This is a genomic window from Pseudovibrio sp. Alg231-02 (genome assembly GCF_900143565.1).
Classification (GTDB): domain Bacteria; phylum Pseudomonadota; class Alphaproteobacteria; order Rhizobiales; family Stappiaceae; genus Pseudovibrio.
On record NZ_FREX01000005.1, the window covers coordinates 1 to 230,686 of the forward strand.

209 protein-coding genes, 4 tRNA genes, 1 rRNA gene, 1 other RNA gene and 1 riboswitch (1 of these 216 cut by a window edge) are annotated in these 230,686 nt (G+C 51.1%); of the genes, 78 read left to right on the top strand and 137 right to left on the bottom strand.

Going from position 1 to position 230,686, the window contains the following annotated elements:
- From DHN43_RS14290 to DHN43_RS14320, 6 genes are all read right to left on the bottom strand, one after another.
- Positions 1–198: ribosomal RNA gene (locus DHN43_RS14290) — 16S ribosomal RNA — on the bottom strand; the annotation flags it as partial.
- A gap of 902 nt (positions 199–1,100) precedes the next feature.
- Positions 1,101–1,466 (bottom strand): hypothetical protein, encoded by a 366-nt coding sequence (locus DHN43_RS14295; protein ID WP_108819055.1) that lies wholly within the window; start codon positions 1,464–1,466, stop codon positions 1,101–1,103.
- A 198-nt stretch (positions 1,467–1,664) separates the two neighbouring features.
- Complete coding sequence (locus DHN43_RS14300; protein WP_108819056.1) at positions 1,665–3,041, bottom strand: sodium:solute symporter family protein; 1,377 nt, start codon at positions 3,039–3,041, stop codon at positions 1,665–1,667.
- A gap of 464 nt (positions 3,042–3,505) precedes the next feature.
- Complete coding sequence (locus tag DHN43_RS14305) at positions 3,506–4,168, bottom strand: HNH endonuclease (protein ID WP_108819057.1); 663 nt, start codon at positions 4,166–4,168, stop codon at positions 3,506–3,508.
- Positions 4,169–5,401, bottom strand: coding sequence for an AAA family ATPase (locus DHN43_RS14310; RefSeq protein ID WP_159096858.1), 1,233 nt, complete (start codon positions 5,399–5,401; stop codon positions 4,169–4,171).
- A 504-nt stretch (positions 5,402–5,905) separates the two neighbouring features.
- Positions 5,906–6,328 (bottom strand): DUF805 domain-containing protein, encoded by a 423-nt coding sequence (locus tag DHN43_RS14320; RefSeq protein ID WP_108819060.1) that lies wholly within the window; start codon positions 6,326–6,328, stop codon positions 5,906–5,908.
- A 330-nt stretch (positions 6,329–6,658) separates the two neighbouring features.
- Here DHN43_RS14320 and DHN43_RS14330 point away from each other — a divergent pair, with 330 nt between their 5' ends.
- Positions 6,659–7,714, top strand: a complete 1,056-nt coding sequence (locus DHN43_RS14330; RefSeq protein ID WP_108819062.1) for a helix-turn-helix domain-containing protein — start codon at positions 6,659–6,661, stop codon at positions 7,712–7,714.
- Here DHN43_RS14330 and DHN43_RS14335 read toward each other — a convergent pair.
- The gene (locus DHN43_RS14335) at positions 7,711–9,546 is read right to left on the bottom strand and encodes an SLC13 family permease (RefSeq protein ID WP_063290183.1); all 1,836 of its coding nucleotides are present in this window, start codon (positions 9,544–9,546) and stop codon (positions 7,711–7,713) included. The two genes, DHN43_RS14330 and DHN43_RS14335, sit on opposite strands and share 4 nt — an antisense overlap.
- 375 nt (positions 9,547–9,921) lie before the next feature.
- Between DHN43_RS14335 and DHN43_RS14340 the strand changes: the two genes are divergently transcribed.
- Positions 9,922–10,629, top strand: a complete 708-nt coding sequence (locus DHN43_RS14340; RefSeq protein ID WP_108819063.1) for a DUF4336 domain-containing protein — start codon at positions 9,922–9,924, stop codon at positions 10,627–10,629.
- A gap of 90 nt (positions 10,630–10,719) precedes the next feature.
- Here the strand turns inward: DHN43_RS14340 and DHN43_RS14345 are convergent, their stop codons facing one another.
- On the bottom strand, positions 10,720–11,091 hold the full coding sequence (locus tag DHN43_RS14345; protein WP_057461940.1) for a DUF4345 family protein: 372 nt from the start codon (positions 11,089–11,091) through the stop codon (positions 10,720–10,722).
- Between the two features lie 131 nt (positions 11,092–11,222).
- On the bottom strand, positions 11,223–12,146 hold the full coding sequence (locus tag DHN43_RS14350; RefSeq protein WP_108819064.1) for an SDR family NAD(P)-dependent oxidoreductase: 924 nt from the start codon (positions 12,144–12,146) through the stop codon (positions 11,223–11,225).
- Positions 12,147–12,268: 122 nt separating this feature from the next.
- On the opposite strand from DHN43_RS14350, the gene DHN43_RS14355 reads away from it, so the two are divergent.
- Positions 12,269–13,183, top strand: coding sequence for a LysR family transcriptional regulator (locus tag DHN43_RS14355; RefSeq protein WP_199914810.1), 915 nt, complete (start codon positions 12,269–12,271; stop codon positions 13,181–13,183).
- Positions 13,184–13,347: 164 nt separating this feature from the next.
- Here DHN43_RS14355 and DHN43_RS14360 read toward each other — a convergent pair whose 3' ends face one another.
- The 9 genes from DHN43_RS14360 to fliI all read right to left on the bottom strand — a co-directional run bounded on the left by DHN43_RS14360 (position 13,348) and on the right by fliI (position 25,299).
- A complete protein-coding gene (locus tag DHN43_RS14360) occupies positions 13,348–14,394 on the bottom strand; it encodes a 4-hydroxyproline epimerase (protein ID WP_108819065.1) in 1,047 nt (348 codons plus the stop codon).
- 86 nt (positions 14,395–14,480) lie between these two features.
- On the bottom strand, positions 14,481–15,716 hold the full coding sequence (locus DHN43_RS14365) for an NAD(P)/FAD-dependent oxidoreductase (RefSeq protein WP_108819066.1): 1,236 nt from the start codon (positions 15,714–15,716) through the stop codon (positions 14,481–14,483).
- Positions 15,698–16,615: a dihydrodipicolinate synthase family protein gene (locus tag DHN43_RS14370; RefSeq protein WP_108819067.1), complete on the bottom strand. Its 918-nt coding sequence runs from the start codon at positions 16,613–16,615 to the stop codon at positions 15,698–15,700. The genes DHN43_RS14365 and DHN43_RS14370 overlap by 19 nt, the downstream gene beginning before the upstream one ends.
- 193 nt (positions 16,616–16,808) lie before the next feature.
- On the bottom strand, positions 16,809–18,308 hold the full coding sequence (glpK, locus tag DHN43_RS14375; RefSeq protein ID WP_108819068.1) for a glycerol kinase GlpK: 1,500 nt from the start codon (positions 18,306–18,308) through the stop codon (positions 16,809–16,811).
- Positions 18,309–18,614: 306 nt separating this feature from the next.
- The gene (gene glpD / locus DHN43_RS14380; RefSeq protein ID WP_108819254.1) at positions 18,615–20,138 is read right to left on the bottom strand and encodes a glycerol-3-phosphate dehydrogenase; all 1,524 of its coding nucleotides are present in this window, start codon (positions 20,136–20,138) and stop codon (positions 18,615–18,617) included.
- A gap of 307 nt (positions 20,139–20,445) precedes the next feature.
- Entirely contained in the window at positions 20,446–22,719 is a 2,274-nt protein-coding gene (locus DHN43_RS14385) for a mechanosensitive ion channel domain-containing protein (protein WP_108819069.1), read from the bottom strand.
- Between the two features lie 138 nt (positions 22,720–22,857).
- Positions 22,858–23,298 (bottom strand): paraquat-inducible protein A, encoded by a 441-nt coding sequence (locus tag DHN43_RS14390; RefSeq protein WP_057461949.1) that lies wholly within the window; start codon positions 23,296–23,298, stop codon positions 22,858–22,860.
- A gap of 237 nt (positions 23,299–23,535) precedes the next feature.
- A complete protein-coding gene (gene fliJ, locus DHN43_RS14395; protein WP_057461950.1) occupies positions 23,536–23,943 on the bottom strand; it encodes a flagellar export protein FliJ in 408 nt (135 codons plus the stop codon).
- 30 nt (positions 23,944–23,973) lie between these two features.
- Positions 23,974–25,299, bottom strand: coding sequence for a flagellar protein export ATPase FliI (gene fliI / locus DHN43_RS14400; protein ID WP_063290411.1), 1,326 nt, complete (start codon positions 25,297–25,299; stop codon positions 23,974–23,976).
- 373 nt (positions 25,300–25,672) lie between these two features.
- Here fliI and ctrA point away from each other — a divergent pair, with 373 nt between their 5' ends.
- The 4 genes from ctrA (at position 25,673) to DHN43_RS14420 (ending at position 28,818) form a co-directional block, all read left to right on the top strand.
- Positions 25,673–26,362 (top strand): response regulator transcription factor CtrA, encoded by a 690-nt coding sequence (ctrA, locus tag DHN43_RS14405; RefSeq protein WP_008551652.1) that lies wholly within the window; start codon positions 25,673–25,675, stop codon positions 26,360–26,362.
- Between the two features lie 135 nt (positions 26,363–26,497).
- Positions 26,498–27,232: a class I SAM-dependent methyltransferase gene (locus tag DHN43_RS14410; protein ID WP_108819070.1), complete on the top strand. Its 735-nt coding sequence runs from the start codon at positions 26,498–26,500 to the stop codon at positions 27,230–27,232.
- 153 nt (positions 27,233–27,385) lie between these two features.
- Positions 27,386–27,862 (top strand): TrmO family methyltransferase domain-containing protein, encoded by a 477-nt coding sequence (locus DHN43_RS14415; RefSeq protein WP_108819071.1) that lies wholly within the window; start codon positions 27,386–27,388, stop codon positions 27,860–27,862.
- Between the two features lie 110 nt (positions 27,863–27,972).
- Positions 27,973–28,818, top strand: a complete 846-nt coding sequence (locus tag DHN43_RS14420; RefSeq protein WP_108819072.1) for a DMT family transporter — start codon at positions 27,973–27,975, stop codon at positions 28,816–28,818.
- A gap of 3 nt (positions 28,819–28,821) precedes the next feature.
- Here the strand turns inward: DHN43_RS14420 and DHN43_RS14425 are convergent, their stop codons facing one another.
- The 8 genes from DHN43_RS14425 to DHN43_RS14460 all read right to left on the bottom strand — a co-directional run bounded on the left by DHN43_RS14425 (position 28,822) and on the right by DHN43_RS14460 (position 37,342).
- A complete protein-coding gene (locus DHN43_RS14425) occupies positions 28,822–29,826 on the bottom strand; it encodes an MBL fold metallo-hydrolase (protein WP_108819073.1) in 1,005 nt (334 codons plus the stop codon).
- A 315-nt stretch (positions 29,827–30,141) separates the two neighbouring features.
- A complete protein-coding gene (locus tag DHN43_RS14430) occupies positions 30,142–31,068 on the bottom strand; it encodes a CheR family methyltransferase (RefSeq protein WP_057461954.1) in 927 nt (308 codons plus the stop codon).
- Positions 31,065–32,321: a protein-glutamate methylesterase/protein-glutamine glutaminase gene (locus DHN43_RS14435; RefSeq protein ID WP_063291548.1), complete on the bottom strand. Its 1,257-nt coding sequence runs from the start codon at positions 32,319–32,321 to the stop codon at positions 31,065–31,067. The genes DHN43_RS14430 and DHN43_RS14435 overlap by 4 nt, the downstream gene beginning before the upstream one ends.
- Positions 32,322–32,324: 3 nt before the next feature.
- A complete protein-coding gene (locus DHN43_RS14440) occupies positions 32,325–32,690 on the bottom strand; it encodes a response regulator (RefSeq protein ID WP_057461955.1) in 366 nt (121 codons plus the stop codon).
- 31 nt (positions 32,691–32,721) lie between these two features.
- Positions 32,722–33,219 carry a chemotaxis protein CheW gene (locus DHN43_RS14445; protein ID WP_057461956.1) on the bottom strand — a complete coding sequence of 166 codons (498 nt, stop codon included), beginning with the start codon at positions 33,217–33,219 and terminating at the stop codon, positions 32,722–32,724.
- A complete protein-coding gene (locus DHN43_RS14450) occupies positions 33,216–35,969 on the bottom strand; it encodes a hybrid sensor histidine kinase/response regulator (protein WP_108819074.1) in 2,754 nt (917 codons plus the stop codon). The genes DHN43_RS14445 and DHN43_RS14450 overlap by 4 nt, the downstream gene beginning before the upstream one ends.
- A gap of 149 nt (positions 35,970–36,118) precedes the next feature.
- Positions 36,119–36,775: a histidine phosphotransferase ChpT gene (chpT, locus tag DHN43_RS14455; RefSeq protein ID WP_057461958.1), complete on the bottom strand. Its 657-nt coding sequence runs from the start codon at positions 36,773–36,775 to the stop codon at positions 36,119–36,121.
- Positions 36,776–36,868: 93 nt separating this feature from the next.
- Positions 36,869–37,342 carry a hypothetical protein gene (locus tag DHN43_RS14460; RefSeq protein ID WP_208995421.1) on the bottom strand — a complete coding sequence of 158 codons (474 nt, stop codon included), beginning with the start codon at positions 37,340–37,342 and terminating at the stop codon, positions 36,869–36,871.
- Positions 37,343–37,585: 243 nt separating this feature from the next.
- On the opposite strand from DHN43_RS14460, the gene DHN43_RS14465 reads away from it, so the two are divergent.
- Together DHN43_RS14465 and DHN43_RS14470 are read left to right on the top strand one after the other, a co-directional pair.
- Positions 37,586–38,182 (top strand): DUF1134 domain-containing protein, encoded by a 597-nt coding sequence (locus tag DHN43_RS14465; protein ID WP_108819076.1) that lies wholly within the window; start codon positions 37,586–37,588, stop codon positions 38,180–38,182.
- Positions 38,183–38,287: 105 nt separating this feature from the next.
- Positions 38,288–39,607, top strand: coding sequence for a hypothetical protein (locus tag DHN43_RS14470; protein WP_108819077.1), 1,320 nt, complete (start codon positions 38,288–38,290; stop codon positions 39,605–39,607).
- A gap of 152 nt (positions 39,608–39,759) precedes the next feature.
- Here the strand turns inward: DHN43_RS14470 and DHN43_RS14475 are convergent, their stop codons facing one another.
- Positions 39,760–40,572, bottom strand: a complete 813-nt coding sequence (locus DHN43_RS14475; RefSeq protein ID WP_063301085.1) for a DeoR/GlpR family DNA-binding transcription regulator — start codon at positions 40,570–40,572, stop codon at positions 39,760–39,762.
- Positions 40,573–40,876: 304 nt separating this feature from the next.
- Between DHN43_RS14475 and DHN43_RS14480 the strand changes: the two genes are divergently transcribed.
- Positions 40,877–41,134: a hypothetical protein gene (locus DHN43_RS14480; protein WP_063301084.1), complete on the top strand. Its 258-nt coding sequence runs from the start codon at positions 40,877–40,879 to the stop codon at positions 41,132–41,134.
- A 193-nt stretch (positions 41,135–41,327) separates the two neighbouring features.
- On the opposite strand, the gene DHN43_RS14485 is transcribed toward DHN43_RS14480, so the two are convergent.
- The 4 genes from DHN43_RS14485 to DHN43_RS14500 all read right to left on the bottom strand — a co-directional run bounded on the left by DHN43_RS14485 (position 41,328) and on the right by DHN43_RS14500 (position 42,142).
- A tRNA-Glu gene (locus DHN43_RS14485) sits at positions 41,328–41,402 on the bottom strand.
- Positions 41,403–41,473: 71 nt separating this feature from the next.
- Positions 41,474–41,548: transfer RNA gene (locus DHN43_RS14490), tRNA-Glu, on the bottom strand.
- A 72-nt stretch (positions 41,549–41,620) separates the two neighbouring features.
- Positions 41,621–41,695, bottom strand: a tRNA-Glu gene (locus DHN43_RS14495).
- A gap of 90 nt (positions 41,696–41,785) precedes the next feature.
- On the bottom strand, positions 41,786–42,142 hold the full coding sequence (locus DHN43_RS14500; protein ID WP_057461963.1) for a hypothetical protein: 357 nt from the start codon (positions 42,140–42,142) through the stop codon (positions 41,786–41,788).
- Between DHN43_RS14500 and DHN43_RS14505 the strand changes: the two genes are divergently transcribed.
- The 3 genes from DHN43_RS14505 (at position 42,141) to DHN43_RS14515 (ending at position 46,559) form a co-directional block, all read left to right on the top strand.
- Positions 42,141–43,190 carry an RluA family pseudouridine synthase gene (locus tag DHN43_RS14505; RefSeq protein WP_057461964.1) on the top strand — a complete coding sequence of 350 codons (1,050 nt, stop codon included), beginning with the start codon at positions 42,141–42,143 and terminating at the stop codon, positions 43,188–43,190. The two genes, DHN43_RS14500 and DHN43_RS14505, sit on opposite strands and share 2 nt — an antisense overlap.
- Before the next feature lie 150 nt (positions 43,191–43,340).
- Positions 43,341–44,234, top strand: coding sequence for an RNA polymerase sigma factor RpoH (rpoH, locus tag DHN43_RS14510; protein WP_057461965.1), 894 nt, complete (start codon positions 43,341–43,343; stop codon positions 44,232–44,234).
- Positions 44,235–44,495: 261 nt separating this feature from the next.
- Complete coding sequence (locus tag DHN43_RS14515) at positions 44,496–46,559, top strand: CHASE2 domain-containing protein (RefSeq protein WP_108819078.1); 2,064 nt, start codon at positions 44,496–44,498, stop codon at positions 46,557–46,559.
- Positions 46,560–46,631: 72 nt separating this feature from the next.
- Here DHN43_RS14515 and DHN43_RS14520 read toward each other — a convergent pair whose 3' ends face one another.
- The 4 genes from DHN43_RS14520 to DHN43_RS14535 all read right to left on the bottom strand — a co-directional run bounded on the left by DHN43_RS14520 (position 46,632) and on the right by DHN43_RS14535 (position 51,815).
- On the bottom strand, positions 46,632–47,570 hold the full coding sequence (locus DHN43_RS14520) for an ABC transporter substrate-binding protein (RefSeq protein WP_108819079.1): 939 nt from the start codon (positions 47,568–47,570) through the stop codon (positions 46,632–46,634).
- A gap of 26 nt (positions 47,571–47,596) precedes the next feature.
- Complete coding sequence (locus tag DHN43_RS14525; RefSeq protein WP_108819255.1) at positions 47,597–48,307, bottom strand: ABC transporter permease; 711 nt, start codon at positions 48,305–48,307, stop codon at positions 47,597–47,599.
- A 174-nt stretch (positions 48,308–48,481) separates the two neighbouring features.
- A riboswitch (TPP riboswitch) is annotated at positions 48,482–48,589 on the bottom strand.
- Positions 48,590–48,718: 129 nt separating this feature from the next.
- Positions 48,719–50,485 carry a hypothetical protein gene (locus tag DHN43_RS14530; RefSeq protein ID WP_108819080.1) on the bottom strand — a complete coding sequence of 589 codons (1,767 nt, stop codon included), beginning with the start codon at positions 50,483–50,485 and terminating at the stop codon, positions 48,719–48,721.
- Positions 50,486–50,522: 37 nt separating this feature from the next.
- Positions 50,523–51,815, bottom strand: a complete 1,293-nt coding sequence (locus tag DHN43_RS14535) for an adenylosuccinate synthase (RefSeq protein ID WP_057461970.1) — start codon at positions 51,813–51,815, stop codon at positions 50,523–50,525.
- Between the two features lie 367 nt (positions 51,816–52,182).
- Here DHN43_RS14535 and DHN43_RS14540 point away from each other — a divergent pair, with 367 nt between their 5' ends.
- Positions 52,183–53,103 carry a DMT family transporter gene (locus DHN43_RS14540; protein ID WP_108819081.1) on the top strand — a complete coding sequence of 307 codons (921 nt, stop codon included), beginning with the start codon at positions 52,183–52,185 and terminating at the stop codon, positions 53,101–53,103.
- Between the two features lie 67 nt (positions 53,104–53,170).
- On the opposite strand, the gene DHN43_RS14545 is transcribed toward DHN43_RS14540, so the two are convergent.
- From DHN43_RS14545 to ruvC, 17 genes are all read right to left on the bottom strand, one after another.
- Positions 53,171–54,217 carry a M42 family metallopeptidase gene (locus tag DHN43_RS14545; protein ID WP_108819082.1) on the bottom strand — a complete coding sequence of 349 codons (1,047 nt, stop codon included), beginning with the start codon at positions 54,215–54,217 and terminating at the stop codon, positions 53,171–53,173.
- Positions 54,218–54,361: 144 nt separating this feature from the next.
- Positions 54,362–55,960: a phosphoglycerate dehydrogenase gene (gene serA, locus DHN43_RS14550; RefSeq protein WP_108819083.1), complete on the bottom strand. Its 1,599-nt coding sequence runs from the start codon at positions 55,958–55,960 to the stop codon at positions 54,362–54,364.
- A 129-nt stretch (positions 55,961–56,089) separates the two neighbouring features.
- On the bottom strand, positions 56,090–57,262 hold the full coding sequence (locus DHN43_RS14555) for a phosphoserine transaminase (RefSeq protein WP_108819084.1): 1,173 nt from the start codon (positions 57,260–57,262) through the stop codon (positions 56,090–56,092).
- Positions 57,263–57,544: 282 nt separating this feature from the next.
- Positions 57,545–58,336, bottom strand: a complete 792-nt coding sequence (locus DHN43_RS14560) for an outer membrane protein (RefSeq protein WP_199914811.1) — start codon at positions 58,334–58,336, stop codon at positions 57,545–57,547.
- A gap of 268 nt (positions 58,337–58,604) precedes the next feature.
- Positions 58,605–59,954, bottom strand: a complete 1,350-nt coding sequence (glmM, locus tag DHN43_RS14565) for a phosphoglucosamine mutase (RefSeq protein WP_108819085.1) — start codon at positions 59,952–59,954, stop codon at positions 58,605–58,607.
- Positions 59,955–60,207: 253 nt separating this feature from the next.
- Positions 60,208–62,136, bottom strand: a complete 1,929-nt coding sequence (ftsH, locus tag DHN43_RS14570; RefSeq protein ID WP_063302744.1) for an ATP-dependent zinc metalloprotease FtsH — start codon at positions 62,134–62,136, stop codon at positions 60,208–60,210.
- Between the two features lie 270 nt (positions 62,137–62,406).
- Positions 62,407–63,732, bottom strand: a complete 1,326-nt coding sequence (gene tilS, locus DHN43_RS14575) for a tRNA lysidine(34) synthetase TilS (protein ID WP_159096860.1) — start codon at positions 63,730–63,732, stop codon at positions 62,407–62,409.
- Positions 63,716–64,603, bottom strand: a complete 888-nt coding sequence (gene ybgF, locus DHN43_RS14580) for a tol-pal system protein YbgF (RefSeq protein ID WP_063290215.1) — start codon at positions 64,601–64,603, stop codon at positions 63,716–63,718. Before ybgF ends, tilS begins: the two co-directional genes overlap by 17 nt.
- Before the next feature lie 218 nt (positions 64,604–64,821).
- Entirely contained in the window at positions 64,822–65,304 is a 483-nt protein-coding gene (pal, locus tag DHN43_RS14585; protein ID WP_063290216.1) for a peptidoglycan-associated lipoprotein Pal, read from the bottom strand.
- Positions 65,305–65,444: 140 nt separating this feature from the next.
- Positions 65,445–66,809 (bottom strand): Tol-Pal system beta propeller repeat protein TolB, encoded by a 1,365-nt coding sequence (tolB, locus tag DHN43_RS14590; RefSeq protein ID WP_108819087.1) that lies wholly within the window; start codon positions 66,807–66,809, stop codon positions 65,445–65,447.
- A gap of 28 nt (positions 66,810–66,837) precedes the next feature.
- Positions 66,838–67,773, bottom strand: coding sequence for a hypothetical protein (locus DHN43_RS14595; protein WP_063302748.1), 936 nt, complete (start codon positions 67,771–67,773; stop codon positions 66,838–66,840).
- A 6-nt stretch (positions 67,774–67,779) separates the two neighbouring features.
- Positions 67,780–68,238, bottom strand: a complete 459-nt coding sequence (gene tolR / locus DHN43_RS14600) for a protein TolR (protein ID WP_057461980.1) — start codon at positions 68,236–68,238, stop codon at positions 67,780–67,782.
- Positions 68,239–68,241: 3 nt separating this feature from the next.
- Entirely contained in the window at positions 68,242–69,027 is a 786-nt protein-coding gene (gene tolQ, locus DHN43_RS14605) for a protein TolQ (RefSeq protein ID WP_057461981.1), read from the bottom strand.
- A 245-nt stretch (positions 69,028–69,272) separates the two neighbouring features.
- Complete coding sequence (gene ybgC / locus DHN43_RS14610) at positions 69,273–69,734, bottom strand: tol-pal system-associated acyl-CoA thioesterase (protein WP_057461982.1); 462 nt, start codon at positions 69,732–69,734, stop codon at positions 69,273–69,275.
- 9 nt (positions 69,735–69,743) lie between these two features.
- Entirely contained in the window at positions 69,744–70,790 is a 1,047-nt protein-coding gene (gene ruvB, locus DHN43_RS14615; protein ID WP_063291530.1) for a Holliday junction branch migration DNA helicase RuvB, read from the bottom strand.
- Entirely contained in the window at positions 70,790–71,404 is a 615-nt protein-coding gene (gene ruvA / locus DHN43_RS14620; protein WP_108819088.1) for a Holliday junction branch migration protein RuvA, read from the bottom strand. The genes ruvB and ruvA overlap by 1 nt, the downstream gene beginning before the upstream one ends.
- Positions 71,401–71,901, bottom strand: coding sequence for a crossover junction endodeoxyribonuclease RuvC (gene ruvC / locus DHN43_RS14625; protein ID WP_063291571.1), 501 nt, complete (start codon positions 71,899–71,901; stop codon positions 71,401–71,403). The genes ruvA and ruvC overlap by 4 nt, the downstream gene beginning before the upstream one ends.
- A 144-nt stretch (positions 71,902–72,045) precedes the next feature.
- Between ruvC and DHN43_RS14630 the strand changes: the two genes are divergently transcribed.
- From DHN43_RS14630 to DHN43_RS14640, 3 genes are all read left to right on the top strand, one after another.
- Positions 72,046–72,801 carry a sulfite exporter TauE/SafE family protein gene (locus DHN43_RS14630; protein WP_063291529.1) on the top strand — a complete coding sequence of 252 codons (756 nt, stop codon included), beginning with the start codon at positions 72,046–72,048 and terminating at the stop codon, positions 72,799–72,801.
- 187 nt (positions 72,802–72,988) lie between these two features.
- Entirely contained in the window at positions 72,989–73,750 is a 762-nt protein-coding gene (locus tag DHN43_RS14635; protein WP_208995423.1) for a sulfite exporter TauE/SafE family protein, read from the top strand.
- A 130-nt stretch (positions 73,751–73,880) separates the two neighbouring features.
- A complete protein-coding gene (locus DHN43_RS14640) occupies positions 73,881–74,378 on the top strand; it encodes an Lrp/AsnC family transcriptional regulator (protein ID WP_057461985.1) in 498 nt (165 codons plus the stop codon).
- A gap of 4 nt (positions 74,379–74,382) precedes the next feature.
- On the opposite strand, the gene DHN43_RS14645 is transcribed toward DHN43_RS14640, so the two are convergent.
- The 5 genes from DHN43_RS14645 to ssrS form a co-directional block, all read right to left on the bottom strand.
- Positions 74,383–74,967: a hypothetical protein gene (locus tag DHN43_RS14645; RefSeq protein ID WP_108819089.1), complete on the bottom strand. Its 585-nt coding sequence runs from the start codon at positions 74,965–74,967 to the stop codon at positions 74,383–74,385.
- Positions 74,968–75,125: 158 nt separating this feature from the next.
- The gene (locus DHN43_RS14650; protein WP_057461987.1) at positions 75,126–75,869 is read right to left on the bottom strand and encodes a YebC/PmpR family DNA-binding transcriptional regulator; all 744 of its coding nucleotides are present in this window, start codon (positions 75,867–75,869) and stop codon (positions 75,126–75,128) included.
- 235 nt (positions 75,870–76,104) lie between these two features.
- Entirely contained in the window at positions 76,105–76,941 is an 837-nt protein-coding gene (locus DHN43_RS14655; RefSeq protein WP_057461988.1) for a TIGR00282 family metallophosphoesterase, read from the bottom strand.
- Positions 76,942–77,183: 242 nt separating this feature from the next.
- Positions 77,184–77,777 (bottom strand): 5-formyltetrahydrofolate cyclo-ligase, encoded by a 594-nt coding sequence (locus tag DHN43_RS14660; protein WP_108819090.1) that lies wholly within the window; start codon positions 77,775–77,777, stop codon positions 77,184–77,186.
- Between the two features lie 157 nt (positions 77,778–77,934).
- Positions 77,935–78,094: non-coding RNA, 6S RNA (gene ssrS / locus DHN43_RS14665), on the bottom strand.
- Between the two features lie 264 nt (positions 78,095–78,358).
- On the opposite strand from ssrS, the gene nagE reads away from it, so the two are divergent.
- Positions 78,359–79,777: an N-acetylglucosamine-specific PTS transporter subunit IIBC gene (gene nagE, locus DHN43_RS14670; protein ID WP_108819091.1), complete on the top strand. Its 1,419-nt coding sequence runs from the start codon at positions 78,359–78,361 to the stop codon at positions 79,775–79,777.
- Here the strand turns inward: nagE and DHN43_RS14675 are convergent.
- A complete protein-coding gene (locus DHN43_RS14675) occupies positions 79,774–80,211 on the bottom strand; it encodes a cell division protein ZapA (protein ID WP_063290226.1) in 438 nt (145 codons plus the stop codon). The two genes, nagE and DHN43_RS14675, sit on opposite strands and share 4 nt — an antisense overlap.
- Positions 80,212–80,216: 5 nt before the next feature.
- The gene (locus DHN43_RS14680; protein ID WP_057461991.1) at positions 80,217–80,513 is read right to left on the bottom strand and encodes a DUF4164 domain-containing protein; all 297 of its coding nucleotides are present in this window, start codon (positions 80,511–80,513) and stop codon (positions 80,217–80,219) included.
- Between the two features lie 556 nt (positions 80,514–81,069).
- On the opposite strand from DHN43_RS14680, the gene tkt reads away from it, so the two are divergent.
- The 9 genes from tkt to DHN43_RS14725 all read left to right on the top strand — a co-directional run bounded on the left by tkt (position 81,070) and on the right by DHN43_RS14725 (position 90,075).
- The gene (gene tkt, locus DHN43_RS14685) at positions 81,070–83,070 is read left to right on the top strand and encodes a transketolase (RefSeq protein WP_063308177.1); all 2,001 of its coding nucleotides are present in this window, start codon (positions 81,070–81,072) and stop codon (positions 83,068–83,070) included.
- A gap of 124 nt (positions 83,071–83,194) precedes the next feature.
- Positions 83,195–84,202 carry a type I glyceraldehyde-3-phosphate dehydrogenase gene (gene gap / locus DHN43_RS14690; protein ID WP_057461993.1) on the top strand — a complete coding sequence of 336 codons (1,008 nt, stop codon included), beginning with the start codon at positions 83,195–83,197 and terminating at the stop codon, positions 84,200–84,202.
- A gap of 81 nt (positions 84,203–84,283) precedes the next feature.
- Complete coding sequence (locus tag DHN43_RS14695; protein ID WP_063298477.1) at positions 84,284–84,694, top strand: hypothetical protein; 411 nt, start codon at positions 84,284–84,286, stop codon at positions 84,692–84,694.
- A 141-nt stretch (positions 84,695–84,835) separates the two neighbouring features.
- Positions 84,836–86,026, top strand: coding sequence for a phosphoglycerate kinase (locus DHN43_RS14700; protein ID WP_108819092.1), 1,191 nt, complete (start codon positions 84,836–84,838; stop codon positions 86,024–86,026).
- Positions 86,027–86,239: 213 nt separating this feature from the next.
- Positions 86,240–86,881, top strand: a complete 642-nt coding sequence (locus DHN43_RS14705; protein ID WP_063291524.1) for a thiamine phosphate synthase — start codon at positions 86,240–86,242, stop codon at positions 86,879–86,881.
- 4 nt (positions 86,882–86,885) lie between these two features.
- The gene (locus DHN43_RS14710; protein ID WP_208995424.1) at positions 86,886–87,968 is read left to right on the top strand and encodes a tetratricopeptide repeat protein; all 1,083 of its coding nucleotides are present in this window, start codon (positions 86,886–86,888) and stop codon (positions 87,966–87,968) included.
- 179 nt (positions 87,969–88,147) lie between these two features.
- On the top strand, positions 88,148–88,360 hold the full coding sequence (locus DHN43_RS27300) for a hypothetical protein (RefSeq protein WP_208980557.1): 213 nt from the start codon (positions 88,148–88,150) through the stop codon (positions 88,358–88,360).
- A gap of 285 nt (positions 88,361–88,645) precedes the next feature.
- Positions 88,646–89,212: an elongation factor P gene (efp, locus tag DHN43_RS14720; protein ID WP_057462058.1), complete on the top strand. Its 567-nt coding sequence runs from the start codon at positions 88,646–88,648 to the stop codon at positions 89,210–89,212.
- A gap of 68 nt (positions 89,213–89,280) precedes the next feature.
- Positions 89,281–90,075, top strand: coding sequence for an inositol monophosphatase family protein (locus tag DHN43_RS14725; RefSeq protein ID WP_057461997.1), 795 nt, complete (start codon positions 89,281–89,283; stop codon positions 90,073–90,075).
- Positions 90,076–90,205: 130 nt separating this feature from the next.
- Here the strand turns inward: DHN43_RS14725 and DHN43_RS14730 are convergent, their stop codons facing one another.
- From DHN43_RS14730 to DHN43_RS14740, 3 genes are all read right to left on the bottom strand, one after another.
- A complete protein-coding gene (locus tag DHN43_RS14730; RefSeq protein ID WP_208995425.1) occupies positions 90,206–92,725 on the bottom strand; it encodes a hypothetical protein in 2,520 nt (839 codons plus the stop codon).
- Positions 92,726–92,747: 22 nt separating this feature from the next.
- Positions 92,748–93,197 (bottom strand): hypothetical protein, encoded by a 450-nt coding sequence (locus DHN43_RS14735; RefSeq protein ID WP_208995426.1) that lies wholly within the window; start codon positions 93,195–93,197, stop codon positions 92,748–92,750.
- A 217-nt stretch (positions 93,198–93,414) separates the two neighbouring features.
- A complete protein-coding gene (locus tag DHN43_RS14740; RefSeq protein WP_159096861.1) occupies positions 93,415–93,828 on the bottom strand; it encodes a putative quinol monooxygenase in 414 nt (137 codons plus the stop codon).
- Between the two features lie 130 nt (positions 93,829–93,958).
- On the opposite strand from DHN43_RS14740, the gene DHN43_RS14745 reads away from it, so the two are divergent.
- The gene (locus tag DHN43_RS14745) at positions 93,959–94,504 is read left to right on the top strand and encodes a TetR/AcrR family transcriptional regulator (RefSeq protein WP_108819095.1); all 546 of its coding nucleotides are present in this window, start codon (positions 93,959–93,961) and stop codon (positions 94,502–94,504) included.
- Between the two features lie 96 nt (positions 94,505–94,600).
- Complete coding sequence (locus DHN43_RS14750) at positions 94,601–95,113, top strand: DUF2938 domain-containing protein (protein ID WP_108819096.1); 513 nt, start codon at positions 94,601–94,603, stop codon at positions 95,111–95,113.
- A gap of 126 nt (positions 95,114–95,239) precedes the next feature.
- Here DHN43_RS14750 and DHN43_RS14755 read toward each other — a convergent pair whose 3' ends face one another.
- Positions 95,240–95,707: a MarR family winged helix-turn-helix transcriptional regulator gene (locus tag DHN43_RS14755; protein WP_063290234.1), complete on the bottom strand. Its 468-nt coding sequence runs from the start codon at positions 95,705–95,707 to the stop codon at positions 95,240–95,242.
- The gene (locus DHN43_RS14760) at positions 95,700–96,806 is read right to left on the bottom strand and encodes an Acg family FMN-binding oxidoreductase (protein WP_108819097.1); all 1,107 of its coding nucleotides are present in this window, start codon (positions 96,804–96,806) and stop codon (positions 95,700–95,702) included. Before DHN43_RS14760 ends, DHN43_RS14755 begins: the two co-directional genes overlap by 8 nt.
- 194 nt (positions 96,807–97,000) lie before the next feature.
- On the opposite strand from DHN43_RS14760, the gene DHN43_RS14770 reads away from it, so the two are divergent.
- Together DHN43_RS14770 and DHN43_RS14775 are read left to right on the top strand one after the other, a co-directional pair.
- A complete protein-coding gene (locus tag DHN43_RS14770; RefSeq protein ID WP_244306760.1) occupies positions 97,001–97,810 on the top strand; it encodes a metallophosphoesterase family protein in 810 nt (269 codons plus the stop codon).
- Between the two features lie 541 nt (positions 97,811–98,351).
- Positions 98,352–98,693, top strand: coding sequence for a hypothetical protein (locus tag DHN43_RS14775; protein WP_108819100.1), 342 nt, complete (start codon positions 98,352–98,354; stop codon positions 98,691–98,693).
- Positions 98,694–98,785: 92 nt separating this feature from the next.
- Here DHN43_RS14775 and DHN43_RS14780 read toward each other — a convergent pair whose 3' ends face one another.
- The gene (locus tag DHN43_RS14780) at positions 98,786–99,073 is read right to left on the bottom strand and encodes a GIY-YIG nuclease family protein (protein WP_199914812.1); all 288 of its coding nucleotides are present in this window, start codon (positions 99,071–99,073) and stop codon (positions 98,786–98,788) included.
- Positions 99,074–99,440: 367 nt separating this feature from the next.
- On the bottom strand, positions 99,441–100,409 hold the full coding sequence (locus DHN43_RS14785) for a hypothetical protein (RefSeq protein WP_108819101.1): 969 nt from the start codon (positions 100,407–100,409) through the stop codon (positions 99,441–99,443).
- 355 nt (positions 100,410–100,764) lie between these two features.
- Here DHN43_RS14785 and DHN43_RS14790 point away from each other — a divergent pair, with 355 nt between their 5' ends.
- From DHN43_RS14790 to DHN43_RS14800, 3 genes are all read left to right on the top strand, one after another.
- Entirely contained in the window at positions 100,765–101,763 is a 999-nt protein-coding gene (locus DHN43_RS14790; protein ID WP_108819102.1) for a flagellar motor protein MotA, read from the top strand.
- Between the two features lie 3 nt (positions 101,764–101,766).
- Positions 101,767–102,801 (top strand): peptidoglycan -binding protein, encoded by a 1,035-nt coding sequence (locus tag DHN43_RS14795; RefSeq protein WP_057462011.1) that lies wholly within the window; start codon positions 101,767–101,769, stop codon positions 102,799–102,801.
- A 328-nt stretch (positions 102,802–103,129) separates the two neighbouring features.
- On the top strand, positions 103,130–104,932 hold the full coding sequence (locus DHN43_RS14800; protein ID WP_108819103.1) for a tetratricopeptide repeat protein: 1,803 nt from the start codon (positions 103,130–103,132) through the stop codon (positions 104,930–104,932).
- Positions 104,933–105,019: 87 nt separating this feature from the next.
- Here the strand turns inward: DHN43_RS14800 and DHN43_RS14805 are convergent, their stop codons facing one another.
- The 3 genes from DHN43_RS14805 to DHN43_RS14820 form a co-directional block, all read right to left on the bottom strand.
- Positions 105,020–105,262, bottom strand: a complete 243-nt coding sequence (locus tag DHN43_RS14805) for a hypothetical protein (protein WP_108819104.1) — start codon at positions 105,260–105,262, stop codon at positions 105,020–105,022.
- A gap of 796 nt (positions 105,263–106,058) precedes the next feature.
- Positions 106,059–106,778, bottom strand: a complete 720-nt coding sequence (locus DHN43_RS14815; protein ID WP_093520098.1) for a DUF1013 domain-containing protein — start codon at positions 106,776–106,778, stop codon at positions 106,059–106,061.
- Between the two features lie 185 nt (positions 106,779–106,963).
- Positions 106,964–107,971, bottom strand: coding sequence for an NAD(P)H-quinone oxidoreductase (locus DHN43_RS14820; RefSeq protein ID WP_199914814.1), 1,008 nt, complete (start codon positions 107,969–107,971; stop codon positions 106,964–106,966).
- 163 nt (positions 107,972–108,134) lie between these two features.
- On the opposite strand from DHN43_RS14820, the gene DHN43_RS14825 reads away from it, so the two are divergent.
- Together DHN43_RS14825 and rcdA are read left to right on the top strand one after the other, a co-directional pair.
- A complete protein-coding gene (locus DHN43_RS14825; protein WP_057462018.1) occupies positions 108,135–108,329 on the top strand; it encodes a DUF1192 domain-containing protein in 195 nt (64 codons plus the stop codon).
- 443 nt (positions 108,330–108,772) lie between these two features.
- Complete coding sequence (rcdA, locus tag DHN43_RS14830; RefSeq protein WP_057462019.1) at positions 108,773–109,297, top strand: protease adaptor protein RcdA; 525 nt, start codon at positions 108,773–108,775, stop codon at positions 109,295–109,297.
- Between the two features lie 117 nt (positions 109,298–109,414).
- Here the strand turns inward: rcdA and rpmE are convergent, their stop codons facing one another.
- Positions 109,415–109,639, bottom strand: a complete 225-nt coding sequence (gene rpmE, locus DHN43_RS14835; protein ID WP_008551475.1) for a 50S ribosomal protein L31 — start codon at positions 109,637–109,639, stop codon at positions 109,415–109,417.
- 262 nt (positions 109,640–109,901) lie between these two features.
- On the opposite strand from rpmE, the gene DHN43_RS14840 reads away from it, so the two are divergent.
- Positions 109,902–111,704 (top strand): ABC transporter transmembrane domain-containing protein, encoded by a 1,803-nt coding sequence (locus DHN43_RS14840; protein WP_208986902.1) that lies wholly within the window; start codon positions 109,902–109,904, stop codon positions 111,702–111,704.
- A gap of 100 nt (positions 111,705–111,804) precedes the next feature.
- Here DHN43_RS14840 and DHN43_RS14845 read toward each other — a convergent pair whose 3' ends face one another.
- Positions 111,805–112,596, bottom strand: a complete 792-nt coding sequence (locus DHN43_RS14845) for an SDR family NAD(P)-dependent oxidoreductase (protein WP_108819106.1) — start codon at positions 112,594–112,596, stop codon at positions 111,805–111,807.
- A 102-nt stretch (positions 112,597–112,698) separates the two neighbouring features.
- Positions 112,699–114,612, bottom strand: a complete 1,914-nt coding sequence (locus DHN43_RS14850) for a propionyl-CoA synthetase (protein WP_108819107.1) — start codon at positions 114,610–114,612, stop codon at positions 112,699–112,701.
- 203 nt (positions 114,613–114,815) lie between these two features.
- Between DHN43_RS14850 and DHN43_RS14855 the strand changes: the two genes are divergently transcribed.
- Positions 114,816–115,574, top strand: a complete 759-nt coding sequence (locus DHN43_RS14855) for a sulfite exporter TauE/SafE family protein (RefSeq protein ID WP_057462022.1) — start codon at positions 114,816–114,818, stop codon at positions 115,572–115,574.
- A 56-nt stretch (positions 115,575–115,630) separates the two neighbouring features.
- Here DHN43_RS14855 and DHN43_RS14860 read toward each other — a convergent pair whose 3' ends face one another.
- A complete protein-coding gene (locus DHN43_RS14860) occupies positions 115,631–116,203 on the bottom strand; it encodes a hypothetical protein (protein WP_108819108.1) in 573 nt (190 codons plus the stop codon).
- Between the two features lie 468 nt (positions 116,204–116,671).
- On the opposite strand from DHN43_RS14860, the gene DHN43_RS14865 reads away from it, so the two are divergent.
- Positions 116,672–118,318, top strand: a complete 1,647-nt coding sequence (locus DHN43_RS14865) for an acyl-CoA synthetase (protein ID WP_108819109.1) — start codon at positions 116,672–116,674, stop codon at positions 118,316–118,318.
- Between the two features lie 62 nt (positions 118,319–118,380).
- Here DHN43_RS14865 and DHN43_RS14870 read toward each other — a convergent pair whose 3' ends face one another.
- Positions 118,381–118,551, bottom strand: coding sequence for a YdcH family protein (locus DHN43_RS14870; protein ID WP_082596622.1), 171 nt, complete (start codon positions 118,549–118,551; stop codon positions 118,381–118,383).
- A gap of 398 nt (positions 118,552–118,949) precedes the next feature.
- On the opposite strand from DHN43_RS14870, the gene DHN43_RS14875 reads away from it, so the two are divergent.
- The 3 genes from DHN43_RS14875 to DHN43_RS14885 all read left to right on the top strand — a co-directional run bounded on the left by DHN43_RS14875 (position 118,950) and on the right by DHN43_RS14885 (position 120,965).
- Positions 118,950–119,162, top strand: coding sequence for a YdcH family protein (locus DHN43_RS14875; protein WP_108819110.1), 213 nt, complete (start codon positions 118,950–118,952; stop codon positions 119,160–119,162).
- A 123-nt stretch (positions 119,163–119,285) separates the two neighbouring features.
- Complete coding sequence (gene purE, locus DHN43_RS14880; protein ID WP_008551529.1) at positions 119,286–119,789, top strand: 5-(carboxyamino)imidazole ribonucleotide mutase; 504 nt, start codon at positions 119,286–119,288, stop codon at positions 119,787–119,789.
- An 87-nt stretch (positions 119,790–119,876) separates the two neighbouring features.
- Complete coding sequence (locus DHN43_RS14885) at positions 119,877–120,965, top strand: 5-(carboxyamino)imidazole ribonucleotide synthase (protein WP_108819111.1); 1,089 nt, start codon at positions 119,877–119,879, stop codon at positions 120,963–120,965.
- 73 nt (positions 120,966–121,038) lie between these two features.
- Here DHN43_RS14885 and DHN43_RS14890 read toward each other — a convergent pair whose 3' ends face one another.
- Positions 121,039–122,439, bottom strand: coding sequence for an MATE family efflux transporter (locus DHN43_RS14890; RefSeq protein WP_208995427.1), 1,401 nt, complete (start codon positions 122,437–122,439; stop codon positions 121,039–121,041).
- Positions 122,440–122,623: 184 nt separating this feature from the next.
- Positions 122,624–123,361, bottom strand: coding sequence for a class II glutamine amidotransferase (locus DHN43_RS14895; protein ID WP_244272057.1), 738 nt, complete (start codon positions 123,359–123,361; stop codon positions 122,624–122,626).
- 742 nt (positions 123,362–124,103) lie between these two features.
- Here DHN43_RS14895 and rpsU point away from each other — a divergent pair.
- Both rpsU and DHN43_RS14905 read left to right on the top strand, forming a co-directional pair.
- Complete coding sequence (gene rpsU, locus DHN43_RS14900; RefSeq protein ID WP_057462062.1) at positions 124,104–124,328, top strand: 30S ribosomal protein S21; 225 nt, start codon at positions 124,104–124,106, stop codon at positions 124,326–124,328.
- A gap of 197 nt (positions 124,329–124,525) precedes the next feature.
- Entirely contained in the window at positions 124,526–125,386 is an 861-nt protein-coding gene (locus tag DHN43_RS14905; protein ID WP_063291047.1) for a tetratricopeptide repeat protein, read from the top strand.
- Between the two features lie 45 nt (positions 125,387–125,431).
- Here the strand turns inward: DHN43_RS14905 and DHN43_RS14910 are convergent, their stop codons facing one another.
- The 6 genes from DHN43_RS14910 to DHN43_RS14935 form a co-directional block, all read right to left on the bottom strand.
- Positions 125,432–126,340: an alpha/beta hydrolase family protein gene (locus DHN43_RS14910; RefSeq protein WP_208995428.1), complete on the bottom strand. Its 909-nt coding sequence runs from the start codon at positions 126,338–126,340 to the stop codon at positions 125,432–125,434.
- Between the two features lie 26 nt (positions 126,341–126,366).
- A complete protein-coding gene (locus DHN43_RS14915) occupies positions 126,367–127,137 on the bottom strand; it encodes an acetoacetate decarboxylase (RefSeq protein ID WP_108819113.1) in 771 nt (256 codons plus the stop codon).
- A 140-nt stretch (positions 127,138–127,277) separates the two neighbouring features.
- The gene (locus DHN43_RS14920; protein WP_108819114.1) at positions 127,278–128,591 is read right to left on the bottom strand and encodes a hypothetical protein; all 1,314 of its coding nucleotides are present in this window, start codon (positions 128,589–128,591) and stop codon (positions 127,278–127,280) included.
- A 157-nt stretch (positions 128,592–128,748) separates the two neighbouring features.
- Positions 128,749–129,033: an aa3-type cytochrome c oxidase subunit IV gene (locus DHN43_RS14925; RefSeq protein ID WP_208980563.1), complete on the bottom strand. Its 285-nt coding sequence runs from the start codon at positions 129,031–129,033 to the stop codon at positions 128,749–128,751.
- Positions 129,034–129,169: 136 nt separating this feature from the next.
- Positions 129,170–130,540 (bottom strand): ABC1 kinase family protein, encoded by a 1,371-nt coding sequence (locus DHN43_RS14930; protein WP_108819115.1) that lies wholly within the window; start codon positions 130,538–130,540, stop codon positions 129,170–129,172.
- Between the two features lie 113 nt (positions 130,541–130,653).
- Complete coding sequence (locus tag DHN43_RS14935; protein WP_108819116.1) at positions 130,654–131,067, bottom strand: DUF3224 domain-containing protein; 414 nt, start codon at positions 131,065–131,067, stop codon at positions 130,654–130,656.
- Between the two features lie 89 nt (positions 131,068–131,156).
- Here DHN43_RS14935 and DHN43_RS14940 point away from each other — a divergent pair, with 89 nt between their 5' ends.
- Entirely contained in the window at positions 131,157–131,975 is an 819-nt protein-coding gene (locus DHN43_RS14940) for a helix-turn-helix domain-containing protein (RefSeq protein WP_108819117.1), read from the top strand.
- On the opposite strand, the gene DHN43_RS14945 is transcribed toward DHN43_RS14940, so the two are convergent.
- Genes DHN43_RS14945 through purB form a run of 5 tightly spaced genes read right to left on the bottom strand, consistent with a single transcriptional unit; the run spans position 131,972 to position 136,051 of the window.
- Entirely contained in the window at positions 131,972–132,880 is a 909-nt protein-coding gene (locus tag DHN43_RS14945) for a heme-dependent oxidative N-demethylase family protein (protein ID WP_108819118.1), read from the bottom strand. The two genes, DHN43_RS14940 and DHN43_RS14945, sit on opposite strands and share 4 nt — an antisense overlap.
- A gap of 60 nt (positions 132,881–132,940) precedes the next feature.
- Positions 132,941–133,492 (bottom strand): RBBP9/YdeN family alpha/beta hydrolase, encoded by a 552-nt coding sequence (locus DHN43_RS14950; protein WP_108819119.1) that lies wholly within the window; start codon positions 133,490–133,492, stop codon positions 132,941–132,943.
- Positions 133,479–134,279, bottom strand: a complete 801-nt coding sequence (locus DHN43_RS14955; RefSeq protein ID WP_108819120.1) for a metallophosphoesterase family protein — start codon at positions 134,277–134,279, stop codon at positions 133,479–133,481. The genes DHN43_RS14950 and DHN43_RS14955 overlap by 14 nt, the downstream gene beginning before the upstream one ends.
- Positions 134,280–134,333: 54 nt before the next feature.
- Positions 134,334–134,693 carry a VOC family protein gene (locus DHN43_RS14960; protein ID WP_057462038.1) on the bottom strand — a complete coding sequence of 120 codons (360 nt, stop codon included), beginning with the start codon at positions 134,691–134,693 and terminating at the stop codon, positions 134,334–134,336.
- 29 nt (positions 134,694–134,722) lie between these two features.
- Positions 134,723–136,051: an adenylosuccinate lyase gene (gene purB, locus DHN43_RS14965; RefSeq protein WP_108819121.1), complete on the bottom strand. Its 1,329-nt coding sequence runs from the start codon at positions 136,049–136,051 to the stop codon at positions 134,723–134,725.
- 332 nt (positions 136,052–136,383) lie between these two features.
- Here purB and DHN43_RS14970 point away from each other — a divergent pair, with 332 nt between their 5' ends.
- Together DHN43_RS14970 and DHN43_RS14980 are read left to right on the top strand one after the other, a co-directional pair.
- Positions 136,384–136,761: a VOC family protein gene (locus tag DHN43_RS14970; RefSeq protein ID WP_108819122.1), complete on the top strand. Its 378-nt coding sequence runs from the start codon at positions 136,384–136,386 to the stop codon at positions 136,759–136,761.
- A 366-nt stretch (positions 136,762–137,127) separates the two neighbouring features.
- Positions 137,128–137,583, top strand: coding sequence for a PaaI family thioesterase (locus DHN43_RS14980; protein ID WP_108819123.1), 456 nt, complete (start codon positions 137,128–137,130; stop codon positions 137,581–137,583).
- Between the two features lie 54 nt (positions 137,584–137,637).
- Here DHN43_RS14980 and DHN43_RS14985 read toward each other — a convergent pair whose 3' ends face one another.
- From DHN43_RS14985 to DHN43_RS14995, 3 genes are all read right to left on the bottom strand, one after another.
- On the bottom strand, positions 137,638–138,249 hold the full coding sequence (locus DHN43_RS14985) for a hypothetical protein (protein ID WP_108819124.1): 612 nt from the start codon (positions 138,247–138,249) through the stop codon (positions 137,638–137,640).
- Positions 138,250–138,285: 36 nt separating this feature from the next.
- Positions 138,286–138,912 (bottom strand): hypothetical protein, encoded by a 627-nt coding sequence (locus tag DHN43_RS14990; RefSeq protein ID WP_208995429.1) that lies wholly within the window; start codon positions 138,910–138,912, stop codon positions 138,286–138,288.
- Positions 138,913–139,081: 169 nt separating this feature from the next.
- Entirely contained in the window at positions 139,082–140,929 is a 1,848-nt protein-coding gene (locus DHN43_RS14995; RefSeq protein ID WP_108819125.1) for a M3 family oligoendopeptidase, read from the bottom strand.
- 228 nt (positions 140,930–141,157) lie between these two features.
- Between DHN43_RS14995 and DHN43_RS15000 the strand changes: the two genes are divergently transcribed.
- The 3 genes from DHN43_RS15000 to DHN43_RS15010 all read left to right on the top strand — a co-directional run bounded on the left by DHN43_RS15000 (position 141,158) and on the right by DHN43_RS15010 (position 146,588).
- Entirely contained in the window at positions 141,158–142,714 is a 1,557-nt protein-coding gene (locus DHN43_RS15000) for a sigma-54-dependent transcriptional regulator (RefSeq protein WP_108819126.1), read from the top strand.
- 286 nt (positions 142,715–143,000) lie between these two features.
- Positions 143,001–144,653, top strand: coding sequence for a L,D-transpeptidase family protein (locus tag DHN43_RS15005; protein ID WP_208995430.1), 1,653 nt, complete (start codon positions 143,001–143,003; stop codon positions 144,651–144,653).
- A gap of 243 nt (positions 144,654–144,896) precedes the next feature.
- The gene (locus DHN43_RS15010) at positions 144,897–146,588 is read left to right on the top strand and encodes a DUF882 domain-containing protein (protein WP_108819128.1); all 1,692 of its coding nucleotides are present in this window, start codon (positions 144,897–144,899) and stop codon (positions 146,586–146,588) included.
- Positions 146,589–146,833: 245 nt separating this feature from the next.
- Here the strand turns inward: DHN43_RS15010 and DHN43_RS15015 are convergent, their stop codons facing one another.
- Positions 146,834–147,100 (bottom strand): DUF2312 domain-containing protein, encoded by a 267-nt coding sequence (locus tag DHN43_RS15015; RefSeq protein ID WP_057462047.1) that lies wholly within the window; start codon positions 147,098–147,100, stop codon positions 146,834–146,836.
- A 1,002-nt stretch (positions 147,101–148,102) separates the two neighbouring features.
- Here DHN43_RS15015 and DHN43_RS15020 point away from each other — a divergent pair.
- Positions 148,103–148,588 carry a DUF1036 domain-containing protein gene (locus tag DHN43_RS15020; protein ID WP_208860363.1) on the top strand — a complete coding sequence of 162 codons (486 nt, stop codon included), beginning with the start codon at positions 148,103–148,105 and terminating at the stop codon, positions 148,586–148,588.
- Positions 148,585–150,015 carry a pyruvate kinase gene (pyk, locus tag DHN43_RS15025; RefSeq protein ID WP_108819129.1) on the top strand — a complete coding sequence of 477 codons (1,431 nt, stop codon included), beginning with the start codon at positions 148,585–148,587 and terminating at the stop codon, positions 150,013–150,015. The genes DHN43_RS15020 and pyk overlap by 4 nt, the downstream gene beginning before the upstream one ends.
- A gap of 123 nt (positions 150,016–150,138) precedes the next feature.
- Here pyk and DHN43_RS15030 read toward each other — a convergent pair whose 3' ends face one another.
- On the bottom strand, positions 150,139–151,074 hold the full coding sequence (locus tag DHN43_RS15030; protein ID WP_208995431.1) for an oxidoreductase: 936 nt from the start codon (positions 151,072–151,074) through the stop codon (positions 150,139–150,141).
- Positions 151,075–151,154: 80 nt separating this feature from the next.
- Here DHN43_RS15030 and DHN43_RS15035 point away from each other — a divergent pair, with 80 nt between their 5' ends.
- Positions 151,155–151,694 carry a TetR/AcrR family transcriptional regulator gene (locus tag DHN43_RS15035; protein ID WP_057461810.1) on the top strand — a complete coding sequence of 180 codons (540 nt, stop codon included), beginning with the start codon at positions 151,155–151,157 and terminating at the stop codon, positions 151,692–151,694.
- A 17-nt stretch (positions 151,695–151,711) separates the two neighbouring features.
- On the opposite strand, the gene DHN43_RS15040 is transcribed toward DHN43_RS15035, so the two are convergent.
- The 4 genes from DHN43_RS15040 to cpdR all read right to left on the bottom strand — a co-directional run bounded on the left by DHN43_RS15040 (position 151,712) and on the right by cpdR (position 153,541).
- On the bottom strand, positions 151,712–152,569 hold the full coding sequence (locus DHN43_RS15040) for a tetratricopeptide repeat protein (protein WP_208995432.1): 858 nt from the start codon (positions 152,567–152,569) through the stop codon (positions 151,712–151,714).
- A 90-nt stretch (positions 152,570–152,659) separates the two neighbouring features.
- Complete coding sequence (ykgO, locus tag DHN43_RS15045; RefSeq protein ID WP_054662728.1) at positions 152,660–152,785, bottom strand: type B 50S ribosomal protein L36; 126 nt, start codon at positions 152,783–152,785, stop codon at positions 152,660–152,662.
- Between the two features lie 191 nt (positions 152,786–152,976).
- Positions 152,977–153,051: transfer RNA gene (locus DHN43_RS15050), tRNA-Val, on the bottom strand.
- 133 nt (positions 153,052–153,184) lie between these two features.
- Positions 153,185–153,541, bottom strand: coding sequence for a cell cycle two-component system response regulator CpdR (cpdR, locus tag DHN43_RS15055; RefSeq protein ID WP_008551455.1), 357 nt, complete (start codon positions 153,539–153,541; stop codon positions 153,185–153,187).
- A gap of 485 nt (positions 153,542–154,026) precedes the next feature.
- On the opposite strand from cpdR, the gene DHN43_RS15060 reads away from it, so the two are divergent.
- The gene (locus DHN43_RS15060) at positions 154,027–154,842 is read left to right on the top strand and encodes an N-formylglutamate amidohydrolase (RefSeq protein ID WP_108819264.1); all 816 of its coding nucleotides are present in this window, start codon (positions 154,027–154,029) and stop codon (positions 154,840–154,842) included.
- Between the two features lie 23 nt (positions 154,843–154,865).
- Here the strand turns inward: DHN43_RS15060 and catB are convergent, their stop codons facing one another.
- Entirely contained in the window at positions 154,866–155,489 is a 624-nt protein-coding gene (gene catB / locus DHN43_RS15065; protein ID WP_108819131.1) for a type B chloramphenicol O-acetyltransferase, read from the bottom strand.
- 440 nt (positions 155,490–155,929) lie between these two features.
- Here catB and hisN point away from each other — a divergent pair, with 440 nt between their 5' ends.
- The gene (hisN, locus tag DHN43_RS15070) at positions 155,930–156,721 is read left to right on the top strand and encodes a histidinol-phosphatase (RefSeq protein WP_108819132.1); all 792 of its coding nucleotides are present in this window, start codon (positions 155,930–155,932) and stop codon (positions 156,719–156,721) included.
- Here hisN and DHN43_RS15075 read toward each other — a convergent pair.
- Entirely contained in the window at positions 156,718–157,659 is a 942-nt protein-coding gene (locus DHN43_RS15075; protein ID WP_063301003.1) for an alpha/beta fold hydrolase, read from the bottom strand. The genes hisN and DHN43_RS15075 overlap by 4 nt on opposite strands.
- A gap of 117 nt (positions 157,660–157,776) precedes the next feature.
- Here DHN43_RS15075 and DHN43_RS15080 point away from each other — a divergent pair, with 117 nt between their 5' ends.
- Positions 157,777–158,415 carry a pyridoxamine 5'-phosphate oxidase family protein gene (locus DHN43_RS15080; RefSeq protein WP_108819133.1) on the top strand — a complete coding sequence of 213 codons (639 nt, stop codon included), beginning with the start codon at positions 157,777–157,779 and terminating at the stop codon, positions 158,413–158,415.
- Between the two features lie 81 nt (positions 158,416–158,496).
- Here the strand turns inward: DHN43_RS15080 and DHN43_RS15085 are convergent, their stop codons facing one another.
- Entirely contained in the window at positions 158,497–158,865 is a 369-nt protein-coding gene (locus DHN43_RS15085) for a hypothetical protein (RefSeq protein WP_063290275.1), read from the bottom strand.
- Between the two features lie 343 nt (positions 158,866–159,208).
- Between DHN43_RS15085 and DHN43_RS15090 the strand changes: the two genes are divergently transcribed.
- Positions 159,209–159,673, top strand: coding sequence for an Hsp20 family protein (locus DHN43_RS15090; RefSeq protein WP_057461817.1), 465 nt, complete (start codon positions 159,209–159,211; stop codon positions 159,671–159,673).
- 575 nt (positions 159,674–160,248) lie between these two features.
- Here the strand turns inward: DHN43_RS15090 and DHN43_RS15095 are convergent.
- The 6 genes from DHN43_RS15095 to DHN43_RS15120 form a co-directional block, all read right to left on the bottom strand.
- Positions 160,249–161,286 (bottom strand): threonine aldolase family protein, encoded by a 1,038-nt coding sequence (locus DHN43_RS15095; RefSeq protein WP_108819134.1) that lies wholly within the window; start codon positions 161,284–161,286, stop codon positions 160,249–160,251.
- Between the two features lie 92 nt (positions 161,287–161,378).
- A complete protein-coding gene (locus tag DHN43_RS15100) occupies positions 161,379–162,221 on the bottom strand; it encodes an endonuclease/exonuclease/phosphatase family protein (protein ID WP_108819265.1) in 843 nt (280 codons plus the stop codon).
- A 133-nt stretch (positions 162,222–162,354) separates the two neighbouring features.
- Positions 162,355–162,945, bottom strand: a complete 591-nt coding sequence (locus DHN43_RS15105; protein WP_057461819.1) for a DoxX family protein — start codon at positions 162,943–162,945, stop codon at positions 162,355–162,357.
- A gap of 71 nt (positions 162,946–163,016) precedes the next feature.
- Entirely contained in the window at positions 163,017–163,853 is an 837-nt protein-coding gene (locus DHN43_RS15110; RefSeq protein ID WP_063291069.1) for an HvfC/BufC N-terminal domain-containing protein, read from the bottom strand.
- Positions 163,837–164,739 (bottom strand): MNIO family bufferin maturase, encoded by a 903-nt coding sequence (gene bufB, locus DHN43_RS15115; RefSeq protein ID WP_108819135.1) that lies wholly within the window; start codon positions 164,737–164,739, stop codon positions 163,837–163,839. The genes DHN43_RS15110 and bufB overlap by 17 nt, the downstream gene beginning before the upstream one ends.
- A 97-nt stretch (positions 164,740–164,836) precedes the next feature.
- On the bottom strand, positions 164,837–165,130 hold the full coding sequence (locus DHN43_RS15120) for a BufA1 family periplasmic bufferin-type metallophore (protein WP_057461822.1): 294 nt from the start codon (positions 165,128–165,130) through the stop codon (positions 164,837–164,839).
- A gap of 675 nt (positions 165,131–165,805) precedes the next feature.
- Here DHN43_RS15120 and gltB point away from each other — a divergent pair.
- A complete protein-coding gene (gene gltB, locus DHN43_RS15125; protein WP_208995433.1) occupies positions 165,806–170,536 on the top strand; it encodes a glutamate synthase large subunit in 4,731 nt (1,576 codons plus the stop codon).
- Positions 170,537–170,547: 11 nt separating this feature from the next.
- Positions 170,548–171,981 carry a glutamate synthase subunit beta gene (locus DHN43_RS15130; RefSeq protein ID WP_063290280.1) on the top strand — a complete coding sequence of 478 codons (1,434 nt, stop codon included), beginning with the start codon at positions 170,548–170,550 and terminating at the stop codon, positions 171,979–171,981.
- 743 nt (positions 171,982–172,724) lie between these two features.
- Here the strand turns inward: DHN43_RS15130 and DHN43_RS15135 are convergent.
- The 4 genes from DHN43_RS15135 to DHN43_RS15150 all read right to left on the bottom strand — a co-directional run bounded on the left by DHN43_RS15135 (position 172,725) and on the right by DHN43_RS15150 (position 178,407).
- Entirely contained in the window at positions 172,725–174,065 is a 1,341-nt protein-coding gene (locus DHN43_RS15135; protein ID WP_208980703.1) for a methyl-accepting chemotaxis protein, read from the bottom strand.
- A 186-nt stretch (positions 174,066–174,251) separates the two neighbouring features.
- A complete protein-coding gene (locus DHN43_RS15140; protein WP_208995434.1) occupies positions 174,252–175,412 on the bottom strand; it encodes an SGNH/GDSL hydrolase family protein in 1,161 nt (386 codons plus the stop codon).
- A gap of 62 nt (positions 175,413–175,474) precedes the next feature.
- On the bottom strand, positions 175,475–176,692 hold the full coding sequence (locus tag DHN43_RS15145; RefSeq protein WP_063319662.1) for a lytic murein transglycosylase: 1,218 nt from the start codon (positions 176,690–176,692) through the stop codon (positions 175,475–175,477).
- Between the two features lie 203 nt (positions 176,693–176,895).
- Positions 176,896–178,407, bottom strand: coding sequence for an outer membrane beta-barrel protein (locus DHN43_RS15150; RefSeq protein WP_208995435.1), 1,512 nt, complete (start codon positions 178,405–178,407; stop codon positions 176,896–176,898).
- Between the two features lie 242 nt (positions 178,408–178,649).
- Here DHN43_RS15150 and DHN43_RS15155 point away from each other — a divergent pair, with 242 nt between their 5' ends.
- From DHN43_RS15155 to DHN43_RS15165, 3 genes are all read left to right on the top strand, one after another.
- Positions 178,650–179,663 (top strand): KpsF/GutQ family sugar-phosphate isomerase, encoded by a 1,014-nt coding sequence (locus tag DHN43_RS15155; RefSeq protein ID WP_057461829.1) that lies wholly within the window; start codon positions 178,650–178,652, stop codon positions 179,661–179,663.
- Positions 179,664–179,862: 199 nt separating this feature from the next.
- Positions 179,863–180,633: a motility protein A gene (locus tag DHN43_RS15160; RefSeq protein WP_008551696.1), complete on the top strand. Its 771-nt coding sequence runs from the start codon at positions 179,863–179,865 to the stop codon at positions 180,631–180,633.
- A gap of 24 nt (positions 180,634–180,657) precedes the next feature.
- Positions 180,658–181,518: an OmpA/MotB family protein gene (locus tag DHN43_RS15165; protein ID WP_057461830.1), complete on the top strand. Its 861-nt coding sequence runs from the start codon at positions 180,658–180,660 to the stop codon at positions 181,516–181,518.
- A gap of 2 nt (positions 181,519–181,520) precedes the next feature.
- On the opposite strand, the gene DHN43_RS15170 is transcribed toward DHN43_RS15165, so the two are convergent.
- The 15 genes from DHN43_RS15170 to DHN43_RS15240 form a co-directional block, all read right to left on the bottom strand.
- Complete coding sequence (locus DHN43_RS15170) at positions 181,521–181,988, bottom strand: NfeD family protein (protein ID WP_063290285.1); 468 nt, start codon at positions 181,986–181,988, stop codon at positions 181,521–181,523.
- 5 nt (positions 181,989–181,993) lie between these two features.
- Complete coding sequence (locus DHN43_RS15175) at positions 181,994–182,968, bottom strand: SPFH domain-containing protein (RefSeq protein ID WP_063303510.1); 975 nt, start codon at positions 182,966–182,968, stop codon at positions 181,994–181,996.
- Positions 182,969–183,116: 148 nt separating this feature from the next.
- Positions 183,117–184,163, bottom strand: coding sequence for a ferrochelatase (hemH, locus tag DHN43_RS15180; protein ID WP_108819139.1), 1,047 nt, complete (start codon positions 184,161–184,163; stop codon positions 183,117–183,119).
- Between the two features lie 173 nt (positions 184,164–184,336).
- Entirely contained in the window at positions 184,337–185,581 is a 1,245-nt protein-coding gene (locus DHN43_RS15185) for a phenylacetate--CoA ligase family protein (RefSeq protein ID WP_108819140.1), read from the bottom strand.
- 75 nt (positions 185,582–185,656) lie between these two features.
- Entirely contained in the window at positions 185,657–186,682 is a 1,026-nt protein-coding gene (locus DHN43_RS15190) for a ribonuclease T2 family protein (RefSeq protein WP_208995436.1), read from the bottom strand.
- Positions 186,683–186,805: 123 nt separating this feature from the next.
- The gene (locus DHN43_RS15195; RefSeq protein WP_057461836.1) at positions 186,806–187,669 is read right to left on the bottom strand and encodes an ABC transporter ATP-binding protein; all 864 of its coding nucleotides are present in this window, start codon (positions 187,667–187,669) and stop codon (positions 186,806–186,808) included.
- 87 nt (positions 187,670–187,756) lie between these two features.
- A complete protein-coding gene (locus tag DHN43_RS15200) occupies positions 187,757–189,070 on the bottom strand; it encodes an ABC transporter substrate-binding protein (RefSeq protein ID WP_063290289.1) in 1,314 nt (437 codons plus the stop codon).
- A 72-nt stretch (positions 189,071–189,142) separates the two neighbouring features.
- Positions 189,143–190,219, bottom strand: a complete 1,077-nt coding sequence (locus tag DHN43_RS15205; protein WP_063290290.1) for a branched-chain amino acid ABC transporter permease — start codon at positions 190,217–190,219, stop codon at positions 189,143–189,145.
- A 12-nt stretch (positions 190,220–190,231) separates the two neighbouring features.
- Positions 190,232–191,215, bottom strand: coding sequence for a branched-chain amino acid ABC transporter permease (locus DHN43_RS15210; protein WP_057461839.1), 984 nt, complete (start codon positions 191,213–191,215; stop codon positions 190,232–190,234).
- An 11-nt stretch (positions 191,216–191,226) separates the two neighbouring features.
- Positions 191,227–192,036 carry an ABC transporter ATP-binding protein gene (locus DHN43_RS15215; RefSeq protein WP_057461916.1) on the bottom strand — a complete coding sequence of 270 codons (810 nt, stop codon included), beginning with the start codon at positions 192,034–192,036 and terminating at the stop codon, positions 191,227–191,229.
- A gap of 5 nt (positions 192,037–192,041) precedes the next feature.
- On the bottom strand, positions 192,042–194,024 hold the full coding sequence (locus DHN43_RS15220) for an AMP-dependent synthetase/ligase (RefSeq protein WP_199914815.1): 1,983 nt from the start codon (positions 194,022–194,024) through the stop codon (positions 192,042–192,044).
- A 450-nt stretch (positions 194,025–194,474) separates the two neighbouring features.
- Entirely contained in the window at positions 194,475–196,055 is a 1,581-nt protein-coding gene (locus DHN43_RS15225; protein ID WP_063290291.1) for a TRAP transporter large permease, read from the bottom strand.
- 6 nt (positions 196,056–196,061) lie between these two features.
- A complete protein-coding gene (locus DHN43_RS15230) occupies positions 196,062–196,595 on the bottom strand; it encodes a TRAP transporter small permease subunit (protein ID WP_108819143.1) in 534 nt (177 codons plus the stop codon).
- Positions 196,596–196,724: 129 nt separating this feature from the next.
- Positions 196,725–197,813, bottom strand: coding sequence for a TRAP transporter substrate-binding protein (locus tag DHN43_RS15235; RefSeq protein WP_063290292.1), 1,089 nt, complete (start codon positions 197,811–197,813; stop codon positions 196,725–196,727).
- A 704-nt stretch (positions 197,814–198,517) separates the two neighbouring features.
- Positions 198,518–200,374, bottom strand: a complete 1,857-nt coding sequence (locus tag DHN43_RS15240) for a HoxN/HupN/NixA family nickel/cobalt transporter (RefSeq protein WP_108819144.1) — start codon at positions 200,372–200,374, stop codon at positions 198,518–198,520.
- A 230-nt stretch (positions 200,375–200,604) separates the two neighbouring features.
- Here DHN43_RS15240 and DHN43_RS15245 point away from each other — a divergent pair, with 230 nt between their 5' ends.
- The gene (locus DHN43_RS15245) at positions 200,605–201,693 is read left to right on the top strand and encodes a Glu/Leu/Phe/Val family dehydrogenase (protein WP_057461845.1); all 1,089 of its coding nucleotides are present in this window, start codon (positions 200,605–200,607) and stop codon (positions 201,691–201,693) included.
- A gap of 14 nt (positions 201,694–201,707) precedes the next feature.
- Here the strand turns inward: DHN43_RS15245 and DHN43_RS15250 are convergent, their stop codons facing one another.
- The 5 genes from DHN43_RS15250 to DHN43_RS15270 all read right to left on the bottom strand — a co-directional run bounded on the left by DHN43_RS15250 (position 201,708) and on the right by DHN43_RS15270 (position 205,732).
- Positions 201,708–202,649, bottom strand: a complete 942-nt coding sequence (locus DHN43_RS15250; RefSeq protein WP_108819145.1) for a LysR family transcriptional regulator — start codon at positions 202,647–202,649, stop codon at positions 201,708–201,710.
- A 26-nt stretch (positions 202,650–202,675) separates the two neighbouring features.
- Positions 202,676–203,200, bottom strand: coding sequence for a DUF2937 family protein (locus DHN43_RS15255; RefSeq protein WP_108819146.1), 525 nt, complete (start codon positions 203,198–203,200; stop codon positions 202,676–202,678).
- A 19-nt stretch (positions 203,201–203,219) separates the two neighbouring features.
- Positions 203,220–204,197 (bottom strand): WD40 repeat domain-containing protein, encoded by a 978-nt coding sequence (locus DHN43_RS15260; protein WP_063308220.1) that lies wholly within the window; start codon positions 204,195–204,197, stop codon positions 203,220–203,222.
- Between the two features lie 6 nt (positions 204,198–204,203).
- Complete coding sequence (locus DHN43_RS15265) at positions 204,204–205,301, bottom strand: CobW family GTP-binding protein (protein ID WP_108819147.1); 1,098 nt, start codon at positions 205,299–205,301, stop codon at positions 204,204–204,206.
- Positions 205,302–205,495: 194 nt separating this feature from the next.
- Entirely contained in the window at positions 205,496–205,732 is a 237-nt protein-coding gene (locus DHN43_RS15270; protein ID WP_057461851.1) for a hypothetical protein, read from the bottom strand.
- Between the two features lie 194 nt (positions 205,733–205,926).
- On the opposite strand from DHN43_RS15270, the gene DHN43_RS15275 reads away from it, so the two are divergent.
- Positions 205,927–207,105 (top strand): pyridoxal phosphate-dependent aminotransferase, encoded by a 1,179-nt coding sequence (locus tag DHN43_RS15275; RefSeq protein ID WP_108819148.1) that lies wholly within the window; start codon positions 205,927–205,929, stop codon positions 207,103–207,105.
- A 7-nt stretch (positions 207,106–207,112) separates the two neighbouring features.
- On the opposite strand, the gene DHN43_RS15280 is transcribed toward DHN43_RS15275, so the two are convergent.
- Positions 207,113–207,559, bottom strand: coding sequence for an AprI/Inh family metalloprotease inhibitor (locus DHN43_RS15280; RefSeq protein ID WP_063290300.1), 447 nt, complete (start codon positions 207,557–207,559; stop codon positions 207,113–207,115).
- Between the two features lie 570 nt (positions 207,560–208,129).
- Positions 208,130–209,194 (bottom strand): LacI family DNA-binding transcriptional regulator, encoded by a 1,065-nt coding sequence (locus DHN43_RS15285; RefSeq protein ID WP_063290301.1) that lies wholly within the window; start codon positions 209,192–209,194, stop codon positions 208,130–208,132.
- Positions 209,195–209,378: 184 nt separating this feature from the next.
- Between DHN43_RS15285 and DHN43_RS15290 the strand changes: the two genes are divergently transcribed.
- Positions 209,379–209,924, top strand: a complete 546-nt coding sequence (locus tag DHN43_RS15290; protein ID WP_208995437.1) for a DinB family protein — start codon at positions 209,379–209,381, stop codon at positions 209,922–209,924.
- Positions 209,925–209,975: 51 nt separating this feature from the next.
- Here the strand turns inward: DHN43_RS15290 and DHN43_RS15295 are convergent, their stop codons facing one another.
- The 3 genes from DHN43_RS15295 to DHN43_RS15305 form a co-directional block, all read right to left on the bottom strand.
- Entirely contained in the window at positions 209,976–210,503 is a 528-nt protein-coding gene (locus DHN43_RS15295) for a MarR family winged helix-turn-helix transcriptional regulator (protein WP_057461855.1), read from the bottom strand.
- Between the two features lie 177 nt (positions 210,504–210,680).
- The gene (locus tag DHN43_RS15300; RefSeq protein WP_108819149.1) at positions 210,681–211,442 is read right to left on the bottom strand and encodes an ABC transporter ATP-binding protein; all 762 of its coding nucleotides are present in this window, start codon (positions 211,440–211,442) and stop codon (positions 210,681–210,683) included.
- Positions 211,443–211,620: 178 nt separating this feature from the next.
- Complete coding sequence (locus DHN43_RS15305; protein WP_159096863.1) at positions 211,621–212,604, bottom strand: hypothetical protein; 984 nt, start codon at positions 212,602–212,604, stop codon at positions 211,621–211,623.
- Between the two features lie 207 nt (positions 212,605–212,811).
- On the opposite strand from DHN43_RS15305, the gene DHN43_RS15310 reads away from it, so the two are divergent.
- Both DHN43_RS15310 and DHN43_RS15315 read left to right on the top strand, forming a co-directional pair.
- Positions 212,812–213,615 (top strand): creatininase family protein, encoded by an 804-nt coding sequence (locus DHN43_RS15310; protein WP_108819151.1) that lies wholly within the window; start codon positions 212,812–212,814, stop codon positions 213,613–213,615.
- Between the two features lie 240 nt (positions 213,616–213,855).
- The gene (locus tag DHN43_RS15315) at positions 213,856–214,971 is read left to right on the top strand and encodes a B12-binding domain-containing radical SAM protein (RefSeq protein WP_208995438.1); all 1,116 of its coding nucleotides are present in this window, start codon (positions 213,856–213,858) and stop codon (positions 214,969–214,971) included.
- Positions 214,972–215,074: 103 nt separating this feature from the next.
- On the opposite strand, the gene DHN43_RS15320 is transcribed toward DHN43_RS15315, so the two are convergent.
- The gene (locus DHN43_RS15320; protein ID WP_108819153.1) at positions 215,075–215,425 is read right to left on the bottom strand and encodes an ArsC family reductase; all 351 of its coding nucleotides are present in this window, start codon (positions 215,423–215,425) and stop codon (positions 215,075–215,077) included.
- A 313-nt stretch (positions 215,426–215,738) separates the two neighbouring features.
- Here DHN43_RS15320 and DHN43_RS15325 point away from each other — a divergent pair, with 313 nt between their 5' ends.
- From DHN43_RS15325 to DHN43_RS15360, 8 genes are all read left to right on the top strand, one after another.
- Complete coding sequence (locus tag DHN43_RS15325; RefSeq protein WP_057461861.1) at positions 215,739–217,319, top strand: ABC transporter substrate-binding protein; 1,581 nt, start codon at positions 215,739–215,741, stop codon at positions 217,317–217,319.
- Between the two features lie 82 nt (positions 217,320–217,401).
- On the top strand, positions 217,402–218,382 hold the full coding sequence (locus DHN43_RS15330; protein WP_057461862.1) for an ABC transporter permease: 981 nt from the start codon (positions 217,402–217,404) through the stop codon (positions 218,380–218,382).
- Positions 218,383–218,403: 21 nt separating this feature from the next.
- Complete coding sequence (locus tag DHN43_RS15335) at positions 218,404–219,366, top strand: ABC transporter permease (protein WP_063290307.1); 963 nt, start codon at positions 218,404–218,406, stop codon at positions 219,364–219,366.
- Between the two features lie 12 nt (positions 219,367–219,378).
- Positions 219,379–221,106 (top strand): ABC transporter ATP-binding protein, encoded by a 1,728-nt coding sequence (locus DHN43_RS15340; protein ID WP_063308231.1) that lies wholly within the window; start codon positions 219,379–219,381, stop codon positions 221,104–221,106.
- Between the two features lie 146 nt (positions 221,107–221,252).
- Entirely contained in the window at positions 221,253–222,029 is a 777-nt protein-coding gene (locus DHN43_RS15345; RefSeq protein WP_108819154.1) for a TetR/AcrR family transcriptional regulator, read from the top strand.
- On the top strand, positions 222,016–222,483 hold the full coding sequence (locus tag DHN43_RS15350; RefSeq protein WP_057461865.1) for a VOC family protein: 468 nt from the start codon (positions 222,016–222,018) through the stop codon (positions 222,481–222,483). The genes DHN43_RS15345 and DHN43_RS15350 overlap by 14 nt, the downstream gene beginning before the upstream one ends.
- Positions 222,484–222,744: 261 nt before the next feature.
- Positions 222,745–223,200 (top strand): hypothetical protein, encoded by a 456-nt coding sequence (locus tag DHN43_RS15355; RefSeq protein WP_108819155.1) that lies wholly within the window; start codon positions 222,745–222,747, stop codon positions 223,198–223,200.
- A gap of 333 nt (positions 223,201–223,533) precedes the next feature.
- Positions 223,534–224,310: an endonuclease/exonuclease/phosphatase family protein gene (locus tag DHN43_RS15360; RefSeq protein WP_208985897.1), complete on the top strand. Its 777-nt coding sequence runs from the start codon at positions 223,534–223,536 to the stop codon at positions 224,308–224,310.
- Between the two features lie 6 nt (positions 224,311–224,316).
- On the opposite strand, the gene DHN43_RS15365 is transcribed toward DHN43_RS15360, so the two are convergent.
- Positions 224,317–224,940 carry a class I SAM-dependent methyltransferase gene (locus tag DHN43_RS15365; protein WP_108819156.1) on the bottom strand — a complete coding sequence of 208 codons (624 nt, stop codon included), beginning with the start codon at positions 224,938–224,940 and terminating at the stop codon, positions 224,317–224,319.
- Between the two features lie 85 nt (positions 224,941–225,025).
- Here DHN43_RS15365 and DHN43_RS15370 point away from each other — a divergent pair, with 85 nt between their 5' ends.
- Positions 225,026–225,928 carry a LysR family transcriptional regulator gene (locus tag DHN43_RS15370; protein WP_108819157.1) on the top strand — a complete coding sequence of 301 codons (903 nt, stop codon included), beginning with the start codon at positions 225,026–225,028 and terminating at the stop codon, positions 225,926–225,928.
- On the opposite strand, the gene glyA is transcribed toward DHN43_RS15370, so the two are convergent.
- Positions 225,920–227,257: a serine hydroxymethyltransferase gene (gene glyA, locus DHN43_RS15375; protein WP_108819158.1), complete on the bottom strand. Its 1,338-nt coding sequence runs from the start codon at positions 227,255–227,257 to the stop codon at positions 225,920–225,922. The genes DHN43_RS15370 and glyA overlap by 9 nt on opposite strands.
- 98 nt (positions 227,258–227,355) lie before the next feature.
- On the opposite strand from glyA, the gene DHN43_RS15380 reads away from it, so the two are divergent.
- Both DHN43_RS15380 and DHN43_RS15385 read left to right on the top strand, forming a co-directional pair.
- A complete protein-coding gene (locus DHN43_RS15380; RefSeq protein WP_108819159.1) occupies positions 227,356–228,234 on the top strand; it encodes a LysR family transcriptional regulator in 879 nt (292 codons plus the stop codon).
- A 270-nt stretch (positions 228,235–228,504) separates the two neighbouring features.
- Positions 228,505–230,686, top strand: partial view of a heavy metal translocating P-type ATPase gene (locus DHN43_RS15385; RefSeq protein WP_108819160.1) — the 5' portion only. Its footprint extends 44 nt past the window's final position; 2,182 of the gene's 2,226 nt are visible here — the first part of the coding sequence; its start codon is at positions 228,505–228,507; the stop codon falls past the right edge of the window.

A 230,686-nucleotide genomic window follows, 5' to 3' on the forward strand; every position in this document is an offset into this window, starting at 1 on the left:
CATCTCATGGCGATAAATCTTTCCCCCATAGGGCTCATAGGGTATTAGCAGTCGTTTCCAACTGTTGTCCCCTACCACAAGGTAGCTTCCCACGCGTTACTCACCCGTCTGCCACTAATCCCGAAGGATCCGTTCGACTTGCATGTGTTAGGCCTGCCGCCAGCGTTCGTTCTGAGCCAGGATCAAACTCTCAGGTTCTACTGAATATTAATCCCAACTTAAATCACGTTTCTGTACTCAAATCTAACCGACCATAAATGGCCAATTAATAGACGAGGAACACGCAAATAATTAAGACCGAAGCCTCAATCTTTGGTGTTCTGAAAAACGTAAACTAAGTCAGCTATTCCGTAACAGTGGCTTGTTACCAAACCACTCGCGAATAACCGCCGTCCACGTTTCTCTTTCTTCTTCCGTATTCAATTGTCAATGAACGGAGACTTTCGCCTCAATATCCAGACTTACAAGACCTCTTAAAAACCCCGTAAATCCTTCTGTTTTTGTGCCTCCGAACCGGCGCCTCAGTGGCCCGCCCCGGTGGCGTGAAGCGGGTTATAGGGATACCAGACCGACCCGTCAACACGCAAACTCCAAAAAAACAAAACAATCGGGCAAAAACTAAAATTCAAACAATTCAATAACTTCATATATCAACACATACACCACCACCAGACACCCAAAAACCCCAGAAACAAGCCAATAACAACCAGCCAAAACACCAAAAATTAACAAAAACAAAATTTGCACAAACGGGGATATCCAACTTTTTCAAACGAAACCCACACCCCCAACACACCCAAACCACCGCAAACGTCCCTCTGATACTTCAGCGAGTCGCTCAACCGCTGCAAACCGCCCTTCACCGAGTTTGCGTTCTTATGCGTTAGTCTGCGTTATTTCGGTGTGAGACGCGCGATCTTGCGTTCCTATGTCCGCAAACACGGCAAAAGCCCGATCCAGCCGCCCGCGCCCACAGCTCCAACCGATCCCAACTTATGCCCCTCACCGTCAGGCCCGAGCCAGCCAGCCCAAACTCGACTTATGCCCGCCTCACCAAATCCTACCGCAAACCATGACAGCCTGTCCCAGCTAGACCAGCCTCACCGCCCCGGCAGGTCCACGGTTACCGTCTCACCGCCATATCCATGAAAACTGTCTCTTGCACGAACAACCACCCGCGACATCCCTTCTGGAATCTGCACACCGCTTAAAGACCGCGTGAACGGCTGCTCCTCCACATGCGGATGGGCCAGCACCCGCACGGCCAGCACCTTGCCGTCTTCAGAAAGCACCTCCCACGCATCTGCATAATGGTCCCACCCTTCATCGCTGTGGCGCACACTCACCTCAAACCGATAGGAGCCTTCCGCCTGCGGGGTCACATTCACGTTGACCACATCAGCCTCCCCCGCCAAAACCGGGGTCACCAACAAACTGAGGAATAGTCCAGAAACAAAAGCACGCATAAAAGCCTCCATAAGAGCGTGATCCGTTTGATCCTATGCAATCAAACCCAATAAAACCGCTCCACCAAATATGTGAGAGCACAATGCGTGACCGTAAAGAGACGCATCAAACTCCAGGTTAGCTGAAAGGCTAGCGCACCAACCCCGCCCCGCAACCCACAAAACATCAAAATGTCTTGAGCAAACCAGCCGCTCCACTCACTCATGCATATAGATGGAAGATTTCGGCATGGAGAGGAACACAACCAGATTGGCAAGCACACCAATCACCAGTCCGGGCAGATCAAAAGGCGAGTCGAGCCCGCTTTGCCACAACACCGTCGCAACAACACCCGTCACCGCCCCGGCCAAAAACGCAGGTGTTCCACGGCGAGCGCCATAGATCGCCGCAACCAGCGGCACCAGCACAATCGGCGCCCAATAATTGTAGGCGTAAATCAGAATATCCAGAATGCTCTCTATAGAGACGGCAAACACAATAGAAAGCAGCCCCACAACCAGCGTCACCAGCTTGGCGATGAACAGCAGGTCCTCTTCCCGCATCTCTTTGCGCCGCAAAGGCCGCAACACATCATTCACAAACGCAATACTGGCGGAATTGAGATAGGAATCTGCCGAGGACATCACAATCGCAATCACACCGGAAAACACCAGCCCCTTCAGCACAGGCGGCATAACGCTCACAATCACAAAGGCCATGGCATTATTAGGGTTCAGGTCCGGGTCCAGCGCAAAGGCCACCAAACCAATGGCTCCGGTGATTGCAAAGAAGAGAAAAGAGAACAGCCCGGAATAGAGTGTACCGCGCGCCGCAGCAGACGCGGTCTTCCCCGCCAGCAAGCGCTGCATATAAGGAGGCACCAAAGTCTCCCCAAACATAAAGACAAGAATAAGCCCGATCAGCCCCATCCAGCCAAAGTCCGGCCCGGGCAGGCTTAGATGATCTGGCGGCACCGCCGCAAACAGCGCATCAACACCGCCAATTTGATAAATGCCAAAGCCCAGCACCAGCGGCATGCCAATCGCAAGAATAACGAATTGCACCACATCGGTGTAAACCACAGCCCGCATACCGCCCAGCGTCGTATAAAGAATAACAATGCCGCAGCCGATCCCGATGCCCCAGAACCGGTCCAACCCAAAAAACACGTTGAAGATGACGCCAATCGCCCCAACCTGCGCGCCCACAATACCGCAGCACAACAATAAACCGCAGACACCCGTGGTCAGTCTGGCCAGCTTGCCATAGGCCTTGCCCATAACATCCCCAACAGACACCGCATCAGGAAACGCCTTCATCTTGGGTGCAATCAGCGTGGCAACCGCAATTTCCTTACAGCTGAAGCCCCACAGCGCCACAATGTTGGCAACGCCATATAAAAACACCTTCTCTGCATTGCCGGTAGAAAAGCCCCCGCCGATAAAAGAGGCGGACATGGTGGCGAAGATAACAAGAGCCCCAAACTCACGCCCCGCCGTCGCATAATCCTTCAGCCCCCGCTGAATCCGACCACCCCACAACCCCACCACAAGTATGCCAACCAAATAGCCAGCCACGATAATCATGTCGATCATCAGCAGGGGTTCCTTTTAGACAACAACAAACGCAAGCGCGCCGTACCTCTATCAGGAAGACATTACACGACAGTGAGACAGACCATTAAAAGGCGGGGCTTGGGAGATGGGGATAACGACGCATTACTCATTAAAAATGCAAGAGAAACCTAAGCTCTCGAACACAGCAGTAACGCATTACCAAGTTTACATCTCAAGCATTCACACAAACTCTGGGCACTTCCCAATAAAGTTATGTTTTAGCTCATAAAATACTATCTAACTTGCTACTTAGAGCAGAAATTACAAGGCACAGACATTCTTATGAATGTCTGTGCCAACCAAAATATTAAGTACACATATCCTTATTAGAGTTTCCAAAAGGAACAGTACTATAGAGATTACCTGAACAGGTGAAATCGTCTGATAGATGCCAGAAAATCTACGCATAACACGGCCTGTTATTCTGCTCACAATCTATCAGCTCAGCCCACAACCTCATCTTCTAGTCGTTTTTTCAAATCAAGTAATTTTCTATCATCTTGGAGCTGCCAATACCAAAAAGCAGAGTATTCATAATTTGGATCTGCCATTTCAAGAATTGCCGCTAAAGCATCCTTTCGCTCATTAGGAGTGCTGCGTTGGCTAACCGCTTTATTTCGATGCTCCATGTAAATTGCGAACTTATCCCAAATATCATCAAGCATATTTTCATTATGTATTTGACGAACCCCAGTATCTTTTAAATTATAACAATCCTCCAATAATTTTGCTGTATTATTAGATTTATCGCAATTAAGCATATCAACAACTTTAACTTTACCTTTTAAAGTATTAGGCGGCTCTAATCTGATTGCTTGCTGAACATCCGTATTAGTATCACTACAATCAAGTAGATTTGTGTGTTTAGTGGACTTTATTTTATTGCAATGAGAACAACCCAAAAAAAGATTAGTCCAGGTATGTATGAGATTTTTGTTTTTGGCTTGCGGTTCAAAATGCTCAACCTCAGGACTGGCAATCAGCTGCTCACATAAATAGCATTTTCTATAAAAAATCTTATTTATCTCATTAACCACTTCAGGGTGACCATATTTTTTCCCTTTTAATTGCTCAGGAAGCTCTTGAGGTCGTTTAACATTAAACATTCAGCCCTCCGAATCCAGAAGGGCATTCTCACCTTTTAGAAGGAAAGCTCTTGATCTCTTATCAAGATTGCTCTCAGCACTTTTCAAAATGCTAGTAACTTCCTTAAGGCGCTCAAAATCAATCGACTCCGAGTTTAAGATCGAGGTTAGTTCTTCAACTAAATCGACCAAACGGTTAGATATCGATGGAACTTGGAGCAACCCCTGTAGAATAGCAGAGTACGAGTACAATGATAAATCTTCAGAAATCAGCTCCTTACTACTAAGATCATATATTACAGCATTTTGCATAGACATAATCACGAATGGAGAGTGTGTCGTGACTATGAATTGTACATTGGGGAATGACGTAGTCAGAAAAGGAAGGATAAGCCGTTGTAATGAAACGTGCAAATGAACATCAATTTCATCGATGAACACTACTCCACTTAGTTCACCTGGAGCAATCTCAAAATATTCTGAGTGTAGTAGCAACTCTAGATAAATCTTGAAGATGCTTTGGTATCCAGAAGACAAATTCTGAAATGTGAAATCAGGTTTCCCATTTTGCGAAATTGAAAAACTCAGATGGTTTTTGTCAAATGTAAGATCGGTGGTTTCATCTTCAAACAAAATCCGAAGTTTCTCTATGAAATCTTCAAACCACAGTTCGAGCTTCTCAGCTACTATATCTTTATCTCCATTTTCTTTGCCAAGAGCTATTCGAGTCCTCATGTTAACAAGGTGCTGTTCGAGAGTGGCGCTATGTTGCGCGTGTCGAGCTAGACTTCTTGCATTCTCCTTTTGCGTATCCACTCCGGTTGCACTTGAGGTTTGCGCAATCTCAGCCTTCCGATCTGCAGTCAAATAGAGTAAAATCGCTGTCCTTTCATCCAGCCTATCAGCAAAATCCAGTGGATCAGCGATCTCTATAAGAACAGCACTCTCAAGATCGGCCAATTCTCTATGAAAGCTTTTGATTGATGCTAAGACACGATTGTACTGCTGTGTCCCTTTTTTTAAACTTGGCAACGCCTTTTCCAGGCGCATCAGCTCGTTGTAAACTTCTTCCTCGCGATTGTGTTGCTTCTGACGAATGCGTTTATCAAGTCTCTGGTAGAGCTCTGTTAGCAGGCATGTCTTTCCAGTCCCATTACTCCCTGTAATCAGAAGATTTTTGCCATACAGTTTTATCTCTATGTCAGTATGTGTGTTCGGTATCGTTCCACTTATGCGATCGATATAACTAGTCACGAAAATTCCAATCAGTTTTGCTCTGTTTCAAAAATGAACCTTTGAACATAGCTTTCATAACGTACCACTCAAAATCAACAACTACTGATTGAAGTTCAACTTTAAAGTAATTTACAGAGGAATATTCGACCATTTTAACCAGGTGCCGAGATTGCTTAGCCCTAAGCAGGTTTAATACAACAAACAAACTTGTTCTCCGAACAAAACCGTTTGTAAGTGGTAATAAACTACCACAAGAAACTGCTATGATGGCCACGAAGTAAGGCGCTTTCCAATCTGTTGGAATGTACAAATGACGGCGCGCTTATCAGGCAAGCATGCCGTCTGGTGAGTGACCGCATTTTGTGGGTACGATCAACACCTGATCCCGAATGGCTGGCTCGAGTTCATCAAACCAGCCGAACAGGGAACCAGATTAAGTCATCCGGGCATCAAACCAGTCCAGCAACAATTCCGGGTTTTCAGAAAAGTATTTGCAGGTAGCTAAGCCACAACACCGCCATCTCACACAGCTACCGGGACCGCCTCAACATCATACTTGTTCGGTCCCTTAGTCCCCGCTGCAAAACCAACATTCGCCAGTCCGCCCATTGCCACGAATGCAAACACAAGACTGACAACAAGTGAGGCACCATATTCCGGGAGTGTTGGGAGGACGGCGAAGTAGATGGACGGAACAAGGAAATAGAGAACAAACCACCAGCCGGATTTTCCCATGTCGTGCAAACGCCTGATCATCAGTGAAAACTGGATATAGTAAAGGGCAATGGACATGAGAATTGCCATGGTCCTTGGGACGGGGTGAGAAGCGATCGGGAACACTTCAATCATGAACACCAGACCACACATAAACAGGCCAATCCAGAACAGGTTAAACAACCAAAACTTCGCTCTGCCCAACCTGCCTTTAATCCCAAGATAGAACATCCCACCACCATATTGCTCATGTGCGCTGAAGTCGGTCTGGCAACTCTAAAGCGCCCCAACTCATCGCAATATTCCCAAAATATTGAGGGTCCAGATAACAAACCTGTTTCTGATGCAAAACCGATTGCAGGTGGTAAGAAGCAAACCGTCGCAACTATCATGAGGGTGCGGGCTGCGAAACGCATTTTTGCTCGTGATAACTGAGACTTCAAAAACCTCCTGAACGCCATAGGCATCTACTAAATTATATAGGTGCCTGCAGTTGTATACTTGTCAAATACATCACATAGTATGCATGTCTAAAGCATTCATGCAGCAGGAGGCGAGCCGTTGAGTGAGGCAATTCAAACGGAACCGATCGTCGGCCTACCAAGAAACTCATTCTCACTAAATTCCATCCGGCGAAAAGACAGATTTGCGTTCTGGCGAGAGAGCTTAGCCTGTCTTTGCGAGGCAGAAATTCACCGCGGCGAGGATCAGCTCGATTTCTTTGGTGAGATCCAGTCAGTGCTGTTCGATTCCCTCATGCTCTCTCAGGTGACAGCACAGGCCCACATCGCCAACCGCACCAATGCGGCCATGGCGCGAGATGGCGTAGATCATTATTTGCTGATGGTTCATGATGAGGGCGACGCCGAATTCTATACCGGGCAAAAGAGCGTCAACCTCAACAAGGGTGACTGCATTTTTCTGGATTTCTCACAGGAAGGTGGCTCAATCTCGGGCAGTTACAGCAATCGCTCCATTCTGATTGCACGCGAGCAGCTTGCGCCCCTGCTGCACAGCCCCGATGACAGCAACTTAAAAACACTCCCGGCGGCCCATCCATTAAACGTGATTTTGCGCGAACACCTCTCGTCAGTCAGCGCCCAGACCAACAAGCTGAACATGCAGCAAGCCCAGCAACTCGTGCCCGCAACCATGGGGTTGATTGCAGCGTGCCTGAATGGAATGCCTCATGAAAGCGAGGCAGGGCAGGAAGGTGTCAATCTGGCCTTGATGACCCGCGCCCGCCGCATTATCGAGGCAAACCTGACCAACCCCAACCTGTCTCCGGACTATCTCGGCGGCGCTATAAACGTATCGCGCAGCAAACTCTACGAGTTGTTTCTGTCTTTCGGCGGCGTCAGCAAATACATCCGCGACAGGCGCATGAAGGCCGTCTTGCGCGCACTGCTAGACCCGCGCAACGCCTACAGAGCAACCTATCAGGTGGCCTTGGACTTTGGCTTCATGAATGAAAGCAGCTTCAGCCGCATGTTCAAGCAATACTTCGGCTTCTCCCCTCGCCAGGTGCGCTCAAAATCCTTTGAGATCACCGCAGCCGCTCAGGGAGAAATCAAGCAAGGCCGACAATACGAAGACTGGATCCTGAACCTCAGCTAGAACGGCAAAAACACCGGAATGAGCAAGGTGGCAATTGCCAGCGCCATGATCTGCAGTGGCACGCCAATCACCACGTAATCCTTGAACCGGTAGTTCCCCGGCCCCATCACCAGCGTATTGATGGGCGAGGCCACAGGCGTACAAAACGCCGTCGAAGCCGCAATCGCAACGCTCATCAAAAACGGCTCAGGCCGCACACCCATAATCGCAGCCACCTCAAACGCAACAGGCGCAATAAGCACCGCCGTCGCCGTGTTCGACGTAAACTGGCTGAAAACAGAGGTGAGCAAAAACAACGACATCAGCATCACATAAGGCGGACTATCGCCATAAAGCCCAACGATCTGATCCACGATCAACAGCAGCCCACCCGTCTTTTCCAGAGCGGTGGCCATGGGCATCATCCCCGCAATCAAAATCAGACTGGGCCAGTTGATGGAGGTGTAAGCCCGATTGACCGAAACACACCCCGCACACACCATAGCCGTCGCCGCCAGCACAACCGCCGTCACACTGGGCACCACGCGGAAAATGATGAGCGCCAGCATGACCGCCAGAATACCAAGCGCGACAGGCGCCAGCTTGCGCCGCGGCAGATAGTTCTTAATCTCCTCCGGAAACGCCAACAGAAGAAAACTCTCCCGCGCCGCCTGCAGTTTGCTGATGTTCTCCCAGTCCCCAACCACAAGCAACTGGTCCCCAAACTTCAGCTCGATGTTCCCAAAGTTCCCGTGCAGAGTTTCCCCCTTACGGATAAGCCCAACAACGCTCAGGTTGTGGTTGGTCCGAAACCCGGCACCACTGATCTTTCTGCCGATCAGCTTGGAATCCGGCGCCACAATCAAATCCGCCATGCCAAGCTCACGAGCAGAAAGGTGATGCCCCTCCTCGCCCATCGGCAACAGCTCCAGCCCGATGCAGGCAAACACATCCCCGCTGATAGGCTCCTGCATCACCCCAAACACAATATCACCAGCCTTGAAGGCACGGTTTGTCTGGGTCGATGTCACCTTCAGCCGCTTGGTCGTGGTGGAGGTATACTCCAACCCAAACAGTGTAAGCCCAATCCGCCGCCGCAGCTTCGCACTCACAACAGTCTGCCCAACCAGCTCCGAATCCTCACGGACCCGCAGACGGACAATCTTGTCTTCAATATCGTAGGCTTCCAAAAACCCCTGCAGCGTCCGACGCCCCTGCTCCGTCGCTCCTTGAGGCCGCTGCTGACCACGCAAAAACAGGCGGCCATACACCAGCATGTAAATCACGGCCACAATGAGAATAACGAGCCCGATCGGCGTGAAGATGAAGAAATTGAATGGCTCCATGCCAGCATTTTGCAACTGAGCATTGGCAATCAGGTTGGGTGGTGTCCCGATCAGCGTCAGCATCCCCCCAATCAGCGCCCCATAAGCAAGTGGCATAAGCAGCCGCGAAGGAGAAAGGTTGGAGCGGCTCGCAAGGCGGATAGCAACCGGAATAAAGATCGCCCCTGCCCCGGTCACACTCATAACAGACGCCAGCGCCGCAACTGTCAGCATCAGCAGAACGATCAGTTTCCACTCCTGATCCCCCGCAATCTGAACGATCTTGTCTCCAACCGCATAAGAAATCCCGGTTTGAGCCAGCGCTTCACCGACAATGAACAGTCCGGCAATCAGAATAACAACGGTGGATCCGAAACCCGAAAGCATTTCAGCAGGCGTCAAAATACCAGACAGCCCAAGCGCCAACATCACCATGATCGCAACAAGGTCCAGCCTCAGCTTGTCAGAGACAAACAGGATGACAGCTGCAAACAATACGAAGAAGGTGAAAAGCATTTCCCAAGACATCGTCTTAGAGTCCTTCGAGAAGTAAATCAGAGAGTTCTGGTCGCAAAATCTGTGCGATGTATACGAGGCATACTCGGCAGATCTTAATAAGACAGGAAGTCTTATAGGCCACCGCTTAGTTTATCACGAGATATATGTAAACGTTTTGCTATCAAACCGCGTATTTGTGACTGTGGATATATTATAGGTTATTACCCCTATACTTTATTCAATTTCGCAAAAGAGCATGAATTCCCTTCATCAAGCTGGCATTCATCCCACTTTTGTCCTCCACTCTTGGCAAAACAGATGGTTTCGTCACATCCCGGGATATTCTAGAATTATGACCATAGGGCACAGAATACCACGCGCCTGACTTCCACAATGAGGAACGTCATGTCAACGCTTTACTCATTCGCTCCGGAAATATGGTTGGCAAGTGGACCAGTCATCACAGCCGCACTTGGCTTTCGTTACTCAACCCGCATGGCGGTCATCCGCCTGCAAAATGGCGAGCTCTTCATCTGGTCTCCCATAGCTTTGTCAGACAAGTTGAAAGACCAAATAGATGCGCTCGGCCCCGTTCGCCACATCATCGCACCAAACCATCTGCACGACAGCTTCCTTGCGGAATGGGCCACGGCTTATCCTCAGGCCCAACTCCATGCCGCCCCTGGTCTGGCTGAAAAGAGACCAGATCTGTCCTTCAGCTCTACCCTGAGCAACACGCCTCAGGCAGATTGGCAAACAGAGATTACCCAGTCTGTCGTGGGTGGCAACTCCATTACAACAGAGGTGGTGTTCTTTCACAAAGCCAGTAGAACCACGCTGTTCACAGACCTGTTGCAGCAGTTTCCTAAAGGATGGTTCAGAGGATGGCGGGCCCTCGTTGCACGGCTCGATTTGATGACAGAACCAACACCAAGTGTGCCACGCAAGTTCCGCCTCGCCTTCCGCGATAAGACAACAGCCCGAAAAGCACTCAAAAAAATTCTCGGCTGGCCGACAAAAGCGGTCGTAGTCGCACACGGTGATCCTGTAACCACTGACGGTGCTGCTTACCTTGACCAAGCCTTCCGCTGGTTGAAGATCAGGTCACGCTAGCTTATCGACGCATTAGAAAAAACAAAACGGCGGAGAACTCTGGTTCCCCACCGCCTAAAACTCCCAGCCCTTAAAGGAGCATTGATCCTCTTAGAAGGGCCGTAAGAAAGCACCAAGCAAAGCTGCGATAAGAACGAGCTCAACAATAAGCGGCGGAACAACTTCTTTTACAAATCCATCTGCCAGCAAGCCGACAACACGGCCCAGCGCAACAACACCCAGCAAAATGGCAACAACGACATAGGCTTGCGGCTGCGCCGTCACAAACCCAATAATCAAAAGCGCAACACTTGATAAGAACAGCCCACCAATCACAGATCGGATCGTGCTCAGACCGGCAACACCAACGGGCTCAAGCGCAAAGTTCTTCGTCATGCGCGACGGAGCAAACATTGAGACGGTCCCCAGACCGAGAAGCATAAGTGTCGGGGCGCCAACCATAATGAGATAGATAAGATCCATAGGTTCTCTCCAGATTAAATAACTACAGCGTATCTCCGAAAAGTGGAAACCGGTTTTCGGATAAAGAAACGCAAAAACAAAGACGAAAGCAGTTCAGGTGTTTCAGCTTAAATGCGGACTGCTTTAGGGAATTAGATGAGTTGATGGACAGCCTGATTGGCGTTGTCCTGAAAACTGTGATTGTTGAGAGCAGAAAAGAGAGAGGCCTGATCAGTCAGCTTGCCGATAGCACCTTCACCAGCACTGGCGTAGAAAACACCGCTCTTGAACTTCGGGTCCAGAATACCATCCACATAGCGCTTCGCACCATCTTCAACGCCATGCATCATGCCCAGCAAAGGCATCAGAACGCCGCCCACATGCTTGAACAAAAGCCTCTTAACGAAGGGCATATCATCAAACCCGTTGGTGCCAGTGGTACCGCCCGGGCTCATGGTCACAAAGCGAATATGCGGGTGCTGACGAGCCATGGAAGACATCCATAGAGCGCCAATAAGCTTCACGCTCGCATAGGCATCCATTGGATCACTCTTTTTAGTAAACGTGCGCCCATCCACCATAGCGCGGAACTCATCCACAGACGCTTCTTTCAGCACGGGGCGGGCAACACCCATCTTAGGAATGCCACGCGCTGCTTCAGAACCTGCATAAAGCACGGTAGAGGTGATCAGTTGACGTTCAAGCATCTCGTCCACCAACACCACATGACCCAGCAGGTTCACGGCATAAATGTTGGTTACACCATGTGCAGTCATGCCATTGGGCGACCGGCCACCCACCCCGCCTGCATTAAGAATGAGAGCGTCCACCGGTGCCGCCATCTGCCTAATGGCCTGACGCACAGACTCCGGATCCATCACGTCCATCAGGATAATTTCAAAAATTGCGCGTTTGGCCTCAGCTTCAAGCGCAGCTTTTGCTGCCAAAGCTTTGGCTTCATTGCGACAGGCGAGGTAAATCCTCTCAATACTGCTGGTCTTTGCAAGTTGTCGTGCCGCCTCACGGCCTAACCCTGCATTCGCACCGGTAATCAAAACAGATCTGATCGGAGACATTGCTGCGTTTCCTGTTGAAGTATGTTCGATGAAGGAAACGTACGCTGGTTGAAATTTGAAGTGTAGATAGGTAAAAATGGACGTTGTGTTCCAAATTTGAACCACTGGATATAGGCCTGATCATGCAAGAAAACTACGCTCTGAACTGGGATGATCTAAAGTACTTTCTGGCCGTGGCCCGCAGCGGAACACTGAGAGGCGGCGCAAACCTGATCCGCGTCAACCACACAACTCTTGCCCGACGACTGGAAGTTTTGGAAGAACGTGTTGGCAGCCGCTTGTTTGACCGCTCCAAGACAGGACTTGTTTTAACAGAACTGGGCGAAGCGCTTTTTCCCTACGCAGAGCGGGTTGAAGACGAGATGACGGCAGCCTCACGCATCATCGTCGGGCGAGATGCAGAGCCGCACGGCACCATCTACGTCACCATGCCCCATGGTCTGGCCATGACGTCCATCATGGATGATCTGGTCTTGTTCGCTGAAAAGTATCCGGAAATCGAGTTAAACCTGAACTTCACAAACAATGTCGCTGACCTGACCAGACGAGAAGCAGACGTTGGCTTTCGCATCGCTGACGAGGTGACACAAGACGTTGTAGGCCGGAAGCTCGTGCAGATGTCACAAGCAGCATATTGCACACGGGAATACGCTGAAAAGATCAAAGACAACAACGGCGAAGGCCTGAGTTTCATCGGCTGGCATGAAGCGGAAGGCGAGACAACGGCTCCATGGATCAAAAGTGGCTGCTACCCAAAAGCGCTCCTGAAGCACAGGGTCTCAGAACTGGTGCCGCTCATTTCTCTGGCCGCCGCAGGTTTAGGCATGGCTTACCTTGCCTGCAATTTGGGCGACAGGCATCCCTTGCTTATCCGCGCACCCTTCCAAAAGCCAATGCCCTACCGCAGCCTCTGGCTCCTCCTCCACCGAGACCTCCGCAACACCGCCCGCGTCCGCCTCTTCGTCGACTTCATAGCGCAACGCATCACCACCCGCCGCAACGAATTCTGGGTCGCTGGAACGACATCTGACAGCTAGAGCGCGTTCCGTTTGATTGGATTCAATCAAACGAGAAGAATTCGCTCCACCAAAGATGTCAGAGCACGATGCGTGAATGCTAATGAACGCGACGTGCTCTAATGCTTGGAAAGGTAAGAGTGGCTTGCCAAAGCAAGAAACTCACTCTTGCCTACCATTCACAATCACTTTCCGTATGTCCCCTTCTCCGGAAAGTGCTTCACACCATCGGCAGCCAGTTGGAAGCCAGTCATGTAGGGGTCACGATCGTCAAGGAAGAGGGTATTGTAGCCTGTTTTGCGAGCCCAGCCTTCGATGGTTGGGATGATGCCGTCATGCCCGCCCACTTTGGTTGTTTCCTTCACACCACCCACAAACACAGACCCGATGATGGATTCATGGCGCATGGTGTCGCCAACCTTCAGCTCGCCCTTGGCATAAAGGTGCGCAAGGCGGGCAGAAGTGCCGGTGCCACATGGGCTGCGGTCCAGTGCCTTATCGCCATAAAACACCGCATTGCGCCGATCAGCAGCATCCGAGGTCGGCTTGCCAGTCCATTGAATGTGGCTGATACCGTGGATGCGTTCATCTTCGGCATGGGTCACGGAGTACTTCTCATTCAATGCAGCCCGCAATCGTGGGCTCCAGTCGAGCAGCTGTGAGACACCTACCTTTTCAAGGCCCGGAAAGTTCTCCTGCTCTTCAACAATGGCGTAGAAGTTGCCGCCATACGCCACATCAACGCTGATCTCACCCACACCCGGCAGGTCAACGCTCAAACCAGTCTCTGCCAGATAGCTTGGCACGTTGGTCAGACGAACACTCTCAACATATCCGTCTTTTTCAAAATACTCAGCAACCACAAGACCAGCAGGCGTATCCAAATACACCTTGCCCGGCTCTCGAGGCTCAATAAGCCCCTCTTCCAGCGCCATAGTAATCGTACCGATGGTGCCATGCCCACACATGGGCAAACAGCCGGATGTCTCAATAAACAGCACTGCCACATCACAGTCAGGCCGTGTTGGAGGAAACAGCATGGAGCCGGACATCATGTCATGCCCACGCGGCTCAAACATCAATCCGGTTCTGATCCAGTCATAGCGCTTGAGAAAATCCGCCCTCCGCTCCAGCATATCATTGCCGCGCAAGGCTGGCGTGCCGCCCGCAACCAGTCGCACGGGGTTACCGCAGGTATGCCCATCAACACAGAAAAAACTCTTGGAGACCAAGCTCCCCTCCCCTTATTCCATGGCATCAATACAGGATGCCGGCAGTCAACCGATGGAGCCCTCACTCTCCCCCGGCAGAACCGCGCTTAAAATCGTTGAGCACTGTAAAGTGTGCAATCTATTTTTGATGTTTCACCGCAAATCAGGTCACTGACCAACTCAGCCGTAATAGCTGCCTGTGTGAGCCCATGATGACCATGCCCAAACGCATAAGTCACGCGGTCGCTTTGTTTAGAATGTCCGATCACCGGCAAAGTATCCGGCATAGAAGGCCGATGCCCCATCCAGCGAATGCCGTTTTCACGGTTCAGGCCGGGTAACAAACGAGATGCCTTCTCGGCCATCGCGTCAGCCCGCTTCCAGTTGGCTTCCATCTCCAGTCCGCCAAACTCAACAGCACCGCCAACCCGCAATCCGTGAGAAAGCTGCGTCACTGCAAAGCCAAGTCCTGGCACCATAACAGCATGCTTCAAAGCAACATTCGGCTCGGAAAATGTGGTGTTGTATCCGCGCTCCGTTTCCAGCGGCACCTTGTCTCCCAACTGAGCCGCCAGTGTTTTGGACCAGGCCCCACAGGCAATCACCGCATGATCGCTGAGGATTTGCTCTTCACCTTCCAGATGCAGAACAATGTGATCACCCTGCGGCTGAACATGGGAAACCGAGGACTTGAGGATCTTACCGCCGTTGCGCTCAAAAGCCTCTGCAAGGCTCAGGCACAGGGCATGCGGATCATCAACACTCATCCATCCCGGCACCAGTGCTCCACCAACAACATTTTCAGAAAAATCAGGTTCTAACTCACGGATCTGGTTGCCATTGAGCTCTTCAACCTCAATGCCATGCTCACGTTGCTCCTGCCAGCCCTTACGAACACCCTCAATCTGACTGTGCTCGGTATAAACCTCAAGACAGCCCTTCATAAACACATGATGTCGCGTGCCTGAGGATTGCCACAGCCGTTCCCATGCAGGCAACGAAGCCTTGTTGATCGCAGCTTTGCCAAGAACGCTGTGTTTCAGTTTGTCAGGAAGCGATGCCCGCGAGAACCTCAGCATCCATGGTAGGATCTTGAGTGCATAAGCAGGGCGCACAGAAAGTGGCCCCAGCGGGTCTAACAGCCAGCCGGGTATTTTCCGCCAAATGCCCTTGGATGCCAAAGGCGCAACGTCGGTCCATGCAATGCCAGCCGCGTTGCCACGGCTAGCCATTTCACCCGGACCATTGCGGTCAATCAGAGCAACCTTATGGCCTTCTTGCTGAAGGCGCAGGGCTGTTGCCAATCCAACAACCCCGGCTCCGATTACATGGATGTGTCGCATAGCTCTTTAAGCTCCGGCAGTTCCGGGCGGCATGCAACAGCATCTTCCACCACCTTGATGACACGCGCACGCTCCGCACCGGACAAAGCCAGACGTGGCGCACGAACACGGTCATTAGAGCCGATAGCGACCATCTCTGCCAACTTGATATTTTGGACTAGATTGGTGGAGACATCCAGATCGAGAAGCGGGCGGAACCAACGGTAGATCTCAAGCGCTTCCTGATAACGCCCAGCTTTTGCCAGCTTGTAGATAGCAACAGTTTCGCGTGGGAAAGCCACAACAAGGCCAGCAACCCAGCCATCAACGCCCATCATCAGGCTTTCAAGCGCAAGGTTATCAACGCCGGTCAGCACCTTGAAACGATCGCCAAAGCGGTTGATCACTTCTGTTGCGCGGCGAATGTCATCGGTGGACTCTTTCATCGCCACGATAAGCGGCTCGTCTGCCAGCTCAGCGAACATATCCAATGTCACATCAACACCGTAAGCAACCGGGTTGTTGTAAACCATCACCGGAACACCGCCAGCTTTGGCAACTGCCTTGATATGCACCACAGTCTCATGCGGTGCAGAGCGGTAGGGAACGCCCGGCAGAACCATCAGACCATTTGCACCAGCTGCCGCTGCATCCGCCGCTGCTTTCATCGCGCGGCGTGTGGAGCTTTCGCACACAGTCATGATAACGTGTTTGGACCCACAAACCTTTTTGGCGAGCTTGAGAATTTCGATTTTCTCTTCTGGCTCCAGCGCCATCGCTTCACCAAGAGAACCACAAACAATGATGCCATCGCAGCCAGCGTCCATCTGCAGTTGGAAGCAACGCTCCATCTCTGCAAAATCAAGCTCATCGTTCTCTGTAAACTTTGTTGTGACAGCCGGGTAAACACCAGTCCACATTTTGATTATCCTCACCTGTGATATATTACAGGCAATATGACCTTCAATCCTTCAAAGGTCAATACTGTGATATATCTGAAAACAAATAAATCCAGCACCACAGTGGAAAAGCAATAAATTCAGCAAGTTAATAACGCTGCGGAAAGTGTGTAACCGGCAATCCGACACCTCCCGCAGCTTAATATCACCCAGTTCAGGAGGCCTGAGAACGGGTCCGGGAAACAGCATCATGCCAACCGGAGAGTCGCTTCTCACGCTCGGTCGTGTCCATGTTCGGCTCAAAACGACGGTCCAGATGCCAGCGCTTAGAGAATTCTTCCATGCTCGGCCACACACCCGCTTTCATACCAGCAAGCCACGCAACGCCAAGCGCCGTGGTTTCCTGCACAACAGGGCGATCCACCGGACGGCCAAGAATGTCCGCAAGGAACTGCATGGTCCAGTCAGAAGCAACCATACCGCCATCAACGCGCAGCACGGTATCGCCGTTGAGTGGAGAGCCCATATCGGATGATTTAGAGTTGATCAGATCAACAGTCTGGTAGCCAACACTTTCCAGTGCTGCCCGTGCAATCTCGTCCTGCCCAGTGGAACGGGTCATACCAAAAATAGCCGCGCGTGCTTCTGGGTCCCAGTAAGGAGCACCCAAACCAACAAACGCCGGAACCAGATAAACATGGCTTTCCGGATCTGCATTTTCCGCCATCAACTGCGTCTGCGCAGCAGTCTCGATAATCTTCAGCCCATCACGCAGCCACTGCACAGCAGCACCGGCAATAAAAATGGAGCCTTCAAGCGCATAGGTCGTTTTGCCGTTAAGGCGATACGCGATCGTGGAGAGCAACCGGTTCTTGGAATAAACCAGCTCTTCACCAGTGTTCAGCAATGCAAAGCAACCAGTGCCATAGGTGGACTTCACCATGCCCTGCTTAAAGCATGCCTGCCCAACCGTTGCCGCTTGCTGGTCGCCAGCCACGCCATAAATCGGCAGCTCGGCACCAAACAAATCAGCTGTGATTGTGCCGAAGTCATCCGCACAGTCTTTCACGTCCGGCAGCAGGCTCTTCGGGATGTTCAGCAGAGCCAGCAGCTCGTCATCCCAACGGTTTTCGCCGATGTTATAGAGAAGAGTACGTGAAGCGTTGGTCGCATCAGTCACATGGGACTTGCCGCCTGTCAAACGCCAGATCAGCCAGGTATCAACGGTACCAAACGCCAGTTCACCAGCTTCTGCCCGCGCACGCACGCCCTCGACATTGTCTAAAATCCAGGCAACCTTGGTGCCGGAGAAATAAGGATCAAGCAGCAAACCAGTCTTGCTGGTGAACAGCTCCTCATGACCCGCCGCTTTCAATGTGCTGCAGAAGGCAGAGGTTCGGCGGTCCTGCCAGACAATCGCGTTATAAACCGGCTCACCGGTCTTGCGGTCCCAGATCAGCGTTGTCTCACGCTGGTTGGTAATGCCTACCCCGATAATCTGCCCTGCAGCAAGGTCAGCGCCAGACAAAGCCTCACGACATGTCTCAACAGTCGTCGACCAGAGGTCTTCAGGATCGTGCTCTACCCAGCCTTCATGCGGAAAGTGCTGCGGAAACTCCCGTTGCCCAACACCCACACTTTCGAAACTGTCATTGAAAACGATCGCACGCGTTGACGTCGTCCCCTGATCAATGGAGAGCACCCACCCTGTCATTTATTCCTCCCGGAAGAGGGTTCCCCTCTTCGAAAATCCAAATTGGCACCAGCTATTTTTCTGAGGCGCCGAAACAATCTACAGCGCGTTCCGCTTGATTACTCACAATCAAGCGATAAGAATTCGCTTAAGCAAACAAATTAGAGCACGGCACGTAAGTGAGAATGCACGTGATGTGCTCTAATGATGAACCTAGAATGTCACGTGCCAAAATACAAAGGTCAACCTTTGCGTATACCATCCCATACAAGGCGCCATGACATAAAACAGGCTCTGCCTTTCACCAGGAAAAACAGAGCCTGAAACTTAACCAGCCATGCGGCTCGCTTCAAAGTAGCTGACAAGGTAATGCTCAAGCACACCTGCAGCTTCCTTCGGCAGATGCAATCCCAGCTTGGAACGCCGCCACAAAACATCATCAGCCGTGACCGCCCATTCCTGCTCAACCAGCCAGTTCACTTCGCAGGCATAAAGATCACCGCCAATATGCGCGCCCATCTCAGCAGTGGTTTTCGCATACCCGAGGATCTTCATGGCATCAGAACCATAAGAGCGCACCAGACGATAAGCATGGTCATGCTCAAGGAACGGATAAGCTGATTTCAAAGAAGCAACCTTCGCACCAAAGTCACCCGGCTCAAAGTCACCACCTGGCAAAACGCTGTCCTTGGTCCAGCTGTTCTTCTTGGCAGCCTGCGGCAGATAATCCACCAGCTTCTCCAACGCATGCTCCGCCAGACGGCGGTATGTGGTGATCTTGCCACCAAATACGCTCAGTAGCGGAGCCTTGCTCTCACCCTCATCCATCTCAAGAACATAATCACGAGTCGCCGCACGCGCTTCGCTCGCACCGTCATCATAAAGAGGACGCACACCGGAATAGGTTCGCACAACCATGTCCGGGGTCACTTCTTTAGAGAAGTACTCACTCACCGCGCTGCACAGATACGCAACTTCATCATCAGAACAGGAAACCCCTGCCGGATCATCCTGATAATCAACATCTGTGGTGCCGATCAGCGTAAAGTCATCCTCATAAGGGATCGCGAAGACAATACGGCCATCCGCATTCTGGAAAATGAAGCTGCGATCATGGCCAAACATCTTCGGTACAATGATATGGCTGCCCTTCACCAGACGCACATTCGCCTGACTGTTCAGCCCAATCGCACCTTTTAGAACGTTAGACACCCAGGGCCCAGCCGCATTCACCAGCGCTTTCGCCTGCACCAGCTCGCTCTTGCCGCTCACGCTATCACGAATTTCAATCTCCCAACCACCAGCGGTGCGGGAGGCGCGGACAACTTCAGTGTTACGACGAATTTCAGCACCACGTGCAGCAGCATCACGCGCGTTCAGCACAACCAGACGCGCATCATTCACCCAGCAATCGGAGTATTCAAAACCGCGCGTGAAAAGAGACTTCAAGCCATCATTAAACGGAGCGCTGTCCAGCGGCACAGTCTTTGTTGCTGGCAAAAGCTTACGACCACCCAGATGGTCATACATGAACAGACCAAGACGCAGGAACCACGCCGGACGCAAGCCTTTATGGTGCGGAAGAATAAAGCGAAGCGGCCAGATGATATGCGGCGCCATATTCAAAAGAACTTCGCGTTCCTTCAAAGCTTCACGAACAAGACGGAACTCATAATATTCCAGATACCGCAATCCGCCATGGATCAGCTTGGTCGAGGCCGAAGAAGTCGCGCTTGCAAAATCAGTCTTTTCCGCCAAAAAAACTGAAAGTCCGCGACCAGAGGCATCCCGAGCAATGCCGCAGCCGTTGATCCCGCCCCCTATGACAAATAGATCATAGCTCTTACTCATGGTCTTGCTCATGACTGGCCCCTCAATGTCACGGTTCTCGCCAGTGAATCCGTGATAGCACGCATATTCATTACGCCGAACCTATTCGAATATTTTCGAAAGTCAACGAAACCTATTATCATATATATGTATTAAAACGAAACTCCCATAAGCAAGCAAAAAAATCGTCTGTTTGGCTTATTTCTCTCGTCAATTTGTTTAACACTGGGCAACAACAAAAAGGCGCGTTCGTGATCAAAACGAACGCGCCTTTTTCATATGAAACCGAAACTGCGTGGTTTCGGTATCTGATTCAATTCAGATTACATCAGCTCTGACCATCCTCTTCCGAGGTATTGTCACCTTCACTGCCCGCAGCCTTGGACCCACGACCTTTCGCTGGCGCAGCTTTCTGCTCAACCTGAGGAACCTCCTCTGGCTTGCTGTCGCCTGCCACATGGTAGGTCACTTGCGGGAATGGAATATCGATGCCGCGCTCGTCAAACACGACCTTCAGATACTCATTATAAGCCCGCCCGATTGCCCACTGGCTGCCCGGCAAGGTCTTAATGCGGGCCCGGATGTTGATGGCAGAGTCACCAAACGCCGTAACACCATGCATTTCCAACTCACCAAGGATCGCAACATTGTGCGGTGTCTCTTCCAACCGGCGGAAGGCTTCCTGCATGGCCTCTTTGGCCACCTCAATATCCGTGTCATATCCAACACCCATAACCGAAACCGCATAAGCAAAGTCGCGGGTGGAGTTAGAAACACTCGTCACAGAAGAGAACGGAATGATGTGTGACGTACCATTGAGATCACGCAGTCTGACACTGCGAATGCTTAAGCGCTCAACGGTGCCACTAATACCGCCAACCTCAACAAAGTCCCCTTCGTTCATTGCATTTTCAAGCTGAATGAAGGCCCCTGTAATCACATCTTGCACCAGCTTTTGCGAGCCAAATGAGACCGCCAGACCAACAACACCAGCACCTGCAATCAGTGGCGCAATCTGAATGCCAAGCTCTGACAGTGCCAGAAGCGTGAACATCACGATCATCAGGATTGAGAGTGCATTGCTGAACAGCTGGAACAGCGTCTTGGTGCGGCTGGACACTGTCTTGCCTTCCCGCTCCAGAATGCGAAGGTCGATCCAGGACATGATCGTCAGCCAGAGAGCAAAGCCGATCAGAATAACAATAACCGCAGACATCAGGGAGTTCGCAAAGGAGATCCCGTCACCCGCCCAGATCCACTGCCAGAAATTGCCAACACCCCAGACTTCCAGAACACCAATGATCACACAAAGACCTACGATAACTCGCAGCACCATGCAGACAGTCGGCAGGAAGGAGTTCAGGCGTTTTTCAAACGTCGGCAACACATGGTCCAGCGCATCGTGAAGGTCGACACCCTTACGAATAACCCGTGTCAGCAACATCATAATGCCCAGCCCGATGAAGATCACAAGCAAGGACATTGCGCTGGTTCTGGCAATATAGTTGATGGCATCAAGCGGCGTACGCAGCCAAGCGACCATGATCGCAAACACATAAAGCAGTGCCAACAGGTGCCAGACAAAGCCCAGCCCTTTGAAGAGCTGAACAGAGAAATTGGCTCCGGTAAAGCTCTCAGCATACTTGCGAATGGCATGGCGCACCCGCAGTCGTGATCGGAAAATAATCGCAACAAGATAGATAAGACAGACCAGCACAACGGTGACACGCACACTGCCCGCCAGCTGCGAAGAAAAGTTCACCCCAACCATAGGCACGGCCAGACGAACACCAAACCCAAGGATGCCGACAATCAGGATCAGATGTCGGGCCCAAAAAACAGCCTCCGGATCTGAGAATGGCAGCAGACGGAAGGAAGGCCTGTGCGGTGCAAATACAAACCGGATCACAACACGCGACATTTCAATCAAGAAGAAGGCATTGATGGCAAACAGCTCAACATTGTTGATGCTCTGCACCGTTGGGTCTGTCGAGAAAATGTAGGCCGATAAATAACCGACACCAGACGCAATACCGACAAAGGCAGCATCAAAGACAGACGTCACCGCCAGCAACCCAACACGGAAGAAAAGGGAATGAGCCTCTGGCCCTTTCTCATGCCGCCGCATGTAGGCTGTTGATGCCTTATGTAAGATAATCAAGACGAGATAAGCAGGCAGCAGCACGCGAATAATGCTGAAAATACCATCCCACAATCGCGAATGGTCCACCTTTGACTGGCCGTCCAGCAAGTCCTCATAACCAGATAGCCCTGAGATGATGAGTGTGCCAAAGTCATAAAAACTGGAAACACCATCCTGCACATAAGTCCCGATCTGCGCCGCAATCGTTGCTTTGGCAGCCGGGCTTGCTGTGCCCGTGGATGCCTCGGAACCAGTCGAGCCATTGGGCTGCTGCTCCTGCAAAATTTTGACAAGCGCCTCACGCCCTTTCGGGTCTTCAAGCACCTTGATCAGGGCTTGCTTGGCTTGCTGCACATCAGCCCCACCCTCAGCAGAAGTGGACGAGTTTTGAGCCTGCGCAGCACTGGCAAAACTGAGAAAGACCGCAGCAAACGCTGCGATTAGAAACCGGAAAAGCATGGATCACCCAGAATGGAAACGAGCAAAATTCAAGCGAACACTATCGCTTTACACCATAAACGAGAAGATCCTGTGAAGACAAACCGACAAAATAACCCTGCGCAATCAGAGTTTTTGACAGATGAAAGCATGCATGGGTTATCTGGCAACCCGCCCAACCATGAATGCAGCAGTCGCCGTTGAAAGGGTCGCAGCAGCGTAAAACCACAATCCCGGCAAAACCTGAGCACTGGCAAGCCCGCTTGTCTTGGCTGCAAAAATCACCAAGGCCACCAGCATCACATCCATCATGGACCACTTCCCAAGATAGCTGAGCGCCCGAAGCCACTTGCTGGATGACCGATGCAATGCGGAAATACCGAGTACGAGAATCTTCAGGGCAGGTAGAAAAACAGAAAACACAAAGACAAGCCCGGCAATTGAAACCTCACCTTCGTCATAGAGCCCACCAATCACCTGCAACAGGCTTGGCGTATCCTCCAAAAAATAAAGGCGCTCCATACTTAAGAGTGGCAATGTCAGCCCCAGACCGAACGAAAACGCGGCAAGTGGAATTAAAAACCCAAGTAAAACAGGCATAAAGGCTCCTGAAGCGTCTTCCCGAAAAGTGGACACTGTTCAGACCTCAGCGCGAGACCTGGACGCAACAGCCTATAAATAAACATTGGTGAAATGAAAGCAACCACGAGGTATCGCACCGCGAACAGGCGCAGTGCGATCAATAAAGGATTATGAAGAGGTTAAGACCAGTTCGGGTTATCAGAGTATCAGGTCATTCCGTCTAAGAACGAGAGACACCCTCAACCTCGGGAAGAATTAGCGACGCGCCATCCGCCCCGCAATGTCGTCCATTCCGTCTTGTTCAATCGCATCCATGGCAGCGCGTTGACGCATTTGGTCACGCTCATCCATCAACTCGATCTTTTTCAACTCGGAAACAGCGTCAGTCAGCTCGTCCTGCGCTTTCTCAAGCTGAGACTTCAATTCCTCAGTCGAGTGCTTCAGGTTATCTCGGCGCTGTGCAGCCGCGCGAGCGAAAGTCGGATACGCAAAATGGCTGATATCATCAATACCAACACGCTTTTGCTCCTGAACAATCTGGTTCTCCAGATCTTCAGCCATTCGATCAAAATCACTCAACATCGTTTCAATCTGAGTCACCTGACGGCGCTTCTCATCAACATTGAACTTCTTAAGCTTCAAAAGGCCTTCACGATTCTTCATACGCAATACTCCCTTTACCGGAGAGTGAGCTTACGCCTGAGTCATTTCCAAAAGATGAGCAAGCTGGAAATATCCCTCTTCAATTGTAGTTTTTTCCCCCTTCATTTGCCCCAAATACGCTTCAAGGGCGTCATTTTTGGCAATTGCCTCATCAACAAGGGGGTCTGCACCTTCTTTATAGGCACCCAGACGGATCAGTTCTTCCATGTCCGCATAAGCAGACATCAACTGCTTGGCACGCCGAAGAATCGGTAAGGCTTCTTCAGGCACGCAACGCGGCATGGTTCGACTGACGGATTTTAGCACGTTAATAGCCGGGTAGCGACCACGCTCTGCAATCCCACGCTCCATAACAATATGCCCATCCAGAATACCGCGAACAGCATCGGCCACAGGCTCATTATGGTTGTCGCCTTCTACCAACACAGTAAAGAGAGCCGTCACTGCGCCTTTGCCAACAGCGCCTGGTCCAGCGCGCTCCAGCAATTTCGGCAATTCAGTAAAGACGGTTGGCGTATACCCTTTAGAGGTCGGTGGCTCACCAACAGAAAGACCAATCTCACGCTGCGCCATGGCAAAGCGCGTAACAGAGTCCATCATACAAAGAACATTCTTGCCCTCATCACGGAAATATTCAGAGAGAGTAAGAGTGAGATAAGCCGCTTCCCGACGCATCAAAACGCTTTCATCAGACGTTGCAACAACAACAACAGATTTCGCCAGCCCCTCTTCGCCCAGATCATCCTCGATGAATTCCTGAACCTCACGTCCACGTTCACCAATAAGACCGATAACAGACACTTCTGTTTCCGCATTACGTGCAAGCATGGACATAAGGACCGATTTACCCACGCCAGACCCGGCAAAAATACCGAGGCGCTGCCCCTGACAACACGTTACAAAACTATTAAGGGATCTCACACCCAAGTCGATCGGGCTCCCAACACGGGCTCGTTCTGCAGCCGGAGGTGGTGAATCACGTAATTTTCTCGGGATCGAACCGAATGGAAGAGGCCCTTTTCCATCGATCGGCTCGCCTAAAGCGTTAACAACACGCCCTAGCCAGGCACTCGATGGATGGACGATACTCTCGCGTGAAATCAGCTTCGCCTTGCTACCATGACGCACACCATCGAGCTCACCAAATGGCATACAAAGCGCTCTTCCGTCTCGAAACCCGACGACTTCAGCTTGAATTGACGCTGCGTTCTCCCCTATTTCTATTAGTAGACGCGCGCCGACGCTCATGGCGTAAACAGGCCCTGCAACTTCAATCAGAAGTCCCTTAACTGCTTCTACTCTCCCGTAAATTTCGGTTGGGAGGCATGATTCGATTTCTGCAAAAAGCGAGTCCAAAACAGATTCCCTATTAATCATTTTCGTCGTTGGTAACCGATCGTTTACGCTTCTGCTTAATGTTATTGGGGAGACTTTGAATGGCGTATAGCCCTTTCAAGGAAACGAAGCGTCTAAACATGGCTTTCAGTAGCACTTGATTCGATTGAAAGCCAACCGGTCTCAAATTGGTGAACAGGAAAGGTTACACCCTTGAATTCTAGGTTGTACCCAGAGAACTGTTCTACGTGAGAGTAAAACGCTTGCGGTAGCGATTCGAGTTCTGTTAACCATAAACTCATTCAATTGAGTCGGGTTTATAGTATTCCTTCGCAACGGTTTGTGTTTTTGGGCCGGCGCGACTGCCCAGGAAAGGCAACACGAGGGGATTAACATGCGTGTATTGTTGATCGAGGACGATAGTGCTACTGCACAAAGCATTGAACTGATGCTCAAATCCGAGAACTTTAATGTCTACACGACAGATCTCGGCGAAGAAGGCATCGACCTCGGCAAACTGTATGATTATGATATTATCATGCTGGATCTGAACCTGCCGGACATGTCCGGTTATGAGGTACTGCGCACACTGCGAGTATCCAAGGTGAAGACACCTATTCTTATTCTGTCCGGTTTGGCTGGCATTGAAGACAAGGTCCGTGGCCTTGGGTTCGGCGCTGACGATTATATGACAAAGCCATTCCACAAGGACGAGCTGATTGCACGTATTCATGCAATTGTGCGTCGTTCTAAAGGTCATGCCCAGTCTGTTATTGTTACCGGCGACCTCACTGTAAACCTCGACACCAAAACTGTCGAAGTTGCAGGTCAGCGCGTACATCTGACTGGTAAAGAATATCAGATGCTAGAGCTTCTTTCCCTTCGTAAGGGCACAACCCTCACTAAGGAAATGTTCCTCAACCACCTCTACGGTGGTATGGACGAACCAGAGCTCAAAATTATCGATGTGTTTATTTGTAAGCTGCGCAAGAAGCTCGCTTCCGCAACAGCTGGCAAAAACTACATCGAAACAGTATGGGGCCGCGGATACGTTCTGCGCGAACCAGAAGAGAAAGCAGCTTAATAGCTTTATCAGCTGACTTTCAAAGAGTTTCAGTAGAAGCCCCCTTACAACCCTGATTGTAAGGGGGTTTTTTATGTGCGCTCCCCTTCGCATTATGCATCGGCAACACTTCCACTGTTTCAAGGAACAAGCCAGATGCAACCGTATGACGAAGGTTTCTACGACAACCAACAGGATGGCTCGCTGGCTTCAGCTAAAGAAATCCTTCCCATCGTCTTCCAACATCTGTCGCCAGAGAGCGTCATAGATTTTGGATGCGGTACCGGCAGCTGGCTTCTGGCAGCTACACAACTCGGTGCAAAAGAAATCCTCGGTTTGGACGGCGCATGGGTACCTCAACCTTCCCTCCGCATACCCTCGGAAAACTTTGTTCAGGTTAATCTGGAAAAGCCGGAGAGCATTCAAACAAAAAGACATTTTGACTTGGCCATGAGCCTTGAAGTGCTTGAACATCTGTCAAGCTCTGCAGCGCATACAGTCCTGGAGAAGATGACTGAAAGCGCAGACAATGTCTTGCTTTCCGTTGCCGTCCCAGAGCAAGGCGGTATCCATCATATCAACGAGCAACGGCAAAGCTATTGGGCGAAACTGATGGAGGAGAAAGAATTCTTCCCGATAGATATTGTCAGACCAGCGATATGGAACAACCCTAATGTGAGCGTCTGGTACAAGCAGAACGTCCTGCTGTACTCCAAAACCAATCATAAAGCGGCACAATCGACTTCCCCGCTCCCCCTCGATATCATTCACCCCGATCTTTACGAGAATACTGTCGCAGACCTAAGAGGCCGTGTAACAAAACTCAGATCAAAGCAGATCAAGAACAGGATCCGCAGAGCACTCGGAATGAAACCAAAACTCCCGCATTAACCCGAAAGAAGACACCTTCTGATTCTTCTGTAACCATCTGAATTCAAAAGCACTTCCTCCTCAAATCGGCCAAAGCTTGCACTTTTGTGAAAGTAAGCGGAGGGTAGGTTCATCAAGCTTGATGACTTCCGAAACACATATGAGGATACGAAGATGCAATCTCTTGCAGACCTGAGATCTATCGGGATCATCACAGCAACCAACGGGCAGTTCCAACTCAATATCCACCCGGAGTACACGCCAGCCCTTCTGCACCTGTCAGACTTTAGCCACGCACTCATCCTGTGGTGGGCAGATCAGGCAGCAACAGCACATGACCGGAGCACTCTGCAGTTCCCAGCTCCATATGCCAAAGCAAGTCATGAGATCGGCACGTTTGCCTCAAGGTCCCCTGCTCGTCCGAACCCAATCGGCCTCTCTTCGGTTTCGCTTCTAAACATGGATGAGCAAAATGGTCTCATCACCGTCCCTTACATTGATGCAGAACCCGGTACACCGCTGCTGGACATAAAGCCCTACTTCCCTGCCTCAGACAGGGTAGAAACCAGTCATGGACCAAACTGGTGCAAACACTGGCCGCAATCCTATGAAGCTTCAGCCGACTTCAACTGGGCAGCTGAGTTCACATAGTAAAGCCAACCGTTAGCCTCTGCGGTCTTCGTGGAGGCTAACTGGTAAAACACCTTCAATAACGCCTAAGTGTATTGCCCATGGCCTGTCTTTGTTGCCATGGTGCGGCCATGAGGCTTTTTATTCTTACATCTATTGTCATGGTCGCATTTGCCGCCAACTCAGTTCTGAATCGTCTGGCATTGGCAGACGGAGAGATTGGCCCATCTGCATTTGCCAGTATTCGCATTGTCGCTGGCGCACTCATGCTTCTGGCACTCATCTTCTTTCGAGGCGGCAACAAGCTGTCATTCTCAAAGCCCAACGTCACAGCAGTCCTTGCGCTGTGTGCCTACATTCTTGGCTTCTCGCATGCTTACATCTCACTTGATGCTGGCTTCGGTGCGCTTTTGCTCTTCGGCGCTGTGCAAATCACCATGTTCATCGGTGCATTCATTCAGCGTGAAAACCTGACACTCCAGAAGTGGATCGGCGCAGCGCTTGCATTCTCTGGCCTCATTTACCTTCTCTCCCCTTCAAACGCAGGCATAGATCCGCTTGGAGCAGGATTGATGACAATTGCCGCCATAGGCTGGGGAATTTATTCCATCATCGGCAGAGGCGCAGCAAACCCGCTCAAAGACACAGGAATGAACTTTCTCTACGGTGTGCCAATCATCTCATTGGCACTGTTTCTGTTTCCGGACACAACCACCATCACAGCTTCAGGCGTTCTCCTCGCCATCATCTCCGGTGCCATAACCTCCGGCCTTGGCTATGCTCTCTGGTACGCAATCATCCCGCAGTTACAGACAAGCACCGCAGCAGTTGCTCAGCTCACCGTGCCAATCATCGCAACAGCCGGTGGAATTGTTTTCCTTGCAGAAGCCATCGATAGCCGCTTCATCATCGCCACCACATTGGTGCTCTGCGGTGTTGGGATTTCCGCCTACCGGAGAAAACCCAACACACCCTGACAATTACTCAGGCCTGTTCTGCTCATCCTCATGGCCAAGCTGCAGCTGGTAAGTTGCGGGGACAAATCGAAAGCCCTCTCCCACGGCTTCAACAAAGCCCATGGCAGGGAACGGCATGTGGTAACCAATAAACGGAATGCGTTCTTCCGCGATCATCCCAAAGATACGCCGACGCGTTTCCGCCGCACGCGCTTTATCGATGTCAAACACGACACGCCAATCAGGATAGGCCAGTGACCATACAAAGTGGTTGGCTGTATCAGCGGTGAGCATCAGCTTGCGTCCATTGGCTTCAACCAAATACGCCATATGCCCCGGTGTATGGCCATAAGCCTCAACGGCAGTGATACCGGGAACAACTTCTCTGCCCGGATCAATAAAATCGAATTTATCTTTCAGAGGCAGCACATTTTCAGCAAAAACGCGAGCGCTTCCATTGGCGGCTGGACCAAGCTTTTCCCAGTAATTGAACTCAATCGGGCTCGTGACATACTTCGCATTTGCAAAAGTCGGGACACCGTTTTGCATCAAACCGCCCGTATGGTCTGCATGCATGTGCGTCAGCACAACCACATCAATATCAGCTGGCCGGATGCCTGCAGTCGCAAGCGCCTTCAGTAAATTCCCACTTTGCGGCTGAGAAAGGACGCCTCGTCCAGTATCAAACAAAACGAGTTTATCGCCTGTATTCACCAGAACCGGTGTGAAGAAGCCTCGGAACTTGTTGGAGGAGATGAAGTGATCCTGGCTCGCTTTTTCAAACACCTCACTCGTCTGCTCCATACCAAACGTATCCTGCGGGTGCTCAGCAATAAAGGTGCCATCGAGCAAAGCGTAGACCTTGAACTCACCAAGCTGAAATTCAGTTGCTGGCGCACGCTGATTGGAGCTTTCTATCGGAGTTTCTGCAGCTGCCTCCAAACTCCGCATCCCTGTGGCAAGCAATCCACCAGCACCCAGAGCAAGGGCACCTCGTCGGCTTAATTTCAAGAAATCACGAGAACTCATCACTCACACTCCATTAGCCTGACACACCACAAACAAAGGTGGTCAACAGTCACAAACTATCGGGAAACTCTAAGTATCGTTTGGAGAAATTTACTCGCATTGAACTTGAATTGCGACTGACGACAACCAGCCAAATAGTAAATCTTCGTTCAATAAAATGAGAGAGTCAGCTCGTACTTCCAAAAAACGGCTCCGATTTTCGGATTAGAATACGCATAAAATAAAAAGTGAGAGTTTGGGGTTTGAATGTATATGAACGCAGCAAAGCCTAAAGAAAAGGCCAGCAAATCTGCTGGCCTGTTTCATTTTTCATCCCTAAAACCGGGAACCACTTGCTAAGGCCTGAATGGTGGGCCGCGTTTTGGAAGGTGTGGTCGAAGGCTTCGCCGTAGAGCGTGAGAAGCTGGAGGAACCAGCCGGGCGGCTTGCAGCCTGCTTTTTGCGGTATACACCACGCAGATTTGGATAGGGCTCAAAGCCATCCGTCAAACCAACCACAGTTTCCGCAGCACCAAGCACGAGGAAACCATCATCCGGCAACTGCCGATAGATGCGGTTGAGCACATCAATCTTCGTTTGCTGATCGAAGTAGATCAGCACGTTACGGCAGAAGACAACGTCAAACTCACCAAGGTGGCTGAAGTTTTCCAGCAGGTTCAGCTTGCGCCACTGCACCATAGCCCGGATTTCCGGAGCCATCTGCCACAGTTCGCCCTGCTGCGAGAAGTACTTCAACAGCATCTGAATAGGCAGACCACGCTGAACCTCGAACTGGCTGTAGATACCAGTACGAGCTTTTTCCAGCACTTCAGTGGAAATGTCAGTTCCCAGAATTTCGAAACGGAATGTACCGATCTTGGCCTTGTCTTCTTTCAGATACATGCTGAGAGAATAAGGCTCCTGACCCGTAGACGCCGCCGCACACCAGATGCGCGCACTCCGGCGTGTTTTGCGTGCCTCAAGCAAATGAGGAAGCATCACATTCCGGAAGTTCTCGAAAGGGCTCTTGTCACGGAAGAAGAATGACTCATTGGTTGTCATAGCTTCAACCACATCATTCTGCATAGACATGGAGCCCGGCTTGCTGATCGCAAGAATAAGCTCACTCAGTCCATTCAGGTTGTGACGTCGAGCAACCGGCATCAGTCGGCTTTCGACCAGATACTGCTTTTCATCGGAAAGAACGAGGCCGCTACGGGATTTCAGAAATTTCTTCAAGAAATCATATTCAGAAGTCATCATCGCGCGGCTCCTTTTAAGATACGCTTGACATGTGCACCAATCTGATCGAGAGGCACGATACCGCTGCAGTTCCCTGTACGGGCAGCAGCACCTGGCATTCCCCAGACAACACTGGAGGCCTCATCCTGCGCGATGACGCTACCGCCTTTACCAGCAATGACATTGACGCCACTTGCGCCATCACTACCCATGCCGGTTAAAACGAGTGCCAAACACGCGGTACCGAAAACTTCGGCTGCACTTTCAAAAAGTGGATCCACAGATGGCTTACAGAAGTTGACGGGAGCTCCGTCTTCGAGCAACGAAACCGCCTGCCCGTTCTGCTTGCCGATTTTCAAATGAATTCCGCCTGGAGCGATATAAACGTGCCCAGGTTTCAATACATCCATGTGCTCAGCTTCTTTTGAAGGAAGCTGAAGTTGTTTATGTAAATGCTCTGCCAGAATCGTCGTGAACGTACGCGGCATATGCTGCGTAATCACAACAGGCACCTTCAGCAAACCATCGCGTGCATCTGTCAGCACACGCTGGAGCGCTTGAGGCCCTCCGGTAGAGCTGCCGATCACAAGAGCCCGCGGCACGACCGAAGAATACGGCTTGAGCGTTATCTCCTGCTTTCCAGCAGCATTTACCCCTGTCCCGCGAGGACGTCGCAACGCGGCGCGCGCTTCAGTTCTCTCAGTAAGGGCATCATTCCGTTTTTTGTGCGGATCATTGACGATCTCAGCACGCATTCTGCGAACAGGTTCTGCTGTGGTTCTGGTCCGCTTAACGCGCTTCCCACCGCGCCCAAGCAACCGCAATTTTTCCAGCAATTCTCTCTGAAACTCAACCGCACCAGCTGTTTGGCCAGTCGTTTCAGGCTTGGCGACATAATCGGTGGCACCAAGAGAAAGAGCCTTCAAACTCACTTCAGCATTCCGGCGCGTCAGCGTGGACGCCATCACAATGATAAGATCGCGTTTTTTCTCAAGAAGTTTAGGAAGAGCTGTCAGGCCATCCATCACGGGCATTTCAACATCCAGCACAACCACATCAGGGTTGCTGCGTTCAATGTCTTTTACAGCCAATTCACCATTACGATGGGTTGCAGCAACTTCCAGCTCAGGATCAGCTTCAATCCACCTGCTGAAAAGCCCACGAATAACAACGGAATCGTCTACGACCATGACCCGGATAGGTGCCATCTGACCAGATCTCTCTGACTTCGGCTCCTCAACTTTTGCATACATGCCCAGCCGGCCCATATCCATTACTTAGACCAATCCAACTTCCTGAAATTTCGCTGAAAGAATCTCCCGATCAAACGGTTTCATAATGTATTCGTTCGCACCAGCCCGGATAGCCTTGGTGATATGAGCAACGTCGTTCTCTGTCGTACAGAAAACAACAATTGGGTCTTCCCCACCGTCTTCCTCACGAAGCTTGGCCAAAAACTCCAGCCCGTCCATGACAGGCATATTCCAGTCCAACAGAACCGCATCCGGCATTGACGCTTTACAAGCATCAAGTGCCTTCTGTCCGTCCTCGGCCTCGGTGATTTCAAATCCAATGTCCTCCAGAATGCGGCGGGCCACTTTGCGGATTACGCTGGAATCGTCAACAACCAGACACTTTTTCATTAAATCGGCTCTCTCGCTTCGAAGGTATGCTTTACGCAGCTTTAGGTTCAATCAGGGAGCTGAGCAGACGGTCCACGTCAAGAACCACCATCAATCGCCCGTCCAGACGATGAACCCCGCCAGAAATTTCGGCCCAACGGAAATCAAGGTTGGATGGGTTTGCTTCCATCTCGTTTCTTGGCAAGTTGAGTACCTCTCCTACGGCATCAATAACAAGGCCATAGGACTCCCCTTTGTACTCAATACCAACAGCCATCATGCCTTGGTCAGCATCATTTGGCTTGAGATGAAGCTTACGACGCATATTGATAGCAGTTACAATGCGTCCACGCAGGTTCAACACCCCTTCCACTTCAGGCGGAGCCAAAGGAACCTGCGTTACTTTTTCAGGCACAAAAACATCATGCACCTGTGAAATTGGCAGACCAAACAACTGGCTGCCAATCACAACAGTCACATACTGGATGTGATCGGCACTGCCCTGACGGTTGTCATCACCGTCGACTGTGGTGAGTTTATGAGCGGTCATGCTGCAACCCCGAATTCATTGGTCAAAACATCTTTGAGCGCTGCCAACAGACCCGGACGGTCAAACTTGGCCACATAGTCATCGAACCCGGCCTGACGGCCTTTTTCGATAGAAGCCGGCGTCACAACAGCAGAAAGCGCGATGATTGGCATATGACGGAAGCGGGTATCACGGCGCAGGCTCTCACAGAACTCATAGCCACTGATGTCCGGCATTTCGATATCAGTCACGATCGCAGCAAAGTCGGTGCCTTTTTCCATCAACTCGTAGCCACTTTGGGCACTGGAGCAAACAGTGACATCGTAACCGGCAGCTTTCAGAACAGGTGTCAGCATATTGCGGAAGAAGGCACTGTCATCGAGGAAGAGAAGTTTTCTCACCTTTGTGGTCGTATCGATTTCCTTGCGCATGAACCAGTCATCAAAGGCCAATGGCAGATAATAGCCAAGGTCGATCACTTCAGTCGCACGCTCACGAATAATCGCAGAACCAAGCACACCCTGGCGCTCAGAAACCACTTCAATCGTCATCCGGTCTTCAACAATGTCTACGATCTGGTCAACAACCAGACCCATTGAGCGACCATTGTCAGAGAACACCAGCATCGGCTGAGTACCCTCAGACTTATGACGATCGCCTTCATTCACGTAAACCAGAGGCATCAGCGAACCGCGGTACTGCACCAGATCACGGCCATTGGAGTGTTCGATCTTGTTGACATCAAACTCTTCAAGGCGTGTCACCAGCGACAGCGGCACAGCTTTCGGCTCTTCAGAACCAGCACGGAACAGCAGCAATGAAATTGGAGCATCAGCATCAATCACATGATCCTCCGCGTTTTCGTACTCATCTTCAGCTGTATCGGTCAGAGTACCGGAAGCATGGCTTGCCATTGCACTTGCAACACCGTTCGGGTCAATGATCATGATCACAGAACCATCACCGAGAATGGTGTTACCGGAGAACATATTGATGTTGCGGAGCATGGAAGACATAGGCTTCACAACGATCTCTTCGGTGTGGAACACACCATCAACAACAACACCGAAGGACTGGCTACCAACCTGCATCACCACGATAAAGCCGTTGTCTTCATCAAGGTCAGCCTCTTCAGTCTGACCAAGCAGTTCCGACATATGCACCAGTGGCAACAGCTTACTGCGCAGGCGCAGGACAGGCCGGTCTTTAAGCCGCTCGATGCGATGTTCAGAGTTGGACTGAACACGAACCAATTCAACAACGGACAGCTGTGGGATCGCATAACGGTCACCACCAGCTTCCACGATCAGTGTGGAGACGATGGCAAGCGTCAGCGGGATCTTGATGATGAAGCTGGAACCGCGACCTGGTGTCGAGCGCAGATCAATAGAGCCACCAATCAGCTCAACGTTGTTGCGCACAACATCCATACCAACGCCACGACCAGACACACTGGTCACGTTAGTCGCGGTAGAGAAGCCAGCAGCAAAGATGAACTTGTAGATCTGATGATCTACCATCTTTTCAAGTTCAGCTTCGGTGGTCACACCATTCTTAAGCGCTTTTTCCTTGATCTTCTCAAGGTTCAGACCACGACCATCATCCTTCACTTCGATGATGATATGTCCGCCTTCATGATAAGCAGAAAGGGTGATGTTACCCTTCTCAGGCTTACCAGCAGCCACACGATCTGCAGGATCTTCCAGACCGTGGTCGGCAGAGTTACGGATCATATGTGTCAGCGGATCTTTGATGAGTTCCAGAACCTGACGATCAAGCTCTGTTTCCGCACCAATCATCTCAAGACCGATAGGCTTATCGAGTTCCTGAGAGAGATCGCGAACAATACGTGGAAGCTTCTGCCATGCATTCCCAATTGGCTGCATGCGGGTCTTCATGACCCCTTCCTGCAACTCACCGGTAACGTTGGACAGTCGCTGAAGTGGAACTTTGAATTCGCTGTCTTCATGACGACGAACAATTTCCAGAAGCTGGTTGCGTGTCAGCACCAGTTCAGAAACCATCGTCATCAGGTGTTCCAAAGTCTCAACATTCACACGAATGGACTGGTTGGAAACACCCTGACTGGATGCCTTACCCTTAGCGCTTGGATTCTTCGGCTTGGCAACTTCTTTCTGAGAAGTCTTCGCTTCCGAAAAATTAGGAGCAGCAACGCCAACTGGCTCGCCATCTTCCTCAGTTTCTTCTTCAACTGCAGGCAGCTCAATCTCAACTTCAGCTTCCTGGAAAGCACGTTCAAGATCATCAAGAGAAACTTCACCAGGACGCAGAGGCCGCTCCAGCACCTGATAAATGTCGGTACCGACTTCTTCCTCAGCTGCTTTTTCTTCCGCCATCGCTGCCGCCATTTCGTCAGCCATGTCGTCATTGTCAGCGCTTAAGGAAAGGCGTTCCAGCTCATCAATCAAATCACGGTCCGTGCCATCAGGCTCAGCACCATTAGCAGCCTCAAGATCCGCAAGAATATCTTTAATGCGATCAATAGAAGCGAGGACAAGTGTTACCGCTTCGTGTGTCACAGGAACACCGTCGCGGAACTTGCCCATCAGGGTTTCAGCAGCATGAGCAATCGCTTCCAGACGCGGCAGGCCCAAAAACCCACAGGTGCCTTTGATTGTATGCACTAACCTGAAAATGTTATTTAGAATGGTGGCGTTATTCGGCTCTTGCTCGAACTTCACCAACTCAACATCTACAACATCCAGGCTTTCATTGGTCTCAGTGAGAAACTCTCTGAGAAGATCGTCCATGGCCCGCACCCACTCAATGCTTAGGGGAGCCTCAAAAACCGAGACTCCTAAATTTCACTAAGGTTGAGTGTTAAGCGAAACGGTTAACATAGGTTGAAAGATTGTAAGATTCATCCAACCTACAATAACTGGTTGTTTTTGACAGAGGATCAGACAGACTCTGAAACTTGAGTATTTGCCTTGCATATGACGGCATCACCGTCTTTCAGGAGCTCGATATTTAGACCCGCTTCACCTGCCAACAAAACCGCATAGATCGGTTGAACAGTGTGGGCATCAATGCGTTCTGGCTCCTGACCGGAAAGAATCTCACTTACAACCTGAGGGATTCGCGCATTCGTTCCTTCAGCTTTAAGGAGAAAGTTCGGAGCACCCTCATCCCCTTCCATACTGATGGTAATGGTACCACCCCGTGGAACACACTGATTCATGAGCAGCAGCAGGTTCAAAATCAGTTTGACCTGATTCTTAGGCAGAAGCAGGCGTGGCATGGTCCACTCCAGATTCGCCTTTTCATTGCTCATGTATCCAGTCGCTACTTCTTGCGCATCGCCCAGATCGATTGAAGCACCGGCAGATCCGGCAGCACCAAAAGCAAGACGGGCAAACTGAAGTTTTGCAGAAGCCTGACGCGCTGACTTACGGATGAGATCCATCGCAAAGTCTGCCATGTCCTCATTGCCTTCTTCATCCAGCACTTCCAGACCGTTCGTGATCGCCCCGACTGGTGAAATGATGTCGTGGCACACACGGCTTGCGACGAGTGCGGCAAGATCAAGAGATGACAAATCTTTAAATACTGACATAACCGCTCCAGAACTTTGGCCAATAGGCCCTATGATTGATTCGAGATGTGGCGAAAAAGGTACAATCCTGCTGGTTTAATTCCAAGCTGGACATCATTGATATGGACCGCATTTTACATCGCGTGCACGACTTTGTGCCTTCGCGAGCAAACTCTCTGGTGCTGTCAGAAACAAAGCCCGGTGTTCACGGCTCTGAAACAGCAATAATCGCTGGTTATAAACAAGGTAGATTTTCGCCAATCCCTCAGCTCGGTAGCCTTGCGCAAGTGAGAGTACGTCGCATCCCTGAAATAATGGGGCATAGACCTCCGGAGCATGCCGAAAAGCGTCTCGGTTGCCCTCATTGGAAAATGCCCAAACCCGTCCACCCCAGGACAGCGTCAGGTCTTCACGCCCCTTTTCAGGAGTTTCCGAGACCTGATAGGTCACGGGATCACACATGGAGAGCGTGTAGGTGAACCGCTCTTGCGCACCTGCAAAAACTGAGGTGGCACACAAAAAAACGATAGAACTCCATAGAATTTTGCCCGTTTGCGCAAATTTTCTGTAGAAAACCTCAGAAATCATGGGAATGTCCATCCAGAGTCCGAATCACCTGCATTAACTAAACGAGCAAGTTCGACAACTGATACAAAATTCATGACTGCAGGCCAACGGGATGTACATCATTTACCCAGCTATACCATGATTAACCACTAGGTAGATGTAAGACACTATAACTTGTTGTACCTAAAAGTTGCACAATGCCCTTAACATTTGAATTGCTCTGAACAATCCAAATTCTCGGGTTTCTTAGAAGGAGACGTTGGCATGATGACGAGCCTGTTCGCCAATCTGCGCAACAAAGCTGCAATCGTCCTTTGCGCCAGTTTCGCACTGCTGGCGCTCAATACACATTCATTTGCGCAATCATCCGTTGATCAGTCGCGATACCACCAAAAAGATATCATCACGGCAGGTGGCGAATTTTTCGGTTCCATCTCCACCGGCCTCGCAAAGGTTGTTGAGCGCGCAGTTCAGCAGTACGGCGAACCAAACGGTTATATCCTGGGGCAGGAAGGCTCAGCAGCGTTCTTCGCAGGCGCTGCTTATGGCGAAGGTACACTGTACACCCGCAACGCTGGCAACCATCAGATCTTCTGGCAAGGTCCATCCCTGGGCTTTGATGTTGGCGGTGACGGCGCCCGCGTTATGATGCTGGTCTACGATCTGCCAAGTGTCGATGCCATCTATCGCCGCTATGTTGGTGCGAAGGGGTCTGCCTACCTTGTCGGCGGCTTCGGCATGCAGGTTCTGTCCAACAACGATATCTTCGTTGTGCCTGTTCGCGCAGGCGTTGGTGCTCGCCTTGGCCTCAACATGGGCTATTTGAAATTTACTAGGAAGCCAACATGGAATCCTTTCTGATATAACTAACCCTGCGTTAGTTATATTTTGGCAAGTTAGTGTGTGAGAGAATGCGCTTAAGTCTGCAGCAGTCCCTCACACCGTTCAACAGATCAGGCATAGTTTGTGATTGAAATTGCACTATACATTGCACTGGGTTTCTTCCTCGCGAGCATTCTAGCGCTCGCCGCCCTCCCCTTTATATGGGGCCGTGCTGTACGTCTCACGCGGAAAGCGATTGAGACGTCCAACCCCATAAGCTATGCCCGTGCCACAATGGCAAAAGACGCGTTACGCGCCCAACATGCCATTGCGATCCGTCAGATGGAGGTGCGCCTCGAAGGGATGACGGAAAAACTCGCTGAGAACGCATCTGCCCGTTCAGCAGCTGAAGCCCAACTTGCAGAGCTCAAAGAAGAGCTCAGCGTTGTTCAGCTCAAATCAGCCCGCGAGCGGAAGAACATGGCTCAAAAAGCAACACGCTTCCTCCGCCGTAGAAATCCATCCGAGCCGATCCCGTTCTCTGCAGATGATCGCATCACGACAGAACCCGAAGCAGAAGTTCAGGATGAAGCTGCAGCACAAACTGCAGATCAGACCACGTCCGCTGAGATCATCCAACTCAGCAAACAGGCTGCTGCGGATAAAACACGTGAGCTGGATGCAGAGCTGAAAGAGGAAGAAGTTGCAACCAAACCGATAGGCCCAATCGATACCTCGGACCTACAGGACATGGACAACCCGCTGGCAGAACTGGCAACGCAGATCTCCCAGCAAGTTTCGGAAATGACTGCTGAGTCTGAAACCAAACATCAGCCAACATCTCCAGCAGAAGCCGCCGAACTGGCCTCACGGTCTTTCACAAAACTAAAGAGCCGTTATGGTTCGCTGGAACGAGAGCGCGATCACCTAAAGCACGCGCTTCAACTCGAAAAAGCGGCAAATGAAAAAACTGCCAAACGCAGCACCAGGAATCCGAACATTAAAACGCCCGAGCCTATGAAAAGCCTAGAAAACGATCTGGACGAAGCAAAGAAAACCATCGAGCAGCTGACAAAGCAGCTTGAGGAAAGAGCAAACAGTTCCTCTAAGATCGAAGACGCCGTCGATCTGCGCAATGAACTGAAAGATCTGGCGGCTCAGATCACAGCAAAGGCAATCTCGGAGAACCCACCACTCTCTGAAAAGTACGACGAAGTCCTGAACGATCTCAGCACGATCGCCGCAGGTGCTCCAAGGGCAGACGCACCAAAGCCGAAACCGACACGTGCCAAGCGCGCGCCAGCAAAGCCGCGCACCCGTAAGCCAGCTGCGGCAAGTAAGACAGCCGCGTCAAAAAGCACTCCAGCTGCAAAGGCCGATGATGCAGCGCCCGCGCCTCAGTCCGATAAAAATCTGGCGGAGCGTATCGCAGACGCTAGAAAAACCGGAAGCTCAAGCGGTTAAACCCAAACAACTTGATCCAAAGACAAAGGCGCCACAAGGCGCCTTTTTTGTTTTCTTGCAGATCGATCCCGGTTTACGGATAAGAATACGAGGACAATATAGAGTTGGAGCTTGATGTGTGACTTGCTCTCTATAGAGCTCCAAGCAGAGGCTTAAGCCTCTGTTGTACTTCGTGAGCCATTACCCGGCTCATTCTGGGCCTTACCAGCCACTTCTACCAGCCTCACCTCATTGTCAGCCAGCAACTGCCGATAGTCCTGCGAAACCAGAGTGTCTGTCACAAACGTATCCACCTGAGCAATATGGCCGATGCGGACTGGTGCCGAACGCTCGAACTTTGTCTGATCAGCCACCAGAATAACGTGCCGTGCGTTCTCAATGATCGCCTGTGCCACGCGCACCTCACGATAATCATAATCCAGAAGCGCTCCGTCACGATCCAGAGCAGAAACACCGATCACAGCATAATCAACCTTGAACTGGCGAATAAAGTCCGCCGCAGCTTCACCAACAATGCCGCCGTCAGTCGCACGCACCAGTCCACCAGAAATGATGACCTCATTTTCTGAGAACGGGCGCAGCGTACTCGCTACATTAAGGTTATTGGTAATGATCATCAGGCCACTGCGCTGGATAAGTGCCCGCGCAACCGCCTCTGTGGTCGTTCCGATATTCACGAACAAAGAAGCTCGATCCGGGATCAGGTCCGCTGCCGCCTGCCCGATAATCTCTTTTTCTTTACCTGCCAAATCTTTACGAGCAGAGTAGCCAAGGTTTTCAACGCCAAATGCCAAAAGTGCGCCACCATGCACACGGGTCAGCAATCCTTGGTCACTCAACTCTTTCAGGTCTTTACGTATTGTCTGAGGAGACACAGAAAACCGTGTGGCAAGTTCATCAACTTCCACCTTCCCGGTCTCTCGGGCAATATCAAGAATAGAGTTGTGGCGCGAAACCAGCATCATGAAACAAGTCCGATAATTTTTTTGTACATTGCCATCAGTCTATAATCTGCGATGTTTCACAGTACTATAGCCAAAAGCACAGAAGCATCCAGACGACTATTAGATGAGTTCAAAACAAAAGTCCTCTTGCCTCTGCTCCCCTACTCTTAGTACTAATACGTCACAAAAAGGGGACAAGCTGCAACTTTTTCCATCTTTGTCATGATACCGCCCAAAGAAGCCCGTTAAAGCTCACGCGGATCAATACACTGTCTTATCAAAGTTCAGCTAAAAAAGCGAAGAGGGACAAACTGTGACTCGCGTAATGGAACGGCCATACAGTGCCAATAGGTTTGCTGGCAAGAAACCGGCTGCACTGAAAAGCAAACTCCAGACTGCTGAGGCTCGCGTCGAAGTTCTTGATGACATCGATGCCCTGAAAGAAATGAATGCTCAACTCAGCGAAAGTCTGGCAAAAACCGTTAGCAATGAATCTCAGACAGACGAAAAACTCTGGGCTGATGTTGACGGGGATAAAGAAGACCATCACCTGGGTGCAGGCCTAAACGGCCGCTGGTTCTAAATCACGTCCCAGGACTGCTTGCTGCAAAACACCAATTCGCAATCTCGAAGTGCTGCATCTCCCCATCTAGGGGAACCAAGCCCACATCTTCTTCTTTGCAAAATCGCGGATCATATTGCTCAGATACAACGCATACGTCGTGAGAAAAACTCTTCGCGCAGGTTTATCAAAGATGTATTGGGGAGATAAGAAGTGGTACGCCCAAGGGGAATCGAACCCCTGTTTCCGCCGTGAAAGGGCGGCGTCCTAACCGCTAGACGATGGGCGCTCACAAAGTGAGAGAACTCTTTCAAGCTCTGTCTTCGAGCAGATAACTGCTCGGCATTGAGAAGACAACTATGGTACGCCCAAGGGGAATCGAACCCCTGTTTCCGCCGTGAAAGGGCGGCGTCCTAACCGCTAGACGATGGGCGCTCACATAGTGAGAAGACTTTTCATAGTCTTGTCTTCAAACAGATAACTGTCTGGTATCGCAATAAAAGCCTTTGGTACGCCCAAGGGGAATCGAACCCCTGTTTCCGCCGTGAAAGGGCGGCGTCCTAACCGCTAGACGATGGGCGCCTAGGCTTCGCTTTCGCGATGGACGGGGGTATATTGGCTAATCCCCCGCTTGGCAAGCCCCCTCCTTGAAAGAAAAGGGGGTTTATCCACCTATCTCGCAACAAAATCCGTACGTGCGATTTTTCGTCCGGTGACAGGATCAACATAGACAAGAGCCTGCGTCGGACCTTCTTTGATCAGCATCACCAGATTTCCGTCCATCTGAGTAACAGATATAACCTGTGCTTCAGGGCCAATCGCAATTGTTGCAGCAATACTATCTGCGCTAACATTGGAATTACCGGCGTTAATTTTATAGAAGATAGCCGCAAAGACAGCTAATAAGCCAAGCACCATGACAAGGCTTGATCCCATCAGGAGGCGACGTAACTTCCCTTGAAGCCTCAAAGCTGCTGGATCAAGTTCGTTCTGTACAGTCTCATCGCTGTCAGTATTAGGATCACGCATGAACGATAAATCTCCTGAGGGCACCCAGCCACTCACAAACTCTGTAATTGCCGACGAGCAGCAACCAACAGTCATCACCCCGGAGCCGGAAGATACCGGTCGCCGCTTGGATGCTGTGCTTGCTGCGCATATAGATGACTTCAGTCGCAACCGACTTCAAGCCTTGATCCGGGCTGGTCAGGTTCAAATTGGCCAGCGCACGGTGTTGGAGCCTAAATATAGAGTCTGTGCCGGAGATACAATCACTCTTATTGTTCCAGAGCCGGAAGACGCAGAACCGCAGCCAGAGGACATCCCGCTCAATATCGTTTTTGAGGATGACGACCTGATCGTCATCGACAAACCCGCCGGCCTTGTTGTACATCCAGGTGCCGGAAACCCAACGGGCACACTGGTCAACGCCTTGATTCACCACTGCGGTTCATCTTTGTCTGGTATTGGCGGCGTCAAGCGCCCTGGCATCGTTCATCGCATCGATAAAGACACAACAGGTCTGCTCGTTGTTGCTAAAAACGACATGGCCCATCAGGGCCTCGCAGCTCAGTTTGCCGACCATGGCAAAACCGGCCCACTGGAGCGCGCCTATAAAGCTCTTGTCTGGGGTGCCCCAACAGCACCAAAGGGCACAGTAGACGCCAACCTTGCCCGCTCAACTGCAAACCGACAGAAAATCTCGGTGCTGAAAACCGGCGGTCGCCACGCCATCACCCACTGGCAGGTGCAGGAACGGTTTGGCCCTCAGGATGCAGCACCCGTTGCAAGCTTGATCGAGTGCCGTCTGGAAACAGGCAGAACCCACCAGATCCGCGTACACATGTCCCACATCGGAAATCCGCTAATAGGTGATATGGATTACGGTTCCGGGTTCAGAACTAAATACAATAAATTCCAAGAACCACTGAAAACCCAGTTGGCGGATTTCAAGCGACAGGCCCTGCATGCAGGACTTTTGGCGTTTGCGCACCCAAGAACACAGGAATTCATGAAGTTTGAATCGGAGTTACCCGCTGATTTTGCTGGTATTCTTCAATCATTACGAAAAATTTAGGCCAAAAAGATTGCCGATCTGGTAGCGTTTTGGCCACAATGTTCCCATATAGACACTTCAGGTGCGCTTCATCTGAAGGCACCAATGTGTGTTTGCCGAAAAGCCTGATCCCTCGATCAGGCGGGAACACCAAGCAAGGAGGGGTGCTTTATGGCCCGTAACCTACCAGCCCTCACGGGTGGCGAAGGCGGTTTAAGCCGCTATTTAGATGAGATTAGAAAATTCCCGATGCTTCAGCCGCAGGAAGAGTACATGCTCGCCAAGCGCTACCGGGAACACGACGAACCAAAAGCTGCTGAAAGACTTGTAAATTCTCACCTGCGCCTCGTTGCAAAAATTGCAATGGGCTACCGTGGCTATGGCTTGCCTCTGGGCGAAGTTATCTCAGAAGGTAACGTTGGTCTGATGCAGGCTGTAAAACGCTTTGAACCGGACAAAGGCTTCCGCCTGGCAACCTACGCCATGTGGTGGATCAAGGCTTCCATTCAGGAATACATCCTGCGCACATGGTCGCTCGTTAAAATGGGCACCACAGCAAACCAGAAGCGCCTGTTCTTCAACCTGCGTCGCGTCAAAGGCAAAATTCAGGCGTTTGAAGATGGTGATCTGCGTCCGGATCAGGTCCAGCACATTGCGACAACTCTCGGTGTAACCGAGAAAGAAGTTGTTTCCATGAACCGCCGTCTGGGTGGCGACTCTTCCCTGAACGCACCTCTGCGCTCCAGCGAAGGTGAATCCAGCGAGTGGCAGGATTGGCTCGTGGATGATGCCGAGAGTCAGGAAGCAGTTCTGGCTGAGCAGGAAGAATACGATGTACGCCGCGATATGCTGAAAAACGCGATGGGCGTGCTGAACGAGCGCGAGACCCGCATTTTTGAAGCTCGTCGACTTTCTGAAAGCCCGATCACTTTGGAAGAACTCTCGACCGAGTTTGGCGTAAGCCGCGAGCGTGTACGCCAGATTGAAGTGCGTGCTTTTGAGAAGGTTCAAAAGGCCGTTCAGGAAAGCGCCATGGCAATGGCAGGTCATGAGGCAGGTGCATAAAGTGTGCTCCCCTCACGGGGCTACCGATTTCTCAGGTAAGGCTAAAACTTAAAGCAACTCGCGTAGTCAACATGGCTGCAAAGTGCTTTAAGACGCTCAACTGCATAAAAGTTGAGTTGAATTAACTTAAAATACAAATCAACTGTAGGAACACCCTTTTAAATAAACAGCTAAGCTTGTCGTCCCCTCAGAGCTTTCCTAAGGTTAATGATGAGGGGAATTTATGTGAGTTGGGTCACTTCCCCTTTTGGGGGGAATTACATGTTCGGCTCTAGCTGGCTGTCACAAACCAACCGTGCACTTGCAGCGGTTGTATCCTGTCTATTCATTGCAATAGCAATACTTGTCCGTACCCTATACCCGCAAGTACTGGATAACGTCGGATATCTCAGCCAAAACGCGCTGCAATTGGCATGGCCAAACACAACTTCTACGCCGCCAGTTTACACGATCCATCTTACGCCAGAATCAATCCAGCAAACGCAGGAGCCGATATATCAGCGTCTGGAGCTTGCACAAATCCTTCAAAAACTGGGGGAGTATAATCCCAAGCTTCTGATTATAGATGCAGACTTCAGAAAAGCCGATCCGGCCTCCCCCACCCTAAGAAGCCGAATCTACGACGATCTGCAGCCCTCCTTGCGGGCGACTTATCCAAATCACGACCTGCTCTTACAAACCATCATCTCTCATTACCCAGTCCTGCTCAGCAGACCGTTGAGCGAAGCCGTAGCTGAAAAACCTCCTCTTTCCAACTACATAAGGTTCTCGCAAGCCACAGGATATCAAAGCGACACCCAATACGCACACGGTTCAAATGCGCTGTTCTATCCACTTCAACTCCAAAGCGACACAGCGCAGTTGCCATCCCTCGCAGTAGCGGCATGGAGCCTGTCCAATCAGACAAACACGCAACCGTTCCAGGTCACGCAAGCAGAAGATGGCTATCAGCTGAAAAGCACTAATCTGCAGATTCCTGTCACTGCAGAGACAGAAATGCTGGTGTTCAAAACAAGTAATACCAGCAATTTCATCCTTGCGGCGAGCGATGTCTTGAAGAACAGAGTATCCTCCAAACTCTGGCCACCAGCTTCTGGGAGTCAGTTCGTCATAGGCACTCAGGACAGAAGTTCAGAACGACATGCACAGGCACTGCAAACACTTCAGTCTGGCAACTTCCTCAATATACCCACTTGGGCACAATACGCTGAAATCCTGGCACTAATCGGATTTGGCATCGCCATTGCGATCATATCCGCCACGCAAGGTTTCTGGTTAAGTCTGTCACTTACAGGCGTCGCAGTCTTGGTCATCAACGGAGTTGCATTCCACCAATTCGCTCTGCAAAACACCGTCCTTGAGCCATTCTTCCCATCCTTCGTTGTCCTGCTGATATTCGCTTTCTCCTGCACAATCCGGCGTGTGACATTCAAGAGTCACAGAAACCAAACAACTGAACGATTTGCAGGAATTCTTTCTCCCAAACAAATGCAAAAGGTACTGGCGAAGTCAGAGCAACTCCCTCTGGAGGGTCAGCAACGTGAAATCACGAGCCTCTCGACACGTTTGAGGCACTTTCACCGGTATTATGAGGGTTTGTCTCCTCAAGATCTCGCAGGCTTCTCCAACGGCTTCCAAACAGCTCATCTCGATGAAGTACATATCCACGATGGTACATTGAACACGCTGAGTACATCCGGCTTGAACGCTTACTGGAACGCGCCGCTCGATGATCCATTCCATGCTGCCCATGCCTGCCGAACAGCGATTGAAATGCAGAAGCAAATGAAGCGCTTCAATCTCAAGGACCGGTTCAACTTCAACCAGAAAAATATGAAGGACCACGCGGTCACAATCGATATCGGCATCTCAACCGGTCTGGCAACGCTTGGCGAAACAGGTACACGGCGTCATTTCAGGTACGCCCCACTCGGTAAATGCGTTGATTTAGCAGAAGATTTGGCTCGACATTGCAAAGATGCCGGTCACAGCGTTCTTATGTGCGAAACGACACGCGGCCAGATGCCTGAACTGGCAGCTTTGGAGACAATTCCGGTCAAAACCAGCCGTTACCAGATGCGTTCGTTTGCGTTGCTAGGTGATCCATCACTTGCCTTCTCAGAAAACTTCCTCAAGCTCAAGAACGTCCACTGCAACATGGTCTTCGCGCTGTTTGAGGAGAATGACAAGAAGAAAGCCCTGACGCTGATAGATGAATGCAAATCACTCTCTGAGGGCGAGTACAACACCATCTATGCTGCTTTTGAGAAATACATCCTCAGCGATCTGGCTCAACACGAGGCGGTCAAGGATGCAGCGCAATAACGGCATTTGGCCTACAAATAAAAAGAGCCCCCGAAACTCGGAGGCTCAAATTTTAGTTTAGACCTATACCGGTTAGCGCAGCTCAACCGCGTAGGTTTCAACTGGAGGCGCTGTTTTAATGAGCCCCTGCTCAATCAGAAAGTTTGCAAACCGTTCATAGCGACCATTGTCCAAAGCAGCTGGACGGCTGGCAAAACGTGGCAAAGTATCCGCCCAGGCACGCTTGTTCAGCTCATCATCCAGATTTGGATAGACCTCAAGGAAGCTCTTCCAGGAGTCCTGCGGATTATTAAGCAGATAAACAGTAGCCGCCTCAATCGCATTGATGAACTTCTTCAAACGCGGATCATCCAGCTTGTCTTTGTGAGCCACATAAATCAGCTCATCATAGACAGGCACACCGTTCTCTTCAGGATAAAACGCGCGGCCTTTCGCACCTTCAATCTCCATCTGGTTCAGCTCGAAGTTACGATAACCACCAATCACCGCATCAACCTGCCCAGCCATCAGAGATGGTGAGAGCGAGAAGTTCACGTTGATCAGCTCCACATCGTCAGAACTTAGGCCTGCATTGGAAAGCATCTTCCCAAGCATGGCGTTCTCAAACCCGGATGTGGAATAACCAATACGCTTGCCTTTCAGGTCTGCAATCTCCTTGATCGGTCCATCTTCCAACACAATCAGTGTGTTCAAAGGCGTAGAGACCAACGTCCCGATCCGCATCAGCGGCATGCCCTCATCAATTTGCGGGTGCAACGTCTGCTGATAGGAAACTGCAATATCACCCTGCCCTGCTGCAACAAGCTTTGGTGGCATGGAAGGATCAGCAGGCTCAATCAGCTCAACTTCAAGGCCCTCTTTTTCAAAGAACCCCCGTGCCTTGGCAACCACGATTGGTGCATGGTCTGGATTCGCAAACCAGTCCAGCAACACAGTCAGCTTGTCGGCTGCTTGCACTTGAAGCGTGCTCGCAAGCATTGCCGCACCAAACAGCATACTTAGTTTTTTCATAAGGTTACGTCCTCATACTCTGAGACCTAGATCTCTTTCTGCCAATAGATCATCCGAGAAGTGGCGAACTCAACAACTGCCCTCAGGCTCAACACCATCACCGCAAGCAAAATCAACGCCGCAAACATAGTCGCTGTTTGCATGCGGGCATTGGATTGCAACATGATGAAAGCCAGTCCCCCTTTTGCTCCGACCCACTCTCCAACCACCGCTCCAATAGGAGCGAACACCGCTGCAATGCGCATACCAGAGGCCAGAGACGGCAAGGCGGCTGGAATTCGAATGTAGCGAAGTGTTTGCCAGCGGTTCAGGCCATGCAGCTTGCCAAGGTCGAGCAGTGATTGATCAGTCCTGCGCAAACCATCGAAGAAAGTCGAGGTCACAGAAAAGAAGATCACAATCACGGCCATCACAACCTTGGAGGCGAGCCCAAAGCCGAACCACAGCACCAGAAGCGGTGCAATTGCAAACACAGGAAGAGATTGGGTCGCTGCAATCGGAGGCAGCAGAAACAAGCGTATCCGAGGAGACACTGCCATCAAAACAGCCAGCGAAGCTCCAGCACTCACGCCAAAGAGAAAACCGAGAACAGTCTCCCAAGCGGTAATGCCTGCATGATGCAGCAGGAAAACACCTTGATTGAGAAAAGCGGAAAAAACCGCCGCCGGACCTGGCAAGAGAAACGGAGGAAACTCTCCAATCTGAACCACACTTTCCCAAATGGCGATAAAAAGCAAAATCCCGAAAAGACTTTGGAGAATTCGTTTCAAAGCTCGCTTCAGCATGCAGACTCCCAACAATGGTATTGGGCATCACAAACAGGCGGAAGAACGGAGCTACATTAGCTCTCTGGGATGTTTTCAGCACAGGATCTCCCTTTACAGCAAAATGCAAACATGGAGATCCGGGAAGAATGGCTCAGGTCCCGTCCCTTCGCCGGCATTACCCGGATCAGGTTCAAAGGGTTTAGCTCATCGCAATCTCAGCTTTTCGAAAGAAAAGCACCCCTCGGAATAGCACGGAACATGCGCGTTTCTGCTGAAGGATGCAAGCAGATTTTACTCTGACGGACGACAGCATAATGAAAAAGGCCTCAGCTCTGAGAGAGCTAAGGCCTTTGAAATCTAATCTAAATATCTGAAACTAGACTACTTCCAGCTCTTGATTGCCTCTGCGATAACTTTGTTGCCGGTTGTACCTTTTTCAAAGGTCAACATTGCACGGCGACCGCTGTTGTACAGCAGTGGAACATCAATCCACTCACGCTCAGAAAGACGCTTCAGGTTCTTCGCTTTTTCTTCATCACTGTCAGACAGCGCAATCCAGAAGAGAGTGTCAGAAACCTTCACGGCTGCACCATCAAGCGGGTCACCTGCTTCGGACTCTGTCTTCTTCAGGATCAGGCCAGGCACCTTCTCAACGCCCTTGCCATCAAACCCTTCTGGGAAGATGAAGTTCAGCTCAAGCAAGTGACTTGCTGGCAAAGACTGATCGCTATTCGGCTTCAACGTCATCTCAACAGAGAAGTTACGAGATGGTAGCGTAGCAACAGCCTTGATAACAGAATCGCCATTAGCTTCATCCAATGACCAAACAACGTTCCCGCGTGATGCAGAACCTGCTGCACCCGGCGTCAAAGCCTCTTCGTAAAGTATGCTCTGTTGTGCAACAGGAGAAACCGCAGCTTCCGTTCCAATAGTTTCAGCTGGCGGAACAGAATTGGTCTCAACTGCAGTACTTTGCTGTGCAGGTTCCGTTACCGGCAAAACCTGCTCAGAAGATGTGTCTTCTGCCGGTGCTGCTGGAGTTTCAACCACACGCACGACTGGAGGCTCAGTTGTTGTCTCGGTTGGCGCAGCGCTGGACGAATTCCGGGTAATCCGAGTCGTCTGCACCCGTGTCGCATCCGGAGAGACCTTTGCCCCTTCATCAGATGGCAACAGGCGGTCAGTGTTCTTCTTCGGCGTACGTTCCGGCTGAACCCGAAGCGGCTCATCTTCATTCGAAGGTGCGCTCTCTGGCGCAACAGTCTCACCGGTTTCAACTGGAAGAACCAAAGAGAGAATAACATCGCGCAGACTATAGACACCTGCGGTAACGCCCAAGATTATCAGTATGACCACAATTATACCGACAATACCCGATGTATTGGAAGGCTTCAGCCCCTCTTCCTGCTCAATCGCATCGCCAACGCGCTGCGCAACGGCTGGCTTGCGGGAGGAAGCAGGTTTACGGCTTGTCTTTGGCTTAACCTTGGCCGGCTCATCGATCTCAGGACGCGACTTACCTTTTGTTTCCAGCTTAGTGCGACGCGCCTCACCCGGCACCCAGGAGCGCTCTTCTGCGCTCGTCTCAACAGCACCTTTGGTTGGCAGAGACGCGGCAGGTTCACCCGTCTCTTTGTCATCCATGGAGCCAAGGTCAGGCTCTTTACGCTCACTGGAAGCTTCAGGCAGCTGATCACGCGCCATCTGATTGGCTTGATGTGCGGCGTTGCCAAGATCCTGCGCAGCACGAACCGCCTCTTTAAACACATCTGCTTTAGCAGCAGGTGCTTTCGGCTCATCGCGCGCTGGAGTATCGGGCTTTGCACCTGCCTTAGGCGTATCGCCAGCAGGCGGTGATGCAGCAGAGATTTCTGGAGCTGCAGGTTTTGGAGCACTTGGAGCTGGGGTGGTTTTAGACCGCCCCAACCCGAGAGACTCACGAGCAGCTTCCGCTTCGACCTTACGAATGGCCTCTTCAAGCTTCAGCTGCTCCTCAGTGATCTGGGAGGGAGACAGAGGTGGGTCGTAACTTTTAAGTTGCTTTACAATTGCATTCCGCGCGCGTTGATAAACTGCCCGCCGTGCAGAACCTGTGTTCTCTTGTAAACCAGCTACCGCTTTTTTTAGAACGGAATTGTAGTCCGCCATTTAACTGCCCATTGCCCCCAGAGCTTCATTTCAAGACTTAATCCTGGAATGGATTCTGAACCAGGATTGTGTCATCACGTTCAGGGCTTGTTGATAACAGAGCAACCGGAGCACCAATCAGCTCTTCAACATGCCGAACGTATTTCACAGCTTGTGCTGGCAATTCTGCCCAAGTCCGTGCGCCTTTGGTCGTTTCCTTCCAACCAGGCAGGGTCTCATAAATAGGAACAACCCGCGCCTGAGCACCTTGAGATGCCGGAAGGTAATCGATTCGCTCACCATCTAGCTCATAACCAACACAAATCTTAATTTCATCCAGTCCGTCCAAAACGTCAAGCTTTGTCAATGCAATCCCATTGATTCCGCTGGTGCAAACGGTTTGACGGACAATCACTGCATCAAACCAGCCACACCGACGACGACGACCAGTGTTCGTTCCAAACTCGTGCCCGCGGGTACCGAGGAACTCACCAACTTCATTCTGCTGTTCGGTTGGGAACGGACCTTCACCTACACGAGTGGTGTAAGCTTTGGTAATACCCAGAACGTAATCGATGGAGTTTGGACCCAGACCACTACCAGCAGCAGCCTGACCTGCAACTGTATTGGAGGAGGTTACAAACGGATAAGTGCCGTGGTCGTTGTCCAGCAGCGCGCCCTGCGCACCTTCAAACAACAAACGCTTACCTTCACGACGCGCTTTGTCCAGCATGTACCAGGCTTTATCCATGTACGGCAGGATCTTATCAGCTACGTCTTCCAGCTCTTTGTAGATGGTCTCAGCAGAAATCTCATCGCGACCCAGACCGCGCAGAATAGCGTTGTGGTGGGTCAGCAGACGATCAATCTTGGCTGGCAGCGTGCTCATGTTTGCCAGGTCCATCACGCGAATTGCACGACGACCGACTTTATCTTCATAAGCAGGGCCGATACCGCGTTTGGTGGTACCGATTTTGGTGCCTGCCGGGCTTGCATCTTCACGCAAAGCATCAAGCTCGCGGTGCAGGCTCAGAATAAGAGTAGCATTGTCAGCAACACGCAGGATTTCCGGGGAGATCTTAACGCCCTGCTCTTCAAGACGTGCAATCTCAGCAACCAGTGCATGAGGGTCAATCACAACGCCATTGCCAATGACAGAGAGTTTCCCACGAACAACACCAGATGGCAGCAGTGCCAGCTTGTAGCTCGTTCCGTCAATTACAAGCGTATGACCTGCATTGTGTCCGCCTTGGAAGCGTACAACGATGTCGGCTTGCTCTGAGAGCCAATCAACAAGTTTACCCTTACCTTCGTCACCCCATTGTGACCCAACTACGACAACGTTGGCCATGATTCTTCAGCCCTCCTGCGGCTGCCAGCGTATTCCTAAAATACGCCGTCATTCGATTTGCTATTTCTGTATAAAGTGGCTTGCCAGCTCAGAATGCAAATCGTGAGAGACAACATAAGAAACCCCGGCGTAAGAGCCGGGGCGCAGTTACAGCGCCTTATAATCTGTCAATCTCTTAAATACGAGCCCTTTTCCTTCAAAATTAGGCCAAGACTGTAATTTTTGCGATCAGAGTGAACCTCTGTTGATTGTTTTACTCGCAAATCGGGTGGTACAGGCACAACAGCAAGTGATATTACTAGCGTAAGTTCCAATTTCTCATTTTTTGCAATTCCTGCAAGAAATTTCACTAAGTTGAATACGCTTTATGAACGCACAAAAACTTGACTGGCTGGGCTGGTCTATTCTTCTATTGCTGGGCACCCTGTGGGGTGGCGCATTTTTCTTTGCCAAAGTCGCGGTTGCAGAATTTAATCCCATCACACTTGTCTTTTTAAGAGTAGCAATCGCAGCACTCGCCATGTGGGGCTTCTTACTCATCTCAAAGCAGTCCATACCGCTCTCTACAAAATGGATTGGCAGCTTCCTCCTGCTGGGCTTCTTAAATAACGTAGTCCCCTTCTCCCTCATCTTTTGGGGGCAGCAATACATTGCCTCCGGATTGGCATCCGTGCTCAACGCCTTCACACCCATCTTCACGATGATTGTCATGCAGGTCCTCAGCAATGAGGAGAAGCTGACAGCAACCAAGCTCGTCGCGGCAGTGATCGGGGTTATCGGAGTTGCCATCATGGTTGGCAGTGATGCTCTAAGCGGTGCCAGCAATCAGGTTTGGCCTCAGCTCGCAGTTCTAGGGGCCGCTCTCTCGTATGCATTCGCCGCGTTCATCATCATGCGCCTCAAAAAGCTACCACCAGCAGCTCTGGCAACCGGCCAGCTCTCCGCTTCAACAATCTTGCTGATTCCTGCGCTCATTTATACAGCGCCAACTCAGCAACTGATGGAGGCATCCGTTTCAACATGGGCAAGCGTTCTCGTTCTCGCTCTCGCTTGCACTGCTTTTGCTTACATCCTGTACTTCCAGCTTTTCAAACTCGCAGGAGCAACCAACGCAGCTTCTGTCACGCTTGTAATACCAGTCAGCGCAATCATTCTGGGCGCAATTTTCCTGAATGAACGCCTCGAAGCCAACCACTGGATTGGCATGGCAGCAATCTTCATTGCACTGCTACTGATCGATGGCCGCTTAACCAGCAAATGGATAGGCAAGAAACAAGCAATCGCATAACAAAAAAGCCTCCAGCCCTACCGTATGTAGGATCTGGAGGCTTCTTATTAAGCAACAGCCTGCGGTGTCAGCAGCGCTTCAGATAAGCGGCCAGAATATCGCGTGCAGCAAGCAGATCACTCTTATCAATCATCTCGGTAACTGTGTGCACATAACGAGTGCCAACCATAATGCCGACTGCTTTAGCACCAGCAGCAGCCTGCTGAGCGGCGGCCCCATCCTGTCCGCCACCCTTCAACATGGTGCGCTGGTAGGGAATCTCTTCCTCAATAGCCAGATTTTCGATTTCTTTTACAAGCTCCAGATCGGCAATGAACCAGCCGTCCTTCACGTGCAGCCCAAACCCCTTGCCTTGCTCAGTCGTTTGATCTTGCTCTGGCACCCCAGGCGTATCGCAAGCAAGCGTGATATCAACACCAAGGCCGATATCTGGTTTAATGGCATAGGCCGCAGTCTTCGCACCGCGCAGCCCAACCTCTTCCTGACAGGTAAAAGCAACATAGATTTCGCAGGTATGATCCGCATCCCCAAGCGCACGCATAGCTTCAATACCAAGCCAGCATGCGACCCGATTATCCATCGCTTTGGAGACAACTTTTTCGCCCATCTCAATCAGCGGCTCATCAAGAGTGACCATGTCACCTACTTTGACCACCTCCTTGGTCTTCTTACCAAGACCAAGATCGATGATGAACTCAGTAACTTCAGGGATCTTTTTGCGCTCTTCAGGCGGAGCAATGTGAACTGGTCGCCCAGCTGGATTCATCACCGCCTTCAGATCACCCTTATCTGTGGAGACCAACACACGACGGGAGAAGAGATTGCGTGCATCAAAACCGCCGACCGGCTGTACATAGACAAAGCCTTTCTCGGTGATATGCGAAACAAGGAAGCCAATCTCATCCATATGGCAGAGCAGCATAACCTTTTTTGGCTTCTCACCATTTTCAGGCGCTTTGCGTGCATCACGGCGGCAGATAAGAGACCCCATGGCATCCGTTTGAACATCATCAAACAGGCCCTCAATCTCTTTCAGAATAATCTCGCGTACTCGATGCTCATGTCCGGGAACACCAGGAGTTTCACAGAGACGGCGCAGCAGATCAATATTCATAATAGCTTTCTACTTCGAAATGGAACCAGCCTGCATCATGGCGCCAAGTTCAAAGATAAGCAATTTCCACTAGTCACATGACCACCGGAAAAAGAAAAGGCGGCCCGAAGACCGCCTTTTCCTAATCTATATCCATAAACTAGCTTAGCACTGTTGAGGGAAATGCAGAAGCTTCGCTTGGTTCACCTGCGCAATCGCAGCGATTTCATCCACGGTCGTCTCAGCAATTTCACCATCAATCTCAACAAGACAGATTGCTTCTTCACCTTCAACCTTCCGGCCAAGGTTAAACGTCGCAATGTTGATCTTCGCATCACCAAGAATGGAGCCCAGCTGACCAATAAAGCCCGGCTTATCCTGGTTGGTCACATAGAGCATGTTCTCACCAAGCTCTGCTTCCATGTTGATGCCTTTGATCTGAATGATACGCGGCTTCTGATCACCAAACACCGTACCAGCAACAGAACGTTCCTGACGCTCAGTGATAACTGTCAGGCGAATATAGTTTTCATAAGCACCATGCTGTTCGCGGCGAACATCTTCAATCACAATGCCGCGCTCTTTAGCAACTTCAGGAGCAGAAACCATATTCACAGTTTGCAGCAAAGGACGCAGAACACCTGTGAGCGCAGCGGCGGTCAAAGCCTTGACGTTCATTTCTGCAACATCGCCTTCGTATTCAATACGAACCGCTTTGATGCCTGTCTCTGTCGCCTGACCAGCAAAGGAACCAAGCTGCTCCGCCAGCTTCACAAATGGAGCAAGGCGTGGCGCTTCTTCCGCAGTAATAGACGGCATGTTCAGAGCATTAGAAACAGCGCCATTGACCAGATAGTCAGACATCTGCTCAGCTACCTGCAGCGCAACATTTTCCTGAGCTTCAGAAGTGGAGGCACCAAGGTGAGGCGTACATACGAGGTTTGGAGCACCAAACAAAACGTTCTCTTTAGCTGGCTCTACAGTGAACACATCAACCGCAGCACCCGCAACCTTGCCACTATCCAGCGCAGCACGCAGAGCATCTTCATCAACCAAACCACCACGGGCACAGTTGATGAGGTAGACACCATCTTTCATGGTCTGGATTGCATCCGCATCAATAATGTTACGGGTACGATCAGTCAGCGGGGTATGCAGTGTAATAAAGTCAGCGCGCTTGAAGAGGTCTTCCAGCTCAACCTTTTCAACGCCAAGGTCGATAGCACGTTCATGAGACAGGAACGGATCGAACGCAATCACCTTCATTTTCAAACCGATAGCACGGTCTGCAACGATAGAACCAATGTTACCGCAGCCAACGAGACCCAGTGTTTTTGAAGTGACTTCGTTACCCATAAAGCGGGATTTTTCCCACTTGCCAGCCTGCGTGGAAACATCAGCAGCCGGGATCTGACGGGTCACTGCAAACATCATCGCAATCGCATGTTCAGCAGTCGTGATGGCATTACCAAACGGCGTGTTCATCACAACGATACCCTTGGCAGTCGCTGCCGGAATATCAACGTTATCGACACCAATACCAGCGCGACCGATAACCTTCAGATTAGTCGCCGCTTTGATGATTTTCTCTGTTGCTTTGGTTGCGGAACGGATCGCCAAACCATCATATTTACCAATGATTTCAGCGAGTTTTTCTTTATCCTTGCCAACGTCTGGCAGGAAGTCGACATCGCAACCGCGTTCTTTGAAAATCTGAACTGCTTTATCAGAGAGCTTATCGGAAATAAGAACTTTAGGAGCCATCGGGCTAACCTTTCAAGTCAACGAAGGTACCCTCCCATTCACATGTTGCGGGAGCCAGATACACTTCTTGCGTCAGGTTAACCGGTCACACAGGGCGACCGGAACTTTTTCGTTCAAAAATAAGGAATTTTAAGCAGAAACCAGCTTCGCTTTTTCAGCAGAAAAAGCATAATCCAACCAGGGAATAAGCGCTTCTACATTGGCAGTTTCAACCGTCGCACCACACCAGATCCGAAGACCAGACGGCGCATCACGGTATGCTCCAATATCGAATGCCACTTCTTCTTTGTCGAGCAAGTTCACGATCGCTTTGGCAAATGCAGCTTGCGCTTTGTCATCAAGCTTCGTGATTTCCGGATCAACAATCTTCAGACAAACAGAAGTATTGGAACGGGTTGCCGGGTCTACTGCCAGGAAGTCAACCCAATCGGTTTTCTCAGCCCAAGTGGTGATTGCGGCAGTGTTGGCATCGGCTCGAGCGATCAATGCTTTCAGACCACCCAGCTCTTTGGCCCAACCCAAAGCATCCAGATAATCTTCAACGCACAGCATGCTCGGTGTGTTGATGGTGGCACCAGAGAAAATACCATCGATCAGCTTGCCACCTTTGGTCAGGCGGAAGATCTTCGGCATCGGCCATGCAGGCGTATAGCTCTCAAGGCGCTCAACAGCACGAGGTGACAGGATCAGAATGCCGTGAGCAGCTTCACCACCCAGCACCTTCTGCCAAGAGTAAGTCACAACATCCAGCTTATCGAATTCCAGCTCCTGCGCAAAAGCAGCAGAAGTCGCATCGCAGATGGTCAGGCCTTTACGGTCTGCCGGAATAAAATCACCATTCGGCACTCGCACACCAGAGGTGGTACCGTTCCAGGTGAAGACCACATCGTGGTCGAAATTTATAGAGTTGAGGTCTGGCAGTTCGCCATAACCAGCTTCAATCTTGCGTGCATCTGCAAGCTTGAGCTGCTTCATGACATCGCTAACCCAACCGGAACCGAAGCTTTCCCAGGCAACCATATCAACTGGGCGCGCACCAAGCAGCGACCAGAGTGCCATTTCAACGGCACCAGTATCAGAAGCAGGAACAATTCCGATTTTGTAATCAGCAGGCACTTCGAGGACTTCACGAGTCAGCTCGATAGCTTCTTTCAGCTTTGCCTTACCAATCTTTGCACGGTGAGATCTGCCAAGAGGCGCATCTGCAAGGATTGCAGGTGTCCAGCCCGGACGCTTGGCACATGGACCCGAAGAAAAGTTCGGGTTTACCGGTTTTGTGGCCGGCATTGTCGTATTCGTCATAATGACTACCCTTTCAGATAGGTGCCCCTCGTTGGGGAGGGGTGTCCCACCGACGGGTCTATGCGAAACGACTTATCTCGTCAACAAATGTTTTCTCAAAGCGCAACATTCAATCAATTAAACGCTGCGTACGATTAGATATATTTTGTATATCTACCCAGTGGATAACCAATCTTTCAATTCCGCCTATCCTCTGGTTTTGCTCAAAAAAAGAGCCTGTCTCAGGACAGGCTCTGGAACGTTTTGATCAGAAGTTAAACTGGAGACGCTCCAGTCTGTGACCTAATATTTTGTGACGATCGGCTGGTCATATCCACCACTGGAAGACCCACCAAATTCATAACGCAATCCAACACGCACTTCATGCGCAGCAAGATTGTCATACTTGATACCGGAGGTCTTACCATTGCTGGAGAACGACTTTGTCTTCACCGCACCAATGTTCAGATAGCGGTAACCTGCATCAATTTTCCAATTATCGTCAATCTCATAGGACGTACCCGCCATAAGAGCCCATGAGAAGTTCCACCAATGTCCTTTTGGATATTTGACTCTGGTACCATCTGGATTGATCGCGCGTACATTCTTTGCGTTCACGTAAGATGCGCCAACACCAGCCCCAACATATGGTGTGAAGCCATTGTAATACCCTAGGTCAGCATAAACATTCCAAAGAACAGTCCAGACATCGAGTGTCGCAAACTCATCTGAAGTGCCGGAGGTACTACAAGTACCAATACACTCAGCTTTTGCTGTAAAGTCAGCATCCCATTCATAGTCCAGTGTCACATCTGTGCGAATGAAATCATTCACACGATAACCAACACCAACACCAACAATTCCCGTTGGCTCTAATTCTTCATCATTGAATTTGATATGGGAGAATTTCGCTTTTGGATTCTGATAGACTTTGTAGCCGATATCACCACGCAGATACCACCCACCACCGATTTCCACTTGTGGGAGCTCTGGCTCTTCTACGAATACAGGTGCTGGGAGGTCGGCTGCATAAGCAACACCAGCCGAAACCAGCGCAGCTGCGCTCAATGTCAGCACCTTACTAAAATACTTCATGCTTATGTCCCCTCAAACGGCACCTGTCACGCGAGATGATTGCCCTTGATTAAAACCTAAGCACTTTCTACAGAGAAAGAATTACCTATAAATTAACCAGTATTCTTAACCCTAATATTTATTATTAACAAACAACTAACAGGCACAAATCAAGCAAATGCTAGAAAGTTAATTTACATTTACTTATGCACCCCTCAGATTTCAAATCAAAGAAAGCGGACATCCGAAGATACCCGCTCTCAAAACTCGATAAATTAAATAGTTTCAGCTAGCTAGCTGCAGCCTTTTTAACTGCGTCAACAATGCTATCAACCACCTTGTTCAGAAGATTTGCATCATCAGCCTCACCCATCACACGAATGAGCGGCTCAGTACCAGAAGCGCGAATAACAAGGCGACCCTGTTTACCAAGCTTCTCTTCTCCAGCCTTAATAACCGCCTTAACAGCCTTATCTTCGAGAGGTTTACCACTCGCATAGCGCACATTCTTAAGGACCTGAGGCACTGGCACGAATCGGTTACAAACCTCTGAGACCGGCTTCTTCATCTTCTTCACGCAAGCAAGAATCTGTAACGCAGCGACGAGGCCATCGCCAGTCGTGCCAAAGTCAGACATCACAATGTGGCCAGACTGTTCACCGCCAACATTGAAGCCACCTTCACGCATCCGCTCAACAACATAGCGATCACCAACCTTGGTACGTTCAAGAGAAAGGCCAAGCCCTTTCAGGAAACGCTCCAAACCTAGATTCGACATCACGGTCGCAACGATGCCTGGCGCCGAGAGACGGCCATCTGCTTTCCAGGATTCAGCAATCACGGCCATCAGCTGATCTCCATCAACCACCTTGCTGTTTTCATCCACGATGATCACACGGTCTGCATCACCGTCCAGCGCAATCCCGATATCCGCCCGGACTTCGTGAACCTTCTTGGCAAGCGCTTCAGGAGCAGTAGAACCGCAGTCCTTGTTGATATTGAACCCATCTGGATCAACACCCAATGGGAACACTTCTGCACCCAACTCCCAAAGGATCTCTGGAGCAACCTTATAGGCAGCACCGTTTGCACAATCGATCACGATGCGCATGCCATTCAAGTTCAGATCCCGCGGCAAGGTGCGCTTTGCAAACTCAATGTAGCGATCCTTCATGCTGTCGATACGCGTTGCTCGACCCAGAGTGTCCGGTGCCGGCAAGCTTTGGCTCATGTCACTATCGATGAGACGTTCAATTTGAAGCTCAACTTCATCAGACAGCTTGAACCCATCTGGACCAAAGAACTTGATGCCGTTGTCTTCGAATGGATTATGGCTCGCAGAAATCATGACACCAATGTCAGCACGCAACGAACGCGTCAACATTGCAACCGCTGGGGTTGGCATCGGGCCAAGCACAAAAACATCCATTCCCATCGCAGTAAAGCCAGCGACGAGAGCATTTTCAAACATGTAACCAGAAAGGCGCGTATCTTTGCCGATAACCACACGGTGCCGGTATTTGCCACGGCGGAACACCACACCAGCAGCCATTCCAACCTTCAGCGCAACTTCCGCGGTCATTGGCCACTTGTTTGCAGTACCGCGCATTCCATCGGTGCCAAAGTATTTTCGCGACATTTAATGTTTCCCTGAACTCTCAAATGCGGAGCGTATCGCTCACGATAAATCTAATTGAAATGGTGATACACGCTTGCCCTTGCCTGGTCCTGTCAAATGATGTGTCCAAATATTACGTTTCACCCGCAATTTGCCGCAGCAGCAAAGGTGAATTCTCATCAATACAAAGCCAAACAATTGAGCCTCAATAGCAAATGCCCGACTGAACAGCCGGGCATTTAATACTTTAAAGCGCCATCAAGAAGACTGGCTGTTAGCTCTGCGGCTGTGGGTTAAGCCCATCAGAAGCTTCACCTTCACCGCCATGCTTTTTTCCGCCTGCAGTAGGCACGCCAGTGGAGCGTGGAGTAGATGGACTATCATCACCGGTATCACGCACAGGCTGCTCACCATCAAGCATCTTGCGAATTTCATCACCGGAGAGAGTTTCATACTCCAACAAGCCTTGAGCAATCAGATGCAGCTGATCTTCATGCTCTTTCAGAACCTTATTCGCGGTCTCGTAGCCCTGATTAACGAAGCTTTTTATTTCCGCATCAACCATTTTCTGGGTTTCATCAGAAACATTCTGACTCTTCGCAACAGAGTGACCAAGGAAGACCTCTTCCTGATTTTCTCCGTAAAGCAATGGGCCAAGCTTATCGGACATGCCAAACTGCGTCGCCATGGCTTTTGCAAGCTTGGTTGCCATCTGGATATCGCCGGAAGCGCCAGAAGTAACCTTCTCATAACCGAAGATCATTTCTTCAGCCACACGGCCACCCATAGCAACAGCAAGGTCAGCTTTACACTTCGCACGGGTCAGAGAAACCTGATCTTTCTCAGGCAACCTCATCACCATACCCAGCGCACGACCACGAGGAATAATCGTTGCTTTGTGTACCGGATCAGACGCAGGCATATGCATCGCAACCAGCGCATGACCAGCTTCATGATAAGCAGTCAGCTTCTTCTCTTCTTCGGTCATGACAAGCGTACGGCGTTCCGCACCCATCATCACCTTGTCTTTAGCATCTTCAAACTCAGCCATGGTGACCAGACGCTTGGAGCGGCGCGCAGCTAGAAGCGCAGCCTCGTTCACAAGGTTCATCAAGTCAGCACCAGAAAAACCAGGCGTTCCGCGAGCAAGTGTATGCACGTTTACATCTGGAGCCAATGGCACTTTACGCATGTGAACTTTGAGGATCTTTTCGCGGCCAGTGACATCTGGATTTGGCACAACAATCTGACGGTCAAAACGACCTGGACGCAGAAGCGCAGGATCAAGCACGTCAGGACGGTTAGTCGCTGCGATGATGATCACACCTTCATTAGCTTCAAAACCATCCATCTCAACAAGGAGCTGGTTGAGGGTCTGCTCGCGTTCGTCGTTACCACCGCCAAGGCCTGCACCACGGTGACGGCCAACAGCATCGATCTCATCGATGAAGATAATGCATGGGGAGTTCTTCTTCGCCTGTTCGAACATGTCACGAACACGAGAAGCACCAACACCAACAAACATTTCAACGAAGTCAGAACCGGAAATAGTGAAGAACGGTACGTTTGCTTCACCTGCCACTGCACGAGCGGTCAAGGTTTTACCAGTACCAGGTGGGCCAACGAGCAGCACACCGCGAGGAATACGACCACCAAGACGCTGGAATTTCTGCGGGTCACGCAGGAACTCAACAATCTCCTGAAGATCTTCCTTCGCTTCATCAATGCCTGCGACGTCTTCAAACGTCACACGGCCAGACGATTCGGTCAGCAGTTTCGCTTTAGACTTACCAAAGCCCATAGCTTTGCCACCACCACCTTGCATCTGACGCATCACAAAGATCCAGATACCAAGGATCAACAGCATCGGTAGCCATGAAATCAAGGCTCCAAAGAGAGAGAAACTCTCGGAAGGTGGCTTCGCGTTAATCAAAACGCCTTTGGTTTGCAGCACATCAACATATTTGGCATCACTAGGCGCATAGGTCTGGAAAGTACCGCCATTGCTGTATTTGCCGGTAATCTGTTGTTGTTGAATCGTGACCTCACGCACATCACCCTGCTCAGCTTGATTGATAAACTGAGAATAAGCGATTTCATTTGTATTGCTTCGTGAGGTCGGATTCTGAAAGAGCTGGAACAGCGCTATCAGCAACAGACCGATAATCACCCAGAGGGCAAAATTCCGGAAATTGGTGTTCATTTCGATCCCTTTACCGCAAGGTGGCGGCGATCCTCGCACGTGTCTCTGTCAAGATCATAGCGAGCCCTAATGGGCTTTCTACGTTTTCCTGAGAATGACACAGATTCTTTCTCAGTTTTCTTAAGGCCAACGGAATTTTGCCGGTTACCCCTGAAAATTCAGGATTGATGCTCCGTTAATTCCGACTTTACCAGCCCAGACGTTCAAGTTGCATTCCTCTAAAGCATAAATGCATAGATTTAACAGAACGCCAGCAAAACTAAGATTCACTCAAAATGTTCTGCTCACTGGGACCATCGAAATCCCGTAGGTCCTCGATCTTACATCAGCATCAGCTGTTGTTCGACCAATCTTCTTCCAAGGCATGTAGGATACCCCACCAGCAAAAACAATAAGCGGAGCTGTCAGAAATGCTGTTTTCAGCCAGTTAGCAGGAATTTCTAGCTCAAAATCTCCACAAAGCTCTTTTTGAACATAAGTGATTTTGAAGCTTTCTGCAGAATGCGCCGCTTTATAACGCCAGCGATCATCCCATATTCCTTCATCTCCCGGCTTAACTTCAATCTCCGGCAAGCCAGCCCTACCGGCCTCTCGAAAACAAAACCAGGTAGATTCGTCATGCGGTTTCGCCAGCGCAAACCTGACCCCGCCTAGAGTGGCCGCCCTGCTCCCATCTTCTGTTTTCAGAGTTTCATAAAGCCCCTCAAGCTTGGCAAGGCGCGGCATATAAGGCGCGCCAGAAATGTAGCGGACGAGCCGTCCAACCAGCCTCAAGCCAATCTCATCGGGAATGTACTCCAGACACGAACTGTCAAAACGGACGGGTCCGGCACTATGAAACGTACAGGATTTCTCAGCTACTTCATCCACCCAAACATCAATGGCATCAGCAGCACGGGCCATGCGTCGCGCCGTGTCGGAAAGCTTCGCCGCAGTCAACCCAAGTTCGTCGAGCTCTTGCTGCGCTTGTCGAAATTTTACACGCGTAAACTGCTCATCTTCATTAGAGGGATCTTCAAACCATGGCACCTGGGCAGAATGCAAAAGCGACTTGAGCCGAACCTTGCTGATTTCGAGTAGTGGACGGCAAATCTGAAATCCATCCAACTCGCGGTCCTTACGAATACACGCAAGACCATAAACCCCACTGCCCCGCGCCAGACGTGTCAAAAACGTTTCTGCCTGATCTTCCAGATGATGACCTAGAAAGAGCCCCTCACATCCGTGGTCTTCAGCAGCCTGTCGCAAAAGAGCATGGCGCGCATCTCGGGCTTCCGATTGGATGTTTGAAGACGGTTTCTCACCAAGCCAATGTAAGGTCTCATGTGGCACGTCAATGCGCCGGCAATACTGCGCAACGCCTGCAGCTTCGCTGGCAGCCTCAGCACGCAAACCATGATCGACTGTGAAAGCATAAAGTTCAGGAGCAGAAAACCCCAGTTCCTGCGTCCACTGCTTCAACAGGTAAAGCAGAGCCATAGAATCAGCACCGCCGGACACACCAACGGCGATCCGGCGGAAAGACTTATACTCTCCGAAAAGCTCATTCAGCTCGTCGGAAGAAAAGAGAGCAACTTGATTAGAGGCAGTTGTCACGTTTTTGTTGAACCTTGGCCTGCTCCAGCACAGCAGGGGCTGCAAACTGGAAATTGGCGAGAAGCTGCTCATAAGTCTCACAAGCAGCGGGCGCATTCCCCATACCTGTAAGGGCAGTCCCCAATTTCAGCAAGCTTTCAGGAGCCAGTTCACTCTCAGGAAAATCAGTATAGCTTTTTAGAAAAGCTTGTGCAGCGTTCTCATACTGACGCTGAGCCAGCAGGCTTTCGCCAAGCCAGTGCTGCGCATTTGCAGTCAGCTCATGATCAGGATACATGCCAAGAAAAGTGTCAAAACCCTCGGTCGCGGCAGGGTAGTTACCACCTACCATCAGACCATAAACAGCATTGTAGTCCGACTGCGGATCACCGCTCAGCAGTTCATTCACGCTGCCAGAAAACTGAAGAGAGCCAGAACTTGGTGCAGGTGTGGAACCGGTAGGCGCAGCGTTGTTGCCGCGTGCAATCTGAGAAAGATCCAACGGACCGCTATTCGTTCCCTGTGCAGGCGTATTCAACGTAGAAAGTTGCTGAGACCGATTTGTCGGAGCCGTCGTGCTCGGCTGCTGAACAACAGGAGGCTGGACAACGCGAGGTGTCTGACCCGGATTTTCCAACTGCTGCAGGCGGTACTCAACGTCCTCTTGAGAACGGCGCAGTGCATCTTCAGTCAGGCGTAGTTTGTGATTGAGCTCTTCAACCTTGCCTGTCAGCAAGCGAACCTGCTCTTCAAGTTGACCAAGGCGAGCAGTGTTCTGTGCGGTTTCATCATTTTTAGATGAACCGAAAAGCTGCGCAGATGCTGGTAAACTTGTAGAGGTTACAAGCGCAAGAACAACAAAGCTTGTTGCAATACGTCGGTAAAGAGCCATTAATTATCTCCTGAGACACCCTACAGGGGCCGGGTCGGAATTTCTCATCTCTTGGCAAGAGGAAAAGACGAAAATAGGGCACACATTCAGTGTTTCTCTCCTATTTGCGGCTTCTCCCCGACCAATTTCCGTTCTCCTACAAGTTTGCAGGAGTTTCAACAAAAAAGGCTCCCCCAAATTAGAGAAGCCTTTTCTATATTTCAGCAAGTCAAACTCAATTACTGACCGTTCAGAACTGTCACAGCACGACGGTTCTGACTCCAGCAGGAAGCCGCATTACAAACCGCAACCGGACGTTCTTTACCGTAGGAAAGAGTCTTGATGCGGGTTGGGCTAATGCCTTTTGCAACAAGGTATTCCCGAACTGCAGCTGCACGTCGCGCACCCAGTGCGATGTTGTACTGGCGGGTGCCGCGCTCATCAGCGTGACCTTCAATAGTAATTGAGTAATTTTTATAGTGCTGCAACCACTGAGCCTGCTTGTCCAGCACTGCGCGAGCAGAACCATCAATGGAGCTCTGGTTATTGAGGAAGAATACACGATCCCCAACATTCACAACGAAGTCCTGTCCAGAGCCAGCTGCAACAGAACTATTGCCACTGGTTAATTCAGGGCGTGTCTGCGAACAAGCTGCTGCGACGAGACACACAGCCACCACAGCGGCGAAACGCGCTCCGCGCGCGAACAGCGTCTTTGACATTTATAGAATCTCCTGTCCCTCAAACCCCGAGGGTTAAAAAAGCCCTAGACCAACTTGGTTAAGGGTAACTTGAATTTATTGGTTAATGAAGTGCTAATGCCCCCCAATTCCCGCAAGAAATTAGGGGCTCAGCTTTTTGATTAGTCGAGCAACGGAGACCACGCTGGATCTGAAGCAAAGTTTGGCGTTTGAACCAGCTGTTCATTATAGCCGGTCAGGTCAACCGTCCAGACCTGAGGACCGCCCTGCTCGCCCACGGTATCCCGGAAGAAAGTCAACACACGTCCATTCGGAGACCAGGCAGGTCCCTCGTTGTGATAGCCCTCGGTGAGAATACGCTCTCCCTTACCATCCGGACGAATAACACCAATCATGAAGCGCCCCTGATGCACCTTGGTAAAGGCAATCAAATCACCGCGCGGCGACCACACAGGCGTTGAATACTGCCCTGGACCAAAGGAAATGCGCGTTGCTCCACTTCCATTAGAATTCATCACATAAAGCTGCTGAGAACCACCACGGTCACTTTCAAACACCACCTGACTTCCATCCGGAGAGAAAGAAGGACTGGTGTCAATGGCAGCTGTGTTGGTCAGACGCGTTGTCCGGCGGGTACGCAAATCCATGAGATAAAGGTTGGCGTTGCTGCCTTGCTGCAAGCTCATGATGACCTTTTGACCATCAGGCGAGAAGCGCGGCGCAAACGTCATACCCGGGAAGTTACCAAGAACCTCACGCTGTCCAGTTTCAATGTTGAACAGGTAAACCTGCGGATTTCCACCCACATAAGACATGTAGGTCACTTCCTGTGAGACAGGAGAGAACCGAGGTGTCAGCACAAGATCATCACCACGGGTCAAGTAGCGCACATTCGCCCCATCCTGATCCATGATCGCAAGACGCTTACGGCGCGCATCCTTCGGACCACTTTCGTCAATAAAGACTACACGGGTATCGAAGTAGCCTTTCTCACCAGTCAAACGCTGGTAAACCGCATCAGAAATGATGTGTGCCAGACGGCGCCAGTTTTCCGGTGTGGTGAAGAACTGCTGACCAATCAACTGCTGACCGGCAAACACATCCCACAAACGAAATTCTGCCCGGATCTGTCCGTTTGCCTGCTGCGCGATAGAACCAGTCACCAAAGCCTGAGAGCCAATGGTCCGCCAGTCACCAAAGCGCGGCATGGTGCCTACATTCATTCCCTGCTGAATATGCGCTGTCGGATCAATCGGACGGAACAAGCCCGAGCGCTGCAAATCCGCTGCAACAACTTGAGAGATCTGCCCTGCCACGTCTTCCTGCAAGCCGGAACCTGCAAAGGGAGAAATTGCAATCGGCATAGGTTCAACGTTGCCCTGAGTAATATCGAGCTCAATCAGGGCATATGCAGGTTGAGAGATCGCAGCAACAGCAACAGCAGCAGCCACAAGGCGGCATGCACGACGCCACAGCTGCTTAATTCCTGTTGTACGCATTGGGTTAAGCCCCATCACAAAGGACATAGACCTAAGCTCCTTTCAATCTCAATACCTAGTATCCAAGCATATCGCGTGGATCAAAATTCAAGATGACGGTTTTCCATGCATCATATTTAGCTGCTGGCAGAGAATACGGACCGCAGCGATAGACCGCGCGTTCCGCACTGCTTGCAGCAGCTCTGAATGTCGGGTTACTGCTGGAATTCAGAACTTTTATCTGCCCTTCAACTTCACCGGTACGGCTCAAGTTAAACTCTAGGCGAACGTTAAGATCTTCAGCACCAGCGGCACCCACAGGTGGGTTCCAGCAACGGGCAACCTGTCCGCGAAGCGCATCCAGTTCAGACTGGCTCATCTTCACGTTGGTCTGACCCAATTCGGATCCAAGAGAAGCCGGTTTTGCGGACTTCGCAGTCCCGCTCGACTTCGCATTCGTTTTGTTCAGCAAAGCCGCCATCTTCGAGTTAAAATCTTCCTTCTTCTTCGGCTCTTCCTTCTTCGGCGCTTTAGGGCGCGCTGGAGGCTTTGGCTTGGAACGTGGACGGACTTTAACGACCTGCTTCGGCTTTTCTGTTTTCTCGACTTCAGGACCAAGTTCTGCAGTCTCCGCAGGAGCCTTCTCTTTTGGCACTTCCTTTGGGGCTGGTTCTGGCTCAGCTGGTTCTGGCGGCGGCGGCGGCGTTTCAGCCTGCTGCACTTCCTTTTTCGCTTCCTGAACCTTCTTCACCTCTTTCTTAGCTTCACCGGTCTTTTTCTCCGGCTCTGGCTTTTCTGCAGGCTTCTTGGTCGGCTGCAACGCAGCCTCTTTGATTTCCTTCGCTTCTTTTGTGCCTAGCTGCAGCTTTGTCAGCTCGCTCACAGGCACAAGATCCACGGGCAGTGAATCCACCGGGGCAGTGGTCAGCTCTTTACCGAAGTTAAGCGAAACCGCTCCGGCAACAAGCACGACCACGTGAACAACTAGCGATGCGATAAGGCCTGCACGCATTCCCGGTTAACCCTGCTCCTCTAGAGTGACGAGCCCGATGCGCTTGTATCCAGCAGCATTGATGCGACCCATAACTTTCATGATGATTCCATAATCGGCATCCTGATCACCACGCACGTAGATACGCTCGTTGTAACCATTCTCGGCAATCGCACCGAGTTTCGCGATCAACTCATCAATAGGGATTTCGGTATCCTGAATGAACACGCCCCCATCAGACTTCACCGAAATCGCTATCGGCTCAGTGTCACCTTCCATCGCTTTTGCGCGAGTTTCAGGCAGGTCAATCGGCACGCCGACAGTCAGCAAGGGAGCTGCCACCATAAAGATGATCAGCAGTACCAGCATCACGTCCACCATCGGCGTTACGTTGATCTCGCTCATCGGTGCGTGAGAATGCCTGCGGCGACCACGTCTGCCACCTGCACGACCACCACCACCAGCTGCTCCAGTGCTCATACCCATGGGTTATCCTCGCTCATCAATGCGGCGGGACAAAATGGCGGAAAACTCGTCTGCAAAGCCTTCCATACGCGCGGCAAGCTTGCCGGAGTCGCTCTGCAGTTTGTTGTAAGCAATAACCGCCGGAATAGCTGCAATCAGGCCCAGACCGGTCGCAAACAGCGCCTCGGCGATCCCTGGAGCCACAACGGCAAGGTTGGTGTTCTTGGAAGCTGCAATGGACGTAAACGCATTCATGATGCCCCAGACCGTACCAAACAGACCAACAAATGGAGCCGCACTGCCGATTGTTGCAAGGAACAACAGACGTTTTTCAAGACGCTCAACTTCACGGGAAATGGTCAAATCCATCACACGGTCGATACGCTGCTGCAAGCTGGCAATCGCAGGCTTATCCCCTTCATGAGAGCGCTTCCACTCACGCATCGCAGCCACAAACAATGCGGACATGCCGTTATTCGCGCGGGAGGATAAAGATTTATAGAGCTCTTCGAGAGATTGTCCGGACCAGAACACATTCTCAAAACGGTTCATCTGGCGACGAGAGCGACCATACAGAACAATCTTGTCAAAGATAATCGCCCAGCTCCAAACAGAAGCAGCGATCAGACCGATCATTACAATCTTGACGACGATGTCTGCTTCCAGAAACAACGAAATGTAGGACAAGCCCGAACCCGGAGCTGCACCCAGCTCAACAGATTGCACGTCCTGAGCCGTTGCAGCCAATGGCGTCAACAAAGCCACCGCTGCGCTCATGGCCACAACGAGTTTCATCACCTTAGAGTTCATGTAATAAGGACCTCTTGCCCTGATAACCCAAAGACCTGTCCACGGTAGAACCCCTGCCATGGACACAACCAGTCTATTAAACATTTAGCAGCCTTCCTGCCTGTCGAATTTGGCGAAACTTCGACTACAGCCAGCATTGAAGGCATAAATGAAAAGACCTGTTTAAGGTTACTGAAGGATTAAAAGGTTTCCAGTCCCGTTTACTTTGAATGAATATTGGTGATTTTTCGCGATGATTATCGCGCTTATTCGCCGTTCATTTGGGCGACTAGATCCTTGGGCAATCTGCGTGGTTTCCCGTCCGCAGAAATGGCCACAGCAGTCACACGCGCTTTGATCAAAACTTCGTCACCACGCATAACTCTCTGGCTTATAAACATCCGGACACCCTTCACTTCACTGATATCCGTATGAACTTCAAGCACATCATCGATTCGTGCAGGCTTGAGAAAATCAATGTCCATATGGCGAACAGCAAACGCCAGACGCTCCCCATGCATGCCTGAATCCAGTTCATGATGATGCACACCGCGCAGACGCAGCAGCTCAGTGCGGCCACGCTCCATGAACTTCAGATAAGCCGCGTGATAGACGACGCCGGAAAAGTCGGTGTCCTCGTAATACACACGCACAGGCAAAATATGTTCGTTACCGTCAATTCGCCCCGTCAGATCGGGCCAATTTGCCTCAGTTTTTTTAGTGTTCATATCTGCAGGTCAGTCTTCAGCGTGTTGAAAAAGAGCCATCTGAGGTGCATTCGGGTTATCAGGCACCACCAAACCAAGGTGTTTGAAAGCGATTGGCGTCAAAATTCGACCACGCGGTGTCCGTTGTAGATAGCCATTCTGGATAAGATACGGCTCAACAATCTCTTCAATCGCATCCCGCGGCTCAGAAAGAGCAGCTGCAATCGTCTCAATCCCAACAGGGCCACCACCAAAGTTCAGCGCAATCTGCTTCAGATAACGCCGATCGAGGCTGTCAAAGCCAGCACTGTCCACTTCCAGCTGCCGCAAAGCTCGGTCAGCAAGCCCACTATCAATCTCAGCATCCCCGGCAACAATCGCAAAGTCCCGCACACGACGTAACAAACGTCCTGCAATACGCGGTGTCCCGCGGGAGCGCTTGGCGATCTCTCGTGCACCAGCATCACTCATACCGATTCCCAAGAGTCGCGCACCGCGCTTCACAATCAGCTCCAGCTCTTCCGGAGTATAAAACTCAAGCCGAACAGGAATGCCAAAGCGGTCACGCAACGGCGTCGTCAGCAAGCCAATACGGGTCGTTGCGGCCACCAAAGTAAACTTGGCAAGGTCAATCTTCACAGACCGCGCAGCTGGCCCTTCACCAATGATGAGGTCGAGCTGGTAATCCTCCATCGCCGGATACAACACCTCTTCAACCGCAGGGTTGAGACGGTGGATCTCGTCAATGAACAAAACATCCCGGTCTTCCAGATTGGTCAGCAGCGCAGCCAGATCACCCGCTTTTGCGATCACAGGACCAGACGTTGCCCGGAAGTTCACCCCAAGTTCACGCGCCATAATCTGCGCCAGCGTTGTCTTGCCAAGGCCCGGAGGCCCGACAAACAACACATGGTCCAGCGCTTCACTCCGTGCTTTCGCCGCTCCAATGAAAACCTTCAGGTTTTCACGAGCCTGCGCCTGTCCGGTAAAGTCATCCAGCGTTTGCGGACGCGTTCCGCTGTCAATCTCGTCGCCCCGAATTTCAGGAGTAACAAGGCGATCCTCACCCTCATTCATTACGCAAGTTCCTTAAGGCCGAGGCGAATAAGTTTTTCAGCGCTGGCATCTTCACCTGCTGTTTTTACAGCAGCTGCCACAGCGGCTGAGGCCTGAGCGGGCTGATAGCCGAGATTGGAAAGAGCCGAGACAGCATCTGCCACAGGCCGGTACGCCACATTTTCCGCAACGCTTTGGGAAACAGCAATGGTGTCATCTTCAACAGAGGCAAAGGCAGGCGCTTTGTCTTTCAGCTCTGTCACGATACGCTCAGCAACGCGCTTGCCAACACCCGGCGCCCGTGTGATCGCAGTCTTATCGCCCAGCGCAATCGCGTTCGCCACTTCAGTCGCCCGCATGATGCCTAAAATGCTCAGCGCAACCTTTGCACCAACACCCTGAACGGTCATGAGTATGCGGAACCATTCACGTTCGTTGTCCTCCGAAAAACCGAATAGCTTGATCATATCCTCACGGACCATGGTCTCAATGGCCAGCACAGCAGCTTCGCCGACACGCGGCAATTGCTGCAACACGCGAGAGGGGCAATGCACCTGATAACAAACACCCTGCACATCCAGCAGTACAAAATCATCGCCGTAACTGTCGACGACACCCTTGAGTTTCCCGATCATTTCAAACGCGCCTCCGCTGCGGCCAGACGGCCCGTTACACTACCTCGGTGATGACTATGGCAGATCGCAATCGCCAGTGCATCCGCCGCGTCGTCCGAGTTAAACGTCGCCTTCGGCATCAACACCTTCACCATCATACGGATTTGCTCTTTTTCCGCATGCCCGGTTCCCACCACGGTCTTTTTCACCAGGTTCGGAGCATATTCTGAAACCACGAGATTGTGCAGAGATGGCACAAGCAGAGCGATCCCCCTCGCCTGCCCCAGCTTAAGCGTAGCTCCGGCATCCTTGTTCACAAACGTATTCTCAACCGCAGCCTCAGAAGGATCATAGCGTTCAATCACTTCTTGCAAGCCAGTGTATAACTGCTTGAGCCGTTCTGCGAGGGAGTACTTGCTGTTGGATTGTATCGTGCCGCTTCCAATGAAGCTGACGCGATTACCTTTGGCATCAATAATGCCCCAACCAGTATTCCTGAGGCCAGGGTCAACACCCATGATTCGAATTGAATGATCCATAGAACAAACCGGTAACGAAAAATCTCCGAAGACGCTAGCCGGTAACCTCAACCAATCGCTTAATCCGTTAAAATTCAGGAGTAATCCACGCGTTCCTGCAAATCCTGCAGGTAAGGACCCGGTATGATTGAAGCATTGTCTGCACACTCCGCCTTGCAGTTGTGTCTGGTGGCTGGAGCCATCCTTTTGGCAGGTTTGATGCGTGGATTTGCCGGGTTTGGTTCAGGTATGGTCTGGATCCCCCTCGCTGCACTGGTCATTGGCCCAAAACTCGCAGCAGCTGCCCTACTCATCCTCGACACCATAGTCGCGCTGCCACTCATTTTCCCGGCAACCAAGCTGTGCCGATGGAAAAGCGTCGTGCCTGCCGCCATTGGAGCGATCCTTGCCGTCTCTGTCGGCGCATGGATCCTCGCCAATGCACCACCCTTTATTCTGCACTGGGGCATATCCATCGTAGTGCTCGCGCTGCTGGCCGTCCTCATGTCCAACTGGACTTATTCAGAGGAACCCAGCCGCAAGCAGAACCTCGGTGTCGGGGCACTCTCCGGCCTGCTTGGTGGCTTCAGCCAGATGCCATCCATCCCCATCTACACACTTTGGGCAACCGGCCCCCATCCACAAAACGTAATCCGCGCTAACATGATCGTGTTTATCGCGATAGCTGACGTCTCCGCGTATGCCTCCTACGCTTACAACGGCCTTTTCACAAAAGAACTCATACCGGTCCTGATCATCGCCGGCCCAATCTATCTGGGCTGTCTTATGTTTGGTGCGAAAGCCTTCAAAAGCGCACCACCTACGTATTTCAAATGGGCGGCAAAAGGCATCATCTTCCTCGCTGCTGTCGTTTCCCTGCCATTCTTCCACGACCTCTAACCATACCTGCCTCACTCAATTTCCCGCAGTTTCACAAGGCTAGAGGGCAAATTGCGATGTCCTCCAGAGGGTAATTGAGAAATTCTCGACAATTCCTCCAATTGTCCCGATTGGAGGAAGGCACCTTCGTAACTTATAGTCCGCACAACTAGGAAGCCTAAAACCGACCTTCTCAGCAGAGGCATATATGCTCCCAGACGTCGCAGGACTAGAATCCCCGGCCTTCTTGATGGTGTGCGCAACTATAGCGCTCGCTGGGTTGACCCGTGGGTTTGCCGGCTTCGGAGCCGCGATGATCTACATGCCCATTGCCTCCGCCATTATGGAACCAAAGCTGGCCGCAGCCTCTCTTCTCATGGTCGATGCAACAATCTCACTCCCCATGGTGGTCTCAGCCACCAAAATCTGCGACTGGAGAACGGTTCTTCCAGCAGCAGGAGGGGCAGTGATCACCGTATCTATCGGCGCATGGGTACTCACAAATGCCGATCCCTACATTTTGCGCTGGGTTCTGTCCGGAGTGGTACTCCTCCTGCTAATCATTTTGATTTCAGGCTGGCGCTACACCAAGGCACCCAACAAGCGCACCTCCTTTGGGGTTGGCGCAGTTTCCGGCCTGCTCGGCGGTATGACACAACTGGCTGGCCCTCCGGTCATCACCTACTGGATGTCTGGCCCCTTGCCCGTCAGCGTTATTCGCGCCAACCTGATCACCTACTTCTTCTTCACCAGTTTTGGCTCATTTGCGGCGTTCTGGTGGAATGGCCTGATCACACAGGAGCTGCTGCTCCTCTCACTCCTGATCTGCCCGGCATACGGCCTGAGCATCTATTTGGGAGCCAAAGGCTTCTCACTATCAAGCGGTCGCTCGTACCGCGCACTCGCTTATTCACTCATCTTGGGAGCCGCCATCACAAGCATGCCAATTTTGGATGGAATTCTCAGATGATCTAAGACCATACACACACGTTGATAACGGCCAAGAGAAGCCTCAGGCAACCAACACAGCTTGCGAAACAAAGAAAAACAACTTAGTTTCCGCAATAATATTCCTATAAACAGACGAAAAAACCAGATTTATGCCAAAATCATCGCTCGACAAGATTGACCTAGAAATCCTGAAAAATCTTCAGGAGGACGGTCGCCTAACCAACGTAGAGTTGGCAGGTAAAGTTGCCCTATCCCCATCTCCATGCCTGCGCCGCGTCAAAAACCTCGAAGACAGCGGCGTGATCAACGGCTATCAGGCATCCGTGAATCGCAAGACTGTTGGTCTTGGCATGACGGTCTTTGTTGAAATGCGCGTAGGCAAACAAAGCAAAGCGCAGATCATGTCGATCATCGAGCGCGTCACCTCGCAGCCAGAGGTCGTGTCTTGTCATCTGGTCTCAGGTCAGTCTGATATCCTTGCTGAGATCGTTGTCCCAACGCTGGAAGCCTACGACGTCTTCCTCTCTGACTTCCTGATGTCACTGGACGGTGTCGAGGATGTGCGCTCCAACTTTGCAATCCGCACACTCAAAGCAAACGGCGCATTGCCACTACAGCATTTGGAATCCATCATCGACGATGATTAATCAATCAGGAGGCGTCCTCGTTCTTACCTGAGCCGGTAACGATCTGCGCCATACTGACAAGCTCGGAAATTCTGTCCTGAAGGAAGTTGCTGTTTTGAGCGATGAGCAGCATCTGCCTTTGATAAAGGCAGAACAGATACGCACCGACACAAAGCCCCAATCCGATATAGGAGAGGGGCTGCCCGAGCAAAGCAAGGCCGATGTAGAGCAACGGTGGGAACACAGTCACAATGACTGAACACAGGGATACCCACCACTCTCCCTTATGAAAACCATTGATCGGCATGGTTAGAATAGCAGCTGTCGCAATCAGACAGCGCTCTTTCATTGTCCGGGCAATGTTCACCGCCTGCCGCAGATACAGCGCTGTCAGTAGACCAGCCACCGTCAGCACATACGGCGCACTGAGCACACAAAAGCCGTAGACCCGCGCCACCAATGGTGCCCTCTCCTCCCAAACACCGGAAGGCGTTTCCAGCACGGCACCAAGAACCAGCAGAGCGGCATAAGCAATCGCCAGCAAATGCAGCCGCCATGCTGAGCCGATAGCATGCTCAATCACGCGAACCTTGTCGTTTTCCTCACTCACGAACCTGCCTCAACCCTGATCATAGTCGCAAAAAGGTTTCACAGAGCCCCAACGAAGCCAACTCCATTGAAATCAGGGGCACCCTCACAAAACAAGCACGCAACAAAAAAGGCGGCACGCAAAACGCACCGCCTTTATAACTTAATCAGAAAACAGGCTTAGCCGAGCTTTGCCATGATTTCCTCTGAGATGTCGAAGTTAGAGAAGACGTTCTGCACGTCATCATCATCTTCCAGCGCATCCATCAGCTTCATGATGGTGCCAGCTTTCTCTTCGTTCACTTCTACAAGATTCTGCGGCTTCCAGATGATCTTTACAGACTCAGCTTCGCACAGCGCTTCTTCCAGCGCCTTGGAAACGTCGGAGAGATCCTCGAAGGCACAGATAATGGTGTGGCCGTCTTCATCGCTCTCAACGTCATCAGCACCGGCTTCAATGCCAGCTTCCATGACGGTGTCCGCATCACCAGCTTCAGGCTTGTAAACAAGCTCGCCAACACGATCGAACATGAAAGAAACAGAACCGGTTTCTCCCATGGATCCACCGTATTTGGTGAAGTAGGAACGCACATTTGCAGCAGAGCGGTTTTTGTTGTCAGTCAGGACTTCAACAATAATCGCGGTGCCACCCGGGCCATAACCCTCATAGCGAATCTCAGTATAATCAGCACCTTCACCAGCCTGAGACTTTGCAATCGCGCGGGCAATGTTGTCCTTCGGCATGGACTGGGCCTTCGCGTTCTGCACAGCAAGGCGCAGGCGAGGGTTTTTGTCCGGGTCAGGATCACCCATCTTCGCAGCAACGGTAATCTCTTTGGAAAAGCGAGAGAACAGTTTGGAACGTACAGCATCCTGACGTCCCTTGCGGTGCATGATATTTTTGAATTTTGAATGTCCGGCCATAGGTCTTCCCGGCTTGTGTTTGCAAATAAAACTTATAGCTCAAAGGAGCGCTCACCAAGCCGCTGATAGCTTGGACAGCGCTCTCCCCGACACGTATGTCGCCAAAACGTCGAGCAAATTTGATGAAAGCTTATAAGACGCTTACACGACAAAATCCAGAGCAAGAAACCGCGAGAGAGCTCCCGACCGTCCTCTTCCCTACCAATCAACGTGTAAGCATGACGTTTATTCAGGCTTAGCTGTTTGCTGCGCTTGGCCAAAATGGTGGGATAATCTGCGACAAACGCCCGCCAATCCGTACTGGAGAGACATGCTTGGCCAGACCAGTGCGGTCATCCGTCTCAACAGCAACACCACAAACCGTTGCTTCACCCAATGCAGGTGTAAAACGGCTGCCATTCACTTTGCGCAGGAAGCGGTTGACCGGTTCTTCCTTATCCATACCCAAAACAGAATCGTAATCGCCACACATGCCCGCATCGGACATATAGGCCGTGCCTCCCACCAGAACCTGATGATCAGCAGTCGGAACATGCGTATGGGTGCCAACAACCAGAGATGCACGGCCATCACAGAAATGCCCCATCGCCTGCTTTTCACTGGTCGCTTCGGCGTGCATATCAATAATGATCGCATCAGCCATAGCGCCCAGTGGGCAGTCAGCAAGAATTTTGTCGATAGCAGCAAACGGACAATCCAGCGCATCCATGTAAACGCGGCCCATCACATTCACCACCAGCACATCAGCACCGTTTTTGGCACGGTAAAGGTTTGCGCCCTTACCCGGTGTACCTGATGGATAGTTTGCAGGGCGCAGCAAGCGGTTCTGACGCTCAATATAAACAAGCGTATCGCGCTGATCCCAAATGTGGTTGCCAGTGGTAACAACGTCAGCACCAGCATCCAGCACATTTTCAAGAATTTCTTCGGTGATACCAAAGCCTGCTGCGGAGTTTTCGCCATTCACAACGACAAAATCCAATTGGTTGTCTTCAACAAGTTGAGGCAGTTCATCAGTCGCAGCGTTGCGACCAGCGCGCCCAACAAGATCCCCAAGAAACAGCAGCTGCATTTATACACCCTTTCAGACGTATCCCCGAAATGCCCGCTCGGCTTTCTATCAGGATACGCACAAAACAAACCGTAGAACATGACGCGTAACTGCATTTAAACGCGAGACATGCCCTGCCACGTATTCCAGACCTAAGGCTTTATAATGAAAGAATACGCGCACATCATTTGGACCAAAGCAGACCCGCCAGCTCTCGAGCATTTCATGCAAATCGCAGAAGGCCCAGTGCCTGACAAATCACTCTAATCACCAGCTTTCAGAAGCCCACGATCTGTCAGGATTCCATCCAATTGACGATCATGCGGCTCCATCGGAACCTCTTCTACCTCTTGAACCGCAAATGCAACCCCAATCGCAGTGAGATCGGTAAGTTTTTCCAGGTCACTCAATGCACGGTCGTAAAAACCTTTGCCATATCCGATCCGGTTGCAATGCCTGTCAAACGCTGACAATGGCACCAACACCACGTTGGGGTGCACAACCTCTGCCTCAGGCCCCGGTGCCATACTACCAAAACCCGCCAGTTCCAGCGGCCCGCCCTTATCCAGACGGCGAAACTCAAGATCATCACCAAGGACAACAGGAAGGCACAAAGAACAGCCGGTCTTCGCCAGCGCATCCATCAACGGACGTGGATCAACCTCATCCCGAATAGGCCAGAACCCGGCAACAACCGATCCCGGTTCCACCCCAAGCTCACCAGCATACCCAACAAGATCAAGCGACCGCTCAATCCGCTCTACTGGCGATAGAGTTGCTCGCGCAGCAAGTCCGGCTTTCCGCACGTCTTGCTTGGCAAGTTTACAATCGGCATTCTCGGTGTCTTGAGACGTCAACACGCACCTCACTTCTATTGAATGGCGCATTTCCGAAAAGATCGGATCACTTATCGGGACACAATACGCTTGAACGACGCGCATTATGATGCAGCCTGCGAAAAATCGCAAAGCAAGAGAGCATCACTGAAATGAGAGAGGAAAACAAAAAGATAAGAGCGCGCCACAACAGCCGTTGGAGAGTGTGCAATCCCGGAGAACCTACTATGTAGGTGGGTGCCGTGTCCCCAAGCCCACGAGCGAGGGAAGGAACAGCTCCCAAAGGAATGCGTAAGGCCCCGGGGATATGTATCTCCTGACGAACCGCGCAGCAACGCAATGGGTGATATAGGCCAGAGCGAATAAAATTACCAGCCCCTCGGATCCAACCTTCCCATTAAATCAAGCGTAACCCACTGTCATAAACAAGTATCACCAGCCCGTATGCGAGTGCTTTTTTAAGATTACTAACTCGATCACCGAGAACCTTTCATAACGCAGGTCATGTTCGGCAGCTTCTTCATAGTTTCCGCGTAAATATGGGCGCTTGAAGAAGACGGACTTAAAGGCCCTTGGGACTTATCGAGAGGAAGGAAAGTTGAATGTCAAACAATGCATTTGCAGGCGTTCAGAAGCTCGGGCAATCCTTGATGCTGCCAATTGCAGTGCTGCCGGTCGCAGCGATCCTCCTGCGCATTGGACAAGCCGACCTTCTTAATCTTCCCTTCGTTGCCTCTGCAGGGAGTGCAATTTTCGCCAATCTGGGCATGCTGTTTGCCGTAGGTATCGCAGTCGGCTTTGCCAAAGAGAACCACGGCGCAGCAGCTCTGGCAGGTTTGGTCGGCTTCCTCGTTGCACAACAAGGCGCTGTTGAACTGGCAGGGCTCGATCCAGAACAAGCTCTCAAGATGGAAGGTCGTATTGCAGTCCCGGTCGGGATCATCATGGGTATTACGGCAGGCGTGCTCTACAACAAGTTCCGGGATATCAAACTTCCCGACTACCTCGCCTTTTTTGGAGGCCGCCGCTTTGTTCCCATTGTGACCGGCGTCGCCGCGTTGCTCGTTGCCGCCCTCTTTGGGTATGGCTGGCTCTGGTTCGACAGGGCTTTAATCTCCCTCACAAACACAATCACGCATATGGGTGATGTGGGCTTGTTCCTCTATGGCGCTTTGAACCGGCTGCTGATCGTCACAGGCCTTCATCACATCCTGAACAACATCGCCTGGTTCATTCTGGGAGATTATATCACCGCCTCAGGAGATGTTGTCACCGGCGATCTGAACCGCTTTTTCGCAGGAGATCCAACTGCCGGAGCCTACATGGCCGGCTTTTTCCCAGTCATGATGTTTGGACTGCCCGCCGCATGCCTTGCCATGTACCATTGCTCAAAGCCAGAAAATCGCAAAGTCGTAGGAGGCATACTGCTCTCCATGGCGCTCACGTCATTTTTGACCGGCATAACTGAGCCGATCGAGTTTGCCTTTATGTTCCTGGCCCCTGCACTCTACGTGATCCACGCAATCCTCACAGGCGTCTCGATGGTTGTGATGAACGTGCTGGGTGTGAAGCTGGGCTTTGGTTTCTCAGCAGGTTTGTTCGACTACCTGATCAACTACGGCATCTCCACAAAACCGCTCCTGCTAATCCCGGTTGGAGCTGCATTCTTCGCCATCTACTATTTTCTATTCGTGGCAACCATTAAGCTTTTTGATCTGAAGACCATGGGTCGTGAAACTAAAAAAGCGACTAAAACAGCGGACAACCCAACCGCAACAAACAGCAAAGCGCATGCTTATCTGGAAGCCTTGGGTGGCTCAGCCAACCTTTTTGAAATAGATGCCTGCGCAACCCGGTTGCGCCTGAAAGTGGTAGATAGTGATGCCATCAATGAAGCGGTTTTGAAGCAACTCGGCGTTCACGGTGTCATCAAACCTGCTGCTGGCTCAGTCCAGGTGGTTGTTGGCCCAATAGCGGACCAACTGGCAGGCGAGATAAAGGAAGAAACAAAAAAGTCTTAAGCCGCGCTTTCGTCTTCGCGCAGCTCGCTGTCCATATCAGTGCTCAGCTGCTCAATCTTGTCTGCGCTTTCCAGCAGGCGCGCAACAATTCTGGCTTCTTTCTCACGATGCTCTTTTTCGAGCTCTTCAATGCGGCTCAGATAACGCTGCTCTTGCGCAGCCAGACGCTCTTCAACAGAAGCCTCAGCTTTCCCGAGTTCTTCGATACGCCCTTCGGCGGCACGCAATTTCCGCTCAACTTCGGCAAGGTGATCCGTCACCATGATGCCTGCCATCACGGTTAAGCGCTGATCGCCAATCTCACCAAAGTTCTCTCTCAGGCTACTGATGCTGTCGTCAAAACGCTGAGCAAGACCGAGAAGCCGTTCTTCCTCACCATCATCACACGCCATGCGAAAGCTGCGATCATTGATTGTAACTGTAATCTGCGCCATTGATCTTAGCTCTCCTGTCCGTCGAGAACAGTACGAATGGATTCCATGGCAGCAACAAGGCGGCGGGAAACATCTTTGTTGACATCTTCAAGTCGCGAACCACGCGCCTCGGCCTGATCAAGCTTTGATGCCAGCTGTGTTCGATCCTCACCAATTCTCTGCAAGTCGTTTTCTAACGCATCAAGGGTCTTGTCACGGGACGTCCTGCGATGAATCGCCCCCTCAAGCTTCGTGATGGAGGCAGTAATACGATCCAGCGCATGATCCAGATCTTGCCCACTATCCATCTTCACCTCTGACATCTACCTGTATCCGTACTCACCAAAACATCAGTTACCATTGGGAGATGGCAACCCGACCTAATCCCGTCTAGGGAAGCGGAAGACAATTATCCATTAGCTGGAGGGAATCGTCGAGCTTTATTCACATCATATCTTAGGAATGTGCGAGAACCATCTCATTTATCAGTGATTACAGAACTTACAAAGGTCTTCGACTCGGAAAATTACCCGACGCAACATTCGTGAACAAAATACAAGCTTCGCCACCATAAAAATCTAATGAACACGCATTTTACGCTAAGCAAATTCACTCATTAAAGAGACCTTGGCAACATAACTTATGTTGACAAATGCTATTCAAATTTCAAAAGCGCTCAACTTACGCAATAAACGGCACCAGAAGAGCTCAGTTTCATTGACTCAACTTTCTGACCTGCTATGTCTCCTTCCGTTATTCGTTCGTGGACAACTGCCAATTCGCATTAGTCTGGGGCAAAGACTATGGCAACTGTCATCGAATTTACACTAGCTATTAGTAAAGAACCGGCTGCCCTGCCGGGTCGACAGCGGGAATAAGATGACCGATCTCGAAAAGCACTCTCGCATGGCGAATGCGATACGCTTTCTTTCAATGGATGCCGTTGAAAAAGCAAAATCTGGCCACCCAGGACTTCCAATGGGTGCAGCTGACATCGCAACGGTCCTGTTTTCCAAGTTTCTGAAGTTTGATCCGAACTCCCCGAAATGGGCAGACCGCGATCGCTTTGTGCTCTCCGCAGGGCACGGATCCATGCTGCTGTATTCCACACTCTATCTGCTGGGATACGAAGACTTCTCCATTGAACAGCTTCAGCAGTTCCGCCAGCTTGGCGCACGGACATGCGGCCACCCGGAATACGGTCATGGCGCAGGCATCGAGACCACCACTGGTCCTCTCGGTCAAGGTCTTGGCAACGCAGTCGGCATGGCAATCGCTGAGCGTCTGCAGGAAGAGCGTTTCGGCAAAGATCTCGTAAACCACTACACCTACGTTCTCGCAGGTGACGGTTGCTTGATGGAAGGTATCTCTCAGGAATCTATTTCTCTGGCAGGTCACCTCAAGCTGAACAAACTGATCCTCATCTGGGACGACAACGGCATCACCATTGATGGTTCCGTAGATCTGTCAGACAGCACCGATCAGATTGCACGCTTCAAAGCATCTGGCTGGAACACCATCTCAATCGATGGTCATGATCCGGAAGAAATCGAAGCAGCGCTGACCGAAGCTCGCAAGAGTGACAAGCCAACAATGATTGCGGCGAAAACCACAATCGGCTTCGGGTCTCCAAACAAGTCCGGCACCAACAAAGTGCACGGTGCTCCTCTGGGCGCTGAAGAAATTGCAGCAACCCGCGAAGCTCTTGGCTGGTCTGCTGAGCCGTTTGAAGTCCCAAGCGACGTTCTCGATGCATGGCGCATCTCAGGTCTGCGTTCCGCAAACGCTCGTAAAGAGTGGGAACAGCGCTTCAACGAAGCAAACCCTGAGCAGCGTGGCGAGTTTGAACGCCGTTGCCGTGGCGACCTGCCATCCGGCTTCGACGCAGCAATCGACGCCTACAAGAAAGAGCTTGCAGACACCCAGCCAAAAATTGCGACCCGTAAGGCGTCTCAGGCTGTTCTGAAAGTGATCACAGGTGCTGTGCCTGAAACCATCGGTGGCTCTGCTGACCTGACTGGTTCCAACAACACCAACACCGAACATACACCACCAGTTACTCCGGACGATTTCTCCGGCCGCTTCATTCACTGGGGCATCCGTGAGCACGGCATGGCTGCAGCAATGAACGGTATGGCCCTGCACGGCGGAGTTATCCCCTACTCTGGTGGCTTCCTGATCTTCTCCGATTACTGCCGTCCGTCTCTGCGTCTGGCAGCCCTGATGAAGCAGCGCGTCATTCACGTAATGACCCACGACTCCATCGGTTTGGGTGAAGATGGTCCAACACACCAGCCTGTGGAGCACTTCGCGGCTCTACGTTGTATCCCAGACCTGCAGTTCTTCCGCCCAGCGGACATCACTGAGACCCTGGAATGCTGGCAGTTGGCAATGAAAGCCACTGATAATCCAAGCGTTTTGGCTCTGACCCGTCAGAACCTGCCGTCTCTTCGTCCTCACTACGAAAGCGAAAACCTGTGTGCCAAAGGCGCATACATCATCGCTGACTGTGAAGAAGAAGCGACCGTCACTTTGTTCGCAACCGGCTCCGAAGTTGAGATCGCAGTCGACGCGAAAAAAGAGCTCGACGGCAAGGGTATTGCGACCCGTGTGGTCTCCGTCCCGAGCTTCGAACTCTTCGAGCAACAATCTGACGCATATAAGAATGCCATCATTGGTGGTAGTCCGGTGAAGATCGCTGTGGAAGCGGGCGTTCGTATGGGTTGGGATCGCTTTGTCGGTTCTGATGGTGGTTTCGTAGGCATGTCAGGATTTGGTGCCTCCGCCCCTTACCAGGAGCTCTATGAGCATTTCGGGATTACTGCTGATGCAGTGGTCCAAGAGGCAGAAAAGCGCCTTGGCGATAGCGATAACGCCTAAAGCTGACTAAATGAAGCTTCTGGCTCCTCTCAGCCAGAGGCCTCTCAGAAGACGGCCGGCAAGAGCTGGCGAATATATAAAACGAGGGCGTTTTTTAAGGCGCCGTACCGAAAGAGGTTCTTAAATGGCAGTCAAGGTAGCCATCAATGGCTTTGGTCGCATTGGTCGTAATGTTCTCCGTGCAATCATTGAATCCGGTCGTACCGACATTGAAGTTGTAGCAATTAACGACCTCGGCCCGGTTGAAACGAACGCACACCTGCTGCAGTTTGACTCCGTACACGGCAAGTTCCCTGCAAAAGTGACCGTAGACGGCGACACAATCGATTGTGGTCGTGGTCCAATCAAAGTAACCGCTATCCGTGATCCTAAAGAATTGCCTTGGGGTGAAATGGGTATCGACGTTGCGTTGGAGTGCACCGGCATCTTCACCGCAAAAGAAAAAGCTTCCCTGCATCTGGAAGCTGGCGCAAAGCGCGTTCTGGTTTCTGCTCCTGCAGCAGGCGCTGACAAAACAATCGTTTACGGCGTAAACCACGACACCCTGACTTCTGAAGATCTGGTTGTTTCCAACGCATCTTGCACCACCAACTGTCTGTCTCCGGTAGCTTATGTTCTGGACAAACTGGTTGGCATCGAAAAAGGCTTCATGACCACCGTTCACTCTTACACCGGTGATCAGCCTACTCTCGACACAATGCACAAGGACCTGTACCGCGGCCGCGCAGCAGCTCTTTCCATGATCCCAACCTCCACAGGTGCTGCTAAGGCTGTTGGCCTGGTTCTGCCTGAGCTGGCTGGTAAACTGGACGGCGTTGCAATCCGCGTACCTACTCCAAACGTTTCTGTTGTTGACCTGACCTTCATCGCGAAGAAAGAAACTTCCGTAGAAGAAATCAACGCAGCAATCAAAGCAGCGGCTGAAGGCGAACTGAAGGGCGTTCTTGGTTACACCGAAGTGCCAAACGTTTCTTGCGACTTCAACCACGACCCACACTCTTCCATCTTCCACATGGACCAGACTAAGGTCATGGAAGGCACAATGGTTCGTATCCTCACCTGGTACGACAACGAGTGGGGCTTCTCCAACCGCATGGCGGACACCGCTGTTGCGATGGCAAAGCTCATCTAATCCTAAAATCTCAGTATTGAGTGATAGAGGCAGCTTTGCAAAGCTGCCTCTGTTCATTGCTCAAGATGCGGATGCTTCAAAATGCGGTTTATAGGTCTTTGGATAGTTCTTTTAGGCTTTCTGGTTGGATGTGCTTCTGCACCTTATGGCACTAAAGGAAACCCCAAGCTTCTTGTCTTCGAAGACGTAGACTATAAACCTGAAGGAGCTCCAATTATTTTCAAGGCTTATCGAGAAGCTGCTGAGACTTGTTGGACCGGGCCGAGTGGAAAATTCCCAGAGTATGTTGTCAATAAAAAGAAGACAAAAGTCAGCGAATACGGGAATTTAGAAATTACTTTTGACTATCGAGACCAGCCAGATAAAGAAGCGCTGACAATCAGAGTCTTTGCCAGTACGCGCCTTGTTCAGGGATGGGGTCCAGAAGTTAAAGGACCACTCGGGAAATATATTGGGAAAATAGGGAAGCGTGTCAGCAATCTGTGTGGTTAGTCGCCAAACAACTATTGCTATATCTTCTTGCCATTTTTCACGCTTGCTCAACCCGATTTTGTGGGTTCCATAGTCCAAGTTACAGCCTCTGGCAGTGTTTTTGATAACTGATCTGATTTCAGATCAAGAGAGAACACAAACATGTCTTTCAAAACTCTTAGCGATGCCGAACTTTCCGGCAAACGTGTTCTGGTCCGCGTAGACCTCAACGTCCCGATGAAGGATGGCATCGTTACCGACGCCACCCGTATTGAGCGTGTCCTGCCAACCATCCGCGAAATCTCCGAGGCTGGCGGCAAAGTCATCCTTCTCGCACACTTTGGCCGTCCAAAAGGCCAGGTCGTTGCAGAGATGAGCCTCGCACCTGTTGCTGGCCCTGTTGCAGACCTGCTTGGCAAACCAGTTGCTTTCGCTAAAGATTGCACCGGTGACGTAGCCAAAGCTGCCGTCGATGCAATGGCTGACGGCGACGTTCTGCTTCTGGAAAACACCCGCTTCTATGCTGGTGAAGAAAAGAACGATCCAGAATTCGCAAAAGCCCTGGCTGCAAACGGCGATCTGTATGTAAACGACGCATTCTCTGCAGCACACCGCGCGCACGGTTCCACCGAAGGCATTGCAAAGCTGCTTCCTGCATTCGCAGGCCGTACCATGCAGGCAGAGCTGGAAGCACTCGGTTCCGCACTTTCCACGCCTGAGCGTCCGGTTCTGGCAGTTGTTGGCGGCGCAAAGGTTTCCTCCAAGATCGACCTGCTCGAAAACCTCGTGTCTAAAGTAGACATCCTGGTTATCGGCGGCGGCATGGCGAACACCTTCCTTGCGGCTAAAGGCGTGAACGTTGGCAAATCCCTGTGCGAGCACGATCTGGCTGACACAGCAATCCGCATCATGGCGGCAGCTGAAAAAGCAAATTGCGAAATCGTTCTGCCAACAGATGCTGTTGTAGCATGGGAATTTGCAGCCAACACCAAGAACGAAACTGTTGCTCTCGATGCAATCCCTGCAGACGCAATGATGCTCGACGTTGGCGCAGCTTCTATCGAAGTTGTGAAAGCGAAAATCGACACCGCAAAGACCCTCGTTTGGAACGGTCCTCTCGGCGCATTCGAAATCGCACCATTCGACAAGGCAACTGTTGCAGCAGCACAGCATGCAGCAGCACGCACCAAAGAAGGCAAGCTGAAAACTGTTGCTGGTGGCGGTGACACCGTTGCAGCCCTCAACCACGCAAAAGCAAGTGAAGACTTCTCTTACATCTCCACTGCTGGCGGCGCATTCCTTGAGTGGCTGGAAGGCAAAGCACTACCTGGCGTTGTTGCTTTGGAAGCATAAGACAGTTAGTTCTTACATTATTATGGATTGAGGGGCCTTTTTGGTCCCTCTTTTCGTTTTATTCTCGCTTTTGCCTAGAATTTGACACAGCCTCTTGAAAAAGAGATCAAGACGCTGTTTAGAACTTATCCCAATGAATGGGCCAGAGGCTTGACGTAGGTTACACTACCGCCATGATCTCTTTTTACTGGAATTTTATCAGGAGCAACCTCAGTGCATCCGCGTCTGTATCTTGTCACACCGCCAACCTTTGACCTCGACGAATTCGAAGGACAACTCAATCAAGCTTTGGAAGGTGGCGACATTGCGAGCCTGCTGATCTCCATGCCGGACGCAAACGAAAGCGACCTGCAGGCGGCTGCAAAGCGTCTGGTGCCACTGGCACAGGCCAAAGAAGTTGCTGTTCTGATTGAAAACAACACCCAAATCATGGGGCGCTCCGGCGCAGATGGCCTGCACGTTTCCGGTTCTGACAAGGATCTGGAAGAAGCCATGCAGTCCTTCTCGGAAGACCGCATCATCGGCCACGCTGGCATCAAAACACGCCACGAAGCAATGACTGTTGCTTCTATGGGCGTCGATTACATGTTCTTCGGCCTGCTTTCACTCAATCAGGAAGAAGAGCCACATCGCAAATCACTGGACTACGGGCACTGGTGGTCTGAAGTGTTCGAAACGCCATGTGTCATCCTGGCGGGCACCTCAGTTTCCTCAGTTGACACCGCAGCCCAAACTGGCGCTGAATTCGTAGCAGTACGTGAAGCTGTCTGGAATCACCCTGAAGGGCCAAAAGCAGCTGTTGAGCAGGCCAATGCAATCCTCTCAACACACACACTGGCGGAAGCTGAGGACTGATATCTTGAAGTTGTCTGGTTCTATCAAACTCGTAACTGTCGCAGCTGTGACCGGTCTGCTCGGCTTACAGGGCATGGCTGTTGCACAAACAACTCCGAGCGGTGGAACCACACCTCAAGGCGCAAGAACTGTTGATCCGTATAATCCAAACGGATCAATCCTGCTGCCCTCTCCTCTTTCAAAAGCACCATTCATTCCGCAGGTTGCTCCAACGCCGGAGACTATAAAAGGCGATCCGGCCTATGGCGCATTCCAGCGCGGGTGGTATCTGACAGCTCTGGCACTGGCAACCCGTCAGGCAGAAGCTGGCATCACCAGCTCCAAGACACTGCTCGGCGTGCTTTACGAATCCGGCAGAGGTGTCCCTCAGGATCTGCCATTGGCCGCAAGCTGGTACGAACTCGCCTCCAATGATGGCGACCCGCAGGCAGCATTGCGCCTCGGCCTGCTCTATCTGGCAGGTGCTGGCACAACAGCTGACAAGGACAAAGCAGCCCAGCAACTGGAAAAAGCTGCTGCTGTCAACATCCCCGAAGCACTCTACAATCTCGCCCTCCTGCATCAGGAAGGCAAAGTCCGCCCGAATGATCCCAAGCAAATCAAAGACCTGCTGGAACGCGCATCAGAAACCGGTGATGCCGACGCTATGCTGGAACTTGGCATCTACTTGAAGGATGGCCCGGAGGAAATCCGCGATCCACTGCGCGCGGCCTTCTGGATGGGCCGTGCTGCCCGCCGCGGACTGGTCCCTGCGCAGATTTACTACGCAACCCTGCTGTTCAAAGGCGAAGGTCTTGTCCCGAATGAGACTGAAGCGGCAGACTGGTTTGAGCGTGCAGCAACCAAAGGCAATCCAATCGCCATGAACCGCCTCGCCCGCATCTACGCCAATGGCCGTGGGCGACCGGTTGATCTGATTGAAGCCTCTGCCTGGCAGTTCCACGCAGGCCGTCAGGGTATTCTGGACAGTGAGTTGGAAGCGATTTCCAATTCGCTTTCTCTGGAACAGCAAGAGCAAGCCAGCAAACGCGCGGCAGAAATTGGAATAAAAATCGGCGCCTCTCCAGTTCTCCAGCCAGCTCGCTAACGCTTAACCGCAATCCTCTTGATGAAAAACCGATGAGTTTTTATGTAAAATTATCTCCAGTCGAAGTATAGAAGGACAGGTAGACTCCAACACACACCACCGTCAACTTACCAACACCCAGCTTCGCGCAACGTCAGGCAATTAAAATACTCCGGTACTTTAATCGCAAAAGAAAACCCATGAAGCAAATAAGTATATTCATCAGTCGCTTGGCGCTAGCCTTAGGAATTGGTGTAATTTCATTTCTGACATTTGGAGAAATGGTCAGAACTGGCTTACTTGATATTGGCGCTACCACCGCAATAGCTGGGCTGGGCAAGGTGGCGACTTTCGTTCTCAGCGTCGTCTTTGTTGAACAGATTACCAAACGCAGAAGCGATAAAAAGCCTTAAGGTTGTCCGCACGAACCTTGTGGATATGCACCGGAATGTAGGTTCACGGTGAGCATCCGCTCTTTTTCCTTGAAAATCGCGCGAAATTATGTTGCACAGACCTCCAGACAGGCTGCGATCCTAGGCCCAGCGCCAATCCGTGCCAGCCTTTGCTAAAGCATATCCCTGACAAGGACCAACCGGACCTCAGATCAGGATACGCATGAAAACAAAAGTTAAGAATGTGGCGCGTCAATACAAGTGAACGCGACATACTCTGAACTTATCAAACTGATTGGTAGTTCTATGAAACTCAATGGCAACGAAATTAAGCCGGGCCACGTGCTTATGCACCAGGACACACTTTGGGCTGCGGTTAAAGTTCAGCACGTCAAGCCAGGCAAAGGCGGCGCATTCGCTCAGGTCGAAATGAAAAACCTGCTCGACGGTCGTAAATTGAACGAACGCTTCCGCGCAACTGAGTCCGTTGAGCGTGTTCGCCTTGAGCAGAAAGACTTCCAGTTCCTCTATGAAGAAGGCGACATGCTGGTATTCATGGATAACGAAACATATGAGCAGCTCGAACTCCAGAAGGAATTCGTTGGTGAGCGCGCAGCATTCCTGCAGGACGGCATGACCGTTACTGTTGAACTGCACGAAGAAAAGCCAATCGGCATTTCTCTCCCAACCCACGTCACTCTGGAAATCGTCGAAGCTGACGCAGTTGTAAAAGGCCAGACCCAGTCTTCCTCTTACAAACCAGCAGTTCTGGAAAACGGCGTACGTTGTATGGTGCCTCCATTCATCACCTCTGGTGAGAAGATCATTGTAGACACCGACTCCGTTGAATACGTTCGTCGCGCAGAGAAATAATCTTAAAGCAATAAAGATGAGGCAGCATACGGTTGCCTCATTACCCATTCAGGAACGGTGAATAAAAAATGGCACGTACGGCCCTTCTAAACGTAATGGTTCAGGCTGCGACAAAAGCTGGTCGCTCTCTGGCACGGGACTTCGGCGAAATTGAAAACCTGCAAGTATCCCGCAAGGGCCCAGGTGACTTTGTCTCCCAGGCAGATCACAAAGCAGAAAAAATCGTTCGTGAAGACCTTCAAAAAGCACGCCCGACCTACGGCCTGCTGATGGAAGAATCCGGCGAGATCGAAGGCACAGACGGTCAGCACCGCTGGATCGTTGACCCGCTCGACGGCACAACAAACTTCCTCCATGGCATTCCGATCTTTGGTGTTTCCATCGCTCTGGAACGCGCAGGTCAGATCGTAGCAGCCGTGATCTACAACCCGATCATGGATGAGCTCTATACCGCAGAAAAAGGCGCTGGCGCATTCTGTAATGACCGCCGCCTCCGCGTTGCAGCACGTAAAGACATGACTGACTGCCTGATCGGCACCGGCATTCCATTCATCGGCGTTGGCGACCATGGCCGCGCCCTGAAGGAAATCCGCCACGTGATGGGTGAAGTTGCAGGCATCCGCCGCGCTGGTGCAGCTGCACTGGATCTGGCTTGGGTTGCCTCCGGTCGCCTCGATGCATTCTGGGAAAACGGCCTGCATCCTTGGGACATGGCAGCAGGTGTTCTGCTTGTGCGTGAAGCTGGTGGCTTCGTGTCCGATGCCAACGGCAAAGACGACATGTTCGAAACCCGCTCCATCATCGCAGGCAACGAATTCACACACCTCCAGATGCGTGAACTGCTGGCAAAAGCTAAAGCATAAGGCTTACAGCGCCCAAACCTAAGAATTCCAAAAGGCAGCTTGCTTCGGATCACTCCGGCAAGCTGCCTTTTTTGTTGTTTTCTGGAGCGCGTTCCGTTTGATTGGCTTCAATCAAACGACAACAACTCACCTACATCCGCACCTGAAACTTCTTCGCAAGCACCTTCACAGCGGCATCTTCGCTCAGGCTTGCGATAGCTTGAATTTGTGCAGGCTCATCGAAGAAGCACTTCATCACTGCAATCGCAGGTGATTGATCCCAATGTGCTCTGTCCACATGCGAAATCTCCTGCATGAGCCGCTGATGGAACCGATGCAAAGCAAACTTCGTGCTGTGCTTGGTCAGTGTATCAATCGCATGTCTCTTGATCTCCGCAACAACGGTGCTTCGCCGCGCAGAGCCCCCCTGCCCAGTCGTAATATTGTGCTTCCTTGCATATTTCTGCATGGCTTGCTGATCACCCGCAATCACCTTCTGAAGCTGCTTGCTTTGATAGTGATGCACACCCCACCTGATCAACCGTGTGGCTACAAAGGCCACTGAGCCCAAAACAAACGCCCCACCAATTGCAGCCCCAACCGGTCCAGCCGCAGCAGCAACGCCAGCAGCAGCAACGCCGCCAGTGGCAGTTGCAACAACACCCGCAACGCCACCTACAGTCAGCGCAGCAAACCCAAGCCCGTCAACTGCAGACAAAACAGCCTTACCAATCTTGGTGTTTCGCGCCTTGGACTGATTGTTCGCGATGGTCTTTGTAATCATCGCCAGCTCCGCGTCCCGCGGCTGAGAAACCTTCCGCGAACCGTCCAGACCGGAAACCGGCACCTCCTGCCGCTCAGAGAACAAGCGATGCAGAGCCTGCGCTTTCTTCCCGGTCTGATGATGCTTAAAAGCTCGAATGGCCGTGACACTGGCATCATAAGCCGACAGGCCAACCGCAAGTACACCAACGCCTGCTCCAACAGTGCCGGCAGCATAACCCAACCCAGTCGTAACCAGAGAAACCCCTTCAACATTTGAGGTCAAAGCTCTTTCCGCGATCGCCATGCCGTCAGCAACCATAGCAAGCCCCCACACTTCTGCAGAGAAAATACTCACATGCATCTGTTTGTGGTAGTCATCTCGCATGGCCTTCGCCAGTTCAGCATTTTTACCGTAATTGGCAACAAGCCCGGTCAGTGTTTTATGAGCCCGATCAGCCTCTCGCACTCTCTGCTTAAGTGCGCCCTCAAGATGATCCAGACCACCCTTCAAATGCGCACTGTCAGTGGTGGAACTCTCGCCATAATGCAGCGCCACTTCATTGCGCAAAGTGGTCAGGCACTCAGTCTCTCCAGCGGATCCCATCTCAGTTTTAACGTAGGCGTCCAAAGCAGCACTCGCGCGCGGTGATAAATCAGGAAACACCCCACGCAAGGCGACACCAAGTCCGCCCTGGGAAATCTTACCTGCCTTCACCGCCTGAGCCATAGTATCCAGCAGCGTCAAAGGGGAACCGCCACCTTTTTGCACATCCTTGACCATGCGGGACAACGCAGCCACTTCAGCAATGTCCTTTTGCGCCCCAATAAACTGGGCCCCTTCAGAGTGAAAGGTATCCAGCGCTGCATCTGCGGCTTTCATGCTGGTGTAAGCAGAGCGGGCAGAGATCAGGCTCTGGATCGCCCCCAAAGCGTAATAAAAGCTGGTAAACCCAAAGCGGCCATAGGCAACGCCGTCCGTAATCGGGATTTCACCACGAAAAATCTCCGCACGGCCATTCACAGCACCGTTGATCAGTGGCGTGACATTGTGAGGAAACTTGCCCAGAACATTCCTCACAAGCCCCTCTGTCTGTACGCCCTCAACAGCGGCTCCTCGTGCAGTCACACGGGAGGGATGGTACCCGGCGTCCTTGTCCTGCCCACCCGCAATCTCAGAAAGCTGCTTGGTCCGGACTTCATTCCATTCGCTCTGGCTGGCACGCAGCTGCGACTGCGCCCTGCCACCACCCAACGCCCGATCAAGCGCGGGTTGTCTGTCCTCAATATGGCGCTGCAAATCTTCAACAACTGGACGCAGAACCCGCACAGTCTGCCGGTTCGGCGTCGCGCCTCGTGCAACCCTTTTGAAGTGATCGACCAGAGTTTGTTTGGTCTCAGCCTGTTCAGGGTCAGAGAACGACATAGCCCCCAACTGCTTATGCAGCTCTGCAGCCCGCTCTTTCGTCAGCAAGCTCGGGTCTTTCGCAAAGGCCTGCAGCTCCTGCAGCATCCGGTTCTCAGCACCGACACTCGCAACCTTGTCACCAAACCGGGCCGTCTGGCCCAGATAGTCGCGTTGAACAGGCTGAAGCTTAAGACGTGCATCCAGCAGTGCTCGCTCCATGGAGGAGATACCTTGTCCTGCTTCTGACCGTGCATTTTGCCCGGACACGCCAGAAGCAGGAACACGCCGGGGCTGAAAACTTGCCAGAGAAACCCGGCCTTGCTGTTGAGGCGCCCGCCGCTCATGCCCACCAGCAACAGGCACTGCACAAAGCCGGTAAGGCATCCGAGCAGACTGAGTATTGGACCGCGCCCTTTCCGGCCTAACCCCTGTTTGCTCGGAAGCCTGACTAACATTTGAACTGGCCGTGCTGACCTGCGTTGATATTCCGGTATTCCTCATCGTGGCGTCCCTCCCAAACCACTCAGACCAAAATATGCTCTGAGGACCACTGGCTTTCTGCGTCTCCGGCGTTGACCAGCGAATGGCGCAGCTGCAATGCCTCACCAATAAAGCTCTTCAAAGCCTCCATCAGGTGTTCAACCGGGTCAGTCATTTGCAAAAGGAGGTGTTGCCGCACAGCGTATCGCTGCTGAGCATCGAGTATCAGGCCACAGGAGTTAAGTTGGCCCACACGAGCCAGCAGAGTTTTCAGTTGAGGCATCTCCAGATCATTTTCTGGAAAGACATCAGCTTCCAGCTGCACCTCATAGCGCCGTTCCTGAAACCGCGCCGAAATCAATGTCGTAAGATGATGCTCCTCAGAGTGAAGGGCAACTTGCCCCGCAGTATTCGGCGCCAGAGCAGGCAATTGAAGCCCCGCCGCCAAACCATCAAATAGGTCTTGTAATTCCGTTTCCTGACATCGCTCCAAAATGCTCTCCCAAACAACTGCATGAAGCAAAAGCGAACAGGAGAAGCGTAAAGAAGCACCTAAGCGCCAAGTGTATCGAAGAGCACAACCAAACGACGAAATTGATATTTTATTTCCCTAAAATTGGAATCATTGAAATAAAATAACCTAAACTCGAAAGCCCTGGATCAGCTTGAGCCTCAATCCTGCCTGCAAGCTGATCCAGACGGCCTGCCAGTTAGTTTGGAAACGGCAGTTCTTTGCTGACCTCAAAGACTTTTGCCGTCATGCCTTTTGATTTTAACGAGCTAAGTTCTGCCTGAAACGCCGACATATGTGGCGTTTGGAAGTGCGGAATAAGAGCATCCATACTCTCCCACATCTCATAGATTCTCAGGATATTCGGATTGGTCGCATCCAGAGAAGACTTGTAGGAAATACATCCAGCCTCTTCAGCAGTAGCCGCATCCATCTGCTGAACAGCAGCAAGGTTTTGTTGGATCTGGTTGTCTTCAAACTCAACTTCAACAGTGACAATAATCATAGCTCTATCCTTCTGTTCCAATTTCTGTGCAGCAGCAAAAACATGACCTGGCACCATGCCAGTCACGATGCTTGCAGCCAGTGCCTGCAATATGGCGCGTCTTTCCATTCTCGATGTCCTCGTCAGCTCCAAAGCTTTGCATGTCCATGTAGGAAGCGTTCTTCTGCAAATTACAAAATGACACTTTTCGTATTTTTGTAATTCTTGACAAAATGACATTTTTTGTCAAGATGCAACCATGGAAAATTTGCGAGAGAAGATTCTGGAAGCCGCCGTGCGGGCCTTCATGCGCTTTGGCGTCAACCGCACCCGCATGCACGACATCGCGTCAGAGGCAGGCGTTGCGCGCCAGACAGTCTATTCAAACTACAAGAATAAAAACGAAATCCTGTGCGCCTCCATCAGGCACTTTTCTGACCAGTCTCTGGCAGCCGTGCAAAAAGAATGGTCCGCTCTGGAAACTCTGGAGGACAAGCTAAGTGCCTACTACAAGCACTCCATCATCCCATCCTTCAAGGTCATCACCGCATCTCCTGATGCAAGAGACATGATCGGTGGATTCAATGCAGAAGGCAAAGCGGCCACACTGGAAGCACAAGCAACCAACATCACCGCCTGCGCTGAAATGCTGGCGCACTATAGTTTTCAGGGACACAGCGCTGAGCAACTCGCAGAATATCTGGTGCTTTCCTCACTTGGAATTCGCGATCACGCGCGGGATGAGACCCAACTACTCACCCTCCTGAACACCCAAAAAGCAGGTCTACTAGCACTATTAACCTGAGAAATATTATCCATCAAAATCTAGAGAATTCTCTTGACCTCAAGTCGACTTGAAGTGGCACGGTGCCGCCAACTCCCTCTCAGGAAAGGTAAAACCGTGCACACAACAAGCCTTTTGATCAATGCTGCCCTACTTGGCATTGGCGCAACAATTTTCATGGATCTGGTCGCCTGGGTGCGACTTCGGTTTTTCGCTATTCCCGCCCTGGATTACCGGCTGGTTGGCCGTTGGATGCTAAGCATGTTGCGCGGGCGTTTCCAGCATCAGAACATCATGCAGAGCCCTCCACAGCCGTTTGAACGCTCCATCGGCTGGATCACTCATTACGTCATCGGTGCTGTATTTGCGCTCGTTTTGCTTGCTCTGACCGGACCAAACTGGCTGCAAAATCCAACCATCCTGATGCCGTTCTTAATTGGCCTGCTCTCAGTGGGGTTCCCCTTCTTATTCATGCAGCCAGCATTCGGCTTTGGAGTTGCCGCCTCCAAAACACCAGCCCCAACAATCGCAAGAATAAGAAGTCTTATCGCCCATCTTTCATTTGGGTTAGGCCTTTACCTCACCGGGCTTTGCCTCAGCCTGTTGCTAGTAAAAGGAGCAACATCTTAAAGCGCGTTCCTGAAAAGGGACTCCGGTTTTGGGATAAGAACACGCAAAACAAATAGTTAGAGATTTTTGCTTGAATACATAAAAACGCAACACACTCCAAGACACGAAAAGCAGCAACACCTGCTGCTACTTCTCCTCATCCCGCAGCTGGTCAATCACCGCACGAAATTCACTTATGCCCGGCAAGAAGGCAGAGACCTGCTCAGGTGGAAACCGCTCGGCCAGCTTTTGAAACAGCGGCTCCAGCTGCTGCACAGCATCATCACGAAACTGCCGCCCCTCTGGTGTCAGCCACACCCGCTTGGAGCGCCCGTCATCCGGGTTGGGGCGAAGTTCCACAAAGCCGTGCTTTTCCAACCCGCCCAGCGTATGCGTCATGGTTGTTTTCGCAACCTGAAACGACCGGGCCAGTTCCAGCGGAGTGGCCCCATCAAATCCGCGGCTCAAATGGCTGGTCACCCCGAAATGCGAAACCAGAAGGCCCTTTGGCAGCCGCGCTTCCAAAAACGCAGAGCCGATCTGGTTTATAATCCCCACCTCAACAAACATAGAAAAGTAGGGCGTCAGATCTTGGGAGGGGGTATCGTCAGACATTCGGTACTCGTGTTTCCAAAGGCCAGCGCGGGCTGGGATCAATTTTGGGACCATACCCCAATCGTGCAAGCATTTGAACAGTCTCACCCGGACCGGCTAGCATTTCGTGCACCGCAGAATAATGCTCTGCCATTTCAGAAAACTCCTGCAGCGCCTGACTAACCGGCTGCATAGAAAGGCCCAATCCAGTAGCTGCCAGTTGCAACCTGATCCAGTCATACCCTGCTTTAATCTGATCGACCCGCGAATTGTCCGGACTGGTGACCACCGCATACGCCTGTGTCGCGTTCATCGCATCCCGGATCATATCCCGTCCCTGCTGAAAGCTTGAGCTTGTCTGATCTGCCTGATCTTCGCGGCTCAACATCCCAGCCAGCATCAGGCTCTCCAAAAACGGACCACTCAGCGCAATGCCATCCGGGTTCGCTTCAATCTCGGCCTTACCAAACCGCATCAGATCAACGCTTTCCATCATCACACGTTGCGTTGTCAGCTCAACATCCATCGCGTCCCACGTCAGCCTCCGCAAGGCCGCAACCTCAGCCTTGCCGCTTTTGATCATGGCATAGTCAGCCAAAACCGCCTGCGCTTCTGCTGAAACAGACATATCCTTATAAGCGTTACGGTTGGTATGCCGCTCAAAAACATGCGCAAACAGCGGATCAGGTGTGCCCCCTTTCGCAAAGTAAGCCGTTGCAACCGGCCCATCTTCTCCCAGTGGAAACAGCTCCATCTGCAAATCGTACCCATCTTCCGCAGCAGCCATGCGCAACAATTCCAGAAAACACCCCATGCCAACGGTCAGCTGGCGGTCAAACGGGTCAGTCTCTGGCAGGTTCAACCTCTTGTCACGGTAAATGGCCAGCATGTTACTTCCGCGCAGCTCAGCCACCCACGGCTGACGGTTATGAGGGTTAGGCGCAAGCAAAGCGTAGGACAGCGCTTTCATCCGCGGCTCAGCGTAAGCGCCCGCAGTCTCCCAAGGAGCCAGCGCCCGCGTTGGACGACGTGTCGCCAGAAATGCACCAGCCGAGGCAGTCGCTGCCACAACCACACCACCACCCATAAGGCCAATCATCTTGCGTCTGGAAAGGTTCATCGTTCAACTCCATTTAGTGCGATATCGAACTATAAACACATCACCACACACGAAACAAGTACGATATCGAACTATTATCATTGAACCAATTTTCGTCACCCATCAACTTGCCCACTTCCCACAGCCCCAAAGCCAACAAATTGAGGCTGTGGGTTTGCTCCTCATTCGTTTTCTTAAAGTAGATTGGACCACCAGTGACCGCGACACAGACAAGCATTTGGAACGGGACGACCATGCAAAACACCCATCCAACTCTTCCGGAAGGGACACGCGTTTATGCGACGGGAGACATTCACGGCAGGCTCGACCTGCTGGAAGTCATGGGCAAAGCCATTGAGAGCGACCTGAAAAACCGCCCGATCACGGACCCGGTCTCCATCTTCCTTGGTGATTACATCGACCGCGGCCCGGACAGTCAGGGCGTCATCGATTTCCTTGTCGATCACCACCACCGCACCCCGCGCCAGGTCTGTCTGAAAGGCAATCACGAAGCCTCGCTTCTGGAGTTTCTGCAAGACGCAGGCACGCTCTACCATTGGGAGGATCTGGGCGGCACAGAAACCCTGCTCTCCTACGGCCTTTCCATTCACGATCTCATGGGCTCAGCAGGCGCAGAAAGCGTGCAGACCATCTTCAAGGAAAACCTCTCCAAGCTGCACGAAACTTTCTTCGAATCTCTGCCCCTCCACTACCAGTGCGGAGACTACTTGTTCGTCCACGCAGGCATCCGCCCAGACGTACCGCTGGAAGAACAACGCGCTGAGGAACTCATGTGGATCCGCGGCCCTTTCCTCGACTTTCAAGAGGACTTCGGCGTCTTCGTCGTCCACGGCCACACCCCGGTCGAACACATCGACCGCCGCTCCAACCGGCTTGACGTAGACACCGAAGCCTACGCCTCAGGCCGCCTCACCTGCGCCGTGCTGGAAGGCACCGACATGAAGTTCATCACCGCCACCACCGACGGCTGGGACCTATTCGACTTCATCCCCACCCACAAATAGCCCTCACCCACAACAAAGCACTGGCCAGCGGAAGGATGACAGCTCCGCCGACCAGCAGGGCACCCATTGAGGGCTGAGCAAGGGTGTATATGCGTATCGCCGAAAAGTGGCATCCGGTTTTCGGATAAAGATACGCAAAAGCAAAGCTAAAGCAGTTCAGGTATTTCAACTTAAATGCGAACTGCTTTAGGGCACGCTGCCATCTCACGCAATCGCAGTGCGACGCTGGAACCAGAGCGGTACGATTAAACCTTCAACTGCGCCCCACGGTGTCATCCCGGCCCTCGAGCCGGGACCTATACCCACACGAGCCAAGTTACTTGTGTTTTTGATCCAATCACACAATCCATTTTTACACACGAAGCTTTCTCTACATTGCTCTTTGAGACAATCGTGAAAGAAACAGAAACATGCAAAAAATTACCGCACTGATCACATGCAGCCTTCTCCTGGTTGGATGCAGTGAGACTGCCAAGCAAAATGTTAAATCTTCATTCAGAGACGCAATTTTGGGACCACAACCGGGAATACCCATTCACAATTGTATGATCCGATTGAGGGTGTAAAGCAGCACAAACTGCGCCATTCAGTAAAGTACAATGGTTTGCGCGTACGTTACACATCAGTCAAAGACGAAAAAATTGGGTTGGCAATAAAAGGCGGTCCAGACAATGCTGGAACGCTTGAGAAAGCCGCCAGATTTGCAATCGACAAAGCTTGTAAGGACAAAGGATATACGACTGGTGTAATCCATGCAGCAGATAGCAAGATCCAAACCTACCCGCATGGGCGACCTTACAGACCAGCATTCGATGCAGAAACCGGCAACACGTTCTATACAGGCCGGTGCATGACGTTCCAGTTCTTCGATCAAAAGACGTAAGCAACTTGGAGCTGCGCAGATAAGCCATTGGCAGCTCCCCCTCACTATCATCCCGGGCGCAGACCCAGGACCTATATCCCCAAGCCCCTCGCTTAATGATTGAACCGCAAGTACAAATCATCCCACTTCGGGTTCAGACCCTCAATCGCATCAATTTTCCAAATCCGGCGCCACCGCTTCACTTGCTTCTCCCGGCGTATCGCGTCATTCACATCCCCGAACTGCTCAAAATAAACCAGCTTCGAAACATCATATCTCGCGGTAAAGCGACACCCAACCTTGCTCTTATGCTCATAAACCCGCCGCGCAAGATCATTCGTCACGCCAGTGTATAGCGTCCCGCGCGGCTTACTCGCCAATATGTACATGAAGTAAGACATGGAAGCAGTTTGACCATCACAACACGCCCCCACAATCACCCAAACACACCATCATCATTTGAGGGACCACCTCATAGATCCCGGCTCAATGGCCGGGAAGACACTGGTGTTCGCCGCTGTCAGTAGCCAACCACCAGCCGACACAGAGAGCCCAATAAGGCATCCATCAATAGCACCACTCCACCTCGTCATCCCGCACTTGATGCGGGATCCAAAGCCAAGAACACATGTATCTATCTAACAAAACTGGATACCGGATCAACGCTCTGCTTGTCCGGTATGACGACAGAGGCAGCTCTCACACCACCGCAATCATAGGCATTGCCACTCCAAACTACAAAGTTCTAAAAAGTTCATGTAATTATTATTAAAACGGTAGAGCAAGCCCTTCATCAATTAATGTCGCAGAAACAATTTTGTCGCCAATTTTTGCAATATTTATCTGCATCTCGACAGGCTTTTTGTCCCATTCCCCAGCCTGCAGTTCTTTCTGGCGACTTTGATCTAACGTACCTTGAGGAATCTGGACGAATAACTCATGTCCATCGGCCACGTTCTTGACCTTTACGCGATACCCATAATCAATCCCACCAGATTCAACCGCTAGGATCATGAAATTCCCATCCAATCGGTCATAGGACTTTTCTTTTTTTGCACCTCTCTGAATATCTTTGTATGTTTGGCCGTCAATCAAATATTTATTGTCTACGTACAGTTCATCTGTATCTTTTAGCTTGCGCATCAATTGAGCTTGAGCAGCGATAGTGTCAGCCAGCTGCTCATTTAACTCAGCATTTGTTTTAGCCAAGTTCGCAATAATCTCGTAGCGCTTTGTGTCTTCTTCAGAGACACGAATTTTATAATCAACTTCCTTTTCGGCAGCTTCAGAATTTATGTATGCAACTGTTGCATATGATGTTGCTACAATTGCCGCCACTCCAAGTACAGTTGCCGTGATTTGAGGTCCTGTCATTTTACCAACTGCTTTTCCAGCCATCGTGTTCAGAACTTCTGTGAGATCTGTGTTGAAAATCGAGCTGCCATGTTCCAAGTAAACAATGAGCTCAGTCTTCTCTTTCTCTGCATCACTGAGTTTTCTATCTTTACCATATACAGTTCGCGCATATGCTCGATCGATTGTCCTCTGCAGTCCAGCCAATGGCTGAAACATTCGAGTTGGAATACCACCAGAGAAATCATCCCCTCGAAGCCGAACTTGATAGCGGGGCCAACCAACAAACTGAATATGTTGATCTTGATACCAAGAGCCACTCTCAAGATTTTTTACTGCGTCAAACAAATCATCTTCGCTACAAATCTCAAATACTTCCGGCATAAACCCCAGCCACCTTCAAATATAATACACCTGCACACTACTCAGGTTGTATATAAATTTAAATGCAATTCTTAGGTTTAGCTGGCAGACACGCCGAATGAAACGTCTCGAGCGAACAGCGATACCATTCCTTCCCCCCACCATGACCACATCCCGCCCAAAACACGGCATCAGGGGCGCGAAAATGCGACTTATTTAAAAACTTACGCTTTTCTTGCCCAATCGCAGCGATTTGCGGTTTCCTATTAACCGGAAATCGCGTTATCTAAAGACATCATTAACTTTAAAGCGGGTTCTGCTTGATTGGTCTAACCAGACAAAGAGAAGCCGCTTTGCTTTAGATGTACGCAGGATAATGGCACGCGACTACGATCCCTACAGTCTGTCGAGCCCACAGGTTTACCTGTGGCGCATGATTATTTTTCTGGTTCTGGCAGGCTTCATCGCCTTTGTCCTGATCGGGCAAATCACCGCAGCCTTCATGGCAAACCCCGCATTGAACGGCCTGATCGTAGGCGTCGCAGCACTGGGTATACTTCTGTCTTTCAGGCAGGTCCTGCGAATTTTCCCGGAAGTATCATGGGTTAACGGCTTCCGCCTCGGCGATCCCCGCCTTGAGGTCCGCCGCCCGCCGATCCTTCTGGCGCCAATGGCAACTCTGCTTGGCAACAAAGCAGGCGATATGACCATCTCGCCAACCACCATGCGTTCCATGCTCGATTCCATCGGCATGCGCCTGGATGAATCCCGCGAGATTTCACGTTACCTCACCCGCTTGCTCATCTTCCTCGGTCTGGTCGGTACCTTCTGGGGTCTGATGCAAACCGTGAGCGCCGTAGCAACCACCGTCAGCACGCTGAACGCGGCAGGCGGCGATGCCAACGTGCTGTTTGAAGATCTAGTCTCCGGCATCACCGCACAGATGACCGGCCTCGGCATCGCATTCTCCTCCTCCTTGCTTGGTCTGACCGGTTCCCTCGTTCTGGGCTTCCTCGACCTGCAGGCAGGACAGGCCCAAAACCGCTTCTATCAGGAACTGGAAGACTGGCTCTCCACCCTGACGGATATCGATCCGGACGAACTGGGCAACGGCACATCTGCAGATATGGCTGCGGACCTGCGCATCACGCTCGACAAGCTGCGCAAATCCATGGAAACAAAAGGCGCTGAGCCGGATGAAAATTCCAACGCCGCCATGAGCAAACTGGCAGAAGGCATTCAGGGCCTTGTCCAGCACGTGCGCTCCGAGCAGAAGATGATGCGTGAATGGGCTGAAGCCCAGTCTATGCAACAGCGCCGGATTGAACGCTTCCTGAAAACGCTCACCGCAGAGGTAGAGCGGGAGAAGGACTAAAGCATGGCTGGTGTACGCACACGCAGGTCTCAAAACAACTCAGAGGATTACTGGCCGGGTTTCGTGGACGCCATGTCCGCGCTCCTGCTGGTGTTCATCTTCCTGCTCTCCATCTTCATGATTGCGCAGTTCTTCCTCAGCCAGCAGCTGTCTGGCCGGGATAAGGTGCTCAACCGCCTCAACCAGCAAATCGCAGAGCTCACAGAACTGCTGGCGCTGGAAAAGGCGAGTGTTGGAGATCTGGAATCCACCATCTCCTCCCTGCAACTGGGTCTGGATCAGACTGCTGAAGAACGGGATCGTCTTCAGGGCCTGCTCAACGAGCGCTCCGGCCAGATTGATGAGGCAGGCGGTGCTCTGGCATCCCTGCGCGCAAAGCTGGAAGGCGAACAGCAGATCAGCGATAAGGCTCTGGCACAGGTAGAACTGCTCAACCAGCAGATCAGCGCCCTGCGCCGCCAGATCGCCGTACTGGAAGACGCACTGGACGCCTCAGAAACACGCGACAGAGAAAGCCAGACCCGCATTGCGGACCTTGGCAAGCGGCTCAATGTCGCCCTCGCCCAGCGCGTGCAGGAACTCTCACGCTACCGCTCAGACTTCTTTGGCCGCCTGCGCGAAATCCTCGCCCAGCGCTCTGATATTGAAGTTGTTGGCGACCGCTTTGTGTTCCAGTCCGAGGTGTTGTTCTCCTCCGGTGATGACGAGGTCAACCCACAAGGCAAAAACCAGCTGGATATCCTCGCAAGCGCCATTTTGGAACTTGAGGGACAAATCCCATCAGAGATCAACTGGGTCCTGCGCGTGGACGGCCACACAGATGCCCGCCCCCTCTCCGGCACCGGTCGCCTGCGCGACAACTGGGAACTCTCAGCCGCCCGTGCAATCTCGGTGGTCAAATACCTCATTGCCAGAGGCGTGGAACCTGACCGCCTGGTCGCCGCCGGCTTCGGCGAGTTCCAACCCCTCGAAGAGGGCACCACCAATGAGGCCAACGCCAAAAACCGCCGCATCGAGCTAAAACTCACACAGCGGTAGAGACTGATAAAACTTGATAATGAAGCAGGCGTTTGAGCATCCCTCAAGTGCCTGTTTTCATTCTGGATACCGGATCTCCACTACGCTCCGTCCGGCATGACGGCAGAATGGCTTCAACCAGCAAAACTATAATCTTCTCAAGAGCACAGCATGAAAACGACGTCATCCCTGACTTGATCAAGGATCCAGAACCTTACTTATCCCTCCAAGGCTATCAATAGTACTCTATGCGCCTTCTATCTTCAGTTGCATTATTGTTAGATAAAATAACCCACAATTGAAACAGAAGCTGAGAATGACTAAACTACTCCAAGCCTCGGAGTAGTTTATGCCACTGCAATCTTCTAAATTATATCTGTATGCATTTGTAATATGCGCACCTTGCCTTTTTCTTCTTCCAGCATTTGGATCTGATCATCAAGTTATTACCAGATCCGCTCAGGACGGAAGTCCGAACGCGCAGTATGATCTTGGGTTGATGTATTACCAAGGCTCGGACGTACCTCATGACTATGGCGAAGCGGTCAAGTGGTTACGGCAAGCAGCTGAGCAAGGTCACGCTAAAGCGCAGTTTAGTCTCGCATTTATGTACAGGGAAGGCCTGGGCGTACAGCAGGATTATGTGGAAGCGATCAAGTGGTACCAACTCTCAGCAGACCAGGGCGACGCTGATGCACAGTATTCTCTTGCGTTTATGTACAGGAAAGGCTTGGGCCTACCGCAGGACGATAGCAAGGCGGTGAAGTGGGTCCGCCTTGCTGCTGACCAGGGCCTTACGAATGCGCAGTATTCACTTGCGTTTATGTACAAAGAAGGCCTAGGCGTGCCGCAAGACTATGCCGAAGCAGTCAAGTGGTACCGATTTGCCGCAGACCAGGGAGATGCTGATGCGCAGAGCGCTCTCGGGTATATGTACAGAAAAGGCCTTGGCGTGTCGCAGGATGACAGCGAGGCAGTCAAGTGGTTCCGCCTTGCCGCAGATCAGGGAGATGCTCACGCACAGTATATTCTCGGATTGATTTATGACGAAGGCCTTGGCGTGTCACAGGACTATGGCAAGGCGGTCAAGTGGTACCAACTCGCAGCAGATCAAGGTATTGCTGAAGCTCAGTATTTTCTCGGATCGATGTACAGGAATGGCTTGGGCATACAGCAGGACGATGGCGAAGCGGTCAAGTGGTACCGCCTGGCCGCAGATCAGGGTAATGCTGACGCCCAGATTTTTCTCGGATTGATGTACAGGGGAGGCATGGGCGTACAGCAGGACAATGCGGAAGCGGTCAAGTGGTACCGCCTCGCAGCAGATCAGGGAGATGCTAAAGCTCAATTTTTTCTAGGGTTGATGTACAGGAAAGGCCTTGGCGTGTCACGAGACGATGGCGAAGCGGTCAAGTGGTATCGCCTTGCTGCAAAACAGGGTGATGCAGATGCTCAGTTCAATCTCGGGTTTATGTATAATGAAGGCTTGGGCGTGCAGCAGGACGATGCGGAGGCGGTCAAGTGGTACAGCCTTGCTGCAGATCAGGGAAGTGCTGAAGCTCAGTTCAAACTTGCATTGATGTACAGGGATGGCCGGGGCGTACAGCAGGACAATGCGGAGGCGATCAAGTGGTACCGCCTTGCTGCAGATCAGGGGGGTGCTGAAGCTCAGTTCAATCTTGCATTGATGTACTGGAAAGGCTCGGGCGTGACGAGAGACGATAGCGAAGCGGTCAAGTGGTATCGTCTTGCCGCAGATCAAGGCCGCGCTAACGCCCAGCTTAATCTTGGCTTTATGTACGGGAAGGGCTTGGGCGTACAACAGGACAATGCGGAAGCAGTGAAGTGGTACCGCCTCGCAGCAGATCAGGGCGATGCTGACGCCCAGTATAATCTTGCGCTGATGTACTGGAAAGGCCGGGGCGTGTCACAAGATGATGCGGAAGCGGTGAAATGGTACTACCTTGCTGCAAGTCAGGGTCTTGCTAATGCCCAATATAATCTAGGGTACATGTATTGGAAAGGCTTGGGCGTACAGCAGGACGATAGCGAAGCGGCGAAGTGGTATCGCCTTGCAGCAGATCAGGGCCTGACTAAAGCACGGTTTGGTCTTGTATTGATGTACTTGAAGGCCTGGGTTCAGAATTTATAGCCAGAATATCACAGTAGCCGCGAAAGGACGTCAGCATCTTGAAATTTTATAGATGCTTGCAAGTTCCTCATACCCACGTCACTGCGCTCACGGACACTTTCTTCCCTCAATCCGACTATCACACACCTTCACACCGGACAGATAACGCGCCCACTTCACAATCTCTGCCTTACCCACCTTTGAGCGCCAGGACTTGATGACAAAGTAGGTGCTGTCATTGCCCAGCCAAGCTTTGGTCAGCACTGTCTCACTTTTGGAAGCTGGCGTGGTGGTGCAGCTGGTAAGGAAGAGGCCAAACTCGTAGCCATTCTCACGCCCCTTTCCTGGCAAGCGCTCTTCTTGTGTCTTACAGAAACTCCTATAAACTTACGAGGAACTTAGGAGGACCAGCGAGCGCCATGTCAGCACAAAAGTATATCAAGTTCATGTTCCTATCCGAGTTAGCGATAGCGCATGCTTTTTCAGCTTACCTAAAGGCTCGGCGCACACGGAAGAAAAAACAACCTCAGGTCCGCGAGCCGAATACTAACTGCGAGAATGGCAACGCAACACAGGCAACAAGTAGCAAGCGCGATAGTACGACTAGCATCGATACCGACTTAGATCTGCCTTCTAAACAGATTTAGGGCGCAGTTTTGAACTCGTCGGGTAGTACATATGAGGCTCAGGTTTTAGCGTTGGTTAAAATCGTTGCATTGATGGATGCAGATATTGTGATCCAGATTAAAAACAAACGATCCTTATTACAGCTTTGAAAGCGTAAGCTTCGCTACGAACACACACTCAAGCCAGACAAAATCACAAGCCATATTGAAGTTATAGCATAACCCGTAGCAACGGGAATAACTTCCCCAGTAGCAGTTAGCTGCATTCTACCAGCAAAAACTCAGCCCCCAACCTGTATAGCGCAATCAACACAGCAACGCAGTCAGAACGTAAAAAACGCAAAATAACGCAAAGGTTCACATAGCAGCGCAAACACGAAAAAAGCCGCTCCCCGGCAGGCAGCGGCTTTTCATGTTATCCAACAAAGGCAGGGTAAGCTCTTTTAGAGTTATGCCCCTTCCAAGCGCGTTCCATTTGATTGAGTTCAATCAAATGATAAGAATTCGCTCCAAAGGCGCTCTTAGCGCTCGTCTTCGTCCTCATCGCTGTCACCAGTGGATTTAAAGTTCGCGAACACAGCATCTGCATCCACGGCTTCTTCAACTTCACGGGTCTTCGGCGCAGGTGTCGCAAACGCAGCAGCCATTGCTTCTTCGCTTGTTGTTTCATCAACAGGCAGAAGGGATTGCGGCTCTTCACCTTCAATCGGTTTCGGAGCGTTCTTCGCAGCTTTCTCAACTTCGATGTCCAGCTCAATCTGGGAACACAGCCCCAGAGTAACAGGATCCATCGGATCAAGATGCGCAGAGTTCCAATGCGTTCTCGTACGGATTGCTTCAATCGTCGGCTTGGTTGTGCCAACAAGACGCATGATCTGAGCATCAAGCAGCTCAGGATGGTAACGTACAAGCCACAAAATTGCGTTCGGGCGATCCTGTCGACGCGAAACAGGGGTGTAACGAGGACCTTTGCGCTTGTTCTCAGGAACACGCACTTTGGACTCGAAAATCTGCATACGGTAGCGCGGATCGTTCGACGCTTTTTCAATTTCGTCACGGGTCAGCTGACCTGCCAGAACAGGGTCCATACCCTTGATGCCCTGAGCAGCTTCACCATCAGCGATCGCCTTCACTTCAAGCGGATGCAGCTTACAAAACGCAGCAATCTGATCAAAGCCAAGAGCGGTGTTATCTACCAACCATACGGCTGTTGCCTTTGGCATAAGCGGCGCGTTGGACATTGTATAAATCCCTCCTGAGTGCTCCACAGCCTAATCAAAGGTGGCGAAGCCGAATTCCATAAGAGTTTTTGGGAAACTTGAGCGCACTATACGCTCACATTTTCCCAAAAGCAAACCAGATCAACACGGGCCTCCACCATCTTTAGGAAACCTGTGAGAATTCAAAACCGGCCTATGCACTTTCCCTAGCCAACCTTGAGGATGATCTTTCCGGTATGGCCGGAACCTTCCATCCTGTCATGCGCGGCCTTTACATCGCTGATATCAAAGACCTTATCCAGAACCACCTTGACGCGGCTGGTTTCCAGCAATGGCCAGACCTTCTCACGAAGAGCATCAGCGATCTGACCTTTATACGCGTTGGTCCGTGGCCGCAGTGTTGAACCGGTGTGCGTCAGCCGCTTCATCATTAATCGGCTAAAGTTGACATTTTCCGAAGGTCCATGAAGCGTCGCAATCTGGCAGATACGCCCGTCAACCGCTGCAACAATCCAGTTCTTCTCAACGTAATCACCGCCAACCATATCAAGGATCACTTCAACCCCCTGCTTAGATGTGATGTTACCAATCTCTTTCACAAAATCGGTCGTCCGGTAGTTGATCACATAGTCCGCCCCAAGCTCGCGAACCGCCTGTGCCTTCTCATCAGACCCAACCGTCGTAAACACCTCAGCGCCGAAGGCCTTTGCCAATTGAATGGCTGTTGTCCCAATCCCGGAAGACCCGCCATGAACAAGGAACTTCTCACCAGACTGAAGCCCCAAACGGTCAAACACATTGGACCACACCGTAAAGAAAGTCTCCGGAATGCCGGCAGCTTCCTCCATAGATATCCCCGCAGGCACATGCAGAACATGCGCAGCAGGCGCAACACAATACTGCGCATACCCACCACCCGGCGTCAGCGCACAAACCCGCTCCCCTAAGCTGTGAGAAGCAACACCCTCTCCCAACTCCACAATTTCACCAGAAACTTCCAGCCCCAGCAAAGGAGAAGCCCCGGGAGGTGGCGGATATGCTCCCGTTCGCTGAATGACATCCGGACGATTTACCCCCGCCGCATGAACCTTGATCAGCACCTCGCCGACACCAGGCCTGGGGACTTCAACCTCTGCAATTTCAAGGACTTCCGAACCCCCGACACCGTTCATTACAACGGCTTTCATTTGTGCTGAACGATCATCTATTGTCATAAGCTGCCTCGATTTTTGCAAATAGCGAAACTGCTGCTTGCTCACCTTCTCAATTAGGTAAAGAATAGTAGCCGACAAGTGCCCGTCTACCCCACCAAAGGTGAATTCTCGCTTTTTTGATATCGAGAATTCACCAAGGCAAACACAAGGAGTACATAACGCTATGGGTTTATTCGATGATGATGACACACCTCGCCCAGCAACCTCCGGGGTAATGGTGGGAGAGCCCCTCACGAACCTCTCAATCCACGAATTAAATGAGCGTCTTGAGCAGCTTAAGGCAGAGATCGTGCGCGTTGAGAATGAGATCGAAACAAAATCAAGCGCCAACTCATCAGCCGAAAGCTTCTTTAAGTAATCAAACAAAGTTTAAAACAAAAACTTACTCAAATTCATATAAATGCAAGCTACAAATTGCAAATAAATGAATTGGATACTTATAGTTTACGTATCGTTAACCATTTTAAATTAGAACTTAGTTATTCCAGTTGATCTGGAACCAGAGTGAACATTCACTCTGCTTGACGCCTCCCTGTTAAAACACCTCAGAGCCGCACCGATGCGGCTCTTTTTTTCTGCTCAGACAACACCCTGCCCCGGTTTAATCACTCTATTCACAACCATGAGTTGGCACGGGCTTTGCTCCGCTCAGATTGAAGTAAGATCTCTTGCTCCATTTCGAGACAGTTTTATTCTTTCCAAAAGGCTCACTTCAATTTTCGAGCCGTAATTGTTTCAGACTGGGATTTTAAAGGACGCGAGTGAGAGAAACCTAACGCAGTTATTGAAGGGATTTTTAAGATGGGTGAATTCAAAACTGAAACAGGGCCAGAGAACACCTTCAACTTCGCTCAACGGCTCATGTCCTCCCAAAACTTCACGGAGCTTTTCCGCGAAGGGATGGGCCTTATTGAAGACACTGCATCCTATCTTGATGGTCCGGGCAGGAAACAGAGCAAAGCTCTTGGCTCCGCCGCGTCTCTCGCTTACGCAACCGAGTCCATGCGCCTCACCACACGCCTCATGCAGATGGCCTCCTGGCTTCTGCTGCAACGGGCAGTCAATGATGGTGAGATTGTACAAGCAGAAGCTCAGAATGAGAAAAACAAGATCCGCGTCGATAATGCGACCAAGGAAATGCAGAACCCGGCCTGGCCAGACCTGCCTGAAACACTTCGCACCCTGATCGAGACCTCATTCCACCTGCAAAGACGCATCAAGCACGTCGATAGCATGCTCAAGGAGGAGCTCCTGCGCGAGCAAGCGGCAAACACCTCCAATCCAGTGGGTGATCAGCTCTCTCAAATCACAGCAGCGTTTAAATAGCCTGATAAGTTTCGCTAGCGTCGAACTCCGCTAGCAACCCTGCGCACTCCTCAAACGCGCACAAAAAAACCCGAAGCAAACGCTTCGGGTTTTTTAATTTCGCAAACTTCAGAGCAATTATTTGCCCAGGAAGCCACCAAACTTGTTGGTGAAGCGGGACACGCGACCGCCACGGTCCATGAGCTGACGGTCACCACCAGTCCATGCTGGGTGGGAGCTCGGATCGATGTCGAGCTGCAGGGTGTCACCTTCTTTACCGTAAGTAGAACGGGTGGTGAATTCGGAACCATCAACGAGTTTTACAGTGATGGTGTGGTAATCTGGATGAATGTCCTGTTTCATGACTAAACTGTCCTGTCAGCAACGGCTGAGCCGCCTCAATCAAAAGATGGGCTTAGGGCTGGCCTGAAGCATCGGTAGAAAGAAGCCGCACTTTTCCAAGAACGGCACAATTGTGAAGGGGTCTATACCCCATCCAAACCGAGGAAACAAGAGGGTACAGCCCGCAGAAAACCAGAGAAAGCGCTTGCAATTAAAACTATCGGGACACATCTACTGCATCATACGATAAACTTAAATGATTTCGCAGATATCCGGGGGTGGCATGAGCCAGCGGGACTCAAACAATCGGGAAAAGACCTTGCGTCCACTCGCAACACTTTTCCCTTATCTTTTAAGGCACAAAGCCCGTCTGGTTCTGGCAACCTTTGCTCTGCTGGCGGCAGCTGGCCTCACTTTGGTACTGCCAATTGCCGTCCGCTACATGGTTGACTACGGTTTTACCGGCGACAACCCCAACTTGATTGACGATTATTTCATTGTCATTATTTTTGTAATCGCACTACTCGCCCTCACCAGCTCACTTCGTTACTACATGGTCATGATGATTGGTGAGCGAGTCGTAGCGGACTTACGCTCTGACGTGTTCCGTCACCTCACTTATTTATCCCCCTCATTCTACGACAAAACAAAGTCCGGTGAGATCATTTCGCGCCTGACAGCCGATACGACCCTCATTCAGTCAGCATTCGGAGCCAGCGCATCTATTGCCCTGCGACACTTGCTGATGTTCGCTGGTTCGACGACCCTGATGGTCATCACCAGCCCGCGCCTCTCCTTGTTTGTGCTGCTTGCGATCCCACTCATTGTCTTGCCTCTGCTTGGCTTTGGCCGTGCGGTTCGCAACAGAACCAGCCATGCACAATCCACTCTGGCAAATGCAATTGCTTATGCAACAGAAGCACTTGGTTCCATTCGCACACTGCAGGCTTTCACCAATGAAAAGAGCGTTTCAGACAGGTTTGCAGGAGATATCGAGACAACCTATGAAGTTGCTCTCATTGCCACCCGCGCTCGCGCATTCCTGATTGCGACAATCATCCTGATCATCGCCTCAAGCATTGTGGCAGTACTCTGGGTTGGCGCACTGGACGTGATTGATGGCCGTATGAGTGGCGGTCAGCTCACACAGTTCCTCATCTATTCCATCATTGCTGCTGGAGCTATGAGCGAACTCTCTCAGGTTTGGGGCGAACTGGCAAAAGCCGCTGGCGCAGCAGACCGCATTACAGGACTGCTGCATGTTCCATCTGAAATCAATGCACCAGCCAATCCAGTCACTCTCCCCTCTCCTGCCATTGGCGAGCTTGAGTTTGATGATGTCGACTTCCATTACCCAACAGCAAAAGAAGCTGGCGTCCTGGAGGGCTTAAACCTCTCCGTCAAGAAAGGCGAAACAGTTGCTATTGTCGGCCCGAGTGGCGCAGGCAAGTCCACACTGTTCCAGCTCTTGATGCGATATTACGATCCGGTTGCAGGTAAAGTCACACTCGACGGCATCGAACTGAACTCTGCTGATCCACGAGACTTACGCGAGCACATCGCTCTGGTCCCTCAGGACACCGCTATTTTCGGCAGCTCAATTGCAGAAAACATCGCATTTGGCAAAGAGGTCGCGTCCAGAGAGCAAATTGTTGAAGCTGCAAAGTTCGCGTTGGCTGATGACTTCATCAACAACATGAAAAACGGCTATGACACACTCATTGGCGAGCGTGGGGTAACTCTCTCAGGAGGCCAACGACAGCGCATCGCGATCGCTCGTGCCATTCTGAAAGACGCCCCTGTTTTGCTGCTGGACGAAGCCACCAGCGCACTGGATGCCGAAAGCGAGACCATTGTCCAAAAAGCCCTCGATAAGCTTATGGAAGGCCGGACCACACTGATTATCGCACATCGTCTGGCAACGGTCCTCAAAGCAGATCGTATCGTTGTGATGGACGGCGGGAAGATCGTGGAAGAAGGCACCCACGACACACTGGTCGCTCAAAACGGTCTTTATGCAAAACTCGCCAGAATGCAATTTGAGATTGGAGCAGAAGCGCTCAACTCTCAGGAAAAAGCAAGCTAGAGCGCACTCCAGAAAAGCGTATCTGTCTTTCAGACAAAACACTCATAAAAAAAAGCCGCGCTTGCACCAAGCGCGGCTTTTTCAATTCTATCTGCGAAGCTTACTCAGGCTCACTCACATCCACTGTATAGTTCAGCGGCATGCGCGCACCATCAGCAAAAATGGTCTGCCCGGAAACATAACTTGCATCTTCTGAAGCAAGGAACGCAGCAATGCTCGCCACTTCAGCAGGTTGTCCCAAACGACCAAGCGGCGTCCGGGAAAGAACCGTTTCCATCTTGCTCGCATCCTGCACAACGCTCTTGAGCATCTGTGTCTCAATGGAACCAGGCCCAATACCGTTGACACGAATGCCGTGCTTTGCCAACGCCACAGCCGAAACGTGCGTCAGCTGGTTCAAGCCACCCTTGGAGATCGTATAAGGAACCTGATCAGGGATCGCCAAAACACTGTTTACGGAGCTGATATTGATGATTGAGCCAGCAGAACCGCCTTCTTCAACTTTCTCGACCATATGCCGTGCAACAGCTTGAGAGCACAGGAATGCACCCTTCAAATTGACACGTAGAACCCGGTCAAAATCATCTTCAGAAAGCTGAAGAAAATCACCAGCTGCTGTAATGCCAGCGTTATTAACCAGCACATCAATGTCGCCAAACTCATCCAGAGTGTTTGCAATCATATTGCGTACATCAAGGCGAACGCTGACGTCGCAATGGCAAAACGCCACATGCCCAAACTCGGAAAGAGCTTCCTGAGCCGCTTCTCCGGCCCGCTCATCGGAGTCGGAGATCATGACTTTGGCGCCATCTTGCAAAAAACGCTGCGCAATAGCGTAACCGATGCCTTGAGCGCCACCGGTTACAATCGCAACTTTCTTCTCTAGTTTCACTTTGAAGATACCTCTGGCAATGCCGAAATTTCGCCGACCATAATCTCAAAGCCTAAACATGTCGATGCACTTCTCCAGTAAAACTGCTTAGTTCCTCTGAATTTAGCTAACAGATGCCACCCCACGAACAGAGATCGCTTCAGCAATTTCCTCGAGAATAGCAGGGTCATCAATTGTCGCTGGCATCTTGAACTCTTCACCATCTGCAATCTTCCGCATGGTCGCTCGAAGGATCTTACCAGACCGCGTTTTGGGAAGGCGCTCAACGGTAATCGCCAGCTTAAAGGCAGCAACAGGACCAACCTTTTCACGCACCAAAGCAACCAGCTCTTTCTCAATCACAGCAGTCTGTTTTTCAACGCCGCTCTTCAGAACAACAAAACCACATGGCAACTGGCCCTTGAGATTGTCGGCAATCCCAATCACGGCACACTCAGCCACATCCGGATGCTCAGAAAGAACTTCCTCCATGCCCCCCGTAGACAAGCGATGCCCAGCCACGTTGATGATGTCATCGGTACGAGCCATGATGAAGAGATAGCCGTCATCATCCATAAGACCAGCATCTGCTGTCTTGTAATAACCGGGGAACTCTGTGAGATACGCTTCCTTGAACCGGTCATCAGCATTCCAAAGCGTTGGCAGCGATCCCGGTGGCATCGGTAGCTTCACAACAATGTTGCCCAGCTCACCCGCTCCAAGCTCATTCCCTTCATCATCAAGCACGCGCATATCATATCCCGGCATCGGGACAGTGGAACTGCCCAACTTGATAGGCAGCTTACCAAGGCCAAGAGGGTTACCAGCGATGCACCAGCCAGTCTCTGTCTGCCACCAATGATCGATGACAGGTACACCGAGCAGGTTCTCCGCCCATAAAATTGTATCCGGATCAGCTCGCTCTCCTGCAAGGAACAGCGACCGCAAGCCAGCAATGCTGTACTTCGCCAGCTCCTTACCTTCCGGATCTTCTTTCTTGATCGCCCGGAAAGCCGTCGGCGCAGTGAACAGCGAAACCACAGAATGCTCCGAGATCACCCGCCAGAACGCGCCAGCATCCGGTGTTCCAACCGGCTTACCTTCATAAAGAATAGTCGCGGCCCCATGAAGTAGCGGCGCATAAACGATGTAAGAGTGACCAACCACCCAGCCCACATCAGACGCAGCCCAGAACACTTCACCCGGATCAATACCGTAGAGGTTTTCCATGGACCACTTGAGCGCAACCATATGCCCGCCATTGTCACGCACCACGCCTTTCGGCTGTCCGGTCGTACCGGAGGTATAGAGCACGTAAAGTGGATCAGTCGCAGCAACAGGGACACATTCAGTGGTCATCTTCTCGGCCACCGCAGTTTCCATCAGTGCGCCCAGATCAAAGTCACGGCCTTCAATGAGGCCAGCAACCTTTTGCTCGCGTTGCTGAACAAAACAGAAATCAGGTTTATGGGAGGACAGTTCAATGGCACGGTCCAGCAGCGGCTTATACTCAACCACACGCCCCGGCTCGATGCCGCAAGATGCACTGATGATAGCCTGAGGCTTACAATCCTCGATACGAACAGCAAGCTCTTGAGCCGCAAAACCGCCAAATACAACAGAGTGGATCGCACCAAGCCGTGCGCAGGCGAGCATTGCAAACGTCGCTTCAGGGATCATGGGCATATAGATCAGCACCATAGTGCCTTTTTCAACGCCCTTTTCACGCAGCAGCGCTGCCATAGCTCCCACTTGCTCTTGCACATCAAGATACGTGTAGGTGCGCTTCTCACCAGTAACAGCACTGTCGTAGATGATCGCTGGCTGTCCCGGACGGCCATGCTCTACGTGGCGATCAACACAGTTGTAGCAGGTGTTGCACTCACCGCCGACAAACCATCGTCCATATGTGCCTTGCGAAGCATCGAATGTCTTGGTGTAGGGCGAGAACCAGTCAATGCCCTTAGCAGCTTCATCCCAGAAGGCTTCTTTGTTTTCTTTCCATCCATTGTAGATGTCGTGGTATCGGCTCGTCATAGCTGCTCTCCTCCCATGCACCCCTGCATAGTACCTGTCCACAGGTTCGGCTAAGACTGAGCCCTGAATGCCCTAAAGGCAAGTTTTGCTATATTAGAAAATCGGCTTATAACTAAAGATGACCATATAGTTTTCAACCTGCCTATTTCTTAGTTTCCTCTTAAATAAAAAGGACTTGCCTGCACCCTTGCGGGAAACAAATCATGCTGCCAATTACTGATCCCTTCTTCTACCTCTGTGCAATACCTGCTGTTTTCATTGTTGGCATGGCCAAAGGAGGATTCGGAGGCGGCCTCGCCCTTGTCGGTGTGCCGCTTATGTCATTGGCAATTCCACCTGTGCAGGCAGCAGGAATACTCCTCCCGATCCTGTTGGTCATGGACGCAGTCGGACTTTTCTCTTACCGGGCAATCTTTTGCAGAAAAACACTGGCCATTCTCATACCAGCTGGCCTGACGGGAACCCTGATCGGCTATTTTGCTGCAGCCTACATCTCTGAAACCCACATCAGACTGGTCACTGGCGCAATCGCTTTGGTCTTTGTGCTCGATTATTGGTTCAACAACAAAGCCAACAAACCGCCAAAGCCGCAGAATGTTCTTTTAGGAGGGTTCTGGGGTACAGTTTCTGGCGTCACCAGTTTCATCGCCCACGCAGGCGGAGCCCCATTTCAAATGTATGTCTTGCCACTCAGACTGGCACCACCGGTCATGGCAGGCACCGCGGTTATCTTCTTTTCGGTCGTAAATTTCTCAAAAGTGCTGCCTTACTTCGCCCTTGGTCAGTTTGACGCCAAAAACATCGCGACATCTCTTGTATTGCTACCGCTCGCCCCTCTGGCGACACTGGCAGGAATCAAGATCGTAAAACACATCAACAAAGAGCTGTTCTACAAGATCACGTATGCAGCCCTGTTTGTTATCGCACTCAAACTGATTTGGGATGGCGCATCAGGCTTTTAAGACATGTTATACTATGCAGAGATAGGGCGTAGATAAGCCATCAGCTACTTGAGTTATCAGTCGCGCTCACCCAAGCCATCATAAAGCACGCGCTTGATCAGACCAAACGGCCCGTCGACCTCAAAAGCTGCATCCGGCATTGTCTTCCAGGTCACTCGGTTATGAAAGAAACCAGAAGGATCAGTCAGATCCAGATCTCCACGCGCGGGCGAAACAATCCGATACCGAACTTGCTTTGCATTATAGGCATCTGATGGATTGCCTGCATATTCCGAGCTTGGCGGCTGCCCTTCGACCCACGAGAAGAAGTAGGTACGCAGCTGATCTGCCATACTGCCTGTCGAATTGAGCTGACCGAAGTTGAGTTGGAGCCCGACAACCAGACAAACAGCTGTCGATATGGCCCAAAGATACCAATGATCACGGAAGTGATTCAAAATGACTGCACGATTGAGATACAGCTGGATCAGAACAGGGAACGCCACCAACAAAACAAACCACTGCGCATCCTGTGATCGCTGTGGTCCGAGGGAGAAAATATAACCCGTCAGAGCCACGGTAATCGCGCAGAAAACCACGCCAAAGAATAAGGCGATTTTCCCCTGTCGATTTGGTGTCACTACGGTCATGCGAGCCCTGCTTGTTCATCACTCGCCGTATCAAACGGGTCGCGATTTATTCTTTTATCAGACAGGTCTACATTACAAATCGAAAGGCAAACGGGGAAGACTTCTGAGGTGTTGCAAATTGTCGCGAGCGTTTGTCTTGCCCAAAAACGCAACAAGATTTCACCTTTGCCGTTAAGTTAAGGCGCCAGTTGCAACCACCGCATTTAAATTCGCCGAATATATCGACACCAATCCACAAAACATCTCAAAAATACTTATAGATGAAAGTCTAATAACAAGAAGATCCTCAGACTAACATCTAAGTCATCTGAACTACCCCCTACGCCTATACTCAGATATATCAAAATATGCGACACTCTTAATTCCAAGCTCTTCATCGGAGCCAATAACTATCTTGGGAAAGCTGATAGTCAGTTCAACGGATCTTCGCAGTTCTCTTGAGCGGAAGTTGAATGCCTGGGGAATTTCATGAAAAACAATAGTCCAAATACATCATATTTCGACAAAGACCTCCCAAAAACTGAAGCAAATTACACGCCATTAAGCCCACTCAGTTTTTTGGAGAGAGCTGCAAAAGTTTTTCCAAGCCACACAGCCATCATTCACGGCAAGATTCGTAGGTCCTATAAGGAGTTCTATGAGCGCTCTATTAAACTCGCGAGCGCCCTGGAAAAGCGTGGTATCGGCAAGAACGACTGCGTGTCTGTCATGCTGCCCAACACACCGCCCATGCTCGAAGCTCATTACGGCGTACCTATGGCTGGAGCCGTTCTCCACGCACTCAACACTCGCCTCGATGCCGCTATCATCGCATTCCAGCTAGACCATGCAGAGAGCAAGCTCATAATCGTAGACCGTGAGTTCTCGAAGGTCATGACCGAAGCATTGGAACTGGCAGCGGTGAAGCCGGAAGTGGTGCTTTACGACGACAAAGAATTCCCTCAATCAACGCCCGCAATTGGAGAGTTGGAGTACGAGGAGCTGATCGCCAGCGGTTCCGCTGATTTTGACTGGCAACTTCCCGCGGATGAATGGGATGCAATCACGCTCAACTACACGTCGGGTACAACAGGAAACCCGAAAGGTGTCGTTTATCATCATCGTGGTGCCTACCTGCTCGCACAGGCAAACATCATCACAGCAGCCATGGGCAAAAAGCCGGTCTATCTCTGGACACTGCCAATGTTCCACTGCAACGGCTGGTGTTTCCCCTGGGCCTTGTCCCTCGTTGCCGGAACGCATGTCTGCCTTCGTCAAGTACGACAAGCCCCTATCTGGAATGCCTTGGCAGATGAGAAAGTCACGCACCTCTGCGGTGCACCAATCGTGATGTCCACGCTGCTCAACACCCCTGAGGATCAGAAGCGCAAGCTCACCCATGATGTCGAGTTTTTCACCGCCGCAGCGCCGCCACCTGAAGCTGTTCTTGCAGCGATGGCAGAGGAAGGCTTCAATGTTACCCATCTCTATGGGCTGACAGAAGTCTATGGCCCAGCCGTCGTCAACGAATGGCACGACCATTGGAATGAACTTCCAGCATCAGAACAAGCTGCATTGAAAGCCAGACAAGGCGTTAATTACGTCGCTTTGCAGGATCTCGCTGTTCTCGACCCCGAAACCATGAAACCAGTCCCTGCTGATGGAGAAACCATTGGCGAGGTCATGTTCAAAGGCAATGTCGTAATGAAAGGGTACCTGAAGAACCCCTCCGCAACACAGGAAGCCTTCAACGGCGGTTGGTTCCACTCAGGTGACTTGGGCGTGCAGCATGAAGACGAATACGTCCAACTCAAAGACCGCTCCAAAGACATCATCATCTCAGGAGGTGAAAACATCTCATCCATTGAGATCGAGGAAGTCCTCTACAAGCACCCGGAAATCTCATCAGCAGCAGTGGTTGCGCGTCCCGATGACAAGTGGGGGGAAACTCCCTGTGCATTTGTGGAGCTGAAAGAGAACAGCAGTGTGACGGAAGACGATATCGTAACCTACTGCAAACAGCATCTGGCTAGCTTCAAATCACCAAGAACTGTTGTCTTCACAGACCTGCCAAAAACCTCAACAGGCAAGATCCAGAAGTTCGTACTGCGCGAAGAAGCAAAAAAGATCGGCTGACCCTAAACAAAAAATGCGCCGCTAAAAGCGACGCATTCTCAATTCGGTTAAGAAAAAGGAAGCTACCCTGTCACTCGTATTCGCGAGATCTCATCCTTAAGCTTCAACTTTTGCCTTTTTAGATTGCCTAGTTCGATCTCATCCATCGAAGGATGGTGCTTGGCTGTTTCCAGCTCCCTCTCAATGGTAGCATGGCGGCGTTCCAGCTCAGTCAAATGCTCACGGATGGACATAGGTTTTAATCCTCCTACATTGTCTCTGTTACAGGTGGATGATGGCACCATTTTATTGAGTTGTCGAACTATGATTAGCTGTTTTTTTGGGGCCTCTACAACGCGAGATCGCTAATTCATGAAAAACTTAGGGAACTTATAAATGACCTAGTAAATTTAATGGGTTTTATATTCCACTCAAAAGAGAACTTCACTAAGTATTCAACCCTATATATACGCTACGTAAATCCGTCATGAGACAACACTTCCTGTAAAAATCGAGAGACTCTTGTTCATCACCGCCGCACATTCGGTATACTGTTGCCGAGCGGTGAATTGCGACAACGCGCCCCACCAGATTTGATCATCGATGGGTCTCGTTGCACACAGACCGATATGTGTCATGTGAGGACAAAACGATGACGGAAGATACTCTCGATCAGGATAGCAAGCGTTCCGAGCTCGCTGAGTTGCGACAGGAGCATCGGGATCTTGATCATTCCATCGACGCGCTCATTGAAACGGGACGGGCAGATGTTCTCCAGCTGCAACGCTTAAAGAAGAAAAAACTGATGCTAAGAGACCAGATTCAGGTGCTGGAAACACAGCTCTTACCTGACATTATTGCCTAAATTAGAGGCAGAGCTCTAACCTTCGTATACTATTGGCATTTCTTGTTGTAATTGGCTTGAAACACGCCGTGTTATTTCTATAATCCGCGCTTTCTTCCCAGACGCTCAGAGGGTGCCCGTTTTATGAACCGCACAGACCAGCCAGAAGTCGCTATCATCATGGGAAGCCAATCCGATTGGCCAACCATGAAAAATGCTGCAGATACGCTAGAAGCACTGGGAGTTTCCTATGATGCTCGCATCGTCTCAGCCCACCGCACCCCGGACCGTCTGGTAGAGTTTTCCAAAACAGCAAAAGAGAACGGCTTCAAAGTTGTTATCGCTGGCGCTGGCGGCGCAGCCCACCTTCCGGGTATGGCTGCATCCATGACGCCGCTGCCAGTGTTTGGTGTTCCAATTGAGTCGCGCGCCCTGAAGGGACAGGACAGCCTCCTTTCCATCGTTCAAATGCCAGCAGGCATTCCGGTTGGCACTCTTGCTATTGGTCGTGCAGGTGCCGTCAACGCAGCATTAATGGCAGCTGCTGTTTTGGCACTCAACAATCCGGAGATCGCCGCCAATTTGGATGACTGGCGCGAAAAGCAAAGTCAGGCTGTGGCTGAGAAGCCAGTCAACCCGGAAGAGTAAGAGTTTCAGAGGCGCCCACTTGCAGGCGCCTCATTTGTTTCAAGCCGCCTCTAACATCTGGCCCCTAACATCTGGAAAGTTTTCGAAATGGGTTCCACACTACGTCCCGGCGACACGATTGGTATTTTGGGTGGAGGCCAGCTTGGCCGCATGATCGCGCAAGCTGCCAGCAGGATGGGCCTGAAGTGCCATATCTATTGCCCGGATGAAAACAGCCCCGCTTTTGAGGTCTCAGAAAAGAAGACCATTGCGGCCTACGAAGACGAACAAGCACTCACCCAGTTTGCGAAAAGCGTTTCAGTCGTCACTTATGAGTTCGAAAATGTCCCCGGCGAGACAGCCCGCATTCTGGAGCAGTTTGTTCCAGTTCGTCCCGGCCCACATGCACTGAAAGTTTCCCAGGATCGCCTGGCAGAAAAGACATTCCTTTCAGAAGAAGCGGCAACGCAGGTCGCTCCCTTTATAAAAGTCGACACGCAGGCAGAGCTGGAAGCTGCGCTCATGGAGTTGGGCGGTCAGGGTGTACTGAAAACGCGCCGTTTTGGATATGATGGCAAAGGCCAGATCATGATCCGTACACCTGAGGATATCGAAGGCGCCATGAGCAAGCTTGGCGATCAGCCATCCATCCTTGAAGGCATCATCCCGTTTGAAAAAGAGATTTCCATCATCGTCGCGCGTGGCCTGGATGGAACAGTCAAATGCTATGATCCGGCGGACAATTACCACAAGAACCACATTCTGAAGACCTCCAGCGTACCTGCAGACATCCCGGCAGAAACCGCTCAGGAAGCCATCGATATGGCGACCCGCATCGCCGTTGCGCTCGATTATATCGGAGTGATGGGTGTAGAACTGTTTGTCGTCAGAGATGGCGAGGCTACAGAGTTAAAGGTCAACGAAATAGCGCCACGTGTTCACAATTCAGGTCACTGGACAGAAGACGCTTGTCCGGTTTCTCAATTTGAACAGCATGTTCGCGCTGTTGCAGGCTGGCCACTTGGCAGACCAACCCGAGCACACAACGTCATTATGGAAAACCTGATTGGTGATGATGTGAACTCATGGGAATCAGCACTGTTGGAGCCAAACGCTCGTCTGACACTCTACGGAAAAGCAGAGACACGGGAAGGCCGCAAGATGGGCCATATCAACCGCCTCTCCCCGAAATCCTGATCGCGATATCCTACAAAGAAAATGCCCCCGAAGATCTGATCATCTTCGGGGGCGTTCATTTAATTGAACCAGACTATCCTAGCTTAACCAGACCAAGTTGATCGCGTTTTTGGAACCGGATCAGCAACAGGATTCCAGTGATAAAGAGACCACTGGCCAAACCAACCCAGATCCCTTCTGGACCCCAGTTAAAGGTGAACGCCATCACGTAGGAAAGCGGCACCCCAATAATCCAGTAACCAATCACCGCAATCACCATTGGTATTCGCGTATCGGAAAGACCGCGCAGAACACCGCCAGCGACCACCTGAATTCCATCAACAACCATGTACACCGCTGCAATAAAGACCAGCGGCACGCCGAGGCGGATCACATCAGCTGCGTCTGGATTGCTGGTGTCCAGATAGAAGGAAATCAGTGTGTCAGGGATCGCAACAAATAACACCGCACCAAGCAGGCCAATCACAATGGACCAGATCAGTGCGACCCAACCAGCTCGCGTAATAGCATCAGCATCACTACGGCCAGATGCGATGCCAACACGCACCACAGCAGCGTTTGCAAAGCCAAGCGGAATCATGAACGCAATACCAGAGAGCTGAACCGCAATACCGTGAGCAGCAAGCTCCAGTGTCCCGATCCACCCCATCATCAAAGCGGCAGCTGCAAACAGTCCCACTTCAGCAACCAACATGAGGGAAATCGGCCAGCCGAGACGCAGGATTTCGAAGAACGCAGGCCAGTCAGCGCGCCAGAAGCGAACGAACACCTCATATTTACGAGACTTTTCTTCCCAAAACACATAGGCAATCAAAATTACACAGGATGCCAACGCAGTCACAACAGACGCAACCCCGGCACCTAGAATGCCAAGTTGAGGAAAGCCGTAGTAACCAAAGATCAGCACATAATCGAGAAGTGCATTGACCACAGCACTCACCACGGTCGCCCACAAAACAATCTGCGATCGTTCAATACTGGTAAGAAAACTGCGCAGTGCCGCCACAAATAGGGATGGATACATCGACCACTGCACAATGCGCAGATAATCCGCAGCAATGGCAGAAACTTCTGCGTCCTGCCCAAGAGCCAGCAAGAGGCTCTCACCGTTCCACAGCACGACCATAGCAAAAGTCGTATAAATGAGCGAAATCCAAAGGCCCATGCGCGAAGCACGCCGCACATTACGCACGTCGCCTTTACCTTCGGCTCTGGATGCCAATGGCATAACAGCTTGCAAGAACCCAAGTCCTGCCAGCCATGTCAGAAAGAACAACTGCAAAGCCAGCACGGATGCTGCCAGCTCTGTTGCGCCAAGCCAACCGATCATCAATGCATCGGTGGCATTGATTGCCATCTGCGCAAGCTGCGCACCGATCAAAGGCAATCCCAAAATAAGCGTTGCATTGGACTCCCCCCACCATGCAGACATGGATGTGGGTTTGGCAACGCTGGTGCTTTCAACCCGCGTCATCATAAGCTCCTGAAGAAAAGGGCATGGAGCCCCTCCAGAACTTGAGCCTCTCAAGAACATAAACAAGGCTGGGTCCTGCAATTGACCGCAATGCCTCGCTGGGAGGAAACTTCCTATCATAGAAACAGACCGACAAAGTCCCAGTGGCTTCTTGCCTAAGCAATACCGCTAGTGAAAATGTCGATTACGCTACTTTGCAAAACTCTTCAGGAATGTCCAGAGGAATAAAGCAAGGCGCATTATCACCGCCATAGACCATGATGTGTCCGCAAGGCACTTCATACCAACCTTGCCCGCCCTTTTCCAAAGGCTCTGAGACAACACTCAAGTTGCTGTTATGTAAGCGGTAATACAGGCTTGGAACGATCTTATCACTAGAGCAACGCACAGCATAAAGACGCTCGCCATCAGTCAAGGCCATAGCTACACGCAAAGGAGCAATGACATCATTGCAACGCATAATCTCAAGTGTTTTCGTGAACACCTGTTGCACAGCCCCCACAGGATCAACATCCAGGCCATGACTTAGCATAGCAAGAAACAGCGCTTCACTGTCTGTTGTACCCTGCCGGTAACGATAAAAGTCGTCGCTGATCAAACTCTCAATCTGGCGGCGGATATCATCGTACCCTCCAATCTGCCCGTTATGCATGAACATCCATTTGCCGACAGCAAACGGATGGCAGTTTGAACGGGAGGTCGCAGTGCCCGTAGATGCGCGCACATGAGCAAAGAATAAAGAGGACTTGAGGTGCTTGGTGATACTCAGAAGGTTCTCATCACCCCACGCAGGTTGCGTATCACGATAAAGACCCGGCTCGGACTTGTGACCGTACCAACCAATCCCAAAGCCGTCACCATTGGTGTTCACCTTGGCTTCCGCACAATGCAGGCTCTGCGCAATCAGAGAATGATTGGGCATTGAAATCAGCTCTTCCATGAAAATGGGAGCTCCACGGTACGCAAGCCAGCGGCACATTACATTATTCTTTCTTCTGGTCGATTACCCAAATGAGGTCACTAGAGTATGCATGATCCATCAGCACGTATAAACCCCTTCCCTATAACTAGAGTAACGAGTTTTCTCAGGGATCGTTCCGTGGATCTAAAGAGAGCCCCTCAACCGCAGCTCTCGCGAGTAGGATGGCCTCTCTCGACTCAGTTTCGAAGTTGGACATGACGAACGACGTTTGAAGCAAATTCCATTCAAATTTCCACCTCGATTTCCACTGTTCAGAAAAGCTCCTGTGACTTTTTTCAGCAGCAAAAGAGAGACTCAACCACACACAATCAAGGGTTGTATTTTTTCAAAATAATTTCATACGTGAAGTTACAATGCATTTTGAAAGCATTTTTTACTTATCTTTTACTTTACACACGAGCGTGCCAATGCGCCATTTTGAAGAAAATGAGCAAACGCTGCTGAGATTGCCTTGTCCCACAAGAGGTATTCCCCCCTTTCCCATCTATAAATTAACATAGATTCTCAAGTAAGGAGGTAGACAGCCCCCACGCAGTCTGTTAGTTACCCCGTCAAGAAGCGACGCATCAGCGGCGACGGAGTTCTTGTGACCCGTGCATATGCGCTAAGTGTTGCTATCAATCATTTCATCTATGTCGTTCTGGATACGTAATCCAGAATGCTCGAAGGTAAGGATAAACGCGTGCAGGTTCTCGTTCGCGATAATAACGTCGATCAGGCGCTTAAAGCGCTTAAGAAAAAGATGCAGCGTGAAGGCATCTTCCGTGAAATGAAGCTTCGTGGCCACTACGAAAAGCCATCTGAAAAGAAGGCTCGCGAAAAGGCAGAAGCAATCCGCCGCACTCGCAAACTCGCTCGCAAGCGCGCACAGCGTGAAGGCCTGTTGGTCGGCAAAGGTCGTCGTTAATCCGGCGGCACTCGGGACATCACACAGCTAAGGCTCAACTATGTTTGACGAAAAGCGTGTGAGCGGACCGAAGCTAGAATTCAGAACGGACTAACCGGTAAACCGGTTGGTCCGTTTGTTGTTTTTGCTGGTTCATTTGACCTTTTTTTGCCACACTAAAGTGTAGGCTATAGTGTCATTGCAAGGACTCTTTAAGAATGGGGCACATTCTCGTGAACAATAAACTGGCTAAAGGCATCTGTGCGTGTCTGCTCGCACTTGGCGTTGCAGCATGCCAATCCAACTCATCTGGCCTTGTTTATCAGAATGTGCCCATCGACAAAGCTGTTGGCTCTTCCTCCAACATCGATAGTCTGAGTGCCGTTGTTGACGCAAATCCAACTGATGCCGACGCCTACAACAAGCGCGGCATTGCATACGCAAAAGCTGGGCGCCTTGATCAGGCCATTGAGGACTTCAACAAATCTCTTCAGCTGAGACCAAACTCTTATCAGGCTTACGCAAACCGAGCTTTGGTAGAACGCCGCAAGGGCAACACGTCCCAGGCAGTTCAGGATTACAGCTCAGCACTTTCCATCAAGCCAGATTACGTGAAGGCCCTGAACGGACGCGGCAACACCTACCGTTCTATCGGTCAGAACACAGCAGCGCTTCGTGATTACAACGAAGTCATTCGCTTAAATTCCGGCGATGCACAGGCCTATCACAATCGCGGCCTCATCTATCAGGCACAAGGTCTACAGGAAGCAGCTCTCAATGACTTTTCGTCGGCTGTTGGCCTGAACTCCCGCGCATATTCACCTCTGATCGCGCGCGGTGTAACTTACCTTTCTCTGAGCGATCCAAAATCTGCACTCAAAGACTTCAATGCTGCAATTGCGCTTAATGGCAAGTCCGCATCTGCTTGGGCGAACCGTGGCCGCGCAGAAGAAGCACTGGGGCAGATTACAGAAGCACGCCAGTCCTACAGCAGAGCACTGCAGATTTCTTCGACAAACCAGATTGCGAAGGAAGGCTCTCAGCGCCTGTCAACGTCTTCAGGCGTTCCGCAAGCTTAAGCTCGCAAACATATCACCTCTAAAGGCCGGGCTCTCCGGCCTTTTTTATTGCCTTGTTGCCGAAGATATCAACAGCATCCAGTTAATCTCATCACGCCAATCAATCATGCGAATGGGCGTCCCATGAGAGCCAGTTTCGAACAGCCGAAAGCGCACCGGATAACGCTGGGTTTTGCCAATGGCTGCCTTAAACAACTGATATTGCTTCTCCCAGCTGTAAACCCTGTCAGCACTACCGTGGCCAAACACAATCGGCACGCCTGCCTTATAGGCTTCACTCGTCAACAATCGTCGATCCGTCGCTCCGCCCAATAATATGAGGCCGGACAGCGGCCCAGCAACGCCAGTCTGATCCGCAAGCCCATAGCAGACCTGTGACCCCATGGAACCACAGGCCACAATCACTTTGGCCTGGGGGGCTTCTTTCCGGTATTGCGTAATCAGCTCGCGAATTTCCTGGGTGCCTCTGGGGCTTTCGAGCTTCACATCAGGAGACAGATAAACGCCATTATTGCGCACCATCAGGTTTTTCAGGCGATTGAAGTTACCGCCAAACGTCCAATCAGCATTCCCTTGCTTTCGATTACCCCCCTTACCATGCAGATAAAGAAGCAACAGCTTGGTATCGGCGTCAGGTTTCCCAACTCGGATGTGCTTACGCTTACTACCCGCAAGCACAACTGAGCGCTCCCGCACATACCAGGCAGGCCTGCTGGAAACATATCTGCCTTCAACCCGTCGTTCTGGTATTTCATCCCGGTCCCGCAAATCACGCTGGATCTGATAATCAAGCCGCAGGAACGCCCCGTCCATCGCCTGATCCAGAACCCGCGGATAAGCAAACAGCTCGTCTTTATAAGGCTTCAGCTCAAAGCCAACAGCCTGCGAGACCAGCAGAGCAGACATGAACAAGCTGCCAATCAAATACTCAACGATCCTGAAGTGACCTCTCATGCTGCACCTCCGAAATAGAGCATCACTTAAGGCTTCAGGTAGTCATGCATAACCCGGCCATAAGGTAGCGTGAGGTCCGTAATAAAATGAACACCGCCGAGTGATTTAAGCATTGGCAGTTCGGCCACTGGCGCATTGGCATGATGGAACAATTGCAAGCTCGCCGGACCAGACCACGCGCCCTTCACCGTCACATCAGACGCCTCATAAGCAACCAGCTGAGCGATAGCCAAAGAGCCGTCAACATCTGGAATAAGCTTCAGATTCACCTGAGTTTTCTGAAGCTTCTTGAGGATCGCATCGGGATGACACTGCGTGCCATGCTCGACATCATAAAGAAGGTGTTGGTACTTGTACCCCATGGTCGCAATAGCAATCGTCACATCGTCAAAAACCAAATGGCCGGTCAATGTTGCTCCCGATATACTCAGCTCTGGATGGCCTAGCTTTTTCGGAAAACCCCAGATCTCACGCCCACCAAAAATCGGCGGAGTATCATCAAGAAACATTTGCTGAGTGAAGTTCACAGGGTGATCTCCAAACTTGGCTGGAATCACGATGCCAGACTCGGTGTAGTCTCCAAATCCAGCAGAATCGGGCATACGGATCACTTCAAACATCACCGTGTTGGACCCATCCGGTTCCAAAGGCTCAGGTACAGCTTCACGAATAGCGTCAGGGTCACTTTCATAGGAGACCACAAAAAACTCGCGGTCGATAAACCTGTATGGCCCCTTGGGATAAGCAGGAGAAGCAATCGGCATAGAAGCCTGTTCAAGAATATCGGCAATTTTCATGGACCACCTCGATCATGAAAGAGTGTGAACCGCGGCCAAATCACAGCCAGCGCGCTCTCACCATAAGCACCGATATTTTGGATGTTGCCCCTTGGGTTTTGGGGTGACACTTTCAGAGCTCACACCAAACACTTTTTTAATCAGCTTGTTACGTCAATTTCTTTGAAAGTAGCCAGTGGCGCTTTTTCGCGGATAACCCAGTTTAACGCACCAAGCTCCGCTTTTAACGTCGGATGAACCAGTCCCAACACGCGCAGTTCACTCGCTCCAGTGCCCGCATGGGTTTGATTGACACGGCTTGCGATATTGAGTGTGGTCGTTGATTGATCAACACTCCAACCAACACGGTCACCAGCAACAAAGGCAACTTTACGCCCAGTTCTGGTCGTACCAATCGGAATACCCTCAAACAACTCAACAGAAGCAAGACGCTCTGTATCAATATGATAATCAGCGATCATCATCAGACCCAACAGATAATAATATCCCGCCTCTTGAGAAAGCCCCTGCCGGCTCGCCTGATCAACCAGATCACTTCGCCCACGAACACCTTTCAACGAGTTTAGGCTTGCAACAAAAATCATCTTTTCACCGCGCGTCATAGATGTAGCGCTCAGGAATGCTCGTGTACTGCTCTGGCGAATGGCCATCTCACCAAGCATCTCGCGCATCGTCTCATCAGCAACGGTCGGGCTGGCCTTGAGAGCTTCACTGAAGTTGGTTGTCGCCAGAACTCCACTAACCGCCGTACCAACACCACCCGGAATAAACACAGTTGCAAGATTGGTCAGGCGGTTGGATGTCGCATAGGCCCAGGCAGCCTTATCAAGCGCGTCAGAGAGTGGAGGAAACGTCGTGTAAGGATCTACATTCGCTGCAACAGCAATATAGCGCCGGGCTCTATCTCGCCCTACTACAGCCGCAGCAACACTCTCAACCGCAGAAGTCTTCTTACCACTTTCTTTGGAAGGAGCAGTCGCTCCGGAATTCCCGGTAATGGTGTTCACAGTCCCATTCAGCAACAGGCCGACGCCATCAGCCGTGGAACTCAGTGTCTCTTTGGGAGAGGTTACAAGACTGCCGAGAAACGTCAGAGGCTTGGCAACGGCAGTCACAACGCCCTCACCCGCTTGAGAAACCGTATCCAGTTCTTGAATACCCTTCAGCGCATGAAGTTCATTGATGCGCTTTTTCAATGTCGCTGTACCGCGCACCTTATAAGTCTTGCCATGAACCCTGAGGCTGTAAACAAGCAATGTCCCATTCCGCAACACCGGCGGCACGATCTCGTAATTGCTACCACGCGCAGCAACGCCTTCTTCCTTCAGGATCTGGGAGAAACCAAGATCAGTCGAGGTAGAATGAGATGGCGATGAGACGACTGCAACCACGATAAAGATTGCAAGCAGCAAGGAACAGCGCAGAAGAACGCGAACAGTTTGCGCAGTAGACATATGATACCCGAACTCAGAACAACTCTTACTAAAGGCTCTATTCTTCAATAATGATCAGAAAAGGGCAGCGCCTCTGGCAAATTTCGGGGTTGAAACGAAAAATCGCAGAAGCACGCTGCTCCTGCGATTCTCAAAACCTTTGAAACCTGAAGGTTTCTTAGATTGTCAGGACAGCTGTTACCACACAAGCAAGCAGGAATACGATTCCCGGTACAACGTGCGACCTGTCACCAGACGCCATGCCAACGCCAACTGCAATCACTGTTGCGATTGTAGTGATGCTTGCCCAAACCGTCCCGGCAGTACCACCAAATCCAATCATTGCAATAACGAGTACAAATGTGAGAGCTGCAAGAATTCCAACCTTTGAGAAGTTGATAAAGTTCTTGTAGGTCTTCTCGTGTTCCTCATAGTCCATAACAGACGCGCTCCCGTCAGCCATGCTTCCCCCTCGAAACAAGTAGTTTTCCTAATATCAGTCTTTAACACCACATGGTCCGGTGACGCAACTTCCCTAAAGAACCGCTCTGGAAATAACCTAGGTGCCGGGGATAATTCCAACGGCCTGAGTATGTGCCTCAATCTTCGCCAGTCAAACCACATAAGTCCAGTTGGTGCTTTTGATGGGCACTCAACGCATCCAGCTCAAACCCATCAATCTGCTCATTAAACAGTTGATGGAAGTTAAGCTCAGCTCGTAAGTGAAGGAATACAGATCCAAGCCCAATAGCCGCCCTGTCCATAAAAACAAAGTAACGAGGTATTTTCACCGGCCCCAGTTCTTTGAGGGACTGATGCACACGAAACGCCTCTTGCCGCCCATAAGCCGCTGGAGAAACACCATCGGCAATCGAGCGTACTCTATCGCTGAGCAACGGGCCAAAAATAAAACTCGCCCAGATATTCAAAGTCTCAATAAGCTCAGTCGTCAGCCCATCAAAACCCCAAATCTCATAAGCAGCAACCACGCGGTCCTGATCATCTTCAAGCAGACCGTGATACAGATCCACCACGCCTTGCACAAAATCTGGAGGGAAGATGCGCACACATCCGTAATCCAGCAAATTCACACCAGCCGGCTCCCCGCCGTCCTCAAAGATCGTGTAGTTCCCAAGATGGGGATCGCCATGGATCACACCATAATGTGCAAACGGGTGCCACCATGCCTTGAACATCACTTGTGCTATCTTGTTGCGCGCTTCCAGCTTCTCCTGTCGGTAAGCCAGCAGCGGACGTCCTTCCAGCCAGCTCATGGAAAGCAACCGCCGTGTTGACAGATCTTCAAACACTTCTGGAATCTGGATCTGCTCATCTGCAGCAAAAACATTGGCATAGAGCTTTGAATGCCGCGCTTCCCGTCGATAATCCAACTCTTCCCGCAATCGGTCACCAACTTCCTTCGCAATTTCAGAAGTCTCGATCGCTGGCCTGAAACGTCGATGCAGAGCAAGCAACATGTCGAACTGATTCAGATCAGCTTCAACCGCACTATCCATATCCGGATATTGCAGCTTACAGGCCAACATCGCCCCATCCTGATCATACGCTCTGTGCACCTGACCAAGAGAAGCCGCTGCTGCAGGCTCCTTCTCAAACTTATCAAACCTGCCTTGCCAACCCGGACCAAGCTCAGCCCGCATGCGCCGCTTAACAAAAGCCCACCCCATAGGAGGTGCGTTTGCCTGAAGGCTCGCCAGTTCTGCTGCATATTCAGGAGGCACGGCATCAGGAATCGTTGAAAGAAGCTGCGCCACCTTCATCAACGGTCCTTTGAGTTCACCAAGGGATTCTGCGATAGAAGCTGCATTCTTCGCAGGGTCTTGATCCCAGCCAAACAGCTTGCCAGCTGCAAGCTTGGCTGCAATGCCACTCATATTTCCACCAACCTTGGCATAGCGGCCAAGACGGGCGGTCATTCTGTTTGCTTCCCGGTCACGAGATGAAGGCATATGGGGTTCCTGCGGCTCACACTCTTATTGCAATATATAGTGCACTGCAAAACCTAGCAGAAAACGCAGAGAACCCAAGGGCACTTTTAGAGATTACCTAATCACATCTTTGCTCAGGCTTGCTCAACACTCTCCACAAACTCCAGCTCAAGCCTGCACTCAACAGCGTTACCATGAGAAGTAACAAACTCCCCCCGACCAGAAACGCCTTCAAATCCTCCAGTCCCGGAACCGGGCACCACAGTCATCGAAGAGCGAACAGTCTGCGCATCAAACACCCCGTTCTCCTCAACGAGGAACGTGCCCTCACGCGAACCGTATCGACCTGAGACCTGTGTGTACCCTGAGTATTTGCCCTCTTTTTCAGCTACATAGGCCAGAAGGTAAAACATGTTCACCTGCCCAACAATTTCTCCGCTGACGGGGCCATGAGCACAAACCGACGTGACCTTGCTCGTCTTGGAAAGTTCTTTTGCAGTCTCTTCCTTCCATTCTTCAACTTTGTAGGTGCATTTAATCTTTGCCATGTTCAGCTCCTTGCATTGAGAGCCGAATACGTACTGCGTCAAAATCAGAAGGGCTTGTAAAAGCGCGACAGCTGCTATCTTTTACGCCTATGCCAAATCAGGATGACACCTCAAATCAGATCAGTGGCCTGCTAAACCAGCAACGTAGCCTCCAGCACTTCAATCTGGACTGGCTCACCCCAGCTGAACCATTGCAAGATGCCATCGAATTCTATTGGCTGATCACATGGGACCTGCGAGATAAACCTCCTTATGAGCAAGCTAATCTTCCCCACCCATCCCAACACATTGTCATCGACACCTTGCAGACCACAGGCGTATTTGGCACCAACACAGGCGTATTCCATTATTCCTTGCAGCAGAAAGGCCGCGTGTTTGGCGTGAAGTTTCGTCCAGGAGCTTTCGCAGATTTTTTCAGATACAACCCCTCTTCGCTCCTCAACACCTACGAGAACATCGAGCCGTTTCTCAACATTTCCGAACAAAAACTAGTTTCACAGCTAAAATCAGCAGATGAGCCAGCCGCATTCGCTGTTCAGATGGACAACCTCCTGATTTCGCATAGGCATCCCCTGACATCTAAAGCGAAGGATGCCCGCGCACTCGTCGATACCATCGCGACAACTGACGAAATCAGCAATCTGAAAGATCTCTCCAGGATCTCAGGTTTCCAGCCAAGAACAATCCAACGCCTCTTCCAAAGCCACGTCGGCGTTAATCCCAAATGGGTGATCGAACGTTACCGCATGCTGGCTGCAGTTGACGCTATCAACAATGGGCAAAACCACAACTTGACAGATCTGGCCCACTCCCTCGGCTACTACGACCACGCCCACTTCAGCAACGCCTTCAAGAAACTGACAGGCCACGCACCAAGCCATTACTTGCCAGAGTCTCAACCAGTTTAAACGCGTTCTTCAGCAACCATATCAAGCGCTTGTACGATAGTTGATGCATGCGCTTTGATACCTTTGTAGTCTAGCTGTTCATCGGTCAGCCCAAGCAACTGTGTCTTTAAACCTTGGGCCAGCTGACCACCATCCGGATGTTTTAAAAAGCTATGAACAGGATCGTGGTGAACCCTGATGGTGAAGAGGATCTCGCCACTGTCCGGCAGGCGCCTCAATGTCTGCTTCTCGACGCGCACATAGAGCTGTTCAAATGCTTGACCAGGCTCACAGAGAACTTCATCGCGCAAACCCGAAACCGGATGGTGTAGCTCCGTGTCCGTATACAGAGACCAGTTCAGCCGCCAAACTGGCTTATCTACCTCCAACCTTTCAAAAATCCGCTGAACCATGAGCCCCATGCGGTGTCCATTGAAGTCCGGCACCCCTTCATGGATCGCACTCATAGAGCCGCCGAACTTTTCCGCCAGTGACCAACTGGAAGGAAAACACAAGCTCGCAGCGACAAGCCTATACCCGTCATCACCTTTGCGCATCAGCACCAGATCTTCTTGCACAAGGCGGGAAATCGCGAGTAATGGCGCCTCAGAACAAGACGATAGATCAACGCACTTCCCTGTATTCTTCACGCAAAGAGCGTGATCGGAGTGAAGCTCATAAATGTTAGGAAACTGGGCAGGCAGATGAGCAACAAGGAGGTCTGCCACTTCGCGCTGTGCTGCCTCTGTATCCGCCTCTGCAGCAAACACAAAGGCTTTAGGGTCAACGATGAGCCGCTCTTTTTCATCAAGGTGCGCAGCTAAAAACTCATCGGGCTCAATCCACTCTCTCAAGTCGAGAGGCTCGAGCCCAACGGTAAACGGCCTTTTAGAGCCGTCATAAGGTGTGTGAGCAAATCGCGACATAAAACACCCTCCCCACACAAAACATGCACTGGAAGGAGGGCGTTCATCAACCTATACGAGTTACCCGAGCTCTTTCATGAAATGAGCAAACGAAATGATGCCTTCTGGCCACGGCCCCTGACCGCTCTCAGAATTGATATGGCCACTTTCACCAGCATCCTGCAAACGCGCATTCCAGAGCTTGGCAAGCTGCTCAGCACGCTCATAAGTGCAGTACGGATCATTGCGGCTCGCCACAACCTTGGCATGGAACGGCAGCGGAGAGGTTGGAAACGGACCAAAGCTACGCAACTCAACAGGCACGCAAGAGCTGTCATCAACATCTGCAGGCGCAACCAGATAAGCACCCTTCACCCAATTCTGGATGCGAGGCGCAGCATGAACCACTGCAGCAACACCAGCAGAGTGCGCAACAAGCACCACCGGGCGCGTAGCTTCCTCGACCGCTTTCACAACAGCATTCACCCATTCCTCAAGGTCTGGCTTGCTCCAACTGCTCTGCTCAACGCGCCGACCAGTGGAGAATTTTGTTTCCCAACGGCTTTGCCAGTGGTTTGCGTCGGAGCCATGCAGGCCGGGGACAATGAGAATGTCCGCCTCAGAAATCTTCATAAGGTTCCTCAATACGTGGTCGTGCTAAAAAGTCTGGCAGCTTAATAGGACGAAAATACCCAGTTTTCAAAGCGCCAGACCAATCTCCACGTTGATTACGCGCAGCTTTTCTACTGGCATGGTCCCAATCGTAGTTCACCATCCGCTCTTCAAAGGACCACCGTGTCCCAACACGGGTCACAATCATGTACCGCGCATGGGGGCTTCCAACTTCCATCGTATGTGCATGAGGCTTATCATCATCATAGGCTGGCAGCCCAACACTGCCTGCGTTCATCACGATTTGTCCGGTCGTTTCCAACCAGATGACCCGAGGGATATGGGAGTGCCCACAAACAACCAGCGGTGAGGTTACATTTCCAACGTGCTCTAACACATATTCCGGCGATGCAATTTTGGTGTGATCCCCACAAAGTTCTTCAGTCAGATAAACATTATCAGCTGAGGGCGTCCCATGGCACAGGAACACATTCTCGACATGCTCCATTTGCGTTGGCAGTTGTTTCAGCCACGCTTTGGATTCGTCAGAAAGCAGCGAATAAGCATGTGTATCACTTAGCCCCATTTTGGATTGGATATGGTCCACCAAATGCCGGTCATGATTGCCGCGCACAGTCAGCCAGTTTTCCGCAATGAGGTACTGAGCCGTTTCCTCTGGCCACAACGGCCCCGAAACACAATCACCCAGATTAAACACCAGATCTGGTGACTTCCGCTTTATGTCGCGATGAACAGCTTCCAGAGCAGGCAGGTTACCGTGAATGTCCGAGATAACCGCAATTCTCATAGTCATGACTCCTGAACGGCATTAGTCCCATTAAAACCAAGAAGGACCATGTTGTCAGCGAGGTTCGCCCAGCAATGTCAAAACATTGCCAAACGGATCATGAAAATGTGCAAGAACTCCGCCCCAAACCTGCTTTTCAGGCGGGCTGGTAAAGGCAACGCCTTTTTCACAAAGGCGTTCATAAGTATCGACAATGTCATCAACCTGAAGGGATGCACCAAGAAAACGACCAATGTATTCTTGGTCTTCCTCGTTGTGTGCTTGCTCGATGATGAGCTCTGCATTGTCGAGCTTGGCACCAAACGCGCCAAGCTCTGGCATATCCCAGTTAAGAGGAAGGCCAAGCGTTTCGGCATAAAACTCCCTGGCCTTTTCGATATCACTCACGAAAATCCGCAGACCATAAAGCTTCATCTTCCCCTCCACTGCTGTGCACGGGCGACTTAGGCTTCGCCAAAGACCCGCTTGAAGATCACATCGACATTCTTGGTGTGGTAACCAAGGTCAAAGCGCTCACGAATTTGCTCTTCAGAAAGATGCTTGCGAACGTCTTCATCCGCCAGCAATTCAGTCAGGAAGTCCACCTTCGCATCGCCAGAAACCTGATAGCTGTCCCAGACCTTCATCGCATTGCGCTGAACAAGACGATAGCTGTCTTCACGAGACGCACCAGCCTGTGTCAGTGCCAGCAAAATGCGCTGCGAGTGCACCAAACCACCAAGGCGATCCATGTTACCCATCATACGCTCTGGGTAAACCATCAGATTTTCCATAACGTTTGTCAGGCGCGCCAAAGCAAAGTCCAGCGTTACAGTCGCATCAGGACCGATCATACGCTCAACGGAAGAGTGCGAAATATCGCGCTCATGCCACAGTGCAACGTTCTCCATCGCTGGCAATGCGTAAGAGCGAACCATACGAGCTAGACCAGTCAGGTTCTCGGTCAGCACCGGGTTCCGCTTATGCGGCATCGCAGAAGAACCCTTCTGGCCTTTGGAGAAGAACTCCTCAACTTCCAGAACTTCTGTGCGCTGCAAATGACGAACTTCAGTCGCCAGACGCTCAACGGAAGACGCAATCACACCCAGAACTGCGAAGAACATGGCATGACGGTCACGAGGAACAACCTGCGTAGACACCGGCTCAGCACCAAGGCCCAGCTTCTCAGCAACGTGCTCTTCAACACGCGGGTCAATGTTTGCAAATGTGCCAACTGCACCGGAAATAGCACAGGTCGCGATCTCTTCACGAGCCAGTTCAAGACGCTTCTTACAACGGTCAAACTCAGCATACGCCTGCGCCATCTTCAGACCAAAGGTCACTGGCTCAGCATGAATGCCGTGGGAACGACCAATGGTCACTGTGTCTTTGTGCTCGTAAGCACGGCGCTTCAAAGCAGCCAGCAGCTTGTCCATGTCGGCTAGCAGAAGGTCTGCAGCGCGAACCAGCTGAACGTTGAAACAGGTGTCCAGAACGTCAGAAGAGGTCATGCCCTGGTGCACGAAGCGTGCTTCCGGACCAACGATTTCAGCAAGATGCGTCAGGAACGCAATTACATCGTGCTTGGTTTCACGCTCGATCTCATCAATCCGCGCAATGTCGAAGGTAGCTGGACCACCTTTCTCCCAAATCTTCTCAGCAGATTCTTTTGGGATCACACCCAGCTCTGCCAGAGCATCACAAGCATGAGCTTCAATCTCAAACCAGATGCGGAATTTCGTTTCAGGAGACCAAATAGCGACCATGTCAGGACGCGAATAGCGCGGGATCATGCCAGTCCTCGTATGCGTTACAATTCTGTCGCAGGATGTAGCAGGACAGGCTCCCTAGAACAATGCCAGAAAGCTCCGGCAATGCCGAAAAACGCGTTTTTTAGAGAATTCAACGTTGCTATGCGCACTATGAATATTTCTTCATCGCCCGAAAAAAGAACCCGCAATTTTCAGTCAACTTGTCTGCAACGAAACACAATCAAATCCAGAATGGAAATCCCCCTTGGGTGGCATCTGTTGCATACTAATTTATGACCAACTTGAGCTCTGCAAAACTTTCCTTATGCTGAGCATCTAAGACGTTTCAAAGTGGTTCTTGAGGGGGAAGTCACATGCAACTGGGTGCATTTTCAATCAGCCTGACGGTTAAGGACATCAAAGCATCAATCTCGTTCTATCAAAAGCTCGGCTTCGCATGCGATCCCGGTTGTGATGGTACAGATGGCTGGGCGATCATGAAAAATGGCGAGACAATCATCGGGCTGTTTCAGGGAATGTTAGAAAAGAACATGCTCACGTTCAATCCAGGATGGGATCAGGAAGCACAAGCCCTCGATAAGTTCCTCGATGTGAGGGAACTCCAAAAGCGCTTGAAAGCTGATGGCATTGAAGTTCACGGACAAGAAGCAGACGAGACCACATCTGGTCCGGCAAGCTTCACTGTGATTGATCCGGATGGAAACCCTATCCTGATAGACCAACACCGCTAGTGGGCAAAGGGTCAGCAGCAAACAAGAGAGCCAGCAAAGTCATATTATAACTCCGACAAACGTTGAGCTTCAGTAAGCTACTCAGTTCCCTCTACACTCCTCTCAATAATCCAGTGAGGTTTGTGAGTGACTGTGCCTTCAAGTGAATTAGCCAATACCAGAGCCTGTTACCTGGAGTCCGACACCCCGGACAGGCAAGCGCATTTCATCGAAAGTACATTCTTCCTCCGCGTCGATGGAACTCTCTCGGCCCAAAGCAAGGGCAATTTCGCCTCTCCCCATGCTTCGCTGCGGTTCGAATATAACGCATTAAGACTTGGCATAATCGCCACCTGACACATTCAAATAGACATTTTCGGAGATAAAATGAGTGAGTTTACGCCTCGATTTGCAGGCTATGAAAAGAAAGTAAGAGATAGCTTTGCCCGCCAGCCAGCCATGGCCTCATTGGGTATTGAGATTGCCAGAGTAGAACCCGGCATCGTCGAGCTGATCATGCCGTACAACAAAGATTTTACCCAGCAACACGGCTTCCTCCATGCTGGCATCGTCACCACAGCCCTCGACAGCGCAGCCGGATACGCAGCTTTCTCTCTAATGGATGAAGATGCTGCTGTACTTACTATCGAACTCAAAACCAATCTGATGAACCCTGCTGCAGGTGAGTATTTTGTATTCCGCGCAAAGGTCGAGAAACCAGGCCGCACAATCACCTTCGTCAACGCCACCGCCTACGCAATTAAGGACGGCAGTGAAAAGAAAGTCGCCACCCTATCAGGCACCATGATGTCCGTCCGCGGCAGAGCCGACGTTCAACAGTAGATCAGTGAGGCGAGAGCGGGCTGATCTCGCCGAGCAGGCTCCTGATGCTCTGAGTTATTTATTCACGCGCAAAACAAGTGAAGGTGCCATGCTTCCCTGCGCACCTGAAACAAAGCTGACTCCAGCGACATCAAATAGTTGCTTTCCATCGGAGGCTGTCTCTAACTCATTGATCCAGCTGGTTCGATTGACGCCTCCAGAAATCCTTACGCTCTTTGAGAAAGAACCCGCATCTCTTTTATAGTCATCAAAGACATAGCTTTTAATTTTATCGTCAAAAAACCTGACAGAGCCGTATTTCATACTTGTAGCAAAATAACATGTCGGAGAAGCCTCAGTTGCATCTGCTGACTTATACTCTCCAAGAACAAGCACACTGTCGCCATTTCGAGAGCGATACGCTTTCGTAGTCTTACGATTAAAATTCCGGCTCTCAGCGATCGAAACCAATGGGAGATCACCACCTGAAGAGGAATTCACCTTCCAGCCTTTGGCCTTAAGGTATCTTTCTCGTTCTTTCGCATTCGAAGAAATACATGCTTTTTCAAAAAGCCCCCATATTTGCAAGTCAGATTCTGAAGCCGCGATATCAGATTGGAGTCCACCTCCACACGCACTTAAAACCACAGTGACAATTAATGCTCCAAAACTTCTCACTATCGACATGAGGTTCTCCGCTCTCAAAATACCAATGCGGCTACTTCATTTGACCTGACAAGTCGTTTCGGAACCTTTCCAGAACCCATGACTTATCGTGTCGCATTTGACGGGCACTTTCTGCGCAACCCCTACTTTCAACACATCAGCCTTTTTGCCAAATGCTTGTCGCATGCCTGCCTCAACTGTTTTTTTCAGACCTGCTGCACTATGTCGGTTCTCCCATCCAAAAGGGATCACGGTTACTGTGCCCGGTGCAAAGTCACCCACATATGTCGCATCTTCCAGCCTTAGTACGCGTTTTCGTTGCCCATACGCATTCCCAGAGCTTCCATAAACAAATGCGTATTTTCCAGAGCGGGTATTCTGTGAATTGATGATTAAAAAATGCTCATTTTTGTACTTAAAGACAACTCGAGGACTGCCGAAAAAACTGACGAATAATTTGTTATTATTGCTGTTTTTGTCGCTCTGACAATCTTCAAACCGACCTTCAGTGTCTACTTTACAAAACACAGCTGACTTATCTAGCTCCACGCTGCCAAAGCGCCACACAATATAGTTCTTATTTGGATCAATCGGAAAACCATCTAACTGCCATTGAAAGCTGGAGAAGGTGCCACAAGCTCCTACAAGAAGCGTAAGGATAATCATTCCAAACCATTTGCGCATATTCCGCCCCTGACATCATCAGTATGGCTTCACTGTAAATGCAAATGCTGTTAGCTAGTGCCTATGATTTCTGATGGAAAAGATCACTTAGCTTGGGAAAACGTCCTTATCCCCCCCAAAAAAAGGCGAGAGCCAAAGCCCCCGCCTCCTAATTCAAACTAGATAGACCTTACGCCTTATCCATCTCTTCCAGCTCATCAATGAAACGCTCGATCACAGCCAGACCTTTCTGCCAGAAGGCCGGGTCGGTTGCATCCAGGCCAAATGGCGCCAGCAGTTCACTGTGGTGCTTGGTGCCGCCCGCTTTCAGCAGATCGAAATACTTCTGCTGGAAGCCATCCTCAGCTTCTTCGTAAACCGCATAGAGCGAGTTCACGAGGCAATCACCGAAGGCATAGGCGTAAACATAGAACGGCGAATGGATGAAGTGCGGAATGTAGGTCCAGAAGTTCTCATAGCCACCTTCCAGATCAATCGCTTCACCGAGACTTTCTTCCTGAACACCCATCCAGATCGCAGAGATCTGCTCAGCGGTCAGCTCGCCTTCCTTACGCAGTTCATGCAACTGACGTTCAAAGGTATAGAACGCAATCTGGCGCACAACCGTGTTCAGCATGTCTTCCACTTTGGCAGCCAGCATGATCTGCCGTTTTTCAGATGTCTCAGCCTTTGCAAGCAGGTCCTTGAAAGTCAGCATCTCACCAAACACGGAAGCGGTCTCAGCCAGTGTCAGCGGGGTCGGTGCCATCAGCGCACCATTTGGCGCTGCAAGAACCTGATGAACCCCATGTCCAAGCTCATGCGCCAGTGTCATCACATCGCGAATTTTGCCCTGATAGTTGATCAGCACAAACGGGTGTGCGCTTGGCACGGTTGGGTGAGAAAACGCACCTGGTGACTTCCCCGGACGGGAGGCAGCATCAATCCAGTTTTTATCGAAGAACTGCCCTGCAATTTCAGAAAGCTCCGGCGAGAATTTCGCATAAGCGTCCAGAACCGTGCCTTTTGCTTCATCCCATGGAATATCGCGCGTATCAGCTTGTGGCAATGGCGCGTTACGATCCCAGAAGTTCATCTTCTCAACGCCAAGCCACTTTGCTTTCATTGCATAGTAACGATGCGACAAACGCGGATAAGCAGCACGGACTGCATCAACCAGCGCATCAACAACTTCACGCTCAACACGGTTGGCAAGGTGGCGGCTGTCAGCAATATCATCAAAGTTATGCCAGCGGTCGTAAGTATCTTTATCTTTCGCCAGCGTGTTCATGATCAGCGTAAAGATGCTCAGATTTTTGCCGAACGTTTTCGCAAGCGCTTCAGCAGCCTTCTTGCGCATGTCCCCATCAGGTCCTTGCAGCAAGTTCAAGGTCTGCTCAATGGAAAGCTCGTCACCATCAATCTCATAACGAGAACCAGAAATTGTCTCATCAAACAACCGGTTCCAAGCGGCAGCACCGGTCACGTGCTTTTCATGAAACAGTTGCTCAATTTCCTCACTGCGCTCATGCGGGCGTTCTTTGCGCAGGTCTTCCAGCCAGGGGCGATAATACGCTAACTTTTCAGAGTTCAGCGCTTTTCCCAGAACCTCGTCTTCAATCTTGTTCATCTCAAGCGAGAAGAACAGCATGTGAAGGCTCGCAGTCGTCAGCTTTTCCTGCACATCGCCATAAAACTTCTGACGAGCTGGATCTGTTGTGATGCTGGTGTAAGCCAGACCGGCAAAAGAGCCGATACGCCCCATCAGATCTTCAAGTTCCTCATAACGACGCACAATTTCGGCGAGCTCATCGCCAGAACGTGTTGCAATTTCAGCAAGCTTGCCTTTGCAGTCTGCTTCAAACTGCTCCGCCAGTTCTTTCGCACGCGCCATATCCTGATCAATCGCAGGATCATCAATAGAGCTGTAAAAAACTGAAAGGTCCCACTCCGGCAGTTCACCAAGGGCAGAGCCTGCCGTGGCTGCATCAGCGCTTTGATAGGTGATGGAAAATGGAGTGACGTGCTTGAGTGTCATATGAGCGTCCGATTATGGGATGGCATTGCGCCAGAAAAGAAACCTGAGGTCTGCAAAACAAGTTCTGCAGTACACCGTTTTAATATGCGTCCAATCCTTACACATGCAATGGCGTCTTTTAACAAGATCCCCAAAATGAAGTGGGCAATTTGTTTACCAAATTAGGTGCAGGATGACCTGAATTGGCACACTATGCATTACTGCCCAATCGATTTGAAGGGATTTCCCATGGCACAGCGCATTTTGATCGTAGATGACGATCCGGTCCAACGACGCTTGCTGGAAGAAGCCGTAAAGCGGTTTGGGTACCGTTCTAAAAGCTGTGTCGATGGTCGCGAAGCGCTGGAAATCCTTACAGGAAGCGCCCAATCAGAAATCGATCTGGTCATCCTTGATCTGATGATGCCAGAAGTTGATGGCTTTCAGGTTCTGAAAGAAACCCGCGACGCTAAGAATGCAGTCCCTGTCATTGTTCAAACAGCCAACGGCAGCATCGAAACTGTTATCGAAGCAATGCGCGCTGGTGCACAGGATTTCGTTGTAAAGCCAAGCCGCCCTGAGCGCTTGCAGGTGTCCATCACCAACCTTCTCAAAGTTGCTACGCTGGAAGGCGAACTCACCCGCATCCGCAAACACACAGAAGGCACCCTCACCTTCGATAATATCGTCACACGTTCCGAGCCGATGGATCGTGTCCTGCGATTGGGCGAAAGAGCTGCCTCCTCCAACATTCCAATTCTCATCGAAGGCGAGTCTGGTGTCGGCAAAGAACTGATCGCGCGCGCTATTCAAGGTTCCAGCGAGCGCCGATCCAAGCCGTTTGTCACCGTAAACTGTGGCGCTATTCCAGACCATCTGGTGGAATCTATTCTCTTTGGTCACGAGAAAGGTGCATTCACCGGCGCTGTCGATAAACACATGGGCAAGTTTCAGGAAGCCAGCGGCGGCACTCTCTTCTTAGACGAAGTCGGCGAGCTCCCACTGGAAGTACAGGTAAAACTCCTGCGCGCTCTGCAAGAGGGTGAAGTCGACCCAGTTGGTGCACGCAAGCCGATAAAAGTAGACTTCCGCCTGATCTCGGCAACAAACCGTCGTCTGATCGATCAGGTGAAAGAAGGTAAGTTCCGGGAAGATCTGTACTATCGCCTCAACGTCTTCCCAATCTGGATCCCACCCCTGCGAGATCGTAGTGAGGATATTCCTGAGCTTACTCGCCATTTTCTGGCGCGTTTTGCTGCAGAAGAAAGCAAGCCTCAAGTCACGGGCATCACTTCTAACACGGTCAATATGCTTAAGAGTTATGACTGGCCTGGCAACATTCGCCAACTTGAAAACGCAGTATTCCGCGCCGTTGTCCTGTGCGATGGTCCAAGCCTGACATGCGATGACTTCCCGCAAATAGCTCAAGCGACTGATACGCCAATGAGTTACGCGGCAGCACCGCCTGCCGGAAACAAAGAAGCGCAAGCTGACGTCTATTCTTCATCCCTAAGTGTAGCGAGTAAATGGGAGGAACAGCAGGACGAACGATTTCTTCAGGTCGAAGCCGTTTCAGCCTTCGACGCGGAGCAACCTCCCTTTGGATACATGCGTTCACTCGATGGCGAAGGCCACGTGCGTACGCTCATCAGTGTTGAAGAGGAAATGATCCGGACAGCGATCTCCCATTACGGAGGCCGTATGACCGAGGTTGCTAAGCGTTTGGGCATCGGGCGCTCAACGCTTTATCGCAAGCTGAAGGAATACGGTCTGGAAGAAACTCCGGAAAGCAAAACTGCGCACTAAAGCTCAGTTTGCTGGATGGTTAGAAGCTAATGGGTAAGTCTCACGCAAGCCACAGGCGCGCGTGCATCTCAAGAAATCGATAAAGCATAGCGACTAACAAAAAACCGTGGGTTTAAGTTCATATCACTGATCCTTGAATTTAAAACATCGCGCTGTCGTGCTATCTCAAAACGCATTAGTGTATATGCGTAATAAATATAAGTTTGGGCAAAACAACACTCTTAATTTTTTGGGCATTCTTCTTGTGCCTATAAAGATCAAAGAGTTATCAGGTGGGTAGTCATAAATGTTTGGTAGAACGAGCACATCAGCATTGCTCGCAGGGGCAGTTATTGCGCTTTCGTCAACTATGTATTCTGCGCAAGCGGCAATTCCTGACAATTTTGACGAGCAGCTCGAGCAAGTAAACCTCGCTCAGTCAAATCCTGTTGCGCAGGAAATTCAGCAGGCGCTTAGCAAAAAACACCGCCGCCAGAACTTTCATGCAAAACGCGAAGCAGCAGCTGCAAAACTGTTCTATGAAAACAGAAGCTTCCAGCCTGCCTGGATCCTGAAAGGCAAGCTCTCCACCAGCGCTTTGTCCGTTATGGAAATTCTGCAATCAGCCGATAAAGAAGGCCTGCACGCCGCCGACTACCCGGTGCCAGCAGCAGGCTTCAATGCAGATGGCAAAGCAACCCCAGAGCAAATCGCGGAAGCAGAACTTGAGCTGACCCATTCGATCCTCAAATACGCAGAGGATGCTCAGGCAGGCCGCGTCAGCCCCTATGCGATTTCGGAGGACATTACCCTTCGTCCGGAAAGGCCAGACCCGATTGAAGCGCTGACATCCATAGCGCACTCGGTTGCTCCGGCAAAAACTCTTGCGGCCTTCAACCCTCCGCATCCAGAATACAAAGCGCTGAAAAAGCAGCTAGCCGAACTAAGAGAACACACTGAAAGTGGCAGCCTTGAAGAGCAAGTTGTCATTCCAGCCGGCAAAGTCCTGAAACTTGGAGTAAAAAGCTCCCGCGTCGCCGTTCTTCGCGAACGCCTGAGCGTTCCGACAGTTGAATCTCAGATGAACGTCTATACGCAAGATCTGGCTTATGCCGTTGAAGCCTTCCAGGCTGCAAACGGTCTTCATCCAGATGGTGCGGTTGGCCCACGCACACTGCTTGCCCTCAATGGGCGCGTTAGCGGTGACCCAATCAATGACGTTATTGCAAACATGGAACGCTGGCGCTGGATGCCGCGCGAGCTGGGCGAAACCCATCTGCGCGTGAATATTCCAGAGTTCATGGTTCGTTTGAACATGGATGGCTTTGTTCTTTATGAGACCCGCGTCGTTGTTGGAAAACGCTCCAACAAAACACCGGTCTTTTCAGACAAGATGCAGCATGTGATCGTAAATCCATACTGGAACGTCCCATATTCCATCGCTTCAAAAGAACTTTTGCCGGAACTGCGCGCAAGCAACCCACAAAGCTACCTGCAAAAGGGCAACTACGAGATCGTGTATGGCGGCAAGATCGTTGATCCTCGCCGTGTGAACTGGGATGCCGTGACCTTCAAGCAGATCCGCATCCGTCAGCGCCCAGGTCGCGGCAACGCGCTTGGCAAAATCAAGTTCATGTTCCCAAACAAACACAACGTCTACTTGCACGACACACCGTCCAAGTCGCTGTTCAACCGGTCTGAGCGCGCGTTCTCTCACGGCTGTGTCCGCGTGCAGAACCCGTTTGAGTTTGCTGACGCCTTGATGGCCACGCAAAACACGATGACGGGTAATTACATCCGCTCACTTGTCGGCAAGAAGCAGACCCAGGTGAATTTGCAAAGGGATATCCCGGTGCATATCTCCTACTTCACCGCATTTGTGGATGAAGCTGGAAAGCTGCAAAGACGTCCGGATATCTACGGACATAACCAGGCGACGATCGACGCTCTGAATCTTTAAAATTGTCACTATCCACATGTATCCACAGTAATATGACGACTTATGCGTGCGGATTCGCGCGCATTTGTCGCATGTAAATAGCGGATTCTGGCAAAAAACTTGGATTGTTGCCGTGAAGTCACTAGTTCGCGTTAATTGTAACTAAAGTAAAGGCTCATTAACCTTGTCCGCACTAGATAAAGAGGTGGGGCTCTGGGGTAAGGTTTTAGCCGATAACGCGAAAGCGAGATTCAATTGCGTGACATGATTGCATTCGGGCGCTCGGACTTTGGTAAACGTCTGCCTGGCATTTCAATGCTGGTCGCAGCGGTTCTTTGTGCGCTCTTCCTCACCTCAATTGCTTCGGCCGGTGCGAGCACACGCACGCTCAAGCTGTACTTCACCCACACGAAAGAGCGGGCGGAAATTACCTTCAAGCGGAATGGCCGCTATGACAAAGAAGGCCTTCGCAAGCTCAATAATTTCCTTCGGGATTGGCGCCAAAAAGAGCCAACGAAAATGGATCCTGAACTGTTTGACCTCATCTGGGAAGTGTACCAGAAAGCAGGCACAAGCAAGTACATCCATGTTGTCTCAGCTTACCGGTCGCCTAAAACCAACAACATGCTCCGTAAGCGCTCCAGTGGTGTGGCTAAAAACAGCCAGCACACCAGAGGCCGCGCAATGGACTTCTTCATTCCCGGTGTAAGCACAGCCAAACTACGTGCACTTGGTTTGCGCCAGCATGTTGGCGGCGTTGGCTACTACCCGCGCTCAAACACGCCGTTTGTTCACATGGACACTGGCTCTGTGCGCCATTGGCCACGCATGAGTCGCTCTCAACTGGCAAAGGTATTTCCAAAGGGTGACACCATTCACGTCCCTTCCGATGGAAAACCTATGGCGCGTTACAAGCAGACACTTGCTGCTGTAAAACGGAAAGACTCAGGCCGCTCAACCAGCGTTGCCAGTCGTTCCACGTCATCATCAAAAGCAAGTGCCCGGGCAAGTTCGTCCAACAGTGGTGGAAGCTTCTTCTCGCGCCTGTTCAGCAATTCAGGCAGTAACGAAGGAAGCAAACCGGCACCAACTCCGGCAACAAAAGCACCAAAAGCGCGTGAGCCAGATCCAAGCCGCCGGGTAGAAACCGAGTTCAACGCTATTCCGCAGCCTAAAGTGGCGTTGCTGGCAACTCAGCCAGCAGCAAGCCCGGTTCCAGAAGCAGCCTCACCTGCTGTTTTGGCTTCAGCAACACCATATGCAAAGCCACAGGATGAGAGTGAGGCTACGCCTGCACCAACGGAGCAGAATCTCAATCTGTTTGCCTCCGCTCGTCCGCGCATAAAACCGCAACAAATCCTTCAGGTCGCCGCTTTGCCGGCGGCCACCCCTGCAGCTCAAAAGCGGGCTCAAGTCATTCCACCAAAAGTGGAAACACCGAAGGATGGCATTGCAGCGATCATTGCAGCAACTGGCGAGCAAACACCTGATAGCCTGCGTCCTCTTGTAGGCGCACAGCTTGCCTACGCCTCTCCTGCCGCGACTGCAGATCTACCAAAGAGCAAGTTCAACAAAAAAACTGCGCTCTCCGCACAGGCACTCTTCGCAGAGCAGCGTCTGCCAGATTTAATTCCGAAATCACAACCAGCTCAACAGACTGTTGTGACAAAGGCCCCGGCCTACGGATCACCGTTGGTAGGTTTCCATTCAGCTCCAGAGCCAAACGCAGTGCTGATGCTTGATCCAACATGGACAGCAAGAAACCGTCGTACCATCACGATGCAGCACCCGGACCAGAACCAACTGGCAGTTCTGATGAGCCCTGTAACAACGGTTTTAAAGAACGCTCTGACCCAAACGCCATATCGCTCAATTCGCAAACGGATCAACCGCGGATCAGCAATCGCATGGCTGGACTCAATCTACACAGGCGAGATGAAAGTCTCCTCCAGATAGGCATCACGTTGTAATGAATGCTCGTCAGCACGGCATCAAAATGCCGTGGAAGCACTCGCCTTGTCCTCAGCTAGCTCAGCCTTAACCAACAAAGCCAATCAGCACTGCCTGTTCAGGCGCTGCTCAACCACGCTCTCCTTGCAAGCACAAAAAAGGCCCCTCACCGCAGTAAGGAGCCTCTTTGAGAATTCGTGCTAACAAGCAGCTCGCGCATACACACGCGTTGCTCTCACCAGTTGGAGCGCTTATGCGTCTTCCATTACTGGGCCAGCCATGCCGAGTGCATGCAGGTAAAGATCGAGGATTGCCTCTTCTTCTTCACGCTCATGCGGCTTACGCTTACGCAAAGAAACGATTTTGCGCATCACCTTCACGTCAAAGCCGTTACCCTTAGATTCCGCGTAAACATCCTTGATGTCGTCCGCGATAACTTTTTTCTCTTCTTCAAGACGTTCAATACGTTCAATAAATGCGCGCAGCTGATCTGCTGCTACACCACCGGCATCTGACATATGAAATCCACCTTACGTTCGTGCGAAACACCATTAACCTTGTTGTCTTGCTGCCAGAACTGAGCACACGGGTCAACCGTTCACGACCTCTTTTCAGCAACCTTTACAGGTTCTGGGGGATGAACTGAATTTCAATGGGAATATAAAACAGCTGCCTCAATTGCCGCACAATCTATTGGCACTCACCTGACGGAAATTCACCTTAGCATTGTGGCCTGTTTTCTCTATCTGACATTCATTGTCAGGTAGCCTCTACAGGTTGCCATAAAAATAGGTGCCGCTACGTACGCATTGATACCGCAGTCAAAACATACACACAATTGTCCAAAGATAAATCTGCGCGACAAATTCGCCATCTAAATATATCAGTGAACCAGCCTACTAACTAAAAGTCTTCACTCGGAAATTTAAGATAACAAATTCGCGATTTCCATTCAGCGGAACATTTGCCTCAATCAAAACCCGACAAAGTGTCGCAGCATCAAGAAACAACTTTCGGCTCCGCTACGTAATACGAGTTTTGCTAATCTCCTGATGCTCATTATTGAGCGGTTCAAACCGGACAATTGTCCGAAATGATGTTTATCTCTTTGTCTTATCTTTCAAAAAATCACAGCCAAAAAAGGGAGGAACTGTGGGAGGTAACACTGTTTTTTGGCTTTTCGCTTGATTCCATGTAGAACTCAGGCCAATAAAGATATTCAGATTCCTAGAGGTAAGGTCCGACTTTTGGATCATATTTCAAATGTTGACGGGGGTCGTCCACACTCATCCAGAGTAAGGGTGGCGCAACCAAAGCATGACATGTCGGGTTTAAGCCAATTCATCATCCTGCCGTTTTTGCATGGTCAATGGTGAGCTGGGGCAACGTTCTTTACTCAGAACAACCTGTATTACCCTTTAGTCGTGCTCGAAATCACGTCGGCCATGGGCTGAACCACGTTGACAAGGGCATCAACTGAACGCATTAAACTGCCGTTTGTAGCTGTACATATGACTGTTATGAGAACATCCAGAAACGACTTCGCATCTGCTGTAATAAACCGTTTTCGGAAAAATTCACTGGCTCTTGCCTGTGTTGCTTTTGGAGTTCTGAGCTTTCAGCAGATCCCCTCTGCTAAAGCGGACTTTCGTGCATGCAATAAGACCGAAAGCACAGTTAACATCGCAATAGGCTACCGCGATGGCGCCGATTGGATCACCGAAGGATGGTGGACCATCGACAAAAACACCTGCGACACACTGGTGTCCGGGGATTTGGCGTCACGCTACTATTACTTGTACGCAGTACAAACGGATCAAAATGGCGAATGGGATGGCAAGGCGTATATGTGTGTACGTCAAAAAAAGTTCACCATTCGCGGTATAGAAGACTGTGTCGCTCGCGGTTATGAGCGAACAGGTTTCTTTGAAATAGATACAGGCGAGCAAAGCAGCTGGACGGTCCAGCTGACGGAGCCGGTAGAGCAAGGAACAGGTGGACGATGAAGCGTAATAGACGGGTCAAAATTCTAGCAACTCTCGGCCCGGCGTCTTCCGAAAAAGAAGCAATCAAAAAGCTATGGCTTGCAGGTGCAGATGTTTTCCGCATCAACATGAGCCATTCCTCCCACGAAGTTCTCAACAATTTGGTTGGTCGCATCCGCGAAGTAGAAGCAGAAGTAGGCCGTCCAATCGGCATTCTCGCTGACTTGCAGGGTCCTAAACTGCGCGTTGGCACTTTCGCAGATGACGCAAAGCCAATTCTAGAAAATGGCGCAACCTTTGTTGTAGACGCAAACGACGCTCCAGGTGACGCATCCCGCGTATACCTCCCACACCCAGAAATTCTTGGCAGCCTCGAAGTTGGCCACCGCCTTCTTGTAGATGATGGCAAAGTTTGCCTGCGTGTAACTGAAGCGTCTCCACAGCGCTGCGTGACCACTGTTGAAGTGGGCGGTAAGATCTCTAACCGTAAAGGCGTTTCTGTTCCAGATACAGAGATCCCTGTTGGTGCATTGACCGAAAAAGACCGCGCAGATCTCCTTGCAGCTCTCGATGCAAAAGTTGACTGGGTCGCACTGTCCTTCGTACAGCGTCCAGAAGACCTCATCGAAGTTCGCAACACCACTCAGGGCCGCGTTGGCGTTCTGGCAAAAATCGAGAAGCCTCAGGCAATTGATCGTCTCTCTGAGATCATCGAGCTGTCCGATGCAATCATGGTTGCCCGTGGTGACCTTGGCGTTGAAATGCCACTTGAGCAGGTTCCAGGCCTTCAGAAGCGTATGATCCGCGCATGCCGCAAAGCTGGTAAGCCAGTTGTTGTTGCAACGCAGATGCTTGAAAGCATGATCACGTCTCCGGTGCCAACCCGCGCAGAAGTTTCTGACGTGGCAAATGCAGTGTTTGAAGGTGCGGACGCAGTGATGCTTTCCGCTGAATCAGCTGCAGGTGACTTCCCGACAGAAGCCGTTACAACCATGGACAAAATCGCCGTGGAAGTTGAGCAGGACGAGAACTACCGTTCCATCATCCACGCTCAACGTACAGAACCAGAAGCAACCGGCGCTGACGCAATCACTGCTGCAGCTCACCAAGTCGCTGAAACTTTGGATCTGGCAGCGATTATTTCCTACACCGCATCTGGTGGTACAGCACTGCGCGCATCCCGCGAGCGCCCTGCAACACCAATCATTGCGTTCTCTCCTGAAATCTCCACAGTTCGTCGTCTGACCATCGGTTGGGGTCTGCACTGTGTGGCCAATCAGGATGCTGCGACTGAGGAAGACCTCATCGACCGCGCATGCTGTCTTGCAAACACCGAAGGTTTTGCAAAGCCAGGTCAGCGCGTTCTGGTTTCCGCTGGTGTTCCATTCGGCACCCCAGGTTCCACAAACATGCTGCGTATCGCATTCGTGGGCTCCAAAGACGCTTAAGTCGTCAAAGAACACATCTTAAAGCAATAAAAAGCCCGTGATTTCGTATCACGGGCTTTTTTCTTTCAATCGATTAAATGGGCTTGCTCCAACGCAACGAACTTCACAAAACACATCCTTGCTTTAAAACGCCCATTTGAAGTCTGTGAGCCATTCACTCTCACTCCAAAGACGACGAGCAACCTCTGGGTTCAGCGCATGGCTAGCGATCTGCGCTTTTCCAACCGGTCCAACAGTCTCCATGCGCTTTGTTGGGCCATAGTAGCCATTCGGCTCAACTTCCACTCCAGCCGCAGCAAGCACCGTTGGCAGCGCACCTCGCTCAGCAGACTGCGCGAACATGCTATTCATCCACTTATACGCCATGTTCATCCAACCTGTCGGACCTGTACTCTGCAAATTAGTGGCTGAATAACCTGGATGCCCCATAGCTACAAACGAAGCACTCCCCGCATCCGACAAACGTCGCTGAAGCTCCAGCCCAAACATCAAAGTGGCCAGCTTACTTTGCGAGTAGGCTTTCATAGGCGCATAATTTTCACGCATCATCAGGTCGTTAAAGTTGATCTTCCCCATTTTGTGCACAAGGCTGGCAACCACAACAAATCTACCCTTTGCAGCTTCAACATTAGGTTTGAGCAAGCCTGACCATAGAAAGTGCCCCAGATGATTGGTCGCAAACTGCAACTCATACCCATCAACACTCTTCAACTCCGGTGTCTGCATTATGCCAGCGTTATTGATGAGAGCATCAATCTTGGTGTATCGTGAAGCGACGATTTCCGCTGCATGGCGAACAGACGAGAGATCGCTTAAGTCGAGCTGGACCAGATCTACTCTTCCTTTCGCCTGAGTTCGCAACGCTTGCTGGGCAGCTGAACCTTTTTCAGCATTCCGGCAGGCAATAACAACATCACCACCCGCTTTCGCAAGCATCCTTGCCGCTTCAAGCCCAATACCGGAGTTACCGCCTGTTATGATATAAGTTTTACCCTCAAGAGAAGGCAGTTTATCCGCAGTCCAGTTGGATACTGCGCTGCTCTTGTTCACTGTGCTCATTAAATTCTCCAATGCGCGGCACCTGTTCGTGCCGCATAATAAAGTTGACAATAATTACTAAAATTGTCAACTGGGTAAACATGAAAACAAACTTTGATAAAAAGAAGGCATTGGGCGTTTTTGCTCAATATGGCTTCCGAAAGACCTCAGTCGGTGACGTAGCAAGCGCGGTCGGCCTCTCACGCCAATCGCTCTACAAAAAGTTTGGAAGTAAGGAAGAGTTGTTCCAGACCATAATCGAGGAGTATTCTGAAGAGGTTGGGCTCCAGGCACTGGACATTCTTGAAGAAAAGACCAATGACTCCAAATCTCGCATCCTACGCGCTTTGGACACGATCATAGGTCAGCATGTCGATCTGATGAGAAACTCTGTCCATGGCGCTGAACTGGTTCAGATGGGTGAGCAAGTCATGTCTGCTGTTGGTAAAGGCATCATGCCTCGGGTCATGCTCAAAATTGCGGATGTGATCCTGGAGACGCATGAGAACCGAAGCAAAGAGCAGGCAGAAGACGACGCCTTCATCCTCTACACCCTCGCCAAGGGGCTCTCTCTTACGGTCTCAAACTACGCAGAATATAAATCAGGCATCACCAGAGCTGTAAACCGCCTACTGGACTAAGAATAGTCTTTGAAAGCTTAGTGATACTGCCCCCACAACTCCTCACGTAAGCTTTTAACAGCATCCTGAGCATTCTCCAGCAACGGATAGATGCTCAGCACATGCTGAAACACTTCAAGTGCCTTATCGTTCTTTCCAGTTTTTCGAAGGATCATGGCAAAACCTGAGAGCGCAGGATAATGGCGCGGCTCGATCCGAAGCACTTGCTCAATGTCAGCAAGTGAACGCCCCAGATCCTCTTTCAAGAAATATACGGTCGCTCGGCGGTTCCACCCTTCCACATACCCGGGATCTAAACGAACAACCGCATCCAGCAAATCAAGCGCTAAACCGTATTCTTTCCCCTCAATGGCTTTAGCAGAACGCATCATAAGCAGATCAAGCGTATGACTCCCAGACTGCATGAACAGGCTGTGTATGCGCCGTGAGATTGATTGCGCATTACCCAATGTATCCGCATCCCTCAGCTCAAGGAACAAGGCATCCAGAAGCTGCCCGCGTGTGTAGTGAGCGGGTACACCATGCCCGGGTGCAGACCGCCCTATCTGAGCAGGACCTCCGGCAGGACCATTAAGAGCAGCCTCAGGGCCGGTATTGAGCTTAGAATGCCCCTTTGGCAGTCCACGAGTGACCTGAACCTCTACGGGACCCACAACAGCCACAACACGCTCAGAAGCACCTAAACGCTCCACTCCCACCACAAGCAGCAGGAAACACGCAAACGCAACAGCACCACAAGCGCCAACGCAACGCCTCAACCTGTCAGATTGTCGTGAAAAAGAGCCCCCTACCGAGAAACCGGAGAGCTGAAGTTGTGGAAACGTCGATGCCCCTGTGACGGAGCTGTTTGGGCGAGCAAACAAAAAAAACCGCATGGCAAAAGCATCTCACTTTTGCCATGCGGCTCGCAACTCTTAGAACCAAGGGTTTTTCGCGCTGTTTTAGTTTAAATCAGCGCAGAAAACTTAACCCTGACGTGCTTTAAAGCGTGGGTTCTTTTTGTTGATGATGTAAACACGACCCTTGCGGCGTACCATCTGGTTATCACGATGGCGGCCCATGAGTGCCTTAAGAGAATTCTTAATCTTCATTATCCTACCCCCGGTTAGGGTCAATTTTATAGGGATCCTGAAGTACCACGATCCGCCAGTGAAAAGAGGCGCTAAGCGCCTCATTAGTACAACCTCTGATCTCGCCGCGCTGCATTCTTACGAAGCGGCGCAGGACCAAGACCGAGGTCCGCTCCGCCGGATATACATCAAGGATGTTAACCGACGAAAAATGGTGGGCGTGACAAGGATCGAACTTGTGACCCCTACGATGTCAACGTAGTGCTCTCCCGCTGAGCTACACGCCCGAAACTTTCAAAGAAGCTCGTCCGTCAGCGCTTAAACGCTGCGGTGGAGAGGCGTATAAGAGGAATTTTGAGAACGTGCAAGTCCAAAAATGGAAATTTGCTATCTCTTTCCACATTCACCCCTCAAAACTAACTAAACAAGCATTTTTTCCACTTCGCGTACCAAATCTTTTAAGTGAAAAGGCTTGGAAAGAACCTTTGCATCCTGAGGTGCCTTGGAATCAGGATTAAGCGCAACAGCAGCAAATCCTGTGATGAACATAACCTTCAGGTCCGGATCAAGTTGAGTAGCTTTACGAGCCAACTCAATACCATCCATCTCTGGCATCACAATGTCAGTTAGCAATAGGGCAAAGGGCTCTTCGCAAATACGTTCGTATGCGCTCTTTCCATTATCAAAGGAAACAACAGTGTGCCCAGCCTTCTCAAGTGCCTTGGACAAGAACTGGCGCATGTCATTATCGTCTTCCGCGAGCAGAATTCGAGACATGTTCGACAACCTTAAAACTCCAGGTGCAGCGACGGGGTTCTCTTTTCAGAGCACTCCCGTAAATAAATAGAATATGTCAGACGCACTCGCCCCTCGCAATCCGACAGATTCCGAATACTGTACGCTGTTAGGAACAGGAAACTACTCGGGAATACCTGTCAAAACAATAGGGACAAATGAAACAGGTTCACTTCTAAAGAGACTTCTGCGTCAACTGAGGGTCCAGCGCCACACCGCCCCCTCAAACTACGCAAAAACTCGCGCATCTCTTGCCTATTTCATAAGCAAACTTTCAAATGTCTAGCCCATACGCAGATCTCGTTCTATAGTAAGCGGGATTGCGGTGATTAAGGAATGTAGGCTCTGTGACAGTTTTGGAAGATCATCAGATTAAGGCGATAGCGAACTACAGCAGTGCGCTTGACACCGGAGATCAGGTACCCGCATTTGAGGTACTCTCCCCAGATGAACATTCTGTCCCTTTTATTTTTAACAGCCCCCACTCCGGGCGCGCGTACCTTTCGTCGTTCCTTCAAGCCTCTCGGTTGGACACCACCCAGATCAGACAAAGCGAGGATGCATTTGTCGATCTTCTCATCAAGGATGTCGAGCAACTAGGTGCACCGGTTCTAAAAGCCAACTTCCCGCGTGCTTACCTTGATGTGAACAGAGAGGCCTATGAGCTCGATCCAAAGATGTTTGAAGGCAAGCTCCCCAAGCACATCAACTCGCGCTCTCTGCGTGTTGCAGGAGGCCTTGGAACCATCGCCCGCATTGTGGGTGAGCGTAGGGAGATCTACCACACGCGTATTCCGGCAGAAGAAGCGCTGGATCGCATTGAGCAAGTCTACAAGCCCTACCACAACACCTTGCGTAGCCTTTTGAGCAACGTACAGGACAAGTTTGGCCTCGCAGTCCTGGTAGACTGCCATTCAATGCCATCCGCCAACTCAAACAAGAACCACGACCCTAAAGCCGACTTCGTCATTGGGGATAGGTTCGGGACTAGCTGTTCTGCCTGGCTTTCATCCTGTGCAGTCGGACTGTTGCAAAACATGGGCTATAACGTAGCTCTCAATCGCCCGTATGCTGGCGGCTACATCACAGAAAACTACGGCAAGCCAGAACGCGGTGTGCACGCGCTGCAGGTTGAGATCAACCGAGCACTCTACATGGATGAGCACACCCACCAGCCACACTCAGGTTTCCATGACCTGCGCAAAGACCTGATGGAGTTCATTACTGCCTTGGTCGAGATGGTAACGGAAAGCTTTACCAGAGAAACTCTGGCTGCAGAATAACCTGCAGCCCCAGTCCATACTGCCTAAAAACCAAGCCAGTAGTCGTAAAGCCTCTCAATATCTGAGGAACACATAAGAGGCATGGCCCCTTTCAGGACTTCATCTGTCCAATCCCACCATTTCATCTCCAAAAGCATCTGAACCTGTTCTTCAGAAAAGCGGGAACGCACAACTGTTGCAGGATTACCGGCCACAACAGCATAGGCCGGTACATTCTTAGTCACGACTGCACGGCTGCCAATCAATGCGCCATTACCGATCTGCACGCCCGGCATGATCATCGCTTCAGAACCAATCCAGACATCATTGCCGACACATGTTGAACCTGCAGGTTTGAAACCGTCGTGAGCTCCTTCAAAAGCAGGCTCATCAAAATAGTGAAATGGAAACGTTGTGGCCCATTCAGGACGGTGTCCCTGGTTACCGGCCATTATAAACGCTGCCCCTGAACCGATAGAGCAATACGCACCGATTATCAGCTTGTCTTGCGTCTCTTCATCTGAGCGTAGGTATCGGGCACACTCATCAAAGCTGTGGCCGTGATAATAACCAGAATAGTAGGAATGCTTTCCAACAATAATGTTGGGATTGGTCACCTGCTCCTGAAGCGGGATTCCCTTAAACGGACTCTCAAAAAAATTCGACACCTTGTTCTCCCCTTGCCTGCACCTCCCTACGACGGAGAACATTAACAACCAGACAAAAAAAAGGCCGCTCTCATCTGGAGGCGGCCCTTAGTCTAGGGAGGAAACGCCCTTCGCGAAGGGCGGCGCAGACACTGAATGTCGCGCTGCAATAAGACTCGCATCGCATCGCAAACACGTCAAGCATTCAGCTCCGTAATCGGGCTGTTCCTATACGAATTGGCCAGTTTGTATCCTTGAGACAACACCCTGATTTTTCAGGGATCATAGCCGTTGGTATGAGTTTCACACGATAGTTTAGCAGTAAGTCGTAGACACCAACGCGTGGTTTCAACAAGAGCATTTGCAAACTAAAACCGGCCTCAGAGCCATAGACATTTGCACTTTTCTAAATCCTGACTATGGTGCGCATGCAATTGACTGCTCCTACCGGATAAATTGATATGACCTCTCCCAGTCCTGATTATGCTTTTCTTCACAAACTTGCTGACGCGGCGGATGCAAAAACCATGCAGCACTTCCGCAGTGGCTACGAGGTCGACAACAAGCTGGACGCAGGCTTTGATCCAGTCACTATTGCGGATCGTTCAGCAGAAGAAGCAATCCGCGCGGTTCTGGAAGCAGAGCGCCCGGATCACGGCATCATCGGCGAGGAATATGGCAAGGTCCGTGAAGAGGCCGAGAATGTCTGGGTTCTTGATCCAGTCGACGGCACACGCTCTTTCATCTGCGGCACCCCGTTGTGGGGCACACTGATTGGCCTCAGAACCAACGGCAAAGCGTCTCAAGGCATCATGAGCCAGCCGTATAACAGCGAGCGCTTTTGGGGCGATTGCAACGAAGCTTTCATGACTGGCCCACTCGGCAAGCGTGTTCTGAAAACCCGCAGCTGCGCATCCTTGTCAGAGGCAATCATCACCACGACCGAGCCAGCCTTGTTCAATGAAGCCGAGCGCCCGGTATGGGATTCTATCTGCACAGAAGCTCGCCTCACCCGCTACAGCACAGATTGTTACGGCTACGCCATGGTGGCAGCAGCAGGCTTTGATGCAGTCATTGAGACCGGCATGAACACCTACGACATCCTTGCCCTCATCCCAATCATCGAAGGCGCTGGTGGTTTCGTCACTAACTGGACCGGAGGCAATGCAGCAGACGGCGGACAGGTGCTTGCCACAGGCGACAAGCGCCTCCACGATGAGCTACTCACCAAGCTGGCAAAAGCAGCTGTTTAGTCCGCGCTTCCCGGAATAAACGCATCAAATGCAGCCCAGAATTGCTCACGATAAGGATCTCGCTCCATAAGAATCTCATGGCGAGATCCTCGAATTTCCAGAAAACTCATACCTGGGCAAGAGCGGCAGACTTCCTCTGCATCGTCAGTCGAGACGATCTGATCCTTTCCCGCGCCGATGACTAAGGATGGCACGCCGAACTCAATCTGGAATTCAGGCTCTCTGAAGCGCTCTGTCGCCAATCCCATAGCACGGAACCAGCTCACCGTCGGAGAACCCAGCCCCAATTGAGGCGCTTCTTCAAGAATAGCATTCATGCGCTTGAAGCGATCCGGGTCAGACGTGAGCGTATTGCCGTCATAGTCGACAAGGATCTTGTCATTGCCGCCGGGAACAAAAGCGTTCCCCATGCCAACCCAGACAAGCGTCTTTGCAAGCGCACCTGCCATCTTGACCATACGCCCCTTCATCGCAAGGCCGACGAGGGGAGCTGTTAGCACCGCGCGGTCAATCTTGGTCTTCAGCCGCCGGTTAGCATGCATAACCACAGCGCCACCGGTTGAGTGTGCCAGCAGGAAGTGCGGCCCAGGGCAATCAGAAAGCGAGACATTGTCCAAAACAGCATGTAGGTCCAAAGCGAACTCATCAAAGCTCTCAACGTGGCCGCGCCGCTCGTTCTTTAACAAACGCTCAGAACCACCCTGCCCGCGCAGATCAAAAGCCACCACATAGAACCCACGCGCTCGCAGTTCCTCAACAACCTCAAAGTATTTCTCAATAAACTCAGTACGGCCTTGGACAACAGTCACGGTCCCCTTGAGCGGAGACCCGGTAGGAGCCCAGCGTGCCCAACGGATTTTCACGTTGTCTTCTGTCTGGATAAAACCAGACTCAGTTCCCTCTGGAACCCGATTGAAATCCGTATTGACCAGTACCATCAGCGCGTAACCTCTAGTTCTCTCACTCTCAATTTGATAGCCTTTCCAAGCAACAGGCCGCAACCGCAATTTCTGGAAGTTTTTTCCATCTCAGTACGCGGTAACAAGGATATTTACATGCAAGACACAGACCTAACATCTGTTTCCCACGAGATTACTAGCCTCGCTCAGCTTGAAGAACTCTATGGAAGCCCGAAGCAAATCTCGATCGATAAAGAAGTCGGTTATATTTCTCAGCACTACAAAACCTTTATCGAAGCCTCCCCTTTCTTCGCACTCACAACTGTTTCTGAAGAAGGCACCGACTGCTCTCCACGTGGGGACCCTGCAGGCTTTGTAAAGGTCATTGATGAAAAAACCATCGAGTTTCCGGACCGTCGCGGCAACAACCGCATCGATAGTTTACGTAACATCGTTCAGGATCCACGCGTCTCTTTGCTGTTTATGATCCCTGGTGTCGGTGAAACCATCCGCATCAACGGAAAAGCCAAAATCTCTACAGATCCTGTCCGGCTAGAAGCTCATAAGATAGAAGGTAAACTGCCGAAATCTATCATGGTCGTCACAGTCGAAACCATCTACTACCAGTGCCAGAAAGCCATCTACCGTTCAGGCCTATGGACAGAAGATGCAAAGGTAGACCGCAAAACAGTTCCAACTGCCGGACAAATGGCACAAGCACTGTCAAAAGTGGAGTTTGACGGCGACGCCTATGACAAGGCTTATCCGGGGCGCATTAAAGAAACAGCATACTAGAGCCCAAACACCGAAAGACCTGCCTTGATCGCAAGAAGGCAGGTCAGACGGATAAACAGATTAAGATCTCGGGAATGCTTCTTAGTACCCCAGATAACGGTACTTGATGATCCAGCCGCTATAGGCATCAACAACCAGACGCGCCCGGTGCTGCCCCTGCCAGCTGGCTTTTACAATATACACGTCGCCCTTACGCTTTACTTTTTTGAAGTTGCGATAACCCCAGGCCCGTAGACGGCGTTTCACCTGCTTCTTGTTCAATGCATGGTGTTGCCCATGTTCCCAATGACGGTTCTTCTTATAGTGAGCCTGCGTGACCTGAACGCTTACGTTTGGTCCATCGTAGGTGAATTGAGCGCCTGCATTTGCCGGAGCCGCCGCACCAGAAACTCCCAGAGCAACAACAGCTGCAGCGGCCAGTCCGGTTACTTTTTTCTTCAAAGCATTCATCTGTTCTCTCCTTGTCGGCAATAGGGTTTGCCTGAATACAAGGAGAACGTAACAAGGCGCGGATGTACGGGATCAGAAGCACCTGTTCAGGTTCTGTTAATCTGAAAATGAGGGTGCCATTCCAGCAAAAACACCTATTTTGAAAAAAACTCTTGAAACTTATTCGCCCCGTCCCCATCTCAAAATCACAGGCGCCACAGAGTGGGTCTGACACCGCTTAGAACCTTCGCCACGAATGGGAAGGCACTGTAAGCAAAAGGAAATTTCATCGTCCGCGCGCTTTGCGGCGAATGGTGAACGTTGCTCAGATGACCAGTTGGTCACACAAAAGAGGACACATAAAATGCGTCATTTCGATCTTACCCCCCTCTACCGTTCCACTGTTGGTTTCGACCGTCTTTTCTCCATGCTGGATTCAGGAACGGAACAACAGGGCTCAGCCTATCCTCCTTACAACATTGAGCGCACAGGAGAGAGCGCATACCGCATCTCCATGGCAGTCGCCGGTTTTAAGGAAGATGAACTGACGATTGAAGCTAAAGAACATGTCTTGACTGTTTCCGGCGAGAAAAAGCCTGAAAGCGACGAAAAAGAAGTTCTCTACCGGGGTATCGCCTCCCGCGCTTTTGAACGCCGCTTCCAGATCGCCGAGTATGTGAAAGTGATTGGCGCAAGTCTGGAGCACGGATTGCTCCACATTGACCTCATCAGAGAAATTCCTGAGGCAAAAAAACCGCGCAAAATCAACATCACGGCTGGAGACAAAAAAGAACACAAACAAATTGAAGGCGAAACAGTAGCTCACTAAAGCAGCCCCAAGCCCTCGCGAGGACCTTCCTCCCAAACTCCCACCCTTGCGAGTGGCCACCCTTGTAACATTCTAGATTTTCTGATGTTTCTCCAAGATTGATTGGCACGCCCCTGCCAATCAATCTCACTCAAATCAACAGGTTCCTCCTCCGCAATCCTCCTATGCGGATTTGTCTGGCTGCCTCTCCCCCCAGTAAGGGCCAGACACAATCAACGCCCCGCTTGCCCCAGCGGGGCGTTCTTTATGCGCGCTTCAGCAAGCACAAAGATACTCTCTCTGCATCTGTTTCTATTTTCTGGAATTTCCGCGTTCCCTACGACCACTCAGCCACTTAAGAATTATCGAGTGGTAAGTTACACGCAAAATAAGAAGGGTAGGTTAGTTCACTTAAGGCCTTGCCTTGAACCCACTGGACTGACACCGCAAGGGTTGGCCTCTAACACCCTTGCTAACCCCTTGCAGGTGCCCCGCTGGTCTGCGGATTTATATCCCTCCGCAGACCAGCATTCTATGCTGCATTGCTCGACACTGCAATCATAAGGTGTAATATCGAATTGAGCAGTCAGATGCGATTACCCGCGCAGATGCTCCAAAAACTCGTCAACCATCTCTGGAGTGGTCGCAAAACAGGTCACCAAACGTAGGAACACTTCATCTTCTGAGACGAAATCCGCTGGAATATCATAAAACTTCGCACCGGCAGCTTCCAGACGTGCTGCCTGCGCTTTGGTGAACACCGGGAACAATTCGTTGGCCTGTGGTTCGATCGGCAGTCGCACGCCTTCAATATCGCGCATACCATTGGCAAGACGCATACACATCGCGTTAGCGTGACGCGCTGAAGCCAGCCAGTCATCGTCCTTCAGGTAACCTTCAAATTGCGCAGAAATAAAGCGCGCCTTTGAGAAGACCTGAGCAGCCCGCTTGCGCAAATATTCAAAGCCCTCGGACTCTTCAGGGTTGAAGAACACAACAGCTTCTGCACACCAACAACCGTTCTTGGTACCGCCAAAGGACAGAACATCCACACCGGCTTTCCATGTCATCTCCGCAGGAGAGACATCCAAAGACACCAACGCATTCGCAAAACGGGCGCCATCCATATGCAACGGCACATTCCGGGAATGGGCCACATCTGCCAGTGCCTGAATTTCATCAAGCTGGTAGATGGTTCCAAACTCTGTCACCTGAGAGATGGATACCGCAGCAGGACGGCCATGCATCGGATTATTATCCGGCACCTTGTCCATCGCTGTACGCAGCGCATCAGGCGTAAGTTTGCCATGCTCGCCGCCGATACCAATCAGCTTGTTACCAGCTGTAAAGAACTCCGGAGCATGGCACTCATCAACATTGATGTGTGCATCTTCATGACAAAACACTGCCCCACCCGGCTTCGCATAGGTCGCAAGCGCCAGGGAATTGGCTGCTGTTCCTGTAGAAACCAGAAACACGGCAACTTCTTTTTCAAAGAGATCATTGAATTGCTGCTCAATAGAGCGGCTCAATGGATCAACCCCATAAGCGGTGGCAAAACCGCTTGTATGGTTCGCAAGTGCAGTCATAACTGCACTCGTCGCACCTGCCCAGTTGTCACTCGCAAAAATCATAGGATTTGAATAACAACAAACCGAGGGAACTCAAGCCATTTTTGACCTATAGGGCGCAGCTCTCCGCCATAAGCTTTCTAGGTCAACAGCACTTATACAGAGTCTTTGTGCAGTTGATCCTTCTGAGCATCCGTTTTCAGTGTCAAAACAAGCGGACAATGATCAGAAACCTCAGGCTTTTGAAGCACTTGAAAGTCCATAATCTCGTCAACCCGATCGATCAGCATGTAATCGGCAAATTTTCCCGGCTTTTTGTAATGGGAGTTCCGAGTGGTTTCGATCCCATAGTGATTGACCAACTCAACAAAACCATCGTCTTCCAACAAACGAATAGTCTCGCTGCCAGGCTCTACATTAAAGTCGCCACACACCACTCTTAGATCACCGGGCTCAGAAACCGACTGCGAAATATTGAGCAACCGCTTCGCTTGTTCAAAGCGTTCTGGCGTGTCCTTCTTACCATTCAAGTCACGCAGGCCATGCATATGGGTGATGCTCACGGCACGATCTGTTGCATAATCATAAACACGAATTCCATGCGCACTGCGAGAGCGTGGATGGTCTCCATAACTTTTCGCAGCATAACCTTTGTGCACAAATCTTTGCACCTGACCAACGATGGGAAAGGAACGATGCACAAACGTGGCCAGACCCCATTGAGATGAGATAGACTGCTCTTCATCCCAGAGCACACCCTGAGCAGCAGGACAAAAGACGGCAACATGTTCAGGCAGTGCCGCACACACATCACGGAAGAAATTTGCCCGCTGAGGTAAGACGTGATCGCCATCCCTATAAGTCAGCCAGTCCTTATCGCTTTCCGGTGTATGAACCACCTCTTGCAGACAAAGAACATCAGGCACAGCCTGAGATAAATACGGCAGCAAGTCAGAGTAGAGCGTCCCTCCCCAACCATTCAGGCACATGATCTGCAACACGATCTCCCATAGTTCTGAGTGCGCATGCTCCAGTCATATACGCAAACGAAAAAGAGCGTATCACTTCAACAGTGATACGCTCTAATATCTATACGTAAATCCGCAGGTTTGTCAGGCTCTCAGTGTAGCCTTATGCGTGGCTCTTTGTGTCTGAAACACCAGTTTCGTGGTGAATGCCAAACCATTTGCCCAGCACCCAGTCCAGCGAGAACACGCCAGGACCACGGATCACAAGCACAGTTGCCAGGAAGATCCACAGTGCGCGCTGATCAAAGATCAAAGCAGATGGATGACGATCAAACAGTGCACCGATTGTTGGCATATCAACGCCATGACCAACCACGTCCACAATGGACATAACAATCACGAAGCCAATGAAACCAATGCTTGCGGCACGAGTAAACAAGCCGACAACAATCAGTACAGGAATGATAACTTCACCCCAAGTTCCCAAAAGCACAATCAGGCCATATGGGAAAAACGGGATCTGAGAGATATCGTATCCAGCCGCCTCGGTAATATGCGGCAAGATCTGCGCATATGCACCGGTTGAAGGAAACAAGAACCCAAGCGCGCCATCACCAAACTTGGTCAGCGCCGAATTCCAGAAGTACATAAACAGGACGCCTGCGAAAAGAAAGCGCGCAGACAAGCCGAGAAACCAGCCTTCAGTTACGCGCTCCAGCCAGCCAAATACGCCCTGGTATAAATTTACAAGCATTCTCATCGGATTCCTCCTCTGGTGCTTTCCACCACTCGGGGGCCTTACCGCCCGGCCCCTCGCAATCAATATTAAGCTTTGACGTCCACGCTCGCGAACACGCGTGCGCTCAGCAGGCAGCCCAATGCCTGCGACAGATCAAAGAATTTGTAAGAGGATGAAACCGCTTCTGCAGCTTCTCCCAATGTCTTGCCAAAGAACAGTAAATCAGCGAATGCCGCTACGTCCTGAGCCAATCCGGTCAGTGTCACGTCCATATCTGGTCGGCAAATCAAAATCACTTGATCAGCCTCTGGAGTGATGCCTTCCACATCTTCCGAGCGGTTCTGTTTCCAGATCTCGCTAAGCGGAAAACGGGAGTAAATCAGTCTATGTGCAGGGATAGGGGTAAACACCGCATCCCCTAGTTTTGCTGGATCAATCTTGGATAACACATCCGGCGCAACAGGCGTCGCATTTGGCCCGTGGTAAACACGCAGCCATGCCCATTCCAGCGCAGCAACATCTTTCAGATAGGGATAGTCCGCGAGTGGAGGAAACGCGCCAATGAACTCAGAGAACTTGCCCCCAAACTCACTCAGTACCGGCTGCTCTGGCGGATGCTTACGAACGAACTCCGCAGCAAGTGCCCGGAAGTAATCACGCCCGACCAAATCATGTACTGCTGGAAAGTTGGCAGCCATCGCATCAATCAAGCTCGCCATTACGTTATTGCGATAAACGCCATAACGCTTCTCAGAGGGATGACCATCTCGCCCTACAACCCCATCGGGCACAGGAACAGCTGGATTCATCAGCCCATCCGAAAACATGTCAAAACCTTGCATGTTCGACTGCAAATCCTGCAAAGGAACGCCAAAACCTTTCAACGCAATCTTTTCCTTAGTGCTATCAGGCGCTTGGGACATGATCACCCCGCTTGTCAGAGGCTTGGGCCTGCGTCTCAATGTGAGATTGTATCACCACATCCGCCTGTTCAGCTTCATAAGCGAGAATTTCCCAGGTCGGAATATTCGCATCCCACTCAATAAGAGTCGGTTGAGGACCAGTCCGGTCAATTGTCCGCGCATAAAGCGCCCACACAGGATCAGCAACTTTACGATCATGTGCATCGATTAGAAGAGGATAGCCCAGCTCGTCTGTTTCTGGTGCATGCCCGCCAAGGTGAATTTCCTGAACATGCTCAACCGGGAATCGGTCCACATAATCTTCAGGAGAGCCACCAGAGTTCGTCGCAGAAACAAAGACATTGTTCACGTCCAGCAGCAATCCGCAGCCAGTTCGTTTTACAATCTCGCGAAGAAACTCAGTTTCTTCATAGGTACTCTCCTTGAAGATCACATAAGCACTTGGGTTTTCAAGCAACATCTGACGACCAAGGAAGGTCTGTACTTCATCAATATGGTCGACGACCTGCTGCAATGTCACCTCAGTGTAAGGCAGAGGCAGAAGATCATTGAAATACTCGGTGTCGTGCGTTGACCAGGCCAGGTGCTCACTGAAAAGGCCCGGATCATAACGATCAGCGACGTCTTTCACGCGAGAAAGGTGATCCTTATTCAGTGGATCAGCACCGCCAATAGACAAGCCGACACCATGAAGAGAGATAGGATAATCACGTCGGATCGCTTCAAGGTAACCGTGTGGAGGACCACCGGCACCCATATAGTTTTCCGCGTGAATTTCGAAGAAGCCCATATCAGGTTTGTCATTGAGAATACGATGATAATGATCAGCTTTTAAGCCCACGCCACCTCGTGCAGGTAGTTTTGCATTGACTCTTTGCGCGCACATATCAGTACCTCGTTCTATATTATGACTTCTTCTTAAAGAAACACCGGAGGGGAAAAACCCGCCCCGGTGCAACGCAGTATATTGTAAAGTAAAGCGATTAGTGAGGCAGATCGCGGGAAAGTTCAGTCAAAGAACCTTTACGGTCACCTGGGACTTCAATGGATTCACATGTACCGGTTGGTACGAGGGTCCAAGCATTGCCCTGATAGTCAACAGTGGAAGTACCTGCACAAGTGGTGCCAGCGCCCGCTTTACAGTCGTTTTCACCAGCAAGGGAAACGCCGTAACATTTTTCTTTAGAAGCAGCTTCAGCAACAGTAATGTTTGCACCAGCTACAGCAGCAGTAACAGCGGTTGCAAGTACAGCAGCGGACAACGTTTTTTTGGACATTTCAAAACTCCTCAAATTGAAATTCGGCGATGTGTTCAACAGGTTTGGTTCGCCTCTGAAGACAGTTCTGACAAAAAACTCGATCAATGGGAAATCAAACACATGTTATTTTCACGCGATTAAATCAATAAAATGAGATCATCGTCCTCACAGGTTCGTGAATAGTTGAAATATTATTGCATCTAACTTGAGTTTTAGATGCCAATGCGACAATCGGCCTAATAAAATTAAAAGAATAGAAATAAAGACTTTCTGAAACGCTCTTGCTCTACCCTCTGAAATCTGGCATGTTCGCGACGCGGAAAAGGACAGGAGTGCTGTCCTTATTATCCCGCATGCGTTGATGACAATCTGGAAGACAGCTTCCAAGCGATCCACCTAAGAGATCCACACAACGCAAAAGAGAAGGATGTAGGCGCGTTCCCAACGCCGCGACATTCTCCCCCAAATGTGTGCCATGCGGACATATCGCAATGCACTCGCCAAAGGGGTAAGATAGATCGGAGGAAACTCCGAATGGGCGGCCCTATGTATAAAGAGGCCGTGCTTCATTCGACAGATCCGGGGCAAGCCGTGCCGGGGCTTCGAACGAGCCGCGAGGAAGACCTCCCCGCGACCCGAACGAGGAAGTGACCTTAACCGGTCACATTGAGATGAGCGAAAGTGAGGCCAAAAATGGCAGAAAAAGGAGGAAACACGATGCATATGAGTGGGGGGGAACCTATGAAAACCCGAGCTACCACCACAGGCACCGTTACGGAAAAACTCCGCACTGCTGCCACTGAGGGGCTTTACAATCCAGCCAAAGAGCACGATGCCTGTGGCGTCGGCTTTATAGCTAACCTCAAAGGCGCACAATCTCACCACGTGGTACAAAGCGGCCTTCAGATCGTTGAAAACCTGACACACCGCGGCGCAGTTGGCGCTGACCCATTGATGGGCGACGGTGCAGGTATGCTGACCCAGGTCCCACACGAGTTTTTCAAAGAAGAATGCTCGAAGATCGGATTCGATCTTCCAGAAGCTGGCGAATACGGCGTTGCGTTCTTCTTCCTTCCACAAGATAAAAAGCTCCGCGAGCAATGTGAAAGCATCGTTGCGGAATGTGTTTCTGATGAAGGTCTTGAAGTATTAGGCTGGCGTGATGTTCCGGTCGACAATTCTTCTTTGTCGAAAGCACCGGATATTGCAGCGACAGAACCTGTTTCCCGTCAGTTGTTTGTAACTCTCCCAAACAATACTGATGGCGATATTCTGGAGCGCCGCCTCTTTATCCTGCGCAAAGTGATCTCCAACGTAGTGCGCGAGAAATCTGAGGGCGTAGAAAAAGGCTTCTACGTCGTTTCCTTCTCCAGCCGCACCATCGTCTACAAAGGCATGTTCCTCGCGTACCAGCTTGGCGCTTACTATGACGATCTGCGTGATGAGCGCTTTATCTCTGCGCTGGCGTTGGTTCACCAGCGCTTCTCAACCAACACTTTCCCGTCATGGGATCTGGCTCACCCATACCGCATGGTTGCGCACAACGGTGAAATCAACACCTTGCGCGGCAACGTAAACTGGATGGCAGCCCGTCAGGCATCTGTGTCCTCTCCTGCATTTGGTGACGACATCAACAAACTATGGCCGATCTCTTACGAAGGTCAGTCTGACACAGCATGCTTCGATAACGCCTTGGAATTCCTCACTACTGGCGGCTATTCCCTTGCGCATGCAGCTATGATGCTGATCCCGGAAGCGTGGGCCGGCAACCCGCTGATGGACGAAAACCGTCGCTCTTTCTACCAATACCATGCCTCTATCATGGAACCATGGGACGGACCTGCAGCGGTAGCCTTCACAGATGGTCGTCAGATTGGCGCAACGCTTGATCGTAATGGTCTGCGCCCTGCCCGTTACATCGTCACTGATGATGACTTCGTGGTTATGTCTTCTGAAGTTGGTGTTCTCGACATTCCAGAAGAGAAGATCATTCAGAAATGGCGTCTCCAGCCGGGTAAAATGCTTCTGATCGATTTGGAAGAAGGTCGTATTGTTTCTGACGAAGAAATCAAGCGCCAACTCTCCACGGCAAACCCTTATAAAGACTGGCTGCATCGCACGCAGATGGTTCTTGAAGACCTTCCATCCGTACGTGAACGCGCGCCGGTTGCAGGTGAAACCCTTCTCGACCGTCAGCAAGCCTTTGGTTACACGCAGGAAGACATCAAGCTTCTCATGCAGCCAATGGCAACTGTTGGTCAGGAAGCACTGGGGTCTATGGGTACTGACACACCTGTGTCCGTCCTCTCAGACAAGTCCAAGCTTCTGTACACCTACTTCAAGCAGAACTTTGCGCAGGTAACCAATCCACCGATCGATCCGATCCGTGAAGAATTGGTGATGAGCCTCGTGTCCTTCATTGGACCACGTCCGAACCTGTTTGATCTGAAAGGTCTTTCTACCTCCAAACGTCTGGAAGTACGTCAGCCGATCCTCACCAATGCTGATCTGGAAAAGATCCGCGCTATTGGTGACATTGAAGACAATCAGTTCCAAACCAAAACCCTCGACATCACCTACTCTGCTGAGAAGAGTACCGAGGGTATGGAAGATGCTCTCGAGCGCTTATGTGCCCGCGCTGAAAAGGCTGTTCATGGTGGTTACAACATCATCATCCTGTCTGACCGCGTAATCTCACGTGCCCGCATTGCAATTCCTGCACTATTGGCGACAGCTGCTGTTCACAACTACCTGATCCGCAAAGGCCTTCGTACCTCAGTGGGTCTTGTCGTTGAAACGGGTGAAGCACGCGAAGTTCATCACTTCTGCGTTCTGGCCGGTTATGGTGCAGAGGCAATCAACCCCTATCTCGCATTCGAAACAATCCGTTCAATGCACTCTGAAGGGTCTTTCCCTGAGGAAGTGGATGAGCATGAAGTTGTCTCTCGCTACATCAAAGCCATCAACAAAGGCATGCTCAAAGTCATGTCCAAGATGGGCATCTCCACCTATCAGTCTTACTGTGGTGCGCAGATCTTTGATGCGGTTGGCCTGAATTCAGAATTTGTAGAAAAATTCTTCTTCGGTACAGCAACAACCATCGAAGGCATCGGCCTGAAAGAAGTTGCTGAAGAGACTGTTGTTCGTCACCACGATGCATTTGAGGATATTCCTGTTCTGCGTCGCTCGCTGGACGTTGGCGGTGAATATGCATACCGGACCCGTGGCGAAAACCACATGTGGACCCCGGACAGCATCGCCACACTTCAGCATGCAGTACGCAACAACTTGCCTGAAAAGTATCTGGAATTCGCCAAGGAAGTGAACGAAGCCTCTGGCCGTTACACAATCCGTGGCATGTTCCGCATCAAATCAGCAGAAGAGCTGGGACGCCGTCCAGTCAACATCGATGAAGTTGAGTCCGCAGAAGACATCGTAAAGCGCTTTTCAACAGGTGCGATGTCTTTCGGCTCAATCTCTCGCGAAGCTCATACATCGCTTGCGATTGCCATGAACAAGATTGGCGGCAAATCCAATACTGGTGAAGGTGGCGAAGAAGCCGAACGCTTCAACCCACTGCCGGACGGATCTCCAAACCCAATGCGTTCTGCAATCAAGCAGGTTGCATCAGGCCGCTTTGGCGTAACAACCGAATATCTGGTCAACTCTGATATGATCCAGATTAAGGTCGCTCAGGGTGCAAAACCGGGTGAAGGCGGACAGCTGCCAGGCCATAAAGTGGATGCAGTGATCGCAAAGACGCGTCACTCCACACAGGGCGTAGGCTTGATTTCACCTCCTCCGCACCACGACATCTACTCAATCGAAGATCTGGCGCAGCTGATCTACGATCTGAAGAACGTGAATCCAGAGGCAGATATCTCAGTCAAGCTGGTGTCTGAAGTTGGTGTTGGAACAGTTGCAGCAGGTGTTGCCAAAGCGCGCGCAGACCACATCACGGTCTCAGGCTTTGACGGTGGCACAGGCGCATCTCCGCTCACCTCTTTGAAGCACGCTGGTTCTCCATGGGAGATGGGCCTTGCTGAAACACAGCAAACGCTCGTTCTCAACGGCCTGCGTTCCCGTATCGCTTTGCAGGTTGATGGTGGTCTTCGCACAGGCCGTGACGTACTTGTTGGCGCTCTTCTGGGTGCAGATGAGTATGGCTTCTCAACTGCTCCACTGATCGCAGCTGGTTGCTTGATGATGCGTAAGTGTCACCTCAACACCTGCCCGGTTGGTATTGCGACCCAGGACCCGGTTCTGCGGAAGCGCTTTAAAGGCACTCCGGAACATGTCATCAACTACTTCTTCTATGTAGCGGAAGAACTTCGCGGCTTGATGGCAGAACTCGGCGTCAGGAAACTGGACGAAATCATCGGTCGCTCCGACATGCTCGACAAAGAAACTGCGATCAATCACTGGAAGTCTGAAGGCCTTGATTTCTCAAGGATCTTCTATCGTCCAGATGCGGCCCAGGAACAAAGCCGCTGGTCACAGCTTCAAGAACATCCAATCAACGAAGTTCTGGACCGTGAACTCATTCGCAACGCGATGCCAGCACTGGAAAGCAAAGAAAAAGTTGAGTTCCCGGCAAAGATCAAGTCAGTTGATCGTTCCGTTGGCGCAATGCTTTCTGGTCAGATTGCTAAACGCTACGGTGCAAAAGGCCTCAAAGACGATACCATCCATATCTCTATGACAGGTACGGCTGGTCAGGCGTTTGGTGCGTTCGTTGCCAAGGGCGTGACGATCGATCTTGAAGGCGATGCAAACGACTATGTAGGCAAAGGCCTCTCAGGCGGTCGCATTATCGTACGCCCACCAGAAAACACTCGCATCGTGCCGGAAAATTCCATCATTGTTGGGAATACCGTTCTTTACGGAGCAACCAGCGGTGAGGTGTACTTCCGTGGTGTTGGCGGCGAGCGTTTCGCAGTTCGTAACTCCGGAGCAACTGCGGTTGTTGAAGGTGTTGGCGATCACGGATGTGAATACATGACCGGCGGTGTTGTTGTTGTAATCGGTCAGACTGGCCGTAACTTCGCAGCAGGCATGTCCGGTGGTGTTGCTTACGTATTGGACGAAGATGGTACTTTTGGCTCCCGTTGTAACCTTGCAATGGTAGACATTCAGCCCGTGCAAGAAGAAGACGACCTGCTCGAAAAGCTGCATCACCATGGCGGCGACATCGAGTACAAAGGACGTGTGGATCTGTCAGCTGACATGACACGCCACGACGACGAACGTCTGCGTCTCATTCTTGAAAACCACGTGAAGTATACTGGTTCCACCAAAGCTCAGAATATTCTGAATGACTGGGAGAACTGGCGTCCGAAGTTTGTGAAAGTTATGCCGGTTGAATACCGTCGCGCGCTTCAAGAAATGAAAGCTGCGCGTCTGGGCCTCGCGGCTGCGGAATAAGAGGGGAAGACATGGGTAAGGTAACTGGCTTTTTGGAGATCGACCGGCAGGAGCAAAACTACCAGCCGGCATCAGATCGCATCCGCCATTTTCGCGAATTCACTGTCCCGCTCTCGCAGCCGGAAGTGGAGCGTCAGGCAGCTCGTTGTATGGATTGTGGCATTCCGTTTTGCCACGGTCCTGCCGGTTGTCCAGTAAACAACCAGATCCCCGATTGGAATGATCTGGTATTTGCAGGGGACTGGGAAGAAGCATCACGCAATCTGCATTCAACCAACAACTTCCCTGAATTCACGGGCCGTATTTGCCCAGCTCCATGCGAGGAAGCATGCACGTTGAATCTGGAAGACATTCCGGTCGCGATTAAAACTGTCGAACAAGCAATCGCTGATCGCGCCTTTAAGGAAGGTTGGATCAAGCCCGAACCAGCTGCCACCAAGACAGGTAAAACTGTTGCAGTTATTGGGTCTGGTCCTGCAGGTATGGCAGCTGCTCAGCAGTTAGCGCGCGCTGGTCACACAGTTCATGTTTACGAACGCGAGCCGAGTGCTGGTGGTTTGATGCGATATGGTATTCCTGACTTTAAGATGGAAAAACACTATATCGACCGCCGTGTAGCACAGCTGGAAGGAGAAGGCGTAACCTTCCACTACGGTTGTGAAATCGGCAAAGACGTAGAGTTTGAAGAGATCCACACACGTCACGATGCAACACTGCTTTGCACTGGTGCAGAACGCCCGCGCGATCCAGGCATTCCGGGCATGGATCTCAAAGGTGCGATGTATGCGATGCCATTCCTCGTACAGCAGAACCGCCGTGTTGGTGGTGAAGATGTATCGGGCGAAGAGCCATACTGGGCTGGTGGCAAACACATTGTTGTTGTCGGCGGTGGTGACACCGCATCTGACTGCGTTGGGACATCCTTCCGTCAAGGCGCTCTGTCTGTAACCCAGATGGATATCCGTCCGATGCCACCACTGAAGGAAGATAAGAACCAGTTCTGGCCATACTGGCCAACGAAGTTCCGTACCTCAACTTCTCAGGCTGAAGGCGCAGAACGTGAGTTCTCCGCGGCAACGCTCGAAATCGTAGGTGATGAAGACGGTCACGTAACAGGCGTAAAATGTGCTCGTGTAGATGAAAAACGTGTTCCGATTGAAGGAACCGAATTCATTCTCAAGGCAGATCTTGTTCTTGCAGCCATTGGCTTCTCAGGCCCAAACATGGAAACTTACGTCAAAGAAGCTGGTGACGATCTGGAGCTGGACCCGCGCACCAACGTGAAAGCAAACACCGAAGACTACAAGACCTCCATCAAAAAGGTCTTTGCAGCTGGTGACGTGCGCAAAGGCCAGTCCCTTGTGGTCTGGGCTATCCGCGAAGGTCGTCAGGCCGCTCGTTCAATCGACGAGTTCCTGACAGGCTCTTCCAATCTGCCACGATAATCTTACAGCGTATCGCCGAAAAGTGGGAACCGGTTTTCGGACAAAGATACGCAAAAACAAAGGCTAAAGCAGTTCAGATGTTTCAACCAAAATGCGAACTGCTTTAGCCGACAATGAAGTACTAAAACCCCGGAAAGCCCCGCTTTCCGGGGTTTTTTGATGTTGCTCTATTCTTTCTCACTCATACATTCTGAGTTGAACTTGCAAGCACTAAAAGCCCCGCATGACCTCCCATGCAGTGGTGAAACGAGAATTCCCGAAGGTCGGGATGAGCAAGGCAGCAGGCAACACCTGCGCTACTTGTTAGAAATGAGTCTTTGGCATTGGCTACGTGCCTTGCCCGGGCATTTTGATATGGACAACATCGCCTCTTATCCTGAAAGACACGATAGCCAGTTTCCTGGAAAGACAACGGCTTTGCTTTGGCAAGTTTCCCGGCCTAAACAGGTCCTCTGTCCCTGACATTTGTTGCTCTGACCAGCAAATGCCACTGCGTGATGCCCCTCAAGCTTGGGCCCTTCCTCTCAGACCATGCAGTCACGTCTGAAAATCGGTTCCACCGGACCTTTGAAAGATGCGTTACCTCTCTCAAAAGCCCCACCCAGCCCACGACACGCTGACGGACGGTCCGCCAGCTGCCCGTCACGTGGGCATGGGATTAGTATGAGGGCATATTTGCTTAAGGGGGATAAGTTTTTTCAAATACCACTCACCATCGTTTACCCGCAGGCATGCAAAGAACATCAAGCTGCTTTCACATTCTCCAGGAAGCTTGCCACTTCAGATCGTAAGTTCTCGGAGAGATGACCCAGCTTTCCAGCGGCCTGATGCAGGTCATTCGAAGCATCTTTTGTGCCCTGAAACCCACTATCCAAATCCAGCATGTCTGTCGCGACCTGCGACACATTCTGGTGCGCGCTATTCAGATCCCGAGAGATATCCTCAGTTGCCTGCTTCTGATCACCAACAGCTTCATTAATGCCAGTTGATAAGGAATTGATCTGCTCAATTGTCTCTCCGATTGAGCGGATCGCTGTCACAGCTTGCTCTGCAACCTTTTGCACCGACTCAACTTGTGTTGAAATCTCTTCGGTGGCTTTAGAGGTTTGGCCAGCAAGGTTTTTCACCTCACTTGCAACCACAGCAAAGCCACGCCCAGCTTCCCCTGCGCGCGCTGCCTCAATTGTTGCATTCAATGCCAACAGGTTAGTCTGGTCAGCGATCTGATCAATCAGCTCGATCACCTCACCAATAGCCTTCCCGCTTTCCACCAAACGCCCAACAATCTCATTGGTCTTGTGCGCATGCACGGCTGCATCCTGCGCAAAACGGGCAGCTTGTGTGGTGTTATCACCAATCATTCCCGAAGAACGCGACACACCTTCTGCCGCTTCAGCCAATGCTTTCACAGAGGTTTGTGTAGTTTGCGCGACATCACTGGAAGATGTCATGGCACTGTGAGCACCCTGCACGCTCGCATCCAGCTCTCTGGAGCGTGTCTCCACGGCCTGACTGATCTCCAGCAAATCATGCACGACATGACCAACTGAAGCCTCAAACTCCTGTGCAACACTGGCTAAGGCCTGTTTGCGTGCATCTGCAAGTTCCAGCTCCTGCTGTATTTTTGCTTTTGCATCTGCTTCAGCCCTATCTTTCAGCACAACACGGAACTGAGCAATAGAACGAGCAATCGCCCCGATTTCATCTCCACGTTCTATGCATTTGATCTCAGTGTCCAATGCTCCTTCAGCCAGGGCATCCAGACCACGTTGCAACGCAGCCATGTTGTTTCGCATGCCCCGTGCAATGACGACAGCCACAACAAAGAACAGAGCCCCCACAGGCGCACAGACCATCACAATGTACATGAGATTGTCGACAAGCAGCGACTCTAGCGCGCTTTGCCCATGATCTGACATAAGCTGCGACCTTAACGCCTCATCTCCCAGAGCAGACGTCAACGCATCGTATATTGTGACAAAGGAAAACAGCGTGCCGAGCGACATGATTGACATGGCCAGAAATACGACCAAGACAAACTTGCCTACCATCGACAGCTTAAAAACATGCGGTTGGGTAACCATCAATAGCCCCACTTCACCCATAAGTTTAATGTGAGTAATGTTACCCATGTATGTAAACAGAACACTACCATGAGGCTGTGAATTGCATACATTTTCGAAAAAACAGCGATAAAATTTAATTTTCTGCAGAAATTCTTGAATCTGCGCTAATATTCAAAGCTCGATCAATAAAAAATACTTCGAATATTAAAATCCAGTCCAACGTGTATCGTCAGCTCGACCAGAAACTTCTGGCAGCACTTCTCCAGATACAGTCAGCTTAAACAGATCACTTCCCGCAGCAGCTTTCCCGCCTTTATCATCAGGCCCGATAAGCTTAGTTTCAGGAGACGTTAGACGACCGGTCAAAACAATAAAGTTCGGATCATCTTTCACACCTTCAAAAATGAAGGCCGTCGCACTACCAAATATGCGTGCTATTTCTCGTTCAACAAAGTAAGCGACTTTGCGGTATCCAGCCCAGGTAAAGTAGACCCCATCCTTCGCCCTCAATCGGCGGCGCTTACCAGTAATGTCCGGGCCATGAGGCGTATATTCCCCCTCTTCACTTTGGAAGGCAGCCCAAATGTCGACAAAGATACCTCCAGCTGGTTCAACTTGCTCTTTGAACAAATCATTGAGATAGCTGAAGTTAGCACTCGTAAGATACTCTTCTGCAGGCGCAAGGCCTACCCAAATCAGAGGCAATTGCTCATTCCGGACGGCTGCAACCAAGGACGCTGTCCTGAAGCGGTATTCTTTCTTCCACTCTTCCCCTTGAAACTGCAATTCCTCAGCGTAGCTGGCAGGCTGCCCATCAATTACACCTTGCGCTACAACCTTGATGTTCCGGTTATCGCGTGCCCCCAGAGAAACAACCACAAGACCCACATCTTCGCTCTTCAGCACAGCTGTCACGTCTTCCGGCCAGTCCGGATTTTTATCTGCAACAAGTCCAGTTTGAGGATAAACAAGCTTCTTGACTTTAATCGAAGGCGTTTCAGCATACACGGCCTTCAAACCATCAGCCAATCCCATCGCCAGATCATCACCAATGACCAGAAGGACCTTAGCGTCCTTACTCTTTTCTTTCTCAACGATCTTGGGAGTGTTGACTGCAGCAACGCCAGCACTACGGCTTTTTCGCGTTGTACTTCTGCGTCGCTTCTTCCTTGTAGGATTCGCCTGCTCGATTCTTTTATTTCCCCCACCAAACAACCAGCCAAAGAATGACTTGTTGCCTTTTTTGGGGGCGCCTGTGCTGTTGGTTCTCACCTGAGCTGCAACCTCAACGGGCACAACAGAAACACTGACAAAGCAAAGGCTTATCAGTGCTACAAACACAAAGGACAAAAAGGATCGTTGCATAATCGCGAGTCTCCAGCAGGAACCAACCACCAGCATTGGTTTCCTGCCATTAGGAAACCCGATTATGTTCTACCTTGCAACCTATTAAGAAGCTTTATTGAATCGTGACCATCTGGAACCAGTCCCGACGCTTTTTGATAAGCCTGAATAGCCTGACGGGTCCTCTGACCAATCTTTCCATCTACAGCTCCAGGTTTATAACCCTTCTCGGAAAGCCCCTTCTGAAGCGCTTTTTTCTCGCTAAATGTCAGAGGGCGATCACCACGCGGCCATTCCACAGCAAAACCAGAAAGCCCCAACAATCGATCAGAAAGGTGCCCAACCCCAAGCGCATAAGCACTTGAGTTGTTATAGCGCTTGATCACATAGAAATTTTTGAGCAGCAGGAACGCAGGCCCCTTCGCTCCAGCAGGTGTATAAAGCCGCGCCATGTCAGCGCCACGTGGGAATTTCGAGCCATTCGCCCGCTTCACACCAAGCTTGCCCCAACTCACAACAGACTGCTGTTTGCGTTGGTTGCTTAAGCGGTAATTGAAGTTCTTCGGTAGAGTAACCTCATAGCCCCAGGTCTGCCCTGACTGCCAACCCATCTTGTTGAGATAGGCTGCTGTTGAAGCCAGCGCATCAGGAATGCTATTCCAGATATCTCTTTTTCCGTCACCCGTAATATCAACTGCATAGGCCTGATAAGTCGTCGGGATGAACTGCGTATGCCCCATGGCGCCCGCCCAAGACCCACGCATTTGCGTAGGCGAAACATCACCATTTTGAAGGATTTTAAGAGCAGCAATAAGCTGCTTGCGTGCATACTTTCCGCGACGGCCACCATTGTAAGCCAGTGTCGCGAGAGCACGAGGCGTTGAACGAACAATCGATGTATTATCGAGAATACGCCCATATGAACTTTCCATCCCCCAAATCGCCAGCACGACATGACGGTTTACGCCATATTTGGCCTCGATCTTATCAAGCCAACCAGACCATTCATCCACCATGCGGCGCCCGTGGAGCACCCGATCCTCTGAAACGGCGCTATCCAGATACTGCCAGATAGCACGCGTAAACTCAGGTTGGTTCTCTGCACTCTTCTTAATTCGTGGATCAGGGGTCATCCCCTTGAAGACACGGTCATAGAGTTGAGCGTTAACGCCTTGAGCTACAGCAGTCCGCTTATAGCTTGCAATCCATTTTTGAAAATCACTCCCTTGAGCAAAGCCGTAGGAGTTACTGAAAAATAGAAACCCAGCGCACAGGACAGCTGGCAAAGAAGAAAATCGCATGCTGCTTTCTCCAGTCACCCGAATGGGAGGTTGTTAGGCGCACTTTGCGCAATCTTTTTGCTTAGCCCTCGGAGGCATTACTGCCATGACTGTCAACCATGGTAAAAAAAAGGCCGTTTTTAATCAAAACCCCTTTTTAAGCTTGTCAATTTTTACTAGATGCATCTCTGAAAAATTAACGCGCTCCAAAACACTTCAAGAATTCAGCGTCTTATCCGAAGGCCAGCTTCAATGAGGCTGCTCGTATAGTTGCTATTTGGCGAGGAGCTCTCAAACGCACGGAACGTATAACGAGAAAGCAGTGCTGCATCCTTGGAGAAAGCCCACACCAAGCCGAAGGATCCAGTTCCCTCCTGCTCAACAATATCTACCCCTTGATACGTCCTGTAAGTGTAGCCAAACTGGACATCACCAACCAGGTCCTGAGTAAACTGATGTGCATACCGAGCATCACCCGCATAAAGAACTGAACCAGAAGCTCCACTGATATTCGTACCGCTAAAGCTGGTTGCTCCACCAACGGTCACAGTATCCCGGCGTGTAGGAGACCAAACAAAAGCTCCATCGAAAATCAGCCCCTGCAAAGCATCAAGGCGGTTGTCATCCAGATACTCAGCCCGATAACCAACCCCAAACTCCCCCCGAAGCTTAGGTCCACGATCAACACGAAGACCGGATTTTACAAAGTAACCACGCGATGTTCTGTCGAAGCAGGATGGATCACCACTACAATCTTGATCGTATTTCCGGACAAGAAATCCACCTTCTAAGTAAGGTTCAAATGCAGCCCCATTATCAAACGATGTACGCAGAGTGGCGTCATATACAGTATTATCGCGAGGCTGCGAACTGCTCATTTGCCCGCCGTAAACCGTACGGTCCACACCAATGCCGCCACGCAGCTGAACCAACGAAACTTGCCTGCTGAGTGAGACCCTACCACCAATTTCCTGCACAGAATTGGTACGCCCAGTCGACGCCTCATTCTCAGCAGAAGACCGCTCCTCTCTCGAAAATGAATAAACACCATCAATACCGGCAGTTGTCAGATCACTCAGATCGAGACGCACATTCCCACGACCGGTGACAACAGGCTGGTTATTGTCAGGTTCACTAAAGAAAGCGCGAAGGCTACCCCGAAGCTCCAACCCGAGTCCGTGCCGCTCCCAATTTGAAACCACACCAACTGCCGCATCAACTTCATAAAACCCATCCGGCGTACCGCCATTGGCCTGCTCAGCATTGTCGGTCCAGCCAAGGCCAGCATCAAACGACGGCGTCAGGCGTAACGACCCAAGCTGAATGCCAACAGGACGGTCCTGAACAGTCTCTCCATCAAAAACACCCTCATCAGAATTCCCCCCTCCACCAACGGGTCGTGAAAGACGAGAAGCAGCTGCAACTCTCTCCGAAAACTTGGCTGCCCTACTCCTGCGACCAGTACCAGTGAGTTGCTGGCTAACAGTCGGAACAGGAGGCTGAGTTGCGGTACCTGGTGGTCCTTCTTCAATCAACTGTTCAAAGGGCGCTGCATCCGTTTCTGAGGGATTTTCAAAATCCGCACTCGGATCATTCTCAAAAGTGAGGCTATCCCTGAACTCCAGATCACTGGTTTGCGCGACTGCATAGCACCACGGAAATGCGCCCAGCATCAAAACACAGGTCAGAATTGACCTGTTTTGAATGCTCTTCAAAACATCAGGGCGCAACCACATAAAATATTCCAGCAATCCACCTTCAAATGAAGGAAATTCAACAAGCCCCACACTCGCCGAACATGGTTAACGTTTCCTTGCAAAGAGACTCTCTACCTCTGATTGTTTTATCCATTCAGATTTGGTAGAGGGGAAACCAAGTCTTGCCCCAGAGTGTTCACAATGCACTCTTATTTAGTGCAGGAATCTTGCTGCAAAAGCGTCATTGTGCTCCTGAGAGCAAAGCTAAGAAGTAGTGCCAAATGCATATGCCATCATTTCTAACGCATGAAGACCGTCCCCTGCGCCCGGCTGATGAGTGGATACACTCCGCTGCAAAGACAATTGAAACCGAGATTGCTGCGCTCAACGCGTTACAGGCAAGTCTTTCCAACGGCTTGGCAGAGCCTTTCACAAAAGCGGTAGAGACAATTGCTCACTCAAAAGGCCGCGTAATCGTCTCTGGTATTGGCAAGAGCGGGATCATTGGTACCAAGCTAGCTGCAACGTTAGCGTCCACCGGGACGCCCGCTTTCTTCGTACACGCAAGCGAAGCAAGCCACGGTGACCTTGGCATGATCACCGAAGATGATGTGGTTATTGCACTGTCCTGGTCTGGCGAAACCCAAGAGCTTGCAAGCCTCCTCGGCTTCACACGCCGTTTTAAGGTGCCGTTGATCGCTATCACCCGCAACGCAGCTAGTGCACTTGGTCAAGCCTCAGATATCTGTCTAACATTGCCTAAAGTACCAGAGGCTTGCCCTCATGGATTGGCTCCCACATCCAGCACCTTAATTCAGCTCGCCCTGGGAGATGCTCTCGCAATTGCTCTCTTGGAAGCAAAAGGTTTTACAGCTCAAGACTTTAAGGTCTACCACCCTGGCGGCAAACTAGGCGCAAGTCTGATGCATGTGAAAGATGTCATGCACACAGGTGATCATCTACCAGTCGCTCAAAACGGTATGCTTATGAAAGAAGCTCTCGTTTTGATGACCCAAAAGGGATTTGGCGTTCTTGGCATTACCAATAATGATGGAGTACTCATTGGCGTCATCACGGATGGTGACTTACGCCGCCATATCAGCCCGAACTTTCTCGATATGAAAGTTGAGGATGTCATGACGCACAATCCAAAAACAATTGAAGAAACACTTCTGGCGCCATCAGCACTGGAAGTAATGAACTCACTCAAGATCAGCTCACTCTTCATTGTCAGTAATGATAAGCCAGTTGGAATCATCCGCACACTTGATCTTCTGAAAATCGGAGCGGCCTGACCCGCACTTGGAACAAGCTCTTTGATGCCCGAGATGTGTTCATCCTCGGGCATTTTGATTCTCATAGCCATCCATTTGGTTCACATCTTCCAACAGCACAACCCAATTTTTCCCATTTATTAGGATTTGGTTAGCCTTAATACCCCAAATTAACACTAGTTAAATTGCCTCATCAAAGGCGCACATTCGGGTAAGCTAAATGGATCTAGCCACGATAATCGGCGTTATCGCTGCTTGCGTAACTGTGCTGATAGCTATCTTTCTGGGTGGAAGCTTCAGCCAGTTCGTTGACCTTCCTTCCATCTTGATCGTGGTTGGTGGCGGTCTCGCAGCCACACTCGTCAGATTCCCGCTAAATGGGTTGCTAAGTGCTTTTGGAATGGGAGCAAAACTCGCTTTCACCCATAAGAAGATCGAGCCTCGCGAACTTGTCGAGAATATCGCTCATCTTGCAGAAACGGCTCGCAAGGAAGGCCCTCTCGGTCTGGAGAATGTCGAGATTGAGGAACCGACACTCGCCAAAGGCATGCAGTATGTGGCTGACGGTTACGACTACAACCTCATTCGCGACTCAATGGAAAAAGAGCGGGATCTCTACCTGACCCGCTTGAATGAAGGCGCCCGCGTATACCGTGCACTTGGCGATTCAGCTCCCGCCTTTGGAATGATCGGAACGCTTGTCGGCCTGGTACAGATGCTTGCAACTATGGATGATCCATCCACAATCGGCCCCTCCATGGCAATTGCGCTTTTGACTACTCTGTACGGCTCACTCATCGCAAACGTTGTGTGTATCCCAGTCGCCGATAAACTGGACTCCAAATTTGAGCAGGAAGAGCTAAACCAAACCCTCGTCATCGACGGCGTTTTGCAGATTCGTGAAAGCAAAAGCCCATCGCTGATCCGTGAAATGTTGCTGGCTTATATCCCAGAAAAAGGCCGCAGCGACATGATTGAAGCGGCAGCTTAGTCCTTCGGGCAAGGGAGAGACACAATGGCAGGTAGAAAAAAATCAGCTCCCGCAGGCGCACCCGCATGGATGCTGACGTTTGCAGACTTGATGTCTCTGCTCGTGTGTTTCTTCGTTTTGATCATTTCGTTCTCGGTCCAAGACAAGCAAAAACTTCAAGTAGTTGCGGGCTCGATCAAAGACGCATTCGGCATCAAACAGGTGACCAAACGCGCTGGTGTTCTTGAAATCGAAGGTGTGCCACTACGCGATTTCATGAAAGACATCACCTACGAGAAGCAAATTACAGACGCTGATTTTGCAACTGAGAGCCATCCAGAAAAGCGTAAACAAGGCCCGGAAGCAAACACCCACACCACCAAAAAGGCAGACATCGAGAAGCCGAGGCAGTTTGCAACCGCAGTCGTTTCGCTCCGGCAGGCATTTCAGGAAATGCCTGAGATCACAGAGATCTCCAACAACATCATTCTTGAAGAAACAGATGAAGGCCTTAACATCCTGATTGTGGATCAGGAAGGCCGTTCAATGTATCCGGAAGGGTCAAAGTACCCTTATGAGATAACAAGGCAGCTCCTCGCTAAAATGGCGCCTGTTCTGGCAAAGATGCCAAACCGTGTCCGCATTACCGGACACACGACGACAGGACAGCTCATCACAGCTCCAAGTGAAACTGGCTGGGAACTCTCAGCAGATCGCGCAAACACAGCACGACAGATTCTTTCCGAGTATGGTCTGCCCTCGAACAATATTCATTCTGTAGTGGGAAAAGCTGATTCTGAACCTCTCTTCCCGAATGACCCATATCTTGCAGCAAACCGCCGCATTTCAATTCTGCTGATGGCAGAAGAACCGCCGCTGCCACCAGATTTCAATCCATATCAATAGGCCTAGGCCTCTTCGCCTTCTGAAGCTGCTTCCACAATGAGAGTTGTGCCGTCTTGGCCGACGACTTTCACATGGGCACCTGCTGGTAAATCTGGGCCATTTACACGCCATATAGAGTCACCAATCTCAAGCGTGCCTTTGCCATGAGCGAGTGCCTGCTTCAACACAAACACACGTCCTTGATATCGGCTCCCTCTTTTATTGAGATGCGGATCACCTTCTTTGTCATCGTCTTTAACAGTCAAACGACGACCAATAAGGAGGAAGCTGACAGACAAGACACCCCACAGCACAAGCTGCCAGCGCCAGTCCATATCAAAATATGCAACCAGAGCGCCAACAACGAGAGCCGCTGCCCCAAACCAGATCAGGAATGAGCCAGGAACAGCTAACTCAAGCCCAATAAGAACAAGCCCGGAGGCAAACCAAACCCAAGGTTCGATACTGTTTTGGAACAGCTCAATCAGCATATCGATCAGCCCTCTGAACTACCGGTATTTGGAATACGGCTGGAACGACGGTGTTCGTTGTCCCTCAGTACTTCTTTGCTTATTTCAGCAATACCGGCAAGGCTTCCAATCATCCCAGTTGCTTCCATAGGCAGAATGAGAGTTTTCTGGTTTGGAGACTTCGCAAGTTCACCGAACGCTTCAACATATTTGTTAGCAACAAAGTAGTTGATCGCACCCATGTCACCTTTGGCAATCGCCTCAGAAACCATCATGGTAGCCTTAGCTTCAGCTTGTGCCAGACGCTCACGCGCTTCAGCATCGCGCATAGCAGCTTGCTGGCGGCCTTCCGCTTCCAGAATGAGTGACTGCTTCACACCCTCTGCCTTAGCAATCTCGGCCTGCCGGGCACCCTCAGCTTCCAGGATCGAAGCACGCTTCTCACGCTCAGCTTTCATCTGACGACCCATCGCATTCACCAGATCGCTCGGAGGGTTGATGTCCTTGATCTCAATACGGGTGATCTTCACGCCCCATGGCTCACAAGCCGCGTCAACAACACGCAGCAAACGAGCATTGATTTCATCACGATTAGAGAGCAGTTCGTCCAGATCCATGGAACCCATGACACTACGAATGTTAGTCATGGTCAGATTCAGAATCGCATTCTGCAAGCCCAGAACTTCATAAGCTGCCTGAGAAGCGCTCAACACCTGATAGAAAGTCACACCATCAGCAGTAATCGTTGCATTGTCTTTGGTGATCACTTCCTGCGCTGGAACATCAAGCACTTGCTCCATCATATTCAACTTATGACCAATCTGGTCAATAAACGGGATGATGATGTTCAGACCCGGATGCAGTGTCTTCCGGTATTTTCCAAAGCGTTCAACTGTGTAGTTGTAGCCTTGAGGAACCATCTTCGCGCCAGCAAATACAACAAAAATGATCACAGCCACTAAAATGAGGACAGTAATCGAACTACCTGTCAAAATATCCATATCTATTAATCCTTTGGAGGAATTTGCCTTAACTATCGTAGCTTTGTCCCATTAAAACCAGAGAAAACTGCACGAATAAATGCCAAAGAGCACCGCTTCCTAAAAGAAACGAGTGCTCTTCTTTACATAGTAAATTAAAACTTAACTTCTAGATCCAACCCTGAAGCTCACGGCGAACCACATCCTCCAGCACAGCCATACCTTCAGGAGCATCATTGAGACATGGAATATGCGTAAACTGCTCGCCGCCATGTTCTTCAAAAATCTCGGCGGCTTCACCAGCGATTTCTTCCAGAGTCTCAAGGCAGTCGGCAACAAAGCCCGGATTCAAAACGGCAATCCGTTTCACACCATCTTTCGCCAGCTTCTCAACTGTCTTGTCCGTGTAAGGCTGTAACCATTCTTCCGGACCAAAACGAGATTGGAAGGTGATCTGAAGCTTCGTCTCATCCCACCCAAGCTTCTCACGCAACAAGCGAGTCGTTTTCTGACAGTGGCAGTGATACGGATCGCCCTTATCAAAGTAGCTCTGCGGAATGCCGTGGAAAGACGCGAGAACCATCTCTGGCTCTTCATCCAGCTCACTGAGCTTGTTCTTGATCGAAGCAGCAAGCGAGTCGATGTAAGTATCGTCATCATGATAAGGCGGCACAATACGAATGGTCGGCTGCCAGCGCATCTTCAAAAGTGTACGAAAGACCTCATCGTTTACGGTCGCCGTCGTCGAAGCTGAGTATTGCGGATACAACGGGAAGACGAGAATACGGTCGCAACCCTTTTCCTTCAGCGCATCAAGACGGCTCGCAATGGATGGATTGCCATAACGCATAGCCCAATCGACAACAACATTGTCACCCAGACCCGAAAGCATCTCAGAAAGCTTGTCAGATTGGCTCCGTGTAATGGTGCGTAACGGACTTTCATCCAGCTCGTTGTTCCAGATCTCTTTGTAGGCCTCACCGGACTTTTGCGGGCGCTTGCTCAAGACAATTCCATGCAAAATGGGCAACCAGAGAAAACGCGACCACTCAATGACGCGGCGATCTGAGAGAAACTCTGCCAGATAACGACGCATGGACCAGTAATCTGTCCCGTCTGGTGTCCCAAGATTTACAAGAAGCACACCCACTTTCCCAAAGGAGACCGGAGGGTGGTTTTCTTGCTTTGTTGCGTTACCGCTTGTGCTCTGGTTCATGAGACCCCTATGCGCATCAGATCCAATCCAATTGCTAAATAGAGTTTCCCAATGCTCGCGCCAAGGTCAAACCCTGTGATTTTCTGATTATTACCGTGAAACTACCCAAAATAGAAAAATGCCAGCCCACAAACGCAAACTGGCATTCTCAAAATCGATCAAACCAAGAGCTGCTATGCAGTCACTTCACGTTCGTCAGAAATCACTTTGCCATCGTTTGGCAAGGTATTGGGAGCAACCAGCTCCACATCACCATTGAGGCCAGTGTGCTCTTTCAGAGATTTCTTCAAAGCCGCAATGAAATCATCACTTGCAGCTTCAGTCTCGACCTTCAGGATCATATGGTCCTGCTCACCCTGACGCACGACTGAGAGACGCGCACGCCCGGCCTCATCACCAGCGTTTTTGCGAAGGCGCTCAATCTGTGCCGGGTCAACAAACATGCCCTTCACTTTGGTACGTTGGTCTGCACGCCCCATCCACCCTTTCAGGCGCATATTCGTACGACCACACGGCGAAATGCCCGGTAGCACTGCAGATAAATCACCCGTTGCGAAACGAATAAGCGGGTAGGTTGGCGAGAATGTCGTCACGACCAACTCTCCCACTTCACCCGGAGCAACAGGCTCTCCCGTTCCAGGACGAACGATTTCAATAATGAAATCTTCGTTGGCAATCAGACCTTCTATGGCTTCACTTTCATAAGCCACGATGCCTAGATCAGCCGTTGCATAGGCTTGCAGAACCTTCACGCCGCGACTTGCGTATTCCTCACGCAAGCTCGGATAAAGCGCACCACCGGAAACAAGACCATGCTTGATGGAGCTTACATCCGCCCCCAACTCGGCAGCACGGTCCAGAATAACCTTCAGATAGTCCGGAGTACCGGCATAAGCCGTCGGGCGCAGGCTCGAGATCGCAGAAACCTGCATGTCCGTATTACCGATACCAGCAGGAAACACCACACAACCATATGCACGTGCACCCTGATCCAGAATGAACCCACCAGGTGTCATGTGATAGGACAGCGCATTGTGAACGATATCGCCCGGACGAATTCCAGTCGCATGGAACGCACGCGCTGATTTCCATGGATCAGCTTCGGATCCCTGCGGCTCCCAGATTGGTCCCGGAGACATAAAGATGCGTTTGTATGTAGAGAAGTCACCAGCAGCGAACCCACCAAGTGGGGGCTCCTCAGCCTGAGCTGCAAGAAGGTCCGCCTTACGGAGAACAGGGAGCTTAGCCAAAGCTTCACGGCTCGTGACTTCAGCTGGGTCAACATCTGCCAGATGCTTTGCCCAACCAGACGCCTCGTTCTTTGCCATGGCAATCTGCCCCGGCAACCGAGCCATCAAATCAGCTTCTCGTTCCTCTGGGGACCGGATCTCCAACTCATCAAAATATTGGTTTCCCATAGAAGCCCTCCCATGGCCTCAAACATCTTCCCAGCAGGAGACGGAAGCCTCCCGCAAATTTATTGGACAGGTACTCTAGTTAAATCCGACAGGATCAACGCGGCCCTGACAATCAGATTGCACCGGCTTCGCGGCCAACAGTAACTCACGCATTGGGGTATCCGGCTCAATTCTGCCCTTTAGATTGATAAAGAGCTCGGTAATTAAACCACCTTTGCAACGCACCTGAACGCGGTTCCCTGCACCAGCGCCAAAAGTTTCATCAAACGCCGCACGAACCTGCGCTGTCGTGAGCACCTCACCGATGTTGGCGGCAAACAGATCACGGACAGCTGAACCGTTCAATTGCTCCATAAGATCAAGAGATTCCGCGTAATACTCTTCTGCACTATCGCTGTAACAAGTACCGTGTTTTACCCATTCATAACGGTCCAGATGCGACTGAGCGCCCGGCATCACTTTATCCAGCTCTTCACGAGTTGCATCATCCAACTCAACTGGAGGCAACTGCCCCCGTGTAGAACGCTCTTCTGCCAGACGCTTTTCTTCCCGAGTCACACCACACCAGAAGTTCCCACGCGGTTGAGGCCACAAACCATGCAATGCAAAGTGGCTCGCATCAAACCGTCCTTCCACCTGAGAAGAACACTCCGGTATCTCTTGATGTGTTTGACAAAAAGCAGGTTGCCAGCTCGCAGCAAGCAGGAACTCAGCGTCTGCCGAAGGCCCTTTGACAGCAGGGCGAACCACATTTGATCCAGCAGAACCTCCAGAACCATTGCCAGTATTCTGCTCGCTACCATCAGCTTTAACCAGATGCAGACCACAGGAAACATCCACCCAACGCTCAGCTGGATTTACGCCATTCATGCGAATGAAGTAATGAGATGCTTGCGATTTGTTCTTCCCAAGCAGTTCATAGGCTCGCATCCGTTCCACATGAACGTTTCCAGGATTTGTCTGCTTACGAATAGATTGAAATGCTGGACAGGCTTCCTCAGCAAGAAAGAAACCCTCCAACTTCACTTGAGAAGCAGCAGGCAAAACAGAGGCCACGCTCAAAAGCGCAGCCCCGACAATCACTTTAGAAAGAAAATGCATGTGGTCCTCCAAAATACCTTTTGCAGCAATAAGCAGCATGCAGATTATTCAAAACCAGATACATTGACTTCCTGTGACAGTTCACCCCCACTATTTTAGGGGCAAGTTCTCAACTAATGCAGATTACGCCAACCACCGTTTGCGGCGTTTGTAGTGTTTGCCATCACGGAAGGATTTACGCCCTTCTCCACCAACACCTAGATAGAACTCTTTCACGTCTTCGTTTTCGCGCAAAGAATCAGCATCACCATCCAGCACGATACGGCCAGCTTCCATGATGTACCCATAGGTCGCGTATTTAAGCGCAACGTTGGTATTCTGCTCAGCAAGAAGGAAGGACACACCTTCATTCTTGTTCAGTTTCTTCACGATCTCAAAGATTTCTTCCTGCAACTGTGGAGCAAGGCCCATGCTTGGCTCATCCAGCAAAATCATGTCTGGGCGGCTCATCAAGGCACGACCCACTGCACACATCTGCTGCTCACCACCAGAAGTATAACCCGCTTGAGATCCCCGACGCTCACGCAGACGCGGGAAGTAGTCATACACCATTTCCAGATCGCGCTTGATCTCAGCATTGCCATCTTTGCGGGTATAGGCACCAGTCATCAGGTTGTCTTCAATGGAAAGGTGGCCAAAACAACGACGGCCTTCCATGACCTGAATGCATCCGCGCTGAACCAGTTCGTTCGGAGAAAGCGCCTGAACTTGCTTTCCTTGAAAAATAATATTGCCCTTCGTCACTTCTCCACGTTCTGCTTGCAGCAGGTTGGAGATCGCTTTCAGGGTCGTTGTCTTCCCGGCACCGTTCGCACCCAGCAGAGCAACAATACCACCCTTAGGCACGGTCAAAGAAACACCTTTGAGAACCAGAACCACGTGGTCGTAAATGACTTCGATGTTGTTGATAGACAAAATGTCTTCGGCAACCTGCAGGTTAGCGGCTGGTGCCTTGGATTTTGATGTCTGTTCTGCAATTGCGTTCATGAGATCAGCCTTAACCTGCGAACATTCCGATTGTTTGAATTCGATAAATTGGCCGGGCACCACTGCGCCCGACCAAAACAACAAGGCTTAGTTACAAGCGAGGTCGCCACGACCTGGCCAAGGAGCATTGTTTTTCGCGTAGTCAGCAGCTTTTTCCAGCTCAAGCGGCTTGATCAGTTCACGGTTTGGAGTCAGCAGGTCACTTGCCTGTACAAACTCTTCGCCGTTCCACTCAAGCATCCATGCACCAGAGTGACCAGTATGGTTGTCACAAGCCATCTTCAGTGGAGGTGTCATGCCCTTCATACCCAGCTCTTCAAGGCGAGCTGCAGTGATGTCCAGATTTTCAAGGCCCCAGCGCAGCTGTTCAGCATTGATGTTCTTTTCACCAAAGTTGTCCTGAGCGGTTTTTGCTGCTTCAGCAAGGATCATGGAGATGATGATACCGCGCTGGTAGAAGATGGTGTCCATGTCAGCTTCAGATTTGATTTCTGAGTTGCCTTTGGAAACAACATGCTTACGGATGTCTTCGAGCACAGGGAAGTTACCTGGAGCGTTGAAGCTGACAGACTTGTAGCCCTTCGCTTTAGCGCCAACGTTCTGCAGGTCAGCATCAGAGCCAGACCACCAGATGCCGATGAAGTTTTCCATTGGGTAGCGTGTCTTAACCGCTTCGGTGATCGCACCGGCGTTCATAGCACCCCAACCCCACATAACGACGTTGTCTGGACGCTCACGACGGATCTGCAACCACTGCGCAGACTGGTTCTGCATTTCTTTCAGACCAACAGGGATCGGAACCAGCTTGAAATCATGCATTTCAGCGAGTTTTTCCAGAAGCGGAATTGGCTCTTTACCGAATGGGTGGTCAAGATGCAGAAGAACGATCTTCTTACCCTTCAGCGAAGACATGTCACCACCAGCAATGTAGTCGAGGATCATGTATGCGCCATCCCAGTAGGACACTGGTGGGTTAAACGCCCACGCAAACGTATCACCGTCTGACATTGGCGAGAAACCGTAGCCAGGTGCCAGAATAGGAATACGGTCCACGTTGGTGCGAGGCATAACCTGCAAAGTGATACCGGTTGACCATGGCTGAGTTACGAGAGCTTCTCCCTTAGTCTTCTCGTAGCACTCAACGCCTTTGTTGGTGTTGTAACCGGTTTCACACTCGATGTAATCGATTGGCACGCCGCCAATACCACCATCACGTTCGTTCAGCATAAGCATGTAATCACGCTGGCCGTTCATGATTGGCGTACCAGTACCCGCAAATGGGCCAGTACGGTATGTCAGGTTTGGAAAGTTAAGACCGTCTGCTGCCATTGCAGCTGTGCTCATGGCAACTGCAAGGGCACCTGCTGCAACAGCCTTACCTAAATTCGTAAAGTGTTTCATATTTTCCTCCGCGTTTGCGGCTCCCGCCGCGGACCATTTCCTCTATTCCCCAGCTGCTCCCGCAGTTCTTTATTAGTGAGGGAATGGCCAAATGATGAGCTTTTCACGAATAAGCGCCCAGAACCGCGCAAGACCGTGAGGCTCGACAATCAAGAACATGATAATGAGAGAACCAACCACCATAACGTTGACGTGTTCCATGGTGGCAGAACCGATACTCAGGCCAAGCATTTCTGGCAGAAGGTTCAGCACAACTGGCAGAGCCACAATCAGGATCGCTCCGAGGAAGTTCCCCATCACACTGCCAAGGCCACCAATGATCGCGATAAAGACGATCTGGAAACTCATTGGAATGTCAAAGAGGTTTGGCTCGGCAGCACCTTTCCAGAAGAACACCATCAGCGCGCCGGCGATACCCACGATATAGGAGCTGACAGCAAAGGCAGACAGCTTTGCACGCATCAGGTTGATGCCTACCAGCTCCGCAGCAATATCCATGTCACGAACAGCCTTCCACGTACGGCCATATCGGCCACGTGTCAGGTTGATCATCGCAAAGGTCACAACAGATACGATGCCAAGAACAAAGTAGTACTGAACCATAGGCGATGCATTCGGACCAGTCACAACAAGACCGAAGATGTCCATGGTGCGCACTTCAATCGCCCCGGATGCATTGTAGTTGTAAAGCCACGCCCACTTCTCAAAGAGCCACACCAGAAAGAACTGCGAAGCAAGCGTCGCAATCGCAAGGTAGAAGCCTTTAATGCGCAGCGACGGCAAACCAAACGCAACCCCAACCGCAGCTGAGAAGAAGCCAGAAAGGAACAACGCAACAATGATGTTCATTTCCGGGAAGATCGTAGTGATCTTGTAGCAAGCATAAGCGCCAACGCCCATGAAGCCCGCAGTCCCCAGCGAAAGCTGTCCGGCATAACCGGTCAAAATGTTCAGGCCAAGCGAGGCCAGAGAATAAATCAGCACAGGCACAAGCAGAGCCTTGTAGGTGAACTCCGATGCGAACATCGGAAAGATCACATACATAGCAGCAAGGATCACAACCAGCAGGACCATATCCTGCTTGATTGGGAAGAGCGCCTGATCACTTTCATAGGTCGTTTTGAACTGACCAGAAGTTCTGTAAAACACGTCAGGCCTCCCTTACACGCGCTCGATGATTTTCTCACCGAACAGCCCTTGCGGACGGAACAGCAGAACAATCAAAGCAAAGATGAAGGCGAACCAGGTTTCGGTGTTGCCACCAAACAGAGGCTGACCCCAGTAGATTTCGAAGACTTTTTCAAGAAGGCCGATGGCAATGCCGCCTATAATCGCGCCTGATACAGATTCCAGACCACCAAGCATCAGCACTGGCAAGGCCTTGTACGCAATCACTTCCAAAGCGAAAGACACACCCGCACGAGCTCCCCAGACGACACCAGTGGCAAGAGCAATCACACCTGCAATAAACCAGACCAGAACCCAGATAGTGCTGAGGGAGATACCAACAGACAGCGCTGCAGTATGATCATCACCCAGTGCACGGATCGCACGACCCATCGCAGATTTGTTCAGGAACACCAGCAGGCTGATAACCAGCACGATCGCCATAACAACCGCGAACACGTCTTTCTCTTCCAGAAGCAGGAAGCCGCCGAACGGTTCAAATTCAATAGCACCGGTTGGAATACCAAGCGCTTCGGTGATCATCACCTTGTTCTCACCACCGAACACGAACTCACCAAAACCGATGAGGAACATGGTGATACCGATGGTTGCCATGAACAGAATAATGTCGGGCTGCCCGACAAGCGGACGAAGCACAACACGCTCAACGCTCATCGCCAACGCATACATGATGCCAAGAGTAAGCGGCATCGCGATTGCAGCAGCAACAAACTCGTTGCCAACAAACGGAACCAGGAAGGTATGCAGGCCAACCAAAGACAGCGCAGCAAACACAACCATAATGCCTTGCGCAAAGTTAAAGATGCGCGAGGATTTAAAGATGAGAACGAAACCAAGTGCAATCAGCGCATAAAGAACACCGGAGACGAGACCTTCCCACAACACCTGTAGAAAGAAGTCCGGCATTCCGTACATCTGAACAAATGGATCAATTAGTACGTTATAAAGTGTTTCCATGGGGGTGCTCCCTAGTGTGACACGCCCAGATAGGCATCAATAACTTCTGGGTTGCTCTGCACTTCTTCTGGCACGCCATCAGCGATCTTGCGGCCATAGTCCAAAACAACGACACGGTCGGAAAGGTCCATCACAACACCCATGTCATGCTCAATCAGAGCAATCGTAGTGCCGAGCTGATCATTCACATCCAGAATGAAGCGGCTCATGTCCTCTTTCTCTTCCAGGTTCATCCCTGCCATCGGCTCATCGAGCAGCAGCAGTTCTGGCTCCATCGCCAACGCACGAGCAAGCTCAACACGCTTCTGCAAGCCGTAAGGAAGCGTTCCCACTGGTGTGCGGCGAATATGCTGGATTTCGAGAAAGTCGATGATTTCCTCGACCTTCTTACGATGCTCAATCTCTTCCCTCTGAGCAGGCCCCCAATAGAGCATCTGCCAGAATAAGTTCTGCTTCATCCGCGTTGCACGTCCCGCCATGATGTTGTCCAGCGTGGACATACCCTTAAACAAAGCAACGTTCTGGAAGGTTCGAGCGATACCCTGACTAACCGCAAGATGCGGTTTCATGGACCTGCGCTTTTCGCCGTTGAAGGTGATCACACCTTCCTGAGGCTGATAGAAACCATTGATCACGTTGAGCATGGACGTCTTGCCAGCACCATTGGGACCAATGATCGCGCGAATTTCACCCTTCTTGATGTTGAAGGAGATGTTCGTGATTGCCTTAACGCCGCCAAAGGAGAGAGAAACGTTCTCAAGATCCAGCAGAACCTCGCGCTCCTCGGCCCTTTTTTTGACCTCTTCGAGCGTTGGATCCATTACAGTCATTCTGCCGCCTCCCCAATCGCGGACATTGCTTTAGTGCTATGGGTGTCCATGTCCCGGATCTCGACAGTGGCTTCAATCGTGCCTTGACGGCCATCTTCAAAGGTCACCTCGGTCACCACATGCTTGGAGGTCTCACCCGCATAGAATGCTTCAATCAGAGGCGCATATCGGTCAGCAACGAAGTTACGACGGACTTTCTGAGTACGTGTCAGCTCACCATCATCCGGATCCAGCTCTTTATGCAAAACAAGGAAACGTTTGATCTGGGCACCAGCCATCATTGGCTCTTCAGAAAGATCCTTGTTCACCTGATCCACATGGCTTTGGATTGTTTTGTAAACGTCAGGATGTGCGGCCAGTTCCTGATAGGAAGCATATGCAATGTTGTTCCGCTCAGCCCAGTTACCAACCGCAACAAGGTCAATATTCACAAAGGCACAAACGTAGTCGCGCTCGTTTCCGAAGGTCACAGCTTCTTTGATGTTCGGGAAGAACTTTAGCTTGTTCTCAATGTACTTCGGCGCAAACATGGAGCCATCAGTCAGCTTGCCCACGTCCTTCGCACGGTCAATGATCTTCAGGTGTCCATTCTCAAGGAACATGCCAGCATCACCAGTGTGAACCCAGCCATCCTCAGTCTTGGTATCCTTCGTTGCCTCATCGTTCTTGTAGTAACCAAGGAACGCACCCGGCGAGCGATACATAACCTCACCACTCTCCGCGATCTTCACTTCAACATCTGGCATAGGAACGCCAACCGTATCAGCATAAATCTGGCCATCAGGCTGAGAGGTAATGAACACGGAAGATTCCGTCTGCCCGTAAAGCTGCTTCAGGTTTAGGCCGATTGAGCGGTAGAACTTGAAGATCTCTGGACCAATCGCTTCACCCGCGGTGTAAGCCACACGAACACGGGAAAAACCCATCTCGTTCTTCAGCGGCCCATACACACAGAACTCACCGACAGCATACTTCATGCGCTCAAACAGAGAGACTTTCTCTCCGTTCAAAATGCGCTCACCAACCTGGTTTGCATAAGCGAGGAAGTAGTCAAACAGCTTCTTCTTCATCTTGCCCGCATCTTCCATGCGAACTGTGATGTGCGTCAGCATGCCCTCAAACACCCGCGGCGGTGCAAACATGTAAGTTGGGGCAATTTCCTTGCGGTCAATCGAAACTGTTTCCGGACCTTCAGGACAGTTCACGCAGTACCCGGCTGTAAGACACTGTGCGTAGGAGAACACATGGTCACCAACCCATGCCATCGGCAGGTATGCGACTGTGTCTGCATTCTCATCCAGGTTATCAAACTTGTTCGCATTCTGAACAGCAACAACCAGGTTATTGAAGGTCAGCATCACCCCTTTCGGACGACCGGTCGTACCGGAGGTGTAAAGGATCACAGCAACGTCTTCACTCTTGCCAGCATTGACGGCATCAAACCAGTCATCCGCTAGCTTCTCATCGTTGTCGAGCAGGGTCTGCCCGGCTTCCTGAACGCTCAGGTAACGATGAAGGCTTGTGTGGTCGTAATCACGAAGGCCTTTAGGGTCTTCGTAAATGATGTGCTCGAGCAGCGGTAGCTTCTCGGACATCTCAAGCAGCTTATCAACCTGCTCCTGATCTTCAACAACCGCAAAGCGCACTTCTGCGTGGCCAAGCACGTAGCCGATCTCTTCTGCCACTGAGTCAGAATAGACTGGGATCGGAATACCACCCAGCGCCTGCACGGCCGCAAAGACCCAATAAAGATGCGGACGGTTTGCACCAATCACCGCAACCTTGTCGCCCTCTTTGCATCCAAGGCTCTTGAGCCCAAGAGAAAGCTTGCGCACTTCTCCAAGGACCTCACGCCAGGTCCAGCTCTGCCAGATCCCGAGGTCCTTTTCGCGATACGCGGGACGATCCCCCCATTCCCGCGCATTCCGAATAAGCAACTGCGGAAATGTGTCCATACCCGCTGACGGAGGCACCTGCATCTTTGAATCACCTCTCACCAAAGGTCATCTTGTGCCTTTGGTCTGCCTGTTTACTCTGAGGAAATACGAAAGACTAATAGCCCCGCCTCGCAAGTCCTCCACCTGCGAGTTCCTCCCTGGACTTATTCTTAGCAAGATACGAAAGCTTTTTTAATGGGTTTTATTCATTGCGCGTTGCAACCTTGAGCACTTGTGCAATGCAAAACCGTGATATTTCAACGAGTTACATTCAAAAAACTCTATACTAAGGTATACATGCATTATATTTGTCACGCATAAGCGAAATACTATAGGTAAATCAATGCCCAATACTTTTGAATAGGTTTCAATTCCTTTTTGTAGATCATTGGACTAAGTCAAAAAAGAATCACTACTTTGGGCTATGGGCACTGCAACAAAAAAGGGGCGCGAATACTCGCGCCCCTTACATATACTAAGCGATTAATACTTTTAGCCGTAGATCACTTTTGGCAACCATGTTGCCATTTCCGGCAGGTACCACAGGATGATCAGCATCAGAACCTGAATGAGAACAAACGGGATGATACCGAAGTAAATGTCTGAGGTTTTCACTGACGGTGGTGCCACACCCCGCAGATAGAACAGCGCAAAGCCGAACGGAGGCGTCAGGAACGATGTCTGCAAGTTTACAGCCATCATCACACCCAGCCATGCAGGGCTCATCGGTTCACCATTAGGCATCTCAAGTTGCAGCAGAATTGGTGCAACAAGCGGAACAACCACGAACACGATTTCCAGGAAGTCCAGGAAGAAGCCCAACACGAACATTACAGCCATAACCGCAATAATCGCACCCAGCGCACCACCCGGCAGACCGGTCAGCGCTTCCTTCACCAGTTCTTCGCCACCCAGATCACGGAAGATCAGGGAGAAGAATGTTGCGCCGATCAGGATCACAAACACCATACAGGTGATCTGTGTGGTCGACTGCATCACTGGCATAAGCACTTTCTTCGCCATCACGCGGTAAAGCGAAACGAGCAACCCATAAGCAAGCACTGCGCAGGCAAAACCAGCAACCCAGATACCAATCATATCACCGGTTGGGATCTCGTTACGTGCAACACGCAGATCCATGAAGGATGTCAGAACCAACATCACAACAAGAGACAGCACCGCCAGATACACCGGCCAAGGCTTGTCTTCTTCCATGCGGTATCCAGCAAGCAACAACGCACCAACAGCCCCCACAGCAGCAGCTTCAGTTGGTGTCGCAATACCTACGAGAATTGAACCAAGCACCGCGATAATAAGCGCAATTGGCGGCACAAGAGCGTGAAGAACCTGACTGAGGGTTGGTCCCGCAGACCCGTCATCACGCATTGGAGGCGCTTTGTGCGGTTGTGTGAACGCAACAAACAGCTGGTACACAATGTAAAGGCCAACAAGTGCAAGACCAGGAATAAGCGCCCCTGCAAATAAATCCCCTACAGAGAATGGATCTGGAGCAAAATTACCCATCTCACGCTGAGCGATCTGGTAGCCGTTGGAAAGCTGGTCAGCAAGGAACACAAGCACGATGGAAGGCGGAATAATCTGCCCCAACGTACCGGAGGCTGCAATCGAACCGCAGGCAAGACGCGGGCTGTAACCGTTACGCAGCATGGTCGGCAGAGACAAAAGCCCCATAGTCACCACGGTGGCGCCCACAATACCGGTTGAGGCTGCAAGCAGAGCACCCACAATCGTGACAGAAAGCCCCAGACCGCCCGGCATACGCCCAAACAACCGGCCCATGGTTTCCAGCAGCTCTTCCGCAACCTTGGAACGCTCCAGCATCACCCCCATGAAGATGAAGAGTGGAACCGCGATCAGGGTTTCGTTGGACATGGTGCCGAAAATTCGGCTCGGGATCGCACCAAGGGTCACGCTACCGCCAAAGAACGACGCGATCAGAGCGAAAATCAGTGCGACACCAGCAAGAGTAAATGCAACAGGGAAGCCCGCCAGCAAACAAATACAGGCAACCGCAAACATCAAAATATCAAGAGTATGAAGAAGTCCATCCATCTCCGATTACTCCTGGATCTGACGAAATGAGTCGAGGGCCTTCTTGTCACCGCGAAGGGCAAGAACACTTCGAATAATAATGGCGACACCCTGTAAGGAAACGAGAACGGCAAAGGCGATAATCGCACTCTTCAGAAGATACCGTCCTTGAATGCCGGATGCCTCCTGAGACCCTTCCCAGATTGCCCAGGAACTGAGCACATAGCCCCAGGACCAATAGACAATCACCGCACACATCGGAAGAAGGAAGAACACCGAACCAAGCAGATCAACCATCGCTTTGATACGTGGGCGTGCATCACGGTAGAAGATATCGACCCGCACGTGCCCATCTACGCTTAGCGTATAAGCAGCAGCCGACATAAACAGGAAACCGTGCATGTAGGTGATGGATTCTTGCATCCAGATGGAACCGATACCGAAAACGTATCTCATCACCACCACTGTAAATTGGACAAGCACAATGCCCAAAGTCAGCCAGGCGCAGCTCTTGCCGATGCCACGATTGACTGAGGTAATCAGGTTCATTAGGGCGCGCATGCCCGCCTCTTCGTCTTGGTCTAAACCAAGCCTCTAGGATTATTATTGGGCCCCAAAGGCCAAGATAGAGCTCTTGAAAGAAAAGCTCCCCGCAAGGATTGCGGAGAGCGAGTGCAGCAATAAGTAAAATTAGCCCAGGATACGATCGCGAGCTGTCAGGTAGTTACGCTCAGCAAGGCTGGACCATGCAGAGGTTTCCTTACGAGATTTAACGTAGCTTTCGTAGATGCGCTTGGAGATGTCATCTGTCTCAGCCACTTCAGCAACAACTTCTTCAGCTTTACGGCCAATTGCATCGAACACGTCGTCGGAGAAGTCACGAACCTGAACGTTGTGCTTGGTCAGGAGAGTTTCCAGGGCAGCACCGTTGTTGTGGTTGTACTCAGCGAACATGTAGTTGTTCTCTGCCATACATGCAGAACGGATCAACTCCTGCTGACCAGGTGTGAAGCTTTCCCAAACACCTTTGTTCATGCCGAAGGACAGACCAGCACCTGGCTCATGGAAGCCTTTGGTGTAGTAGTACTTAGCAACTTTATAGAAACCAAACGCCATGTCGTTCCATGCGCCAACCCACTCGGTTGCGTCGATCGCGCCGGACTGCATTGCAGGGAAGATTTCAGAACCAGGAAGCGCAACAGCTGATGCACCAAGACGGCGAAGAACTTCACCACCCAGACCAGGCATACGCATTTTCAGGCCTTTGAGGTCTTCAAGAGATTTGATCTCTTTGTTGAACCAGCCACCTGCCTGCAGACCGGTGTTACCAGCCAGGAAGGATTTAACGTTGAACTGACCAGCAAGCTCATCCCAAAGCTGTTGACCACCACCGAAGTGCATCCATGCTTCCAGCTCAGCAGCTGTCATGCCCATTGGAACAGCAGTGAAGAAGCCAAATGCTTTGTGCTTGCCGAGCCAGTAGTAGTCAGCAGCGTGGTACATGTCAGCTGTACCATTGGAAACAGCGTCGAAGCTCTCAAATGCAGGAACAAGTTCACCGGCAGCAAACAGCTTTACAGTCAGCTGACCTTCACTGGCAGCAGTGATACGGTCAGCGATGCGCTGTGCGCCAGTGCCGAGACCCGGGAAGTTCTTAGGCCAGGTGGTGACCATTTTCAGTTCGCGCTTACCAGCTGCGAGTGCTGGAGCTGCAAGAGTAGCTGCGCCAGCGGTTGCACCTGCCAAACCAGCATTTTTCAGAAAACTACGGCGGTCCATAAAAACTCCTCCCAAGAGCTTCTTAAATCAAATCTCTTTATGCCTCCGCAGAATTGAACCTCTTCCATTGAGATCTCTGCGACAACATGACCAACTTCTTATAACCCTAAAACTACGTGAAAATACAAGGAAATCTGCACCCTATTGGACAAATTAATTATTCTTGGATCAACTGAGCGTACCTCATCTATGCGTTTTCAACCGAAACCAGCCGTAACGTAACTATCGAAACATTTTTAGGAATCTCCGCCCTTGAGGGCTAACAATCAACCTCCGAAATCGGAATTCATAGCCTTTTATTTCAATGTTAATAAGTCAGCCTACATGACCTAACTGGCTTGAGCATTGCTCCATTAATTTTCTGGGTGAATTAAGCCACACAGGTGGTAGATGCTTTAAAATACAATAATTTAGAGGAAACTAATCTACAGTTTCAGTTGAAACTGAGCAGAGGTGCGCAGACACGATGCCACCCGATAAATCCGAGACCCTAGACCTCAATCAGGTCGGCATTGCAAAGCGAAGACAGCTAACATTTAAAGATGCGTTCCGATGCACAAACAACTATCCACACGAAGGTGTGGTTTTCTACAGGTTCGCGCATTAACGATAGCGCGAATTTCTTCGAAAACGCCCATACGAAATTGCTTGAAAGCAAACTTCTCAGGCATTTCGAGAGCGATTCTTCCAAAAATTGCCGTAATCTAGAACAGACCTGCCGTTGCGCCACCATTCAGCCCAGCAATCAGCATCAACGTTCCCATCAGCAAAATAGTCAGAGCGCCAACCACCTCAAAACCGCGCAAAATAACCGTACCAGCCTGACTGTCGGCACCCCAGATCCGCAAGGCAACCTCACGCGAGAGCACTGCGAGACTCGCCAGAACAGAAACGGTAATACCTGTCCCCAATGCCATCACGAGCGTGGAGGCCACACCAGCCCAAATCATGCCCTGAGAAAACGCAAACGCAAGCACGATCAAAGCACCGGTGCATGGACGAAGCCCCACTGCCAGAATGATTGACCAGATGCTTGTGAGTGTCATGGCTGAGTTCTGAACCATCTTCGGATCCGGCGCATGCGCATGCCCACAGCTGGAACAAACCTCTCCATGCTCAGAATGCTCATGTTGATGATGGTCGTGATCATGTGAATGACCGCAGCTCGAAGCAGGCTTTTTACCAAACCATGGCTTCAAAACACGTTGCCAAACAAGGTAGAGGCCAAGCAGGAAGACCAACACATAAGAGCCAAGCTCAAACCAGCGGGCTGTTGCATTAATCGCCGTACTGGTCAGATGCAAAAGGACTCCAGCCCCGCCAACCAGCACAATCGCTGTCACTGCTTGCGCAAAGGCAGAAGCAAAGGAGAGCGCGATCCCTTTCTTCAAAGTCTGCTCATCTGCAATCACGTAAGAAGAAATCACTGCCTTACCATGCCCCGGCCCTGCAGCGTGGAACACACCATACGCAAAGCTGATCAGCATCAGAAGCCACCCGGCAGAAGGGTTGTTGCGGAAGTTTCTCAGCGCGCTTGTCAGCTTAAGATAAAACTCATTCTGCAACCGAGTAATGGTCGCCATGCCTTGCTGGAAAATATTCATATCCGGACCACGCAGTTCAGCAGTATCCGCAGTCTCACGCTCAGAAACGGAAGACAGCGTCATCGGCTCACCACCTTGCGCAAGCGCTGCCACTGCATCTTCTGCAGACGCAGGTGCACTCTCAACTGGCCCAGGTGTAATCTCGGAAATGAATTTAGTATTGCCCGTAGAAGCTGTTGTAGTCGCCACACCATCGCACGACACAATCACCTGATTGACAAGCGCTGCTGTGTATCCCTGCAACTCTTCAGGAACATTACGCTGGTCAGCACCGATCGTTGCCAACTGGGCAGCAATTTGTCCGTCCAGCTCAGGAGGATGGACCAGCTCAACAGAGCATTTTCCGGGAGCATTCTTCAGCGTCACGGCCATATCTGCCTTAGGCCATTTAAAATCGATGTAGTAGGTTGGGTCATAAACATCGAGTGTGATCGGCTCGTCAGTCTTGATCTTCTCTTTGAGCGGCAGTGTAAAGCTCAACTCCACCAATGACACAGGGCTCGTGTCTGGCTGACTGCGACCAGCTGCAATCTCTTCAGCAATTGCTGCTCGGTCTTCATCGCTGATCAACCAGTAATCATCAAAGGCCACCTTGATCATTTTCATGGATGGATCAAATGGCTCGGAGAAATCTATCTCCGCTTTGCTATCATCCCCAAACGTGAAGTAACCGTACTCTCCAAGACCCTCAATGTTGATCTTAGCCAGCTCATCCAGCTCATTTCTCTCGAAAAATCCATTCTGATTGGCATCCAACCCCTGCACGGCATAGGCCGTGTACAGGTCGTCAAACAGCCATTTGTGCCGAATGTGAGTCAGATACCCGTCATCATCAAACACCAACTCGGCGCGCGCTTGCACAAACATATGCGGATGCGCTGCAACCTGTTGAGAAGGCAACAGAAATACCAGCAGCATGCAGAATGCGGTCAAAAACCGTAGGAGCTTATGAGACATGGCGCCTTAACAAAATGTGAGAACCCGACACGACAAGTGTAATAAAATAACGGCAAATTCAAGACCCATTTATTGAAGGTCCTGAGATACGTTTTTCCCGTAATTTAGAACCATTCGGATAATTCTTCCGAATTTGATGCCCATCACCTACGAAATAAACCGGATATTGCTTTAAGAATAAATCAATATCCCCGCAACGCTTCTTGTTCAATTTCGTTTGGGAGGGCTGAATGAACGTGCCATTGCATAATAAAATAACGATCGATACCTACATGACCCCATTGGATCATCCAGAATTCGCTGGCCACGAGCAAATCGTATTTGCAACAGACAACGAGACGGGCCTGAAAGCGATCATCGCGGTTCACAATACCAATCGCGGTCCCGGTCTCGGTGGATGTCGCATGTGGAACTATGCAAGCGCAAATGAAGCTCTGACTGATGTTCTCCGCCTCTCAAAAGGCATGACCTATAAGAATGCATTGGCTGACCTTGCTTTGGGAGGAGGAAAGTCAGTCATCATCGCAAACCCGCGTACTGATAAGACCCCAGAGCTTCTCAGAGCATTCGGCAGACACATCAATCGCCTTTCCGGTAGCTACATCACCGCAGAAGATGTGGGCATCAGCTCAGATGATATGGAAATCATTGGCAGCGAAACTCAGTTTGCTCGCGGGACAGATGCCACTGGTTTTGGCGATCCTTCGCCGTACACTGCACTGGGAACCTTCGTTGGCATCAAAGCAGCTGCCAAGCACAAATTTGGCTCTGAAGACCTTTCAGGCCTGACTGTATCACTCAAAGGTCTGGGCCATGTGGGATATGATGTAGCCCGCCAGCTGCATGAAGCAGGCGCTAACCTGATTGTCTCCGACATCTATGATCCGGCAGTGACACGCGCAATCGAAGAGCTCGGTGCATCCAGCGTATCGCCAGACGACGCACATCTCGTCAAAGCAGATATCTTTGCCCCATGTGCGCTTGGCGGTGGCCTGAATGCTGCAACTATCCCGGAGCTGAAAGTAGCTGTGGTCGCAGGAGCTGCAAACAATCAGCTGGAAACACAGGAAGACGGCGCAGCTCTCATGAAGCGCGGCATCCTGTACGCTCCAGATTACGCCATCAATGCAGGCGGTGTAATCTCTGTCGCTTTGGGCGAGCCTGGTGCATCAGACTCAATCGTGCGTCAGAAGACCCTCGCGATCGGTGGCACGCTTGCTCAGATCTTCGATCGAGCTGATGCGGAAAAGCGCCCAACCAACATCATCGCAGATGAGTTGGCTGAAGAGCGCTTCCAGCATCACCATAATCCAGCTTAAAACGGAGGGCTGATCTAGCCCTCTTTTGGCAAAGGTCCATCAAGCATTTTGGGGCAGTCACCATGCTGCTCCAATTGCTTGTGCCAGTTGACCATGTAGTCAACAAAGGCACGCACCTTCGCAGACAGATGCCTACGATGCGGATAGACCGCGTACATCGCAGGCCCTGGCACTTCGTAGTCTTCTAACGCCGGAATCAGCGTACCTGCCATCAACTCTTCCAGCACATAAAAGATCGGCAAACGCACAACGCCAAGGCCTGCCAGCGCTGCTGCAACCGCAGTTTTCGCACTGTTCACATGCATCGGCCCTTTAACGGGAACAGAAAACCGCTCTCCATTTGCCAGAAACATCCAATTGGTCTTGTGCTTGTAGTTGGTATCAATGATGCACGGCATATTCGCCAAATCACTTGCCTTCTCAGGCATACCATATGCTTCCCAATACGCAGGAGAGGCACAAACCATGACACGAACATCCCGAATCTTCCGCGCAATCAGACTGGAATCCTCAAGCTCTGCTACACGAATGGCGACATCATATCCTTCCTCGACAATATCGACGAAACGATCTTCCATCTCGATGTCCAGCTCAACGCGCGGATGTTCCTGCAAAAACGAAGCAAGCACTCTGCCCAGCGTCGCTTCAGAGAACGAACGCGGAGCACTGAGCCGTAACCGGCCACGCACCTCCCGATGGTCTTGCTGTACAGCATCTTTCAGGTCATCAAACCGCTGCAACAGCTCACCGGCTTCGCGGAAGTAGGCTTCACCAACCTGGGTCAGAGAAATCTGGCGGGTCGTCCTGTTCAGCAGGCGCACGCCCAGTTCGTCTTCCAGCTCGCTCACGTACTTGGAAATAAGCGCCTTGGAGCGCCCCATATCCCGTGCTGCAGCCGAAAAGCCACCGCTTTCTACCACCTGCAAAAAACATCTAATTCGTGTGATGGAATCCATCGATCAAACCTCATAGGTGGTCGCAGTCAACGAGCATCAGCCTGTTGTCTTTGTAGGCGCTTCCGGCGACGTCTCACACGCCCTGTTATGCCAACCATCCGCAAAAGAAACAAACCCGCCGCAAACCCAAGCCCAGCCAGCACTCCACCTTCAATGGTCACAGGCACAGCAGGCTCAAAGTCTTCCCAGGTTGCCTTGGAAAGCTTAGTGTCCGGCTCTTTCATGAAGATCCAGACGCGCTCAAACACAGCAGCGGTTTCCATCGCCAATTGCTGTTCTTTCAAAGCCTCAAGGCGATCCAATGACCGCTCAACGCTCATCCCGCGCAACTGCACAAACTCATCCGCACTCTGTGCCATATGCGTTAATGCAGCAGAAGCGCTTCGGTGGGTAGCAGTCGCATCCGCAACAAAATCGGCTTTCACTTCCTCCAGCGCATCAATAGCGCCGCCCATACGCTGACGGTATTGCTGGGCAAACTCAGGAAGCTGAGAGGTCACAGTGCCGCTTACAAGCGCAACGCCAAGCGTCAATACCCTTGCAAACATCATTGCAAACCTCTCCTCTAAGTTAATCTACCAGAGTGATCACTCCAGCAGCACCTTCTTCTGTACCAAATGCCAGCCGGTTCCCCTTCTTATCCCAGGCAAGGGCAGAAACAGGACCAGCACCCGGACGGCGCAACAGCACTTCAGCATTATCGTGGAACCGAACGGCCATCACCATGCCATCCTGATAACCAATCGCCACCATTTCTTCAGTTGGATGGCAGCAAACAGTCGTCACCATGCTGTCCCCGCGCACGCCAAGCTCCAGTGGTGCCTGCCCCATAGGACCACTCTTGCCCATAAACGGCCAGAGGATCGCAGCCTGAGCACCAGACGTGGCCAGATACTTGCCCTTGGCAGACCAGCTCACTGACTTCACCTTACCCGGATAACCGGTCATGCGCATGTCTTGGCTGTCGGCCAAACGCCATCCGTGCAGAGCGTTCTCCTGCATAGTGGTCACAAGGTACTTTCCTTCAGGAGAATACGTGACCAGACTATGCGCACCTTTCCAACTCAGTTCCTGCGGATCACCTGCGGCATTCACCCAAAACAACGTCACGCCATCATAGCGGGATGCAGCAAGACGCATCCCTTTAGGCGCAAACGCCAAACCAGCAAAGGCACGCGGCAGCTGAAATTCTTTGATCTCGCCGCTCTTCAGACGAACCCAAGCCGTACGACCAGATGCATAGGCCACACTGTCCTGCGGACCAGCTGCAATAATGTCGATCCATTTACGCGGCTGCTCAGCAAGCTCTTCAACACTTCCATCTGCGCTAACTTTACAAATCTTGCCATCACCACCACCGGTGATCAGAGATTTGCCATCTAAAGAAGGCGTTGCACAAAGCAGGCCGTTTTTGTGAACCGGTGTCTGGGTTTCCGGCCCACCAGCAAAAAAGACAGAACCTTCACCGCTGGCAAAGGCAGCTACATCACCCAGAAATGTCGCAGAAACAACAAATCCATCGGTATCAAGAGGAGCAGTTACAGGCACCAGAACTTACTCCGCAACACAGGCTTCAAACGCAGTTTTCAGCGCAGCACCATCTAGCTCACGGCCGATGAAGACAATGCGGCTTTCCCGCTTTTCATCATCTCGCCAGTCACGCTGATGATTGCCCTCTACGATCATATGAATGCCTTGCACCACATAGCGCTGCGGATCATCCTTGAACGACAGGATACCCTTCATGCGCAAAATGTTCGGCCCTTGAATCTGCGTAATCTGATTGATCCAGTCAAAGAAGACCTTCGGGTCCAGATCACCAACCGTGAAGGAATAGGACTTCACAGAGTGCGTGTCCTCATGGTCGTGATCACAATCTGGGCCACACTCATGGTCAGGGTGGTCATGATCATGTTTGTGATCGTGCCCATGGTGGTGGTGATCATGGTCGTGATCACAATCCGGACCACACTCATGATCGTGCGCGTGCTCAGCCTTTTTCAAAAACTCCGGATCAAGATCAAGAATACGATCCAACTCAAAGGCTCCACGATCCAGAACATCCGAAATCGCGATCTGGCAGCGTTCTGTGTGGTGGATCTTCGCATACGGGTTGATCTTACGGATCGCCGCTTCAACACCAGCCAGTTCCTCTGCTGAAACAAGATCGGTCTTGTTCAGCAAAATCACGTCAGAAAACGCAATCTGATCTTCTGCTTCCTTAGTGTCTTTCAAACGCTGCTGGACATGGCGGGCATCAACAACCGCAACAACAGCATCAAGCCTAGCCGCATCGCGCACGTCATCATCCATGAAGAACGTCTGTGCAACAGGAGCCGGATCAGCAACACCCGTGGTCTCCACGATGATCGCATCAAACGCGCCTTTGCGTTTCATCAGGTTCTCAACGGTGCGGATCAAATCACCACGAACTGTACAGCAGATACAGCCGTTGTTCATTTCATAAACTTCCTCGTCGGACTCAACGAGAAGGTCATTGTCGATACCGATTTCGCCGAACTCATTGACGATCACAGCATAGCGCGTGCCATGGTTTTCACTCAGAATACGGTTCAGCAAAGTGGTTTTACCTGCGCCCAGATATCCGGTCAGCACGGTAACAGGAATACGGCTATCAGCAGCCTCGGACATTTACGTCTCCTTGGATGGGTGTGCGCTCGCACTCAGCTGGCACTTAGAGCAAATTCATGCAAATGAGCGCAGCTATGCGATAATCTCTTGCCCTCAATATAGACAGTTGCTCTGCCAGCAAAAGACCCTAGCTGCGGATTAGCTGTTATCGCACCTTCTGTCCCCCAGGAATTGGCAGCACCATCTAGCCCACGTCACAATCCAAGCTTGCGCCGAAGCTCCAGAACAAGCAGAAAACCAATGCAAAAGATGATGAAGAACACCGCAAAGCTAATGGCAACCGGCATACTGCTGTTCAGCAAGGGAGAGAAGAAAAACATATAAATCAAAATCATCATCGCCATTGTCACAACAATGCGCGCCGGGCTTCTCGTCACAAACTGAAAAACACCCAAAGACCTGATCTTCTCAGGCACACGAAGACCACTCATAAAAATCTCCATTCAAAACATAAGGTGATCCTAGGCTCGTTATTTGACAGAAGCAAGAAACCGACACCGATAGCTTAAACAGGAATACCTCACCTCCAGCGCTCAACCCACTCAACTAATTTCCGTTTGCATTCAATCGCTTCCATCCCCTACCATCCAGCCGATCGTTTTGGGGAACTGGGAGGCCAACCATCATGCTGAAAACCATAGAGGCGTTTGACCGCATCGGGGATGAAAACGCATTCGCCGTTTTGGCACGGGCTACTGAGCTCGCTCAGCAGGGCCGCGATATCATCAATCTCGGCATCGGTCAGCCAGACTTCAAAACACCAGAACACATCGTGGAGGCAGCCGTCAAAGCGTTACGCGATGGCCACCACGGTTACACCGGTGCAACGGGTATTCTCCCGCTCCGCGAAACCATCGCAGCAAGCGTGCATGCTGAAACTGGAGCGAATGTCTCACCAGACAACGTGATGGTCGTTCCCGGCGGCAAGGTCTCCATGTTCATGGCAATCCTGATGTTTGGTGAGCCCGGCAAGGAAATCCTCTACCCAGACCCCGGCTTCCCAATCTATCGCTCCATGATTGAGTTCACCGGAGCAACACCAATCCCGGTGCCAATCCGTGAAGAAAACGACTTTGCTTTCTCAGCCGAGGAAACCCTGAACCTCATCAATAAGCGCACAGCTCTACTCATCCTCAACTCCCCGGCCAACCCGACAGGCGGCGTGACACCGCGCTCTGAGATAGAGAAGCTGGTAAAGGGATTGGAAAACCATCCAAACCTGCCAGTCCTATCTGACGAGATTTACTCCCGCATGACCTATGACGGGCTTAAGCACACGTCCTTAATGGAATTCGAGCAGCTCAAAGACCAACTCATCCTACTCAATGGCTGGTCCAAAACTTGGGCTATGACAGGCTGGCGCATGGGCTATTCCGTCTGGCCGGCTTCTCTTATTGATAAAGCCCGCAAGCTTGCCGTGAACTGCTGGTCGTGCGTCAACACACCCAGTCAATACGCAGGCATTGCCGCCATCGAAGGCCCACAGGATGCAGTAGATCAGATGATGCTGGCTTTTGACCGACGACGTAAGCTCGTGGTGGAGGGACTAAACGCCCTGCCCGGCATCTCCTGCAACACACCCAAAGGCGCCTTCTACGCCTTCCCGAATATCAAAGAAACAAAATGGCAAGCAAAGCCCTTAGCTTCAGCGCTCTTGGAGGAAGCCGGTGTTGCGCTCATCGGCGGACCTGATTTTGGTGTCCTGGGAGAGGGATATCTGCGCTTCTCCTATGCCAATTCAGAGGAGAACATCAGCCGTGCATTAAGCCGTGTGGGTGATTTCCTCAGCACCCACACCAAGTAGGAAAGCTCTAACGCTGCGCTGTTACCACAATGGCCTTTTCGATCAAGTCGGAAAGGTCTGGGGCATTGCTGTCCTGATGCACAGGCTGCATGATGAGGAACAGAGAGGAAGGCCCAACCGAGGTCAACCCATCAAGCTCATCAATATCAAACTGGAGCACGACTTTCCCGTCTGCATCCATCAGCGACAAGCCATCATCATAGCTCCACTGCCACGCTGTGGCTTTGGAGATAGGCGCATAAAGTCCCTGACAATTCTTGGTCTCAAACGAGTTGCCATATCCACTCGCAGCAGGCTCAGAACCAAGCTGCGCGGAGCAGGTTTTAGACGACAACACATCAGAAATTGACCAGTGACCAGAAATTACACTGGCTTGACCGGATAGGACGCCAAAGCTAGCTAACGCCAGGGTTGCGCCGGCAGCTACTACTGTTTTTCTCAAAATCCCATGCATACGAACAGCCTCCAGGATCTGTTTTATGTACAGATTCTGGGCGCAATCAGTTAACTCAAGGTTAACAGGAAATTAAGTGAGAGATAACAGATCTAAAAACATAACTTATTCATGGATTTAACTCAAAAACAAATACACGCATTACTTGTTGAGTACAGATACAATCTAAAATAAATCTAATTACATACTAGTTATTATTTACATGAAGTGCAAAACGCACTCGTTTTAGGTGATTTGCATTTCGCATCAAAAGACAACCAAGCAAGGCAAGCCCCCCAAAACTCAAAGGCCACCGCGAGGAGCACTCAAAAATGAGCAGTCCTCTCAACCTAGCGAAGCGAGTCGATTTAGAGAGTTAGCCAACGAGAAGAACCATACACGTCATGGCGAGTGTAAAAAAACCAAACATCTTCAAGTCTTTATGATCTTCGATACTTCCACGAGAACTGACCATGACGAAACTCCAAACGCAATACAAGATGCCGCTTAGATAAGCGCGGCATAGTAAACATAGAGTTTCAATGAGGCAGTTTCACGATCACCAAACTGCCTTTTGGTTTCAAATGGCAGTTACTCAGGGTTCGCGCACAGCCCGTCCACTGACACCAGCCGCTCACCCGGAGGCGGCGCACTCTCACGAATTCGCAGCTTAGGCTCGATTAGCGTCAGTTCATTACTGAGCTTTTCGCCATTCATCTGTGAAAGCATGAGTTCTGCAGCATTCACACCAATGGTTCCGGCCCCATTGTCCACAGTGGTCAGGGCTGGTGTTCTATTTTCCGTACCCTCGGTGTCATCGTAACCAACAATTGCCAGGCCCGGCCCCGGCTCAACGCCAAGTCGCCGAACAGCACTCATTACACCCAGTGCCACAAGGTCGTTGAAACACACCACAGCCGTTGGTCGAGGATCCGTCTGCACAATCTGCTTGGCAATGGATCGGCCATCATCCTGCGTCATCAACTCAGGAATATCCAACTGCTCATCCGCATTGATCCCCGCATCCTCAAGCGCTGAGCGCCAGCCGCGGTTCCGGTCGCGTCCGGCAGAACTGCCACGCCGGCCACCAACCATTGCGATCTGGGTATGCCCTTGCTCAATCAGATGTTTTGTAATGCGGTAGGACCCAAGGAAGTCATCTCCGCGAACGCAAGGCGCATCCGCCCCGGCCACATCGCGGCAAACCAGCGTGACTGGCACTCCTTGCCGCACAATGGAGTTGATGTCCTTGTCAGTCGTGCCAACCGAAGCGCACAGAATAAGCCCATCAACCCGATGCTGCAGCAGCGTATCGGTGAAATGCTTCTGCCGCTCGACAATATCGCGGTGATTACAAATCAGAATGGTCTTGTTGTGCAGCGCCAGAGTTTCTTCCAGCCCACGAAACACCTCAGCAAAATAGGGATTGAGAATATCGTGAACCGCCACCCCAATCATATTGGATTGAGATGTCCGCAAAGATGCAGCTGACCGATTATAGATATAGCCCACTTCCTCAGCATAGGCTTTCACCCGTGCTTTCGTGGCTTTAGCGATCAAAGGGGAATCTCTCAAAGCCAAAGAAACCGTAGCCGTCGAAACGCCCAGTTTCTCAGCAAGATCTCCTAATCTCAATGGTTTACCTGTGCCGCTCAATGCCGATGTCCTCGCATATCCAGCCGGATCCAGTTTGTATTCTTAAGCACTTATGCACAGCAACATTAGAAAATAGCAATACTCCACACTGCCAACAAAGAGAATTCATTATGAATTCTCAAGTTTTAGCCACTTGCCAAACCCATCAAACATGCTGATATTTTTTAGCGAAATACATAAGCAAATGACAGGTTTCGAGAAAATGTATTCAGACTTCAAATTATTGGCCCAGTACAACACCTGGATGAATGCAAGGCTTTACGAATGCGCGGAGCAGCTGAGCGATGCGCAACTCAAAGAAAACCGCGGTGCGTTCTTCAAATCAGTCTTCGCGACCTTCAATCATATCGTGGTGGGAGATCTGGCCTGGCTGCGCCGTTTCGCAAAGCATTCCCAAACATATGAGAGCCTGCAGCAACTTGATCAGTTTCCAGTGCCAACAGCACTCACATCCATTCCGTACGACAGCTGGTCAGACCTGAAGGCTGCACGGCAAAAGCTGGACGCAATCATTGAAGAATTTGCAGGGGACATCACCGTCACCCAAGCGGAGAACGCTCTCACCTATGCCAACATGAAAGGCATTCCTGCAACGAAAAACTTTGGGGACTTGGTGCTGCATTTCTTCAACCACCAAACCCACCACAGAGGGCAGATAACAACCCTTCTCACTCAGTTTGGACTGGAAACACCAGATACAGACCTGCTGTTCCTCTGCCAGGACGCTTAAATCAATAAAAAATCATTGGCCTGTGTTTAACGCAGGCCTTGCGCCTTCAGCTTAATCAGCAGCTTCCAGCTCTACCTTCTTCGCAGCCTGCTCTTGCGCAGTTTTATCTTCGTTCTCCAGCTCATCTTCCAAATCCGGATCATCTTCAAAGCTGGCAGACAGGTTCTTCTCAACCTGACGCAACAAGCGACGAAGCTTCTTGCGGTCTTTGTCATCCATACCTGCAAGCGCTTCTTTCTCAAGACGCTTCCATGCACGATCTACCAGCAAAATCCGGTCACGACCTTCTTCACTCAGGAACACGCGCGCAAGCCTGCCGTCTGTTTCCGAAATGCGGCGGAAAACAAGCCCTTGAGCTGTCAGGCGTGTCACCATTTTTGTCACGGTTGGCGGCTGAACCCCAAGCGCCAGAGCCAACTGGCTCATGGTCTTGCCATCAGTCTCGCTCAAAACTTTCAGAACAGCTTCCTGCCCCGGATGCAATCCGATGCGCGAAAGGTGTGCCCCAGAACGCGCCCGCTGCGCCTTCGCTGCTTGCGCAAGACGAAATGTCGTGCTTTTTTTAAAATTAAAACCCATGGTCTGGCTAATCTCGCTGCTGTCCCGATCAACGTAAAACGCCCGAAAAAAGGCGCCGTACAGCAGTGATAGCCGCCGAATATATAACTCAGATGACAGTTCGATAATTATTTAGTGACCTAATGAGATTTCTTAGGTGTTTAAGCTCTTTAGTTCTACTCAGTGGGATTTTTGAGGTTACGCGGATACTTTTATCCGGTGTCCCATCGCTCGCTCCAACGCATCCACCGCTTCACGGCAGTACGACGCGTATTGTGATTCCATACGGTAGTTCAGCGAGCGTGGGTAAGAAGCATCCAGCGCCATATCATGGGTAATTCGCCCCGGCGTAGCGGCCATAACCACAATACGGGAAGACAGAAACACACTCTCATAAACAGAGTGCGTCACGAACAGGATCGTCCAGTCATGGGTGGATTTCAGCTCAAGCAGATCATCATTCAGCTTGTTACGGGTGATCTCATCCAGCGCTGCGAACGGCTCATCCATCAGCAACAGCTTCGGCTTGGTCACAAGAGCACGAGCGATGGAAACCCGCATCTTCATGCCGCCAGAAAGTTCAGAGGGCATGTACGCTGCGAAACTGGAAAGCCCGACCATCTCCAGCGCGTCTTCAACGCGATCCTTCGCATCACGCTTGGAAACACCCTTCACCTTCAACGGCCAATAGACATTCTCAAAGGTATTCGCCCAAGGCAGCAAGGTCGGTTCCTGAAAAACAAACCCAACCTCACCCTGTCCAGACCGGATAATCTCGCCCGAGCTTGGCTCCTCCAACCCGGAAATGAGCCGCAGAATAGTAGACTTCCCACACCCTGACGGCCCCAGAATACTCAAAAACTCCCCCGCCCGCACATCAAGACTAAACCCATCGATAGCGGTGGTGCCATTTTCGAAGGTCTTAGAGATGTTGTTTAGGGACAGGAGGGGGGAGTTCATTATCTTTCCTTGAGTTAAGATTGAACACAAAACCCGAGCATATCGGGTTTCAATGCACAAACGGCTCAATAACTTTCAAACTTCAAGCAAAACTCTGATGCCACGATCACAAACCTTCAAGAGAATAAAGAGATATCATCATCTATATAGAAGGCAAGCAATAGGCATTCAGATCGATTTAATTCCAGAAAGTGGTCATATCACCTCTAACTACTTTCTTGCAGTCTCTGACATCATTGCCCCCCGGTGCAACATCTGCACCACAAGCTGACGAATTTCCCGCTACTCCAAGATATTGATGTGTCCATCCCACGAGACTATTTTTATCATTAGTTAATCCATATTCTGAGCGCAAAAGCTTGTTCGAGGCAGAAACAGCTGCATTCATATTTTTCTTTACATCATCCGGACCCGCTGCAGCTGAAGCTTGAACCATCTGCTCACAGAATGCGCCAATAGAAAGCATTTTTCCGCTGTGTGAAACACTGGTCGCCACACTCCAAAGATTATCTAAAACCCCAAGTCTAAAATCAGAAAGATACTTCGCCGCATTTTTTGCCAGCGGAACACCTCCTGGATAGTCAGGGGACAGATACTCAAAGTCCTTACCAGTAGTATATTTAGCGCTGCTAAAGTCTGAGCTCCCTGCGCCCGCAAAATATCCCCCCAAAATCCAGCCAATAATTGCACCAGTATTACTAAATCTGGTTTCGTTTTTTAGGACGGATAAAATACTATCAGTTTCCAAAGTATCCGGGGTACCAACTTTCTCAGCTGCAGATTTGCAAGAAAAAAACAGTACTCTTTTTAATGAATCAGTCTGACCCACCCTTGCTGTGTTTAGGCGTGTAGCAAATTGTTGGGTTGTCATACCAGCAATTTGATTGCAGTTACCGTGTGTCGAAACGACCAACTTTTCCAGATCTTTAAATGAAGTATTGCCTTCAAGCTGATAAATTTGTCCATCAGCCCTCATGTAGAAAACATTGTCGGTACCTAACTGATCTTGGCTCCAAATCAAATTTCTGGAGTTTGTGAAACGGTCGCAGAAGCTAGTGGTAATAAGCACACCATTCGCAGCCCCAGCCTCACCAGCCATCACCCCAGCCAGCGCCAGAGCAACGCCACCAAGTAGTCCTTTTCGTGTCTTTCTGGAAAACATAATCGGCTTCTCCTTCTTATTGTTAGCCAACAAGAAGGACGAGGCACAGCTCTTCACGTGAGCCATCAGCCCCAACAGCCAATCACCAGAGTAAACGCCTCCCTACCCACTACCTCTGAAAAACCGGAGCATCCTGTTCCTTCCCCCATGACGTCCGCGCTTCAACACGTTACTCTGCACGCAAGACAACAAGCACCGGAAAACCACATGAGCGCCCTGCCCCGCCGTTTTTGGCATGAGATGACAACAACTGACTTCTCGAAGAGTGACACCAGCGAGTGGATCGCGGTGTTGCCGATTGCGGCGATTGAGCAGCATGGCCCGCACCTGCCGGTCTATACCGACACCTGCATCGCAGAGGGGCAAGTCGCTCGCACGGTTGAGCTGTTGCCCGATGATCTACCAGTCACATTCCTGCCCGTTCAGGCCGTCGGCAAGTCAGACGAGCATCACTCATTCCCGGGCACACTCAGCCTCACATGGGAAACTGCCGTCAAAGCCTGGATTGAGATCGGGGAATGTGTTGCCAGAGCAGGCATCCGCAAGCTGGTGCTGGCCAACTCCCACGGCGGCAACTCACCGCTGATGGACATCATCACCCGCGAGCTGCGCCTTAAGCACAACATGCTGGCCGTGGAATCCAGCTGGCTCCGCTTCGGCCAACCAGAAGGCCTCTATGCTGAGGAAGAGTTCACCTACGGTATTCACGGCGGAGATATCGAAACCTCCATCATGCTCTCCTTACGTCCTGATCTGGTACGCATGGATCAGGCGATAGACTTCACCTCTACCCAAACCGACCACATCAACAAAGATGCCTACCTGCGGGCCCATGGCCGCCATCAATATGGCTGGATGAGTGAGGACCTGAACAAGACCGGCGCCCTCGGTAATGCGGTGCTCGCCACAGCGGAGAAAGGTCAGGCATCCCTCACACACGCCTCGCAGGAGTTCATTAAACTCCTGCGCGATGTGCAGAGATTTGACGTCTCATCCTTCACCAAGAATTAACTAGAGCCTGAATTAATCACATAATTTCAATGCGGTAACACCTCATAAAAAATTCCTCTTGCTATAAATTGTCATTTATGACAGTTTATTCAAAACAAACACATGAGGTTGGCAATGAAGATCTGTCTCATCAAAGCATCTGCACCGAGCTATTTTAAAGATTACAAGAAAGCGCGTGGAGGCCCGCCTCAGTCCATCTTTTCAGCTGCGGCAGCAACCCCCCACCATTTTCAGCTGGAGATGCATGACGAAACCATCAAGATGGTCGATCCCCGCAAGGTGACTGCCGACCTCGTGGTGCTTTTCTTCGCAACCCCGGATGCCAACCGAGGCTACGAGCTCGCCTCAGCTTTCTCGGAAAAAGGCAGTCAGGTTGTGATCGGCGGCCTCCACGCCACCTTCATGCCAGAAGAAGCCAGCGAATATGCAGATGCGGTGATGACAGGCGAATGTGAAAACGTCTGGGATGAGTTGCTACAGGATGCGCAAAACCGCAGCCTCAAGCCGAGATACACCGGCACCTACGCCGACATGTCCAAGCTTAACCCATATCCGCGCCATCTCATCACCGCAGAGCAGTATGGCTGGGAATGGTCCGTGCTGGTCAGTCGCGGCTGCAAACACCACTGCAGCTTCTGCCTCATCCCCGGCATGCTTGGCAAAACCCGCTATCGCCCAATCCCCGACATAATCAATGAGATTTCCGAAATGGAAACCGATTGGGTCGAACTTCACGCCGACCACCTGACGGAGGATCGCGAATACGCTTTGGAATTATTCAAAGCATTAGAAACGCTCAAGATTAGATGGGCAGGCGAAACCACTATTCGCATAGCAGATGATCCGGAACTTCTGGAAGCCGCAGCAAGGTCCGGCGCGAAGTACTTGCTCATTGGAATAGAAACCCCGTCCAAGGCAGCACTCAAGCGTGCAGGCAAGGGTTTTGTAAAACCTGAAAACTTAAAATCTCAAATTTCTAACATTCATACACATGGAATTATTGTCGACACCACGGCTATTTTTGGCTTCGACGAGCATACACCAGAAATTTTCATCGAAACCGCCAAGTTCTATCATGACATAGGGGTAGATATTACCGCACCGGCCATCGCCATCCCCTTCCCCGGCTCCCGCTTCTACAAACAGCTGAAAGAGGAGGACAGATTGCTCTCTGACAATTGGGGAGAATTTGATGGTGCCCATGCGGTCTACCAGCCAAAAAACATGTCCTGTGAAGAGCTTGAGGCAGGTGCAGAAGAATTCTCGCAGCATTTTTACTCAATGTCGCGGTCAGCTTCGAGAAAACTTCGTCAGATAAAAGATTTCGGGTTGGCAACCACGCTTCAGATTACGTGATTGCCAGCGCCTCATACCATAGGAAGGATGGCTAAGCCTAAAGGATCCCAACCCTTAAACTTTACCGTCCAATTAAGGAGAGCTTAGAACAGTTTAACTGTCTCTACAGCTCTCCTTTTTCCAAAATTTCGCCCCACAAAGACGCATCAAATCCAAGCAAAAGCTGTTTTCCACCAATAATAAGTGGCCTTTTAATTAATGAAGTTTCCTGTGCCATTAAGGCGATAGCGCTAGCCTGGTCCGTGACACCAGCCTTGGTTTCATCATCTAATTTGCGCCATGTGGTACCGCGTTTATTCAAAACAACGTCCCAACCGAATCGTTCACAGGCCTCTATCAGTGCATTTTCATCTGCACCATCTTTCTTGTAATCGTGAAAATTGTAGTTGATTTTAGATTCATCCAGAAGTTTACGAGCCTTGCGAACACTGTCGCAATTGCGAATACCATACATAATCAACAAGATCAGAACCCTTCATTTCCTCATCATTAGATGAAATATACTCATCTTAACGTTAGTGCGTCTCTCAACTGACGCGCATTAAACCGCAAGAAATACATCCCTTAGCACCTGAATACGCTATGAAATTGCGCTGCGCCCACATTAATTCCTCGTTTCAACTACGCAATGCCCCCTAGACGCATTCATTCATATGGGTAATATCACTAAGACGCCAGAATCCGCCTAATAAGTGGTCGGCGAAACCAGAGGGGCCCTGCAGAACAATTAATTTTCTGCATGAGGGGAAAAGGGGAGTTAATTTAGAATGCGTTTAAAGATTGCATCCGCTGCATTGGCAATGACGCTTGCTGCTGGAACTCAGGTAAATGCTGAAACGCTGAAGTTCGCATTTCAAGGTACATACAATCAGCTAGATCCATACAGCTTGAACGAAACATTCACCATGGCCATGCACGGCAATGTGTATGAAGGTCTCGTTCGCCGTACAGCTGATCTCCAGATCGAGCCTGCACTTGCAGAAAGCTGGGAAGTTATTGAACCAACCCGCTGGCGCTTCCACCTGCGCAAGGGCGTAAAGTTCCACAACGGCAACGACTTCAATGCTGACGACGTGGTTTTCTCTGCAAACCGTGTTCGCGCTGAAGGCTCTGACCTGACAACCCGTATCGCAGCGGACGTCAAGGTTGAGAAAGTAGACGACTACACCGTTGATTTCGTCCTGACAGGCGTAAACCCTATCCTGCACTCCGAGTGGTCCACTTGGTACATCATGGATAAGGAATGGACTGAAGCAAACAACGCTGTAAAAGTGACAAGCGCTTCTGACACCAATCCAAACTATGCATCTTTGAACACAAACGGCACCGGCCCGTTCAAGATTGCAACGCATGAGCCAGGCGTAAAAACCACTTTCACCGTAAACGACGGCTGGTGGGACCAGAAAGTACACAACCTGACTGGCGTTGAGTTCACTCCAATCGGATCTGATGCAACCCGCGTTGCAGCTCTTCTTTCCGGTGAGCTGGACATGGCGTTCCCGATCCCGGTACAGGACATCAAACGCGTGGACAGCAATGCAGGCACATCTGCACTGACCGGTCCTGAGCTGCGCACCATCTTCCTTGGCTTCGACCAGAAGCGTGATGAGCTGACCTACTCCAACATCAAAGGCAAGAACCCGTTCAAGGACGTTCGCGTTCGTAAGGCGTTCTATCAGGCAATTGACGTTGATGCGATCAAAGCGAAAATCATGCGTGGTCTGTCCGAGCCTGCTGCTCTGATGATCTCACCATTCCTGTTCGCAAACTCCGGTGACTTCTCCCGCTACCCGTACGATCCGGCTGCTGCAAAGGCACTTCTCGCAGAAGCAGGTTATGCAGACGGCTTTGAAGTTGGCATGGACTGCCCCAATGATCGCTACGTCAACGACGAAGCAATCTGTCAGGCAACTGCAGCATTCCTTGCGCGCGTAGGCATCAAAGTAAACCTGAATGCACAGCCTAAAGCGAAGTACTTCGCTAAGATCCTGGCATCTGGCGGCTTTGACACGTCCTTCTACATGCTCGGTTGGACCCCAGGTTCATTCGACAGCTACAACGTTCTGCTCAACCTCAACAACTGTCGTGATGACAAAGGTGCTGGCGGACCATTCAACCTCGGTGGTTACTGTAACCCACGTGTTGATGAGCTGACAAAAATGGTTCTCTCCGAAAACGACGAAGAGAAGCGTAACAGCATGATCTCCGAAGCCTACACAATCCTGAACAACGAAGTATCTCACATTCCACTGCACCAGCAGGGTCTGGCTTGGGGTGTATCCGACAAGGTTACTCTGAAGCAGCGTGCGGATAACGAGTTCCACTTCAAGTTTGTAGTGAAGAACTAAGTCTACGGCTTAGCCAACAAAATAATAGCCCGGCGCCCTAGGCGCCGGGCGCCTCTATTCTCAGGAACAACTATAAAACACCATGTTTGGCTTTATTTCCCGGCGTATCGCCATGGCTCTCGTGGTCATGTTTGTCGTAGCCTTAATCTCCTTCCTGCTCTTCCGCTTTGTTGGAGATCCTGTAAACCAGATGGTGGGCATTGAGACCACCCCGGAACAGCGTGAAGCCTTGCGCCAGCGCCTCGGTCTGAACGACCCTGTTCTCGTTCAGTTTTTCCGTTATGTCCTGGGCGCAATCCAGTTTGACTTCGGTAACTCCTACCAGTTCAAGCAGCCTGTGGCAGACCTGATTGGTCGCCGTCTGCCTGCAACTCTGGAACTGTCCTTCGCCTCTGCAATTTTTGCATTGCTGCTGGGTATTCCAATGGGCGTTTACACAGGTCTGAACCGCGATTCCTGGCTCTCAAAGATGTTCCTGTCGGTATCTCTTGTAGGTATCTCTCTGCCAACATTCTTTATCGGCATCCTGTTTATCTTCTTCTTCTCGGTCACATTGCAGTGGCTGCCAAGCTTTGGCCGCGGCGAGGTCGTTGCCCTGGGGTCTTTCTGGGACACAGGCTTCCTGACCATCAGCGGTCTGAAGGCCATCATCCTGCCGGCAATTACGCTTGGGCTGTACCAGATGACCCTCATCATGCGCCTGATCCGCGCTGAGATGCTGGAAGTGATGCGGACCGACCACATCAAGTTCGCCCGCGCCCGCGGTTTGCCGAACCGGTCTGTCTATTACATCCACGCCCTCAAAAACACGATGGTCCCTGTGATCACCATCACCGGTCTGCAGCTCGGCTCCATCATCGCCTTCGCGATTATCACCGAGACCGTGTTCCAGTGGCCGGGCATGGGCATCCTCTTCCTGCAAGCCGTGCAGAACGTGGATATTCCGATCATGGCAGCTTACCTGCTGCTCACCGCTTTCATCTTCGTGTTCATCAACCTCATCGTAGACATTCTCTACGTCGTGATTGATCCACGCCTGCGCACCGAACGCGGCCGCGCATAAGAAACGGTAAGGATAATAATCATGACAGATAACACACCAACCGTTTCCGGCAGTGAGGCTTCAGAAGCCCCGCGCTCCGCAATGGCCCGCTTCCTCGACAGCGACTTGCTGCACAGCTTCCTCAGCTCCAAGGTGACAGTCCTCGCGGCTTTCACCACGGTAGTGCTGATGCTCGCAGCCCTGTTTGCTCCGCTCGTCGCACCGTTCAACCCGTTCGATCTGGCTCAGATCAGCATCATGGACGCACGCATTCCGCCGATTGGTATGGAATGGTCCGACCCACGCTACCTGCTGGGCACAGATGATCAGGGCCGCGATCTGCTCTCTGGCATCCTGTATGGAATGCGTATTTCTCTGGCAGTGGGCTTCCTGTCTGTGGCATTTGCCGCAGTCCTCGGCATCTCCCTCGGCCTGATTTCCGGTTATGTCGGTGGCCGCACAGACGCGATCATCATGCGTATCGCTGAAGTCCAGCTTACCTTCCCGGCCATCCTGCTGGCATTGCTCATCGACGGCATTGCAAACGGCATCTTTGGTAACATCGATCGTGAGACCTGGGCAATCTGGATTCTAACGTTCTCCATCGGCCTGTCATTCTGGGTGCAATACGCACGTACAGTTCGTGGCTCTACATTGGTGGAGAAGAACAAAGAGTATGTTCAGGCCGCCCGCGTCATTGGCATTCCGGCATGGATCATCATGATCCGCCACGTGCTGCCAAACGTGCTTGGTCCGGTTCTGGTTATTGCAACCATCAACCTTGCTCTGGCGATTATCACAGAAGCAACCCTCTCCTTCCTTGGCGTTGGTGTTCCATCAACACAGCCATCTCTGGGCACCCTGATCCGCATCGGCAACGACTTCCTGTTCTCAGGTGAGTGGTGGATCGCGATCTTCCCAGGTCTGGCGCTCGCGATCCTCGTGCTGGCAGTAAACCTGCTGGGCGACTGGCTCCGCGACGCTTTGAACCCGAAACTGCGCTAGGGAGGCCAGACCATGAGCATCTTAGATATTCGCGGCCTCACTGTTGAGTTTCCGAGCCGCAAAGACGTCTTCACGGCGTCCCGTAATGTCAATCTTTCCGTAGACGCCGGTAAAATCCTCGGCGTGGTTGGAGAGAGTGGCGCAGGCAAGTCCACCGTTGGCAACGCCGTCATCGGTCTTCTGGAAAATCCAGGCCGGATTGCCGAAGGTGAAATCCACCTCGACGGCAAACGTATCGACAACCTCGCGGCTGAAAGCATGCGCAAACTGCGCGGCAAGCGCATTGGCATGATCTTTCAGGATCCGCTAACCTCTTTGGATCCACTCCAGACCATCGAGTTCCAGCTGGTCGAAACCATCCGCCTGCACCTGCCGCTCTCCAAGACAGAAGCTCGCGCCCATGCGGTTGATCTGCTGGATCAGGTTGGCATTCCAAATCCGGAAGAACGCATTGCGCAATACCCGCACCAATTCTCCGGTGGTATGCGCCAGCGTGTGGTGATCGCTCTCGCTCTTTGCGCAGACCCGGAAGTTGTCATCGCAGATGAGCCAACAACCGCGCTTGACGTTTCCATTCAGGCTCAGATCCTGAAGCTGATGAAGCGTCTGTGTGAAGAGAAAAACGTGGCGATGGTCGTCATCACCCACGACATGGGTGTGATCGCAGATCTCACCGACCACGTTGCGGTGATGTACCGGGGTGATCTGGTTGAATACGGCGAATCCAAGCAGGTACTGGGCGCTCCAAAGCACCCGTACACTCAAAGCCTGATCGCCGCCGTTCCGCGTCCGGACGTAAAAGTACACCGCTTCCCGCAGGTCGATTACATTGAAGGCTCAGCAAAGCCCTTCAAGCAAATCGACATCGGCACCCACTGGCTGGGCAAGGCGCGTGACTACAAATCTGTCGATGGCCCACTGCTCGATGTTAAAGACATCACCATGAAGTTCCTCACCAAGGACGCATGGATTTCTAAAAACAGGCAGTACTTCACCGCTCTGGATAAAGTCAGCTTTGACATCCATGCAGGTGAAACCTTTGGCCTCGTGGGCGAAAGTGGTTCCGGTAAATCAACCATGGCCCGCGTCATCACTGGTCTTTACCACCCGGCAGGCGGCACCGCCCACTTTGCAGGACAGGAACTGACCAGCCTGAAAGACAAGAAGCAGGTTCTGGCGATGCGTCGCCAGATGCAGATGATCTTCCAGGATCCGTTCTCCTCCCTGAACTCCCGCATGCGTGTGCGTGATATTGTGGCTGAACCAATCAAGTTCCACAAACTCGCCAGCACCAACAGCGAAGTGAACCAGATCGTTGATGACCTTCTGGAGCACGTCGGCCTAGGCATCGCAGCGGCAGCCAAGTTCCCGCACGAGTTCTCCGGTGGTCAGCGCCAGCGCATCTCCATTGCCCGCGCCTTGGCGACACGCCCTCGCTTCTTGGTTTGTGATGAACCAACTTCCGCGCTGGACGTATCCATTCAGGCACAAATCCTCAACCTGCTCAAAGACTTGCAGGACGAGCTGGGCCTCACCATGCTGTTCATCAGCCACGACCTCGCAGTCATCCGCCAGATGTGTAACCGCACCGGTGTTATGCGCCACGGCCAGCTTCTGGAAGTTGCTGATACCGAAGACCTCTTCGACAAACCTCAACACGCTTACACTAGGGAGCTCCTCTCCCTGATGCCAAGCATGGACGGCCTGTCCCGCCAAAATCTGGAAGAAGAACTGGCCTAACACCACTCACATTCTAAAGACCACAAAGGGCCCCCAGCGGGCCCTTTTCTTTTGCCTGCAGAACCGACAATCCAGCCACTTAAATGTGATGCACCAACCTACATCTCAGGCAAGCTCGAACCTTGAGTTCCATCCAAAAATCAAATATGGAATATTATTCGAATTATATTCCAGAATCAAAAAACGATAGAACCAACCTCATGCAACCTTCTGGCAAGCAGCAAAAAACCAGAGTTCGCGAAGAAGCAATTTTGGAGAAGGCGCGAGAAATCGCCATTGCTGAAGGAGTTAGCGCCCTGAAAATGCCAGAACTTGCCAAGCTATCGCAAGTCTCCGTCGGCACGCTCTATCGCCACTTCGAAAGCAAGCAGGACGTCGTAGCCGCACTGGCATCCCAAGCCCTTGATATCCGCCATCAAAAACTAAAATTAGTAATCGATCAATTTCAAGAGCCTGAAATGCGATGCCTCGGCGTGATCATGTTGGACTTTCTTTTCAACATCGCCCATCCAGACGTGTTCCAAATAGAAATGCAATGTGCCTCACCTTCTTTCTGGCAGGAAACTCATAATATCAGGCGTCACAATCATCAGATTGTAGCCTCAGATCTCTCTTCTTTTCTGGAAGGGCTCTGCTCAGAAATCTCTGGAACCACCACCGACCCCAAACACCTGACAACCGGTCTTTGGGCCTTCGTTTCAGGGATCTCGTTGGTTTGGTATGGCATGCCCCACGATCAGCCAGACAATCTGGAAGACGCCCTCGCCTTTCTCAGACCTCACCTCATGAATTTCATCAAAGGATACGGGCTGCCGTCCTCTAACACCCAGCAAACTCTAAACCAGCTCGAACAGCATTTTCTCGCAACAAAATCCCAATGGCTATGGACTCTGAAAGGAACAACAACAAATGACGTTCATTAAGCAATGTATGATCGCCGTTCTGTCACTATTTGGCGCGCAGTTCGCAGCTCAGGCAGAACCAACTCAGCCGGCCATTTACATGGTCACCCTGCACACAGCAAACTTCCCTGAGATGAAAGCTTTCTTCAAAGACAAAATGAAGATGAAACTGATCTCAGAAAATGGAGAGTTCGCGGAGTTCAAATCCAACGGCCTCAGGCTGTCACTAGCCAGTCATGAATACCTCAGTTCCTTCCTGAACGCTGAAACACTCAATGGAATCCGCACGGGTTCAGGACTGGGCATCGGCTTCAAATATGAAACCACAGCGCAGGTTGATACCGCTTACGATGCCCTCTTAGCCAACGGCGTTAAAAGCGTTGCTGCACCTGCGCAGCAGCCTTGGGGCGAATACACCGCCTTCTTTGCAGACCCCGACGGGAACGTTCACGAGCTGGTTGCCGACACCAAATAAAGCTAGCAATTCAGATACAAAGGGGCCCAAACGGCCCCTTTTCTTTTACCTGCACTCAGCGTGATAAGTTAACACCACGACACAACCTCTAATTCAATAGCGTTTAAACTCCCCAACAACCACTTCAGCTTGCATTACCTTAATAATAAAGCACTCAAGCACACGCGCAGTTTCGTTAAGAATACCCCTCTTAATCTCTGTGCGTCCACGAGGACTCAAAGCTACGAATGTGAACTTTTCCCGATCAAAGCAGGCTCAAAAATGAAGAAAACAACTGCTACCATTGCTGGCCTTGGTGCACTGGCTCTTTTCATCTCACCAGTCTTGGCCGACAATCACGACACAGGCCAACCCAAAGTCGAATTCTCTGACCTGTCTCTGGCCGATGGTTCACCAGATGACGGCACTTGCAAAACCCGTTATTCCAGCGGCTTTACTGCAACTCACAAAGACGACAAGGCCGACACAAGCCAGGATCAAGCAGCTTCCGAGGAAAACGATGGTGTTCTCATCGCAGAAACTGATGGCGTTATTGGCGAAGGTATCTTCACAATTTCCAACACCTACGAAATCGTCTTTGACGACAGCTCAGACGCCCCACCTGTCGAAGTGCAGATGTTTGCTTCAGGTCTAGTCGGTGACAACCCGATTACAGGCGTATTCTCTGACGGAACCTGCCGCGGGCACATCACTGTGCAACACGAAGACAAATCCTGACGTAGCATCTGACCACGTCCTCAAAGCCAAGCAAAAGCTTTGACCAAACAGAAAGCAAATACGGAGCTACGCCATTCATAAGTGGCGTGGCTTTTTTACATGATATCTTTACTACACGCTCCTCTTGCCCAACGGATACTGCTCCAAAAACCTAGGCTTTCTGCCAAATGATTGCGCTGTCAAACATTCGCCAAAGTTTCGATTATACATAGCAGGTTCGCGCCTTCTAACCCATGAACGAAGACTGTCATGTTCCTGCGCAACTCAATAATTGGAGTAACAAGTTTACTCCTCATATCTTTCCTGGGAATTATACATCCAATCGGTGACAGCTTGTCTGTTCTCCGGCTGCCTCTGGCCGTCTTGCTTGCAATTCTCACACTGTTTTCCTACCGCCAGCCCAAGTTGATGATCATCGGCTTTCTAGTCGCATCAATCAGCAGCGGAACAGTATTGTGGGCCGATCAGGGAGTGCGCGTTCCAGAGAATTATGATCTCGCGGTCTATCAAAAGAACCTGAGTTTCCGCGCCGGAGATCGCATGGATGTCCTGAATGACATCCTCATGCTACAGCCAGAGGTGATCACGCTTCAGGAAGTGCACAAAAGGCATCTTCCCCTCATCAACTCACTCAAAAAGCAGTATCCCTACCACATCGTTTGTCCGTTTACCGCCGTCGGTGCAGTCGCTGTGCTCTCACGCCTCCCCCTTGCTTCTGATGCTTATCGCTGTGAGATCGGCCTCGGCATAGCAGCACTGCACATCCAAAGCTCAGAGGGACCGCTCTGGGTGGTGTCTATCCATCAGCACTGGCCATGGCCGTTTCCTCAAGAGACACAAGCTGGGAAAATCATCTCGATCTTATCAGAGCTGGATGGACTGAAGATGATTGCTGGCGATTTTAACATGGTCCCGTGGTCGCACAATCTGGATGAATATACCGACGCCACAGACACTCAACTGGCCGGCCCATTTGAAGCAAGCTTCCTCTTCAAAGGCACCTATGCCATGCGCATTGACCACGTCCTCGCACCAAAGGGCGGAAAGACCTTTCTCCGCCCTTACTACGGCTCCGACCACCACGGTTTGTTTGCCCGCGTGGACCTGTAAGCGGTCTTACACCTTACGTGCGACTATGAAACGCCCCATGGGAGACGCCGGATAATTGCCAGTCTCAACAATCTTGAAGCCTGCCTGCTCAATCTGACGTCCCAATTCCACCTGCTTGAAGTAGGTCACATAGGGCGCATACCCAACAAGGCGCATCACATTGATCAGCCAGCGCCAGTAAAACGCGGAATCACCCAAACATGGCGTCTTGGAAATGAGCAATCCACCCGGCTTCACAAGTCGCTGTACCTGATTGATTGCATCAGCCGGACCTTTGATCAGATGAATCACGTTATACGCCATCACCACATCATAGGTCTTGCCATCAAGCACTGATCCACCTGCGGGAGCATGCACAAAACTCACATTCTCAACGCCGTCGTCCCACGCCTTTTCACGCCCAAACTCAATCATCTTGCCGGAAATATCGCTAGCGGTCATGTGCTTGACATGCTTGGCCAAAAGCATCGCCGTCGCCCCACTGCCACAGCCCAGCTCCAACACCTCTTGCTCCGGTGTGAGATAAGAACGGACACGGTCCATTGCCTTCTCATAGGAAGCAACGTCTTTCATTGATCGCGCCACATAACTCGGCGCATGCTTGTCCCAAAATCCTGCGGAATTCTGCATCGGAAACCCTCCATTTCCTGCAGTGTATCCATGCATATTATCAAAACAAATTGCCAAAATTCGCAGTTGAGGTATACAAATATGCATGAATTGGCAGAGCGTCTCATTCGACTGGAACCAGGCCCGCGCTTTCCTTGTCACAGCGGAGGAAGGCTCCCTTTCGGCTGCAGCAAGAGCCCTCGGCCTCACCCAACCCACACTGGGCAGGCAGGTCTCCGCGCTGGAAGAAGCGCTCGGCGTGACATTGTTCGAGCGTGTTGGCCGCTCACTCTCCCTCACGCAGGCCGGTTTTGAGCTGCTGGAGCATGTGAAATCCATGGGAGAGGCAGCCAACCGCATCTCATTGACAGCCTCCGGTCAGTCTCAGGAGATCGACGGAACCGTCTGCATCAGCGCAAGCGACACCGCCTCAGCCTTCATCCTCACACCCATTTTGAAGCAATTGCGCGAGATCGCACCCGGCATTCACGTGGAAATCATCGCCACCAACACCGTCAGTGATTTGCAGCAGCGTGAAGCAGATATCGCCATCCGCCATATCCGCCCGGAACAACCAGACCTGACCGCAAGACTTGTGAGGGAAACCACCGCACACTTCTATGCCAGCAAAACCTATCTGAACCGCAAGGGCCGCCCACAATCGGCCAATGACATGGCAAACCACGACTTCATCGCCTTCGACAGGCCAGACAAGTTCCTCAAGTACTTCACCGAGTCTGGCTTGCCACTCAAAGAAAGCAACTTCAAACTAACAACCGCAAGCGGGCTGGTGGGGTGGCAACTGGTCCGAAATGATCTTGGCATCATCGTCATGATTCAAGAGATCGCGGAAATGTTCCCGGAAATGGAACAGGTGCTGCCAAGCTTTGAGCCATTCGTCGTGCCCTTCTGGCTGGCAACCCACCGCGAACTGCACACCTCAAAGCGCATCCGCCTGGTCTTCGACCTTCTGGCGGACACGCTCTCAAGCAAACACTTACTAGGCTGATACAGGCTCTCCAGCCATCACATAATGCAGTTTCTTGAACTGCCGCCGCCAAGCAGAAACCTCAGGCAGATACTGCTCAGGTAGATCAGAGCGCAGCGCTGCTGCAATCAACCGCGCCATCTCACCTGCATGTTCCACACCAACACCCCAGCGCACCAGTTCAGGCGTTCCAATACGCAGCCCGTTCATATCGCCTTCCACCTCCGCAATCGGCAAGCCGATACCACAGGCAAGGAAACCAGCCTTACGGAGTTTCTTGGAAGCCGCCTGCCCACCACCGAAGGAAGCCGCCTCAACAGCAAACTGATGTGACTGCGTAAAGCCCTGCGCCTTGGCAAACACAGGAATGCCCTGCGCATCAAGCGCCTGTGCCAGTGCTTTTGAAAGGGCAATCATCTCAGCAGCATACGCTTGCCCATAGTCCCGCCAATCCAGCATGGTCACCGCCAGCGCAGCAGACTTCGCCGCATCAAAGTTGGCAGTCATACCGGGAAACGCGATGGCATCCATCCGCTCAATTAACTCAGCATCATTGGAGACAATCAGACCGCCCGCAGGCCCGCCAAGGCTCTTGTAGGTGCTCATGGTCATAAAATGAGCACCCTCTTCCAACGGATTCGCCCAGGCTCTGCCAGCAATGATCCCGCATTGATGCGCCGCATCAAACATCACCTTCGCACCCACCTCATCGGCGATCTCACGAATAGCGCGCACAGGATGCTCAAACAAGTTGAGGCTGGACCCGACTGTGATCAACTTCGGTTTTTCCGCTTTAGCAAGCTCACGAAGCCCCTCCACATCAATGGTATAACCATCCGCATTCACCGGAGCAGGCACAGTGCGCAAACCATAAAGCCCGGCACAGCCTGCAATGTGGTGGGTCACATGCCCACCAATGGAAGCTGGCGGCGCGATGATCGTATCACCCGGCTGACAGGTCGCCATAAACCCATAAAGATTAGCGATGGCTCCGGACGGCACACGGATCTCCGCATACTGCGCATCAAACACTTCCGCGCTCAACTCAGCCGCAATTACCTCAATCTCTTCAATAGCTTCCAACCCCATCTCGTATTTATCACCGGGGTAGCCAAGAGATGGACGAGAACCAATGCCAGAGGCCCAAAACGCCTCAGCCCTTGGGTTCATCACATTCGTTGCCGGGTTCAGATTGAAGCACTGCTCCTCATGAATTTCCCTGTTCTGAGATGCCAACGCATCCAACTGACCCAAAAGAACCGCAGAACTCTGAGCCTGCGTCCGCTGCGCAACCTCCTGCACCAGTGCTTCACAATGAGCCGGAACCCAATTTCGTTTCGCTAAAACCATCACAACCTCCCAATTGTTGAAAGGAGTGTGCGGACAGAAGGCTTGAGAGCGCAAACCAGAATATGTAATTATTGGCCTAGAAAAACTAAGGCTAATCCATGTCAGTCTCTCCCTCCCGCCCCAAAGGGCCACCTCTCAACGCCCTTCGTGCATTCGAAGCTGCCGCCCGCCTTGGTGGCTTTGCCAATGCAGCAGAAGAACTGAGCGTCACCGCAGGCGCTGTCTCCCAGCACATCAAGGCATTGGAGGAATGGGTCGGCGCGGACCTGTTCGAGCGCCGCTCTCAAGGCGTCCACCTGACAGAGCTGGGACAGGACATCGCCCCGCACTTCTCTAAGGCCTTCGATGAACTGGGCAACGCCGTCCGGCAATTACGAGCCAAAACCAGCCGCAAAACCATTCACATTGCCGCCCTGCCAAGCGTCGCCCAACTCTGGCTCTCTCCGCGTCTACCGAAGATCAGAGCAGCCCTGCCAGATACCAACATCTCTGTCATCGCACTGGAAACACCGCCCAATCTGGACCGCGAGATCTACGATCTCTCCATCTTCATCGGCAAACCCAAAAGCACAGCTCAAGAGCGCATCATCGCAGAGGATCTCATCACCCCGGTCTGCTCACCAGCAACAGCAAAAGGCCTGAAAAAACCGCAGGACCTTGAGACAGAAACCTTCCTCCACGATGTGATCTGGGCAGACGACTGGCAGGTCTGGGCCAACACAAACGCACCAACTCTGAATAGCTTGAGCGACGGCCCAAACTATTCCCTCTATGCCATAGCAATGGAAGAAGCGAAAAACGGTGCAGGCATCCTCATGGGTCACAAAGCCCTCGTCGAACCGTCTCTGAAGAAAGGTGACCTCCAAGCCCCTTTCATCCAGTGGCAAACAACCGGAAAATCCCTCATCCTGGAATGCGCCAGCCTACCAACCCCATCAAAAGAGATCACACAGATCATCTCACTCCTGCTGGCATAGCCTTTGAGCAGACACCGCTCGTTCCCATTACGTGACTATCCACAGAGCGCCTTTCCGCACTGAAAGGTCAGGGACAGGTCAAACTACGCAAAACCCTATGTGTTCCCTGCAAAAATGATCGGGCTGTGGTCACGGCTTCGATCAGGATCACAACACGACTACATCACATAGGAGAGCTTGCGTATTTACCCTCTCTACAACCACTTGACCCGCCCTCACCAATGGTAATAAGTCCTGATGGTCTAAACTCGGCAACCGAAGATAGCTCTGATGAACGCACCCTCAGCCTCTGCAGCCCAAACCGTCAAACTCGACATCACCGGAATGACATGTGCAGGTTGCGCATCTCGCTTGGAAAAGACTCTCCAGGCAACCGAAGGTGTGGTCAAAGCCACGGTCAATTTCGCACTTGAAATGGCAGAGGTGGAACACCTGCCTCAGGTCGCCGCAAATGATCTGGTGGACGTGGTCTCGACAGCTGGTTTTGAGGCCAGGGAGCGCCGGGACGAGGCAGAGGCAGCAAAGAAGGCTTTTGAAGAGCGCGAAGCACATAGCGACGCAGAAGAACGCAAAACCTTTCAACTTTTCACGCTATCAACGCTCCTTGCGATTCCATTAGTCATTCCAATGGTTTTGATGGCGTTTGGTGTGCAATTCGAGCTCTCTGGCGTACTGCAGTTTGCATTAGCAACGCCAATCCAACTTTTCGTCGGTGCGCGATTCTACAAAGGTGCGTTTACAGCGCTGCGTCATGGCGGCGCCAACATGGATGTCCTCGTCTCGCTCGGCACATCCGCCGCTTATCTGTACAGCGTTTATAACGTCTTCTTCGCCACACAGGCGCAGGCAACAGACCTCTATTTTGAAGCATCTGCTGTCATCCTCACCCTCATTCTGATGGGTAAGTATCTGGAAATACGGGCGAAACGCTCCACCTCAGCTGCTGTTCGCTCTTTGATCGCCCTGCGACCAACCACGGCCAACAAGATCGTCGGCGACAAGATTATCCCCGTCGGCATCTCAGACCTGCGCCTCGGTGATTACATTGTTATCAAACCGGGCGAGTGCGTTCCAACCGATGGCTTGATTGAAGAGGGTGAAAGCGAGCTGGATGAATCTATGCTCACCGGTGAGAACCTGCCCGTGCACAAAAACAAGGGTGATCAGGTAACCGGTGGAACAATCAACGGAGCGGGTGCAATTTTTGTCCGCACCACCGCCCTTGGTGAATCAACACGCTTAGCTCAGATTATCCGCCTTGTTGAAGGCGCACAGGCCTCCAAAGCACCGCTACAAAAATTAGTCGACAAAGTCGCAGCTATTTTTGTTCCCGTTATTGTACTGATCGCCCTCGCAACCTTCGCTGGCTGGATGCTTTACTCCGGCGATGTCACAACAGCCGTCAGCGCATCCGTCGCCGTCCTCGTCATCGCCTGCCCTTGCGCACTGGGACTTGCTACCCCGACAGCACTTGTCGCAGGCACCGGCGCAGCTGCGAAGGCTGGCATACTTATCCGCGATATCGAAGCGCTGGAACGCGCCCACAAAGTCGATACAATCCTCTTTGATAAAACCGGCACGCTGACCGTCGGCAAGCCAGTTCTGACAGATGCTCAGGCGTTTGACCGCAATGACGACCGCCTGCTGACAATCGCAGCCAGCATCCAACTGGGCAGCGAACACCCACTCGCCAGCGCACTTATCCGCGCAGCAGAAGAGCGCAACCTCAAGCTCACCCGCCCACGCTCCATCAAGGCTATCCCCGGCAAGGGCCTGATTGCAGAGCTCACTGGACAGCAGGTCTCCATCGGCAACGCAGCCCTGATGAAAGACCTGAATGTCGCCCCATCCATGATGGGCGATGGCCTTGTAAAGACTTATGAATCCTCAGGTAAAACCGCAGTCACAGTCGCCCTTGGTGATCGTGCAATCGGTGTTCTAGCCTTTGTTGATCAGGCACGGGACTCCGCCCGTGAAGCTGTAGAATCCCTTAAGAAACAAGGCATTCGCACAGTAATGATCACCGGCGACACCGAACTTGCCGCCAAAAACATCGCAGATCAGGTCGGCGTTGACGAATTCCAGGCACGTGTTCAACCAGAGGGCAAGAACGAAGTCGTAAATGACTTGAAAGAACAAGGCTATAGAGTTGCAATGGTCGGCGACGGCATCAACGATGCCCCTGCTCTGGCAGCTGCTGACCTCGGCATCGCAATGGGCTCCGGTGCTGATGTTGCATTGGAAACCGCTGGCGTCACACTCATGCGTTCTGAGCCAAAGATGATCCCCGCAGCACTGGACATCTCCAAGGCAACCCTCAGAAAAATCAGACAAAACCTGTTCTGGGCCTTCATCTACAACATCATCGGCATTCCGCTGGCAGCGCTGGGATTGCTCTCCCCTGTCATCGCAGGAGCCGCCATGGCCATGAGTTCCGTCTCCGTGGTTACCA

Excerpts from the sequence above, each read along its gene's own strand:
- DHN43_RS15345 (WP_108819154.1), top strand. The coding sequence starts at position 221,253 with ATGGAATATTATTCGAATTATATTCCAGAATCAAAAAACGATAGAACC.
- DHN43_RS14865 (WP_108819109.1), top strand. The coding sequence starts at position 116,672 with ATGAAAAACAATAGTCCAAATACATCATATTTCGACAAAGACCTCCCA.
- purB (WP_108819121.1), bottom strand. The coding sequence starts at position 136,051 with ATGATCCCGCGCTATTCGCGTCCTGACATGGTCGCTATTTGGTCTCCT.
- DHN43_RS15340 (WP_063308231.1), top strand. The coding sequence starts at position 219,379 with ATGAGCATCTTAGATATTCGCGGCCTCACTGTTGAGTTTCCGAGCCGC.
- DHN43_RS14815 (WP_093520098.1), bottom strand. The coding sequence starts at position 106,778 with ATGTCCAACGCGCCGCTTATGCCAAAGGCAACAGCCGTATGGTTGGTA.
- DHN43_RS14910 (WP_208995428.1), bottom strand. The coding sequence starts at position 126,340 with ATGAGAGGTCACTTCAGGATCGTTGAGTATTTGATTGGCAGCTTGTTC.
- DHN43_RS15010 (WP_108819128.1), top strand. The coding sequence starts at position 144,897 with ATGATTGCATTCGGGCGCTCGGACTTTGGTAAACGTCTGCCTGGCATT.
- chpT (WP_057461958.1), bottom strand. The coding sequence starts at position 36,775 with ATGTCAGTATTTAAAGATTTGTCATCTCTTGATCTTGCCGCACTCGTC.
- DHN43_RS14420 (WP_108819072.1), top strand. The coding sequence starts at position 27,973 with ATGAGGCTTTTTATTCTTACATCTATTGTCATGGTCGCATTTGCCGCC.
- DHN43_RS15110 (WP_063291069.1), bottom strand. The coding sequence starts at position 163,853 with ATGTCCCAAGCGCCTGATAGCACTAAGGAAAAGATTGCGTTGAAAGGT.
- DHN43_RS14465 (WP_108819076.1), top strand. The coding sequence starts at position 37,586 with ATGATGACGAGCCTGTTCGCCAATCTGCGCAACAAAGCTGCAATCGTC.
- ruvC (WP_063291571.1), bottom strand. The coding sequence starts at position 71,901 with ATGGGTGTTGACCCTGGCCTCAGGAATACTGGTTGGGGCATTATTGAT.
- DHN43_RS15005 (WP_208995430.1), top strand. The coding sequence starts at position 143,001 with ATGTTTGGTAGAACGAGCACATCAGCATTGCTCGCAGGGGCAGTTATT.
- DHN43_RS14680 (WP_057461991.1), bottom strand. The coding sequence starts at position 80,513 with ATGTCAGAGGTGAAGATGGATAGTGGGCAAGATCTGGATCATGCGCTG.
- DHN43_RS15310 (WP_108819151.1), top strand. The coding sequence starts at position 212,812 with ATGAGCGCCCTGCCCCGCCGTTTTTGGCATGAGATGACAACAACTGAC.
- glpD (WP_108819254.1), bottom strand. The coding sequence starts at position 20,138 with ATGAGTAAGAGCTATGATCTATTTGTCATAGGGGGCGGGATCAACGGC.
- DHN43_RS15265 (WP_108819147.1), bottom strand. The coding sequence starts at position 205,301 with ATGTCCGAGGCTGCTGATAGCCGTATTCCTGTTACCGTGCTGACCGGA.
- ftsH (WP_063302744.1), bottom strand. The coding sequence starts at position 62,136 with ATGAACACCAATTTCCGGAATTTTGCCCTCTGGGTGATTATCGGTCTG.
- DHN43_RS15220 (WP_199914815.1), bottom strand. The coding sequence starts at position 194,024 with ATGCAGGTGCCTCCGTCAGCGGGTATGGACACATTTCCGCAGTTGCTT.
- DHN43_RS15255 (WP_108819146.1), bottom strand. The coding sequence starts at position 203,200 with ATGATGTTTGCAAGGGTATTGACGCTTGGCGTTGCGCTTGTAAGCGGC.
- DHN43_RS15190 (WP_208995436.1), bottom strand. The coding sequence starts at position 186,682 with ATGCATTTTCTTTCTAAAGTGATTGTCGGGGCTGCGCTTTTGAGCGTG.
- DHN43_RS14875 (WP_108819110.1), top strand. The coding sequence starts at position 118,950 with ATGACGGAAGATACTCTCGATCAGGATAGCAAGCGTTCCGAGCTCGCT.
- DHN43_RS14345 (WP_057461940.1), bottom strand. The coding sequence starts at position 11,091 with ATGGATCTTATCTATCTCATTATGGTTGGCGCCCCGACACTTATGCTT.
- DHN43_RS15300 (WP_108819149.1), bottom strand. The coding sequence starts at position 211,442 with ATGAACTCCCCCCTCCTGTCCCTAAACAACATCTCTAAGACCTTCGAA.
- DHN43_RS15175 (WP_063303510.1), bottom strand. The coding sequence starts at position 182,968 with ATGGATATTTTGACAGGTAGTTCGATTACTGTCCTCATTTTAGTGGCT.
- DHN43_RS14440 (WP_057461955.1), bottom strand. The coding sequence starts at position 32,690 with ATGAAAAAGTGTCTGGTTGTTGACGATTCCAGCGTAATCCGCAAAGTG.
- DHN43_RS15030 (WP_208995431.1), bottom strand. The coding sequence starts at position 151,074 with ATGAGCACAGTGAACAAGAGCAGCGCAGTATCCAACTGGACTGCGGAT.
- ctrA (WP_008551652.1), top strand. The coding sequence starts at position 25,673 with ATGCGTGTATTGTTGATCGAGGACGATAGTGCTACTGCACAAAGCATT.
- DHN43_RS15185 (WP_108819140.1), bottom strand. The coding sequence starts at position 185,581 with ATGGGAAACCAATATTTTGATGAGTTGGAGATCCGGTCCCCAGAGGAA.
- DHN43_RS14545 (WP_108819082.1), bottom strand. The coding sequence starts at position 54,217 with ATGAATATTGATCTGCTGCGCCGTCTCTGTGAAACTCCTGGTGTTCCC.
- DHN43_RS15160 (WP_008551696.1), top strand. The coding sequence starts at position 179,863 with ATGGATCTAGCCACGATAATCGGCGTTATCGCTGCTTGCGTAACTGTG.
- DHN43_RS14435 (WP_063291548.1), bottom strand. The coding sequence starts at position 32,321 with ATGGATATGGGCCGGCTGGGCATGTATGCAAAAGTTGAGGAGCCGAAG.
- DHN43_RS14790 (WP_108819102.1), top strand. The coding sequence starts at position 100,765 with ATGGCACGCGACTACGATCCCTACAGTCTGTCGAGCCCACAGGTTTAC.
- DHN43_RS14935 (WP_108819116.1), bottom strand. The coding sequence starts at position 131,067 with ATGGCAAAGATTAAATGCACCTACAAAGTTGAAGAATGGAAGGAAGAG.
- DHN43_RS14445 (WP_057461956.1), bottom strand. The coding sequence starts at position 33,219 with ATGACCGCTCATAAACTCACCACAGTCGACGGTGATGACAACCGTCAG.
- DHN43_RS14500 (WP_057461963.1), bottom strand. The coding sequence starts at position 42,142 with ATGCGTGATCCTAATACTGACAGCGATGAGACTGTACAGAACGAACTT.
- DHN43_RS15335 (WP_063290307.1), top strand. The coding sequence starts at position 218,404 with ATGACAGATAACACACCAACCGTTTCCGGCAGTGAGGCTTCAGAAGCC.
- DHN43_RS14860 (WP_108819108.1), bottom strand. The coding sequence starts at position 116,203 with ATGACCGTAGTGACACCAAATCGACAGGGGAAAATCGCCTTATTCTTT.
- DHN43_RS14450 (WP_108819074.1), bottom strand. The coding sequence starts at position 35,969 with ATGGACGATCTTCTCAGAGAGTTTCTCACTGAGACCAATGAAAGCCTG.
- DHN43_RS15195 (WP_057461836.1), bottom strand. The coding sequence starts at position 187,669 with ATGAACGCAATTGCAGAACAGACATCAAAATCCAAGGCACCAGCCGCT.
- DHN43_RS14995 (WP_108819125.1), bottom strand. The coding sequence starts at position 140,929 with ATGACACTCAAGCACGTCACTCCATTTTCCATCACCTATCAAAGCGCT.
- DHN43_RS15075 (WP_063301003.1), bottom strand. The coding sequence starts at position 157,659 with ATGGTACTGGTCAATACGGATTTCAATCGGGTTCCAGAGGGAACTGAG.
- DHN43_RS15215 (WP_057461916.1), bottom strand. The coding sequence starts at position 192,036 with ATGGATCCAACGCTCGAAGAGGTCAAAAAAAGGGCCGAGGAGCGCGAG.
- DHN43_RS14800 (WP_108819103.1), top strand. The coding sequence starts at position 103,130 with ATGCCACTGCAATCTTCTAAATTATATCTGTATGCATTTGTAATATGC.
- DHN43_RS14925 (WP_208980563.1), bottom strand. The coding sequence starts at position 129,033 with ATGGCTGACGGGAGCGCGTCTGTTATGGACTATGAGGAACACGAGAAG.
- DHN43_RS14940 (WP_108819117.1), top strand. The coding sequence starts at position 131,157 with ATGCCAAATCAGGATGACACCTCAAATCAGATCAGTGGCCTGCTAAAC.
- DHN43_RS15325 (WP_057461861.1), top strand. The coding sequence starts at position 215,739 with ATGCGTTTAAAGATTGCATCCGCTGCATTGGCAATGACGCTTGCTGCT.
- DHN43_RS15225 (WP_063290291.1), bottom strand. The coding sequence starts at position 196,055 with ATGGATGGACTTCTTCATACTCTTGATATTTTGATGTTTGCGGTTGCC.
- DHN43_RS14905 (WP_063291047.1), top strand. The coding sequence starts at position 124,526 with ATGGGGCACATTCTCGTGAACAATAAACTGGCTAAAGGCATCTGTGCG.
- DHN43_RS15210 (WP_057461839.1), bottom strand. The coding sequence starts at position 191,215 with ATGGAAACACTTTATAACGTACTAATTGATCCATTTGTTCAGATGTAC.
- DHN43_RS14355 (WP_199914810.1), top strand. The coding sequence starts at position 12,269 with ATGCAAGAAAACTACGCTCTGAACTGGGATGATCTAAAGTACTTTCTG.
- DHN43_RS14850 (WP_108819107.1), bottom strand. The coding sequence starts at position 114,612 with ATGACGAGCCGATACCACGACATCTACAATGGATGGAAAGAAAACAAA.
- DHN43_RS14960 (WP_057462038.1), bottom strand. The coding sequence starts at position 134,693 with ATGAAGCTTTATGGTCTGCGGATTTTCGTGAGTGATATCGAAAAGGCC.
- DHN43_RS15015 (WP_057462047.1), bottom strand. The coding sequence starts at position 147,100 with ATGTCAGATGCCGGTGGTGTAGCAGCAGATCAGCTGCGCGCATTTATT.
- DHN43_RS14540 (WP_108819081.1), top strand. The coding sequence starts at position 52,183 with ATGAACGCACAAAAACTTGACTGGCTGGGCTGGTCTATTCTTCTATTG.
- DHN43_RS14640 (WP_057461985.1), top strand. The coding sequence starts at position 73,881 with ATGCCAAAATCATCGCTCGACAAGATTGACCTAGAAATCCTGAAAAAT.
- gltB (WP_208995433.1), top strand. The coding sequence starts at position 165,806 with ATGGCAGAAAAAGGAGGAAACACGATGCATATGAGTGGGGGGGAACCT.
- gap (WP_057461993.1), top strand. The coding sequence starts at position 83,195 with ATGGCAGTCAAGGTAGCCATCAATGGCTTTGGTCGCATTGGTCGTAAT.
- hemH (WP_108819139.1), bottom strand. The coding sequence starts at position 184,163 with ATGAACCAGAGCACAAGCGGTAACGCAACAAAGCAAGAAAACCACCCT.
- ruvA (WP_108819088.1), bottom strand. The coding sequence starts at position 71,404 with ATGATCGGGAAACTCAAGGGTGTCGTCGACAGTTACGGCGATGATTTT.
- glyA (WP_108819158.1), bottom strand. The coding sequence starts at position 227,257 with ATGGTTTTAGCGAAACGAAATTGGGTTCCGGCTCATTGTGAAGCACTG.
- DHN43_RS14745 (WP_108819095.1), top strand. The coding sequence starts at position 93,959 with ATGGAAAATTTGCGAGAGAAGATTCTGGAAGCCGCCGTGCGGGCCTTC.
- tkt (WP_063308177.1), top strand. The coding sequence starts at position 81,070 with ATGACCGATCTCGAAAAGCACTCTCGCATGGCGAATGCGATACGCTTT.
- ybgF (WP_063290215.1), bottom strand. The coding sequence starts at position 64,603 with ATGGCTCTTTACCGACGTATTGCAACAAGCTTTGTTGTTCTTGCGCTT.
- DHN43_RS14350 (WP_108819064.1), bottom strand. The coding sequence starts at position 12,146 with ATGTCTCCGATCAGATCTGTTTTGATTACCGGTGCGAATGCAGGGTTA.
- DHN43_RS14840 (WP_208986902.1), top strand. The coding sequence starts at position 109,902 with ATGAGCCAGCGGGACTCAAACAATCGGGAAAAGACCTTGCGTCCACTC.
- rpoH (WP_057461965.1), top strand. The coding sequence starts at position 43,341 with ATGGCCCGTAACCTACCAGCCCTCACGGGTGGCGAAGGCGGTTTAAGC.
- DHN43_RS15140 (WP_208995434.1), bottom strand. The coding sequence starts at position 175,412 with ATGCAACGATCCTTTTTGTCCTTTGTGTTTGTAGCACTGATAAGCCTT.
- DHN43_RS15090 (WP_057461817.1), top strand. The coding sequence starts at position 159,209 with ATGCGTCATTTCGATCTTACCCCCCTCTACCGTTCCACTGTTGGTTTC.
- DHN43_RS14985 (WP_108819124.1), bottom strand. The coding sequence starts at position 138,249 with ATGTCGATAGTGAGAAGTTTTGGAGCATTAATTGTCACTGTGGTTTTA.
- DHN43_RS14855 (WP_057462022.1), top strand. The coding sequence starts at position 114,816 with ATGCTGCCAATTACTGATCCCTTCTTCTACCTCTGTGCAATACCTGCT.
- DHN43_RS14895 (WP_244272057.1), bottom strand. The coding sequence starts at position 123,361 with ATGCCCAATCATTCTCTGATTGCGCAGAGCCTGCATTGTGCGGAAGCC.
- DHN43_RS14650 (WP_057461987.1), bottom strand. The coding sequence starts at position 75,869 with ATGGCCGGACATTCAAAATTCAAAAATATCATGCACCGCAAGGGACGT.
- fliJ (WP_057461950.1), bottom strand. The coding sequence starts at position 23,943 with ATGAAGAATCGTGAAGGCCTTTTGAAGCTTAAGAAGTTCAATGTTGAT.
- DHN43_RS15290 (WP_208995437.1), top strand. The coding sequence starts at position 209,379 with ATGACAGGTTTCGAGAAAATGTATTCAGACTTCAAATTATTGGCCCAG.
- DHN43_RS14535 (WP_057461970.1), bottom strand. The coding sequence starts at position 51,815 with ATGGCCAACGTTGTCGTAGTTGGGTCACAATGGGGTGACGAAGGTAAG.
- DHN43_RS15380 (WP_108819159.1), top strand. The coding sequence starts at position 227,356 with ATGTCAGTCTCTCCCTCCCGCCCCAAAGGGCCACCTCTCAACGCCCTT.
- DHN43_RS14930 (WP_108819115.1), bottom strand. The coding sequence starts at position 130,540 with ATGCCTTCATCTCGTGACCGGGAAGCAAACAGAATGACCGCCCGTCTT.
- DHN43_RS14820 (WP_199914814.1), bottom strand. The coding sequence starts at position 107,971 with ATGACAATAGATGATCGTTCAGCACAAATGAAAGCCGTTGTAATGAAC.
- DHN43_RS15105 (WP_057461819.1), bottom strand. The coding sequence starts at position 162,945 with ATGCTTGTAAATTTATACCAGGGCGTATTTGGCTGGCTGGAGCGCGTA.
- DHN43_RS15355 (WP_108819155.1), top strand. The coding sequence starts at position 222,745 with ATGAAGAAAACAACTGCTACCATTGCTGGCCTTGGTGCACTGGCTCTT.
- DHN43_RS14870 (WP_082596622.1), bottom strand. The coding sequence starts at position 118,551 with ATGTCCATCCGTGAGCATTTGACTGAGCTGGAACGCCGCCATGCTACC.
- DHN43_RS15170 (WP_063290285.1), bottom strand. The coding sequence starts at position 181,988 with ATGCTGATTGAGCTGTTCCAAAACAGTATCGAACCTTGGGTTTGGTTT.
- DHN43_RS15130 (WP_063290280.1), top strand. The coding sequence starts at position 170,548 with ATGGGTAAGGTAACTGGCTTTTTGGAGATCGACCGGCAGGAGCAAAAC.
- DHN43_RS14415 (WP_108819071.1), top strand. The coding sequence starts at position 27,386 with ATGCAATCTCTTGCAGACCTGAGATCTATCGGGATCATCACAGCAACC.
- DHN43_RS15280 (WP_063290300.1), bottom strand. The coding sequence starts at position 207,559 with ATGCATGGGATTTTGAGAAAAACAGTAGTAGCTGCCGGCGCAACCCTG.
- DHN43_RS14725 (WP_057461997.1), top strand. The coding sequence starts at position 89,281 with ATGGCACGTACGGCCCTTCTAAACGTAATGGTTCAGGCTGCGACAAAA.
- DHN43_RS15275 (WP_108819148.1), top strand. The coding sequence starts at position 205,927 with ATGCTGAAAACCATAGAGGCGTTTGACCGCATCGGGGATGAAAACGCA.
- DHN43_RS14760 (WP_108819097.1), bottom strand. The coding sequence starts at position 96,806 with ATGAACCTTTCCAGACGCAAGATGATTGGCCTTATGGGTGGTGGTGTG.
- DHN43_RS14295 (WP_108819055.1), bottom strand. The coding sequence starts at position 1,466 with ATGCGTGCTTTTGTTTCTGGACTATTCCTCAGTTTGTTGGTGACCCCG.
- DHN43_RS14700 (WP_108819092.1), top strand. The coding sequence starts at position 84,836 with ATGTCTTTCAAAACTCTTAGCGATGCCGAACTTTCCGGCAAACGTGTT.
- ybgC (WP_057461982.1), bottom strand. The coding sequence starts at position 69,734 with ATGAACACTAAAAAAACTGAGGCAAATTGGCCCGATCTGACGGGGCGA.
- DHN43_RS14780 (WP_199914812.1), bottom strand. The coding sequence starts at position 99,073 with ATGTCTTACTTCATGTACATATTGGCGAGTAAGCCGCGCGGGACGCTA.
- DHN43_RS14370 (WP_108819067.1), bottom strand. The coding sequence starts at position 16,615 with ATGTGGACTGGTGTTTACCCGGCTGTCACAACAAAGTTTACAGAGAAC.
- DHN43_RS15150 (WP_208995435.1), bottom strand. The coding sequence starts at position 178,407 with ATGTGGTTGCGCCCTGATGTTTTGAAGAGCATTCAAAACAGGTCAATT.
- DHN43_RS14410 (WP_108819070.1), top strand. The coding sequence starts at position 26,498 with ATGCAACCGTATGACGAAGGTTTCTACGACAACCAACAGGATGGCTCG.
- DHN43_RS14695 (WP_063298477.1), top strand. The coding sequence starts at position 84,284 with ATGCGGTTTATAGGTCTTTGGATAGTTCTTTTAGGCTTTCTGGTTGGA.
- ruvB (WP_063291530.1), bottom strand. The coding sequence starts at position 70,790 with ATGAATGAGGGTGAGGATCGCCTTGTTACTCCTGAAATTCGGGGCGAC.
- pyk (WP_108819129.1), top strand. The coding sequence starts at position 148,585 with ATGAAGCGTAATAGACGGGTCAAAATTCTAGCAACTCTCGGCCCGGCG.
- DHN43_RS27300 (WP_208980557.1), top strand. The coding sequence starts at position 88,148 with ATGAAGCAAATAAGTATATTCATCAGTCGCTTGGCGCTAGCCTTAGGA.
- DHN43_RS15350 (WP_057461865.1), top strand. The coding sequence starts at position 222,016 with ATGACGTTCATTAAGCAATGTATGATCGCCGTTCTGTCACTATTTGGC.
- DHN43_RS14340 (WP_108819063.1), top strand. The coding sequence starts at position 9,922 with ATGTCAACGCTTTACTCATTCGCTCCGGAAATATGGTTGGCAAGTGGA.
- DHN43_RS14515 (WP_108819078.1), top strand. The coding sequence starts at position 44,496 with ATGTTCGGCTCTAGCTGGCTGTCACAAACCAACCGTGCACTTGCAGCG.
- DHN43_RS14970 (WP_108819122.1), top strand. The coding sequence starts at position 136,384 with ATGCAACTGGGTGCATTTTCAATCAGCCTGACGGTTAAGGACATCAAA.
- DHN43_RS14740 (WP_159096861.1), bottom strand. The coding sequence starts at position 93,828 with ATGGAAAGACGCGCCATATTGCAGGCACTGGCTGCAAGCATCGTGACT.
- DHN43_RS14885 (WP_108819111.1), top strand. The coding sequence starts at position 119,877 with ATGGGTTCCACACTACGTCCCGGCGACACGATTGGTATTTTGGGTGGA.
- DHN43_RS15120 (WP_057461822.1), bottom strand. The coding sequence starts at position 165,130 with ATGTCCAAAAAAACGTTGTCCGCTGCTGTACTTGCAACCGCTGTTACT.
- DHN43_RS14920 (WP_108819114.1), bottom strand. The coding sequence starts at position 128,591 with ATGTCTACTGCGCAAACTGTTCGCGTTCTTCTGCGCTGTTCCTTGCTG.
- DHN43_RS15080 (WP_108819133.1), top strand. The coding sequence starts at position 157,777 with ATGCAAGACACAGACCTAACATCTGTTTCCCACGAGATTACTAGCCTC.
- DHN43_RS15240 (WP_108819144.1), bottom strand. The coding sequence starts at position 200,374 with ATGTCTCATAAGCTCCTACGGTTTTTGACCGCATTCTGCATGCTGCTG.
- DHN43_RS14795 (WP_057462011.1), top strand. The coding sequence starts at position 101,767 with ATGGCTGGTGTACGCACACGCAGGTCTCAAAACAACTCAGAGGATTAC.
- DHN43_RS14825 (WP_057462018.1), top strand. The coding sequence starts at position 108,135 with ATGGGTTTATTCGATGATGATGACACACCTCGCCCAGCAACCTCCGGG.
- DHN43_RS14520 (WP_108819079.1), bottom strand. The coding sequence starts at position 47,570 with ATGAAAAAACTAAGTATGCTGTTTGGTGCGGCAATGCTTGCGAGCACG.
- DHN43_RS14425 (WP_108819073.1), bottom strand. The coding sequence starts at position 29,826 with ATGAGTTCTCGTGATTTCTTGAAATTAAGCCGACGAGGTGCCCTTGCT.
- DHN43_RS14560 (WP_199914811.1), bottom strand. The coding sequence starts at position 58,336 with ATGAAGTATTTTAGTAAGGTGCTGACATTGAGCGCAGCTGCGCTGGTT.
- DHN43_RS15000 (WP_108819126.1), top strand. The coding sequence starts at position 141,158 with ATGGCACAGCGCATTTTGATCGTAGATGACGATCCGGTCCAACGACGC.
- DHN43_RS15040 (WP_208995432.1), bottom strand. The coding sequence starts at position 152,569 with ATGCGGTTTTTTTTGTTTGCTCGCCCAAACAGCTCCGTCACAGGGGCA.
- DHN43_RS15020 (WP_208860363.1), top strand. The coding sequence starts at position 148,103 with ATGAGAACATCCAGAAACGACTTCGCATCTGCTGTAATAAACCGTTTT.
- DHN43_RS15370 (WP_108819157.1), top strand. The coding sequence starts at position 225,026 with ATGAATTGGCAGAGCGTCTCATTCGACTGGAACCAGGCCCGCGCTTTC.
- DHN43_RS14305 (WP_108819057.1), bottom strand. The coding sequence starts at position 4,168 with ATGTTTAATGTTAAACGACCTCAAGAGCTTCCTGAGCAATTAAAAGGG.
- DHN43_RS14980 (WP_108819123.1), top strand. The coding sequence starts at position 137,128 with ATGAGTGAGTTTACGCCTCGATTTGCAGGCTATGAAAAGAAAGTAAGA.
- DHN43_RS14785 (WP_108819101.1), bottom strand. The coding sequence starts at position 100,409 with ATGCCGGAAGTATTTGAGATTTGTAGCGAAGATGATTTGTTTGACGCA.
- DHN43_RS15085 (WP_063290275.1), bottom strand. The coding sequence starts at position 158,865 with ATGAATGCTTTGAAGAAAAAAGTAACCGGACTGGCCGCTGCAGCTGTT.
- efp (WP_057462058.1), top strand. The coding sequence starts at position 88,646 with ATGAAACTCAATGGCAACGAAATTAAGCCGGGCCACGTGCTTATGCAC.
- DHN43_RS14480 (WP_063301084.1), top strand. The coding sequence starts at position 40,877 with ATGGAACGGCCATACAGTGCCAATAGGTTTGCTGGCAAGAAACCGGCT.
- DHN43_RS14990 (WP_208995429.1), bottom strand. The coding sequence starts at position 138,912 with ATGCGCAAATGGTTTGGAATGATTATCCTTACGCTTCTTGTAGGAGCT.
- DHN43_RS15320 (WP_108819153.1), bottom strand. The coding sequence starts at position 215,425 with ATGTATGGTATTCGCAATTGCGACAGTGTTCGCAAGGCTCGTAAACTT.
- DHN43_RS14365 (WP_108819066.1), bottom strand. The coding sequence starts at position 15,716 with ATGCGACACATCCATGTAATCGGAGCCGGGGTTGTTGGATTGGCAACA.
- DHN43_RS14955 (WP_108819120.1), bottom strand. The coding sequence starts at position 134,279 with ATGAGAATTGCGGTTATCTCGGACATTCACGGTAACCTGCCTGCTCTG.
- DHN43_RS14460 (WP_208995421.1), bottom strand. The coding sequence starts at position 37,342 with ATGATTTCTGAGGTTTTCTACAGAAAATTTGCGCAAACGGGCAAAATT.
- DHN43_RS14890 (WP_208995427.1), bottom strand. The coding sequence starts at position 122,439 with ATGACGCGGGTTGAAAGCACCAGCGTTGCCAAACCCACATCCATGTCT.
- DHN43_RS15035 (WP_057461810.1), top strand. The coding sequence starts at position 151,155 with ATGAAAACAAACTTTGATAAAAAGAAGGCATTGGGCGTTTTTGCTCAA.
- DHN43_RS15230 (WP_108819143.1), bottom strand. The coding sequence starts at position 196,595 with ATGCGCGCCCTAATGAACCTGATTACCTCAGTCAATCGTGGCATCGGC.
- nagE (WP_108819091.1), top strand. The coding sequence starts at position 78,359 with ATGTCAAACAATGCATTTGCAGGCGTTCAGAAGCTCGGGCAATCCTTG.
- glmM (WP_108819085.1), bottom strand. The coding sequence starts at position 59,954 with ATGTCGCGAAAATACTTTGGCACCGATGGAATGCGCGGTACTGCAAAC.
- DHN43_RS14595 (WP_063302748.1), bottom strand. The coding sequence starts at position 67,773 with ATGCGTGCAGGCCTTATCGCATCGCTAGTTGTTCACGTGGTCGTGCTT.
- hisN (WP_108819132.1), top strand. The coding sequence starts at position 155,930 with ATGACCTCTCCCAGTCCTGATTATGCTTTTCTTCACAAACTTGCTGAC.
- rcdA (WP_057462019.1), top strand. The coding sequence starts at position 108,773 with ATGGGTGAATTCAAAACTGAAACAGGGCCAGAGAACACCTTCAACTTC.
- bufB (WP_108819135.1), bottom strand. The coding sequence starts at position 164,739 with ATGTGCGCGCAAAGAGTCAATGCAAAACTACCTGCACGAGGTGGCGTG.
- DHN43_RS14320 (WP_108819060.1), bottom strand. The coding sequence starts at position 6,328 with ATGTTCTATCTTGGGATTAAAGGCAGGTTGGGCAGAGCGAAGTTTTGG.
- pal (WP_063290216.1), bottom strand. The coding sequence starts at position 65,304 with ATGTCAAAGACGCTGTTCGCGCGCGGAGCGCGTTTCGCCGCTGTGGTG.
- DHN43_RS15245 (WP_057461845.1), top strand. The coding sequence starts at position 200,605 with ATGAACGTGCCATTGCATAATAAAATAACGATCGATACCTACATGACC.
- tolR (WP_057461980.1), bottom strand. The coding sequence starts at position 68,238 with ATGGGTATGAGCACTGGAGCAGCTGGTGGTGGTGGTCGTGCAGGTGGC.
- rpmE (WP_008551475.1), bottom strand. The coding sequence starts at position 109,639 with ATGAAACAGGACATTCATCCAGATTACCACACCATCACTGTAAAACTC.
- DHN43_RS14300 (WP_108819056.1), bottom strand. The coding sequence starts at position 3,041 with ATGATCGACATGATTATCGTGGCTGGCTATTTGGTTGGCATACTTGTG.
- purE (WP_008551529.1), top strand. The coding sequence starts at position 119,286 with ATGAACCGCACAGACCAGCCAGAAGTCGCTATCATCATGGGAAGCCAA.
- DHN43_RS15365 (WP_108819156.1), bottom strand. The coding sequence starts at position 224,940 with ATGCAGAATTCCGCAGGATTTTGGGACAAGCATGCGCCGAGTTATGTG.
- DHN43_RS15095 (WP_108819134.1), bottom strand. The coding sequence starts at position 161,286 with ATGATTTTTGCGAGTGACAACTGGGCAGGTGCGACGAGTGCAGTTATG.
- DHN43_RS14385 (WP_108819069.1), bottom strand. The coding sequence starts at position 22,719 with ATGCTTTTCCGGTTTCTAATCGCAGCGTTTGCTGCGGTCTTTCTCAGT.
- DHN43_RS14630 (WP_063291529.1), top strand. The coding sequence starts at position 72,046 with ATGATTGAAGCATTGTCTGCACACTCCGCCTTGCAGTTGTGTCTGGTG.
- DHN43_RS14530 (WP_108819080.1), bottom strand. The coding sequence starts at position 50,485 with ATGGCGGACTACAATTCCGTTCTAAAAAAAGCGGTAGCTGGTTTACAA.
- DHN43_RS15145 (WP_063319662.1), bottom strand. The coding sequence starts at position 176,692 with ATGCGATTTTCTTCTTTGCCAGCTGTCCTGTGCGCTGGGTTTCTATTT.
- DHN43_RS14915 (WP_108819113.1), bottom strand. The coding sequence starts at position 127,137 with ATGAAAATTGCCGATATTCTTGAACAGGCTTCTATGCCGATTGCTTCT.
- DHN43_RS14655 (WP_057461988.1), bottom strand. The coding sequence starts at position 76,941 with ATGCAGCTGCTGTTTCTTGGGGATCTTGTTGGGCGCGCTGGTCGCAAC.
- DHN43_RS15250 (WP_108819145.1), bottom strand. The coding sequence starts at position 202,649 with ATGGATTCCATCACACGAATTAGATGTTTTTTGCAGGTGGTAGAAAGC.
- DHN43_RS15305 (WP_159096863.1), bottom strand. The coding sequence starts at position 212,604 with ATGTTTTCCAGAAAGACACGAAAAGGACTACTTGGTGGCGTTGCTCTG.
- glpK (WP_108819068.1), bottom strand. The coding sequence starts at position 18,308 with ATGACAGGGTGGGTGCTCTCCATTGATCAGGGGACGACGTCAACGCGT.
- DHN43_RS14555 (WP_108819084.1), bottom strand. The coding sequence starts at position 57,262 with ATGACGAATACGACAATGCCGGCCACAAAACCGGTAAACCCGAACTTT.
- DHN43_RS14430 (WP_057461954.1), bottom strand. The coding sequence starts at position 31,068 with ATGATGACTTCTGAATATGATTTCTTGAAGAAATTTCTGAAATCCCGT.
- DHN43_RS14635 (WP_208995423.1), top strand. The coding sequence starts at position 72,989 with ATGCTCCCAGACGTCGCAGGACTAGAATCCCCGGCCTTCTTGATGGTG.
- DHN43_RS14390 (WP_057461949.1), bottom strand. The coding sequence starts at position 23,298 with ATGCCTGTTTTACTTGGGTTTTTAATTCCACTTGCCGCGTTTTCGTTC.
- DHN43_RS15135 (WP_208980703.1), bottom strand. The coding sequence starts at position 174,065 with ATGGTTACCCAACCGCATGTTTTTAAGCTGTCGATGGTAGGCAAGTTT.
- DHN43_RS15200 (WP_063290289.1), bottom strand. The coding sequence starts at position 189,070 with ATGAAACACTTTACGAATTTAGGTAAGGCTGTTGCAGCAGGTGCCCTT.
- DHN43_RS14475 (WP_063301085.1), bottom strand. The coding sequence starts at position 40,572 with ATGATGCTGGTTTCGCGCCACAACTCTATTCTTGATATTGCCCGAGAG.
- DHN43_RS15295 (WP_057461855.1), bottom strand. The coding sequence starts at position 210,503 with ATGGGTTTTAATTTTAAAAAAAGCACGACATTTCGTCTTGCGCAAGCA.
- serA (WP_108819083.1), bottom strand. The coding sequence starts at position 55,960 with ATGGCTCCTAAAGTTCTTATTTCCGATAAGCTCTCTGATAAAGCAGTT.
- DHN43_RS15155 (WP_057461829.1), top strand. The coding sequence starts at position 178,650 with ATGCATATGCCATCATTTCTAACGCATGAAGACCGTCCCCTGCGCCCG.
- DHN43_RS15330 (WP_057461862.1), top strand. The coding sequence starts at position 217,402 with ATGTTTGGCTTTATTTCCCGGCGTATCGCCATGGCTCTCGTGGTCATG.
- tolQ (WP_057461981.1), bottom strand. The coding sequence starts at position 69,027 with ATGAACTCTAAGGTGATGAAACTCGTTGTGGCCATGAGCGCAGCGGTG.
- tolB (WP_108819087.1), bottom strand. The coding sequence starts at position 66,809 with ATGTCCTTTGTGATGGGGCTTAACCCAATGCGTACAACAGGAATTAAG.
- DHN43_RS14505 (WP_057461964.1), top strand. The coding sequence starts at position 42,141 with ATGAACGATAAATCTCCTGAGGGCACCCAGCCACTCACAAACTCTGTA.
- DHN43_RS15270 (WP_057461851.1), bottom strand. The coding sequence starts at position 205,732 with ATGAGTGGTCTTCGTGTGCCTGAGAAGATCAGGTCTTTGGGTGTTTTT.
- ykgO (WP_054662728.1), bottom strand. The coding sequence starts at position 152,785 with ATGAAGATTAAGAATTCTCTTAAGGCACTCATGGGCCGCCATCGTGAT.
- DHN43_RS14730 (WP_208995425.1), bottom strand. The coding sequence starts at position 92,725 with ATGAGGAATACCGGAATATCAACGCAGGTCAGCACGGCCAGTTCAAAT.
- DHN43_RS14950 (WP_108819119.1), bottom strand. The coding sequence starts at position 133,492 with ATGAAGATTTCTGAGGCGGACATTCTCATTGTCCCCGGCCTGCATGGC.
- DHN43_RS15235 (WP_063290292.1), bottom strand. The coding sequence starts at position 197,813 with ATGGACCGCCGTAGTTTTCTGAAAAATGCTGGTTTGGCAGGTGCAACC.
- DHN43_RS14945 (WP_108819118.1), bottom strand. The coding sequence starts at position 132,880 with ATGTCGCGATTTGCTCACACACCTTATGACGGCTCTAAAAGGCCGTTT.
- DHN43_RS14335 (WP_063290183.1), bottom strand. The coding sequence starts at position 9,546 with ATGTCTTGGGAAATGCTTTTCACCTTCTTCGTATTGTTTGCAGCTGTC.
- DHN43_RS15315 (WP_208995438.1), top strand. The coding sequence starts at position 213,856 with ATGCATGACGAAACCATCAAGATGGTCGATCCCCGCAAGGTGACTGCC.
- DHN43_RS14755 (WP_063290234.1), bottom strand. The coding sequence starts at position 95,707 with ATGTCTGACGATACCCCCTCCCAAGATCTGACGCCCTACTTTTCTATG.
- cpdR (WP_008551455.1), bottom strand. The coding sequence starts at position 153,541 with ATGTCTCGAATTCTGCTCGCGGAAGACGATAATGACATGCGCCAGTTC.
- DHN43_RS14675 (WP_063290226.1), bottom strand. The coding sequence starts at position 80,211 with ATGGCGCAGATTACAGTTACAATCAATGATCGCAGCTTTCGCATGGCG.
- DHN43_RS15165 (WP_057461830.1), top strand. The coding sequence starts at position 180,658 with ATGGCAGGTAGAAAAAAATCAGCTCCCGCAGGCGCACCCGCATGGATG.